At 39.3% G+C, this 230,686-nt stretch carries 195 protein-coding genes and 1 tRNA gene (2 of these 196 cut by a window edge); 60 read left to right on the forward strand and 136 right to left on the reverse strand.

The features are described from left to right. On the reverse strand, positions 1-447 hold the beginning of the coding sequence (locus tag QE382_RS15535) for a SusC/RagA family TonB-linked outer membrane protein (RefSeq protein WP_307186703.1). The gene continues 2,541 nt to the left of window position 1, outside the view; the window shows 447 of its 2,988 coding nt (coding positions 1-447); it begins with the start codon at positions 445-447; the stop codon falls past the left edge of the window. 17 nt (positions 448-464) lie between these two features. Continuing rightward, positions 465-839: a hypothetical protein gene (locus QE382_RS15540; protein WP_307186704.1), complete on the reverse strand. Its 375-nt coding sequence runs from the start codon at positions 837-839 to the stop codon at positions 465-467. Between the two features lie 952 nt (positions 840-1,791). Between QE382_RS15540 and QE382_RS15545 the strand changes: the two genes are divergently transcribed. The 7 genes from QE382_RS15545 (at position 1,792) to QE382_RS15575 (ending at position 8,387) form a co-directional block, all read left to right on the forward strand. Further along, positions 1,792-2,421: a hypothetical protein gene (locus QE382_RS15545; RefSeq protein ID WP_307186705.1), complete on the forward strand. Its 630-nt coding sequence runs from the start codon at positions 1,792-1,794 to the stop codon at positions 2,419-2,421. A 12-nt stretch (positions 2,422-2,433) separates the two neighbouring features. Beyond that, positions 2,434-2,952: a hypothetical protein gene (locus tag QE382_RS15550; protein WP_307186706.1), complete on the forward strand. Its 519-nt coding sequence runs from the start codon at positions 2,434-2,436 to the stop codon at positions 2,950-2,952. Positions 2,953-3,273: 321 nt separating this feature from the next. Further along, positions 3,274-3,420, forward strand: coding sequence for a hypothetical protein (locus QE382_RS15555; RefSeq protein ID WP_307186707.1), 147 nt, complete (start codon positions 3,274-3,276; stop codon positions 3,418-3,420). A gap of 114 nt (positions 3,421-3,534) precedes the next feature. Next, positions 3,535-3,927 (forward strand): hypothetical protein, encoded by a 393-nt coding sequence (locus QE382_RS15560; protein WP_307186708.1) that lies wholly within the window; start codon positions 3,535-3,537, stop codon positions 3,925-3,927. A 447-nt stretch (positions 3,928-4,374) separates the two neighbouring features. Further along, positions 4,375-5,598: a DNA cytosine methyltransferase gene (locus QE382_RS15565; protein ID WP_307186709.1), complete on the forward strand. Its 1,224-nt coding sequence runs from the start codon at positions 4,375-4,377 to the stop codon at positions 5,596-5,598. 1 nt (position 5,599) lies between these two features. Beyond that, positions 5,600-6,910 carry a phospholipase D-like domain-containing protein gene (locus QE382_RS15570; protein WP_307186710.1) on the forward strand — a complete coding sequence of 437 codons (1,311 nt, stop codon included), beginning with the start codon at positions 5,600-5,602 and terminating at the stop codon, positions 6,908-6,910. Positions 6,911-7,076: 166 nt separating this feature from the next. After that, on the forward strand, positions 7,077-8,387 hold the full coding sequence (locus QE382_RS15575; RefSeq protein ID WP_307185227.1) for an NAD(P)/FAD-dependent oxidoreductase: 1,311 nt from the start codon (positions 7,077-7,079) through the stop codon (positions 8,385-8,387). A gap of 396 nt (positions 8,388-8,783) precedes the next feature. Here the strand turns inward: QE382_RS15575 and QE382_RS15580 are convergent, their stop codons facing one another. The 4 genes from QE382_RS15580 to QE382_RS15595 form a co-directional block, all read right to left on the reverse strand. Next, positions 8,784-9,623 (reverse strand): protein NO VEIN domain-containing protein, encoded by an 840-nt coding sequence (locus QE382_RS15580; RefSeq protein WP_307186711.1) that lies wholly within the window; start codon positions 9,621-9,623, stop codon positions 8,784-8,786. A 181-nt stretch (positions 9,624-9,804) separates the two neighbouring features. Then, entirely contained in the window at positions 9,805-10,926 is a 1,122-nt protein-coding gene (locus tag QE382_RS15585; RefSeq protein ID WP_307186712.1) for a hypothetical protein, read from the reverse strand. Between the two features lie 213 nt (positions 10,927-11,139). Beyond that, positions 11,140-12,555, reverse strand: coding sequence for a 5-methylcytosine restriction system specificity protein McrC (locus QE382_RS15590; protein ID WP_307186713.1), 1,416 nt, complete (start codon positions 12,553-12,555; stop codon positions 11,140-11,142). Between the two features lie 11 nt (positions 12,556-12,566). Then, positions 12,567-14,879, reverse strand: coding sequence for an AAA family ATPase (locus tag QE382_RS15595; protein WP_307186714.1), 2,313 nt, complete (start codon positions 14,877-14,879; stop codon positions 12,567-12,569). 300 nt (positions 14,880-15,179) lie between these two features. On the opposite strand from QE382_RS15595, the gene QE382_RS15600 reads away from it, so the two are divergent. Continuing rightward, the gene (locus tag QE382_RS15600; protein ID WP_307186715.1) at positions 15,180-15,662 is read left to right on the forward strand and encodes a very short patch repair endonuclease; all 483 of its coding nucleotides are present in this window, start codon (positions 15,180-15,182) and stop codon (positions 15,660-15,662) included. A gap of 5 nt (positions 15,663-15,667) precedes the next feature. Here the strand turns inward: QE382_RS15600 and QE382_RS15605 are convergent, their stop codons facing one another. Further along, positions 15,668-16,150, reverse strand: coding sequence for an HNH endonuclease (locus QE382_RS15605; protein ID WP_307186716.1), 483 nt, complete (start codon positions 16,148-16,150; stop codon positions 15,668-15,670). A gap of 89 nt (positions 16,151-16,239) precedes the next feature. Between QE382_RS15605 and istA the strand changes: the two genes are divergently transcribed. Continuing rightward, on the forward strand, positions 16,240-17,679 hold the full coding sequence (gene istA / locus QE382_RS15610) for an IS21 family transposase (protein WP_307186717.1): 1,440 nt from the start codon (positions 16,240-16,242) through the stop codon (positions 17,677-17,679). 10 nt (positions 17,680-17,689) lie between these two features. After that, complete coding sequence (gene istB / locus QE382_RS15615; protein ID WP_307186718.1) at positions 17,690-18,514, forward strand: IS21-like element helper ATPase IstB; 825 nt, start codon at positions 17,690-17,692, stop codon at positions 18,512-18,514. Between the two features lie 61 nt (positions 18,515-18,575). Here the strand turns inward: istB and QE382_RS15620 are convergent, their stop codons facing one another. Genes QE382_RS15620 through QE382_RS15640 form a run of 5 tightly spaced genes read right to left on the reverse strand, consistent with a single transcriptional unit; the run spans position 18,576 to position 20,344 of the window. Then, a complete protein-coding gene (locus QE382_RS15620) occupies positions 18,576-19,076 on the reverse strand; it encodes a hypothetical protein (protein WP_307186719.1) in 501 nt (166 codons plus the stop codon). Between the two features lie 37 nt (positions 19,077-19,113). After that, positions 19,114-19,320, reverse strand: coding sequence for a hypothetical protein (locus QE382_RS15625; RefSeq protein WP_307186720.1), 207 nt, complete (start codon positions 19,318-19,320; stop codon positions 19,114-19,116). A 4-nt stretch (positions 19,321-19,324) separates the two neighbouring features. Continuing rightward, positions 19,325-19,528 (reverse strand): hypothetical protein, encoded by a 204-nt coding sequence (locus tag QE382_RS15630; RefSeq protein ID WP_307186721.1) that lies wholly within the window; start codon positions 19,526-19,528, stop codon positions 19,325-19,327. Between the two features lie 26 nt (positions 19,529-19,554). Continuing rightward, entirely contained in the window at positions 19,555-20,037 is a 483-nt protein-coding gene (locus tag QE382_RS15635; protein ID WP_307186722.1) for a hypothetical protein, read from the reverse strand. A 7-nt stretch (positions 20,038-20,044) separates the two neighbouring features. Then, positions 20,045-20,344, reverse strand: a complete 300-nt coding sequence (locus tag QE382_RS15640; protein WP_307186723.1) for a hypothetical protein — start codon at positions 20,342-20,344, stop codon at positions 20,045-20,047. A 413-nt stretch (positions 20,345-20,757) separates the two neighbouring features. Between QE382_RS15640 and QE382_RS15645 the strand changes: the two genes are divergently transcribed. Continuing rightward, entirely contained in the window at positions 20,758-22,170 is a 1,413-nt protein-coding gene (locus QE382_RS15645; RefSeq protein WP_307186724.1) for a hypothetical protein, read from the forward strand. A gap of 373 nt (positions 22,171-22,543) precedes the next feature. Here QE382_RS15645 and QE382_RS15650 read toward each other — a convergent pair whose 3' ends face one another. From QE382_RS15650 to QE382_RS15695, 10 genes are all read right to left on the reverse strand, one after another. Beyond that, positions 22,544-23,125 (reverse strand): hypothetical protein, encoded by a 582-nt coding sequence (locus QE382_RS15650; protein ID WP_307186725.1) that lies wholly within the window; start codon positions 23,123-23,125, stop codon positions 22,544-22,546. A 226-nt stretch (positions 23,126-23,351) separates the two neighbouring features. Further along, entirely contained in the window at positions 23,352-23,609 is a 258-nt protein-coding gene (locus QE382_RS15655; RefSeq protein ID WP_307186726.1) for an SOS response-associated peptidase family protein, read from the reverse strand. Further along, on the reverse strand, positions 23,578-23,796 hold the full coding sequence (locus QE382_RS15660) for a hypothetical protein (protein ID WP_307186727.1): 219 nt from the start codon (positions 23,794-23,796) through the stop codon (positions 23,578-23,580). Before QE382_RS15660 ends, QE382_RS15655 begins: the two co-directional genes overlap by 32 nt. A 110-nt stretch (positions 23,797-23,906) precedes the next feature. After that, positions 23,907-24,380, reverse strand: a complete 474-nt coding sequence (locus QE382_RS15665) for a hypothetical protein (protein ID WP_307186728.1) — start codon at positions 24,378-24,380, stop codon at positions 23,907-23,909. 84 nt (positions 24,381-24,464) lie between these two features. Next, positions 24,465-25,463, reverse strand: coding sequence for an Rpn family recombination-promoting nuclease/putative transposase (locus QE382_RS15670; RefSeq protein WP_307186729.1), 999 nt, complete (start codon positions 25,461-25,463; stop codon positions 24,465-24,467). Positions 25,464-25,827: 364 nt separating this feature from the next. Further along, complete coding sequence (locus QE382_RS15675; RefSeq protein WP_307186730.1) at positions 25,828-26,289, reverse strand: ester cyclase; 462 nt, start codon at positions 26,287-26,289, stop codon at positions 25,828-25,830. A 22-nt stretch (positions 26,290-26,311) separates the two neighbouring features. Beyond that, positions 26,312-27,268 carry an NADP-dependent oxidoreductase gene (locus QE382_RS15680; RefSeq protein WP_307186731.1) on the reverse strand — a complete coding sequence of 319 codons (957 nt, stop codon included), beginning with the start codon at positions 27,266-27,268 and terminating at the stop codon, positions 26,312-26,314. Between the two features lie 102 nt (positions 27,269-27,370). Then, positions 27,371-28,276, reverse strand: coding sequence for a helix-turn-helix domain-containing protein (locus tag QE382_RS15685; protein WP_307186732.1), 906 nt, complete (start codon positions 28,274-28,276; stop codon positions 27,371-27,373). A gap of 21 nt (positions 28,277-28,297) precedes the next feature. Further along, positions 28,298-29,038: an SDR family oxidoreductase gene (locus QE382_RS15690; protein ID WP_307186733.1), complete on the reverse strand. Its 741-nt coding sequence runs from the start codon at positions 29,036-29,038 to the stop codon at positions 28,298-28,300. A gap of 251 nt (positions 29,039-29,289) precedes the next feature. Continuing rightward, complete coding sequence (locus QE382_RS15695; RefSeq protein ID WP_307186734.1) at positions 29,290-30,423, reverse strand: 2-isopropylmalate synthase; 1,134 nt, start codon at positions 30,421-30,423, stop codon at positions 29,290-29,292. 81 nt (positions 30,424-30,504) lie between these two features. On the opposite strand from QE382_RS15695, the gene QE382_RS15700 reads away from it, so the two are divergent. Then, positions 30,505-31,281: an AraC family transcriptional regulator gene (locus QE382_RS15700; protein ID WP_307186735.1), complete on the forward strand. Its 777-nt coding sequence runs from the start codon at positions 30,505-30,507 to the stop codon at positions 31,279-31,281. Positions 31,282-31,335: 54 nt separating this feature from the next. On the opposite strand, the gene QE382_RS15705 is transcribed toward QE382_RS15700, so the two are convergent. The 25 genes from QE382_RS15705 to QE382_RS15825 all read right to left on the reverse strand — a co-directional run bounded on the left by QE382_RS15705 (position 31,336) and on the right by QE382_RS15825 (position 63,827). Then, positions 31,336-31,563 carry a hypothetical protein gene (locus QE382_RS15705; protein WP_307186736.1) on the reverse strand — a complete coding sequence of 76 codons (228 nt, stop codon included), beginning with the start codon at positions 31,561-31,563 and terminating at the stop codon, positions 31,336-31,338. A gap of 2 nt (positions 31,564-31,565) precedes the next feature. Then, the gene (locus tag QE382_RS15710; RefSeq protein ID WP_307186737.1) at positions 31,566-32,153 is read right to left on the reverse strand and encodes a nucleotidyl transferase AbiEii/AbiGii toxin family protein; all 588 of its coding nucleotides are present in this window, start codon (positions 32,151-32,153) and stop codon (positions 31,566-31,568) included. Between the two features lie 65 nt (positions 32,154-32,218). Continuing rightward, positions 32,219-32,707 carry a helix-turn-helix transcriptional regulator gene (locus QE382_RS15715; RefSeq protein ID WP_293888470.1) on the reverse strand — a complete coding sequence of 163 codons (489 nt, stop codon included), beginning with the start codon at positions 32,705-32,707 and terminating at the stop codon, positions 32,219-32,221. Positions 32,708-32,785: 78 nt separating this feature from the next. Next, a complete protein-coding gene (locus QE382_RS15720; RefSeq protein WP_307186738.1) occupies positions 32,786-34,549 on the reverse strand; it encodes a helix-hairpin-helix domain-containing protein in 1,764 nt (587 codons plus the stop codon). Next, on the reverse strand, positions 34,509-35,723 hold the full coding sequence (locus QE382_RS15725; RefSeq protein WP_307186739.1) for a PHP domain-containing protein: 1,215 nt from the start codon (positions 35,721-35,723) through the stop codon (positions 34,509-34,511). Before QE382_RS15725 ends, QE382_RS15720 begins: the two co-directional genes overlap by 41 nt. Further along, positions 35,704-36,885, reverse strand: coding sequence for a DNA polymerase IV (gene dinB, locus QE382_RS15730; protein WP_293952325.1), 1,182 nt, complete (start codon positions 36,883-36,885; stop codon positions 35,704-35,706). Before dinB ends, QE382_RS15725 begins: the two co-directional genes overlap by 20 nt. A gap of 262 nt (positions 36,886-37,147) precedes the next feature. Then, positions 37,148-38,362, reverse strand: a complete 1,215-nt coding sequence (locus QE382_RS15735; RefSeq protein ID WP_307186740.1) for a TCR/Tet family MFS transporter — start codon at positions 38,360-38,362, stop codon at positions 37,148-37,150. A 114-nt stretch (positions 38,363-38,476) separates the two neighbouring features. Beyond that, positions 38,477-39,376: a helix-turn-helix domain-containing protein gene (locus QE382_RS15740; protein WP_307186741.1), complete on the reverse strand. Its 900-nt coding sequence runs from the start codon at positions 39,374-39,376 to the stop codon at positions 38,477-38,479. 514 nt (positions 39,377-39,890) lie between these two features. Continuing rightward, positions 39,891-41,837, reverse strand: coding sequence for a hypothetical protein (locus tag QE382_RS15745; protein ID WP_307186742.1), 1,947 nt, complete (start codon positions 41,835-41,837; stop codon positions 39,891-39,893). Positions 41,838-41,923: 86 nt separating this feature from the next. Continuing rightward, positions 41,924-42,412 (reverse strand): anti-sigma factor, encoded by a 489-nt coding sequence (locus tag QE382_RS15750; protein WP_307186743.1) that lies wholly within the window; start codon positions 42,410-42,412, stop codon positions 41,924-41,926. 11 nt (positions 42,413-42,423) lie between these two features. After that, positions 42,424-42,978 carry an RNA polymerase sigma factor gene (locus QE382_RS15755; protein ID WP_307186744.1) on the reverse strand — a complete coding sequence of 185 codons (555 nt, stop codon included), beginning with the start codon at positions 42,976-42,978 and terminating at the stop codon, positions 42,424-42,426. 5 nt (positions 42,979-42,983) lie between these two features. Beyond that, positions 42,984-43,769 (reverse strand): GLPGLI family protein, encoded by a 786-nt coding sequence (locus QE382_RS15760; protein WP_307186745.1) that lies wholly within the window; start codon positions 43,767-43,769, stop codon positions 42,984-42,986. A 13-nt stretch (positions 43,770-43,782) separates the two neighbouring features. After that, a complete protein-coding gene (locus QE382_RS15765; protein WP_307186746.1) occupies positions 43,783-46,473 on the reverse strand; it encodes a TonB-dependent receptor in 2,691 nt (896 codons plus the stop codon). 490 nt (positions 46,474-46,963) lie between these two features. Further along, positions 46,964-48,802: an O-antigen ligase family protein gene (locus tag QE382_RS15770; protein ID WP_307186747.1), complete on the reverse strand. Its 1,839-nt coding sequence runs from the start codon at positions 48,800-48,802 to the stop codon at positions 46,964-46,966. Between the two features lie 37 nt (positions 48,803-48,839). Further along, positions 48,840-49,529 carry a signal peptidase I gene (lepB, locus tag QE382_RS15775; RefSeq protein ID WP_307186748.1) on the reverse strand — a complete coding sequence of 230 codons (690 nt, stop codon included), beginning with the start codon at positions 49,527-49,529 and terminating at the stop codon, positions 48,840-48,842. A 3-nt stretch (positions 49,530-49,532) separates the two neighbouring features. After that, entirely contained in the window at positions 49,533-49,946 is a 414-nt protein-coding gene (locus QE382_RS15780; protein ID WP_307186749.1) for a DUF1573 domain-containing protein, read from the reverse strand. Between the two features lie 10 nt (positions 49,947-49,956). Continuing rightward, a complete protein-coding gene (locus QE382_RS15785) occupies positions 49,957-51,102 on the reverse strand; it encodes a hypothetical protein (protein ID WP_307186750.1) in 1,146 nt (381 codons plus the stop codon). A gap of 604 nt (positions 51,103-51,706) precedes the next feature. Beyond that, positions 51,707-52,402: a LytR/AlgR family response regulator transcription factor gene (locus tag QE382_RS15790; RefSeq protein WP_307186751.1), complete on the reverse strand. Its 696-nt coding sequence runs from the start codon at positions 52,400-52,402 to the stop codon at positions 51,707-51,709. A gap of 987 nt (positions 52,403-53,389) precedes the next feature. After that, the gene (locus QE382_RS15795) at positions 53,390-54,499 is read right to left on the reverse strand and encodes a TlpA disulfide reductase family protein (protein WP_307186752.1); all 1,110 of its coding nucleotides are present in this window, start codon (positions 54,497-54,499) and stop codon (positions 53,390-53,392) included. A gap of 22 nt (positions 54,500-54,521) precedes the next feature. Beyond that, the gene (locus QE382_RS15800; RefSeq protein WP_307186753.1) at positions 54,522-56,063 is read right to left on the reverse strand and encodes a PKD-like family lipoprotein; all 1,542 of its coding nucleotides are present in this window, start codon (positions 56,061-56,063) and stop codon (positions 54,522-54,524) included. A gap of 52 nt (positions 56,064-56,115) precedes the next feature. Continuing rightward, the gene (locus QE382_RS15805) at positions 56,116-56,970 is read right to left on the reverse strand and encodes a DUF4843 domain-containing protein (protein WP_307186754.1); all 855 of its coding nucleotides are present in this window, start codon (positions 56,968-56,970) and stop codon (positions 56,116-56,118) included. A 14-nt stretch (positions 56,971-56,984) separates the two neighbouring features. Then, a complete protein-coding gene (locus tag QE382_RS15810; RefSeq protein ID WP_307186755.1) occupies positions 56,985-58,457 on the reverse strand; it encodes a RagB/SusD family nutrient uptake outer membrane protein in 1,473 nt (490 codons plus the stop codon). Positions 58,458-58,475: 18 nt separating this feature from the next. After that, positions 58,476-61,793, reverse strand: a complete 3,318-nt coding sequence (locus QE382_RS15815) for a SusC/RagA family TonB-linked outer membrane protein (RefSeq protein WP_307186756.1) — start codon at positions 61,791-61,793, stop codon at positions 58,476-58,478. Positions 61,794-61,990: 197 nt separating this feature from the next. Continuing rightward, positions 61,991-63,148, reverse strand: coding sequence for a FecR family protein (locus QE382_RS15820; protein ID WP_307186757.1), 1,158 nt, complete (start codon positions 63,146-63,148; stop codon positions 61,991-61,993). Positions 63,149-63,236: 88 nt separating this feature from the next. Continuing rightward, complete coding sequence (locus QE382_RS15825) at positions 63,237-63,827, reverse strand: RNA polymerase sigma factor (protein WP_307186758.1); 591 nt, start codon at positions 63,825-63,827, stop codon at positions 63,237-63,239. A 515-nt stretch (positions 63,828-64,342) separates the two neighbouring features. Here QE382_RS15825 and QE382_RS15830 point away from each other — a divergent pair. Further along, positions 64,343-64,900 (forward strand): DUF4382 domain-containing protein, encoded by a 558-nt coding sequence (locus tag QE382_RS15830; RefSeq protein WP_307186759.1) that lies wholly within the window; start codon positions 64,343-64,345, stop codon positions 64,898-64,900. A 338-nt stretch (positions 64,901-65,238) separates the two neighbouring features. Beyond that, a complete protein-coding gene (locus QE382_RS15835; RefSeq protein ID WP_307186760.1) occupies positions 65,239-69,747 on the forward strand; it encodes a PDDEXK-like endonuclease domain-containing protein in 4,509 nt (1,502 codons plus the stop codon). A 145-nt stretch (positions 69,748-69,892) separates the two neighbouring features. Here the strand turns inward: QE382_RS15835 and QE382_RS15840 are convergent, their stop codons facing one another. Then, positions 69,893-71,245 (reverse strand): DUF3472 domain-containing protein, encoded by a 1,353-nt coding sequence (locus QE382_RS15840; RefSeq protein WP_307186761.1) that lies wholly within the window; start codon positions 71,243-71,245, stop codon positions 69,893-69,895. Between the two features lie 510 nt (positions 71,246-71,755). On the opposite strand from QE382_RS15840, the gene QE382_RS15845 reads away from it, so the two are divergent. Further along, entirely contained in the window at positions 71,756-71,992 is a 237-nt protein-coding gene (locus QE382_RS15845; protein ID WP_294184359.1) for a hypothetical protein, read from the forward strand. A 371-nt stretch (positions 71,993-72,363) separates the two neighbouring features. On the opposite strand, the gene QE382_RS15850 is transcribed toward QE382_RS15845, so the two are convergent. Then, a complete protein-coding gene (locus QE382_RS15850) occupies positions 72,364-72,912 on the reverse strand; it encodes an NAD(P)H-dependent oxidoreductase (protein WP_307186762.1) in 549 nt (182 codons plus the stop codon). Positions 72,913-72,998: 86 nt separating this feature from the next. Between QE382_RS15850 and QE382_RS15855 the strand changes: the two genes are divergently transcribed. Then, entirely contained in the window at positions 72,999-73,373 is a 375-nt protein-coding gene (locus QE382_RS15855; RefSeq protein WP_307186763.1) for a winged helix-turn-helix transcriptional regulator, read from the forward strand. A gap of 246 nt (positions 73,374-73,619) precedes the next feature. On the opposite strand, the gene QE382_RS15860 is transcribed toward QE382_RS15855, so the two are convergent. Then, positions 73,620-74,336, reverse strand: a complete 717-nt coding sequence (locus QE382_RS15860; RefSeq protein ID WP_307186764.1) for an FAD-binding oxidoreductase — start codon at positions 74,334-74,336, stop codon at positions 73,620-73,622. Between the two features lie 75 nt (positions 74,337-74,411). Next, positions 74,412-75,269 carry a helix-turn-helix domain-containing protein gene (locus QE382_RS15865; RefSeq protein ID WP_307186765.1) on the reverse strand — a complete coding sequence of 286 codons (858 nt, stop codon included), beginning with the start codon at positions 75,267-75,269 and terminating at the stop codon, positions 74,412-74,414. 367 nt (positions 75,270-75,636) lie between these two features. Here QE382_RS15865 and QE382_RS15870 point away from each other — a divergent pair, with 367 nt between their 5' ends. The 4 genes from QE382_RS15870 to QE382_RS15885 all read left to right on the forward strand — a co-directional run bounded on the left by QE382_RS15870 (position 75,637) and on the right by QE382_RS15885 (position 79,003). Beyond that, positions 75,637-76,722 carry a glycosyltransferase family 4 protein gene (locus tag QE382_RS15870; RefSeq protein WP_307186766.1) on the forward strand — a complete coding sequence of 362 codons (1,086 nt, stop codon included), beginning with the start codon at positions 75,637-75,639 and terminating at the stop codon, positions 76,720-76,722. After that, the gene (locus tag QE382_RS15875) at positions 76,667-77,779 is read left to right on the forward strand and encodes a glycosyltransferase (protein WP_307186767.1); all 1,113 of its coding nucleotides are present in this window, start codon (positions 76,667-76,669) and stop codon (positions 77,777-77,779) included. Before QE382_RS15870 ends, QE382_RS15875 begins: the two co-directional genes overlap by 56 nt. A gap of 4 nt (positions 77,780-77,783) precedes the next feature. Next, positions 77,784-78,620 (forward strand): glycosyltransferase family 2 protein, encoded by an 837-nt coding sequence (locus QE382_RS15880; RefSeq protein WP_307186768.1) that lies wholly within the window; start codon positions 77,784-77,786, stop codon positions 78,618-78,620. 86 nt (positions 78,621-78,706) lie between these two features. Next, positions 78,707-79,003, forward strand: coding sequence for a hypothetical protein (locus QE382_RS15885; protein WP_307186769.1), 297 nt, complete (start codon positions 78,707-78,709; stop codon positions 79,001-79,003). A 344-nt stretch (positions 79,004-79,347) separates the two neighbouring features. Here the strand turns inward: QE382_RS15885 and QE382_RS15890 are convergent, their stop codons facing one another. Further along, positions 79,348-82,251: a triple tyrosine motif-containing protein gene (locus tag QE382_RS15890; protein ID WP_307186770.1), complete on the reverse strand. Its 2,904-nt coding sequence runs from the start codon at positions 82,249-82,251 to the stop codon at positions 79,348-79,350. A gap of 178 nt (positions 82,252-82,429) precedes the next feature. Between QE382_RS15890 and QE382_RS15895 the strand changes: the two genes are divergently transcribed. From QE382_RS15895 to QE382_RS15905, 3 genes are read left to right on the forward strand one after another with little or no spacing between them, the layout of a single operon-like run. Next, a complete protein-coding gene (locus tag QE382_RS15895; protein WP_307186771.1) occupies positions 82,430-85,486 on the forward strand; it encodes a SusC/RagA family TonB-linked outer membrane protein in 3,057 nt (1,018 codons plus the stop codon). A 25-nt stretch (positions 85,487-85,511) separates the two neighbouring features. Further along, on the forward strand, positions 85,512-87,062 hold the full coding sequence (locus tag QE382_RS15900) for a RagB/SusD family nutrient uptake outer membrane protein (protein ID WP_307186772.1): 1,551 nt from the start codon (positions 85,512-85,514) through the stop codon (positions 87,060-87,062). After that, positions 87,063-89,114 carry a glycoside hydrolase family 16 protein gene (locus QE382_RS15905; protein ID WP_307186773.1) on the forward strand — a complete coding sequence of 684 codons (2,052 nt, stop codon included), beginning with the start codon at positions 87,063-87,065 and terminating at the stop codon, positions 89,112-89,114. A 136-nt stretch (positions 89,115-89,250) separates the two neighbouring features. On the opposite strand, the gene QE382_RS15910 is transcribed toward QE382_RS15905, so the two are convergent. From QE382_RS15910 to QE382_RS15935, 6 genes are all read right to left on the reverse strand, one after another. After that, entirely contained in the window at positions 89,251-90,300 is a 1,050-nt protein-coding gene (locus QE382_RS15910) for an AI-2E family transporter (protein ID WP_293880737.1), read from the reverse strand. Between the two features lie 256 nt (positions 90,301-90,556). Continuing rightward, positions 90,557-91,291 (reverse strand): hypothetical protein, encoded by a 735-nt coding sequence (locus QE382_RS15915; protein WP_307186774.1) that lies wholly within the window; start codon positions 91,289-91,291, stop codon positions 90,557-90,559. 142 nt (positions 91,292-91,433) lie between these two features. Beyond that, positions 91,434-91,832, reverse strand: a complete 399-nt coding sequence (locus tag QE382_RS15920; protein ID WP_307186775.1) for a response regulator — start codon at positions 91,830-91,832, stop codon at positions 91,434-91,436. A gap of 78 nt (positions 91,833-91,910) precedes the next feature. Beyond that, a complete protein-coding gene (locus tag QE382_RS15925) occupies positions 91,911-92,501 on the reverse strand; it encodes a Crp/Fnr family transcriptional regulator (RefSeq protein WP_307186776.1) in 591 nt (196 codons plus the stop codon). Positions 92,502-92,588: 87 nt separating this feature from the next. Further along, positions 92,589-93,536 (reverse strand): class A beta-lactamase, subclass A2, encoded by a 948-nt coding sequence (bla, locus tag QE382_RS15930; RefSeq protein ID WP_293880745.1) that lies wholly within the window; start codon positions 93,534-93,536, stop codon positions 92,589-92,591. Between the two features lie 233 nt (positions 93,537-93,769). Next, positions 93,770-95,296, reverse strand: coding sequence for an ArnT family glycosyltransferase (locus tag QE382_RS15935; RefSeq protein ID WP_307186777.1), 1,527 nt, complete (start codon positions 95,294-95,296; stop codon positions 93,770-93,772). Positions 95,297-95,719: 423 nt separating this feature from the next. Here QE382_RS15935 and QE382_RS15940 point away from each other — a divergent pair, with 423 nt between their 5' ends. Next, positions 95,720-96,718 (forward strand): OmpA family protein, encoded by a 999-nt coding sequence (locus QE382_RS15940; protein WP_293880749.1) that lies wholly within the window; start codon positions 95,720-95,722, stop codon positions 96,716-96,718. A gap of 75 nt (positions 96,719-96,793) precedes the next feature. Here the strand turns inward: QE382_RS15940 and QE382_RS15945 are convergent, their stop codons facing one another. The 5 genes from QE382_RS15945 to QE382_RS15965 form a co-directional block, all read right to left on the reverse strand. Then, the gene (locus tag QE382_RS15945) at positions 96,794-98,125 is read right to left on the reverse strand and encodes a L,D-transpeptidase (protein WP_307186778.1); all 1,332 of its coding nucleotides are present in this window, start codon (positions 98,123-98,125) and stop codon (positions 96,794-96,796) included. A 379-nt stretch (positions 98,126-98,504) separates the two neighbouring features. Further along, on the reverse strand, positions 98,505-100,061 hold the full coding sequence (locus QE382_RS15950; protein ID WP_307186779.1) for an ABC transporter permease/substrate-binding protein: 1,557 nt from the start codon (positions 100,059-100,061) through the stop codon (positions 98,505-98,507). Continuing rightward, positions 100,058-100,978, reverse strand: coding sequence for an ABC transporter ATP-binding protein (locus QE382_RS15955; RefSeq protein ID WP_307186780.1), 921 nt, complete (start codon positions 100,976-100,978; stop codon positions 100,058-100,060). The genes QE382_RS15950 and QE382_RS15955 overlap by 4 nt, the downstream gene beginning before the upstream one ends. A 1-nt stretch (position 100,979) precedes the next feature. Beyond that, positions 100,980-102,173: an ergothioneine biosynthesis protein EgtB gene (gene egtB, locus QE382_RS15960; protein ID WP_307186781.1), complete on the reverse strand. Its 1,194-nt coding sequence runs from the start codon at positions 102,171-102,173 to the stop codon at positions 100,980-100,982. 12 nt (positions 102,174-102,185) lie between these two features. Next, positions 102,186-103,169: an L-histidine N(alpha)-methyltransferase gene (locus QE382_RS15965; RefSeq protein WP_307186782.1), complete on the reverse strand. Its 984-nt coding sequence runs from the start codon at positions 103,167-103,169 to the stop codon at positions 102,186-102,188. Positions 103,170-103,391: 222 nt separating this feature from the next. Here QE382_RS15965 and QE382_RS15970 point away from each other — a divergent pair, with 222 nt between their 5' ends. Next, the gene (locus tag QE382_RS15970) at positions 103,392-104,933 is read left to right on the forward strand and encodes a protein adenylyltransferase SelO (protein WP_307186783.1); all 1,542 of its coding nucleotides are present in this window, start codon (positions 103,392-103,394) and stop codon (positions 104,931-104,933) included. A gap of 95 nt (positions 104,934-105,028) precedes the next feature. On the opposite strand, the gene QE382_RS15975 is transcribed toward QE382_RS15970, so the two are convergent. From QE382_RS15975 to QE382_RS15990, 4 genes are all read right to left on the reverse strand, one after another. Further along, positions 105,029-107,719 carry a TonB-dependent receptor gene (locus QE382_RS15975; RefSeq protein ID WP_307186784.1) on the reverse strand — a complete coding sequence of 897 codons (2,691 nt, stop codon included), beginning with the start codon at positions 107,717-107,719 and terminating at the stop codon, positions 105,029-105,031. After that, positions 107,700-108,476 (reverse strand): GLPGLI family protein, encoded by a 777-nt coding sequence (locus QE382_RS15980; RefSeq protein ID WP_307186785.1) that lies wholly within the window; start codon positions 108,474-108,476, stop codon positions 107,700-107,702. The genes QE382_RS15975 and QE382_RS15980 overlap by 20 nt, the downstream gene beginning before the upstream one ends. 799 nt (positions 108,477-109,275) lie before the next feature. Continuing rightward, complete coding sequence (locus QE382_RS15985) at positions 109,276-110,169, reverse strand: cation diffusion facilitator family transporter (protein WP_307186786.1); 894 nt, start codon at positions 110,167-110,169, stop codon at positions 109,276-109,278. Continuing rightward, positions 110,159-110,317, reverse strand: coding sequence for a hypothetical protein (locus QE382_RS15990; RefSeq protein WP_307186787.1), 159 nt, complete (start codon positions 110,315-110,317; stop codon positions 110,159-110,161). Before QE382_RS15990 ends, QE382_RS15985 begins: the two co-directional genes overlap by 11 nt. A 319-nt stretch (positions 110,318-110,636) precedes the next feature. On the opposite strand from QE382_RS15990, the gene QE382_RS15995 reads away from it, so the two are divergent. After that, positions 110,637-111,233: a DUF4142 domain-containing protein gene (locus tag QE382_RS15995; protein WP_307186788.1), complete on the forward strand. Its 597-nt coding sequence runs from the start codon at positions 110,637-110,639 to the stop codon at positions 111,231-111,233. Positions 111,234-111,783: 550 nt separating this feature from the next. Here QE382_RS15995 and QE382_RS16000 read toward each other — a convergent pair. The 7 genes from QE382_RS16000 to QE382_RS16030 form a co-directional block, all read right to left on the reverse strand. Then, entirely contained in the window at positions 111,784-111,954 is a 171-nt protein-coding gene (locus tag QE382_RS16000) for a hypothetical protein (protein WP_307186789.1), read from the reverse strand. A gap of 93 nt (positions 111,955-112,047) precedes the next feature. Further along, the gene (locus QE382_RS16005; RefSeq protein ID WP_307186790.1) at positions 112,048-112,281 is read right to left on the reverse strand and encodes a hypothetical protein; all 234 of its coding nucleotides are present in this window, start codon (positions 112,279-112,281) and stop codon (positions 112,048-112,050) included. 963 nt (positions 112,282-113,244) lie between these two features. Then, positions 113,245-113,817, reverse strand: a complete 573-nt coding sequence (locus QE382_RS16010) for a glutathione peroxidase (RefSeq protein WP_307186791.1) — start codon at positions 113,815-113,817, stop codon at positions 113,245-113,247. A 717-nt stretch (positions 113,818-114,534) separates the two neighbouring features. Then, a complete protein-coding gene (locus QE382_RS16015; RefSeq protein WP_307186792.1) occupies positions 114,535-115,983 on the reverse strand; it encodes an AAA family ATPase in 1,449 nt (482 codons plus the stop codon). A gap of 6 nt (positions 115,984-115,989) precedes the next feature. Then, positions 115,990-117,111, reverse strand: a complete 1,122-nt coding sequence (locus QE382_RS16020) for a vWA domain-containing protein (protein WP_307186793.1) — start codon at positions 117,109-117,111, stop codon at positions 115,990-115,992. A 192-nt stretch (positions 117,112-117,303) separates the two neighbouring features. Then, a complete protein-coding gene (locus QE382_RS16025; RefSeq protein WP_307186794.1) occupies positions 117,304-117,654 on the reverse strand; it encodes a hypothetical protein in 351 nt (116 codons plus the stop codon). Beyond that, positions 117,635-117,790, reverse strand: a complete 156-nt coding sequence (locus QE382_RS16030) for a hypothetical protein (protein WP_307186795.1) — start codon at positions 117,788-117,790, stop codon at positions 117,635-117,637. Before QE382_RS16030 ends, QE382_RS16025 begins: the two co-directional genes overlap by 20 nt. Positions 117,791-118,033: 243 nt before the next feature. Between QE382_RS16030 and QE382_RS16035 the strand changes: the two genes are divergently transcribed. From QE382_RS16035 to QE382_RS16050, 4 genes are all read left to right on the forward strand, one after another. Further along, positions 118,034-118,450, forward strand: a complete 417-nt coding sequence (locus tag QE382_RS16035) for a hypothetical protein (RefSeq protein ID WP_307186796.1) — start codon at positions 118,034-118,036, stop codon at positions 118,448-118,450. 702 nt (positions 118,451-119,152) lie between these two features. Further along, complete coding sequence (locus tag QE382_RS16040; protein WP_307186797.1) at positions 119,153-119,608, forward strand: helix-turn-helix domain-containing protein; 456 nt, start codon at positions 119,153-119,155, stop codon at positions 119,606-119,608. Between the two features lie 74 nt (positions 119,609-119,682). Beyond that, a complete protein-coding gene (locus QE382_RS16045) occupies positions 119,683-120,987 on the forward strand; it encodes a serine hydrolase domain-containing protein (RefSeq protein ID WP_307186798.1) in 1,305 nt (434 codons plus the stop codon). 324 nt (positions 120,988-121,311) lie between these two features. Next, a complete protein-coding gene (locus QE382_RS16050; RefSeq protein ID WP_307186799.1) occupies positions 121,312-122,370 on the forward strand; it encodes an alpha/beta hydrolase in 1,059 nt (352 codons plus the stop codon). Between the two features lie 41 nt (positions 122,371-122,411). On the opposite strand, the gene QE382_RS16055 is transcribed toward QE382_RS16050, so the two are convergent. The 12 genes from QE382_RS16055 to QE382_RS16110 form a co-directional block, all read right to left on the reverse strand. Then, complete coding sequence (locus QE382_RS16055) at positions 122,412-122,912, reverse strand: 4'-phosphopantetheinyl transferase family protein (protein ID WP_307186800.1); 501 nt, start codon at positions 122,910-122,912, stop codon at positions 122,412-122,414. Then, the gene (locus QE382_RS16060; protein ID WP_307186801.1) at positions 122,909-123,163 is read right to left on the reverse strand and encodes an acyl carrier protein; all 255 of its coding nucleotides are present in this window, start codon (positions 123,161-123,163) and stop codon (positions 122,909-122,911) included. The genes QE382_RS16055 and QE382_RS16060 overlap by 4 nt, the downstream gene beginning before the upstream one ends. Further along, the gene (locus QE382_RS16065) at positions 123,156-124,439 is read right to left on the reverse strand and encodes a beta-ketoacyl-[acyl-carrier-protein] synthase family protein (RefSeq protein ID WP_307186802.1); all 1,284 of its coding nucleotides are present in this window, start codon (positions 124,437-124,439) and stop codon (positions 123,156-123,158) included. Before QE382_RS16065 ends, QE382_RS16060 begins: the two co-directional genes overlap by 8 nt. Continuing rightward, positions 124,436-124,873, reverse strand: a complete 438-nt coding sequence (locus QE382_RS16070) for a 3-hydroxyacyl-ACP dehydratase FabZ family protein (protein ID WP_307186803.1) — start codon at positions 124,871-124,873, stop codon at positions 124,436-124,438. Before QE382_RS16070 ends, QE382_RS16065 begins: the two co-directional genes overlap by 4 nt. A gap of 18 nt (positions 124,874-124,891) precedes the next feature. Further along, positions 124,892-125,944, reverse strand: a complete 1,053-nt coding sequence (locus QE382_RS16075; RefSeq protein WP_307186804.1) for a type III polyketide synthase — start codon at positions 125,942-125,944, stop codon at positions 124,892-124,894. Beyond that, positions 125,941-126,654, reverse strand: a complete 714-nt coding sequence (locus tag QE382_RS16080; RefSeq protein WP_293880797.1) for a methyltransferase domain-containing protein — start codon at positions 126,652-126,654, stop codon at positions 125,941-125,943. The genes QE382_RS16075 and QE382_RS16080 overlap by 4 nt, the downstream gene beginning before the upstream one ends. After that, entirely contained in the window at positions 126,645-127,778 is a 1,134-nt protein-coding gene (locus QE382_RS16085) for an NAD(P)/FAD-dependent oxidoreductase (RefSeq protein ID WP_307186805.1), read from the reverse strand. The genes QE382_RS16080 and QE382_RS16085 overlap by 10 nt, the downstream gene beginning before the upstream one ends. Before the next feature lie 153 nt (positions 127,779-127,931). Continuing rightward, complete coding sequence (locus tag QE382_RS16090; RefSeq protein ID WP_307186806.1) at positions 127,932-129,584, reverse strand: carboxylesterase/lipase family protein; 1,653 nt, start codon at positions 129,582-129,584, stop codon at positions 127,932-127,934. Positions 129,585-130,140: 556 nt separating this feature from the next. Beyond that, complete coding sequence (locus QE382_RS16095; RefSeq protein ID WP_307186807.1) at positions 130,141-130,890, reverse strand: SDR family NAD(P)-dependent oxidoreductase; 750 nt, start codon at positions 130,888-130,890, stop codon at positions 130,141-130,143. 109 nt (positions 130,891-130,999) lie between these two features. Then, a complete protein-coding gene (locus tag QE382_RS16100) occupies positions 131,000-131,683 on the reverse strand; it encodes a hypothetical protein (RefSeq protein WP_307186808.1) in 684 nt (227 codons plus the stop codon). Positions 131,684-131,759: 76 nt separating this feature from the next. Continuing rightward, positions 131,760-132,101 carry a hypothetical protein gene (locus tag QE382_RS16105; RefSeq protein ID WP_307186809.1) on the reverse strand — a complete coding sequence of 114 codons (342 nt, stop codon included), beginning with the start codon at positions 132,099-132,101 and terminating at the stop codon, positions 131,760-131,762. A gap of 4 nt (positions 132,102-132,105) precedes the next feature. Beyond that, positions 132,106-132,405, reverse strand: a complete 300-nt coding sequence (locus QE382_RS16110; RefSeq protein WP_293880809.1) for a hypothetical protein — start codon at positions 132,403-132,405, stop codon at positions 132,106-132,108. A 136-nt stretch (positions 132,406-132,541) separates the two neighbouring features. On the opposite strand from QE382_RS16110, the gene mazG reads away from it, so the two are divergent. The 4 genes from mazG to kdsB all read left to right on the forward strand — a co-directional run bounded on the left by mazG (position 132,542) and on the right by kdsB (position 135,893). Beyond that, on the forward strand, positions 132,542-133,354 hold the full coding sequence (gene mazG, locus QE382_RS16115; protein ID WP_307186810.1) for a nucleoside triphosphate pyrophosphohydrolase: 813 nt from the start codon (positions 132,542-132,544) through the stop codon (positions 133,352-133,354). Between the two features lie 75 nt (positions 133,355-133,429). Then, on the forward strand, positions 133,430-134,428 hold the full coding sequence (trpS, locus tag QE382_RS16120; RefSeq protein ID WP_307186811.1) for a tryptophan--tRNA ligase: 999 nt from the start codon (positions 133,430-133,432) through the stop codon (positions 134,426-134,428). 12 nt (positions 134,429-134,440) lie between these two features. Next, a complete protein-coding gene (locus tag QE382_RS16125; protein WP_209575502.1) occupies positions 134,441-135,058 on the forward strand; it encodes a deoxynucleoside kinase in 618 nt (205 codons plus the stop codon). A gap of 91 nt (positions 135,059-135,149) precedes the next feature. Further along, entirely contained in the window at positions 135,150-135,893 is a 744-nt protein-coding gene (gene kdsB, locus QE382_RS16130; RefSeq protein ID WP_307186812.1) for a 3-deoxy-manno-octulosonate cytidylyltransferase, read from the forward strand. A 6-nt stretch (positions 135,894-135,899) separates the two neighbouring features. Here the strand turns inward: kdsB and QE382_RS16135 are convergent, their stop codons facing one another. From QE382_RS16135 to QE382_RS16145, 3 genes are read right to left on the reverse strand one after another with little or no spacing between them, the layout of a single operon-like run. Next, entirely contained in the window at positions 135,900-136,805 is a 906-nt protein-coding gene (locus QE382_RS16135) for an aldo/keto reductase (protein ID WP_307186813.1), read from the reverse strand. Then, positions 136,792-137,523 (reverse strand): FKBP-type peptidyl-prolyl cis-trans isomerase, encoded by a 732-nt coding sequence (locus QE382_RS16140; RefSeq protein WP_293880821.1) that lies wholly within the window; start codon positions 137,521-137,523, stop codon positions 136,792-136,794. The genes QE382_RS16135 and QE382_RS16140 overlap by 14 nt, the downstream gene beginning before the upstream one ends. A 6-nt stretch (positions 137,524-137,529) precedes the next feature. Beyond that, on the reverse strand, positions 137,530-138,516 hold the full coding sequence (locus QE382_RS16145; protein ID WP_307186814.1) for a glycosyltransferase family protein: 987 nt from the start codon (positions 138,514-138,516) through the stop codon (positions 137,530-137,532). Between the two features lie 179 nt (positions 138,517-138,695). Here QE382_RS16145 and QE382_RS16150 point away from each other — a divergent pair, with 179 nt between their 5' ends. Together QE382_RS16150 and QE382_RS16155 are read left to right on the forward strand one after the other, a co-directional pair. Then, a complete protein-coding gene (locus tag QE382_RS16150) occupies positions 138,696-139,646 on the forward strand; it encodes a zinc dependent phospholipase C family protein (protein ID WP_307186815.1) in 951 nt (316 codons plus the stop codon). Between the two features lie 96 nt (positions 139,647-139,742). Then, complete coding sequence (locus QE382_RS16155; RefSeq protein ID WP_307186816.1) at positions 139,743-141,629, forward strand: TonB-dependent receptor plug domain-containing protein; 1,887 nt, start codon at positions 139,743-139,745, stop codon at positions 141,627-141,629. A gap of 155 nt (positions 141,630-141,784) precedes the next feature. Here QE382_RS16155 and QE382_RS16160 read toward each other — a convergent pair whose 3' ends face one another. From QE382_RS16160 to QE382_RS16170, 3 genes are all read right to left on the reverse strand, one after another. After that, complete coding sequence (locus QE382_RS16160; protein ID WP_307186817.1) at positions 141,785-142,501, reverse strand: ThuA domain-containing protein; 717 nt, start codon at positions 142,499-142,501, stop codon at positions 141,785-141,787. Positions 142,502-142,622: 121 nt separating this feature from the next. After that, complete coding sequence (gene aroB, locus QE382_RS16165) at positions 142,623-143,690, reverse strand: 3-dehydroquinate synthase (protein WP_307186818.1); 1,068 nt, start codon at positions 143,688-143,690, stop codon at positions 142,623-142,625. Positions 143,691-143,740: 50 nt separating this feature from the next. Next, on the reverse strand, positions 143,741-143,947 hold the full coding sequence (locus tag QE382_RS16170) for an RNA-binding S4 domain-containing protein (protein WP_070568728.1): 207 nt from the start codon (positions 143,945-143,947) through the stop codon (positions 143,741-143,743). A gap of 95 nt (positions 143,948-144,042) precedes the next feature. Between QE382_RS16170 and QE382_RS16175 the strand changes: the two genes are divergently transcribed. Together QE382_RS16175 and QE382_RS16180 are read left to right on the forward strand one after the other, a co-directional pair. After that, the gene (locus tag QE382_RS16175) at positions 144,043-145,236 is read left to right on the forward strand and encodes a proline dehydrogenase family protein (protein WP_046675892.1); all 1,194 of its coding nucleotides are present in this window, start codon (positions 144,043-144,045) and stop codon (positions 145,234-145,236) included. A gap of 260 nt (positions 145,237-145,496) precedes the next feature. Beyond that, on the forward strand, positions 145,497-147,278 hold the full coding sequence (locus tag QE382_RS16180; RefSeq protein ID WP_307186819.1) for an AMP-dependent synthetase/ligase: 1,782 nt from the start codon (positions 145,497-145,499) through the stop codon (positions 147,276-147,278). Positions 147,279-147,411: 133 nt separating this feature from the next. Here QE382_RS16180 and QE382_RS16185 read toward each other — a convergent pair whose 3' ends face one another. Continuing rightward, positions 147,412-147,897, reverse strand: a complete 486-nt coding sequence (locus QE382_RS16185; protein ID WP_307186820.1) for a hypothetical protein — start codon at positions 147,895-147,897, stop codon at positions 147,412-147,414. Between the two features lie 178 nt (positions 147,898-148,075). On the opposite strand from QE382_RS16185, the gene mnmE reads away from it, so the two are divergent. Next, positions 148,076-149,455 carry a tRNA uridine-5-carboxymethylaminomethyl(34) synthesis GTPase MnmE gene (gene mnmE / locus QE382_RS16190; RefSeq protein WP_307186821.1) on the forward strand — a complete coding sequence of 460 codons (1,380 nt, stop codon included), beginning with the start codon at positions 148,076-148,078 and terminating at the stop codon, positions 149,453-149,455. Between the two features lie 164 nt (positions 149,456-149,619). On the opposite strand, the gene QE382_RS16195 is transcribed toward mnmE, so the two are convergent. Both QE382_RS16195 and QE382_RS16200 read right to left on the reverse strand, forming a co-directional pair. Continuing rightward, positions 149,620-150,201, reverse strand: coding sequence for a RagB/SusD family nutrient uptake outer membrane protein (locus QE382_RS16195; RefSeq protein WP_307186822.1), 582 nt, complete (start codon positions 150,199-150,201; stop codon positions 149,620-149,622). Further along, positions 150,167-150,532, reverse strand: coding sequence for a carboxypeptidase-like regulatory domain-containing protein (locus tag QE382_RS16200; protein WP_307186823.1), 366 nt, complete (start codon positions 150,530-150,532; stop codon positions 150,167-150,169). Before QE382_RS16200 ends, QE382_RS16195 begins: the two co-directional genes overlap by 35 nt. A gap of 861 nt (positions 150,533-151,393) precedes the next feature. On the opposite strand from QE382_RS16200, the gene QE382_RS16205 reads away from it, so the two are divergent. Continuing rightward, positions 151,394-151,984 (forward strand): methyltransferase domain-containing protein, encoded by a 591-nt coding sequence (locus tag QE382_RS16205; protein ID WP_307186824.1) that lies wholly within the window; start codon positions 151,394-151,396, stop codon positions 151,982-151,984. Between the two features lie 4 nt (positions 151,985-151,988). On the opposite strand, the gene QE382_RS16210 is transcribed toward QE382_RS16205, so the two are convergent. Beyond that, entirely contained in the window at positions 151,989-153,521 is a 1,533-nt protein-coding gene (locus tag QE382_RS16210) for a SulP family inorganic anion transporter (protein ID WP_307186825.1), read from the reverse strand. Between the two features lie 103 nt (positions 153,522-153,624). Between QE382_RS16210 and QE382_RS16215 the strand changes: the two genes are divergently transcribed. After that, positions 153,625-155,151: a DUF3943 domain-containing protein gene (locus QE382_RS16215; RefSeq protein WP_307186826.1), complete on the forward strand. Its 1,527-nt coding sequence runs from the start codon at positions 153,625-153,627 to the stop codon at positions 155,149-155,151. A gap of 41 nt (positions 155,152-155,192) precedes the next feature. Here QE382_RS16215 and QE382_RS16220 read toward each other — a convergent pair whose 3' ends face one another. Beyond that, complete coding sequence (locus QE382_RS16220) at positions 155,193-156,641, reverse strand: L,D-transpeptidase family protein (RefSeq protein ID WP_307186827.1); 1,449 nt, start codon at positions 156,639-156,641, stop codon at positions 155,193-155,195. A gap of 113 nt (positions 156,642-156,754) precedes the next feature. Then, positions 156,755-157,765: a class 1 fructose-bisphosphatase gene (gene fbp, locus QE382_RS16225; protein WP_307186828.1), complete on the reverse strand. Its 1,011-nt coding sequence runs from the start codon at positions 157,763-157,765 to the stop codon at positions 156,755-156,757. Between the two features lie 268 nt (positions 157,766-158,033). Between fbp and QE382_RS16230 the strand changes: the two genes are divergently transcribed. The 7 genes from QE382_RS16230 (at position 158,034) to QE382_RS16260 (ending at position 162,507) form a co-directional block, all read left to right on the forward strand. Continuing rightward, on the forward strand, positions 158,034-158,267 hold the full coding sequence (locus tag QE382_RS16230) for a hypothetical protein (RefSeq protein WP_307186829.1): 234 nt from the start codon (positions 158,034-158,036) through the stop codon (positions 158,265-158,267). A gap of 248 nt (positions 158,268-158,515) precedes the next feature. Beyond that, a complete protein-coding gene (locus QE382_RS16235) occupies positions 158,516-158,794 on the forward strand; it encodes a LapA family protein (protein ID WP_307186830.1) in 279 nt (92 codons plus the stop codon). Positions 158,795-158,935: 141 nt separating this feature from the next. Beyond that, positions 158,936-159,008, forward strand: a tRNA-Lys gene (locus tag QE382_RS16240). A gap of 100 nt (positions 159,009-159,108) precedes the next feature. Then, positions 159,109-159,684, forward strand: a complete 576-nt coding sequence (locus tag QE382_RS16245) for a Crp/Fnr family transcriptional regulator (RefSeq protein WP_307186831.1) — start codon at positions 159,109-159,111, stop codon at positions 159,682-159,684. Between the two features lie 74 nt (positions 159,685-159,758). Beyond that, the gene (locus tag QE382_RS16250; protein ID WP_307186832.1) at positions 159,759-160,577 is read left to right on the forward strand and encodes an alpha/beta hydrolase; all 819 of its coding nucleotides are present in this window, start codon (positions 159,759-159,761) and stop codon (positions 160,575-160,577) included. After that, complete coding sequence (locus tag QE382_RS16255) at positions 160,564-161,454, forward strand: EamA family transporter (RefSeq protein ID WP_307186833.1); 891 nt, start codon at positions 160,564-160,566, stop codon at positions 161,452-161,454. Before QE382_RS16250 ends, QE382_RS16255 begins: the two co-directional genes overlap by 14 nt. Positions 161,455-161,916: 462 nt before the next feature. Further along, positions 161,917-162,507, forward strand: coding sequence for a riboflavin synthase (locus QE382_RS16260; protein WP_307186834.1), 591 nt, complete (start codon positions 161,917-161,919; stop codon positions 162,505-162,507). 68 nt (positions 162,508-162,575) lie between these two features. Here the strand turns inward: QE382_RS16260 and QE382_RS16265 are convergent, their stop codons facing one another. Together QE382_RS16265 and QE382_RS16270 are read right to left on the reverse strand one after the other, a co-directional pair. Beyond that, positions 162,576-164,375: a chloride channel protein gene (locus tag QE382_RS16265; protein ID WP_307186835.1), complete on the reverse strand. Its 1,800-nt coding sequence runs from the start codon at positions 164,373-164,375 to the stop codon at positions 162,576-162,578. Positions 164,376-164,381: 6 nt separating this feature from the next. Beyond that, positions 164,382-165,320, reverse strand: coding sequence for a hydrogen peroxide-inducible genes activator (locus QE382_RS16270; RefSeq protein WP_307186836.1), 939 nt, complete (start codon positions 165,318-165,320; stop codon positions 164,382-164,384). Between the two features lie 226 nt (positions 165,321-165,546). On the opposite strand from QE382_RS16270, the gene QE382_RS16275 reads away from it, so the two are divergent. After that, complete coding sequence (locus QE382_RS16275; RefSeq protein WP_307186837.1) at positions 165,547-167,709, forward strand: S46 family peptidase; 2,163 nt, start codon at positions 165,547-165,549, stop codon at positions 167,707-167,709. A gap of 127 nt (positions 167,710-167,836) precedes the next feature. Here the strand turns inward: QE382_RS16275 and QE382_RS16280 are convergent, their stop codons facing one another. Then, positions 167,837-169,015, reverse strand: coding sequence for a MalY/PatB family protein (locus tag QE382_RS16280; RefSeq protein ID WP_307186838.1), 1,179 nt, complete (start codon positions 169,013-169,015; stop codon positions 167,837-167,839). A gap of 180 nt (positions 169,016-169,195) precedes the next feature. Here QE382_RS16280 and QE382_RS16285 point away from each other — a divergent pair, with 180 nt between their 5' ends. Further along, positions 169,196-169,588, forward strand: a complete 393-nt coding sequence (locus QE382_RS16285) for a diacylglycerol kinase family protein (protein WP_307186839.1) — start codon at positions 169,196-169,198, stop codon at positions 169,586-169,588. Here QE382_RS16285 and QE382_RS16290 read toward each other — a convergent pair. Beyond that, on the reverse strand, positions 169,562-170,050 hold the full coding sequence (locus QE382_RS16290; RefSeq protein WP_307186840.1) for a hypothetical protein: 489 nt from the start codon (positions 170,048-170,050) through the stop codon (positions 169,562-169,564). The genes QE382_RS16285 and QE382_RS16290 overlap by 27 nt on opposite strands. A 261-nt stretch (positions 170,051-170,311) precedes the next feature. Here QE382_RS16290 and QE382_RS16295 point away from each other — a divergent pair, with 261 nt between their 5' ends. Further along, complete coding sequence (locus QE382_RS16295; protein ID WP_307186841.1) at positions 170,312-170,500, forward strand: hypothetical protein; 189 nt, start codon at positions 170,312-170,314, stop codon at positions 170,498-170,500. A 96-nt stretch (positions 170,501-170,596) separates the two neighbouring features. Here QE382_RS16295 and QE382_RS16300 read toward each other — a convergent pair whose 3' ends face one another. The 9 genes from QE382_RS16300 to QE382_RS16340 all read right to left on the reverse strand — a co-directional run bounded on the left by QE382_RS16300 (position 170,597) and on the right by QE382_RS16340 (position 183,954). Next, the gene (locus QE382_RS16300; RefSeq protein WP_307186842.1) at positions 170,597-172,330 is read right to left on the reverse strand and encodes a thiamine pyrophosphate-dependent enzyme; all 1,734 of its coding nucleotides are present in this window, start codon (positions 172,328-172,330) and stop codon (positions 170,597-170,599) included. A gap of 142 nt (positions 172,331-172,472) precedes the next feature. Then, positions 172,473-174,245: a DUF4091 domain-containing protein gene (locus QE382_RS16305; protein ID WP_307186843.1), complete on the reverse strand. Its 1,773-nt coding sequence runs from the start codon at positions 174,243-174,245 to the stop codon at positions 172,473-172,475. A 110-nt stretch (positions 174,246-174,355) separates the two neighbouring features. After that, positions 174,356-175,138 carry a M90 family metallopeptidase gene (locus QE382_RS16310; RefSeq protein ID WP_307186844.1) on the reverse strand — a complete coding sequence of 261 codons (783 nt, stop codon included), beginning with the start codon at positions 175,136-175,138 and terminating at the stop codon, positions 174,356-174,358. Between the two features lies 1 nt (position 175,139). Next, positions 175,140-175,901 (reverse strand): hypothetical protein, encoded by a 762-nt coding sequence (locus tag QE382_RS16315; protein WP_307186845.1) that lies wholly within the window; start codon positions 175,899-175,901, stop codon positions 175,140-175,142. A 157-nt stretch (positions 175,902-176,058) separates the two neighbouring features. After that, complete coding sequence (locus QE382_RS16320; RefSeq protein WP_293955199.1) at positions 176,059-177,342, reverse strand: glucose-1-phosphate adenylyltransferase; 1,284 nt, start codon at positions 177,340-177,342, stop codon at positions 176,059-176,061. Positions 177,343-177,348: 6 nt separating this feature from the next. Next, positions 177,349-178,761, reverse strand: a complete 1,413-nt coding sequence (locus tag QE382_RS16325; protein ID WP_307186846.1) for a glycogen synthase — start codon at positions 178,759-178,761, stop codon at positions 177,349-177,351. A gap of 148 nt (positions 178,762-178,909) precedes the next feature. After that, positions 178,910-180,868 carry a 1,4-alpha-glucan branching protein GlgB gene (gene glgB, locus QE382_RS16330; protein ID WP_307186847.1) on the reverse strand — a complete coding sequence of 653 codons (1,959 nt, stop codon included), beginning with the start codon at positions 180,866-180,868 and terminating at the stop codon, positions 178,910-178,912. Positions 180,869-180,870: 2 nt separating this feature from the next. Then, positions 180,871-183,330 carry a glycoside hydrolase family 31 protein gene (locus QE382_RS16335; RefSeq protein WP_307186848.1) on the reverse strand — a complete coding sequence of 820 codons (2,460 nt, stop codon included), beginning with the start codon at positions 183,328-183,330 and terminating at the stop codon, positions 180,871-180,873. 189 nt (positions 183,331-183,519) lie between these two features. Next, positions 183,520-183,954: a Dps family protein gene (locus QE382_RS16340; protein ID WP_307186849.1), complete on the reverse strand. Its 435-nt coding sequence runs from the start codon at positions 183,952-183,954 to the stop codon at positions 183,520-183,522. A gap of 204 nt (positions 183,955-184,158) precedes the next feature. Between QE382_RS16340 and QE382_RS16345 the strand changes: the two genes are divergently transcribed. Then, positions 184,159-185,838 (forward strand): RluA family pseudouridine synthase, encoded by a 1,680-nt coding sequence (locus tag QE382_RS16345; RefSeq protein WP_307186850.1) that lies wholly within the window; start codon positions 184,159-184,161, stop codon positions 185,836-185,838. A gap of 301 nt (positions 185,839-186,139) precedes the next feature. Then, a complete protein-coding gene (locus QE382_RS16350) occupies positions 186,140-188,737 on the forward strand; it encodes a DUF5686 family protein (protein WP_307186851.1) in 2,598 nt (865 codons plus the stop codon). 295 nt (positions 188,738-189,032) lie between these two features. Here the strand turns inward: QE382_RS16350 and QE382_RS16355 are convergent, their stop codons facing one another. Further along, positions 189,033-190,712, reverse strand: a complete 1,680-nt coding sequence (locus QE382_RS16355; RefSeq protein ID WP_307186852.1) for a protein-disulfide reductase DsbD family protein — start codon at positions 190,710-190,712, stop codon at positions 189,033-189,035. Positions 190,713-190,813: 101 nt separating this feature from the next. Continuing rightward, positions 190,814-191,881, reverse strand: coding sequence for a PLP-dependent cysteine synthase family protein (locus QE382_RS16360; RefSeq protein WP_307186853.1), 1,068 nt, complete (start codon positions 191,879-191,881; stop codon positions 190,814-190,816). A gap of 160 nt (positions 191,882-192,041) precedes the next feature. On the opposite strand from QE382_RS16360, the gene QE382_RS16365 reads away from it, so the two are divergent. Next, positions 192,042-192,500: an Lrp/AsnC family transcriptional regulator gene (locus QE382_RS16365; protein ID WP_370877880.1), complete on the forward strand. Its 459-nt coding sequence runs from the start codon at positions 192,042-192,044 to the stop codon at positions 192,498-192,500. A gap of 77 nt (positions 192,501-192,577) precedes the next feature. On the opposite strand, the gene QE382_RS16370 is transcribed toward QE382_RS16365, so the two are convergent. The 3 genes from QE382_RS16370 to yihA form a co-directional block, all read right to left on the reverse strand. After that, a complete protein-coding gene (locus tag QE382_RS16370; RefSeq protein ID WP_307186854.1) occupies positions 192,578-194,254 on the reverse strand; it encodes a PNGase F N-terminal domain-containing protein in 1,677 nt (558 codons plus the stop codon). A gap of 80 nt (positions 194,255-194,334) precedes the next feature. After that, positions 194,335-195,189: a UbiA-like polyprenyltransferase gene (locus QE382_RS16375; RefSeq protein ID WP_307186855.1), complete on the reverse strand. Its 855-nt coding sequence runs from the start codon at positions 195,187-195,189 to the stop codon at positions 194,335-194,337. Positions 195,190-195,195: 6 nt separating this feature from the next. Then, entirely contained in the window at positions 195,196-195,837 is a 642-nt protein-coding gene (gene yihA, locus QE382_RS16380; RefSeq protein ID WP_307186856.1) for a ribosome biogenesis GTP-binding protein YihA/YsxC, read from the reverse strand. 373 nt (positions 195,838-196,210) lie between these two features. Between yihA and QE382_RS16385 the strand changes: the two genes are divergently transcribed. Both QE382_RS16385 and QE382_RS16390 read left to right on the forward strand, forming a co-directional pair. After that, on the forward strand, positions 196,211-197,146 hold the full coding sequence (locus QE382_RS16385; RefSeq protein WP_307186857.1) for an ABC transporter ATP-binding protein: 936 nt from the start codon (positions 196,211-196,213) through the stop codon (positions 197,144-197,146). Further along, positions 197,139-198,464: an ABC transporter permease gene (locus QE382_RS16390; protein ID WP_307186858.1), complete on the forward strand. Its 1,326-nt coding sequence runs from the start codon at positions 197,139-197,141 to the stop codon at positions 198,462-198,464. The genes QE382_RS16385 and QE382_RS16390 overlap by 8 nt, the downstream gene beginning before the upstream one ends. A gap of 151 nt (positions 198,465-198,615) precedes the next feature. On the opposite strand, the gene QE382_RS16395 is transcribed toward QE382_RS16390, so the two are convergent. From QE382_RS16395 to pheT, 5 genes are all read right to left on the reverse strand, one after another. Beyond that, complete coding sequence (locus QE382_RS16395) at positions 198,616-199,143, reverse strand: DUF962 domain-containing protein (RefSeq protein WP_307186859.1); 528 nt, start codon at positions 199,141-199,143, stop codon at positions 198,616-198,618. Between the two features lie 200 nt (positions 199,144-199,343). Further along, on the reverse strand, positions 199,344-200,897 hold the full coding sequence (gene rny / locus QE382_RS16400) for a ribonuclease Y (protein ID WP_293880924.1): 1,554 nt from the start codon (positions 200,895-200,897) through the stop codon (positions 199,344-199,346). Between the two features lie 367 nt (positions 200,898-201,264). Continuing rightward, positions 201,265-201,555 (reverse strand): cell division protein ZapA, encoded by a 291-nt coding sequence (locus tag QE382_RS16405; protein WP_046675831.1) that lies wholly within the window; start codon positions 201,553-201,555, stop codon positions 201,265-201,267. 58 nt (positions 201,556-201,613) lie between these two features. Continuing rightward, on the reverse strand, positions 201,614-201,919 hold the full coding sequence (locus tag QE382_RS16410) for a hypothetical protein (RefSeq protein ID WP_209575649.1): 306 nt from the start codon (positions 201,917-201,919) through the stop codon (positions 201,614-201,616). Between the two features lie 40 nt (positions 201,920-201,959). Then, positions 201,960-204,356, reverse strand: coding sequence for a phenylalanine--tRNA ligase subunit beta (pheT, locus tag QE382_RS16415; RefSeq protein WP_307186860.1), 2,397 nt, complete (start codon positions 204,354-204,356; stop codon positions 201,960-201,962). A 196-nt stretch (positions 204,357-204,552) separates the two neighbouring features. Between pheT and purL the strand changes: the two genes are divergently transcribed. Then, positions 204,553-208,284 carry a phosphoribosylformylglycinamidine synthase gene (gene purL / locus QE382_RS16420; protein ID WP_307186861.1) on the forward strand — a complete coding sequence of 1,244 codons (3,732 nt, stop codon included), beginning with the start codon at positions 204,553-204,555 and terminating at the stop codon, positions 208,282-208,284. 59 nt (positions 208,285-208,343) lie between these two features. On the opposite strand, the gene QE382_RS16425 is transcribed toward purL, so the two are convergent. Next, positions 208,344-209,258 carry an AEC family transporter gene (locus tag QE382_RS16425; RefSeq protein WP_307186862.1) on the reverse strand — a complete coding sequence of 305 codons (915 nt, stop codon included), beginning with the start codon at positions 209,256-209,258 and terminating at the stop codon, positions 208,344-208,346. Positions 209,259-209,366: 108 nt separating this feature from the next. On the opposite strand from QE382_RS16425, the gene QE382_RS16430 reads away from it, so the two are divergent. After that, positions 209,367-210,206 carry an AraC family transcriptional regulator gene (locus tag QE382_RS16430; protein ID WP_307186863.1) on the forward strand — a complete coding sequence of 280 codons (840 nt, stop codon included), beginning with the start codon at positions 209,367-209,369 and terminating at the stop codon, positions 210,204-210,206. Between the two features lie 46 nt (positions 210,207-210,252). On the opposite strand, the gene QE382_RS16435 is transcribed toward QE382_RS16430, so the two are convergent. The 12 genes from QE382_RS16435 to QE382_RS16490 all read right to left on the reverse strand — a co-directional run bounded on the left by QE382_RS16435 (position 210,253) and on the right by QE382_RS16490 (position 225,284). Then, positions 210,253-212,586, reverse strand: a complete 2,334-nt coding sequence (locus QE382_RS16435; RefSeq protein WP_307186864.1) for a mechanosensitive ion channel family protein — start codon at positions 212,584-212,586, stop codon at positions 210,253-210,255. Positions 212,587-212,706: 120 nt separating this feature from the next. After that, positions 212,707-214,110 (reverse strand): radical SAM protein, encoded by a 1,404-nt coding sequence (locus tag QE382_RS16440; protein ID WP_307186865.1) that lies wholly within the window; start codon positions 214,108-214,110, stop codon positions 212,707-212,709. Positions 214,111-214,121: 11 nt separating this feature from the next. After that, positions 214,122-214,361 (reverse strand): hypothetical protein, encoded by a 240-nt coding sequence (locus tag QE382_RS16445; protein ID WP_046675824.1) that lies wholly within the window; start codon positions 214,359-214,361, stop codon positions 214,122-214,124. A gap of 5 nt (positions 214,362-214,366) precedes the next feature. Next, the gene (locus QE382_RS16450) at positions 214,367-215,125 is read right to left on the reverse strand and encodes a prolipoprotein diacylglyceryl transferase (protein ID WP_307186866.1); all 759 of its coding nucleotides are present in this window, start codon (positions 215,123-215,125) and stop codon (positions 214,367-214,369) included. 137 nt (positions 215,126-215,262) lie between these two features. Further along, complete coding sequence (gene lysA / locus QE382_RS16455) at positions 215,263-216,423, reverse strand: diaminopimelate decarboxylase (RefSeq protein ID WP_307186867.1); 1,161 nt, start codon at positions 216,421-216,423, stop codon at positions 215,263-215,265. Between the two features lie 14 nt (positions 216,424-216,437). Then, the gene (locus QE382_RS16460; RefSeq protein WP_088161047.1) at positions 216,438-217,751 is read right to left on the reverse strand and encodes an aspartate kinase; all 1,314 of its coding nucleotides are present in this window, start codon (positions 217,749-217,751) and stop codon (positions 216,438-216,440) included. Positions 217,752-217,875: 124 nt separating this feature from the next. Beyond that, complete coding sequence (locus QE382_RS16465) at positions 217,876-218,823, reverse strand: D-2-hydroxyacid dehydrogenase (RefSeq protein WP_307186868.1); 948 nt, start codon at positions 218,821-218,823, stop codon at positions 217,876-217,878. 144 nt (positions 218,824-218,967) lie between these two features. Further along, positions 218,968-220,038: a 3-phosphoserine/phosphohydroxythreonine transaminase gene (gene serC, locus QE382_RS16470; protein WP_307186869.1), complete on the reverse strand. Its 1,071-nt coding sequence runs from the start codon at positions 220,036-220,038 to the stop codon at positions 218,968-218,970. Positions 220,039-220,225: 187 nt separating this feature from the next. Beyond that, on the reverse strand, positions 220,226-220,483 hold the full coding sequence (locus QE382_RS16475; protein ID WP_307186870.1) for a hypothetical protein: 258 nt from the start codon (positions 220,481-220,483) through the stop codon (positions 220,226-220,228). A gap of 55 nt (positions 220,484-220,538) precedes the next feature. After that, positions 220,539-221,801, reverse strand: a complete 1,263-nt coding sequence (gene icd / locus QE382_RS16480; RefSeq protein WP_307186871.1) for an NADP-dependent isocitrate dehydrogenase — start codon at positions 221,799-221,801, stop codon at positions 220,539-220,541. Between the two features lie 26 nt (positions 221,802-221,827). After that, positions 221,828-223,951: a cation:proton antiporter gene (locus QE382_RS16485; RefSeq protein ID WP_307186872.1), complete on the reverse strand. Its 2,124-nt coding sequence runs from the start codon at positions 223,949-223,951 to the stop codon at positions 221,828-221,830. A 115-nt stretch (positions 223,952-224,066) separates the two neighbouring features. Then, positions 224,067-225,284: an ABC transporter permease gene (locus tag QE382_RS16490; protein WP_307186874.1), complete on the reverse strand. Its 1,218-nt coding sequence runs from the start codon at positions 225,282-225,284 to the stop codon at positions 224,067-224,069. Between the two features lie 140 nt (positions 225,285-225,424). On the opposite strand from QE382_RS16490, the gene fmt reads away from it, so the two are divergent. Then, complete coding sequence (gene fmt, locus QE382_RS16495; protein ID WP_503167755.1) at positions 225,425-226,345, forward strand: methionyl-tRNA formyltransferase; 921 nt, start codon at positions 225,425-225,427, stop codon at positions 226,343-226,345. Positions 226,346-226,350: 5 nt separating this feature from the next. Here the strand turns inward: fmt and QE382_RS16500 are convergent, their stop codons facing one another. Beyond that, positions 226,351-226,563: a helix-turn-helix domain-containing protein gene (locus QE382_RS16500; RefSeq protein ID WP_307186875.1), complete on the reverse strand. Its 213-nt coding sequence runs from the start codon at positions 226,561-226,563 to the stop codon at positions 226,351-226,353. 389 nt (positions 226,564-226,952) lie between these two features. Here QE382_RS16500 and QE382_RS16505 point away from each other — a divergent pair, with 389 nt between their 5' ends. Next, entirely contained in the window at positions 226,953-227,813 is an 861-nt protein-coding gene (locus QE382_RS16505) for a sigma-70 family RNA polymerase sigma factor (protein WP_209575686.1), read from the forward strand. Positions 227,814-227,879: 66 nt separating this feature from the next. Here the strand turns inward: QE382_RS16505 and QE382_RS16510 are convergent, their stop codons facing one another. Further along, positions 227,880-230,686 carry the 3' portion of a M16 family metallopeptidase gene (locus tag QE382_RS16510; protein WP_307186876.1) on the reverse strand. Its footprint extends 49 nt past the window's final position, so the window shows 2,807 of its 2,856 coding nt (coding positions 50-2,856); its start codon lies off the right edge, out of view; it ends in the stop codon at positions 227,880-227,882.

The raw sequence follows: 230,686 nt of genomic DNA on the forward strand, positions 1-230,686 counted from the left end.
AACAGTACCTTTGGGATTGATGACGTGTAGTGAAAAGGAACCATCAACTTTAGTAGAACCTCTACCCTTTTCCCCTTCGACTCGGATGGAGACACCTTGGATCGGTTTACCGTCAATAGACGATACGACGGTACCGCTGATGGAGAGCAACCCTTCCGCCCCGCTGTCCTTGCGGGGCGTTTGAGCTAATAAACTAAACATATGAACTATAAGGAACAGGATTAGAATTGCCCTTATATGAAACATTCCTTTTGAGGTCTTAGGCATCGGTATAAGGGTACATACCGACGTGATCTGCCGAAGACTATATACTATACAACTGTGGGAGTACTTTTTATCCCACGCGCAGTGCACTTTTTTTAAATTATTTTTTATGGCACCTTTTATAGCTGCCAGATATGCTACCTTATCCAATAAGGCAGCCATCAGATTTGATCTGTTTGTCATCTGCTTATTGTTAAAGGTTATTCGCCTAAGCGTTTAAAAATGTCGTGAATCCGCTTTGTCATCGCGAGTTCTTGTCTCGTTATCTGGGTGGTATCAGCATCAGAAATATCAATGCTATCGATTGCAATGGCATTGGTATGGGCCATAAAATAGGCTACAACCAAACGAAACAAATCCGCTGTAAAAACCTGTTTGTGGCTGACTACATAAATTTCGTTCATGTAATTAGTATCGGTATGGTTCTTCAGTAATAGATCGAGTGTTCGCTGAATACTGATGAGGTCGTATTTGACCCAAAATTCTTCAATTTTTTGAACAGGGTCGTACCCTTCATCGTGTATTTCATATAGAGCGAGGTCTAGCGCTATTAAATTTCTATATTTTTGGTTCATTTTATAGGTTCAATCAAGATGACTTTAGGCTACCCGAACGATTGATACGGACATAGCTTTCCCCTTTGCATTTTTCTGCAAAAAAAAAGGTTGTCATTTGCAGTTTATTTTAAAAACTACATGTATAACAAATAAAAAATTAACGAATCCGCAAAACGCCAAAAAGTTAGTTACAAGTCATCAATAGGGGTCGTTATGGCGTTTCCTCTCGGAAAGAATAAAAAAACCCGATCTATAATATAGATTTACAATACAGAATTATAGTTTTTAAATTTGCTGTTTAAAAATAAAAATACTACATTTAAGGTGTCTAAAGTCTCGCAAGAGCAATTTTATTAATTACACAAAATTAAAGGGTGTAGTGTGTCTTATACAGATCGGGAAACCTAGTCTAAGGGCCTTTCTAGTGCATACCGATTCGGCACGAACTATAATGCGGATGCCGCTATCCCCTATTTTGGTTTATATTGTTTAACCTGATTATTCTGGAGCCCGAATAATCTTACTAATTAGAATTAAATTGGAAAACCGAATACTCACTTCCTTGAGATAAGTCTGGCATTTTTGGCAGTGTTTAAATCGTTTTGTCATAATCATTTTGGTTATAAAACGATTCGACCCGAAAAACTTAAGTAAAAAAGGCGGCTAAATAGACCAGTTGGCGCCTCATAACTTAAGTTCATGGTTCCGCCAGAAACCTCCTTCTCATCCGAAGATTCAAAGGTCGCCACAAAAGTTAACGAGGAACGCCATACTGGAATATTAAGCTAATATAAACAATTCCAGCAATAGGCGATCACTCGGACAACTCGTGGCAATCTGGCGGATTTAGAACGAGTCGACATCGTTAGTGTTGGATCGCTCCTTCACTCAGTGTCGCTACAAATACAAAACAAAGATATATAAATAATTAGAAATATACAAATTAATCGAATTCTATTTTTAAAATTTTATGGAGAACTCCAGCGAAGGTAAATTTAGGGAGAAAGCTAAGATATTTAGGTTGCATTTTAATCTTTCTGAGGAAGATATTGATCAATTGCTTAAGGGGAAAGACTTAGTGTATTCAAAGGTAGAATCTGGGAAAAGGACAATTACTTTGGAACTAGCGGAAAGCTACCCATTTGTAATATTCGGTATTGATTATTGCGTATTTAAGAGAGACGAGACAACGTTTCCTGAATATGAAAAACTTCCATTGGCGACACGAGAATTACTCGAAAGTAAGTCAAATGCAGGAAATAAAGTTGGTTCGAAAGGAACAAAAAACAAAGCGAGCTATGTCGTAATCGTGATTAAAGATTTTAAGGAAGGTCATAAATTCATTAAGTCGGAGATAATTTCCGTTCTACCCTCGCCCCTCAATCTTGAAAAATCAATTGACTGGAATAAGGGCTTGTTAAAAGGACTTGTGAAAAATACAAATACATCAAAGAATTGGGTAGACGAGAATGGAAAAAAGCACAGGGAAGCTATTTATGAGATGATTAAAGAAGTTGACGTTAAACTTTTAGAGAAAGCAAAAAAAAGTTTCGATCAAGAGGCATTAAAAGAATTCGAAGAAAAATTAAGGGAAAAATAAATAGAGGATGAAATGACAAAGAAAGTATCTGGCGTAAGTATGGGACAGGTTGATTTTGGAATTATACCAATAGAGGGATTTTCCGGTGGTATTTGGGAAACCGACGAAATAATAGTTGGAGAGAATGAAATCGACAACTTTTGTTATATCTTTCTATTTCCCTCAGATGAAGATGACTATTCTTCTGGATGCAGTGAACGTAAATTTCAACTTTGTTTTGCTTTTGCCGGACATTTACATCAATGGAAATTTGAGAAAAATACTATTGTCTATTATTTCATAATTGGCAATAGCATCGTTCCTAACATACCGGCTTTGTCTCATCCGTCAATTCATCTCTTAAGACAGTTTCCATCTATAAATCTAACCAATTTTGAATTCGATAAAGTGAAATATGAATTTACTAGAATTCACGAAGAAATGAATAGGCTTGATATGCTTGAAGGAATTATTTTTCTACGTATAGATATCATTTTCGATGAGACATACAGGTTTATTGAGAAAAGGTATGCAAATAATACAAATACTTAACACATTAAAACAAAAATACAATAACAAATAAACTAAAAACTATGTTATCAATCGGATTATTAATGTACGTTATTTACGGAGGATTTATTGCCATCTGTCTTTTCGGGCTGTACCTTGTTCTATCAAGTCTCCTCGGCAAATATCTAATAGCGAAACGCGATCACACCGCAGCACTGCGCGAACAAAATGAAATTCTAAGGGATATTGTAAAAGCTGTTAAACCTAGGGATAATAATTTCCCACCTCCTCCCAATGTATGAGGAAAGATTGTTTTCGTTTATCAGGGAGAAAGGCGACCAATTATTGTGAAAAGTTATTACAATGAAAGAAAAGCGTAATCCGAAATGGCGGCCAGACGAGCTGATTCTAGCGTTGGATTTATATTTCCAATGGGAACCAGGTCAGATCGATGCTAGAAATCCGTTGGCTGTTAAATTATCCGATAATTTAAAGGAGTCAACCATTTAATTCGATAACAATGAATATGAATAGAAATCACTAATCATTGTATCAATAAAATTAAATAAAAATTCAAGTTCAATTTTACATATAATATAATTAAAATAATCTAATATTAAAGATATGCCAAAAGCAGGAGACCAATTCATTTCGACTTTAAAGAAAACACATTTAGGTTGGGGAACTCATAGATATACCAACTCTAGGCCAGCAATAAAAAATGAAGGATATATTCCAATACCTTCACGATATGCTAAGGGATTTTATATCACTAATTTACACGAAACTAGACAATCTAATATTTATAAGTTTAGCACCAGTGATGGCTACCTTATTGATAAAGAATTAAAGGCATCAGGAAACACTAAAAAAGGTGATAAATTTGCAAAGAATCTCCATGGTAATAATGATCTAAAGCTTTTAGGTAGCTGGTTTAATCATATCGGCGCTAAGATTGGAGACAAAATTAAAGTTGAGTTTAAATCTTCAAACGAGATATTGCTAACTAAAATATAGTTAAGCTAGTATTATAAGGCAATAGAAACTGGTGTTCCAGTTGAATAAATAAGAAAGCGCATGGAGTAAAGCTGATGGACTGTTGGTATAAAATGCCATCTGACACGTTCTTTTCCCATGCGTTTTTACATCTAAAATCTGAATAGCTCGATAGGTTAAAAGCCTGTGTTTGCGACGATAGTTTGTTAGATTTGTAATTTGTTCAATGCTAAGCAACCACCTCTTGAATATATTTTAATATAATATTAGGCTACTATACTTTCGCTTTTTTTTATCTTATAGCCATGTAAGTGTTAATTAATGGCATTTCAATATTGCTATAAAGAATAAAATACTCCCGTTCAGACATTTATATTTTGCAATTTACTCTTTAGCAATACTATATAAGATCATTAGCAAATCAGTCCAACGAAATTGCTATATTGCGACAGAATATAAGGGTTTTAGATGAAAGTGAAAAACACAGTAGATAAAGTCTCAGTCGAGCAATTGATAGAAGAAAAACACAGAAATAAGAAATCAGAATTGGATATTTATGACGCTTATCTTACTCATTATTTGCAAGTAAACAGTGAAAGTATATTTCATGACTATGCCATTCAATATGCAAGAGAAATAATTAATAGAAACCCCGTCGATCTACAAATTGTAGAGAATAAAAGTATTAATACCTACGATTATTTTCTTCCTATAGATGCACCTTTCAAAGCAGTAGAGAATCCAACGTTTAAATTTATTGATCTATTCGCAGGTGTAGGTGGCTTCAGAATGGCTATGCAAAATATAGGTGGAAAAGCTGTTTTCTCAAGTGAGTTTGAGAACAATGCAAAATTTACTTATGCATCAAATTATGGTGAGGTACCCTTTGGCGATATTACCAAAGAAGAAACCAAAGCAGCCATACCGCAAAAATTTGATATTCTCTGTGGAGGATTTCCTTGTCAAGCATTCTCAATTGCTGGCAACAGAAAAGGATTCTCTGATACTAGGGGGACCTTATTTTTTGAAATTGAGAAAATAGTTGAAACACACCATCCTAAAGTTGTGTTTTTAGAAAACGTAAAAAATCTTTTGACTCACGACAAAGGCAATACTTACAGAGTCATTAAAGAGATACTTGAAAAAAAGCTTGGTTATGTGGTATATGAAAAAGTCTTAAATTCAATGACTCATGCAAATGTACCTCAAAATAGAGAGCGTATTTTCATTGTAGCATTTGACCCTTTAAGGGTTCCCAACCATGTGAATTTTGAGTTTCCTGGCCCTATTGAGCTTACAAAAACGATACATGACGTTCTTGAACCGGGAAAACAAGAAGATAAATATTATTATAAAAAGAATCATATGTATTATTCGGAACTCGATAGAACCATGAAGTCAAGAGATACATTATATCAGTGGCGAAGAGTTTATGTACGAGAAAATAAAAACAACGTATGTCCAACCCTTACAGCAAATATGGGTGCTGGAGGACATAATGTTCCATTGGTTAGGGATGAGTTTGGTATCCGTAAACTGACACCAAGAGAATGTTTTTATTTTCAGGGATATCCAGCTAATTTTGTAACTTCAAAGTTGCTTGCTGACAGTAAACTATATATGCAAGCGGGAAACTCTGTAACAATGCCTCTTATTCAAAGAATTGCTGAAAATATCTTAGGAGTATTATAAAATGAGTATTTGGGGAAATTATGCTGCTGAACAGCGAAAGGAATATATTAAATTTTTGCAAGTTTATGGTGCGTTATCAAATTTGTTTAGACAAAAACAAGGTGATTTAATTCCCTACCTAGATTCCAAATTTCAGGAAACTGTCTTTGCTAAGATCTTTGGAGGACAAAACGTTGATATTGGAAATACACCGCATGATGTCCTTTCTATATTTGGTGATGTGAGAGTTGGTATCGGTTTAAAGACATGGATGGGCAGCAAACCTTCTTTCCAAAAAGTAATGCAACTTAAGCGCTATCAAGATGAGATCAATCAAAAACGCAACAATCTGGAAGAACTTTCAGTAAAAATTTCAGAAATCAAGAATGAAAAAATGCGACTTGATTATGAGAGGCTTGGACTTAAAGAAGATAGTAATATTTATCATTATGTAACTCGTGACGAGGGTAAATTCACTATTAATGAATGTACTTATCCATTGATTGATATTAATAATCTACAAAATTTTAATGAAACCTCAAGTGCACTTTCTTGGTCAGACGGTAAAAAAGAATATAGATATACATATGGGGATTCTCAAATCTGGCAAAAATTTGATCCAAACAAAAATGACTCGTTGATACTTGAACGATTTGATGTCAGCATTATAGAAGATCCTTTTGATTTCCTTTTGAGGGCATACGCTCAATTAATAGATTTTCCAAAAGAGGTTGATCATGAGATAGAGGAAGTTTATCTACCGCTATATTCCTTTCGATCCAAAGAAGTTGAGGAAAAATCCGGACTAAATGCCTGGAATGCGGCACCAAAAAATAAGAACAGTAACATTCCTAGACCATTAAATGAAGTTTATATCCCGATACCAAGAGAATTTCATGAAAAATACCCCGATTTTTTTATTAAAGATATTTTCCAGTTTGAAATAGTACGGGAACAATTTAATGGAGTTCAGGGGGAAAAACCTGAAATCAGATTTCATCTTCATTTACCAAATGGCAATGTAATCCCCTCTCTAGTTACTCAAAGCAATATGAAATCTCTCCAGTCTGGAAGCAATACAGAGTATGACAAAAACGGCAAAAGATTTGGTCAGTCCGCTTTAGGGCAATGGCTTCTGGTGGACGTACTCGGACTAAAGGATCGACAGCTCGTAACTCGCGAATGGTTAATAAAAAAAGGTACAGACTCTGTTCGCTTATGGAGAAGAAAAGATGATTATAAAAATATAAATATTGATTTTGCTCCAGTTGGTGCTTTCGAAGCATTCATGCAAGGTTTGCCAATACCAGACGACGGTGAAATAATCCCTTAGTTTACAATTATTATCATCATTTTTACTCTAATTAAAAGTCGGTCTCATATTAAATTATCATGTTTACCTTCAATTAACTGAAGATAATTCGTGTTTTCCTTTAAAATTTAAGATATTTGCAGCTTAATTCGATTGTACCGAATTTTTACAACAAACTATTAAAAATATGCCAAGCAATAGTTCAAATAGAAAATTCCCAAGAGTAATCATTATTGGTGCTGGATTTGGAGGAATTGAAGTTGCTAAAAAGCTTAAAAATAAGGAAGTTGAAGTTCTGTTGCTGGACAGAAATAACTTTCATACTTTTCAACCTTTGATGTATCAGGTAGCCACGGGCACTCTTTCGGCGGATTCTATCTCTTTCCCTGTTCGCAAAATGTTCAAAGGCCAAGACAACTTCCACTTTAGACTTGCTGACGTAAAGAGTGTAGATAATGTGGCCAAAATTGTAAGGACAGACGTTGGTGATTTTGACTATGATTATTTGATCGTTGCTACAGGTGCCACGACGAACTTCTTCGGCAATCAACAAATCACGAAATATGCTTTGCCAATGAAAAACATACAAGAAGCACTAAATATTCGTAGCTATGTTTTACAAAACCTGGAAGAGGCGGTACGGATAGAAAATCCAGCTGATCGTAAAGCCAATCTGAACTTCGTTATTGTTGGAGGTGGTCCGACAGGTGTAGAACTTTCGGGTGCAATCGCAGAAATCAAAAACAACGTTCTTGAAAAAGACTATCCAGAATTAAAAAAATCTGAGATGTCGGTTTACTTGGTCGAAGGACTTCCAAAAGTATTGGCCAATCTGTCTGAAAAATCTTCGAAAGATTCGGAAAGATACCTGAAAGATCTAGGTGTAGAAGTGTTATTGAATGTTCAGGTAACAGGTTATGATGGTAATTCGATTACTTTCGCCGACGGCAGAAGCATTGAGACAAAAACCGTGATTTGGGGTGCCGGCGTAGCTGGGCAATATCCTGATGGATTCAAAAAAGAAATTATCCAGCGCGGAAACCGTATACAGACGGACGATCAATGTCGCGTTATCGATATGCCAGGTGTTTATGCCATTGGTGATGTTTCGGCGTTTATTACAGATGATCTTCCTCGTGGCTTACCAGGTGTTGCACCGGTAGCTCAACAACAGGGAGCCTATGTTGCCAAACACATCCTTCAAACAATTTCCAACCAGCCAACTGAGAAATTCAATTATTTCGACAAAGGCTCGATGGCTACTATAGGCCGTAATAAAGCGGTCGTTGATATGGGAAAAATTCATTTTAATGGATTCTTTGGCTGGATGACGTGGATGTTCGTCCACTTGATGTCCATTTATGGATTCAGAAATAAACTCATTACTTTTGTAAACTGGTCAATTAAATTTTTCACAAAAAACAGCGGTGTACGTTTAATATTCCACAAGTACGATGAACCAGTTCCGGAAAAAAATCAGGCAGAAACAGTGCAATAAGGCAATCAACTATCTAAAAACCGAGAGTTTTTGATTGATTAAATAATATTAACTTTTTCGAAACAAGGAAGTTTAAAATATTGGCTTCCTTGTTTTATTTTTCATGTATCTACCGATACAATGTAATTTTTTGCGTATTATAATTTTCTTAATTATATCAATATTTAATATATATGAAAAATAACTGTTCCTAGAATAACAATAAAATGCTTATGTTGAGATTCCAAGAATCATCAGCTTTCTATTCAAGCACTGAGCATAAGGGAAATTCACAAACCTTAAAAAGCTAAGAACTAGAAGTTGGAAGTATATATATTATGCCGTGAGAGAAACCTTGTCGAAACTTATCAAGTTACAATTATCTAAATATTTTCGAATACTAGATTATCACATTCGCTAAGAAAATTCAGCCCTAAACAAAATTGGTTTAAGGATTCCATTTTTTCTAAGTGTCAAAATCGGATTTTTTTGAATACGGATAACAATCCCTTTACTTTTCTCAAGGTCTGATATACGCACAAAATAAATATATGCATTTTCACCGAGTTCCTCCAATATTTTGATTTCATTTTCAGTAATGTAAAAATCTAAACTATTCCCAAATGACGATTTAACTTCTATAAACCGATAATCATCTTTTAACGAACAAGTTAAGTCAAAGCCTGCTGCTGAATTAATTTTAGAAGTATGCTCAATATATGCTTGAGGATTTTTTATTCCATTCTCTCTTAGACGATTTAATTCATATTCAAAAGCTATCTGTTCGCCAACTTTTCCGATCTCCCGTTGAATTCTGAGCATATCCTCAAGCGTCGCTGGGCTGATAAATTTGCATTTTGAAGATGATATCTCCATTATATTTTCAATGGAAATGATCGATGCATTATTGAGATTATAACTCGGATAAAAACCTCTTATCCATTTAGTAAATGCTTCTCTTACCCTATCACTGACCTCAATCATAGGCATCCACTGCCGCTTCATAAGCCTAGAAATGTGCCTTTGTGCATCCGTTCCGTTTGTTTCATATCTAAATTTAGTTATATAGTCCTCAACAGTTACATTTCTAAAAGCGCAAAATTTCGATAATGCAAAAAAGTCTCTATCTCCATTATACATATGAACAAAATACTTAGGCGAATTTCCAATTGCATCCTTCCAAAACTGAGGTTTGTTAAAAAACTCAGATATCGACAGCGACAATTCTTTCTCAGTATCAATAAATTTATTCCTCATTACTTATTTAAATTATATATCCCGAAGCAATTTCTATATTACATTTTCAAAAATGGATTTAAGTTTTTCATTATAACGTCAGCCACAACTCTTTATTAGAACAGCGATCCATTCTATACAGTAATGCGCATATGTTTTAACGATGCTTTTAGTGCACAGGGTTTAAGGATGGTCCTAAGGTTTAAACAATTAAGTAACTCAAATCATTTAATATATTTAATGATTCTCTTTTATTTTCAGTGATAGAGATCTTAACCTCCTCATTGCTTTCAAACAAAATTCTCGGTTTATATACAGGGACATCTTTAGGTATAACAATTTCGTTATTACGAATGTCGATAATTTCATTTAGCGCTTTAAAAATTGCTGAAACAATTTCTATGTCTCTAGGGGAGTTTTCATAATTGATATGTTCATCTTGAAAAAAAGAGTCGACAATTTTTTCCGAAAAAGGGCTATTTAACTTATCAGGATCTACTTCGAAGTAATGCAACAAGAAAGTTAGATATCTATAAAATGAGTACTCAAAAAATAGATCAACATTTTGTTTACGCCAAATGTTATATTCTATATCTTTCACAAAGGCAAGCAATATTTTTCTAAATTGAATAGCAATAATATCTGCGATAATTTCAGGAGCCCTATCTTTTCCATAAAACTGAAAAAAATCATAGTTCACTTCACAGCGATCCATATTTGATAGACATACCCTAAAGTTATGTTCATAATTTTCTTTTATAGGTTTGGGAGGAGTTTGTGATTCAGCTTGATTATCGATATCTTTGATTGAAATAAACTTGGTTTTACGAATAAGCTTTCCTGCATTTCTTTCTAATTCATTCATGTCTGCAATTAATGGTAGTGCGTAGACTACGGCATTCCCGACCTTTCCACCTTCCGCATTTCCAAGCTCTCTCAATAGGAAATGTTGATTTGTACTTTTGCTGTTTATTTTAAATTTAAAATGTTGTTGCGGTGCTTCTTGGAAAATACTTCTATCACTAGGACTTGTAGCAACCAACTCTCCTTTTTTATATTGTATAAAGAGTAGATGAGAATTGTTCCCTGCTTTAATCCTCACGTCATATCCACCACCAGCATTTCCAGAAGGATCATTTTTCCCCTCGGTAGTGATATGAAAACCGGACGCCACAGCTTTCATATATTTAGTAAAAGGCGCTCTATATCCTGGCGTCCAATACTTCCATAAAGGACTATCAATAAAAAACCAATACCATTTATCTGCTAAATCCAGAATTTCATGGGTTATGTTTAGTTCCAACGTTTTTTCGTGAAAAGTCATAATTTTAAAATATATATTTGTATATAAAATTTAATAAAATCAAATCGTACATATATAATTGCAAATATTTAAGGTTAATTACATAATAGTAGCTATACTGAAATCGATTATAATTAAAAAATTGCCAAAGGCGATTTTTTATAAAAAAAGAATGGTATTCCCAAGAAATTGAGTTAATACTGATGATCATAATCTAAAAACATCAAAAAAATATTATGTTAAAATGTCCAAGCCGAGCTTATAAACCTTTTTATAAGCATTAATCCGTTGTGAACTGGCTAAAATTCCATTTATCTTAATTTTAATTTCCTGCTCCTCCTCAAAATCAGGATAAATAATCAGACAATCAATATTTCGGTCATCATCTACCCCCAGCTCCCTCCGAACTTTATTCAACCTTGCGTAACCAGCTATCTGTCGGATATCTTCGTGCACCAAATGGGTTTTGTATTGGAGTTTATATTTCGCATCAATAATCATGGAATTCTCCCCGTCCTTGATTAAAATATCAAGTGAATTACCATAGGTAGAATACTGGTACTTGATCTTATCGGTGTCATGACCGTTAGCCTGCAACAGCTTCTGATAAACATAAAGTTCAAATAGCCTTGGCATATCGAGCCAAAACGGTGGAGTATCTACTGCTCGCTTTTCTGTCGCTTGACTAATATTGTAGGCAAAGCGCTTAAGAATGAAACCTCCGATCCGCAATGCTTCCTTATATTCTTTAAAAAATGGGTTGTACTTAAATTGACGTAAGGCATCCTCACCTTCCAGGTTGCCTATATGTTCGAACGCCGGGCGGATATAATTAATAAGACCTTCAAGCAATTTTTCATTACCTTGGAAAAGACTACTTTGATTACCTATATAGGCTACAGAAAACTGAAAAACCTTTTTAAAAAAGCGGTTTTCAGTATTATCATCTCCAAACACCTGATACTCACAATAAGTTTTGGCCAATCGATTTTTAAGGATGTTATGCTTGACCTGCTGCCCCACAAGGATCTTTCCTTTAACTCGGCTGTTAAGGTTTTCTCGCACATTGTAATACGACTTCTTCAAACCTTTGCGAACGATCTGCCTAAGCAGTTGCAGAAATTGCACCACCAAGAATGGAGTCAGGCTGTCATCATCCTGCTCAATACAGATCATAGGGTCATCCCATTCGATCCGTATCAGGTCTGTACACTCTTTGGCAACTATAGGATCTGACATCGCATCCAAAAGCATTCTTAGGTAGTTGACCTGTATTCTGCTTTCTTCTGCTTTCAATTCCTCTGCCTCATCAGCTTTATCGCTTTCACGCTCGTCAACATCGGAATCCTTATTGCTCAATTCTGAAAACTGTTCGATAACATATTTATTTAGCTTGGGAGCAACATGTATATATTTCTCGCCCGGAATAAGCCAGTCTACACCAACATAATAATCTGCTGTGAGTTCAACTTTATTTTTTGACTTGATAATATGGTAGCAGTTATAGTCTTGCCCTCGCCTATTTTTGTATACCCGAGGTATGCACGAAGACCATCTCGACAGCTCATCCGCGCCGACGGTGTTGCCGTCGGAATCGTATTTCTGCTCATAAAGGATATGCCTGACGTGCTCGTATAATGAAATCTTCATCCGCTCAGAATTTATTTGGCTGGTACATCATTTGGAAGTGCCAGTATATGAGCGCGAGCTTCTTCGTGAAGCACACCGTCCTTGATATATTCTAGCAAGAGGGGTCTGATTTCATAATCCAATCGCATATCCATAGTGGCATGTTTCTTTTTGATAAAATAGGAATGACCGATCCATACGTCTTCTGGACGGAACTCTGCTGAAAGATAGACAGAATTTTTAAGCAGATCCCGCTTTTTTGTATAGTCAACAGTCGGATCATAATCCTGAACAAATAAACTGGACACTTTATTAAAAAGGTCTGAATCAAATTTATCGTTCAGATCTGGCTCGAGATTTTTAGGCAATATATCAACAAATGCAAAACGCCTACGGATGGCATAATCGATATGGCCGACGCTCCGATCGGCTGTATTCATCGTACCGATAATATATAGATTCTCTGGAAGACTGATCTTGTTTGAGCCGTCAACGCTATACATAGATTCGACATCTTCGCTACGGTATTCCAATGCGTAGATCAGTTCGCCCAGCACGGCGGACAGGTTAGCTCTGTTGATCTCGTCTAAGATCAAAACGTAGTTTTGCTCTGGATGGAGAGTAGCTTCATTGGCCATTAACACAAGTTGTTTGTTTTTGGCTTTATATTGCAGTTTATCCTCATTGACGTCTGACTCTATACCCCGTACAAAATCTTCGTACGTAAAGCTCGGATGAAATTGCATAATACGCATGCGGCTCGTATTATTTATATCTTCGCGCTGCTCCTGGGCATCGACCTCTTGGTAAATATACTTTGCAATAGCTGCCTCATAGGAATCATTGCCGATTCTTATGGCACCAACCTTCGACCATTTTTGACCTTCGTAATATTTAATAATATTCTCAAAACTAGCAGGATATTCCTTACCTGTCTTGTGAGTTTTTACAATGAACCCATTATCATTCACCTTGGTGATCTCATAATCAGCATAGTCGGACACACTACGGAAAGTCTGCCCCTGTCTGACTATTTTCTCAATAATCTCAACATTGATATGTTTTGGCTTCTCAACTACAGTGTTTTGATCCGCTTCAAAGAGCAACTTAGCGATTTCTTTGGCTGTATGGGTTTTACCTGTTCCTGGAGGGCCCTGTAAAACAATCTGCTTCTTGTATTTTAAAAGCTCTATCAACGGATTAGTATGTTGGTTCGCCGTCTCTTCGCTCTTTTCAGCAGATACGATATCAATCTCCGTTTTGTATGAGACGATGGGCGTCTGATTGCCAACACTTGGATATTGGTAGCCGTGCTGAAAAGTAAAATTATCTGAACTTATTGGATCGATCTTATATAATTTGCGAGCGAGATAGATAATTTTGGCTCTTTTACCTGTACCGTCATAATAATCTTCAAATTTGTCACTGTACCATTCAATATCTCCATATTGAACTTTCCAGGCCGCTTCATCAAGTTGCTTCTGATCAGTAACAAGATCTATAATTTCCGCTATATAGTGTACATTATAGCGACTGGTATAAAATATTTTAAAACTACCGTTTTCTTCGAGGCATTCTCTCAGCAATTTGATCGTAGCAGCTGTGCCTGATGGCTTTTTGTGATTCCATATAGTAACGTAACTTTCTTCCGTTTGCGGCCTGGCTACCCCCTCTTGCCAGCCAGTGGAATCAGCGACCATTAAACCTATCAAACTTTCTGTCCATTTATCTTTGATGAGATAACAGATACGGCTCAATAAATGCGTATAGTTTTGAGGATTATTGACCTTAAACCCAAAATCCTGAAAATACTCCAGCAGTTCCTTTATGACGGATGTCTTCACATATGACTTTCCGAAAAGATTTTGAACCAGCTGTTCCCGGTGCGAATCACTGAGCATAGTAAAGTTTCCAACGGGATCTTCTAAGTAAGCTATCGCATTTTTTACTGATCCTTCAGAAATCGGAAGTTCAAATTTGTAGGAAATCAATTGGTTCACCCAATTAGGCATTCTAACTGCTGCAGATGCTAAAACTCGCTTATCTGGATATTCGTTCAATTCATTTTTACGATATGCTCTTATATCACAATAACTAATGACAGTGAAAAGTAGTTTGAGAAAATCGTGATATTCAGATTTACCATCGTATTCGCTTTTTAATAGGTGATAATCATCCTTATTGGTTAAAATAAACTGCTTTTGCTGCTCGGTTACATCAAAATGCTTTAAACTTTCCAGGGCATCCTTCGCTTTTTGAAAGTAAAATTCGGTATCCTCAATAATGCTCCTGCAGTGTTCATTGGCGTATGCTGCACGGATGATCTGTTCTAATTCTTTTTTCATAAAATTTAAATATATGGCTGCGAATCCTACTTGAGAAAAAATATTTTTTGAATGCAAATAGACTTTTGCTCAAAGGGAGGTTACGCAGTACTTTTCACAATTAAATATAGGTAATTAAACGTAAAAATATTAATACTATAGCCTGAAATTAATAAAATTAACAGCACACAAATTACAAGTATTTATCAGATAATAAGTTATGTTAAAGAATTATTCTTAAAGCTATATTGCTCCAATATTGTTATTCCATAAGCCGAAGAAACTTTTAGACTTTTACTTCATTCTTACTAACTTTAAACAATGGCAAACTACGACGACCACAATGATAGTATACATGTACCACGCTTTGAAGAATCGGCTGGTTTCTATACCACCTCAAAGCGTAGCTATAACATGTCTAGAATAAGAAGCCGTAATTCCAAACCTGAACTAATCCTTCGAAAGGCTCTATGGTCAAAAAATATAAGGTTTCGCCTGCACGACAAGTCCCTACCTGGAACTCCGGATATTGTCATCAAAAAATACAAACTTGCAATATTCGTTGATGGTGAATTCTGGCATGGATTCGATTGGAAGAAAAATAAAGAACGTATTAAGTCCAACCGTCTTTTCTGGATTCCCAAGATCGAGCGCAACATGCAAAAGGATATTCGCGTGAATAGAGCCTTGCGAGATATGGATTATGTGGTATTCAGGTTTTGGACCCAAGATATTATTAAGAATCTTCCTACTGTGCTAAATCAGATAGAGCTATTTCTAGAAACTAGAAAGCTTTGGAAATAAGTAAATCATTCTTTAAATATATTCTCCCGATGCCAGGCTAAGTTTTGCTGCGATGGATAATAGGATTGTGTTATGGGAAGAGAAATTTCTCTTCCTTTCAATTTTAATAGGCTATAAGGATGATCCTCCAGCTCATCAATATGGTCGGAAACCATAATGGTATAACTTTCATCAATACTGACCAGTCCCCTATCAAATGCACGGTGCAAGTTTGGGCATAGTGCTATTCCATTGGTAACCTTATCGTCATGCGTAACTGCGAAAGGCACGATATGGCACGCATCAATAAAGTTGTACTTAAAGGTAGACCGCATCCGCATACCTGTCATGGCACAGGTGTCCTGATAAAGCTGCGGGATATAGCGTTTGAACAAACCGGATCTGACAAACACATCTTCCTCGGTCTGAATAGAAATATGTTTGTACTGTGCCTCGGGCTCATTTAGCACCAATGATTGTACTTCATGATAAAAGCTGTTAATTCTCACTAAAACACCCCCATATATTCTCACTAAAATGCCACCACCTTAAGTTTTTAATTAAGGTTTAACTTGTCGGAGTATTAAAGTCCGACATTATGTATAAAGTGGCAATGTATAATACGATAAAAACACTGCTATCCCACGGGAAATCGATACGGGAGATAGCATCAGAACTTGGGATGTGCCGCAAGACCGTTTCCCGGATACAGAAAGCCCTTGAGCGTGGGCTAGAGGAACCTTTGCCTCAGGTAAGGCCAAAGCTGCTGGACGATTATCTCGATGACATTCAGGTATATAAGGAGATGGGACTGAGCGCTATACTTATCCACCAGCGCCTGCATGAGCAGCACGGTTTAGATATATCTTATCCCAGTGTCGCCAGAAGTATCGAGAGATTAAAGAAGCAGGAGGTTTTTGTGCCGCTGCACAGCGATCCGGGAGAAGAAGCGCAGGTGGATTTCGGATATATGGGTACTTTCCGCAGGAATGGCCGCCCTGTAAAAGTATGGGTGTTTTCCATGGTTCTCTCCCATAGCCGTTACAGCTTTTATAAACTGGTGACCAGCCAGCGGGTGGACGAATTTCTGGACTGCCATATCAAAGCTTTCGAGTATTTTGGGGGTGTTCCGCGAACTGTCAAACTTGACAACCTGAAATCTGGGGTGACCATTCCGGATCTTTACGAACCGGAGCTCCAGCGCAGGTATTCTGAATTTCTTTCCTACTACAGCTGTGCAGGAATTGCGTGCAGGCCACGCCGTCCACAGGACAAGGGCAAAGTTGAATCATCTATCAAATATGTAAAAAACAATTTTTTAAAGGGCTTCGATGGCAATGGCTATGAAGATCTGCTGTGCGGGCTGAAGGTCTGGAACGAAGAGACATGCAATAAGCGCGTACACGGAACCACGCGCCGTATCCCTCTTGCCGTATTTGAACAGTATGAAAAGCATGCACTGCTTGCATTGCCCCCGGTGCGATATGAAATCCTGGAGGTCGGATCCAGAAAAGTCACCCGGCTGGCACACGTGAGCTACCGCCATAATTACTATTCGGTGCCCGCTGCCTATGCGGGCAGAACCGTCAGGCTCGAAAGCAACGGTACCTGCCTAAAAATATTTGACGGCAGCACCCGCATTGCACTCCATCAGGTAAGCGGACAGATGGGCATGTACGTTTCTCTGGAGGAACACCGTCCGGATTATAAAAAGAATATCAGCAGAGAAGAATATAAGCGGCTAATGGGAAGTATCGGACCTTCTGCACTGCTTTTCTTTGAACATCTTCTGGCGGAGGTGCCTACCCACTGGAGCCCGATGACCCGCGGGATACTTAAATTAAAAAAGCGGTTTACCGACGTGCAGATCGATCTGTCATGTAAGCGCGCGCTCCATTACAGAGCCTTCAGCTACCAGCAGGTCAAACGGATCTGCGAGAACGAGCTTTACAAGCAAAATTACGAGGAAATGTCTCCTATGGTGTATTCCAGCGAATACGAACACGAACTCGGACTATACGACAGATTAACAAACTGAAATAAATAATATGGAAACATTATTAGCAAATTTACGCCAGCTAAAATTGGCCACGATGGCCCAGAACCTTGAAATGAGGAATAGGCATGCCCTGGAAAAACAGATCAGCTACCTTGAATTTCTGGAGCTGCTCATCGAAGATGAAATAGTAAAAAGACAGTCCAATGGCTATCAGTCCAGGCTAAAGGAATCCCGGCTGGATACGCAAAAGATCCTGGACAGTTATGACCTGAGTTACCAGCCGGACCTGGACAGAAGGCTATTATTTGACCTGGCTTCCTGCCGGTTCATAGAACAGCGCTCCAATGCTATATTCATGGGGAAACCCGGTGTCGGGAAAACCCACCTGGCCCATGCGATCGGGCTTGAAGCGGTCAAAAGAGGTAAAAAAGTACTGTTTGCACACACAAATGAAATGGTCGAAAAACTGTTCGCATCAAGGGCAGACGGAAGTTACCAGTCCGTATTGCAGCGTTATCTAAAGCCTGACCTGCTGATACTTGATGAGCTGGGCTTCAAAAAAATGCCGCAGAACAGTCTGGAAGATTTCTTTGAGATCGTTCGCAGGAGGTACGAAACGGGGTCTATGATCATCACCACAAACCGAAACTTTGAAGACTGGGGAAACCTCTTCGGTGACAGGGTAATTGCTTCTGCTATTATAGATAGGATTGTCCATCATGCAACAATTGTAAAACTTAATGGGAACAGCTATCGCGTAAAAAATCTTATCGAACTACAGGATCTTTTTCCTGGTGAAGATACCGCAAGGACTAGAAGAGGGCGCCCTCGAAAGCAGGAAAACGAAATCTTAGATGATCAGGATAATGAATGATTATTTTTGCATATTAGTGGGGGCATTTTAATGAGAATCAGTGGGGGCATTCTAATGAGAATTAACAAAAGCCGTCATTCAATTCCTTATGCCGATAGTATGCTACACGCTCATTTGCAAAGTAAGCTGAAAGTAGCTGATCACGGACTGCGGCGCGGTTTAATGGATCACTGAACAACACGGCAAGTTTATAGTCGAACGCACCGTAGGCCACCACTTCAGCGAGTGTCTTGACACTTTTGATATGTGCATTGATCTGAGATCCGGGATTTGGGTATAAAAACCAAAAGTTTTGCCCTGCCGCCTTGTCAGACTGCAGATAATAGAATGGCTGTGTAAAGTCTGGCTGATGGCCAGTCCGCACCAGCAGGCGCCAGTTTTCCTGAAACAATCCCACAAGATCGACATTGACTTCGAAACGGTTGTTAAGTACAATACCCTTTTCGATCAGCTCAACCAAAGTCAAGAGCAAGATCGGCTTATGTGGGGCCAGTCCATATCTTGTACTGGCTCTTTTAATATGGGTAAAAGCGCTGAGGTATATATCTAGTTCGGAACTCATAAACGCAAAATAGGCAATCTTTTTAAATTTGCACGGCTTAGGAACAATGAAATTTAATCTCCAAGTTTGGATACCTACGTTTCATGGTTTCAACAGCAAATTCTCGACGCTCAAACTTTCCTTCATCCCATTTCCAATAAACTGGATACAACTTTTCCTTGGGATCAATAAGTACGCGCCAAGCTTCGAAACGAGTGCCGAGAGTTTCTTTAAAGATTTCGATATGTTCTTTGAATTCGGTCATACTGTCAAAGCATTTTATACTTTTTCAAATAAAAGCCTCCCTTGTTAACCTTCAAGGGAGACATTTTAGCTAGATGTCCGCTTTGGCTAAATGTTAACCGGCTTTGAGGCTTTATCAATGCTTCTTTGCTTTCACTTTCGCTAAGCTCTTTCTTTTCAGCCTGCTTAGGCTTCATTTCCTCCAACCGTTCACTGCGATAGTTTTCCATAATAGTCTTCACCCAAAAAAAGCCAGCTAACCAATAACTGGATAGTATTTTCTTTCTCTCACAAAAGGTACCTTATATTTCCCCTCCAAAAGTTTATCTAAGTTAGCGGAGAAAAGGCTTGGCAGAAAAAGAGGACCACTTGTCAACGTATCTATTTTACAATAAAAGTAATTTTCAAAAGGAAAGCTTTGAATGGCTAGATTTGAATAACGAGCTCCTGACATATATACCGTAATACAAGTTATATCTTTTACTGAAACAGCAAGGACATTATCAATACCCTTAATTTCGATCATATCATCCAATAATATTACACGTCGTCCCGCACAATATTTATAATGATTTAGATGGACTATAACAGTTGGGACTATTAAAGTACCAACCATTAAAAACCCAAGTAATAAGATAACCATATCAAAACCGACACTCCAAAAAAGCAGGAATATCAAAAAGCAATATATCAGAAGCACCCATAATCTTTGGAAATGGCTCCATAATGATATTTTCAAAACCATATTATTTATATCTCAGTATATTATTGTTAATAGCATCGATAAAATTCGTATATCCCTGAACCACATCTGTCGACACTTTATCGTATGCCCGCTCTGCAGTCACTACTCCAGCAGAAACTCCAAAAGAAACGGCCGCACCAGTTATTGCGCCAGCAGCCGTGCCTGGTCCCGGACCAAATGCACTACCGACCATACCACCGACCTCTCCGCCTACAACTGATGAAGCAAAAGCCCCCGCCAAAACACCCCCACTTCTAAACAAAGCGCGAACTCCTCCAATATTACCATTAGCATAATACAATCCATTCTAAGCAATATCAAGCCGACCTGTATATGGCCTACCGTAGCTCCCACTTTTGCTAGTAGTTGGCTAGGAATTCGCATCATCTGAGCCATTTGAATATGAGTATCTATTTCGGAATTAAGATTGCTAGTTTCCGCCACTAATACAGTCGCTTTAGCCAGGTTCGTACTAGAAGGCGTGATTTTTGTACCAGCATCCGTCTTAAAAGAATAGTTTACAACACTCCCCGAAGAAGTTTGTACACTTCCGTCAGAAAACAAATCAGGATGTAGCAGACTTAAATCGCTAGACATTTATGGCCAGTTTTAAGCTGTTTCATTTTTTTTGACACCTACAAAACAACGCGTTTTTTTATTGATGTTTACGAATTGAAATAGCTATATTTACTTAAGCTATTAACCAATAAAAATATGAAAAAGAAATTATTACTTTTGTCTATTGAAATATTTTTCATAGGCTTAATTTTCGGTCAGACCTGGACTGTCAAGTTGAAATTAATAAATGACACTCAAGATGAAGCTGTTGTTTATGTTAAGCAAAGTGACCAAATGAATTCCAGTCAAAATGTTCTTTGCAGAATAAAGCTTAGTGTCGATCAACAAAAGGACACTTCTTTCAAAGTTAACAAATATTCTATTTTAACATCATATGCAACTTTGAAAAAAGGAGGAAAAACTGAAAGTTCTTCAATTTTAATCAATAAAAATAACCTTAATTTTTCCCCTGAATTAAATATCCCCCAAACTATAACTGATATAAATAAACCAACATTGACAGATTTTACAAACTCATCGAAATTGCTTGAGTATGATCCATCAAAATTTCTAAATAAGAGTATTACTCCCAAACCATCTAGCGAATTATTCAATCAATATCTGGGTGGAATCGCAATATGTATACAAGTAAACGGGAAAGATAGTTTAATTGATAAAATTGAACCACAATTAATTAGCTCTGAAATAAAACCTTACTACTATAGTGCAGAAGATAAAAAAGAGTTTTATTTTTCTAATCAACTTGATCAAAATATCAAGGGTTCAATTCCAGGAATAACCGAACTTGGAGTAAACTTCAATACTTCAAAGCTTTATCATCTTAAAATAGTCTACAAGGGAATTGGTGAAATAGGCTGGAAGAATGATAAGAATATAGATTTAATTAGCAATTTCACAAATAGTCTCCCACTAGCGCATCATTATAAACTTGCAAAATATAAATTGAAATACGGAGATAGTTTAAAATTATATTTAATAAATAAAGCTTATTGTTTTGAAGGCATATATTATCAATTATCTGAAATGAAAAAAATCGACGAAAACCATACGTTAAATGCATCAGTATTCTTTGTAAATAATGGGAATTATAAAAATGAGGATAAAACAACTATCGAAAAAACTTTGGGCGGTGGATTTTTAGGTTATTGGAGTGATAACGCCGTAGTGTTTACAGAATTACTAGACTTTTCACTAAGTTCCTATTATGCACAGCAGAGGAATTTATTTGCTTCGCTCCCGGAAGAAGAAGTTAAAAAAAGATTTTTAGAAATGGGAAAACTCGATTCTACTTTCTCTCCTTTATCAAATAAAGCTTCAATCTTGGCGTATTTGGATAGCTATGTAAATTCCTATAAATTAAACAATCCAAATTTATCAAATAATTCAAATTTAATAGTAACACCTATAGCAACTGATAAAATAATAAACAATCTATCAATAAATGAAATAAATTCAAAATATGATGCTTTGAATGAGAATTTAGATTTTCTACTTCCTAAAGATGCCGGCTTAGAACTCAAGAAAAAATACCTAAATATTCTAAAATAAACTACACTTTGAGTTGGACATAAAATATATGTTCGGTTCAAAAATCACCAATCTTTTTAGAAATAGTTCACGTTACAGTCTCAAAAATTGATATAACGGTAAAGCCTTCCCTAGGTCGAATTTGTGGCGTAAAATAGTGCCAAATTATGAGCGATGAAAGATAATCTCTAGGTTTGGATATCGACGTTTCATTGATTGAAAAGTAGGATAGGTAACAATTAAGATCGGACTGCCACTGGATACGAAAATCAAAAAGCACCTTAGTAAACTAAGGTGCTACCTAGTTGTCTTATATTTTAACCGACATATTAAAGTGACATATAATCTTCATAAAAATGAATAGCTCAATAGCATATGTTTACATCAATACGAATTAAAATGGGGCTACTTTTTCTTTTGGAATCTGGCCATTTTTGTACTCCTTGATTTGACTGAAATAAAAACTAACACCAACACCGTCTATATACTTGAGCTTAGAAAAGTTCTCATTGATTTCTTGTTCGCTGTACCAGCCTATTCTTCTCTCTCCCCGTACTAGTTTCTTAACATCTTCATCTATTTTTTGAAGCTGTTCGACTGTCATAAATTTTAGTGGAGTTACAGCAGTAAATCCAAAGTACACCTCGATCACTTTCAAACTAGTTGGATCGAAAAACATGGAGACATAAATCTGCGCATCTTTATCTATATCTGTTAATTTACTGGCGTCAACATTTCTCAATACTATATCTCGAACAGTGTCAAAATAACTTGTCTTTAACATCGACGGATGAGGCTTAACTGCCTGGTCTACATTATAATATTTATTGTTTTTATCACCGACTAAAGTATAACTCTTACCATCTATGAAAGTATGTTCCAATTTCTCTTTATAATAGAACGTTTTGATCTCAAAACATTGATTAAGTGCGAAAAGATTAGCAGCGGTTAACGCTATTTTAATGAAAGTCATCATAAATAACAATTGAAATTATTGAGAAAATATATAATTGCTTCGGGAGCAAGACCATTGTCTAACATACTGAATCCCTTATCCTGTTTAAACTGATTTTTGTAATAATCCGATGCTTATTGGGCCCGTCATTATGGATGTTGGCCATCAATTCATTGGCTGCTCGTGTAAGCATTCCAAAGGAACCTACGGGTTCCACTACGCCATCCTGATCCACCGCCTCATGCCACTAGTACAAGTCCGGTAGATAGAACAGCTCCCTGCCCTCTGCTCCGATAAAATAGGGTACTTTCTTTTTCCAGCCCTTTACCGCGCGATGCTCAAAGGTACCACTCACAGGGATAAGGCAACGCTGCTTGCACAGACGGTACCAATAGGATTTTTTATCTTCCAAAATACGCTCGCTGCGCACATTGATCATATTGCGCCGGCGATCGGCCTGCAGCTTGGGGTCGTCAATATAGGTTGGCAATACACCCCACTCCATCTCGGTCAATCCCAGCTGGGCTGGAATCCTTGTCCTTATACAGGATCGGATACTTGGGAAAGGTAATGGCCTGGACGTTTTCCGGATAGTCATAATTGTAATCCAATTGACGACGCTCATCCCGCAACTGCGGAAAAGTCTTTTTGATAATTTCAATATCCGTATGGAGGCTAATATCCCAGTACATAATGGTATCCTTTCTTGTTTGCCTTTGATACGAATATACGCAATTTGTACTGTAAACAAGGATTGCCCCAAGGCAAGAAAATAGAGAATTTCAATTCGGAACTGATCAGGCTATCGAAGGACCTCAATAGCCAATACTTTCTTTTGGGTCTGCCCATCGCTAATGGTAGCCACCGCCCGGCCATATTCTAGGGAGAAAAGGATATCGATGGGATTTTTGCGTTGAAACTTGGTTTTGGTATGTAGGTAATTGATTATATTTTTCTCGTAGGGCTTGAGCATGCGCTTGTCCCAGTTCTGTTCCTTGATACGGTTAAGAAAAATCCGATAGCCTGATCCTGTCGTTAACAAACTTTCGATTTTATCGGCATCTTGCGGCAGCTGCAAGGCCCTTCCCTCCTTTGCTCCCAATTGATAGGCATGCTGATCGGCGGCTTCCTTATCATCATAGGGTGTTAGTAGAAAGCCTGTCTTTTCCTTGACATCGGGCCACTCCAAGCGCTGCAGCACAAAGTCGACATAGCCGGACTCGACAAGCTCGCGAAAGGAACTTTTGGTGACTTGTTCAAAGGGATTGTACAGCATAGGACTAAGATAGGATTTATAATCACAAAAAAGGCCGCCTGGAAAATATCCAGGCGGCCGTTAAATCTTATGTTGTAATCTGTTTTATTTTCCTTTAGCCTTCTCTGCCTTGATCTGCTTTACAAACTCTACAGTAACGTCCGCTAATTCGGCAATTTCAGATATCGAAAACTTATTCGAACACAAAAGATTTTTTATTACTTCCGCTTTTCCAATAACTTTTCCCTCTGCTTTTCCTTTAGCCTCTCCTTCTGATATTCCTTCAGATATTCCTTCAGCTCTTCCTTCAGCTCTTCCTTCAGCTCTTCCTTCAGCCATTGCTTTTTCGCGCGCTCGTTTCAATAGCTCCTCCTGACTACTTCGGATACTCTCGGCATCCCATTTATTCCTTAAACTTACGTTGTACATCTCTCGTTCCTCCGGTTTTAGTTTGCTATACTCTGCTAACTGAAATAACTTCTCAAAAATAGGCTTACGCAAATAAGTGGAAAGTCCATTTAGCGAAGACATATTTTTGAGTACATAAAGCCAACGATCTAAATCATTAACTAACTCTGCCTCAGCTTTAACAAAGTTAACCAATTCCACATATATAAATCCTAAATCGTCATAAAATATTTTACCATGATCTCGATAACATAAACAAATATCGTGCAAGAAATACTGCTCCTCCCCCGCATCAGGCATTGCAAATCCATCCATCAATACAATGATATAGACTTCGCTAATTGCATAATTCCAAGCCCTTCGGTTGCCTTTGGGTGCCTGATCCGAAATTAATTTACTACTGTAGTAGAGCATGCGCTTTTTCAAATTAACCTGCGACGTGCGCTGCACTTCAATAATAAACCGTTCCCCATTGTCTGCCGTACAGGTCAGATCAAAAATAACGGTACCGATATCCGCTGTATCACCCACATGTTCATTTTTGTTATAATACAGGTCAGCAATAACCTTGCGACCTCTAAAGAGCTCGTTTAAGAAAGCGATGAGAAGATCCTTATTAGTATCTGATCCGAAAACTTTTTTAAAGCCATAATCTGTCGTGATATCGATATATTTCGACTGTTTTAATTCACTCATAATACATTGTTTTTAAATTGGTTAACAATGCAAATATAAGTAAACAAATAGATTATTACTAATATTTTTAGCGCAAAGTATTATGCTATTTTAAGATTATAAAAGAACAAATACTCTGAATAACAATTACTCATCTTTTATTTCTCCAGTAAAACCGGAAGTTTTACAGACTGTACGAAAATAATCTTCTCTGTTTGTTGATCCCTGTGCAATGTTTATCACTCGTATGTTTAGCCACCAAATCCTTGAACAATTCGCGTTCGATAAGCGGTGAAATCTGACTAAAAACGTTTAAATTGACCATGACGGTGTAAGAATATAGAGCTACTTTTCTTCTTAGATCAGAATACATATTGGCTATTAATTATTGGTTAGTAGAGACAGGCCAGCTGCCGGTTTGAACAAACATACCTAACCAATCTTCCAAATGCCATGTTTTTACCAGTTTTCCGTCTTTAATATGATGGAATTCATGGATACTAACTCTCAGCTTTTTGCCCGAAGCCGGAATGCCCAAAAATTCGTTGTTGTGGGTAAAAACCATTTCTGCGCGTACACCCGCACGTTCATGTGAACCAAATATTTCATGGATATTTACCTCCACGTCCGAGAAAGCCTGTACAAAACCTTGTACTAACTTTTTGTAACCTTCGGATCCTTCCTGCTGACCTGGTGCCAAAGGAATATCCTGCCAATCTGGTGCTAAAATAGTGTCAACCACAGTATAATCGCGCTGGCTGAATACACCGTAAAATGCTTTTAATGTTTCTATTTCCTGTTCTGTCAATGCTTTTACAAAGCCTGACGGTAGTTGTTCTGTACTCATTATTTCTTAATTTTTTTATTAATTATTCTGTCACCACGACGATTTTTCCGGTTGCCCTTCCTGATTCCACCACATTATGAGCATCTTTTAGGTCATCGAAAGAAAAGGTTTGGGTCACCTTGGTATTGACCTTTACTGAGGCTAATAGAGAGGCAATTTCCTTGAGATTTTCAGCAGATGAGCTCACAAAAACGCCAAATCCTTCTACCTTCGCTTCCTGTAGTGAAGCCTCCAAAGCTTCTGCAAAATGAGGTTGCAGATAAACCAAACGTCCACCGGAATGAATGACTTTAATCGAACGCTGGATATGCTCTACAGAGTTGATGGCGTCTATTACGACGTCCACTTTTTCCAACTGCTCTTCGAACGGCACTTTGGTATAATCCAAAAATTCATCTACGCCTAAACTTCTCACAAAATCTTCATTTTTAGCCGAAGAAGTCCCGATCACATATGCTCCAAATTCTTTAGCGAATTGTACGGCAAAATGTCCCACGCCTCCTGAAGCTGCGTGTACTAACACGCGGTCGCCTGATTTTACATTTGCTTTGGTAACAACGGCCTGCCAAGCTGTTAAAGCGGCCATTGGCGTTGCACCAGCCTCTGAAAATTGGATGTTTTCTGGTTTTAAAACCAATTGATGTTCGGATGCAAGAACCTCGGTAGCATAAGTACTTCCTAATCCCGGCATGCTGATCAATCCGAAAACTTCGTCGCCTACCGTAAAAGTTGTGACTTTTTCACCCACTTGTTTTACCACACCGGAAACATCCCAGCCTAAAATGATTTGTTCCGGAACATTTCCTCCAGTGATCATATTTAACATAAAATCGCTGTTACGTACCAGAACATCTGCGGGATTGATACCAATGGCTTTGGTTTCTATTAAAACCTGATCGCCGGTAGCAACCAAGTCTTTCAATTGCACTTGTTTAAGGTTTTCTACACCTCCGTTTTTTTCTAAAATATACGCTTTCATACTAAAATTATATTATCTTTTATTTTATGAAGCAAAGTTAGAATGAATGGTTACGGCAGAAAAGACCCAATCAAACCGAAAATGGTCAAAATCAAACAGGACTTACATTCTGTATTGATGTGGTGTGGTAGTACTGTATTTCTTGAAAAACTTAACGAAATTAGAAGTATCCTCAAATCCCAGACACCAACCAATTTCTGAGATATTCCAGTTGGTGTGCTTTAACAGTGCTCTGGCCTCTGCACTTAACCGTTCGCCAATCAGTTGCGAAGTGGTTTTTCCGGTGGCATCTTTCAGTACCCGATTCAGATGATTGGTGTGTACAAACAATTGATCAGCAAACTCCTTAGGCGTTTTCAGTTTTACCTTTTGCATAGTAGATTCTATAGGGAATTGTCTTTCCAGTAGCTCATGAAACAAAGAACTGATTCTACTCACTGCATTCGATTTGCTTTGGTCATCGATTGTTAACGCAGGTAAAAGCCGCAGCCCCTTATGGATGAGTTCAAAAACCTGATTTCGCAACAGATCATACTTATAAATATAATCTGATTCGATTTCCGTGAACATTTTGTTGAAGAGTATCATTATTTGTTCGACGTCCTCATCGGTAAGATCGAGAATGGGAGTTCCACCTGGCTGATAAAGTGGATAATTTTTGATGTTGCCATATCCCTTCATAAAGTCTTCCGTAAACACGCAGAAAGCGCCCGTGGGCTGTATGTATTCAGGCGTCCAGTTGTACGGAATCTGCGGATTGGCGAACATCAACATGTTCTGCTTTACGTAGTAGGTGTGATCGGCATATTCAACGATATGAGGCCCTCGGATCAAGGCGACTTTATAATAATCTTTGCGGCTGTAGGGCATCGGAAATGCAGGTGCAGGACCGGTATAGTCCTGCATCGTAAACACATTGAAGTGCCCTGTTTTCTTAAAAATTTCACTGGGTAGTATCCCTAACTTTTCTCTATAAAAAGTTTCCAGCGATTCATTTTCGTTCTTCATTGTAAAATTAAAATCTCAGCATTATGCCATCGCACCATTCGCGCCTATGATTTGCCCGGAAACCCATTTGGAATCCTCGCTCACCATATTGACGATGAAGTTAGCGATATCTTCAGGCTGTCCCAATCTTCCAAAAGCACTGCTGGCCGCTAATCTTGCCACTCCCTCTTCGGATTTTCCATCCAGAAAAAGTTCCGTCTCGGTAGGTCCCGGTGCGACCGCATTCACATTAATACCACGGCTGCCCATTTCTTTCGCAAATATTCTGGTAAACTGTTCCACAGCCCCTTTTGTTGCACAATAAGTGCCGTAACCAGGGAAAAGTGTACGGGTAACTGTAGAACTTAGGTTGACAATGCTTCCGCCATCGTGCAATTTCGTAGCCGCCTGACGAAGGGTGTTAAAAACGCCTTTCACATTAATGTTAAACATCTGATCAAAATCTTCGGTCGACGTTTGTGCGATAGGTTTGGTCATCATAATGCCAGCATTATTGATGAGTATGTCCAATTTACCGAAAGCTGCAATGGCTTCATTAAAAAGATTTTCCACTTCGGCTTCTTTGCTTACATCTGCTTTTAAAGCAATCGCTTCGGCACCGCTGGATTTAATTTTCTCAACAATTTCGTCTGCAGCATTTTTGCTTCCATTATAATTCACGATCACTTTTGCTCCGTTTTCTGCCAAGGCTATTGCGGTAACTGCTCCGATTCCTCTGGATGATCCTGTTACTAAGGCGACTTTTCCATTTAGTCTTTTCATAATATTTCTCTTAATATCCATGCAAAGGTAACTTTAATTAAATTTAGAAAATAGGCGAATTCAAACAGTAGTGGGTAAGAATCAAGCACCTCTCAAGTTTAGCATACTTTTAAGTTCAGCAAGTTTTGCTCTTTCCTCAGCCCTTTGTTTTGTCGCCATATTCTTTTCGACATGTAATCAAAGAAAAAATTTCCTTGTGAGTTTCTGTGAGCAAATATTCTACAATGGATTGCCATCAGGTTGTTGTACACCTAAACCAAACGTCGGAGGTCGCTATCTTCAATAAAACGTTTGTGATCTGCCAAAACAAGAAATCTACTATAGATACTTTCAAAATGTTCAGCCGGGAAATCTATTTTCATATTTTTTAATCGATCTTTCAATGCGGCACGTCCACTCCTTGCCGATAAAAACAATTCAGGCAACTTTCCTCCTATGATTTGGGGATCAATAATTTCATAGTTTCTACGGTCTTTCAATACGCCATCCTGGTGGATGCCGGAAGAATGCGCGAAAGCATTTTTGCCAACAATGGCCTTATTGGCCTGTACAGGATTTGACATTGCCCGTTCTACCATACTACTTAATTCTACAATATATTTTGGATCAATTCCGGTTGCAATACCTAGATTTTCCTTTACAATGAGTGTCAAAATAATTTCTTCCAAGGCAGCATTTCCCGCACGTTCTCCGACACCATTAATCGTTCCTTCCACCTGAAGCGCACCTGCCATTAACCCAGCTATACTATTCGCTGTAGCCATACCTAAATCATTATGACAGTGGACAGAAAGAATTGCGTTCTCTTTTTCCCTTCTATTCTGGTTTACATAGGCTATCTTTTCAAAGTACTCAAACGGTGTACAAAAACCATTGGTATCAGGAAGATTTACAACTTTTGCGCCCGCTTCAACCACCGTATTGGTCATTTGAACCAAAAAATCGTTGTCAGCGCGGCCAGCATCTTCAGCAAAAAATTGTACTTCGTCACATTTATCAGAAGCATAAGCCACCATCTCATACGCTTTTGCCAAGATTACCTCACGAGTGGTATTAAACTTATGTTTAATATGAATGTCCGATGTTCCAATTCCGAGCTGAATCCGTGCCACCTTGGCGGTACTCAAGGCCAAAGAGGCCTCTTCAATATCTTTCCTATTGGCCCTAGCTAATGCACAGACGGTTGCCCTTTTCACCAGTTTACAAACCGCTGTGACTGCCTTAAAATCTCCAGGTGAACTTATTGGAAACCCTGCTTCTATCACATCTACCCCCATTGCATCGAGTTTTTCAGCAATTTCTAATTTATCATTCAGTGTCAATTGGCAGCCCGGCCCCTGTTCTCCATCACGTAAAGTAGTATCAAAAATCTTAACTTGTTTCATATTCAACTTATTTCTATAACTCAAAAGTACCAGAACTATAAAATTTAATATATTTGAAAATAAAACAATTGTTATTCAATAATGCCAAAATCCACCATCCCGTTCGTTCAATGTGCCAAGAACTTCTGCGATGGCACAATTGAATTACGTAACTATGGACAATTCAATACAGAAATGCATGCCCATGAACAAGTACAGGTACTTAGCCCAACAAATGGTACCCTCTTTATCTATACAGAAAAAGCCAGCTTCTGTGTACCGAGTACTTTCTTTGTATATATTCCAGCACATGTCCCGCACAAACTCATTTCCCGCTCCCAGCAACTGGCACTAAAAACCATTTTTGTCGATATGAACAATATGCACGACGACGTTAAGGTGTATCCATCAAATGAATTGTTGAATCATTTTTTGCTTTTTGGCCAACAACATTGGAAGCTGAAAGACCATGACACGTTGACCGCATCCACCTTAGAGGCCTTTAAGTCTATGCTCCCCATACTATTGGCAAAACCGATCCTGTTGCAAATTACGCCTGCAAAAAGTGAATTGATGATACAGGTATGCACGTATATCCTCCAACATCTCGACAATAAATTGTCAATCGCTGAGATTAGCGCTAATTTTTTTCTTTCGGAGCGGACACTTTTTAGACAGTTTAAGAAAGAAATGCAGATCACCATATTCCAGTTTATAAAACAACATCGCCTTCTAAAGGCGCTTCAATTATTGGAAAATAAGGATATGCATATCGCTGAGATTGTTTATCAAATTGGGTATGAAAGTGTACCGAACTTTTCCAATCTATTCAAAGAATATTTTGGACTATCCCCACAGCAGTATCGCGCGAGACTATAACATAATCTTATAGAATATATCTTATAACTGCTTCCAATTCGTTTTGTGAAAACGTCACATCTTTTGCGCCAAAGGCCCATCTTGAGTGACCAGACTTGACCAACCCGGGCTGGATCCATCGGTAATCGTAGCCACTACCCGGCCATATGCTAAGGATAGGTTGTAGATGGGATTGTGGAAGATCCGATAGCCTGATACTGTTGTTAACAAGCGTTCGATTTTATCGGCGTCTTGCGGCAGCTGCAAGGCTCTTCCCTCCTTTGCTCCCAGTCTGAATCCCACAACTAAATCTTACCTATTACTTCCTCAAAATCTGCTTTAATAAATTCCCAATATTTACCTTTTAAACACACAGGATCAAAGTCATTATCAGCATTTTCAAAATTGATTAAGTTAATCAAGATCGTTTTTTCATCGTGAGAAAACGGATATCGCTTTTCATGTAATGCAACCATTTGTGAAATCGAATACTTATCTAATAACTCGTGTAAATCCCAAAAATCTTTTTTACGTCCTCCTCGCTGAATCACATCGAGCTTCATGGCAATAATTTCTTCGATTGAGGCTAAACGAATATTATCTTCTTCGATAAGTTCTTGAATGAACGGGTCTGCATAGAAAACGTCCAATTTAACGCTGTTGTTTTTATCATTTCCAATCGTATAAGACTTTCCCATAGCGGGAGCAATATTGGACAAGTGATCGACATACGAAAAAGTATCTTTCAAGTAATTGTCAATTGACTCAAAGTCTAAACTACCATATGGAACATCCGAGAAAAGATCAATATCGACAGATTCCCTATGGCCTAAATGCAAGCTTAAAGCGGTTCCCCCAACCAATCGAAAAGTTGAAAAAATATCCGCTTTCATTAGTGTTAATAGTGTATCTCTTAATAGGTGATTAACAGTATTATAATATAACATAATTATTTGCGCTAATGTTTATGCAACAACATTGGAGCTGTTGTTGGCTCAGATAAAGCCTGCTGAACTTGCTCCTTGCCATAAAACCTTAGTATCTCATTTTTCTCTTCTTGATTTCCCCTTTCGAAAATACGATGAATTACGGCTTTAGCCTGTTTTTCCCAATCTATTTTATTGACATCAGTGTCCCAAAAAAGAACTTTTCGCAAAGTAGTCAAATCTGGCTTGTTTATACTTCCAATGTTTATTTTTGCATTTTTTATTTCATAAAAAGTTTGTAACAACGCAAAAGTCCCTTCTTCAATTCCTAGTGCCTGGTCAACTTTCAATGATAAAGGTACTGGAATGCCGCGTTTACCTTTTATGATTGCATTGAATATTTGTCTTTGTGTATCTATAGAGCGGGCAAATGGACTTGGCTTAATCGCACGCCTTTTAAGCTCTCTTTCTAAGATAAGCCCTGGATGAATTCCTTTAAAACGTTCCATACTTTTTTCCATAATACAAATGTAATCAAAATTGATTACACACTTACAGCTACACATAAAAATTCTTTAATGATATGACTCAGAAGTTCATTATTCACTCCGCGGATCGGGCTTTAGCGGCATCTTGGCACAGCGTATCACCTCGATAGATGGACAGCCATATTCGACAACAACTTTACCTTCGATCAAATAGATTCCTCCACCAAGGAGCGGATATTTTACCAGTGTTTGTGGAAAGTGTACCGTATCAAAAAAGCGTCCCTCGGCATCGAGGAAAGTGCCGAATTTCATTAGGTCGCCGCGCTTGGTCTTGACAAATTTTTCACAGACAAAGTCCCCCACTATCCGAATTATTTTACCTTCATGCAGATGGAGTTCCCGGGCCGGCATATCGCCACGGTAATCGCTTTTTGTAAGGTCGAAAAGCGTCCCGGTGACGCAAAAGCCGATCAGCTCCATCTCGTCGTAATAATCCTCCAGGATATCTTCTTCCAAAGGTGGCAGTATAGGCTTGCGACTCTCGGTCTCAAACAGTGCTATACCCGCTGCCACAGGCTTATGCTTGCTCATCATCAGATGTGCCGCCCACAGCAATTGCTTTTTGCCCGTCCCCGTAAAGCGCAAGGCTCCAACGCGGATCAGGATAACGACCTGCTCAATACCGGTCTGTGTCCGTTTAACAAAGTTCTCCAGACTCGTATACGTGCCATTGGCTTCGCGCTCCTCAATAATGCGATGGGCCAGTTTACCTTCCAAATTGAGCAGGCAGTCAAAACCGAGGTAAATATCTTTACCCCGAATGGAGGTATTAAATACCGACTGATTGACACAGGGCAGGCAGATATTGCCACCTGAAATTCGGGCCTCATTGACATAGACCTTACGGTTGTAAAAGCCACCATAATTGTTGAGAACCGCAACCATAAACTCCAAAGGATAGTAGGTCTTGAGGAAAAGACTCTGATAACTCTCTACTGCAAAGGATGCTGAATGCGCCTTGTTGAAGGAATAGCCCGCAAAGCTTTCCATCTGCCGCCAGATCTCGCGACTGGTTTTTTCGGGGTACCCCTTGGCCTTACAGTTTGAAAAGAACTTATCCTCAATTTCGGTCAGGTGGTCTTTGCTGCGATATTTGCCCGACATCATACGCCGCAGCACATCGGCATCGGCCATATCGAGTCCACCATAGGCATTGGCAATTTTCATTACATCTTCCTGATAGACCATTACGCCATAGGTCTCTTCGAGCTGCTCTTTAAATACAGGGTGTGGATAGACGACCGTCGCGGGGTCGTGATGCCGACGGATGTACTCGCTCATCATGCCCGAACTGGCCACACCTGGCCGAATAATGGATGAGGCAGCCACCAACGTCAGGTAATCATCGCAACGCAGCTTGGTGAGCAGCTGCCGCATGGCCGGACTCTCGATATAGAAACAGCCGATGGTATTGGCCGATTTTAATTGCGCTGCAATATGGGCATCCTGAAAGAAACGCTTGGGATTGTCGGTATCGATGACGACCCCCAAGTTTTCCCGCACAATGGTACGGCAATCTTTGATGTGGCCGATGCCGCGCTGCGAAAGGATATCAAACTTCTCGAAGCCGATATCTTCGGCCACATACATATCAAATTGCACGGTGGGCAACCCTTTTGGCGGATTGTCCATCGCCGAATAACAGGTCAATGGTTCCTCGGAGATGAGCACGCCGCTGGCATGGATGGTGCGCTGGTTGGGAAAGTCGGCCATGCGGTTGTAAACGCTCAGAATGGTATTGGTCACCTCATTCTTGTTGAGCATATGCTCGGGCTCATGCACCAAGCGGTCGATCTCGGCCCTTGGGTAGTCCATACACTTTACCCAGCTCGCGCAAGATACTCCGAGAACGAAACGTACTCATAGCGCCCATAAGTGCGGTATGACCTGTCTGATAACGATTAAAAATAAAATCATAAATCTCATCACGTTCGTTCCAGCTGAAATCGATATCAAAGTCTGGCGGACTCTTGCGCTTGGGGTTAAGAAAACGCTCAAAAGGTAGGTTGAGCGCAATGGGATCAACATCGGTTATCCCCAGGCAATAAGCCACTGCAGAATTGGCTCCCGATCCACGGCCTACATAGTGAAAATTGCGCCCTCGTGCATAGCGGCAGATCTCGTCGGTGATGAGGAAATAACTGGAGAAACGCAAGTTTTCGATAATCTCAAGCTCGCGCTGGATGCGTTCGGTGGCCACCCGGTCCTGACGACCATAGCGCCTGGAGAAGCCATCTATGCAGTACTTGTGCAGGAGTTGCTTATCGTTGTAGCGATTGCCCGTAAAGGTTTCTTTATTCTTGACGCTGGTAAAATCAAAACTGAAAGAACACTGGCCCAGTATGCGGTTTGTATTGGCGAGCAGCTGCGGCAGATCCGAAAATAACCGCATCAGCTTAACCCGGGGGATAAATACCTCGTCCTCGGCTGCAGTCTGATTCGGGCTCAGTTGCGAAATCAGCAGGTTGTTGTCAATGGCCCTTAATTGCCGATGTAAGGTATAGTCGGCCTTACGAAAACTCACTGGTGCCAGGATAACACAGCGGTCAAGCACCTTTCGGTCCATCAACTGGACACGTGTACGCTCAATGGGTCTGATGCCAATGTATTCGTAGTCCTTTAGCGGAAAAGCATTGAGTTTGCTAAGGGGATAGATGACAAAGACCTGTTCGAATTCGGGTGCACGCTCGGGTGCAGCACGGTTTTCCATATTAAGCTTGGTCCGATAGTCATTGATCTCCCGAAAGCCCTTTTCGTTCTTGGCGATGGCGACGAAACGAAGTTGATCGTCGTGGCGAAACTCCATGCCGGCGAGCAGGTTCAATCCTGCGGCCCGCCCCAGCTTAATAAAGTCAAGCGAACCGGAACTGTTATTGATATCGGTAAGTACGGCGGTATCATAACCGCCAGCAAGCATACCCGAGATAAGATCCTGCAGGCTGAGCGTGCCAAAGCGCAGGCTATAGTAACTATGTAGATTTAAGAGCATGATCCCCTCCTTTCTCCGGCAGCGGCGCACAGATGGCCTTCATCAGAAATTCGGCGCCATAGCGTTTTCGGATCTTGTCCATGGCCTGCATCAGATTGACTTCCTCGGCGCTATCGTCGAAGAGGTCGGTCTGATAGGATCCGTAAATTAAACCCGAGAACTTAATCCCGATAAGGCGTATCAGCATCCTGCGGCTATACAGTTTCTTGAAGAGTGAAAGCACCACATCGGTAAGCTTTCGATCCGAATTGGTATAACCGATCTGCAACTGCTGCGTATGGGTATCAAAATTGCTATAACGGATCTTGAGGGTGACACAGCTGGTCAGCTTTTGCTCTTTGCGCAGATCAAAGGCCAGTGTATCGACCATACCGATCAGGGTGCGGCGGAGTACATCCATATCGATGGTATCCTGCAAAAAGGTGTTTTCTTTGGACATGGACTTTTGCTCCCGAAAAGGCAACACGAGTGAATCATCGAGCCCGTTGGCTTTGCGCCAGATATTGATTCCATTCTCACCAAGCACTTTCTGCATGGTGAACACCTCCATCTGCTGCAGGGTGCCGATCTTCGAAATTCCCATATTCCGGAGCAGCGTAAAGGACTTCTCGCCTACCATTGGGATTTTTCGGATGGATAGCGGTGCGAGGAAGCCTTTTTCGGTGCCATTCTGCACCTGCTTTTCGCCGCAGGGTTTGGCTGTACCGGTGGCAATCTTGGCGACGGTCTTATTCACAGAAAGACCAAAGCTAATGGGTAATCCAGTCTCTCGGATAATACGCTGGCGGAGCTCCTGTGTCCATTTCCAACAGCCAAAAAAGCGGTCCATACCGGAGACATCAAGGTAGTGTTCGTCTATACTGGCTTTTTCGACAATGGGCGTGTCTTCTTCGATGATCTGCGTGACGATACTGGAATAGTGACTATAGCGGTCGTGATCGCCCCGTACGACTACTGCGTCTGGACACATGCGCAGGGCCAGCCGCATGGGCATAGCCGAATGTACGCCAAACTTACGGGCTTCATAGGAACAAGAGGCTACTACCCCGCGGTCGCTGTTTCCTCCTATGAGCACGGGTACGCCGATGAGCTTGCTGTTCTCCAAGCGCTCGACAGATACAAAAAATGTATCAAGATCACAATGTATTATACTCCTTTCCATGTTTTTCAATTGTACCAAAAGCACTGCATTGTGCCTTTTGATTTTTGGCAGTTGACGTATTCAAAAATACTAATATTATTAGCAAACAACCAAGAAGGCACAATGGTTTAATTTTTATCACATTCATTGTCAGCATAATATTTTATATTACGATGTCAGCTTAAACAAGGTGGTGGCTTTTCTGTTTATCACAAAACAGAACCTATGAACGAAAATAGATTCAGCTATTTGAAGGGTGAGGCATTTAATCTTTAGCTTCTTTTTAACGTTTTTGTCGAAAAGCAAAATATATGATAATTGCACTAATAAACATTAAAATGGATGCTAGAAAAAACGGAGCTCCTGAAAATTGAAATGGTGCTTTATCGTGAGTGAAATAATAAAATAAGTTTGTCATAATTGGAGGACCCAAAATAGCCGTAACACTCACTAAACTTGATAATGCCCCCTGCAGTTCACCTTGTTCATTTGCAGGAACATTTTTACTGATTATTGATTGAAGTGCCGGTCCGCAGATTCCACCTAAGGAATAAGGAACGAGAAAAACAAACATCATCCACCCTTGATTAGTAAATGCAAAAAGCATTAAACCTAATGCATAAAATAGCAACCCAAAATATACACTTTTATGTTCCCCTAATTTTGGCGTTGTCCACCTCATTAGAATGCCTTGTACTAAGCCAAGCAATAAGCCAAGCAAACCAAGCGATAGACCTACAGTTCTTTCCGTCCAATTAAATTTATACATAGTAAAAAAATGCCAATTGCTTTGTACAGCGTGGAGGGCAACATAGACCAAAATTAAAGCGATGACGAGATTTGATATTTTTGACTGTTTTCTCAAAAAATTAACTGTTCCAATAGGATTTGCACGTTTCCAGCTAAACGACCGACGTTTATCCTTGTCTAAACTTTCCGGTAGTATAAGCAGGCCGTAAAGAAAATTGACCATGCATAATATAGCAGCGAAATAAAAAGGAACTCTTGCGCCATAATGGCCAAGCAAACCACCTATTACAGGACCTATAATAAACCCTAATCCAAAAGCTGCGCCGATTAAGCCGAAATTTTTAGCTCTATCTTCATCGGTCGATATGTCAGCTATATATGCACTAGCTGTTGAAATACTAGCCCCAGTAAGACCGGCAATGATTCTTCCAAAAAACAACCACCCAATAGAAGGCGCTAGTGCTAAGAGTACGTAATCAAGAGCAAATCCAAAAAGAGAAATTAAAATAATTGGGCGTCTCCCATACTTATCACTAAGATTACCCACTATAGGTGCAAATATAAATTGCGTAATGGCATACGCAAAACCAAGCCAACCTCCATATCTCGCAGCTTCACTTAGGTCATTATTGATAAGTTCTCCAATGAGTTTAGGAACTACGGGAAGTATAATTCCCCAACCTGTAATATCAATCAACAACGTTATAAATATAAATCCAATAGCTGCTTTTTTACCTGTTTTTTTCATCCTGTAAAATTAAACAGCGATAAATAGCAGGTATTGACAATTTAATGGTGTTTACGTACAATCTGAAAGCTAATCATATGCTGTAAATAGTTCAGATAAAAAGGACATAAATTATTATTCGTTTCTATAGGTTTTTGGCGACACCCCCACTATTCTTTTAAAGTATCGGCAAAAGACACTCGTTTCTTCGAAATGAAGCTCGCTGCTAATTTCTTTAATTGATAAATTAGAAGATTTCAGTAGTGTTTTAGCATGTAGAATGGTGATATGATCAATCCACTGTAATACAGATTTTCCAGTTCTCTGTTTCAGGAAGGTGGAAAGATATTGTGGTGTTAAATTTAGCTTATTAGCATAAAACGCAACGCTTCTTTGTTGGTTTGCATGTTTTGAAATGAGTAGATAAAAATCGTCTATAATCTCATGTGTGCGGTTTTTAACCAAGCTTTTGTTACTCGGTAAAGAAGAATATACTTCAGAAATCATACTTATGAGAACCATAACAAGATGTCGAAGCATTTCCGTTTTATTATGGCTAGGTTTTTTATTATAGAAATTTTGTATAAGCGTCAATAAATCATTTTGCAACTTAATTTCTTCAGGTTGAAGTCTGATAACTGGCTGCCATCTCATTTGGTTGTTCATTACAAACTCACGTAAAATTGGAAATGCTGTAATAAAATCTAACGAAAGACCAATGGTTACAATTTGGGCATCGTCACTCAATGATTTTGTATCCATCATCAATTGCGGCTGTAAAACAGCAATATCCCCTGCGCTCATTTCATATTCTAAAAAATGAATCTGTGCTTTCATGGATCCTTGTATCAGAAATCCTAACAATAAACCATCAAATAGACGGCTATTATTTGTATATTCCTTTTTAGGATCATTTTGCTGATTGAGAATAACTATTCCTTCCGTCTTTTTTGAAGAATCAAGATTGTACAATTTATAGACATTATCCAAAGTTATCAATAGAGCCATTTGCAAATATCTAAAAATTGAAATCATATATTAAATTAATAAGGTACTAAATCATCAATATGAGGTAGTTCATCTCATTATCAATAATTTAAACATAGAACACTTCCTATATCAGTAAGAAAAAAGTTTGAAAAAAAACTGGAGCATTTAGAAGTAGAGCATTTGGACTAATTTATAAAGCTACTTTAATAATCGTAGCTATTTTTAGGGGAGATTACATTGGTACAACCGAAAAAGACATTATTTATTCTGCCTTAGAATACTTATCTTCAGAGGAGTTTGCTAGAAAAACAAATAACCAAAATATTGGAGCTTAACTAAGTGTCCATTTTATTGTTGTAACTCCACTCGAGGGAGTAAAACGAAAACTATAAAGTAAGGATAGTATTAGACCATCTGTAAAGTTATTCTACGACGAGACAACTTGAATTCGATGTTTTAAAAGTTAGCAAAACAAGATTATTACACTTAATTGAAACTGTTGATAAAAAAAATATTATTTGAAGGTTCTACAAACTAGAATAATATATAGTTTGGCAAATTACCACCACACCTGTCTATTATTTTGATAAGTAAAAATCCTTTCTTCTGTACCTCTTGTTTTATTATGTAAGAGGAAAAGCGCGCTTTGCGGACATTCGCTAAAATTAACCGATATATCATCCGCTATTTTTAATCCAAGCGATCGCCATTTGCCACTATTCCAATACATCAGCTCATACTCATCACCTAACTCAATGTCATTCCCATCTCCTCTCATAAAACATACTACGCGATTAATTTCCACAGGTTTTTCGTAGGACATTCCCACCCAACCTCCGGAACCTTCAGGAGCATCAAAAAAGGTTAATAAATCGTGATCGAATGCTGCTCCTTTTTCGTATTTTTTTTCTGGAACCCAAGATCCTTGAGTTCCAATAACCTTCCCAACGTATGGCTTCTTATCACCGTTTTTATAAAAGTATAATTCGGCAATATTGGAATGCCCATTTTCGGCGGAAAGCAATCTCCAATATTGAAAGTTTTGACGTTGCTTATTGATTTTAACATCCGTATCAAAATTGTCAAATACATGGAAAGTAACGGCATCACTAAAATCACTTTTATTAGCTCCCTGAATTTTCATACCGAGCTTTCTCAAATTTGAAACATATACATTTTCTAACATGGGGTATTTTCTAAACAATTTCAATTCCTGCTTTTTAGTAGTATCGGCTTGTATCAGCTCTATCGTTCCGTTGGGATGATGAATAAATGGTGGGCCTATCTCTTCAACACCTAACTCCGCTTGTCTTACGGGTAAAAATAAGGCGTCTTTACCGATATTTTTAAAATAGGCTATTCCATTTTTATTTTTGGCAAAATCCAAGATTTTCCATTCAGCGTTATCAAATACTGCTAAATAAACATACGGATCGTCAGTGTTGACGTTTACTTTAATATCTGCGGTTTCCATATATTTGTCAGTCACATCTTGTATATAGGGGGTTGAAAAAAGTATGGGTACCCTATTTTTTTGCTTTTTTATTAATTCCTCAATATCCTTATTTATTTTATATGTTTTGCGAAAGACTTTGACCATGATATGGTCCAATTTATGAGGGGTTCCTACCTTGTCGCCCGCGGCCTCGAAGACGATTTCTTTTTTGGTATTGTTTACTAAAAAATTCCAAGAATGCCCTAAGCTTCTAAATGGCCATTGTGGAGTAAAATCCATTCCCGAAGGTATACCATTGGCTCTCATTACAGCATTAGCCAAATAGGTGTAACTGTCACAAGGGCCAGATGTGATCTTAGATAATACCTTCATACTTATGATTGTAAAGTTTTGGCTGGAATTTAGCTGAGGGTTCATATCCTGTCTTAATGCTTCGTTTAAGATGTTGCATGCTGTATATGAACTTCGTGAAGGTAAAGATGCGTATTTTAGGTTAGCCAATTTATCATTATATTTTTTAAAGAAGTATTCCTTCCAGTTATCAAGTATTTGACCATCATAAATCTTGTAGGGCAAAATAAACTCACAAAATTCATCGAATGATAAATGTCGAGCCCAATCACTATTTTGCCAAATTTTGAAGGAATTTTCAATATTATTAATCAGGAATTTAGATGTGATTACCTTGGTATCATAGACTCGTTCGAAAGGAAGTTTCTCGTACTTCGCTAGCATTTCTCTATAAATGCTATCCCTTAAAGAATTGGATAGGCCTGATACACTATCCATCACTGCCTCAATCTGATGTAGCATGCTATCTATCTTCTTATTAGGTTTATAAGAATAATGGTAAGTCATATTCTCCAAAAGATACTTGGCAGATTTATATTTTAGGCTGTCCTCATCATGTCTTGAATAATAATCCAAAACATACTCTAGTTCTGGCCTATTTTTACCAGCGCTATTTAAGGTATTTTCCAGATCTGCATCTGCTGATTGAGCGCATGCATAGCATAATACGATAACAAAAAATAAAAAAAACTTCATCATAAAGAGGTTAAGTCAGTTAATAAAAAACACCAATTGTTCTCAAATCATCTGTTCAAGGAGCGTAATAGTACATTAAAATGTTGGGTCTAAAAATTACGCATAAGACCTTCTTTCAATAGCGACAGCCTAATCCTGGAAGAAACAAATAGTGAAGCGATGAAAGTTAATACAACGAGAATACAGTTCAAAAAGAAATCATTGTTAACGATGGCTAAAAGACTGTCCTTATAAGCTTCGTTTGTGATACAATAATAGAAGGGAACGCATAAACAACCAATAAGTATCAAAAAAGTGGCTATGATAACACCAGAGTCAAATCTTTTATCAGATTCCATTTTCGCCATTTCAAATTTATTTATTTCTGATATGACGGCTTTAGTTAATGGAGGTCCGGGGGTAATAGATCCTTCCATCAAATGTTTCAATTGGGAGTGGGCAGATTTGATCTCCTGCAGTTTATCGGCCAACGCTTTATTGACAGCGCATTGCCGTAACAAATGTTTTTTTTGCTGCTCGGAAAGATTGCCATCAACAAAATTCCAAAGCATATTTTCGGTGTACTCGTGTTCAGACATCTCGGAAAAATTTATATTAAGAGTTTTTTTAATCGTGTTCTAGCTCGATGAAGTCGGGTTTTAACCGCACTATTCTTGAGATTTAAAATTGTGCATATATCTTCAATAGACTGTTCATTTAGATAGTATAATGTTATGATCAAATTATCGGCTTCGTCAAGGTCAGATAGAGCTTTTTTAAAGGCCATATTTAACTGACCTTTATCTAGCCACTCAACTTCGGCTTCTTTTTCATAAATCTCATTAGAATACTGCTGCTCGAAATCTTCTACTAAAAATAATCTAGATGCTTTTCTATTCGCAGAGATTGTCGTGGTATAGGCCACACGATACAACCAGGTACTAAATTTAGACTTGAACTCAAATTTATGTAAGTTTTTATATACCTTGAGAAAAATATCCTGCGTAATCTCTTCTGCAAATTCTCTATCACCAGTAATCTTGATAACAATTTGAAAAACAAACGAACTATACCGTTCTATTAAAATCGAAAAAGACATCATATTTCCATTAAAAACTTCCTCAATAAGTTTTTCGTCACTCGTTTTATTTGTATCAGATACCATTTAGGTTAGTACATGATTCTATCAAACATCTCTTCCTTGATTTTTATCTTAGGAATAACTGCTTTCTTTAAATACCCAGGTATCTCACTTCTACTTATTTTAGCCCCCCCAAATTCTCGCTGCAGGGGACCAGAGGTAGATCGTTTATAAACCTTAGTAGCAAACCAGGTGACGTGATCATGTGGTAATGCGATTCCCAAAATCATTCCTGGCAGACCATTGAAATGCTCTGGTCCACCGGACAACGCGATATCTTCAGTATAAAATGCCACAACATAGATAGAGTCGCCAAACACTCCATTGGCTCTAATACAATTGTATCCCGCTATGTTGCGTGTTTCATCTGTCAATTTCCATTTGATCGACATGGTCTTTTCATCCATATTAATTTTTTTGTCAAAAATGGTCATTGCTGAAATAGCATGTTTTTGATCTAGATCTGTAAATACGGCATTTTGAGCAGTAATCTCACTTAATATGTTTCTGCTTTCAACGTATTCTTCGGATTTGTACAACGTATTATTGTCTGCATACTCCAAAGAAAAATAAAACGTATCGAATGGCTCTGTCATTTTTGTAAAGTTGTCAATCAATCTTTTACCTTGCGGGGTCTGATCATCAAACATATTTTTAAATTGTGCATGGTTATTCACCTTCTTTTGGAATTGAATGATACCTGACGTCGAAACATTTTGCTGCCCGTGGGAATCGCCAAAGAAGAAAAGTAGGGCGATAGTAATTAACACTATTCTTTGAATATTTATCATATCATTTTTTGTTTCTTTGTACATATTGTGATTCATTTTAATTTCCCATTTTGTTAATCTCCCAAATCAAGCCAAGTGAAAAGTTTCTTCCGATCGAGGAGTAGGTATTTTCAACAATCAAATTATTATTTACAGATCTTGAAAAACCCTTATTTTGGTTCAGAATATCATTTGCAGATACTCTAACTACCAAATTTTGATTTTTAAAAAATGATCTAGCAGTAGAGAAATTTACAATACATCGTTCGAACTTTTTACTAAATACATTGATAGGCTCTTGGTAATCGTAAGTCCCATTTAATGAAAGTTCATACCTCTTGGATGGATAAAACAAAAACTCTGGAACAATTAAATATGTCCAATAATTAGCATTGAGATTTTCATCCAACGAAGATTTGATCGTATTATATTTTGTATTGAATAAAATTGAGATATCATATTTTTCCGGATTTCTTTTTGAAAATTTTAATGAGAAATTAAGTCTCTGTACTTTATTTTCATTCAAAAGTTCATTAATATAATTGGCTGTTTGTGCAAAACTATAACCAACATCACTATTAATCTTAATATCAATCGGCGACAATCTAAAGGAATAAATTAGGTAGCTGTCAAATGATTTTTGTTCAAATTCTGAAAGATTAGCAAACTCATAAATACTTTTTCCAACTGAATCTATCGTAATTTTAGGAACTATAGCGTGTTGTTCCACTGCATATAGACCATTTAATAGGATGGTTTTATCTTCCATTAACATGTAATCCCTATAATTTAGATTAAACGACTGCTTAAATGCAGGTTTAAGCAATGGATTGCCCACAAAAACATTCAAGGGATCATCATTAATCTGTATAGGTTGAACCTGACTTATATTGGGCTGTACGGTGTTGCCATTGTAGTTAAACAATAACCTATTTTTTCTCGGAAATATATATTTGGCTTCTAAATTTGGATACCAATTGACAAACTTTCTATTGAGGTTATTATTATTAAAAAAATCTACTTGATCTTGCTGATTAAGCTCAATACCAGGAGCAATTTTCATCTGGATATGTGCCTGTGAATATTCAAACGACGCCCTTAATTTATGAGTAGCTTGTTTAAGCTTATATTTCATTGCAGTATGAAAAACAGACGACGCGGTGTCAATATCGGAAATTTCAGTAGTATTATCAGATTGTTGTAATGACAACTCATATTCTGATATTAAAGTTATTGCTTTCCCAAATTGATTGTTGTATGCAATTTTCCCACCATACTGTAGGTTAGTTTTCGTATTAAAACGACGTTCATTCAGCCTTATTAGCTGATCTTCTTCATCCGAAAGGTTATAAAATAAATTCTTTGCATACAAATTGCGTTCGGTTTCTGCCCTAGCATTTGAACTGTTTAAGCGAATGGAAATAGAACTCAATGGACTGAATTTCCTATTCCACACGAAGAAACCATTAAAACTAGAGCCGTCTCCGTTTAGATAGATATCCCGCTGGCTCTCATTCATTTTAATTCCACTTTGCCTTATACTGCTATCCGAAAACATGCTTTGAACATTGTTTTTACTTTTTAGCCCTTCTAGAAATAGATTAAATGTATTGACTGAATCTAGCGCCATTTTTATTCTCAAGTCAGCCTTATTTCTTAAATTATTTGTATTGAATTCTTCTTTAGAGAAACGTGTGAAACTGTTGTCAGGTTGAATATTTTCAATTACGGAATTCTCAAATCCTCGTGTGTTATAATCTGCAATTTTATAATTGGCATTGATATAATACTTTTTGGCTACAAAATTTTCGTCAAAATGTGCTCCCCCCGTTTTCACTGTTGGAATTCCTTTACCCTCGAAATTACCTCCACTTCCATCAACCTCGTCGATTCCGAATTCATTGTTACTAAAATTGGTTTTATCTTCCCAACCCAAACCTGTAATTCCATTATTACTTAATATACCATAGCCCGCAAGCTTGCGTTTTGAACTGAACGAATTTAACATAGCTTGGGAATCATATATTTTCGGGGTACCTCCAGTTACCTGCAACTTGCCGAAGTATCCATTTTTCTTATTAGCTTTTAAAGTGACATTAACAGTCTTCTCTTTTTTACCAAAATTATTTCCGCCAAGTTGAGTTTGTTCACTATCGCCATCATACAATTGAATTTTTTCGACAATATCTGCACGAATATTCTTGGTTACCAAAGTCGGATCATCTCCAAAAAATTCCTCTCCTTCTAATAGCACTCTTTTTACCTTTTCTCCATTGGCTGTAATATTGCCCTTCTTGTCAACCTCAAAATTTGGAAACTGCCGTAATAGATCTTCAACCCGTGCGTTTTCTCGCACTTTAAAACTATCCGCCTGAAATTCTAACGTATCTCCCTTAAGGGTGATGGCTGCCACCTTTTTTGACTTGACAAGCACTTCTTCAAGTTTTATACTTTTCCTTTCAAGTTTTATCAATTCCAGGGTTGGTATACTTCCAACGATTGTAACGTTTAATCTCGTTTTGTATGATGTATAACGTAGGTGGGAAACAGATAGCAAATAGTTACCTAGCACTAAGCTTTTTATTGAAAAACTACCATCTTCCTTAGTCCTAGTGCTAGCGATCAATATTGAATCTTTAGATCTGAGAAATGTAATGGAAACATTGCTTAAAGGAGTTTTATCAGCGGAATCAACCACTTTTCCTCTAATCTCAAAGTGCTCTTGTGCAAATAGTTTTCTATTTGACATACTGAAAATTGAGATGTAAAGTAAAAGCAAACATACAACCCGCGATATTAATCCCCTTAGCATATTCTATTTCAAACTTTTAAAATAATAGTATATAATTAAAAGAGCGATTCCGCAGAAAAATGATACGCACAAAATATATAACAATGCGCCAGGTATAATTTCGCTATTTATGTACGGTCTTAGAATCAAACCAGCTGTAACACCAATACATATCCCCAATAAAATTAACCCACTTGAAAAATATCCAGATATATTAGGCCCTTGTTTTAAATATTGATTTCTACGGATAAGAAACATATTTTCCCTATGTTTCAGATAGCTGACGCCAAAAATTGAAATGAGTACACTTATCGCAACTGCGATCCAAATTAACTGTTGAAAATTCATAATCTATATTTTTAATCCTACTTTTCTTGTTAGACGCAAGAAATAAATGTCGGTTACCGTGTTTGTTAAAAAATTTATTGAATTTTTGAAAAACCGGTTCTTAATTTCGTGGTGATCTTAAATACCGATTAACTTCTTTCAAAATCTCTTCGGAGAGGCTTGTTCTGACTTTAATTTTTGAATTTATAATCTCCGTTGCAATTTTTCGGCTTTCGTCTTCTAAATTATTGTCGTAATACAACTTAAACAGTAGGTATTTTGGATAAAGATGAGAAGGGTTAATAAGAATTGCCTTCCTATAAAAAAAGTCACTCTTATCAATATTTCCCTCTTCTTTATAAAGGTTTCCCAAATTAATATGAACCATTGGGTTGTAGTCCAATGAAAGAGCGGCAATAAAGATATGCTTAGCCTTAGCTAATTTTCTATTTAAATAAAGACATTTGCCATAATTCAGAAGATAATCTGGGTTACCTGATTGAGAATCCGCTAATTTCTCGAATATAATCTCTGCTTTTATCGGATCATTGTTAAATAATAAAGTTTCAGCTTTTAACAAATTGATTTGGTCCTTTCGCATATGGAATGCTCTGAAGCATAAAAAGATGGCGACACCGACTAGCAGAAGAACTATAGATATTGACAAAAGGCGATTTAGTTTAATTTCTTTATAATCACTGTTGGCTATGACAATAGCCAATAATAATGTAAATAAAAAAAGGGTCGGCAAGGAATAGAAGGGATAGGAAAATAACCCCGTTATTAAAATGGAAATTATCGAAAAAAAATAACCTAAGGTTTCATTACCCTTATTAATTTTTATATACCTCAGAATAACAATTGATAGTATAATAACAAAAATGAGGAAGCCTATTATTCCTTGCTCCAAAATCATTTCTAAATATTCATTGTACGATATTTTAACATATCCCGCAATATCTCTTACACGTAAATCACTCAAATATTTTTCATTTAAAAATTGTGGATATTTTTCAAAGTATGCTACCTGCCACCTAGTATAATTCAGCTTAAACGAACCATACCCAGTCCCAAAAAAGGGATTTCGCGAAATTATATCGGTTGATATCTTCCATATTAATAATCGACCATCAGAAGACGCAACTTTATATTTAATCAAATAATAAAATAGGGCTACGACCAAAGTGAGACTTAATGGTAATACTATTAGATAGGTTCGTCTTCCAATATTCCTAAGCTTATTGGCAAATTGATAACGATAAAAAATCATTATCAATGATATCAATAAGACGGTTATAAGAGATGCTCTATTCTGGGTAACAAACAAAACGCTAGCAGTGGAAATAACATTAATAATTGAGATTGTTTTTAATGAATTATCATTCGAAAAAAGTAAAGCTGATAATGAGACAGGAAAAATAGCACAAAGAAACAATGCTAAAGGCGCTGGATTTTTAAAAGTCCCTGTAACCTTAAAATTATCATCAAAAACTGGGAGGTATCCCAGATATTGAAGCAAAACTATGATTATTTGAAGTAAAGACAACAAAATAAGCGCTCGATTTAAAATTCCTTGATATCTTATTTTTCTACAGGATGGTATTATGATCCTAGCAAGAAAATAGAATAAAATGGCGAGCGAAAATGTATAAAATTTTTCATTATGAATTATATCAAAATATGCTACTCCGACTGTTAAGTATATTGTCCACGTTCCCACTAGTATATCCACTACATTGACGCTAGGGAGTTGAAACTTTTTTCCCCCCTGAAATGTGAATTGAATTGCAATTGTGATTATGCACACTGTTATTGATAGTGTTGTATTAATTACTTTCTCTGAATTAAGATAGAAATTGCCTTGGCTTGAAAAAGATAGTACTAACGAATAAAGTACCGATATAGGAACAATAATAAATATAAGATTCAATAGAGCGGAATTAGAATATTGTTTCAACATGATGGTAGAATATATAATGATTGATTAGAGATACATTTTAGATAATTTTAATCACTTTACCTATCAGGTTTATTTCTGGAACCAGCCCCCAGAATCTAGAATCTTCGGAAGAATAAAAATTGTCACCGAGAAAAAAATAGTAATTATTTTTAAATGTATAATGATCGACGTATTTGCCATTTAGAAAGTACTTTCCTCGATTTTGGATAAATGAAGCCCCTTCATACCTCATGATTGAACTATACAACACTATGTTTTTGGCATTCAACAAGATTGTGCTCCCCTTCTTTGGCACCCATAGCGGACCAAATTGGGTAGCAGACCAACGGATAGTCGAATCATGCGGAAATATATTTTTATTAAATTGATCTCTTAAGTTACTGACTTTATGAACAAGATCTTTTCTTGAAATCCGAATCGTGTCGCCAGGTATTCCATGGCAGCGCTTTACGAAAACATCTAATGCAGCTCCCTTCGAGATGACCGTGTCTTCAGTAACAGGCTTTTTAATAACCAAAATTCTGCTTTTCAGTAAATAATTATCGTTAATAGGATCCGAATCGTGATTAAATACCTTTACCAATATGTAATTTCCTGGTTTTATAGTCGGTAGCATAGATTCAGTTGACACGATGTAATAATCAATTCTTGAATATAAAATGCTTATTATGATACAAGCAAAAACCACAAATAGCCCTAAAACAATGGAGTGCTTTTTCTTATTCATGACCTAATTCACAACTGCAGTATTTTTTAATGAATAGAATTTCTTTTTGGTATTCGTTACTAAGACGGTATATTGCTCAATGTTACCATGCTTATGGAAAGTATTTATGTTTAGCTTTACCGACGCTGTATCATTAGGTGCAATTTTAAACTTTGAAACATAGAAACTCGTACAGCTACAGTCGGGTTGTATATCGGTGATTTTTAAAGTATCACTGCCTATATTTTTGATTTGATATAATGCGGTTACTAATGTGTCTTGTGGTATTACTCCAAAATCGACCTTGTCTTTATCAAATTGAATCTCAGCATTAGATTGTCTATCAATTTTTTGATTAGCATCTGTTTCTGGCTTTTGACCATTTTCTACGCAAGAAAATAGAAAAAATGTCGCTACAACTAGAACTGAAAATTTCATTTTATGTGGCTTAGTTGGTTAATTTGAATTTATAAATCTTAATGGCATTTTTTGACTGGTCAATGAAGGCGTTGGAATAAACTTCATTATCAATTATTCCTGACATTCGAAACCCTTTAGGAACATCTACATCTGCTATAAGTATATTTTCTTTGTAGATCTGAAGTCCGTCGCTAGCTTCACTAATACCTTTACTATATCCTCTAAATAAAAGATCTTTGTCTTCAAAAAATTCTAGAAAAGTGTAATGACCATTTAACTTTGACTGTTCATGATAATTAGAATTAAATAGTTCCATATCTGATGTGTTTTTTAGTCCTGTCCTCATGTTTCTCCCTTGAAAGCCAAAAGATTTTTTAACATTCATGTTATCGTCGATATCATAAATAAGGCTATCCGCGCCGAAAGAAAGTTTGTAATTATTCTTTTGATCAATATCGAAGATTGGGAATCCAAATACCATAAAATCAAAATTTTCTGAAAAGAATTGCGGGAATCCGCCATACACATCCTTAATATAGCCGTTTTTTAAGGACATACTGGCAAAAATCCGTGCATCTGCCGCGTAAGTTTTCATTGTTGGATTATAGGATTGGTGTTGAGATACAATGGGAAAGATGAGATTATCATCGTATGCTCTTACCTTGCCGCCGTACATTAGTGAGTACATTTCGGGTACTGATGCATCTGGTTTGTCTAAAAGTTCCTCGTATGTATGCGTTGGACGCCAATTTACCGCATAGTCATTTATCCTTTCAAATTTTTCGTTGAATATATAACAGTCATATCCCGTACCCATAAAAAATGACCCTCCGTTGGGGAGGAATGAAAAGAAGGTAACGTTTTTCACTGGGAGTTCATTCTTTCCACTTCCCTGTCCGATGTACGAATGAACAATGCTTCCATCCTTCTGAAATTCATGAAGAAAACAAAATCTGGAATCTAAAAAATATAGAGAATTATCCTTAATATATATTTCTCCGACATATGATGTATTGATGGAGTCCAATTGAACAGAATCAATAGCAACGGTACTAAATTTTATTGATTTTTTACTCTGGTTTTTTGCAGTGGAATAGTCCGACTTCTTTTCAGACTTACATGCGTAAAAACATATAAAGGCAGCAAGCACTGAAAATTTAACAACACGTTTCATAGAATATTTTAGTATCTTTTCATTTCATGATAAAATAAGAGGCAACAATTACATCACCTCTTATCTTGGAATTAGTTCAAATGTTAACCTTCACAATTAGAGTTGTAAGAAGAACAACTTGACGAGCCTGACGGAGCACATTGGCTACCCCCATTATTCGCTGCGCAATTATTGTTACCACCCCAAAAAGCACAGTAACAGCTAACGTCAAAGGCTGCTCTTGCGACTTTTGGACTAAGGGAACTTTTCAAAGTCGAACTTTGTGCAAATCCAAAACACATCGTAACTGCAGCAAGGCTTCCAAATACTGCTTTCATAATTTTTCTTTTGTTCATAATAAATTACTTTAAATTGAATTAATAAATATTAACTAATCTAATATAACAGTACAATATTTATTATTCCAAAGCTGACGAATATTTTTCGACCAAATTGATATTTTTCAGGTTTAAATAGATTCCGATATTAAATCTAAGTTTAACTGTTTCGAAAAGAGCGAAGAAAAAAAATTATTTAGCTTTTTTTATATATAAAATAGATATAGATTAAATTTCTATCAATAATACACTGAGAAAAGAGTTCTGAAAAAATATCTTATAAAATCTTATAGCCCCATTATGCTGTATAAGTTATTCCTATATTTTAAACCTATATCTAACTTTAAATTATTTTTTAAGCTCACTTGAATAGCATCTACTGCCTTTATTTGATTTACATTGACAATATGAGATCGATGAATTCTGACAAACCCTTTTTCATTTAGCGTCTTTTCGAGATCTTTAAGAGTTGTAGAAACTGTATGATTTTCATGTTTTGTAATAATTTGCACATAATCTCCTAAAGCTTTAATATAGAATATATGACCAGAATTAATGAATAAAGATTTATGGCCATCTTTAAACTTAATGATTTGATCCAATTGTTTATTTTTCTGCAAAATGATAAAATTCCCAATTTTGTTTATCGCTTTTTCAAACCTTTCTTGCGTTAGCGATGGCTTAAGTATATAGTCTATTACTTCAAGTTCAAATCCATCAGCTGCAAATTCTCGCTGGTGAGTGACGATAATTATAAAAGGAGGATTGGACAATGATTTTATAAACCGTAACGTTTCACTTCCTTGAGCCTGAATATTTAAAATCATTAAATTTACGCCACCTGACGCTAAAATTTCCTTAGCGTTTATCAAATATTGATAACTTCCTAATAATTTTAAACATTCAATATTTGCTACTAAACGCTGCAATCGTTTAGTAGCAAGGAGTTCATCCTCTATAATTATCACATTAATTTTATTCATTGGAAAAACATTTACACTACACATCGGTCCTAAGGTCTTTTAACCCATCGACATACCTTATATAATTAATGAAAATATTATTTAACTTGTGCAAGTTAACTCTTATGGCTACATCCTCTTCATTTATTAGAGTCGCACGTACTTCACACATAATATTCAATTCTTAACCAGAAAATAAGCTACTTTTTAGGTTCGATAATTTCGTCTAGTTATACAGTTACATAAGAATTATCATGTGGTATTCAGATTTATGATCGAATTAGCACAGACAATTTACAATTGATTAATTTATGTCAATTAATTAAACACAAATATCTTTATTAACTTAAGATAAGATAAATTAAATAAAAAATATTTACAGGGTTAGTAAACCAACTAAATTGATACGATTTGTATACATAATGAGAAAATTATGATACATCTGTGTAATCTAATCCTAACTAATAATTCCAATCGGATTTATTTTTATTATCTCGTTGGAAAGTTGGGAAACACTCCTGTCTCCCATCTTTCAATAAAAATTCTACAGGTTTAAGTTGTCTTAGCGAATAATGTGGTCTGGCATTATAATACATCTACACCCAGGCATTAGCGTATTTTCCGACTATTTTCGGTAGGTTTACCGTCTGGGGTATAACGCGATTCAATGCCGCTTTGATGACACCATTGATGTAAAAACCTCTGCTAAAAACTCTGGGCCGTTATCTGACCGTATGTATTCAGGTTTTCCCCGCCATTCTACCAGCTTTTATAATTCTTTGGCCACCCTGGCTGCCAGAAGGCTGATGTCAACTGTACTAGATAATATGATTTGGTACTCACTATTAACCTATTCAGTTTGATAGCAGTATTGTTTCCTAATCTTCTATTCATTCATTTACGATGCAGATATATGAAAACAGCTTCCTTAAGTTTAACCGAAAGGAAGCTGTTTTGCTTAAATTTCTGTCAGATGGGTACACACACCAGAAACTGCCTATTGACAGGTTATTTTAAAAGACTTTGTACTTTATTGAAAAGTGTTTCACCCCGCAGGTTTGTTGCTACAATCTTCCCCTGGCTGTCAATTAGCACATTTTGGGGAATAGCCCGAACGCCATAGAGTGCTGCCGCTGGCTCTTTCCAACCTTTGAGGCTGGAAACATGGTACCAGGGCATGCCATCCTTGTTAATCGCCTCCGTCCAGCGTGTCTTGTCATCGTCTAGCGAAACACTCAGCACGGTAAATCCTTGCTTTTTAAATGCTTCATAGGTATCCACAACATGCGGATTTTCTTTTCGGCAAGGCCCACACCAGCTGGCCCAAAAGTCTAGCAAGGTATACTTGTTTTTAACGATCACCTCTTTCAGACTCAGCTCCTGGCCGTCTGGTGTTGTCGATACAAAATCTTTATAAAGCTGCCCTGTCAGGATTCCTCTGGCCGCCGACAGGCGGTCGCCAAGATGCTTGCCCAAGGCACTATTTTTCACCTCAGTACTAAGTTTGTCGTAATAAGGATAGGTTGTCTCATAATTAACATTGCCACCTGCTACTTGATTTAAATGGTATAAGGAAACATAGGATCCGGGATTTTCTACAACAAACTGATGAACCACTTCCCGCTTAAATCGTGTGTATTGGTCCAAGCCCGCGAGAAGCTCGGTAACATACGCTTTTTTTTCCTCGCCCTCAGGCATATTTTTAAAACGCACAAATCCATCGATCACTTTGCGGTCGGCAGGTCTTAATTTCTGGGCCAGCTTTTCGTGTGCTTCAGTGAATGCTGTACCATATATTCGCGCATAACTCAACGAATCTTTTGTTTCGACATGGACTGTCCCCCCCGCAAGGAAAAGATCTATACGATCGCCGGATTCCATATTGTCCATAGATAAATGACCTAGCGTGGGATCGGTCAATTGGCCACGTAAAACAAAGGTACCACCTGTTATAAGCACACTATCGACGACTTTTACCGTGTCGCGTTGGTAATATAGTTTGACATACTTTCCATTGTTGGCTTTCCCTATTTTTCCTTTAACCCTAAACTGACTACTTTGCGAGAATGCGGAATAGGCTCCTAATAGCAGAGCAACTGCTGTGATAATTATTTTCATTTTTCTTGTATTTAAATAGTTTTTAATTGACTGCACGCCAATTAATCGATTGTATTTTGATGAGATCCGTCCAAGTGCTATTGTCCTGCAACTGCAATTCAACGATATTTGGGTTATTGCCCACTTTAAAGCGACGAAGAATACCTTTTTGATCCTTGTAGCTGGCGATATAGAGACTATTGGTCAAATGGTCGATCTGGGTATCAAACTTAATCATGGTAATCGCATCTGTTCCTAGTTCTGGAAAAGTATAAATCTTTTCGAAACCGGGATTATAATCATAGGCATAGAGCTTGCTGCCCACAAAATAGCATATAATACTGCGATTGGATGAAAAGGCATATCCTTCTGCTTTATCAAAATCCGTCGCAATGGATTTGACGGTATACGCATTCCGTTTGGCCGGATTCGTTCCATTTGCATAAAACTTGTAGATATGGTAACTGTTATCTTTGTCTTTCATCAAGGCAAATGAATTACCATTATTGGAGCCTCCATCAGTGTTCCGGGTATTTTCAGCATACACCAGTGTACGGCCCACGGGTTGATTCCAGGGGAATGCTTCACCGTCTTTATCTGCAAGTACCGTGGAGGTCGTTGACAATCCGATACTGGTATAATTTAGGAAGCGCTGATAACGGGTGTCATACCACATGACATTGTTCATACTATTGATAGGGTATAGTAAATAGGGCGCCGCGGGAATCAATTCGTCCGGGGCGGCCGCTACCCTATTCACAGGATTGTTGTAAAAGTCACCCGCCATCAATAGGGGTATGTTTGCAAAAACATCGCCGCGCTGGGTTACCAAGGCACGATAAAGGGTACTACCGATATCACCAGTAGCTGTCCGTATCTGCGGTGCAATAACGACGGGATTTAGCGTTTCGGGATCGATATGATCGGACATAAATACGTAACGTCCCAGATGATTGTCTGAGGTAGCAGTCATGGATGCCCGGTCTAAAAAATATGACCCTTCACGTGTCATCGCCCACAATCTGACATATGCACTCGAGCCGCCGGTATGTACCATCCCCAGTGGTCCGCGAAGACGTGGCAAGCCTGATCTGGATAGCACGTGCCTGACATGGACGGTATCGCTCTGCATGGACAGCATTTCTGCCTCAGCATAGCCTTCAGGGTCCTCTCCCATGATTAAAATTCCTCTGGAATAAGGTGAGACGACCTTGAGCTTGACATTGCTTGCCCAGGAGACACCGGTCATTTTGTCAAGCACCCGGTAAAAAATAGCATATTCCCCTGGCGCTAAGCGAACTGGATAGTTGATATCTTTTACGTTGCTGAGGGTATCAAAAACTTTATTGTCAATTCTGAGAATCCAATTATAAGTATAACGGGTGAGATCATTGCCGTCCATAGAAGCCGTAATGTTAGGGGTTATACTTAAGGTATCAAGTCCCGTCCGTAAAGTATATTCTTCGTTGATATCTTTGATGGTCAATTCGTTTATTTCCTGGTAATCGTAATTACCAAGGTCTTTGCTGCAGGCTCCTAGGATAAATAGGAAGACTGCGCCCATGATTAACTGATAGGTTTTCATTTCAAAATAACTTGTTTATTCCTACTGATTTTGCTCTTCTTTTGATTTTATCTTATCCGCCCGGGACCCACGGAACGCCCAAATATGAGGTCCAGGGTACCGTGCCCATCCACATCAACCGGCCATCATCTTCGAGGACAGGCTTTCCTTCACTATAGCGGTTAACCAGAACCTTTGTCGCATCGCTGGCGATAAGCATCATCCTGGCCATTGGCATAGTCTCCGCGGTGCCAAAGTCTTCATATTTGAGTCCTAAATATTCCGCCAAAAATTCCATTTTACGCCTGGAGAAAACACCGAACAATCCTGACTCCCTATTTCCGGCTTGCAAGGAACCGGACCAGACAGCGGGCTGCACCATTACATCATTGATATGCAAAGAATGCAGTGTAGCATCAAATTGTGGCACCACAGTACCTGAATTTAAAGATGGGATAGAATGCCATTCGGGGAAGGAAAGTGCAAAGTCTTTGGTGGCTACAAGTTTTAAGCCCAGGGTTACGGGTTTTTCTTCGAGATCGGCTGTGCGCTTAAGCCGCACACTGACTTGCGCCGAAACAGCACCGGCAGGCAGAATATATTGGTCCTTCAAAGCCTCGTAATGCTGCCCCAAAATCGCGTTAGTGGAGTCTGGATTGACCTCCACCCGATAAATCCGGTCATAATCCTTGCTTGGGCCTGTAATCATCACCTGAACCGGAAAGTCAATTTCGTCGGTACTCATGCGTACAAAGTCTATATCGGTAAAGGGCTGATAGGGCCATAGATTTGGAAGATACTCATTTGTACCATGGCGCATCGCGAAATAGACGCCTTCCTTACCTTCATAGGACATGATTTCTTTTTTGCAGGCCGTAAATAGTACAAACAGCTGAAAAAACAGGATATAAAAGGTTGTTCTTTTCATAATTGTATACCTAATTAATAACGTTGTGAGGTTTCACTGTCCGGTAGCGGAACAGTGTAATTCGTAAGTACCATGGTCTTCTCCGGACTGATATTGAGTGTGGAAGAATTGGGTAAAGCCTGCATGGCATTCCTTTTATAATAAAAAAACTGCTGTCCTTCACCCAACATTTCACGTCTGAATTCTTTGGTGATTTCGGTTTTCAGTGCCGTCTGATCGACGGGTGCAAGCGAAACGCAGTTGCGTGCGGTGCGCAGGCTGTTGAAATAGGCCGTCGCCTTGGCCAGTTCGGGGGAACATTCTGCCGCAATCAGCAACACCTCGGACAGTCTGATAAGCGGGATCATATAGCGCCCGGGCCCATCGATCACATCGGCATATTTCATATTGGTCGTCGCGGTAGTCGTACCATTGGAAGCACTTTGCCAAATCCGACGACGGAAATCATTGTTATCATCATAAATGGCTCTTACGCGTGTATCGTTGACATCGCCGTTGGAAAAAGAAAGTTTGTTATTTGATTGCAGGCTGACATCAAATAATCTATTGTACATCTCCTTTCTATTAATATTGTATAAGGAGAACATCACTTCGGTCGAAAACATCCGGTCTGGCTTGTCAACACTTACAGCACTTGCAAAGGTGACAAAGGGGAAAGTCATTTTATCAGCCGATTGTACTTCGGTCAAAAGCTCTTCGGCATATTTTAATGCTGCTGTCCGATTGCCCATCCAAAGGTATGTTCTTGCCAATAATGCCTTTACAGCATAGTAATTGAGCCTATACTGCCGATAATAAAGATCATTCTCTCCTGTCGGGCTACCTTGATTACGCACACCTTCTGTCCGTATCGGATCACTGTCCTGCAACAATAAACGAGCTGCTTCAAGATCTGCAACAACATGGCCGGTAAATTCTTCGGATCCAAGTAAGGGTGCGATGTCATAACTGATTTTGTCGATGTAGGGTAATGCTGGCTTGTACTTGCTGTCTTCGGAATAGATCGGCCCAAACAAGCGGAGCATATCGAGGTGGATCATCGCCCGCAACGCCAGTGCCTCGCCTTTGATGATTCCAAAGTAGGGCTGCGGCAGGATCTCAGTCGGAGTATTCCCACATTTGTCCAGAATAACGTTGCAGTTGGCGATAAGCTCATAGGCTTTTTTCCAAATCTGCTCGAAGCCAGATTTGACACTCGCTTCTGTATAGACAAAGTTGGTATACTTGTCAAACACATGTGTAGAGCCATTGATGTAGTAATATTGTGCCAGGACGTCTATAATTCCCGTGCTCATATGCTGTCCGTAAAGATCCGTACTGGCCATTTCGACGTAGACGCCGTTGATCGCTTTCATAAAGCCGGCCCGATTGACAAACAGCTGTTCCTCTCCCAGCCTATCGGCAGGCTTGACATCAATCCATTTGCTGCACGAGCTTGCTACAAGGGTGAGACATGAAATCAGGATAATGTACTTTAGTATTTTCATTTTTTAGATCTTTAATTATTAAAACCGAATGCCAGCCGAAAATGAGACTGACCGTGCGAAGGGATAATCTATTCCGCGTTCATTTGTTATGGTCGAAAGATGAAAGATATCATTCATATAAGCCCTAAAAGTTACCGAAGAGGCGCGGATCGATCTTAACCAACCAGCGGTAGTAGTCTCGTAGCCAACCGAAAATGCCTCACCGACGAGCATATTGTTATCCGCAACAAACCGCGATGAAATGGGTGTCTGGTCTGTATTGGAAATCGCTTTGAATTTTGCCTCATCTCCCGGTTGCTTCCAGCGGTCGTACAATGCCCGTTTATCCTGATTAAGTGCGACATCCCTTGCCGAAATATTTTCTACCTTTTCAAAAAGTGTCTGCATAAATGATTGTCCACCCCATCTGTAGCGCAAGTTAACCGAAGCCGAAAAACCCTTGTAGTAGAAGCTGGTACCTAATATTCCTTCGAGGTCGGGATCGCTGTTTCCCACAACGACTTCATCGCTGTAATCATGCACAAAAGTCTGTTGGTCATTCTTATTTAGGAAGACCTCCCGTCCGGTCGCGGGATCGATACCCAAAGACCGCACGGCCCAAAGGTCAGATGGACTGCCTCCGTCATAATAGCGGATGAGATTACGGCTTTTATTGGCCTCGTTAAAATTGTTGAGCTGATTGCCAATATTTTGATATTCTGCTTTTAGCTGTCGCATATTTAGGTTGACACGCCAGTTGAATTGCTCTCGTCGAAGCAATGTGTAATCTCCAGCTATTGTAAAACCATGGGTAACCTGTGCGCCCATATTTTTAGCCACTGTATTTACACCTGTAGAGGTGGGTAATGAAACAAGCACCAATAAGGGATCTGTACTCTTTACAAAATAATCGAGATTGAGGCGAAGTCGGCTTTTAAATGTCGTAAGATCCAGGCCTAAATTGCGGTCCAACGTTGTCTGCCAGCGTAGTCCGCTATTGCCCATATTGCTGATAATTGTACTCGCCCCAAAGGGATTACGGTTTTCATTATTATAACGGTAAACACGCATCGATATATAATCGTCGAAATTCTGATTACCGGGATTACCAATCGTAGCTCTCAAACGCAATTGATCAATCCAATGAAACTGGTTGAAAAAGCTTTCGTTATGTGCGTTCCAGGCTAAACCTAAAGACCATATGGTCGAAAACTGACGTTCGGATCCAAATACCGAAGAACCGTCAGATCTTAAGGTCGCATCCAACAGATAGCGTTTATCGTAAGAATAGCCCATATTCATAAAGAAGCTAGCACCACGCCGCTTGGATTGCGTGTAGTCCGCACGTTGTCCTTCGGGATAGCCTAAAGCGAAATTTGGGTTTGAGAACTCATCATCAATAAACCCTCGGACCTGATAACTACTACGTTTGTTAGTGGCCTGCTCCATTCGTGCTCCCAGTACCGCATTGAGCATATGTTTGTCTGCGAAGAGCTTCCCATAGGTGAGACTAAAATCGCCGTCATAATTCACATTCTTACCATTGTTTTCCTGATAGGATCCTTTTTGCAATTGGTCTGTACCCACGAATTCCACATTGAAGGGCGAGCGGAATATTTCATCGTGCAAATTTAAACTGCGCAGACCAAAACGCCCTCTTGCCCGCAACTCGGGCAACATGCGCCACTCGACCTCAAAATTATTGGTAAAACCCTCGGATCCCTGTGTATTTATGTTCAAATTGTTGAGGTCGTAAAAAGGGCTATAAATTGGATCATAACCGGAGCGACTCGCGCTAAAGTCTTCCAATACCATTTTGAGATTTCCATTTTCATCGTATTTGCGATGATAGGGATTGGCCCTCGAAAATGTGGAAAAAGGAGAAACTTCCTTATTCGCCACTACATGGTCAATACTCAATGAATTGGTAAATGATAAATCTCCTTTTCGATACAAGAGACGAATATTGCCGTTAGTTGTCTTTCGGTCTGAAGCTTTCATGACGCCGTTGACAATACCATGGTTAACAGAAACGCTATATCGTAAGCTTTGGTCGCCACCTTCTGCAAAAAGTGTGTGCCGTTGATTAACCGCAGTGCGCAAGGGTTCGTTTGCCCAATAGGTATTGACACCGCGACGCACTTCTCTTAAGCGCTCTAAATAATTAGCTTCACTGACGGGATTAGCCCCTAATATAATCTGCCCTTTGTCATCGAGCATGCCATAGAAGCCAGACAACAACTCAAATTGTAATTTTTCTCCAGCATTCATGAGGTTGTAGTCAGTGAGGTCTGCAAAGCTAACGCTACCATTGAGTGTATAGTTGATCCGTAGCTGTCCGGGTGTAGGGCGTTTTGTTTCAACCACCACCACCCCATTGGCGGCTTTAGAGCCGTAAATGGCCGACGCGGCGGCATCCTTGAGTAAAGTGATGCTTTCGACACGATCCATACTGAGATCCGCTATCACGGCCAACGTACTCTCAAAACCGTCTAAAATAAAAAGTGGCTGATTGGGGTTGGAACTGTATTCGTCAGTGATGCCAATCACACTGCTTTTGCCCCTAATCTCGATATCGGGTAGGCGATTCGGATCAGATCCAAACTGGTTATTATCCACAATGGCGAAAGCGGGATCCAAGGTTTTAAGGCTCTGCAATACATTCTGATTACCCACCATCTTCAATTCCTTGGCTGTATAAGTGGATGAAGAGCCGGTAAAACTTTCCTTGTTACGTTGGTAGATCCCTGTAACAACAACATCTTTGATTTCAGTAGCAGCAGCGGGTTCAAGTTTTACTTCAAGAAACTTTTGACCGCTGTAAACAACTTCTTTAGGTTTCATACCGAGGTGACGGAATAGTATAATAAGGTTTTCGTCTTGTAGGCTTGTAGCAAGCAACTGAAACTGCCCTTTTGCATCGGTGGTCGTTACCCTATTTGTTCCCTTTATCTGTACAGTGACACGCTCCATGCGCTCACCTGACTCGGCATGGATAACTCTTCCGGTAATGCGTTGCTGTTGAGTAAAAATTTCAGCGGACTGGATTTTCGGATTGTTTTTTTCTGAATTAAAAAAAGAAATCGTTCGATCTTCTACCTGATACGTTACAGGCTGATTGCGCGTCACTATGCTGAGAAAATGATCCAGTTCCATATTTTTGACGTCTATCGTAAGAGGCACAGTACTGCTTAGGGCATGCTTGGTACTGAAAATACTGTAGCCCGTTTGCTGGCGAATGGCTTGAATCACTGTCTCCAGGGAAACATTACGGCCTTTGAAGGTAATTTGTTGTGAATAACTTTTAGCACTCACAGCGCATATTCCAGTCAATAGTAAGAATAGTGTAATTCTCATCACTTTTAATAAGTAATTTTTATTCATTAAATTTACGTGGGTTTGGTTAGTGCAAAATCTGCTAATTGAGTTGGTTTGGTTTTGGTGCAACCGATAATTAAAGGAAAGGATGGCCGTCCTTTCCTTCTTTTATTCGGCTCTCTTTCTGGTCAATAGGTCTGTCTCATCATCATCGTAGTTTAGGTAAATAGTTTTTTTTAATAAATAATAAGCTCTCGCTTGTGGATATCCAGTTGGTAACGAACATCTGCGGCATCCAACAACCGCAGTACAAGGTTAATTTTTTCATTGCGATAGGCATCCCCCACCAATTCGACGTTTGGTATCTTGCCGTTATACTTAATCGTTAAATCATACCAACGACCTATTTCAGCCATTGTTTCTTCAAAGGATTTACCGTCAAAATTAAATTTGCCCTCCTTCCAGGCAATCTCCGTCTGCGCATCTACAGTTTTTATTTTTGTCAGATTTCCGCGGGTGCTGGCCTGCTGTCCCGGTTTCAGAATAATTCTTTGGTCAGCTACATGGATATTGACTTTGCCTTCCAACAAGGTTGTTTTTGCAAATGCCTGCGTGGAGTATCCGTTGACATTGAATTGTGTACCGAGGACCTCTACGGTCTGCCTTTGGGTCTTTACGAAAAAAGGAATACGCTGTCCTTTCGTGCTGAACTGCCCTTTTACCATAAAAAATGCTTCTCCATCTAGCGCCACTTCTCTTTCAGTAGATGCGAACTTTGCGGGATAACGTAATCGTGAATCAGAGTTTAACCAGACCTGTGTACCGTCTGACAAGGTAATGTGATAGACGCCACCTTTGGGAACATACAATTGCAAATCGCTCATCTTATTCAGATCGACATTACTCGCTAAGCTTCTTCCGTCTGCGTAATGAATCGCACCATCCACAACAATCCCGTCTTGTGCAGTATCTAGCACGACCTTTTGTCCGTCCGCTAAAAGGAGAACTGCCCGGGGCCCACCGGGCAAAATAGTATCTGAGGAGGACTGTACTGCAAAATCCGGAGATTTCACGTGCTTATTTCTCTTAATTCCAAACCAGGCCAACAATGAAAGTATCAACAACACGGCTACAGAAGCAGCCCAAAATTTCGCCTGCATCCTATAAACATTGGTTTTAACTGCTGGCTGATCGATCCTGATCTTGGTGAGTATACCGTTGAGCATACGCTCTCGGACCTGTTCCTTTTGCAAAGGCTCATCAGTAACGATGGTCACCTCCTCGTCCGAATAACTGTTGTACCATTCCGTGAGTTCGGCCAATTCCTGCTGAGAAATTATACCCGTCTGAAATTTGACTATTAAATCTTCTATATAATTAAGATCGTTATGCATGAATTAAAAATTGGTAGTAAGGGTGTTTCCTATCTAAATAGACAGTAAAAAAGATGGGTAGGGTGAGTCTGCCCAACAATTTTTTTTATTAGCGAAGGTAAATCGAGAAAAAAACAATGATTGTAAGAAATTCGGTATTGTTTCCTAGATCTTTTTTCGCTTTTTTAAGATGTGACTTGACTGTATTTTCTGACAAATTGAGTTTGTCAGCGATCTCCTTCGTTGTAAGGCCTTCATTTTTGTTCATAACAAAAACAAGCTGACACTGTGGCGGCAAGTTTTTGATGGCCTTATCAATCTGTTGTTGGAGCTCCAGAATGATAAGTTTCCGCTCTGGCGAAATGGAATCGATGACGTCCTCTTGCGGGCTGTATCCTGCTAATTTTTGGCGTTTCTGCTTATTCTGATAGATGATGTTGAAGGTCTGATTGCGGACTGCCCGTGCTAGGTAACTGGATAGTTTTTCATTTTGCAAACTGAAAGTTGAGCGAAGTTTCCAAAGTTTACAAAGCACATCCTGCACACATTCTTCAGCTTCCTGCAGATTTCCCAAGCGATTAAATGCAACAGCCAACATCTTATCCCAGTATCGGTCATAAATTTCTATCAACACGCGCTCATCATTGGTATTGAAGAGGGTCAGGAGATCATAGTCGCTATATTTTTTATAATTAAGCATTTAGGCAGATTGTAAAGCAAAGCTAAAAAAAATCTTCTTATTCAAGAATAAAAGCGATAACAATGTATTACACTTGGAATAAATGAAATTGTAGAATTTACTTATTTATCTTCTATATATTGAGCGGCAGGTCTAGTAGTTGCAACTTTGAGTTTTTCTGCAATAATTAACAAGCTTATAATTTCATACGGTGCCGTACCAAATCCCATTAGCCCTTGATGTCGTCAACAGACATTACTTGTAAAGGAATATTAGCAGTGATTTTTCGATCGGTTATAACAGTCGGGGAGCTTTCTCCATTTAGTTACACTGGATCTATTTTTTTTTACTCGTGTCAAATGAAACGTATAACTAATACCTGCTATCGATCTGTTGAATTGTCTTTTTATTACCTCAACAATTTGCCTTTAGCAGATCAAATGGGTTGGGTATAGTGTAATTAGGTTCACTAATCATCCTATTTTAAAAAAAACAAACGATGCCGACTTCCCTTGTGTTCAACTTAAAAAACAATTATGACCCTTATTTTTAGTAGAAAAGACACAAAGTTAACCGCCAGCAGGGTTTCTACCCTCTTGTATCTTATGGGCGTGGCCCTCCTCATACTTTTAGTTAGCTGCCATGAGGACGATAGCCCCGCACCCGAGCAGGCGCACTTAAAAGTGAAGGTAAAAAGTGTAGGTGATCCGTATGATGCAGTCCACCTCGAGATCCAACAGCTATGGACACGCACGTCTGCAGGTGGCGGAAAAATCGAGGCAAATAAAAGGGTAAACATCCTGGGAATTCAAAAGGATAGCATCGTCGCGGGTGGGTATGTGCCCCATGGCACGCTACAGGAAGTTATGCTAAAGGTAGCCCCTACAGGGAATGAAATAATCATAGATGACCTTCCCTATGCTTTACACACGCCACAAGGACAAATTATCGCGGTGAATATCGCAGCCGACAGTAAGCTTTTACCGAATGAAAGCCATACATTAATGCTTCATATTAATCTGTCAGATTTCATCCAAGAGACGGCAGAAGGCAAATTTGTAATTAATCCTAATCTCACCGCAGTACTGGATTAAGCGACAGGTATTACACAACTAATGTATAGAATAAAATGCATAAACCAAATATAACACAGTTTATGCGTTAAATACTGGTCATTAAAAAACCACTTTAAACTTTGAATTTGACCTTCCAACCCATCTTTTAATGATTTATTGATCTAACAGTCCATGTGTACGAAAGGCAAAAATCTAGGGCACAAACAAACTTACTTCTCTGGAATTGTTAGAAAAGTTTATTTTAAATAGGGAAAGGTGTGTACCAAAATTGTTGACCTGCTTTGGTTAGGTAATTTGATTCCATTGCTGATTATACCGAATATTTGTATATTAGGATAAATACAAATATTACAGTTATGTCATCCAAGATTTTCCTGCAATCATTACAGAGTAAATTAAAAGGCGGCAACGCTCGCTCTATTCATTTAAATGCATTGCCAGGGCGGTTGGCCACCCGGTTAGACCTCCAGCAGCTTGACCTCATCGAGGATGGCCTCGCCAAATTATTTTTGGATACGTTGTTGACCAAAGCACACGTTGAATTTAAGATTTCATTTGATACAATAGACCTTAATGAAAAAGATGCGGAAACTCAAAAGAAACTGACCTTAATTTCTAAACGACTGAACTCGATTATCATAGAAAATGAAGATTATTTTAAAGAACATGGGATGAAGACCCTCGGGTTCGGCTATCCTATTCTTATAAAAAGATCTTCAAAAGACCCCTCGAAAATCATAAAAGCCCCATTATTCATTTGGCAACTAGAGGCCGTTAAATCTAAAAACAAAGTCAATGAATGGTCGTTTTTGCGAAATAAAGTGGTTCAAGCAAATGGTAAAATAGTGGATTCAGATATTCACCCGATTAGTATCAACGAGGTGCTCCTTTCTTTTATCAAAAGCGAAGATGACATTACTCTCCCCAATCTTGCTAATGAAGCCTTAGAAGACGCACTGATTGATAGCAACGAATTAGTGAACGCTTGTGCTGAAGTACTGGAAGCACTCAATGCGAATAGTAAAGATCAGATACTCGAGGTGCTACGAAAAAACTTTGAAACAGCCATTAACGTATTACCCGAAGCATCCCAGATAGATGCTATCGCCAATAACAAAGCTTACATTCATTTTGGTGGTATTTTTGGTTTGTTCAGAGCGCAAAAAGAAAGTATTATCACCGACATTTCCCGCTTATTAGATCGCTTCGATGCCTTTGAATTTGATGAGCTTAAAGTAGAAAATCTATCGACAACACCTTTCAGTGCCGTAGAGACCGACCCAAGCCAACAGGCCATAATAAGTGCTCTCGGAAATGAACCGAATCAAATAATTCAAGGCCCTCCAGGGACGGGCAAAAGTCAATCATTAACTGCACTGATTACAAATGCTCTTGCCAATGGACTAAAGTGTCTGGTCGTCTGCGAAAAGAAAACAGCGCTTGATGTGATTAAAGCAAATATCGAACGTACGAATACTCAGATCGGCGCTCTGGTAGGTGTAATTGATGACGTAAACGATGCCCGTGAAGCAATCGTAGATTCTGTCAGAGACCGTCAGATCGGAGTTCCGTTTCACATCTCAGTAAGGCAATCCCAAAACCAATATGATACGATAAAGTCAAAACTCAAGGAATCAGCTGAACGTATCAACGCACAGCATGCTGCCTTAGCTGAAACGGTCTACGGCGATAAGAGTTGGCCGCAGATCGTCGGACGGTATTTGGCTTTATTAAAAAACTTTAACCAAGTGCCGCTCAAAAATATTATACCGAAAGAGGACTTTGATTTCGCTCAGGATCACACAGAACTGGAAAGGACACTGGTTGTTTTAAAGCATAGCCATAATTTATTTAAGCAATCACATCAGGTCCATTCCATATTTAGACCACTATCAGACGATCTATTTTTAAATCAACAGGTTGGACCATCGCGTGTAAGAATTGAAGATTTTATTGCATACGCTCATAAACAGCTCCCAACTATTGAGCAGGTTATTACTGAACTTCAAGTAATTGGAAAGCAGTGGGCTGATGATTTTTTGAGCGGCATCCCCGCAATAATGCAGCAGGATTTTAAGCCCTTTTTAGCATTTTGTATTGGAGATTCAGTGAAGGAAAAGGAATTACCATCTACTTTTCCTCAGGAACAGCGAATCAATGAAATTGTCGTAGGATTACAATCTGTCCGGATTAAAGCACTACAATTTTTCAAGCAATATGATGATGCTTTACAACAACATTACAGCAGCTATTATTCATCGCTAAGCCATGCACTATCAACTTATCTTGGCTACGCTGAGTCAAGCATTGCGCAATATGGTAATAACTTATTAAATAATAGTAGCGGCGCAAAATTTAAAACAAGTTTGTTGAGTATATTCTCGGGAAAGCACAAGCAGATAAAACAAACAAGAATTGAATTAAAGAATCGCATCGCGCAGGTAAGATCATTCCATGTTCAAAAAAATTATATTGAACATCAATATAACGACCATTTGGAAACGACTGATTTATCCATTTATCTCAACAATATTGAGGAACTACGACAAAAGGCAGCGAATTGGAAAGAACAATATCCTTATACGATAGATAGCTATTTGGCTAATATTAATGATCATCGTTTTCATGCTGAACTGAGTGAACTAAAAGCGCAAGTAGCTCCCCTACTTCAAAAATTGGATAGTATAGAGCAAATGCTAATCGCTGATTACAATATCGTTCCAACGACTCCAGTTACTGATATCAACGGCTTGATTGAGGCAGTACCTTATCTAATTGAGAGAGTTACTTTTCAATTAAGGCATTTTAATCATTTTCGTGACTATTACGCGGCACGCGCTGATGCCTATCGGAGTCTACAAAACTCGATTGACGATATTGAGAGTAACCAGTTAACGGGAAATATAACAAATGGAATATTTCTGCCGTATACGAGTCTTCAGGCTGCACAGGACCTATGTCATACGATTAAGCATACCTTTACAATGTTCAATGAACATATGAGTGATTTCCGTAGCTATCATGAGTGGAAATCATTTTTCCTTTCAGTGGACGAAGTGCAACAAAAGCTTGTTACCCGAATCAGCATTCATCTTAAAGACCATTGGGCTGATGCTTTTGAATGCTGGTATTTGTATTGGATACTCACCACAAATGAACCACAGGAATTGCCAAAAAGCGATTATCAACTACAACAATATCAGCAGCAAAAACAAGAGTTTAATAATGCGCAGCTGAATAGCATTATTGCTTTGTGGACGGAAAAACAGGCTGACGCTGTAGGAAAGTTCAAATCCAGAGGACAAAACATAAATAGTTTGTTTAACAAAAAGGGAGCTAAGGGAATGCGTCGCAATTCACTCCGCACCATTGTGAATAGAGAATTTGAACTATTTACTGATTTCTTTCCTGTACTATTGGTCAATCCTTCGGTCTGCAGCTCGATACTGCCGCTACAGGAAGGAATTTTTGATGTGGTCATATTTGATGAGGCCAGCCAGCTGCGTCTCGAAGATACCTACGCGGCTCTGATCCGAGGGAAGGCTAAAATTGTATCCGGTGATAAGCACCAGATGGCTCCCTCCTCTTACTTCGAGGGAAGTGGAGCGCTGCTTGACCCGATTGATGATGAGACAGAAGACTCCGAAGATGAATTTTCAGATCGGACTGCGTTACAAGCTGCTCAGCTTAACCTCGCGGATAGCGAATCCTTACTCGCTTATGCTGTAGACAAGGGGTTCGTTGAATCTTATCTAAAAGTTCATTACCGCTCTAAACACCCTTATCTTATCGACTTCTCCAATCATGCGTTTTACGGAAATAGGTTAATGCCTGTTCCGGCAAAGGAGCACTACACTCCTATCGAATACTTACAGATTGATGGATTGTATGAAGGGCAAGTAAATAAGCAGGAGGCACTGAAAGTGGTCGAATTGTTACAACAGATCATGAAGGATGGCAAAGATAGTATCCCAAGCGTAGGTGTTGCTACGTTCAATATCTATCAACGCAACTTAATCCTGGAGGAACTGAGTGCAGTTCGCCAGCATGACCCTGTATTCGACAGTTTAATGGCGCAGGCAGGAGAATCATTCTTTGTTAAAAATCTCGAAAACATTCAGGGCGACGAACGGGATATTATCATTCTCTCAACGACATTTGGGCGAAAAGCCGACGGCTCCTTTAGTCAAAACTTTGGTCCGATTATACAGGGCAAGGGACATCGCATGTTGAATGTAATCATTACTCGAGCGCGGTTTAAAGTATATGTATGTACTTCTTTCCCGCAGGAGTATGTTGGTCAGTACCCAAATCTTATCCAGCAGAATGGCAATAAAGGACGTGGTATTATGTACGCTTACTTTACTTATGCGAAAGCGGTAAGTGAAGGGAATGACAACTTGCGGAAGGGCATTCTTGAATTATTGAGTCAGTACTGTTCAGATAAACTGTATGAACCCGCGGAATTTAGCTTAGGGTCTGAGTCTCCGTTTGAAGACGAAATATTTGAACAACTTGCACAGCATATTGGCGCAGATCGCTTAGAACAGCAGCATTCAGTAGGCGGTTTTAGGATTGATATCGTTGTAAAATCTAAAATAAGCAACAAACCACGAATCGCAATAGAGTGTGACGGCGCAAAATACCATAACAGTCCGGAAGCTTACGCCTGGGACAACTTCCGCCAGGAGCAACTTGAAAGATATGGATTTATATTCCATAGGATATGGTCCATTAAATGGTGGGATGATACCAACGGAGAGTTAGAGCGACTAATTGATTTTATCCGTCAACAGGATCAGGAAGAGGCAAATTTAGGTAACCATGTGCATATCGCAACGAAAATCAATATAAGTGATAATTAGTGATGAATGGATGATCTAACTATACCAAAAACAAGGAGGAGAATTGTTATTGTAATGGTGACTTTAAAAAGGACAATACTTCTTAATGAAGTATTGTCCCTTTTATCATCGATGTAAAGTATGAAGAATACTGTAAATATGTCTGTTAAGGTAGTGTTGTTAAATTTATTGAAGGTGCTGTTCCATAACTTGGTAGTGTAAACTTCGTTCCGGGATTGACGACAGTATTGAAAAAACCGCCATTTTTGAGGAAGAAGCTGTTTCCGGTTATTCCGCCAATAGCGTCTATACGCTGGTTGTTTGAATAGGTCGCATCAACATTAAAGGTACTTTCAACAACTTTCAGCCAAATTCCTGTAGCTGTGCGAACCCATTGATTGCTATATTCTGCAGAACGGCCAAGGAAGCCGTTGTTGGCATTGAAATTTTCGATGAAGCTATGAAAACCTGTTAAATATGTACTTGTTTTGGGACGTTTCCAGCTAGCAATAAGTATCCAATTATTGGTCGACGGATCATTAAACCATGCCGTAAAATCAGTGCTTCCATTGTTATCTGGTTCACCCTTTAATAAAAATTTATAGGTTGTGGCAGCAGTCCAATTATACTTGAGGTAGCTTTGTCCACCCGAACCTTCGCCACCAAACTCACCTGTTGTCGTATTTGTCCCTTTTCTATTTAACGTGATGCGATCCTCTACTGGTATTTGGGATGGGTTATCGGTGCTATATGGACTCCAAACAGAAAATAGTATTCTGCGTTCTGTCGCTGAATTGACCTGCATACCAAAATACCCTTGATCGAAGCCATTTGCCATAAGGTAAGATCCTATTTTATCTTCTCCAACAGGCACTTTCAACTCGCTATAATAATAGGATACTTGCTGATTCGTTGGAATGGTATAATTCAAATGGCCGGATGGACCCCGCCGCGACCAATAGTAGGTGTTATCGACATTGTTGTCACTATAAATTACCGTGCCATTTGTTGCCGAACTATCTAAAATCAAGTGTGATACATCTGCAAAATAACCGCCGGACTTGGTTACGCCTTGAAGATCCATTTTTACATATCCCGCGGCATTTAGCGAATAGGTACCGATCGTGTAATCTTTTAATGCTCCACCTTTAAGTTTGACTTGTTTGCTTATACCATTAATTGTTAATTTCACCGTACTACTATCGCCTGAAGGTAGCACTTTAGCTCTTATTTTAACCCGTAGAGCGCCAGCTTGGGAAACCTTAGCGTAGGTACTAATCACGCTATTGACATTGTTCCAGTTTGCCAATCCGTTGCTATTGATGACTTCTGCTGCACCGGAAGGTGCAGAAGTGACGAAGGCATTGCCACCTAAGGGAACTTCGTATCCGCTTAAACCCGGAGAGGCAGCACGTAGCGATAATTTCGCTTCTAAATTGGTTTGTAACTCGCTTTTTTGGCAGGAAAGAAAGCTTGCCAATACTGCACCGAGCAGTAGTGTAACTTTGGGATATCTCATAATTTAAATTTAATTGTTCTATCGAATTTTGTAAATACAATTAAATAAAACCAGAATTATACAAAGCAATCGTTTGTCCAAAATACTTTTGTAACAAATGAGATAATTTAGGCAATAGACATCGTTCATTAATGAACTGTCTTTAGGTTATTACAGTTAGAAGTGCATATAAATTGATTTTGATAGAAAAATAATCAATTACAGAATAGAATCACCTACCCTTACAAACAATACTAAAAAACTCACTGACGACACAACAAGAATATATAGTTTAAGAAAGTAAAGGATGCCTTTTTATAGCTTTGCGTAGTATCGTGATTGTTTTCTAGAACGAGAAGAAAAAAGAAATTGAATTACTTTTAAGCTAGAAAAGCGAATTACTAAAGGAATAAACATACAAAGCATCTAATAAGGATTAGATAAGGAATGAATTGAGGAAAAAAATAATAGATATTTTAAAACCATTTTATTTTGAAAGTAGTTCACTAATAAACTAAAACTATAAATACTATGGCAATTACAACAGGAAATGAAGACAAAGTAACGAAAGAGGTCGAAACCCAAACATCTAAAATTCCCTCTATTGTATTTTTAGCAGCGTCATTAGCAGCAATGGGAATTTCAGCAGCTTTAAAATGTTGCAAAACTAAAAATGATAACACGGCACTATTCGTTGGTCAATGGGCGGCACCATTTTTACTATTGGGTATTTACAACAAGATTGTTAAAACCGAAGGACACGATTAAGATTAATACGTTTTATTGTAATGTTTTATTTTCTAGGCTGGTCAGTATGATCAGCCTTTTTTTATACCTTTTTCAACAAGCTATCATTATATTGGTGCTGATTATAGTAAATATCGAATCAATTCTTATGGAAATGTCTGATTTTCTCAAAGTTTTTCCTGTGTGATATTAGGACGTTCTCGTAAAACCGATAATTCAACATTCGATTACCTTTAGCGTTTGTTTAAAAAGTCAGAAATTTAAAAGATTATTATCGTAATATACTCCATACAAGATCGAAAATTGGTCAGCAGAAAATAGCGCGGTGCTCAGACTATTTATTTTTATTCATTCAGTTTTAACAATTCGACAGAATCCGCGAATAGAAGTCGCTATCTTTCCAACTCTATCAACGTTTGTATCAATTTTTTTGCGTGCAGTCTTGCATTGACTCTTATTTCTTCCTCAGTATAGCCCGCAGCTAGCGAAGTACCATGAAAATAAATCGGCTCAATGTAATTCATTTGGGTATGGTAAGCTGTCTGCTCAAGGTGTTTACAAAATTCATACACACGAAAATGCTGAAAGCCCAAAGCGGTGTAACTTCTTTCTGATGAACCTACTGTAAAACTCGGTATAAAGTTTTTGTCCTTTAGTTTATCTCCTTTTGAACCATAAGCAAATTGATACTCAAATACCCTATCAAACCAGTGCTTTAAAATGGCCGGCATATTGTACCAATAAAAAGGATATTGAAAAATAATGTTCCTATGGCGTAAAAGAGCTTTCTGTTCTTCTTTTACATCAATATCATAATCAGGATATAACTCATAGATATTCCTGATTTCAATATTCATGTTATTGCTCTTTAGCTCGTCGATAATCGTTTTGTTAGCAAAAGATTTATCATAATTGGGGTGTGCTAAAATCACTAATGACATACTATAATTATTTTAGTAGCAAAACTATTTTAAGTAAATTGCATTTGCAATAACTATCAAGATAGATAGGTCGAAATAAATGTAGCATGAAAACAGAATGTACCAGCGATTACGTGACACTTAAAGGGAAAAGTTACCCTTGTACAGTCAGTCTAACAATGGATTTGATGGGTGGAAAATGGAAAGCCGTTATCCTATATCATTTAAAAGATATGCCAAAAAGGTATAATGAGCTTCGGAAAGAAATGCCTACAATTACGGAAATGACATTGAGTCTGCAATTAAAGAAATTGGAAAAAGATGGTTTAGTCACGAAGAGGGTATATGGAGAGAAACCTCCTATAATGACAATTTACAGCCTATCCGATTTAGGGAAAAGCCTTCTTCCAGTTCTGGAAGCCATCACGAAATGGGGTAATGAAGTAGTAAGTGAAAATGGTGAGTTTATAAAAGTCTCATAACAACTATACTTTTGAATAGCCCGTATTTACTATCACACTAAGATTCGGCTGTAAATCTATTTTTCAAGAATGATTACCATCAGAACTTACAGCTTGTTTTTGTAACATTAATTTCGCTATACATCTAGTTCTCTACGGTTAGGCAGCTTCATAAGATCAGTTTACTATATAGCGCTGGAGATCATGTGATATTGGCGATGTTGACATTTCTCCATCGTACCTGATAGCAATGCTAAAGTGCTAATGCTATAATCCCTTTTTACCCTCTAGCCAATAGCCATGTAAATAAATGTTACCATTTGATTTCTCTTTAATGATTTTTCGAAACGTTTGAGCCGACTTTACGTTCCCGGTCAACACAAAACTGGCTTCGTGCCAATCCGAGCTATTAATTATCGGTGTTCCGCTTAGCCAGTCCTCTTTACTGAACAAAAAGTTTTTGGGAAATATAAGGCAGTTTTCCAAACCCAATAATTTTGGAACTTCTTTGTTCTCTTCGTCTAATTCAAAAATGAACAGAAATTGTCGTTTATTCTCCTTTAAAACCGGAAGAAAAGAAACAGCAAGTGCTAATGAAGTTTCATCGCCAAAAATCACAAACCTTCGCGCTGTTTTATCATAATACCTACTTAACGCTCTCGGCTTATACATAACTATTTTGTCGCCCACCTTTACGTTCGCCATAAAACTACTTCCGCAACCTTTACCATTCAAATAAATGATGAATTCAAACAAACCCTTTTCAATATCTGAATAAGAAACCGAATATCTTCGCGCTTCTGTATCGTTCACCCTAAAGTCGATAAAGGAGCCGACCGCGAATTGTATGTCTTTTAAATCACCTTTAAAACAAATCTTCTTAACAGATTTTGATAAAAAGACCGTTTCAACAACTTCGATCAAGGGTAGCTTGGGCGTTAAGAACTCTAAAGTATCAAATAACCATTTTGGTGCACTTGGCATAATATTATATTTTGTTTAAGCAAAGTACACGAGATTCGATCGTATAAAAAAGAACAGAAGAGAGTAAGTATTGGATTAATCGTGGTTTTTTCTACGAAATGTCAAAGCGGTAACTCCTGCAACTTTGGTAAATAGTCGCGAAAAATAAGGATAATCATCGTAGCCTAATTCAATTGCAACCTCCTTTACGGATCTATCTGAGTGATAAAGCAGGCGCTTAGCCTCTAAAATAATTCGTTGTTGTATCTGATATGAAACGGATAAACCTGTTGCGTTCTTCACGCACTCATTCAGATAAGCAACGGAGATGTTTAATGCTGCGGCATAGTCTGCGGGACGTTTCATGCTCACAAAATTTTGCTCAAGTAAACCCGTGAATGCCTTATGAACTATTTCAAAACGCGAAAGTTTCTCTGCGTCTTTTGTTTGTTTGAGAAATTGCGACATAAATAGGCCAACTAAGGTATTGCAACTGTCTCTTACCTGGCGATCGTATAGTTTGTCATCTCTTCGATCGAATAGCTTTTTACATAAAGAAAAAGCTTCTCGTATAATTGCTAAATCTGTCTTTGAGGATAAAGTTAATGGCTCGACAGGTGTATTCATCTGCAATATTTTCAAATAATCCGCATGTAAGTTTTCATTGGACATGGTCATTATAAAACCACTTAACTGTTTAACTTTCAAAGCCCTGTGCACCTGATTTGGCGATTGATAGATAATAGTAGGCTGATCTATGAAATATTGCTTAAAATCAATTTCGGTATGCGAGATGCCACTTTCCTGCAATACGAAAAGGTGATAATCGTGTCGATGTGCATAATTGAATTCTTTACTTCCTGGAATTTCCGACTCCATATTAATGACAGCTATGCCATTACCGTAATCTCGATCCCAGGTTCTAATAGGAATAGATACCGTCCGTTTGCGCATAGATTTTAAACTATTATTAAATACAAATGTAACAATAAATGCCTACAGCGAAATCAACTGCGATAGTTATTGACGGCAATAGATAGGATAATCTCGAGTCTTATAAAATTAATGTAAACATACCTAAAGCGTAAAAAAAGATATAACAACAGCTAACAGTCTTTGTTTCTAATGATCAAAATACAAATATTGACCTTACAACTCGACTAACTAAACAGACAACCCTATATTGCATCGCAATATTAACCATGTAAGCAACTGGCCCGGGATAGTCCAAAAATAATTTTAAATAGTGGTGAACCAATTTCTCTTGGCCGTGTTCTAATCAGCATGGTGACGTTGCCAGCATATATACATTCAATATATTATGAAAATAGCAGTGCTTGCTCATTTAAAACATCCCATCCGCAAACCATTTATGGGCGGGCTGGAAGCCTTTACATACGAAGTAACTAAACTTTTATTGCAAAGGGGGCATGAGGTTACCTTGTTTGCGAGTGAGCATTCGGATCCTAATCTAAATGTACATTCTATTCTTAGCGATGTAGATTATGATATGGAAACATTAAGCAGATTTCGCTCTCACGAATTAAGTGAGGATTTTATCTCTACACATCACGCTTATTTGGAACTGATGCAAGAGATAGACCAATATGATTTTGATGTGGTATTTAACAATAGCTTAAATTATGTACCGATCACTATGGCAACCCTTATGCAAACGCCAATGGTAACGGTATTGCATACTCCTCCCATCTTTGAGATGAAAAGGGCTATTTTGGCAGCAAATCGCTACAAAAAGCTAACGTATGTCTCTGTGTCGGAAACGAATGCTTCTTCGTGGGAGCCTTATATCACCGAATGCAAGGTCATACAAAATGGTATCAATCTGGATAAATGGATATTTACAGCTAAAAATGCCGGGAATTATGTATTATGGTTTGGTAGAATCCATCCTGATAAAGGAACCCATTTTGCAATCGCAGCAGCAAAATTGGCCGGAAGGCCTATTAAAATAGCGGGTTCAGTTGCCGACAAACATTATTTTGAAACTTTTGTTAAGCCGCTTCTAGATGAAAGCGCTGAGTGGGTAGAGCACTGTACACACGAAGAACTTAATGACCTTATTGGAAATGCAGCGGTAAGTGTGATTACTCCTTGTTGGGAAGAACCTTTCGGTTTGGTTGTCGCCGAAAGCTTAGCGTGCGGAACCCCAGTTGCGGGTTTCGCTAGAGGAGCACTGCCAAAGATTGTAAATAACGAAACTGGATGTCTTACAGCGGCGTGCTCGGTGGTTGAATTGGCAAAATGCATAAATGATGCGGCGCAGCTTAGTAGAAAAGCCTGTCGAGCACATGCTGAATCAGCATTGGATATTCAAGAAATGGTATCCTCCTATGAAAATGTATTTGCTCAAGTCATCGAAAATTGCGAAAGTAAGTATGCCTTATAAGTACGCTTTTTATATCCATCACCACGGGGCAGGTCATTTGACTAGAGCCTTAGCGATAGCAGCGCAACTTCCCCATAACGAAGTGGTCTTTTTTGGTAGTTCATTAGCAACTTATAAGGATGTGTTACCGGAAGATATCTTAACGATCGAACTGCCATTTGACACGCCTTCTGATAGCGATAGGGATTGGACAAGTAGTGAGCTAAATTTTTTACATTATGCCCCTCTTAATGTGAAGGGGATAGTGAATAGAAACGATCTAATAATAAATTTTTTCAAAAATAATAACCATTGCTTACTTATCGTTGATGTGTCTGTCGAAATCGCATTACTAGCCCGTCTCTGTGGGATACCAACCGTAGTGGTGAGACAACACGGTGACCGTTCTGACACTCCGCACTCCCTGGCTTATGAAAGCGCATCTCTTTTGCTGGCACCCTACGCAAAATCAATGGCGCAGGATATCGAAAAGGAGTTTATGCCAAAGACATTTTATTCAGGTGGGTTCTCTAAATATAGCGGAATGTCAATTGAAGAGAATTCGAGCTCGGAAAATCAGATCGCTATTTTCTTTGGCCAGGGTGGCACATGTTTTGATTGGCCGCTCATTGCTCAAATTAGGAGGGATCTACCTCAAACATCCAATTTACATATACTGGGTACCATACAAAATTATAAAGCTATTGATGGAGTCAGTTATTATGGGAATTCAAAGGATGCATACCATATACTTAAAAATTGTGGGATTGTAATAAGCAATGCGGGCCATAACTGCATAATGGAATTGGGTGATTTAAGAAAAAAAATTATTTGTATACCTGCAGAAAGGCCTTTTGAAGAACAAAAAATAAAGGCCAAACTTTTGGAAAATGCAGGAGTAGCCAAGGTAGTAGAAGAGAAAGATTTACTTCAGGCAAACTGGCTACATATCATTGAAAACACAAAAAAGTTGAAGATTGAAGCCTGGGAAAAATTGATGAATCCAAAAGCGACTTTTGAAATTGCAACGCAGCTTAAGAAACTGCACTCACAACTATTTAAAACATTATCAAATTAGAAATATGTACTCTACTGCTCCGGTCTCCGTATTGACAATTGTACATAAACGCCATCATGCACTAATAAACCTGGTTAACGGGCTCGCTAAAAATTCTATCTTACCGGTAGAAATAGTGATCGTGTTTATTAATGAACGTGCTTACCGGTTTGAAGATGATGAATATCCCTTTAGAATAAATACCGTAGAAATTGAAACAGAAGGGCATTTAAATTTGGGCGAAGCAAGAAATATGGCTATAAAAAGTTCCAGTTCTTCATTTAATATCTTCTTAGACGTAGACTGCATTCCTGCACAAAATTTAATCGAGCAGTATCTGCCCTACTCGAATAAAAAGAATGCTTTATTAAGTGGCCGGGTTAGGTATTTAAAAAAAGGGTTTGCAGATAAACCTGACTGGATGTCGCAATTAATGGAAAACAGTAGGCCCGATCCTGTCAGGAACGAGTTAGATCAATTTAGTTACGAACTCTTCTGGTCACTCAATTTTGGGTGTAGCAAAGAGACTTTCAATAAAATTGGTGGATTCGATCAAAACTATATTGGATATGGAGCTGAAGATACGGATTTTGGCTTCAGCGCAAGGAAAAATAGTATAGCTCATATCACAATTGATGCATTGGCGTATCACCAATATCACCCAAGTTATAATCCACCTTTAAACCACTTCAAATCCATTGTCACCAACGCTACTCAATTTTTTCAAAAGTGGGGAGTCTGGCCCATGATGGGGTGGCTAAATAAATTTAATGAAAGCGGCCTTATAATTTTTAAAAATAATCAGATTATCATTCTTCGTGAACCATCAAAACAAGAAATTGTGGCCAGTCTAACGGAATAGAAACTATTTAAACATTCCAAGCAATTTAATAAGCCCATTTTCGCTGTGTAATATTTCAGTATTTTTCAACGTATCGCAAGTTACCAATGAAGCTCTTGCCTGCATTTGTTCTTTGTAAAGTGCGATGGCAGTTTGAATGTCCGGAAAGTTATCGCTTGTTAAATTTTCTGCTAACTCAAAAGCGTCCTGCATTGCCTGGTTTACTCACTCACCGGCATATGGTGGCATGCGATGTGCTGCATCGCCAAGCATTGTCAAGTGAGGTAATGTCGGCCAAGTCTGGTGCAATGGAAAATGAAATTGTGGACACGGGATACACCAAATGGTATTACCTGAAAAAAGTTCTTGCCATTGCTCACGCTACGATTCGAAAGCAACCTTAAACCACACAAAAACCTGTTTTTTGTCATTAAATTCAATACCGCTGTCCTGCACTCAATTTTCGGACACTTTGCAACCGGTATAAAATGTTAAACTTCCCTCTCCCTTTGCACTTACAATGATGGATTGTTCATTTCCAAAAGTAAAAACTTTCAACAAATTCCGTTAATGGGCTGTTAGGTTTTACTACTTGATATTGTAATTCATTTTTCATTGCTACATTCAGTTGATACCGTAACTTTCCTTCCTAATTTTGCCACCACACATGAAGTTGATAAAGACAACAAGACAGATACGTATTGATTAATAAGATATAATCGCGCTTTGGAATAGATAATGTCTCAAATTAAATTGTATTTAAATACTCATTTAAAGATAATTCTGTTTCGATCTGCAATTTTTTGCGCAGTCTATAACGGTGAATTTCTACTCCCCTAACGGTAATATTCTGCAGCTGAGCAATCTGTTTGGATGTAAAATGTAATTTTAAATACGCGCATACTTTGAGATCATTTCGAGATAATGCTGGATGCTTTGCTTTCAAATTGTTTAAAAATCCATCATTGAGCTCATCAAAATGACTCGCAAATTGGTTCCAGTTTGCGCTATTCTTTTCAATATCCTTCAATAACATGTGAATACGTTTCAAATTAGAGTCTCCGTGATCGCCAGTATCAAGCTTTGCGATTTCATCCTTAACTTTGATTAATGCACCCGAATTTTCAAGCAACTGCATGCTAGTACTCGCTAGTTCTTTCGTTTTGGACATCACTTCATGTGCTAATTTCTCGTTATTCAACTTCACGATTTCTTTCTCATTTTTCTCGATTTCCAGCTGATGGATATAACGGAGTTGCGCTAACTGTTGCTCATGTTTCAGCTGCTGTTTGTGTCTCTCTATCTTACGCAGATGAATCAAGCCGAACACAGCGAGTATAGCCAATAGAAAATATACCATTTTGGCCAATAGGGTCTTATACCATGGGGGTAAAACGATAAATCGGTATTCGGCCACATCGGATTGCTGGTTTAAATTATTCCTTACTTTCACAAGGAATGTATACTGTCCATCCGACAGATTGGTATAGGCCTTTTCAGACTGCGGGCTCCATGAAGACCATTCGTCATCATAACCCAATAATTTATAACTGAATTCAAGATGCTGATTTATCCCATAACTTGGTGAGGAAAAGCTGAATCGGAAAGAGTTAAAAATGGAAGGTAACCTTAGGACGTTGCCTTTTTTAGCATTGACTGGCTGCTTCTTTGACTCAAAGGTATTTGAAAAAAAACCTGCATAAATAAGACTATCCCTTTTTCCTGTTGCAATAGTTTGAGATAACATCGCTACAGGTCTTACACTATGTTTCAAATACTTATCATAATTGATATGAATTGCCCCTTTCTCTGCTCCTATATATATATTGTGTTGATCAATAGCATAAATATGTTCAAATCCTGTGGTGTTCATCCCTTCTATCTCAGGAAAATTAATAAGATGATAGGTTCGAAGCTTGGAATCAAATCGCCCTACCCCAACCATTTTCCTTGTACAAAACCAGACATTTCCTTCCTGGTCATCTTTTAGATAACGTATGGTCAAGTCTTTAAACGCTACGAACTGTTCTGCAGGCAAAAAGCGATTTATCTTATAATCGTAGCGATAAAGCCCTTTCTCCGTCGCAAATACAACCTGATTTTTTATTTTAAATACGTAATTCTGATAATCGGCAGGTAGCCCGTCTTTATGATTGCAGAGTTTGGCCTGATACGATTTCTTATCGTCCGAAAGCGTAATCCGGTAAATACCCCGATAGGGATGAGATGCCCATATGGTCCCTTTTTCATCTTGTTCGAGAAATCGGAAAGAGTCAGAAGGTCCATCCAGCGGGCCTTTTATCGAGAATAAGCCTTGATTAAAATCAAGCAACTCGAGGCCATTATAGGTTCCTATTAAACTTTCTTTTACCGGATAAACCATACTAAGCGGAAGCAACTTCCAAGTTCCTATCCCCTGCCGAACTGGCTTTAGGGAATGATCCGTAATCTGGAATAAACCTTTGTTGTGTCCAAGTAATAATTGACCATTAAGTTGTTCAAGGCGCCATGCTTCGCCACCATCGCTGCCCGGAAGAAGGGAAAAAAAAGCTGGTGAACGGCTTTGATCGGTCAATCCTTCTATTATTCCAGCATAATAAACTCCATTCGAGGAGGAAAGGTAAAGTCTATTATTGAAGAGAAGTGTAGAATATCCCGTCACATCATTCTCCATATTGGGCCGGAGATAGCGAATGGCACTTCCATAGCTAATCACAGAGATGACATTGTCTGTACCCACCCAGATATTCTTCTGTCTGTCCACAAATACGGAAGTGACATTTTTATTTTGCAATCCTTCCCTGACACCAATCTTTTGAATTGTTTTGCCATTGAGGCTACGGATCTGGCAACCTTCTTTGGCATTACCGACGACGAAGGTTGAGTCATCTATTTTCCCTATGGACGGTGTATAGCTGCCGTCGCCCCCCTGGGTACGCAGTATTGTCAGCTTCCGGTTCTGTAAGCTGTAGGTTTCGTTATTTAAAGTAGACAGCAACAAACGCCCCTTGCCAAGGGAGAGCATGGATGCGATCTTCACATCTTTAAACGGTAAGTCTTTTATGTAGGGATTCCATTTATTATCGCGAAACTCCAGCAAACCATTGCTTTTATCCTGCGCATAAAGTATGCCGTCCGACTGCCCCATATAATACCACTCAGCCGCCGCCGGATGTACTTGAATCTTTTGTCCCTTCAGTTCAAATATCGCATTGGTACCGCGAAAAAAAACAGATTGCCCGACGCCAACCGTATTCCAGATATCTGCAAAATTCCGATATCCTTCTGGAACGAGATCGTGTAAGGAATGATAAACGAGTCCAAATTGCGGCGAACGCTCAAAATAGCCAAAATCACCCTGTCCGCCAACATAAATTCGATCCTCATCATCAATCCAGACAGAACGGATATTGGTATGATTGGGGAGGGAAAATGTTTTCCAATATCGTCCATCAAAGGTTAGTAGCCCTTCACTGTTACCAAAGTACATGATGCCATGGCTATCTTGTTTTATATCCCAGGTGCGACTTCCCCCCTGATAGACCGATTTACCATAATTATAAACCAAAGGTAAGCCAAGTAACTCCTGTGCAGATAGCGTGTTTGAAAAAATAGAAAATAGTATAAAAAACAGAATGGCAAAACACCTCATAATAATTCCCTTCAATTGGCTGACGTAAACTTGACGTACCCCAAATATATTGAATTGCAGCCGAAAAAACCAACATGAAGTAGTGTTGTTGTACCTCTAAAATTCGGCAATAAGCTGCTTAAGCCTAATTTTGATTCTTGATAATTATAAACAATTCCTAAATTTCAATTCATTACACATGAAAAATAATATCAGTATTATTGCCAGTACTGTACTGTTCTCTTGCCTATCCAATATAGTAAGTGCACAGACTAAAACAGTGACTGGACGGATTACAAACGAAAAAGGTTCTCCTATCTCGGCTAGCATTACTGTGCAAGGAAATGCAACGATCGGGACAAGCAGCAATGAAAATGGGGAATTTTCACTCGCTATTCCTACAAACGTCAAATACCTCATTATCTCATCATTAGGATATGAGGCGAAGACAGTACCCATAAATGGAGATATCTTAACGATTCAGCTCATGCAAAACAACAGCGACTTTAACCTGGATGAAGTTGTAGTTGTAGGCTACGGTACCCAACGAAAGGGCGACCTAACAGCGCCCATAGGAACGGTAAATATGGAAGAAATGGCCAAACGTACTGTTTCCAACCCAATGGATGCACTACAAGGCGCTGTTGCTGGTGTGCAAATCGTAAGTTCGGGCGCGCCCGGATCTTCTCCCTCTGTTCGTGTACGTGGCGTTGGCTCTTTTAATAATGAAAGTCCTTTATATGTGGTGGATGGCATGTTCATGGACAATATTGATTTCCTCAATCCAAATGATATTGCCGACATTTCGGTTTTAAAAGATGCTTCTGGTGCAGCAATCTATGGAGTCCGTGCCGCAAATGGTGTCATTTTGGTGACCACAAAAAAAGGAAGCTTAAATATGAAAGGAAAAGTTACATATAATGGCTTCGCTGGTTTCCAAGCACCGACACATGTTTTGAAAATGGCTAATGCAAAGCAATATGCGGAATATGCAACAGCCATTGGCAATGAGGCCTTCGTAAAAAGTTCGGTGGAAAAATATGGCGGGACAGCGACCAACCCGGCGATGGATACGGATTGGTTCAAAGAGCTCCTGCGCTCTAAGGCGCTGATCACCAATCATAACCTGGACATTATGGGTGGGTCTGATAAAATCACCTATTCCATGGGACTCAATTATGTCAAACAAGAGGGCATCATGGATGCCAGCAATATGAATCAAAAATACAATATCCGCTTGCAGGCAGATGCCAAAGTAACAGATTGGCTGAAAGCGGGTTTTAGCGCACACATCAATAACTTCAAGACCTACTCGCCTAATAATGCAGCTTTTAGACAAGCCTATTTCGCATCGCCACTCTACCCTGTTTATGACCCCTCATTGGAATTGGCCAAACCAGAAAAATTTGGATCAAGTACCGCCATCGGAATGCAATCCGGATTTTGGTATAACAATCCGGTAGCGACAGCTTTTTATAATACGAATCAAACAAAGGGCTTCCAGATTCTTCCGACGATTTATCTCGAAGCAACATTATGGAAGGACAAGATCACTTTTCGTTCGCAGCTGAGCCAGAGGTATCAATCCACACATACTATAAACTATAATCCTGTTTACTACATTGACAATGATCAGCGCAATGACCGCTCCTTTTTACGTTCAGCACAAGCACGCAACACCAATTATATTTTGGACAATCTCCTAACGTATAAAGATCAGGCGGGTAAACATCACTGGTCATTGTTGCTCGGGCAATCATCACGTGAGGAACGCTGGCGGGAAACTTGGGTACAAGCCAATGACGTGCCAGAATCGGAGGAGTTTTGGTATGTAGGCGTAGATGCGCAAGGTACGGGTTCGGCCACAGGATATGGAGAAAAGGGATTCCGAAATGCCGGAATATCCTATTTTACCAGAGGTACCTACGATTATGACAACAAATATTTGCTGACAGCAACATTCCGTGCAGACGGCAGCTCAAAATACCAAACAAAATGGGGCTATTTTCCATCGGTGGGCCTAGGCTGGGTATTGACCAAGGAAAAGTTCATGGAAAATCAAAAGCTTTTCAACCAGCTGAAATTGCGCGGAAGCTGGGGTAAATTGGGAAACGATGGTATTCAGCCTAATGCGGGCTATGCTACAGTTTACTCAGGCAATAACTACTCTGGTATATTTGGAAGCGAAGGGACTACCAACGGAACGCGCGTACCTGGATATCGTGTCGGCCGTTTTTTCACTCAAGTACGCTGGGAAGTTGTTGAAGAATGGGATGGCGGACTTGACTTTGCCTTGCTGAATAATCGTTTGACTGGCGCGGTAGATTATTATCACCGCACTACACATGACCTTGCTTTTAGCCGACCTATCCCCTTTTCGTGGGATCGTGTATATGGCAATTGGGGAAGTGTGACAAACAGTGGTTGGGAAATTGGTCTGCAATGGAAAGACAAAATTGGTGAATTGAGCTATGCGATCGGCGGAAACCTGACTACCCTAAAAAACAGCGTTACAAATCTCGGTGGACTAGAAAACATAATGAATGGTTATCCAGAATGGTCTGCTGAATTCCCAGCACGTATAGAATTGAATCAACCCATAAACTTTTTCTACGGCTATGAAGTAGCCGGTGTCTATCAAAATCAAGCCCAAATTGATGCAGATCCCATAGCAAAAAGATACAACCAACAGAATCCAAACACACCAATTTTACCTGGATATCTTCAATATAAGGATCAGAACAATAATGGCGAGCTTGATGAAAAGGATCGGGTAAACCTCGGCAATTATCTTCCTACGATAGCCTACGGATTTAACCTGGCATTTGATTATAAAAAGTTTGATCTGAGCATCGCCTTTCAAGGTGTAGCCGGCAACAAGATCCATAATCTTAATCGTGCAATGCGCCGAAAATACAATCAGATGAATGTCGACGCCGCATTCGTGGAAAACCTCTGGACCGCAGAAGGAAGCAGTAATACGCACCCATCTGCCAAAGGATCCGTTGCCCCTTGGAATCTTCAGGCAAGTTCATTTTTTGTCGAAAGTGGAGCATACCTACGGATACAAAATATACAATTGGGTTATAATTTTGAACTCAATAAAATACCCGCGCGTGTGTTCGCAACTGCCGACCGCCCTTTTATATTTACAAAATATAATGGTTTTACACCCGAAATAGCTGGAATGGGATTTGACGCCAATGTGTATCCGATCGCTTCTTCTTATAGTTTGGGTGTCAAAGTATCGTTCTAATTATTAACCTTTTAATTTAAACTGCATGAAAACTTTTCAATATGTCCTGATTGCAAGCTGTTTAGGTCTTTCTTCTAGCCTATCTAGCTGTAATAAATTTTTGGACAAACCCTTAGAAAACCAGCAGCGATCGGAAGAGATCGACTATAGCAACACCGCCTTAATGTACGGCCCCGTATCTGGTGTATATCGTTCGGCTTCCGACGATAACCTAGTCCATTGGATTGATCTTTCCATTCGCTGTATGCGCGATGACGACTACCAGCAGGCCGCACCGAATCCAAATGATAATCCCGAATTAATGGGCATCAAAAACTTTCAAAATGATGTTACTATTCAATCTTACTGGGGAATAAATCAATCCTGGATCAGTTATTACAGTCTCGTCATCGCCGCAAACAATGCTTTGATCGAATTGGATAATTTTGCTGAAAAAATTCCAGTTTCCAATGCGGCGGATATAAAACTGAATAGACAGTACAAAGCCGAAGTCAGGTTTTTAAGAGCATATGCTCACCTGATGGTTTCACGCCTGTTTGGCAATGTACCTATCCTTATTGACAGCGATAACATTGGCCGTTTGGCTACGATCCAAAAAAGTACGGTAGCAGAAGTACGTCAGTTTATCATTGATGAAATGAATGCCTGCTCGGAAGATCTTGAAGATGCTCGTCCAAATCAATCGAAGCACATTGGGGCGGTAACTAAATATTCTGCACTTCTTTTGAAAGCGAAGGCAGCTGCTGATTTGGCCGGGAATGATAATGGTAGTGCTCACTGGAATGATGTTCTGGATGCAACAAACAAAATTATTGCGAGCGGTCGTTTTTCGCTATACCCAAATTACTACGAGCTCTTTAAAATACCGGGAAAATTGTCGAACGAGTCTATCTTTGAGCTGCAATATTCTGATTTCGGCTTAGGGACCGGAGATATTGTTCGTCCGGGCGTCGATTGGGGTACCTTTTTTAAATGGCAGGGCCCTTCTGGGGATCAAAAAGGAAGCCCAATCTCCGGAGCAGGCTGGGTACCACCTTCGCAAAACATCGTTGATTTCTTAACCAATAGAGGTGAAACGGAACGCTTAAAAACAACAATTTTATATTGTGGCGTAGATGGCAATCCGGCGACTACATCGTTAACTCCAAGTGGCGATGTCGTTTATGGCAATCCTTTTGGCGTAAAATATTTCAATGGTAAAGCCTATCTCCCAAAATCGCAGATGACAGCAGGCCGAATGGAATATGGAGCAAACAATAATGTACGTATATTGCGTTATGCGGATGTTCTTTTATTAAATGCCGAAGCGAAGGTCAGGAAGGGACAAAATGGAGATGAGCCTTTTCGTTTGATTCGTGAACGCGCAAAACTAGCACCGATTACAAATGTAAATTTAAATCAGATCTTGGATGAACGTCGAGCTGAATTTGCCTGCGAATGGTGGGGCGAGCGTTTTAATGACCTAGTCCGTACCGAGCGTGCCAAAGAAGTCTTCGGCGCAAAATTCACCCCTGGTGTCAGTGAGTACATACCTATTCCGCAAACTCAGATAGATGCAAACCCTAACTTTCGATAGATGATGACAGCAGCAAGACTACTAATATTCATATTGTTAAACGTACTTTTCCTTTCCTATGGATTGGGAAAGCAAGGCAAACCCGTTAAATCGACAATCGTTAAAGTTGACAATGGTTTTACAATAATGCGTAATGGACAGCCGTACTTCATTAAAGGAGCAGGCGGAACAAGTAATCTGGAAAAATTAAAAGCGTATGGAGGCAACTCCATACGCACATGGACACCCCAGCAAGCTGATGAAATCCTAAATAAAGCACAAACGCTGGGCCTTACGGTAACCCTAGGGCTTGATGTGAAAACAGAACGCCATGGCTTTGATTACAATAATCCTGCAGCTGTTGCCAAACAAAAAGAATATGTTCGCGCAATTATCCTGAAATATAAGGATCATCCGGCATTGCTAACATGGGGAATCGGCAATGAGCTCAACCTGCATTACAGTAACCCAAAAGTATGGGATGCGGTCAATTCGATCGCCGAGATGATCCATGAATTAGATCCCAATCATCTGGTTACTACCATGCTGGCCGGTGTGAATCAAAAGGAAATTAATTATATCAAAACCAGGTGCCCAGCACTGGACCTGATTGCTGTACAAGTATATGGTGGACTTGCCGCTGTTCCTGAGCAATTAAAAAAGACGGGATGGAATAAACCCTATATTGTGACAGAATGGGGACCTACAGGCCATTGGGAAGGCCTGCAAACACCTTGGGGAGCTCCGATTGAAGAGACCAGCCACGAAAAAGCGAAAGTTTACAAAAGCCGATACGAAGCCGCTATCGGACAAGATAAAAACTGTCTGGGCTCTTATGTCTTTTTGTGGGGACAAAAACAGGAACGTACACCAACATGGTATGGATTATTCACAGAGCAAGGTGAGGAAAATGAGGTTGTCGATGTTATGCAGTACCTTTGGTCGGCCCAATGGCCCCGTAATCGGGCCCCGCAGTTAGACTCTCTATTATTGAATCATAGGCATGCAAAAGATTTTATCTACCTTGAATCCGGTAAATCCTACCCTATAGAAGCCTTTGTACATGATCCCGACGGCGATAAATTACAGATACGTTGGGAGCTTCTCAAAGAAAGCACAGACCTTAAAGAAGGTGGCGACCGTGAAGAGCGTCCGCAGGGATTAAGTGGCTTTATACAAAATAATGCAGTTGACAGGACACTCTTGACGGCTCCTCCTCTAGAAGGCGCCTATCGGCTCTTCGTCTATGCAAACGATGGAAATAACAAGGTAGCGACCGCCAACATCCCCTTTTTTGTCAAGTCAAATTCAGGTAAAGCAAATGAGATAACCTATCATTTTTCGCCAACACCAATATGGGCTGATGAATTTAATTACTCAGGATTGCCAGATAAAACCAAATGGTCTTATGATGTCGGTTCTTTGTACAACGGCTGGGGCAACAATGAACAGCAGTATTACATGGAGGCTTCAGCATCAAATTCCATCGTGGAAAACGGTGTCCTTAAGATTATGGCGAGAAAAGGAAATAAAAAGGACAAACCCTATACCTCTGCACGGCTGACCAGCAAGAATAAAGGAGACTTCAAGTATGGCAGATTTGAGGCGCGTGCAAAATTGCCAAGAGGGATTGGTACCTGGCCAGCGATCTGGATGCTTCCTACTGATATGAAATATGGTAATTGGCCTAAATCGGGAGAAATAGATATACTTGAACATGTCGGATACGATCAGGATATGGTGCATATATCGGTGCATACCCAAGCTTATAATCATAGCATAAACACACAGAAAACGAGTAAAAAAAAGCTGTCTGGTGTTTCTGAAGAATTTCACAGCTATCGTGTAGACTGGACACCGACATATATAAAAGGTTTCATTGACGGACAAGAGATCTTTCACTTTGTCAATCAAAATAGGAGCTTCAAAGAATGGCCTTTTGACCAAAAGTTCCATTGGTTACTTAACCTCGCTGTAGGCGGAAACTGGGGCGGAAAAGAGGGCGTAGATGATACAATATTCCCCGCAACGTTCGAAATAGACTATGTCCGTGTATATGGTCTATTGGATTAAAACTGTCCAATCTAAATCTCAAATCGCTCGTCGCCTCAGCTTAACGAGCGATTTTTTTTGCTCCCGTACCTTGCTGAATACCGAAGTTAGTCGATAGCGATAGTACTGCTATAAGTATGCAGAGACGGACTTAATATTATTTAGAAAGTGACTGCTTTTGATCCTGCTTTTTAATATAAAGTTCTTGTACCAACACCATAACAATGACCAAAATTGGTGTAGCAAGTATAACCCCCCAGGCTCCAAGCCAGATCCCGACAAATACTTGCGAAATGATAATTAACGCGGGGGGCGTTTTGATCAATTCCTGTTGCACCAAGGGTGTAATAAAATTGCTCTCTACCAACTGAACAAAACAATAAAGCACAATCACCCACAAAGCAGTAGATGGGGATTTTGAAAGGGCAACAAGAGCTGCTGGAATAATTGATATAATCGGACCAAAGTTGGGAATGAAACTTAATAGCCCTGCAATAAGAGCTAATACTAGCCACAAATCTATACCCAAAATAGCAAGTCCAATGCTCGTAAGTACAAACACAACGAACATTGAGAATAGCATTCCCTTTAACCAAGACCTGAGATTTTTTACAATTTTTTCTATCAAATTATTACCTTGTAAACGCATATCGGCTGGAAGAAGCTTTACAATGCCAGTCTTATATTGGTCGGGAGCCGCCGTGAAAAAAATTCCAATAAATAGTACGATATAGATATCTCCAAAAACGCCGACTGTACTATTAAAAAATCCACCCAATAATAGTGAAGCTTTCTCGACTATTTTAGAAGAAGCTATTTTTTCATAAATCAGTTTTATGTTACTATTGCCTTCGATGAAGTTTTTAGCATCTTCTACTAGGCTAGGAACTTCTTTGGTAAACTGAACCACCTCACCTGTAACGCGGGCTCCAATTAGAAAAAAAGTTCCAAATAAAAAGCTGATCGACAAAATGATAGAAAGTGGAAGTGACCATTTTGGGGATATCTTTGTTTTTCGGGCGATTAAACCTGCAAATCCATGAAAGTATATTGCAATGATGGCACCAGCTAAAGTATACAAGAACACCTGATTGGCTTTCCAAGATAGCAGGAGGGCGACGACTATAAACGATATGATGCCTGCGGCTATCCATACTCTTGACACAAATCGATGGTTTATCTGTGGTAAAGGATCTTTATTTTCCAATTTTTTTTTTTTTAAATTAATTTTGCTTTGCTTTTAAATTTGTAACATTGACATTGTAATAATCGCTTGGATTATTCGAATATGTAATATTTCAATGATCAATATTTCAATGTTACTTAATGTAACGCTGGCCTCCATACAAAAGTTTCGATTATTTACAGTATATCTTAAAATAACATGCAACTACCTGATCACGGCTAAAACAAAAGAAAAACCACTCCACATGTCGAATTATTTGGGAAATAACGAGCAATCCTCAATATCGATTTTTATCGGAAAATTTGAAATCCTGCAATCTTGGCAAAGGCCTTATTAAAACTGTCTTCTTTCGTATACTAAGTACTTTGCCTGATCCAAAGTGCTCATCTGTTTCGGTTCTTATTCCACGTATGAGATCAAATTTAGTTTCAGTAAAGATCGTGTTTTCGTCAAAATAGCTTTTGGCGATATCACTAGTAAGTTTTTCAACATAAATCAATTCGAAATTACCTCTATTGTATTTGAAGTGATAGGTTATATTTCCACCTTTAATTTCTTGCCACATTTTTAAAATTCCTTTTTCAATAATAAAATCGGGCACTTGAAAACCATTGTACTTTCTTTGGTTTTCGACTGGATATTGCGGTTCAATAGCTTGATCTGAAGTTAATGCTAAGGTTAACTTCCCCTGATTTTCAGATAGAAATATTTGTAATCTCAACGGTTGTGAATTATCAGTTGTATCCATATTAACGGTAATTTTATCCATTTTACCGTCATTATTTAAATCCCCAATCTCTTCTCTAATCTGATAAGTGTATTTTTTTCTGCTAACAATATTTTGAGAAAATAAATTTAACGGTACTAACATCAAAATAAATGCAATGGAACGATAAAAGCTTTTATTAAAACCACCCCTATTATTTTGGTCTGCCCCATTCGTCAAGTTAAGAATATACGCTTTTGGATCCATTAAATTCATATAAACCTTTACATATTTAACAACATTCATTTTTTGCAAAATTTAATTTCAGCCTCCCCGTCTTCGACGGTTACATAATCTGGTAGGACACAACCAATCGGCGAATACTTCTTTCTAATCTAATTATAATGATCGTATTTTTTTATATATTGATACTGCCGTAAGGAAGGTATCATTCTGCCCACTCTAAGATACAGCATTCGTATATTTCATCGAAAATTAACTGAAGAGATTTTTCCCCTTTTTGGTATATCTTCTTCGCACCATTATAATACATCTGGTCCACCATTGGACTGCAAAACAGGCTAGTGTATCCAAAAATTAAAGCGTTCGGATTCAGCTCTTTCAGCAAAATAGTAGTTTGAGGTCCGTTCTTAATAGGCATCAAAATATCAAGAAAATATATACTACGCTTGAGATCCATTTGATCGGTTGCCAAAATTAAATCGCTCCCATTGTTAAAAACGCCATGAAGATGGAAACGTGGATCCCTTTTTAAAATAATAGAAATGAGCTTTCTATGAATTGGCGAATCATCTGCCACTGCGATACCAATACTGTTTTCAGTCATTTTACAAATCATGAAGCAAATTAACATCACAATAGCGTTAAAAAAATGCACAAAATTGTGCATTTTATCGTATAATAGTTATAAAATTGATATAACATTGTTGAACGTATTCCGATGTATTCCAAGATATGATGCGATATGACCATAAGGAAATAATTTAAATACTTCGGGCGCATGAAATTTTAATAGTTTTATTTTATCTGCTGCATTTTTTGATTGTAGAATCTCGATATTTTTCAGTGCCGTGACGAAATTTGGTTGAATAATCATTAGTTCCAATTGATAAAATCTTGGAAATTGCTCATACAGACGTTTAACTGCTGGAATATCCAGCATCAATAGCAAACAGTCATCCTGTACCCGATAATCTTTCTTAGATGGTCGGTCTTGAAGGTAATCTTCAAAATTAAAAATTATTTCTCCCAGAGATGAAGGATAATGCAAACTGTTAATACGGGTGGTACCATCCGGCTGTAGGATACTTGAATATACAGCGCCCTCAATAATTAAAGCGATTGTAGTGACGCGTTCGCCATATGAAAAAATAATTTCTTTTCGACGAAATCTTTTAAAGATTAAAATCTTGTTAAGTTCAAAAAGTTCCTCCTCATTCAAATTAAAATGAGAAAATTTATCGATAACATATTGGTTTACAGCTGATTTTTTCATTTCTTTGCACAAGAATAACATCCATCTATCTCCTAATCATTCTCCTAAAAGCAGGTTTAATCTAACATTAATTTCGTACACTCCAATTTATTTCTCCAAATAGAAATCCCAAGTCGCCTTTGATATAGCTGAAATCATTTGTGCATTAACTTCATTGCTCTCTTTAGAATCCGCCACAAAAACACTGATAATAAAATACTTACCATTAGGGAGAAACACTATACCGATATCATTAAAAGCGGCCGTAATTCCTTCGCTGTTTTTGCCAGAATATCCTGTCTTGTGTGCTACTACCGTTCCTTTTGGTAAAGCTCCCTTTAGCCTGTCTTCACCAGTATTTGTTTCTCTCAGAGTTTTCCAAACAAAATCATAACTATGCTGGGATAGTAGATTGTTTCCATTGGCATAGAATTTCATCAAAAGCTCACTTGCAGCGTTAGCTGTTGTCCAATTTTGAAACATATTTTCCCATTTAGACTGCATATCCTCTTCGGTATAGTTAATTTCAAAATTATCAATAATATGGTTTTTCTTGAAATAGTCCTCCACTGTCTTCGGTTTGCCTAACAAGCGAATTAGCACATCACAAGCCACATTATCACTTTGAGAAACAGAATATTGGATTAGTTTCTTAATCGTAAAATCACCCCCTTTTGGATGTTCGTCTCTAAGCGGGCTCCAAAAGTCAGGGAGAAGTTCCCTTTCAGTAACTTTTATCTTTTTGTTTAATGACAACTTACCTTTGTCTACTTCTGAGAGCACTGCGAGAGCAATATGCAGTTTAAAAACACTTTGTAAAGGATAATGCTCTTCAGCGTTTATTGAAATGCTATCCTGACCATCATTTGCTAAAATTGAAACTCCTACCCTCATATCCTTCGTTGAAATTATTCGTTCAATTTTCTCTTTTAATAGAGCAGTTGTTTTCTGCGCAAAAAGCTGATTCAAATTAGTACATAAAAGAAAAATAGCTATAAAAAAATAACACTTAATATTCTTTTTAGATGTTAAAAGGTGTAGATACGAAGTATGCATTGCCCGAGATTATTAGTTGTCTTACCTGGATTCAGCTAAATTTAAATAAAAAAAATTTTTTCTAGTGTTATTTTGGGATAAGAAAATAACGGTGACGTGATCATAATCAGAAATAGCAGAATGGCCATCGCTATTTGAGATTGTGACAATACGGTTTTGAAGACTAAAGAGGATTTAAATTTATCAACAAATGATTGTTGGAAAAAATATAATATCCCTATCTATAGGTTTGCTTATTCAAATATTCTCGTTGCAAAAAGATCTTTCAATTTGTCAAAGTTTTGTTTAGGCTTTTTGCAGATATAAATCGTCTGTAGCACCCATCCTTCGTTACTGGCATATGGACTATATAACTTTTTCACAGGAATGATTTCTTCAAAAAAAGGATAAAAAAAATCTTCGCTGGTATCGTTGTAACAAATGGCTATTACAGTTTTTGGCATTTGTCCAAATGGTGCCCAACTGTAGAAACTACCGTGGTAGCAAAAGGCATTCGGAAGCCTGTATGTACTCTTCATCAGCTCGATAGCGCCAGCCTGAGAATAATGTTTACCCCAAATGAGACAGTTCGACTGTTCATTTGCAGGCAAACTGTCATAAACGGATCGTAACTCCTGCATAGTACTTTCCCACTTTTGCTTTGTAATGTATTCTTGCATAGGAAGAACCTCCTTGCCATTTTTCACGTTTTTAGGTAGGTATTTGTGAATAGTATCTATATAGTGGGCATAAGAATAAATGGGTAGACCAAAAGGAATCAACATAGTTCCTAATAATAAAATAAAACCTAATGGATATAACAACCACCTTCTTTGGGGCATAATGATACGCTCAAAAAAAACACCCACAAATGGCAATAATGTTAGAACAATCGGGAAAAAGTAATAGGCTTTGCCTTTAGAATACGCTAAAAATAGAACAGAAAATAAAATTGAAGTCGCTAAGGGCCGGTAATGATGTTTCATTTTTTGACCTCCTAAAATGAAAATAAATGTAGGAAGTAGCATGATAGATGTAATCGGGTTGATATCTAAAAAGAGACCAGATACTACTTCAGTGAAAGTAAGATCATCCAATTGCGTCAGGTAAAGTCTATCAAACATATGCAAAGCTGGAAAGTCATGTACGTATTGCCATACCATATTTGGTAAAAGTATGAGAAGAGAAACGACAATAAATTGCCAGTATTTAGCTGCGATTAAAGCTTTTCGAATATTCCTAAATAATAGCAGTCCCAAACTGCCAACTAAAAAAAATAGCGCATCATATTTTGTTAGAAAGGCAACAGAAATAAACACCGTTAAATACCAAAGATATCTTCTGTCTTTATATTTTACGAACCTTACCAACTGATAAAATGAAATCAACCAAAAAAATTGGCTAAATACAACCGGCTGAAAAGATTGCTGTGATCCACCAAGGCCAGGTGATATCAATAAGCACGATAAGGTTATAGCAGTCGCCACGCTCCCCCCTCCAAGTTCGAAAACTATTTTACCGAGATAAATCACGATGAGAAGCATAGCCAAATGCGAAAAAATATGATGAACAAAGATCGATTGGACGTGAAATAAGTTTTGGAAAAATGCCAAAACCGCTATAACTGGAGGAAATTCCATGTAACCAAATGCGAGATGGTTTCCGGTTGCTATATGCAGTAGCTCATCTCCCTGAAATCCTGAATGTATATCCGCAATGATATGAAGTGTCAGTTTGAAGAGACAGAAAATAAAGATAATAATTTTTGTGCTTTTATCCATTAGTTTTTGTGTGCGGGTTATCTTTGTTGACTTAACTATACTATATAAGGTTGAGGATCTAAAAATAGAAATTTTCAGCCAATTTATTGGCGAAATCACGATAGCCAAATCTTTTAATATAAATTACCTTGTCTCCATTTACTTTAGCAACAGTCAAACCTCTACGTGATGATTTTTATTGCTATTTATTTTTACTGTTTGAGAAAAGAGAGAGTGAAAACCATGAACAAGAAACGAGCTTAAACGAATTCCATAATAATAGGAATTTATACTAAAATGCTTCAACAACTTTACTCCTGCAGCTTCCTAAAGACTTCAATAGGAGCTGCGCAAAAGAAAAAGAATTGCTCCGCATTTCAATCCAATTGACAAATATGTCAACGTTTTAGGCATAAAATTTGCCACAGCTAAAATAAAGAAAATATGAAAAGCACAATACTTTTATTGACATCTGCATGGGCAGTTGCCTCATGCACCCAACAGGTAAAAGATAATACCCCGCCGCCAACTCCACAGGAAAGAACGATTGAAGAAGCGCCTACAAAAATTGACACAACAACAAGCTTTGATCTTGCAAGTATCCCGTACTCAGAGAGTGATATCGGCGTGTTCCCATTTTTTACTCCGCCAAAAGGTTACAAAGAGATGAACCAGCCCATTAAAAAAGACTTTGATGTTTGCTATTTTGCCATCAACGGAGTTATGAAACCATTCGAAGGTAGACTCTATAAAGCAAATATAACAAATGAGCAAGGTACTCAATTTTCACAACGCTATTTTGAAAAAAGCATGGAGGATTATTTAGCGTCTATCGGCGCTGTAAAAGTTTTTGATGGCACCATTACAAGGGAAGAGTATGATCGATACAATAAGCAGGATCCACACAAAGGTGATGAAGGTGACATCGGATATGTTGATGAACAAATCAGAGTTTATGTTATTAGAACCAAAAATCAAGGTAATATATTTATTCAATATACGTGCAACAATGCTGGAGCAAAACTTAATATTCTTCAAGAGAATGATTTCAAACAAACGATAAAAAAAATTACAGCAGATGAAATCACAAAAGATCTCTCTGAAACAGGTAAATCGATCGTTTATATCACATTCGATACGGATAAATCAAGTATTACCACGTCAGGAATCGATTTGGTCATTCAGATTGCCGAAGCGCTAAAAAATGATCCCTCATTAAAAATCGCAATCGAAGGGCACACGGACAATATTGGCGATAGCGCTCACAACAAAAAGCTTTCTAGTGATCGTGCAAAAGCTGTGATGGATGCACTCATTGCTCAGAAAATTGATAAATCCCGATTATCAGCTAAGGGCTACGGTGCAGACCGTCCTTTGGTCGCTAACGACTCAGAAGACAACAGGTCTAAAAACAGACGTGTGGAACTCGTCAAAATTAAATAAAAAGGTATGTAAACACCCCCATGATACTTGTAGCATAAAGTTTCATGGGGGTGCTAATAAGCAATTAGAACTTATTTATTTCCCTGAATTAATGTCTACAGGAAGTGGATATCCTTTACCTTTCAATGCTGCAATTCTAACAACGATTTCTTTCTGGCCAACTACCTTTTTCGTTACTTGGCCTTTGTCTTTTCGGCTTTCTTTATCAGCGGCTCGTTCTTTTGCACTATCGCCTGTTGAGGATGATTCCGGATTGTCAACGCCGGCAATTTTATTACCACGCGCATCCTGATTCATATCTTCCAAACCTTTCATTAAGCTAGTGCGCTCTTGCTCACTGAGCTTCTCTAGCTTGATATTATATTTATCAAGAACACGGGTCGCATTTTCAATGGTATTTGTACCACGCTCATAAACATCCCGAAAGATATGCAAACCTCCATCCTGAGCAACAATGGTTTCATATCGAAGTTCTACTAATACAGGTTGCTTTAATTTTACAGTTTCAGTTTTTGTATCCTTTTTTTCGTAATTAGCGATTGCCTCTGCCGAAATCGGATTTCCTGCTACTAAGGACAAAAATTTTGTAAAATCCTGCACCTGACCGTCCGTAAGACCAACACAACCATGAGAAGCAAACGCTCCCAATTTGGATACATCTTTTCCGCCATGAATCAAAGACGGCATACCAATGGGAATTTTAATGGGCCCAAGAGGGTTTAGTTTACTTCCAGCAGGGACTTTCTCGCCCGGACTAACCTTACCTTTCACCCAAGGCTCATCCGGAGGTGTCCATGTAGGATTAAATATGATGTTGGTCGCTTTACGTACACCAGTAGGCAACGGGAACTCGGGATATCCAATAGCAATACTGTAGGTCTTAACTAGCTTACCCTGCTGAAATACATCCATTCGAAAAGCTGGTGCATTTACAATAATACGCGTGTCTTCAGGAATATGATTTGGCTCAATTGGTAGCGTATTTTCTCCATCATTATAACGTGCAGTTATAAAATGAAAGAATTGGGCAGCCTTTTGATTACCGAGTATTTTTACAATTTGAGTCGTGGCCTGGTTTATAGACTCTTTAAATGATTTACTGGAAGGTTCATCCTCCTCGCTAAGTTTTTCCACAGCTGTACTCGCTGCTACCTTTAAATCAGCAATCTGCCTTTGACTGAGTTGCAATTGGGATTTTAAAGAGGACTCAAAATCCTCCTCATAGAAGAGGGCATTAAGGAACGCAAGTGTAAAATCTGTATTCTCAGCCTGCTCCTTCATTTTAGAGACTTCTTTCCCTGCCGGCTGATTTTTAGTATTGCGGTCCCGGCAACCTGTAAAAACAAAGCTTATCAAAAATATGCCCCATAAAGAGATCTGGATGATGTTTTTATAATTAGATAACATAATAATATTTTTCATTTAACTTATCAACAAGCTTAACAAGCAAATAGTTCGAACACGTAGAAATATAATTTAAATTCATCACATCCTATCAATTGAAAGCAATTCGACTCCATTATCATCAAATTATAACGATGTTAAGCCACTAACTCAAAGTGGCCTGACATTAAGCGCGAGTCTTTTTATAGGTAACGTGTTTGTTGTCAACGGTGCAATGCTCCCAAGATTTGTTGATCAATCCTCTCCATAATAAAATTTTCATAGCTATGTAGTTTAACTTATACCACAATAAGCTATATTGCGATGTCCTTGAAACAATGTCAGAGCATTGATAATTTCAATTATTTACATTTTGAAGTAAATGTTGGAATTACTTTTTCGGTTATTCGTATTTTTTTAAGTCGCTAATACTTTGGATATGATTTTGTTCAGCTTGAGAACGCCGCATCATTAGAGCGTATGCATTATTAAAACCAAGAGGTTTTAGCCAAGTAATGCCAAATCTCTTCTCAAATTCACCCTTTACATAGTTATAGGTGCCAGTAGGATCTTTGGACACATTGGATATAATTTGTTGCTCCGGTTGCAGTAATACCAAAAGCCCTGTCCCCGTATACTCCACATAAAAGTCTACGGCATCGTGTATCAAAGCATCAAAGCAAATTTTGGTTCCGCCAAGTCCTGTCTTTGTCTCCACTTTATAATCGGTATACCCTTCAAGGAGAATTTTATAAATGGCCGACAAAATGTATTGTTCCCCAAAAATTTTAGAACCTATCCTTATGGTACCAGCCTGACCTCGGCGTGATGGTCTATAGAGTTTGTTTTGCACTAAAAAGTCCTTGGCAATATTTTCAGGCGTCTGTTTTAGGAAATCAGCCCTATAATTAAGGCTAATCATCACCGAATCAGTGAACTTCTCTGCCAATAGATTTATTGTCTCTTCCAATTGTGGAAATTTCTTGAGCGTCGCTACCTTGACAATCGGTGCGGCAAAGTAGGGCGGAAAAATATTCCTGTCATCTTTCAATGCAAACAGATCATAAGCTTTGACGCGACCGTCAGTGGAATATCCACTAATAAGATCGATATCCTTTTCAAAAGCGGCTTTGTACATAATCGCATCGCTAATGATAAGCGGTTTTATTTTTAGACCATAAACACTACGGAGGCCTAAGTAACCATCCTGGCGCCCCATAAATTCGGGTGTAAAACCAGCTTTTATCTGCCGATTAACACTGTTTGTTCTTATATAGAGGATAGCAAGAATAAGAAGAAAGCTGGGCAAAATAAAGATTAGAAAAAATCTGAAATTAGCGATTGAATTTTGTAGCAATCCGATACCTTTATCTAAAAGTATCGCAAGTAATGCAGCGGGAATAGCTCCCGCTAAGATCATATTGGAGTTATTGAGTGATATACCACCAAAAATAAATTCACCCAATCCGCCGGCCCCAACGAATGATGCTAAGGTTGCGACGCCTACATTGATCACTGCGGCTGTCCGAACTCCGGCGACAATCACCGGTATACCCAGGGGAAGTTGAACTTTGAATAGTATTTGCCAATCGGTCATACCTATAGCTTTGGCTGATTCCAAGATACTATGGTCTACGCTAGTGATTCCAGTATAAGTATTTCTAATAATGGGTAAAAGTGCATATATAATAAGTGCAACAATAGCTGGAATAGGACCAATACCTAGGATTGGAATAAGAAACCCCAGCAATGCAATACTAGGAAGAGTTTGTAAAATCCCTGCAAAAGCTAAAACAATAGCAGCAAATTTCTTTTTTCTTGAAATCAATATTCCCAAAGGTACTCCAATAAGAATGGCAAATGTCAAAGATAAAAATGTAAGTTCTAAATGCTGCCAGATCTGTATCAATAACTTCTCCTGCTGCTCAAGTGCGAATTGCCAAAGAGTTTGATCCGTCATACCACCTGCTGTTTTCTATACGTGTTGAATGCAACTATCATACATTCATAGTCTAGTATGGCATCCGCACGTGCGCTTAACACCTGTAAAACACGCCATAGGTCTGTGTTTTCAGAAAAACCATAATTATCGATGAAATGATCCAATGTTATAATTCCTTTTAATTCATGTAGCATCGTTACTTTATACTCCAACAGTAAGCGATTTTCTAAAAAAAAATCAAACACAAATTCATTTGCTGGACTATATAATAGCTCTTTAGGTGTTCCAATCTGTACAATCTTTCCCTCATCCATCAAACAGATACGATGTCCAAGTTCAAAAGCTTCAGGCACATCATGTGTAACCAAGACAATAGTTTTGCTTCGGATCTCTTCCAACAATTTGAATTCGGCATGGATGCCACTTCTAGTCATGTTATCCAGTGCCGAGAAGGGTTCATCCATCAACAATATAGGGGAATTGGCTATTAACGCCCTTGCTATACCTACGCGTTGTTGTTGCCCTCCGCTCAATTGATGTGGGTAGAGTTTTAACAGATCCTCTCCTAAATTTAATTTGCTAAGAAGCTCAACCGTACGATCCTTAATTTTATTTTTTTGCCAGTTCAGCAATTCTGGAACCACAGCAATATTTTTGGCTATCGTATAATGGGGAAAAAGACCCGAATGCTGCATTACAAAACCAATTTCTCTACGCAAATCTTCCGGCCTCCGTTTGGATATATCATTACCTCGGATAAAGATCTTGCCCTTATCAGGTTCAATCAGCCTATTGATCATTTTTAAAGTTGTGGTTTTACCACAACCACTTGTACCCAAAATAACGAGAACTTCACCCGCTCTAACTTCTATTGAGATGTGATCAACGGCCGCTTTACCGTTGAACGATTTAGAAACTGAGTCAATCTCGACCATATTACCTGGCTAATCTAATTCCTGTAAACTGCCACTGATGTGCGGTTTGAAAAAAGTTTCTGTAAGTCTTACGGCTATGTCCTTTTGGTGTAGCGATTGAAGCGCCCCTTAATACCATTTGATTAATCATAAATTTGCCATTATATTCACCTACTGCACCCGCCTCTTTTTTAAATCTAGGATAAGGAAGATAAGCGGAATTTGTCCATTCCCAACGTTCTCCCCAACTAATGTGGTCTGCGGAAACTTCCCATTCAGCCTCTGTCGGAAGCCGCATACCTCTCCAAGATGCATAAGCAGCGGCTTCATAGAAATTAATATGGCAAACTGCAGCCTCTAAGTAAATATCCATCAATCCGTTAAGGGTATAAATCATCCACTTCCCGTCAATCAGATGCCAATACAAGGGCGCTTGCGCTTGATGTTTTTTCACCCAATCCCATCCTTCCGCATGCCAAAATTGAAAGTCTGAATATCCCCCAGCTTGTATGAAATCAAGATACTGTTTATTTGTGACAAGGGTATTCTCAATTTCGAAATCATCTAGGTAGACTTTGTGCCTTCCCTGTTCGTTATCGAAACAGAAACCTTGCCCCTCGAATCCAATTTCATAAATTCCGGCCTTAAACCTGACATACTCTCTATCATGATTTGCATATTCAGCTGATTTAATTTCTTTGCTATAGGGAGGAAAAAGAGGATTATGTCCTAATATGTATTTTATATCTGTAAGTAGCAATTCTTGGTGTTGTTGCTCGTGATTTAAACCCAAAACAAAGATATCAACAAGATTTTGTGTCAAAAATTCCGCATCCAAAAATTCGATCATATGCTTGTCAACGTATCGTCGGTAATTATAGATGTCTGCTACTGATGGCCTGCTGAGATTACCTCGGTCCGTTCGAATCACCCGAGAACCTATTGTTTCGTAATAGCTGTTGAAAACGAAGTTGTATTCGTCATCAAAGACTTGATAATTCGGTAAGTGGGGAATCAATATAAAGGTTTCAAAAAACCATGTAGTATGCCCAAGATGCCATTTTGGAGGACTAACATCAGCCATTGGCTGAACGACATAGTCCTCAATTTCCAACGGCCGGCAAAGTTCCTCAGAATAGCCTCTTACAGTGAGATATTTTGCATATAACACTTGTTTTTCTGGCAATACGCTAACTGCTAAATTTATATTTTTCATAAACGATTATAATTACGCTACCCTCCAAATGGAATCCACAAACCAACCTTTGTTATCATTTAAATTTACCAACAGTTCAAATCCGGCCAAAGAAGAAAGACGTTGAATTTCCTCAAGCGAATATTTCTGTGAAATCTCCATGTCAATCAATTCATTTTCCTTAAAAAAAATAGAATCTCGTTTAATGTGTACATACTGGTTGGTTAAACTAACTAGAAAGCTTCTACAAGCGCCAGAAATAGGATCATAAGTTTGGTAATGCTGAAAATATCGTGTATCGAAGTTTGCGCCTAGTTCCCGATTTATACGGTGAAGTAAATTAATATTGAATGCAGAAGTAATTCCAGATTTATCATTATATGCAGAGAGGATGGTGTGAGGATTTTTTTTTAAGTCAAAACCTATAATAAATAAATCTCCGGGACTCAATCTACGACGAATTTCAGCACAAAACAGTTGTGCTTCTTCCACATCCATGTTGCCAATGTTTCCCCCTAAAAATAAAACTACTTTTCGACGTTCGGATATTTTCATTGCCTCATTCAGCATCTCAAAATATTCACCCTCTAGAGGAACAGTATCTAAGTTTGGAATTTCTTCGGATAATTTTTCACACAATACCGTAAGGATATTGCCTGATATATCTATTGGCATGTAGGAATAATCGATATCACTTTTGCTAAGATGTCTTAATAAATGACTCGATTTAAGCGCATCACCAGCTCCCAGTTCAATGAGGTCGAAAGCAGAATAGTCAGCGGAGATGAGCTCAGCCATCTCCAATGTTCTCTTGCTAAAAATCTCGAGTTCACAGTCTGTTAGGTAATATTCCGGCATTTGCATAATGTCCTGAAAAAGCCGGTCGCCGATAGGATCATAAAAATATTTTGAATATAATTTCTTGGGATAAGTATTTAAACCTTCTATCACGTCCTTATGAAAATTACCTTCATAATTTTCTATCTCTTTGACGACACTATCAACTTGTAGACTCATAATTCGCTAAATTTTCCTATGGTTTCTTATGGAAAGATAACATTCAAACCGAAAGAATAGTTTCGTAATTGTCTCTGCTTTTTATGTTATCAAAAAACAAAGCAGTAGTAAATGCTAGAACTGACAATAGCATTAACTACTAATTCACTTTCTATTACTATTTAAAATGTAGAGCCATTTTAATATAAAGGGCTTTTCTTTAATAATTAATATCTTTGATGTATGAATATTGAACAGATCACACAACCTTTCCTTAAAATATTTCCTGGAGATTTTTCCAATAGCCCGTTACCGAGAGCTACGCCAAAAGTATTATTTGCCACAACTGAAACAGCAGGATTTGAACAACCCGAACTAATTGCTTTTAATGAGGCTCTTTCGACGGAAATAGGCCTTGGAAAATTTGAAGAAAACGATGTTAACTTTCTTGTAGGCTCCCAACTACCCAAAAATATTCAGACGTATGCGACAGCTTACGCAGGGCACCAATTTGGTAATTGGGCGGGTCAGCTCGGTGACGGACGGGCAATTTTCGCTGGAGAAATCATTAATTGTGAGGGTAAAAAAACGGAAATACAATGGAAAGGTGCTGGTGAGACGCCCTACTCAAGACGTGCAGACGGAAGGGCAGTATTAAGATCCTCTGTACGCGAGTACCTCATGAGTGAAGCTATGCATCACTTGGGCATTCCTACTACGAGGGCATTGAGCCTTTCCCTCACTGGTGAAGATGTAATACGGGATATTATGTATAACGGCAATCCACAATACGAAAAAGGTGCGGTAGTGGCAAGAACTGCAGACACGTTCCTTCGGTTTGGCCATTTTGAATTTCTATTTGCTCAAGGAGAACACAAATTATTACAAGATCTGCTTGATTTTACTATTGATAATTACTTCCCCACCATAGTCCCCTCTAACCCATGTAAATATAAAGATTTTTTTGAAACTGTCTGTCGAGCAACAGCAGATCTAATAGTAGAATGGTTGAGAGTTGGTTTTGTACATGGCGTAATGAATACAGATAACATGTCAATTTTGGGATTGACCATAGATTATGGTCCTTATGCAATGATGGAAGAATATAATTTAAATTTTACACCAAACACCACAGATCTGCCGGGAAGACGATATGCATTCGGTAGACAAGCACAGATCGGACAGTGGAATCTATGGAAATTAGCAAATGCGCTCCACCCGGTCATCAATGATGAAAAATTTCTTGAAAATTCATTGAGGAATTTTGGTGTATATTTTTCAGAGGCCAATAACAAAATGCTTTGCAAAAAATTTGGATTTAATGAGTTCATAAAAGAAGACGAATTATTTTTCTCAAACTGGCAAAGCTTGATGCAAGACCTTGAAATGGATCACACCTTATTCTTTAATCAATTGGAACAAATAAAAGCAGATACTGATGTTAAAGATCATTTCAGTCCCATTACATACACTGCTCTGAATGAAGAAAAGCTCAAAAAACTAAAAGATTTCATTGACCAGTACCAATACCGTTTGCGTTTAAATTCAATTTCAAAAGCAGAGTCACTAGAATTAATGAGAACAACAAATCCGAAGTTCATACTAAGAAACTATTTACTTTACCAATGTATTGAAGAAATCAGTAATGGAAACACAGCAATGTTATTAAAACTAACACAAGCTTTAGAAAAACCATATCAAGAAATATTTCCAGAGTTTTCTGTCAAGCGTCCGCCCATCTACGACAATATCGCAGGATGTTCTACGCTTTCATGCAGCTCTTAATTATAAAAAAATATGCCATTTGATTTTGATAATCTGTTGATTGTAAAAATAAAATGGCGCATTTCTCAATTCCTCTAAAACACCAAAAGTAAATTTTAAAAGCTAAGGTCTAAGCCAAAACTGATGTATCCTGGCAATAGTCTGTATTCAGTGCTAGAATTGTACATATCGGTCAGCTCAACATTTCTAAAAAACTTCGTATTAAAAATGTTTTTCGCTATAATGTTAAATCTCGTTCTGTGCTTTTTCATCTCATACGATAAACTGAAATCCGAAAAACAATAGATCTTGGATCTCTTCCCCATTAAACTTCCGAAGCGATAAGATTCATTTTTTAAATTGCACTGAATATTTTTCGACATGCTGAAAAATACATTCAGGACCCCCCGGCTATTATTTAGTATAAGTTTACCTTCTGTTCGATAGTTAACGTGCTGAAGGGTATACCCCATATAGATATTCAATTTAGAATTCCACGCGCTTCTAAACGATAGTCCATAATCATAACTTGCTGCACGGATTCGACGGCTGCCCACTCCTTCTACCAGGTTTGCATAATCTGTAGCATTCATTCCCAGATCTAACCGAAAATTTCCATGTACAGCTCTCAGATAATAATTAAAGTCGCCCTTAAAATAGCTGCTTTTTTTATCCTTAAGTAACACCTGTTGAACAAGGCTGAAATTCGGATCTAGTCTGCTTGATATACCCACATAATCAAACAAAATTTGATGTCCGGCAGAGAAATTGGCAAAAAAACGATCTGTCAGACTACCATAAGTATATGTTAGCGCTGCACCTGAACTACTTAGAGCAGCAAGATTATCCATTCCCCGGATAAAATTACGTACACCTGTTGTATAGTAATTGGGAACTAGTTGAGTGCTTGTAGCATTCTGTTGCTGAAAATAAAAGTCTGCTTCCAATCGCCCTTTTTCATGAAGCCCCCATTTACCCGACAATCCAGGAGAAAGCACTACGTTATTTTTACTTTTTGATTTTCCAAAATCTATCAATATGTTTTGTACCATACCAACCTCCAAACGTGGCGTTAATTCCCATAGACCTCGTTTAAAAGTATATTTGGTATTAATGTTAGTCTGAAAAACGTTAAAATCCATTGCATTAGAAAATCCCGAAGGAGAGGATACTGAATCACCTAAACCTGTTGGATTAGACAACAATTTCAATTCGGTGTTGAGCTGCTGTTGTTGGTAATCCATATTGAAGGCTAGTTGAAAAAAATCGCCATTACTTCTACGGCTTACATAATGAGTGGTGGCACCTATGTACGTTAAATTATTCGCAATGTGCTGTTGCACCGCATAGATGTCTTTAACGCCAAACAGGTCTTCATAATAAAATTTATTAATATTATAATCTATTGGCGTCTGCTGCTTAATCCAGCGTAATGAGCTAACTAGCACGTCACGATTAGAAAATTTGTGACTATAACTTATATTTTGGTTGGTGACGTAACCATTGCTTTTGGTCCTTTCCTCACTTTGGACACCATTGAATACTAATGTACCGAGATCAATTTTACCAAGGGAACCGAGGGTACCTGTATAGGTCAATATTGCATCCTTGTGAGGCTCAAATTGGAGCTCCAGTTTTGTGAAATAATTATCGATTTTTCTCTTAAACTGGTGATCTTCGGTATTGGTAAAATGATTATCCTGTAGATGATAGTCTTGCACCGTATTTCGATAAAATGTTTTTTTGGTAGGATTTGCAAAACCGAGCCATTTAATCTTTAGCTGCGCTGTAGGATTTAAAATGGTATTTAACGAGAGCAATTTATCATTATTGAAATTGGTCCGCTTGTGATCAAATCCAGGAATATTTGGAGTATTGTCTATCAAGGTGGGTGTTGTTATTCCCACACCGATCTGGCCTGGTTCATGAGGCGATCCAGATTGAATCAGGTGATTAATACTGCTGACGGCATCAAATCCATTGTTATTGGTAGTTCCCAATAAATAATACTTGTTTTTTTTTCCGAAGTTCATCAAATTGGCACTAGCCTGATGATATTTGGGTCCAATCGGAACGATCTGAGCATCTAAAGACCCTATCCACTGTGCCTTACTATCCTCTTCCAATTCCAAATTTAGTGCGATCTTGTCCGAATTTTCAATACCTTTAAGTTGTTTATTATGAGAATATCGCTGCAAAATCTGAATTTTTTTTAGGGGCCTAACAGACATGCTCTGCGTTAGCAAACGGTAGCCTTTTTCAAAAAAATCGTCCCCCTCAACCATTACTTTTTGCACCTCCTTATCTCCTATTTTGATGCTGCCGTCGGTCCCGACCTGAATACCCGGAATCTTCTTAAGTAAATCCTCTACGGTACGTTCGTCCCCCTGTAGAAACGATTTGACTGCAAGCTCAATGGTATCTTTCCCTAGACGGTAAGGACGTTTGGAATGGACTATTACTTCTTGCAATCGCTCCACACCTCCAGCCGATAACTGAACATCGATCAACGTATCTGCCCGGAATGCCACGATAGGTAGCGAGACGGGCTTAAAGCTGAGTGCAGTGAACAGTAAAGAGAATGGTCCACTCCGCACAGTTTGCAAATTATATTTTCCCTGCCCGTCGCTGAACGTATATGCCAACATTTTGTTATCGCCTTCGTCCCGTAGTTCAATACGGACTCCTCCCACAGCTTTTCCTGCAGCCCAAATCCTTCCATGGATAGCGACCTGACCACGAGTTGCTATAGCGAATAATAGAATACTAAATAAGGTCGCTATCTGCTTATTGATGTTCCCATTCATAAACTTGTTCTACACCGCCTCTAACTTTTTGCTTCTCTACACTAACCCCCTCCATCATTGGCATTTTACTATATAGCATACGCATATGCTCTTCGTTAAATTGGTCTTCTTTCTTGACAAACTCTTCAAGACTCAATTTGCTCAAGGAATGTATATACTTATCATCAATTGGGATACGTCCATTATATGGGTAGTTGACCTCCTTTAGATACCAGTAGTTTGGATTAGCGCTTTCATTATAGAGCATAACAATTATTCCTGGTAGACCGCCAAACTTCGATGGCCCTACAGGTACAGGAATGGCATTTGTATAATAAGCTACCAGGGTCGTTCCCCGATAAGATGCTGTCGCCTTGTGGCATACATATTTACCCAAAGTATCAACATCGCCATACGCTGTGTTCCATTCTAATAACGGAAATTTGTCAGTCACTAGATAATTGACCCCTTGAATGGAACGGGTTTCCAACTGTTGGTTGGCATTATTTTGATGCATTACGACCCTATTAAACTTCTTGCCGGAACCAATTGTGATAGAATATGAAGGCGCTACTTCATCGTCCACATCCTTATCAAGTACTTGAATCTGCTGCGGAGTCGAATCCCGAACAGCGATCTTCACCATTCCATCATAATAAACATTTTCCTTAAAAGTAGCCATTGCAGATGGTATGTATTCGTAAACGGCGTGAATCCGCTGCGCAAACGATAACCTAGAAAGGAATAGAACTAAAAAAAATATATAATATTTATACATGATAATTTGTATTTTAAATAACGGGCCTAAGCACCGCTTTTATTTGTCGTAAAAGATTGAATAAAATGTTATTTGATTTCAAACAAATCGTGCATTACTAAAAAAGATCGCACAACCCCTAGTTGAAGAAAAGTTATTTACGAAGTCTAAAGTGACGATACCGTATTTGCTTCCGTGGTTTACTATGTAACATCAACCATATTTTTGGCGATATGATAACTAGATATTTTCAATTTTGAATTTCTTTCGACTGCTATTGCAAATGTCCTAGCCGATCTAGCAAATTTTAGCGTGACCAAACCCTGCTTACTCATCATTAATTTTTTCATTGTTTTTAACTTTATTTGTTAAACCATAATATGCTTTCTTGGCATAATCTTGAATACGACTATAAAAATAGAGACACATTCAATGACTGAAATGATGATTAAATATCTGTCGCCAATCACTTAGAATTCGTAGCTGATCAGTTACTATTCGATCTAAGCAATATAACCTTCCAGATTGTAAGCGTAAAAGCTATTTAGGCGGATTCTTTTGTCATCTCAACAAGCAGGTGAAACGACTCTTATAAATGCAAAAAGAGAGTATGAGTTAATGGAGAAATCGCAAAAATATAAACTCGAAAAAACAGAGGGATCGTTTAATTGGTCAAGGCAAAATTATGCAGTCCGTGCCTAGGAGCAATCAGGCGTATAAAGCTCGTTCTAGTGATTCTACTGCGCCAATATGCCTAGGCAAAGTAAAACCAGTTTGCAATATACGTTACATAAGATATAAAGGGTACATCCAATCCTATTTATTCGGGCTGTATAATTACATAATGTATAAATTTAAATTTGGTTTTTATGGTTGTACGAATCCGATTTATCGCCTCAGTAATATCTTCAGTATCCAAGTGATCCTTAAAATCGATAATAAGCATCAATACAACGTCCTCGGGTGACTGGTAAGTGGATAAAATGTTTTTTGTTTTTATCACACAAACATCTTGTTCCACCAGTCTGGCAATTTCAGTTCTTGTTTCAGAAGCAATGCCTTCGCCCATGAGTAAACTTCTGCTTTCCCTAGCAAGGATAAAGGAAACGAAAACCAATAGTAAACCGACAATTATGGATGCCAATCCGTCTAATTCAGGAATCTGCAGTGCATGACTTAAGGCCATCAGAATCATGACGGTAATAAGCCCCGCCACAGCTGCCCCATCCTCAAAGAGGACAAGAAAACTTGAAGGGTCTTTACTTTTAATCATAGCTTTCCACCAGCCCATGCCATTCCGGGTCTTGTTAAATGCTTTCATCGCAATAATAAAGGAAGTCCCCTCAAAAATAAGCGATAGGATTAAAACAACGTAATTCCAAAAAGGATCCTTCATCATTTGCGGATTCCGTATATGAAGAACACCCTGATAAATAGACAACGCTCCACCCAAACCGAATATCAGAATAGAAACGACAAAAGACCAAAAGTAAAGCTCCTTTCCATAGCCAAAGGGGTGCGACTGATCCGGTGCCTTTTTACTACGTTTTAGTCCATATAATATCAGTATCTGATTTGCAGTATCGACTGTTGAATGGATACCTTCCGAAATCATGGAAGAACTGTTTGTAAAAGATCCTGCTAGAAATTTGGTGAGTGCGATCAGAAGATTTGCAATAAGAGCACTATAAATAGACTTTTTGTTATTGTTCATTTTTCATATCCTTGTTAAACAATCCTATCTCATGCTGTCTGACGATATGCTCCTTTTTGCCATAGTCATAATTAGCATTTGCATCCTTCGGTGTTTCGAGCGTGAGGAACAAATGTTTCTTAGAATTACTATAGTGAACTTTCGGCATTAATTTCTAACATTAAAAACTGATCAGCTTTAAGGATTAAACAGCGATATACATGGTTTAGTTTCGGAATCTAGCGATTTATCATGTTTCATTAAACTGAAAAAACACCACATTAAAGCCTGATCATTATAAGGCGGTTGCCATTAATTAAGCAAATCTCGATAGAAAACATGGTTAAAAAAAGTGAAGGTTTCATAAAATCATGATCTCATGACGCGCGCTACTTGGTTTTTAAGGTTCTACAAAATATTAGTTTCATCATTTTTTTGAACAAATCTGCTTTGACTAATGTTTATTTAAAATAAAAACTCTTAAAATCATGAAAAGAATATTTTTAACATTAGCAATTGCATTTTCCATTGTTGCCCTGCAAAATTGCGGTAATGCAAACAACGACAGTAAAAAAACAGCAGATAGTATCAATGAGGCAAATACACCAGCAAATATTGGGGATCGAGACGTGACAACAACACCTATTGATGTTAGTGAAGATGATGCAAAGTTCGTTACTGAAGCGGCAAACGGTGGTATGACTGAGGTTGAGCTGGGAAAATTAGCGCAACAGAAAGGTCAGCATGCAGATGTAAAAGCTTTCGGAGAGATGATGGTTAAAGATCATTCCAAAGCAAACGATGAAATAGCAACTCTTGCTCAATCAAAAAATATAACACTACCAGCGACATTGGGTGCGGAAGAGCAAAACTTGAAGGATGAACTATCTAAAAAGTCACCTAGCGACTTCGATAAATCGTATATTGAAGCGATGGTGAATGACCACGAAAAGGATGTAAAACTTTTTGAAAATGCGAGTAAAAACCTTAAGGATGCTGACCTAAAAATGTTTGTTGATAAGACCTTACCAACACTCAGAAGTCATTTAGAACATGCCAAAAGTACAAAAGAGAAGTTGAAATAATAAAAAGAATAAAGGCTGATAGCAATAGCAATTTGGCCTTTATTTACTTTTTGCAACCTAAAAATCAACCTATCTAATCGCTATCAATTCCTTATGTAAAGCATCTTGGAACAACTTGTTAACTTCCAATCTCTATATCGAATCATTATCTCTACCAGTTAAATCGTACCGAAAACAAGATGTATGTTTAATCAAAACAGACGATCTTAATAACCCAGTAAAGTAAACCAAAACTTTTTTCGTTTTAAACTCTCATAAAAAGTGAATAAATAATTGATTGCATTTAATTCAACCTATTTTGAGAATTAAGGAAGAAGCTGCGATATATCCTAATATTACCTTTTAAAATATCGTTTTATAGAAAACCTCAGCCTAAATTTTATACCATACAGTCAGGTAATGAAATAGAAAGAGAGCTGGCCGGGCAACTTGGTCTCATTTCTATTCCCTTTACGATTCATAAGCCCATCGAAATCTTTAAGCATTACAAAGAGCCGAGCTTTAGCTTGATCAATGAGTGCAAGATAGTGTAAAAAAAACTTACTTATTTTTACCGGCGTCTCCTGACCACCAAGGCAATATGGTTATCAACTTCGCGATGATTTAAAGAATTCATCCCTATTTGCGCAGCTATCTTGTTTGAGAAAGATGGATATTGAATACCGATCGTTCTGAAACGCTGCAATGAATCATTTTTACTGAGGATAGTGGATTCATACACAACTTTCGTTTTATCAGATGTTTGAGTAAGTTCTTAGGCAAGCTGCGTCGGATTGATCAAATCCATAGCGGCTCTGTCCGCTAAATAGCTTCTTCATATTTCTTCCTTCGATACTTTGACATAGTTAAGTACAAAACGTTTATCCGCTTCACTTGTACCCTGATAATGAAAGTTAATGCGAAGTGTATCTTTGCTCTCCACTATTCCATAAATACTGTCCAACAACAGGTTGTCATAAGCTTTGATCCTAACATTCGTAAAGGATTTGAAATCCTTCCTCTTTATTATCTTATCCTCCGGATATGGAACAGCGATATACATCACCATATAAAGCAATATAAGCTTGCGCCTTTACCAACATCTCCATATAACTTAGCGTGGCAACCCGATAAAAAAATTAAAGCTTGCAACAGTATTATTCCAATATATTTCATGGGCATATGGATTGTTTATGACCATTATTTAAATAATAAGTCATTTCACTTTTTCGATTACTTTTCTAAAGACAACAAATTCTAAAATGGTACAGGCCAGGTAAATAAACGCGAACAAGAGAAGCGTTTTTAAAGGTTCAATTGCCATATTATAGTAGCAGACTTGCACCAATATATGAACAATTAATATTACTAAGCATATAGCTGGTATTCCTGAGAAAACCAAAAAGCATAATGTTTTACTATTCCTTACTTTTTCTATACGATTTAGTAAAAACAGTAAAGAACACAATACTATGGCGAAAAGGTAGACCACTGAAAAAACAAGATTGACAATAATGTCCATTATAACAATAATAGTATTCAGAAATCCAGTATCAACCGTATTTTTTTCTTCAATAACGAGTCGATATAAGATAAATAGCAGAATACTTATCAGCACATTGACCAACCAAAATTTTACTATGATTTTTCCCATTTTTACCACTTGCTATGACCACTAGCAAATATTGCTCTTTTAGTCGTCGATTATTCCTTCGTGTTCTCTTACAAAGATATTAAGTTATTTCTCGAGAGGGATGCACGAATATAAATTTTGTTCTGGCGAATAATGATTGCTTTGTTTTTTAAAAAACAAAATAGTAGCTAATACCACTAGAAAGGCAGTTCATCTTATATTAACCCCTGTTTAGAGCCATAGAACATGTTCCACGCAATAGAGTTCCATAAATCTAGGATTATAGCAGAAAATCGTAGAGATAATTAAAACTGCTATGTTATGAGCTACAATATATGGTATACATTTTAATTCACAGGATCTTTTGATTGAGTTCCCAAATTGAATGAGAGTCCCTTTTTAATCGAGTAGAGATACAATTTCCTTATCCTCTGGGTCAGTTTTTGGTGAAAAATGCTTTATGAGCTTGCCATTTTCATCAATTAAATACTTCTGAAAGTTCCATAAGACTGCTGAACTTTCTACACCGTTCAGCCTTTTATTCGTCAACCACTGATAGATAGGCGCCTGTCGCTTCCCTTTCACATCAATCTTTGCCGCCATCGGAAAAGTTACACCGTAATTTCGTTGACAAAATGCTGCTATTTCAGCGTCCTTACCTGGTTCTTGATCTAAAAAATCATTTGAAGGAAAGCCTATAATAACTAGCTTATCATTGAATTTATTATATAGACGTTCAAGCCCCTCGTACTGCGGAGTAAATCCACATTTGGAAGCGGTGTTCACAATAAGAATCTTTTTACCTTTATATTTCGCAAAGTTTATGGTTGAGCCGTCCAGTCCGTTGACTTTAAATTCATGGATAGTGGATGATTTCAATCCCATATCTACTTTAACGTTACCATTGGTGAATAAATAATAGGCTACACCGGCTCCGACTGCCGCCACGATAAATAAAACTATAAAGACCATTTTTCTCATTTTTTTCGGACATGCCAATCATTATGAACCATTTTGAGATCTGACTAGGCCAAGTTAAAGGTACTAAAGTTTAAAGAAGAAATCAACTCTATTTTATAGTAGTAAAACCATATTCGTCCAAATTCTGTTCATCCAGCGTTCTCTAATGCCTCACTGTATGTCTGACACAATACTAAGATTTCCATAATTAGTTTATAGAGATTCTAAAAACATAGTATTTCATGTTAATAACACCGTCGCTTTTGAACCCGATACAAGTGCATTAATTCGTAAACTGATAGGGAACGCGATATTTGTTAAAAGAGATCCTGATAAAAAAGGGTAAGGGTTTAGTTTTTACATACAAATTAAATATTCCCATTTTCACATAAAAAAGGATGATTTTCATATTCTTTCTGCATCTAATCTGAGTTACATTTGTCAAACAAGTAGAATTGATTCGATAGAGGTAACTGCTGAACTGGATAACGATCCATATCTCAACATTTTAATTCCTAATCGATTCAATAAAAATACTGTAAAGATCCTACAATACTACAATGAAAAACATGATGTGGAACGACATAGTCGTTCCACATTTTTTAATTAACCCAACTATTTTCGATTGATCAAATATACTCAACAGCTGACACTTCCTATGCCTGAATCTGTAGTCTATCTTGAGAAATAAAATAGCATTATGATAATACTTACAAATTGTTTCTTAGATTATCCTTGAAAGTTATCCTGAAACTGCAGTCCCATTCCAATCCTATATTTACTTAGTTTATTGTTTAAAGTGAGCCCCCATAACACAAATTCGGTTAAAAAATGGATGTCTTCAGATTTCGTTTCTGGCTGATATTGCTGAATCAAAGCTTTAATAGGTACTACGTCATCCAGAACCTTAAAATACTCCAAATCACTGAGCTCTTCAGATAATTCAATACCCTCCGATTCTGCAAACCAACGCACAATATCATCATAAGGATAACGATCGCTCTCTCTTTCCAGCTTCTCAATTTTTGGGAATAAGACGGGAAAGATGCTTTTTATAGCATTTTCAATCAGTTGCAATGCCACAATATCGGCTCCTTCCTGCTCGCCCTCATAAACAAGCTCAACCTTGCCAGTTATTGCAGGTATAATACCCATAAAATCACCCAATCTCACTGCGGTTGCTTGCGACCCGTTTTTAAGCATGCGCAATTCGGCGGTACTCAATAGGTTTTGAAAAGCTGTTATGCTCATACGAGCGCTCACACCACTTTTTTCATCAACATATTCACTATTTCGGGCTTCAAAGCTTATCTGCTCAATTAATTCCCGTGCCAACTCAGGGACATATATCTGTTCCTTCTGAGCCGCTTCTAGATTGGCCTCCTGCGCAGTAATTGCCTTTGCTATCTCAACTGATGCCGGATAATGTGTCAATATCTGTGATCCTATACGATCTTTTAGAGGTGTCACTATACTTCCTCTATTGGTATAATCTTCCGGGTTCGCAGTAAATATAAACTGCACATCTAAGGGTAAGCGCAGCTTAAAACCACGAATCTGAATATCTCCCTCTTGTAAGATATTGAAAAGTGCCACCTGAATTCTCGCCTGAAGATCAGGCAGTTCATTAATGACAAATATGGAGCGATTTGCTCTTGGAATCATGCCAAAGTGAATCACACGATCGTCTGCATAGCTCAATTTTAAATTTGCTGCTTTGATCGGATCCACATCACCGATCAAGTCGGCTACAGTTACATCAGGAGTGGCAAGTTTTTCAGCAAAACGATCATTTCTATGAAGCCAGCTGATCGGCGTTTCATCGCCTTTCTCCTTTAATAGCTCAAGGGCATAACGTGATATCGGATTGTACGGATCATCATTAATCTCTGACCCCTGTACCACCGGAACATATTCGTCCAGCAGATTGACCATAAGTCTAGCTAGACGTGTTTTTGCCTGACCACGGAGACCTAGAAAATTAATATTGTGCTTGGAAAGAATAGCTCTTTCAAGTTCTGGAATAACTGTATCTTTATAACCATGCACGCCGGTGAACACTGTTTCACCTTTACTTATTTTTGTAATCAGATTCTGACGCAATTCTTCTTTTATTGTTTTAGGTTTATAACCCGAAGTTTTTAATGCACCAAATGTTGTAATCTTCGTGTAATCCATATATTCTTATCGTATTCTTTTTTTACGGTTTTCTTCATAATCCTCAAAAATCATTTCACCTAGATTTCCAAGTCCTGTATAATAAGCTTTCCCTTGATTTGAAGCTGTAAATTCGTCGACGAATTGCTGCAGATAAGGATCTGAGGCAATCATAAAAGTGGTAATAGGTATTCCCAGCTTTCGAGCTTGCGCCGCCATACTATAGCATTTACTGGTGATAAACGGATCGAGCCCCATAGGATTTTTATAATAAGTACCGTCCGGCATATTTAAACAGCTCGGTTTTCCATCGGTTATCATAAATATCTGCTTATTCGCATGGCGTTTTCGCCGTAGCAAATCCATCGCTAATTTTAATCCAGCGACCGTGTTGGTATGAAATGGTCCAACCTGCAGGTAAGGCAGGTCTTTTATCGCAATAGGCCAGGCGTCGTTACCGAACACGATAACGTCAAGTGAGTCTTTCGGATAACGTGTTAGGATCAGCTCCGATAAAGCCATTGCGACTTTCTTCGCAGGTGTAATCCGATCCTCTCCATATAAAATCATGCTGTGGCTGATATCGATCATCAACACCGTGCTCATCTGTGACTTAAACTGGGTATCCTCAACAACCAGATCATTTTCCGCTAGAGCAAACTCACCTACACCGTGATTGATCTGTGCGTTTTTTAAGCTCTCGGTCAAAACTATTTTATCCAGGCCATCTCCATACTGATAGTTCCTGAAATCGCCCATATTTTCGTCACTGCATCCTTGGTGATTGGTTTTATGATTGCCCGACTTTCCTTTTCGCATTTTTCCAAAAATTTGGTCCAAGGCATGCTGCCTCAGCGCCTTTTCCAGCTTTGATGTAATATCCAGCCCACCCTCACCGGTAGATTCTAGCCTTTCTTTGATATATCCTTTATCCTTCAAATCAGCAATGAAGTCGTCTATAGTATAATCTGGCGTCGTGAGTTTAAACTCTTTATCCAATTGCCTTAACCAATCAATGGCTTCATCGAAATCACCTGAAGTATGGGTAATCAGTTCTTTGAAAATATCAAATAATTTATCAAAAGGCGTTTGAAACGGCTCGTCATATTGTTTGAATAGAAAACCTTTATTTCGTTTCGTGCTTTTCATGCATTCCTTTCTAGTAATAAGAAGCAATTCAAATCATTATTGTTTGCTCCATAGGATGAATTTACGAAATAATATTCCTTCTGTAAGCGATATTCCTTTTTACATAAAAAAACTGGCTGTAGTATGACGAATAGGCTAGATCTGCGTTTGCATATTCCGCTCGGGACTAATTTTCAAATGCTACTTCAGCAATTAAGTGCCATTACGGACATAGGCATCTGCAAGAGAACTCCCCGCGTTAGCAATAAAAGCATGCTGAAATGCCCCAACATCCGGATTGCCAGAAGGCAACGTACTGCCAGCGAAATCTTGTCCACCATTATTATTGATAAAAACACCTGCATTGACGACATGACAACCTGCACCAACGTCATACCCTTTTGCAGCGTCAAGCCTGTTTCTGCCTATAGGATTAACAAATACAGGATCCTCATAGAAATTATTGCTACGAACTGTCGTTCCCCAATTTAACGCCGTAAATGTGCTCGACGGAAATAAACAATTATTGTTAAACTTCAGTCCATTATCTACTTGAGCCAACATAATAAGTATTACCGACACTGTTTAAATCAGCTTTCGCTTTTGCTTTCAACGATCCCGCAGATTCCAGTTGAATTGGTTTCTGACAACTCATTAATCCAACGGTTCCGATTGAAATCATCATCATAGATTTTCTCATAATTTTGTTTGTAATTTTAATAATTGTTACAATTTGTAATACACGCATTCTTGTCCCAAGAAATACGAACTTTATAATTTGATTAAACACATTAAGTTATAAACAAATTGCAGGTCATACGGGGTAAAATCAAAAATAATTTCATTGAAGACACTATTTGTGATCACCCATCGAATCTTTTTAAGGATATCTGCATCTAAATCAAAGAAAATTGAATATTTTTAGAACACAATTACAGGCCTTATGGACGACAAAAAATTAATGGAAATAGATCAGTATATCGGTACACTCTCAGACAGTGAGCAACAAATAATTGGTCAATTCCGAAAAACAATAGCAGAAAATGACAGCGCTGTTTCCGAGAGCTTCGAAAAATTCATGTCAAATCCCAATGCAATCAGCTTCAACGAACAAGGGGTATTTAAATATGGGCTAACGCTTGCAAAGAATTATATTTCATTCCATTCCTTGGTGATGTATGCTAACCCACAATTAATGGCAGAACTAAAATTAAAGTTGCCCAAAGCAAAGTTCCAAAAAGGCTGCATTAATTTCAAAACATTGGATGAATTTCCGATATCAGTATTAACAGAGCATATTCAGAATTCTTCCAAAATAGATTTTCGCCCCATGATTAATCGTTATCTGAAAAAGAAATGACCATGCCTGATCGTCCAATAGACTTTTTTTATAGCAACCAGAGTCAACTACTTACATTGGTTGCGTCCGAGCGGGAAGCGCTCGATACAAAACTATATATCAAAAAGTTCCGTCGCGAAAGCTCTTTTTTACTATTAGACGCCAACGGGCGCTACCTTTACTTTCTGAACCAATTGCCTTTTTCATATAGCCGCATTTCACTTTTCATAGTGCATCCTACCTTGGGGTCAATCCTGAAACGCTAAGCAGGATACCAAGTAAAAAGTCAAACCAAATTCATCTATGCCAAGTCAATAACATTTAGATTTTATCACTTTTGATATTATTATAAAAATGACAATAAAAATCTATAGACCTGATCATGTACTCCTCAAAAGACATATCGAATGCTTTTATATACTTGAAAAAACTGCAGAGGAAAAACCTACAGTATATTTTACATTTCCTAGTATTTACACGATTGTTACCATAAGCCAGCAAACCCAAACTGCGGTGAATGGAAATAAATTAGTGTCCAAACATTGTCCATCTAATACGATAGAAACTAACCTCGTATGTAACTTTAATGACCCGGTTCTTATCTGTTATGAAGGAAAAATAAACGAAATCACTACCTACTTTAAACCCCTTGGGATAAATGCTTTCATACCAGAGGATCTAAGATATTATAGCCACGGAACGTTTCCCGATTTTAATCCGTACATGGATTATAAAGATGCGATGAGCTCCATTCTTTCGATAGATGACCATTGTGAAAGAATAAAGGCCTTAGAAGCTTATTGGCTCTCCAAATTAGTAGTATTTGAAAATGCTTTGCTAGAAAACGTGATTTCCGAAATGTTAAATAAAGCAAACCTAAATCAATCCATGGCCGAATTCTCATTAAAAACAGGGCGTTCAAGAATGACAATAAACAAGCATTTTGATCAGCATATCTGTAAAACACCCTCCCAATTTAAAAAAATAATAAGATTCCGCACAGCTATTCAAAGTCAATTGGAAGAAGGAAAAAAAAATGGTTTTTCATATAATCTGGATTACTTCGATCAATCCCATATGATTAGAGATTTTAAAAAATTGACGGGCTTTACGCCAAAAGTTTTCTTTTCCAAGATATCGAATCTTGAAAGAGGCCAAATAAAGTGGATTTTTATCTAGCAGCTTTACAAAAATACAATCATGCCAGTCCATTAAATAGTAACATTGCTTCATAATTACTTATACAATACTTTATGAAGCTATTAATTCTACTCATCTTGTACCCGGTTTTTCTATATGGACAAGAAAAAACATCAACGAAACTTGCAAAATATATGCGAGCGCAGGTCGAAGTAAATAATTTTAGTGGAACTGTGCTCGTTAGGAAAAACAACACTATTTTGCTAAAAAAAGCCTATGGTTTCGCAGATTATGAATGGAACGTTAAAAATACAATAGATACGAAATTCCAATTAGCATCGGTCACAAAACAGTTTACAGCAACTGCTATTCTCCAATTGATAGACAGCGGACGATTATCCCTAAATGATAAACTCAGTAAATTTCTTCCGGATTATCCAAAAGCTGATAGCGTCAGCATTCACATGCTGTTATCACATACTTCAGGACTAGCCATGGGTTTCAAGGAAATCGCATTGAGCAGTATGAGCAGCGATTCTGCTTATACTGCAATTAAGAAAATTCCTTTCGAATTTTCACCGGGTACGAAAAGCTCCTACAGCAATATTGGTTATTATTTATTAGCTAAAATTATTGAAAAGGTTTCAGGTGAGCGTTATGAAGCTTTCTTAGAGAAGAATATCTTTGATAAAGTGGGGATGAAGAATACGGGGATTAGTAACAATGAATCCATCGTCGCAAAAAAAGCAAAAGTATATTGTCAGAGCCAACAGAGGCTGATTCATAATCCTTATATCAACTGGAACATCAACTTGGGCCACGACGGTGTTTATTCAACTGTCGAGGATTTAGCCCTCTGGGACAAAGCCTTGTACGGAACAACTGTATTATCTGCCGCAATGAAGAAAAAAATGTTCACCCCCTATAGTTCCGAAAATTGGGGCTATGGGTTTATTATCAATCCGTTTTATAATCACGGACATGATCTGATTGCGCATGATGGCGGATTTTTTGGAACAATGACTTCCTTTAATCGATTTACACAGGACAAACTATTTGTCTCAGTGCTTTCCAATAATGGCTCCTTGTCTCATATCATAGGTTATGGACTTTCGGCAATTGCTTTCGACAAACAGGTAGAGCTCCCGTACAAGCATCATCGCGTCAAAATAGACACGGCAATATACGACAAGTATATCGGTCAATATGGTAAAATCAAGTTATTGAAAATCGACGGCAAACTTTTCTACAATGACAAAGACATAGAACTCATTCCAGAGTCTAAAACAAAATTCTTCAGAGGGGACGACAACGATAGAACTATCGAATTTATTCGGGATAAAACAGGTAACTATAATACCTTTATTTTAACAAAAGGTGGTGTTAAAGAGATTTTTACAAGGTCTCAAAAAAAATAAATCTTTTTATCAAGCATTTAAAACTGAAAGAAAAAATCTAAATTACATCTAGATCAATTCGGCGCTCTAATTTATCTTATAACCTAAATTAGAGCGTTTTGCCACTGGTGGAGTAGTATATGGATAAGCTAAAAAAAGTATTTTATGGAGGTCTTTTATATTATGCATCGTCTTGAAAAATTTCGCCTTCCATATACATTCTAACTTTTCGCTATCCAAAATAATCACTATCTTACAAGAGATGAATTTGTGAATATATATCCAATTTGGTAGCCATTGGATCCTAGTTAAAATAAATTTCAGGTACAGAAGGAAATACATCATATGAATACAAGATATTTTTTCTACGTCATTATCATCATCGGCTTGTTCACCTCGTGTGGCCTCATCCATAATCTTCCTGATTCGGCTTCTCCCAATACCGGAGCAGATCCTAATTTATGGTATTCATTTGTGGATCAAAATGGTAATTTTTATCCCGACAACTGGAAGAAAAACTATGGCATCCCTTCGAATAAAGCCGCTAGGGATCCATATTCCCTGATGAAAATTGCCACCGACAGAGGTGACCGCGAACAATTACTTGCTTTTGAACGAGGTAATATGCTTCGTCTTTCGAAACGTATTGAACCTAAAAAACGTGTTTTTATTTTAGTTCATGGCTTCAATGCGGATGAAGAATCTGTTGTAAAACAATATAAATATATTGCAGATCATATCGTCACCAATCCCAAAAACGATGAAATCATTCGATTTTATTGGGATGGTTTGCGATCGACCTCCCCTTTTCGATCAGCAAAAAATTGGTTTTCCGCGGCTTCTTTTAGCCAGATGGCCGGTGAATTCGGTTTAAGACGCATACTTAACAACATGGCGGATAAAGACGTTTATATTATCTCGCACAGTCGGGGGGCATCCGTGGTCATGAGCGCAATTTCAAATCCAGAATACAATACTTCATTTTCTGCGCAAGCGAAAGATATTCACAATATTGATATCGAGCGGGCAAAGCCATTGCTGGAAAACAAAAACAGGATTACCTGCATCATGCTTGCGCCAGCAATAGGCCTTTCCGAATTTCAATATACTGACACAACAACTAACACAAAAAAATTTGTGGATCTGAGCACCCAAGTAAAGAAAATACATATCACGATTAATGGCACTGATAAAATGCTAAAGAAATTTTTTGGATTTCTATCCAACAAGCTTACCCCAACGGATCTGGGGTATAAAGAGGATAGCTTTAACGCGCTTAAGAAAAACTATACGATCTTTTCGATGACGGATTTTACAGGAATGTCAAGCCACGATTTTAGTCGTTACATACGAGATCCTAGGTTCAAGCAAATGCTGCGGGAAGAATCGATTCAAGTACAATAAGTTATTAGCGAATTTTCGCAGATTGGCTTTTATATACTGGTTTATAGTACCCCAACTATTTTCTCAAAACGACCGTGATTACTTATGGAAACTGGCAACAGTTCCCTTCGTCCCTCCGTAGCAATGCCAGGTAAACCAAGTGGATCTTTAACAACTTGACATCTTTCGAGTTCCACCACATGATCCAAATGATCGAATACCTTAACTGCTATAGTATGTATAAAATCAGGATTAACAATGGTATTGGTGTAATAATGACTTCCTTCACAGACAACCTCTCCCACAGCGCTATCGCAAGACTTTTTAACGATCGAACAAATCAATTTATTGGGTGCATATTTTCTGTTTCTCGTCTCTCTGTTCCATATTTTGTAAGCAGCTTCTTTCATGCTCCACAAAAGCCACACAACAATCTCCGGATCGTGACTATTGGCTATTAAAAGTTGCTCATTTTCATTAAATATCTTAGTAACAAACCCCCGACGTCTCCAATTGCTGTCTTTTCTGGACTGAACTAGATCGACAATATCATTACCAATCATTTTTCGTTAAGCTTGGTTTCGATAATATCGATTGCCGCCCTTACATTAAGCATACGTTCCATATCAGCATTCTCAATAACTATGTCGAATTGCTCTTCGATATCCAGTACAATATCAACCAGATTAGCGGAATTGATTTGTAAATCGTGAATAAAATCAGTTTCTTCGGAAAGCTTTCCAAATGCTTCTTCATTTATCGTGTAAGGTGCAATAATAGGTTTTAAAGCATTGATCAGTTCTTCTCTATTCATATGGCAAGTTATCAAATTTTTTAAATATTAAGCAAGCATTCACATCCCCAAATCCAAAACTTGCCTTGGCAATAATTTGAGGTGCAACACTCATTGTATGCAAAGGGACGTTTGATGGATCTATCAGTGCAGCAATTTCAGGATGTAGGTCAACACAATTACTGTTTCCAAATATAAAACCGTGATATAGCTGCAATACCGTAGCTACGCTTTCTATACTGCCAGCTGCACTAAGACAATGTCCAGTCATACCTTTTAATGAGTTTATAAAAGGAAAATCCTTCCCCCTACGTCCAAGAGCCTCAGTCCAGTTTTCTATTTCAAAAGCATCTTTGGTAGTTGCCGTTAAATGGCCATTTATAGCATCGATTTCTAAAGCGGAAACACCTGAATTCTTCAAGGCTTCTATAATACACCGACGAACAGCATCAGCATTCGGAGCGGTCATACTACCTGTTCCCCGCTGCCCTCCGGAATTTACCTCACCACCCAACAACTCACCATATATCGTCGTATTTCGGGCTAAGGCACTTTCCAAATCTTCCAATAGCAAAGCTCCTGCTCCGCTGCCGGGAACAAACCCTCCGGCTGTCGCACTCATCGGACGAGACCCCTCATGCGGACGGTCATTATAGTGCGAACTACACACACGCAACGCATCAAAACCACCCCAAATATAAGGGCCGCTATCTCCAGTGCTTCCTGCTAGCATCCGCTTTGCCTTGCCGGATCGAATACGGTCATAGGCCATTAAAATTGCTTCGGTCCCAGTTGCACAAGCAGATGAATTTGTTGTTACTTGGTTTCCAAGTCCCAATTTACCGCCCAAATATGCGCTAACACCACTGCTCATCGTCTGGGCCACAACTGTACTACCTAATCTGCGGGTCTGCAAATCGTCAATTTTATAGATGCTCTCACGAAACTTATCAATACCAGAGCTCCCGGATCCAAAAATGGTTCCACTGTCCCAATCTGGAGCAGATTCAGTCGCTATCGGTAACCCGGCATTTGCCCAAGCTTCCATACCTGCAATGACTCCATATAATATCCCCGTACTGTTAAAACCTCTAAGCTCGAGTTCAGTGAAATAGCGCCTTTTAAAATCATCCGTTATTTCAGGAGTTCCTGCTATCTGGCAGGAAAACTGTAATTTCTCGAGTTGTACATCATGTCGAATACCCGAGACCCCATCTTTTATCGCTTGCGTAAAAGATGGTAGGCCTACCCCATTCGGTGCTACAACCCCCATTCCTGTAATGACGACTCTCTTCATAGCTCCTCCGTAATCATACCTGCCAATAGTCCTTTACAAACCTCCTGGCCGCTTTCATTTTTCATAACGACCTCACATTTTAGTTTACCAAACCTGAAATATATCTTTTTTGAAAACACGGTAACTCTCTCCTTCGGATATACAGGCTTTAAAAATTCTATATCCGTTGAGGTCAACGCTATAACAGCATTAGCCGTAAACTCTTTATCTAGCAAAAAAATTCCCAGACACGCTAAACCTATCTGCGCCATCGTTTCGATCAAAATAACTCCCGGAGTAATAGGTTTGCCATAAAAATGGCCTCTATAAAAATCCAGGTTTTCATTAAAAGTATAGGCACCTTTAATACCTTCCTCATCAACATGAATTAATTCATCAACAAACAAAAAAGGTTCTCTGTAGGGCAACTTTGCCACTATATTATTCAAATCCATTGATGAGATCTAATTAGGTCACCATTTTAACAATACGCGCTGAGCTGAAAATCCAGGGCCAAAACTTAGCATTAAACCAAATTCTCCAGTCTTTGGTTGATGCTTCATGATGCGTTCAAGAACATACAGCACGGTAGCACTCGACATATTGCCATATTGCGCAAGCACTGCCTTAGTGTCTTTGATATCTTTACCAAACTCAGCAAAAATCTGCTCAATCGTCGCCACAATCTTCTTACCTCCGGGATGAAAAATCATGTGATTGATATCTTTGATTTCCAAACCATTCTTTTTCAAAAATGGATGTATCACATCTGCAAAATGTGACGCGATCACATTCGGCACATCAACATCTAATATCATCTGCATACCACTGTTGGTCAACTTAAAACCCATGATATCTTCTGTATGATAAAAATGATACATCTGCTGGTCAAGAATTTCTGGTCCGCAATCCTCTTCATGCGATGAAAGCAGACTACAGGCAGCACCATCTCCAAATATAGCCGCACTGACCATATTTGACATGGAGAAATCCTCCAGCTGAAAAGTAGCTGTTGGGGCCTCTACGGCAATTACCGCAGCGCGTTTACCCGGATTCGCCTGTAGGAAATTCTTAGCGTAGATAACCCCTGAAACCCCAGCAACACATCCCATTTCTGTAACCGGCAGCCTGACAATATCCTGCCGGAGCTTCATCTTGTTAATTAAATATCCGTCTAATGATGGTATCATAATTCCCGTACAACTCACCGTTATAATATAGTCTAATGACTGCGGGTCCCAAGCTGCTTTCTTAAGTGCTTTACGCAGCACTTTCTCCCCTAATTCGATTGCTTCACGGCAATAAATATTATTCTTTTCTTCAAAGGATGTCACTGTAAAAACTTCGATGGGATCCATGATAGCATAACGCCTCTCCACAGCAGAGCCTTCAAAAAGTTTTTTTATCTTTTTTACAAAACGGAGCTCCTGTCCTTTAAGCCAAATATCCAATAACGGAAGAACCTCATCGGTAGTACAGGAATATTTAGGCAGTTGCTTGGCAACAGTAATTATCTTGACACTCATATATTGGAAATTATCCACTGGTAACGAAAAGCCCATTTCCATTGGATGGTATAACTTTTTAATTGCAATGTTTCTGAGAATTGCTCTAACTCATATTTCTTAAATCCGCGTAGTATGGAGATAAGTCCATCCACTTTTGTCATTTTATTTAACCTAAAAAAGGTACCTACAGCTTGAAAAAGACGATAGGCTACTTTGCTCCTATGCAGGTCGTTGACGACGATTCCCAAATTTGAAATCTTGATGAGTCTGTCTATCAATTCAATAATTCTTTCATTGTCAAAATGATGAATGGTCAGCGTACACAGCACAATATCATAACTGTTATTTTCAAAATCTGTGTCGAATATATCTGCACACAAATAGGATATATTACTGTAATCTTTTGACAGCGACCGCGCATAATTTACCGTATATTGATTTGCATCTACACCCAATAGATTCAGATTGATATTATTTTTATAACCATAATCACTCAGCATGCGAAGCATGTCTCCATTCCCGCATCCGATATCAATAATTGAAATTGGCTTGCTCTTCTCTACACCAGAAAGAAGTTTCTTGACTCCATCCAAGGTGATGCTATTTCCACCCAAAAACTGGTTGATCTTTGAAATACGATCCAATGTGACACGAAGTTCCTCACCTGCAAGCAGGAAATCATCCATGATCTCAGTCTCCCCTGTTCTATGTTTCGTGTTTATAGACATTTTATTGTGCTTGCATTTCCATGAGTTTGTTTGATAATCCAAATCAAAATTTTTGGAAAAAGAGCCCCGATCTTCATCAGTATTGCCGCGCCAAATTCATAACGTAATATACTAGACAGCATCCGCCCGAACCATAATCGCCTTCCAAAAGCTTGTTTCCAGCGAGTGACATACATTACTTCCAATTGTTGACGGGATTCAATTTTACGGCTACAGTAATCCAAAATAAGTTCCGAAGCTAACTTTGCGCCGTGTATCGCCATAGCCATTCCATTTCCACAGAATGGATGAATAAGACCAGCCGTATCACCGACCATGAGGATGTGGTTTTCCACCGCATATTTTTTATCAAAAGAAAATTGACTGATCGTAATCGGTTTATCAAAAAGCATCGTGCTCTTTTCAAAAAAACACTTTAGATACCTATTTTTTGATATGACGTACTTTTGATACGCTTCGATGTTCCTATATTTCTTAAAAGTTTTTACATCGGCCAAATAACAGACATTTATCTTGTTATCTTCAACTTTGGAAATGCCACAGTAGCCACCTTCAAAGTTGTGTAAGGCGATGAGGTTGTCGGGAAAATCTCCCGAATAATGAGCCTTTACAGCCATCCAAATGGAGGGTCTCTTCATGAAATCCCGTGACAACAATTGATCGATATTACTTCGTTTGCCATAAGCCCCCAATACAATCTTTGCGTTTAACTTCTGCCCCTGAAACGAAACAGCAAATATATCATCGCTAAAGGAAATTCCGGTGACCGTAGCAATCACGATTGAACAGCCATTATCTTTTGCCTTTTTATAGAGCAACTCATCCAAGGAATAGCGACTTACACCAATGCCACCCAATGGTAATCTGATCTTATCGGATTGCCCATGTTGTGTCGTATATTGTAATTCTTCAAGATGTGTGGCGCGCAAAGTATTCACATCAACCTTAAGCCAGTCCAAATAGGGTAAAATCTCATTGGAGAGGTATTCCCCGCAAACTCTATGATGTGGGTACTCATGTTTTTCGATTAATGTTACCTTCAGTCCCTGTTTGGACAAATGCAATGCACTTGTGAGCCCAGCTAAACCACCACCTATTATAATTACATCAGGATTTATTTCCATATAAGCAAACTTGCTCCGCGTTAGTAATCTTCAAAATATTGTTAGGAAACACCGCACAGGCCATGATCGATGGGGCTGCTTTCTACCAGTCATTTTGATAACAGATCTTACCAAGAAATAGTTTTACCCTCCTCATAAAATTAAAAAGACACATTACAGATTTTCTCGATCCTTCTGTGCTTGATCCATAAATAGCTTATCAAGAAAAAGATATCTGTGCCGAAACTCCTCAGGAGATGCTTTCGCATCGACATTTAAATTAAGAATGTTCATGCGCTTATCTTTGCCTAGTGTTTTCGGCCATAGAGAAAGCTCCTTCCCATTTGGATCACCTGTCTTAATGAAATTGACAAAATAATTCTGCCCCAGTCTCGATACCCTATAATCATCATCTGTCCAGGCAAAAACATCGTTACTTTTAAGATTGCCTAATAAATATTCGATATCACTTGCATGGAAAGCGCCAGGTAGTGGTTCTGGCATTTTCTCTTTAGGCTGTTTTTCAGATTTTTTACTAATTCCCCCCGCAAGCCCAGTCTGTACATCGCTATATGCTGGTTGCATGGCCGGCCGTGGTTTACCAAATATATAGACAAATACGGGCTGACCACTATTTTTCCGTTGCAGATCGAGCCATTTCCATGTACTATAGACTATAAAATTATCACTGGCCAATGCTGTAGACGATCGAATTACTTCCATCTCGGTTTTTCCGGGATATAGTTTCAGAACTTCGTCGGCTTTAGCTCCATATTGCGTTCTGACCAACTTTTCATAATTCTCTGGAGAGGGGTAAGATTTACCCATATACGCTGTATATGGCGCTTCTGTCGAAGTCCAGCCTGCGAGTAGAGGCACTTTAGACTGTTCGCCAGCTTCAAAAATCGCGAGCGGAGATTTCGGCAAGAAATACCCATCAACGATCAATCGGGTAGCGAATGCCCCATGCTCACTGGCTTTATCAAGAAGTTCAGATGCAGGTATCTCACGCAGTTTATCAAGCTCTTTGGCATTTACACGATCTGCAAATGTAATCCCCTGCTGTTCTTGCTCAGAAAGAGATATAGTGCCGTATCTCAAGTTAAAGACACTTCCACTTTGACCAATAGCACGCTTAAACAATCCTTTGGATAACGGACTGGCCATCTGTGCGGAGACGGACATACTACCCGCCGACTCCCCTCCAATGGTGACCGCATCAGGATCTCCACCAAATGCAGCAATATTTTTTTTTACCCACAACAAGGCAGCATGCTGGTCCAAAAGTCCATAGTTTCCTGATGCATGTTGAGGAGATTCTTTGGTTAATGCTGGATGTGCAAAGAAGCCAAAAATACCAAGACGATAATTCACTGTAACAACGATAAGTCCTTCTTTTGCAAAACTTTCCCCATCGTAACGATTTTCCGATCCATCACCGGCATTGAAACCTCCACCATAAAAATAAACCAATACAGGAAGTTTGCCCTCGTCGGCTGCCTTTGGACGCCACACATTCAGATAGAGACAATCTTCACTCATTCCGGACGAACGAAATCTCATATCTCCATAGATGGGCTTTTGCATAGGGGAGCTGCCAAAATGATCTGCTTTACGAATACCATTCCAAGGCACCACTGCTTGCGGTTCTTTCCATCTCAGATCACCAACAGGTGGCTTCGCAAATGGAATCCCTCGAAAAGACTGCACCCCGCTTGACAAGGTAATCCCTTCCAGTATGCCGGCTTCAACCTTTACCTGAGGTGCTTGAGCAAAAACACATGATACAATAAAAAAAACGACAGTAGTAAAAAAGATCTTTTTCATAATGAGAGGCTTTTAATTCTATTTTTATGCTTCTTTCAGTTAAAATACTAAATAAAATCTATAGAACGACGACCGGTGCATTTTTTATAGCAGAAAATAAGATCAATCACTGGACAACATACATGAGACATTCCCATAGCCTAATTGGTAAACCAGATAAAAAGTAAAATAAGCCATTGTACAAAGATACATATCCAAAATGGTTTGCTAATTGGTGCCGCCAGTATTTCGAGAACCTGAATAAATTTTGACTTTCAAATAGTATAGAAACTTTCGTTATGATCCAAATCAAGGATATCAAACTTCACTTTATTCAAACCAAAAACAAGAATCCGCTTGACCCAAGGATTCTCGATCTGGATATTGCTCGCAATCTTTGAAAATACATATCTGTTGCTAAAAAGAAATAGTAATATGGGTAACAAAATCAATCCTACTCGCCAAAGAAATTTACCCATGGATGTAAAAACCAATGTTCAGACCCCAGACAATAAACAGGAAATATAGACAAAAGGTCTCGATAAAAATTTCGAGACCTTTTGTTTTTTAATCGCAATTAAACAGCCGTGTAACCACCGTCAACTAAATAATAGCCTCCGGTCATAAAGGACGATTTATCCGAACTTAGAAAAAGAACCAATTCAGCCACTTCTTCTGCTTTTCCCAAACGCCCAATGGGGTGCTTACTGATTAAAGCATTAATATGTTCTTTATCCAGTTGAGCTAATAAAGGGGTATCGATATAACCTGGTCCGACTGCATTGCAACGGATATTTTTTTGCCCATATTCTGCACCGATATTTTTTGTCAAACCCACCACTGCATGTTTTGCTGAAGTATAGGCACTCGATAGAGGAGCCGCAACAGTACCATGGATGGAAGCCATATTAACGATTACACCACCGCCATTCTTTTCCATCGCTTCTATTTGATACTTACAGCCATAAAATACCCCATTGAAATTTATATCAATCACTTTTTTCCAACCATCTAAACTATAGTCTCCTGTCAGTGCAGCTTCTCCTCCGATCCCAGCATTGTTACATGCGATATCAAGTCGACCAAATGTTTTGACCGCAAAACCAACCAACGCTTCATTATCAGCCGGGGACGAACTATCTGCTTTAAAAAATGCAGCCTCTCCACCTAGAGATTCGACTTGTTTTACGGTTTCATGCCCCGCTCGCTCGTTGATATCCGAGACAACGACTTTTGCACCTTCCTTGGCATAAGCCAATGCAACAGCCAGTCCGATCCCCGAACCAGCCCCTGTTACTAAAGCTACTTTATCTGCTAAAATTTTCATATGATATAAATTTTATGATCAATACAATTTACAAAAAGCAAAAGTGACTAAGTAGGCAAAGACCATTTACTTTATTTAAAACGAAACTAAGATGACATTTCTCATCTCATCAATTTTGTAGCTGCGGATATTTTTTATAAAATCTATCCAAGAAGAAACGCCCCATTAATTGAAGTTTGGCCTGTGTTTCAAACATGCCGGCACCAGGAGAGATAATACCATGTGGCATACGCTGCACAGTACCATAGTATATAATATCAAGTCCATTTCCATTAACTTCAAGATGCATTTTCTTTGGATTTAATCCCATAACAGATCCCATGCGTGTCACTTTTTCGGAATTGCTGATCTTCGCTGGCCTCGCATCAAGTAAAGTTGCCTGATCGAAAACCAAATGGTCCCTCGCTTCGCCATCATCAAAAAACACATAATGTAACTCATCATTGCTGAGCACCAAATAAGAAGCATTATCCCGTTCGCTATAACGAGCCTTTACCCCCACAGCTGCCCAGGCAACAGTCTTCGCTGCGGTCGCTGCAGCCGAAGCAACTTTATCCCCCACCGTTGCAATATACGCACATTGCGTAAAGGCATCGATGGGAGCGCCATTCATTCGTTTTCTTAATTCGTTAAATTCATCATTTAACAATTCATCCTTTACTGCTGGCGCCAAGGAAATTCCAGATTCTCCTTCATACTTTTTGGCCGTCTCTTTTTGCTTCTTCATCATCATAAGAGAAATGAATACGCAAACCACAACGATCACAGCAAAAATACCAATGTATAACATCATAAAATAAAAATTTAGAAAAGGTTTACAATTCCATAAAAAATCCAGAAAGTGGATAACATAATTAAGTTTCCGCTCTCTAGATTGGTCGGTTGCAAAAATTTTGCCAGACTAAAGAATTTTTGTCTGGATAGTGAATATTATTCAAAGCAGTTTGGTGCATATCCACCCAAATATCGTTATTTGACTGATTTAGAAGCCAGTTAGGGGAGCTACGCATATCAGCATCCTGATCGTTATTATAGACAGATGGAAAATCGGACTCTCTGACGCTAAGCAAAACGACAATTGTACCAGGCATCAACCAGCGATCTGAAGCAAGATCATGATATTCGGCATCCGCATGTTTACTATCACGTTGCAAAGCCCAACTCTTCAGTTGCTTGAGCCGTTCAGTTTCCTCAAATCCATTTTTTTGCATCCTGCTAAACTTCCCGTTCGTTGAGCTCCAATTGCAATAAAATATCGCGCTTCTTACCTTCAATCAAAGACAAATTACCGGCAACAAAAACACCTTTCTGTCCCGAATTTTTGCTAATTCCATATACCGAGGATTCATCGCCGGGATCTGACTCACCTTCATAGCGAAATAAGTAATCAATCCTGTATTGATCCGCGTTAGCCAGCAAATCGTCAAATTCAATATTGTAGTCAATTGTATAGCCCAAGTTGTTTAACTTTTCCAACGCAACACTTGCAGATGAGTACCCATGCATTCTTTCCATAGTTGATTATTCTAAATCCGATCCAAATTCTATTTTTTATTATAAAACGATTGGCAAAAGGGTTTTGTTTTCCACAATTTGAAATAGTTTATTCGAAATCATATTTCTATTTTTGTGCTACCAAACACAATAATATATGGCAAATCTAGAGGCACCCGCTTATCAGCATACTCCCCAATTAGCATTTCAACGATTACTCGACGTCTTATATACCTTAAGAACAGAATGTCCATGGGATAAAAAACAGACCATGGAATCTCTTCGGCATCTGACAATGGAGGAAATGTATGAATTGACAGACGCCATCTTAGAAAAAGATTACCCCGAAATAAAGAAAGAACTTGGCGATGTATTGATGCATCTCGTGTTCTATGCGCGCATTGCGGAGGAAGAGGGACATTTCAATATCGTAGATGTGCTCAATGCAATTTGCGATAAACTGATTACACGTCATCCCCACATCTACTCCGATACCAATGCGGACACAGAAGACCAAGTTAAATCCAATTGGGAGACCATCAAACTTAAAGAAGGTAACAAGTCCGTTCTATCTGGTGTCCCAAAAGGACTACCCGCTCTGGTCAAGGCCTATCGTATCCAAGATAAGGTTCGAGGTGTTGGGTTCGACTGGGAAGACAAGAGACAAGTCTGGGAAAAAGTAGAGGAAGAACTTGCTGAATTTAAAGCTGAATTCAATCTAGAGACTGCCGCTCCAATCGATCAAGAAAAAGCGGAAGGTGAATTTGGCGACCTCTTATTCTCCTTGATAAATTATGCACGGCATATGGGCATAAACCCCGAAAATGCACTTGAACGAACTAACAAAAAATTCATGGAGCGATTTAACTATTTAGAGCAAAAAGCAGCTGCAAATAAGCAACAGTTGCAGGAAATGAGTTTAGAGGAAATGGACATTTATTGGAATGAAGCTAAAAAAAACAAAAAATAAGGCCAATCCTAAAAAGGAAATCAGCAACGGAATTTAATTCGACTTTGTCAAATTTATACGTAAATTCGCAGGAATATGGAAACAGTTGTTAGCGGTATTAGAAGTACCGGGAAATTACATTTAGGAAATTACTATGGCGCATTGAGCAATTTTGTGAAAATGCAAAACGAATATAATTGCTTTTTTTTCATTGCAGACTTACATTCACTGACGACCCACCCCACCCCACAGGGGCTTCAAGGGACGGTTCGCCAAGTTATTGTCGAATACTTAGCAGCAGGAATAGACCCAGAAAAATCGACAATTTACGTTCAATCAGACGTTCCAGAAGTTGCGGAACTCTATCTATACATGAACATGAACGCCTATCTTGGCGAACTTGAACGTGCAACTGCGTTTAAAGACAAAGTCAGAAGCAATCCTGATAATGTCAACGCAGGATTATTGACCTATCCGGTCCTAATGGCCTGTGATATATTAATTCATCATGGCACAAAGGTTCCTGTAGGTAAAGATCAGGAACAACATCTTGAAATGACACGAACTTTCGGCAATCGCTTCAATCGCTTGTATAACGTGGATTATTTCAAGGAAGCATTCGCCTTTTCTTATTCAGATAAATTGGTTAAAGTTCCTGGGCTAGCAGGTCAAGGGAAAATGGGTAAGTCAAACGGCGAAGCAGATTGTATTTATCTCTCGGATAGTGAAACGGTAATCCGCAAAAAAGTAATGCGTGCAGTGTCCGATTCTGGACCAACTGAAATGAATCAACCAAAACCCGAAGCCATTCAAAATCTCTTTGATTTGATGAAAGTCGTATCAACCCCTGATACACTGCAACATTTTGACGATCTCTATAATAAATGTGAAATTCGTTATGGCGATTTTAAGAAACAATTGGCGGAAGATATGGTATTGGCGACTAATGACGTGCGCTTACGAATTGAAGATATTTCAAATGATGATGCTTACATTGCAAAAGTTGCGAAAATGGGCGCTGAAAAGGCTAGCGAATCTGCGCGAAAAACGCTGAAAGAGGTTCGTGAGATAATTGGTATTAAAAGATTTTATTAAGCTAGAAATAATATGCATATAGCTATCGTTGGAAATATAGGTGCCGGAAAAACGACATTAACAGAGTTGTTGGCCAGCCACTTCAAATTTGAACCTCAATTTGAAGCTGTAGACAACAACCCTTATCTGGAAGATTTTTATTCAGACATGAAACGCTGGGCATTCAATCTTCAGATTTTTTTCCTAAACAGTCGCTTTAGACATATTGTAAAATTACAGGAAACAGGCATCGATATGATTCAAGATCGTACCATCTATGAAGATGCGTATATTTTTGCCGAAAACTTGTATGATATGGGCCTGATGAGCGCGCGTGACTTTGAAAATTATAGTAATATTTTTCAAAGCATCATCCACTATATCAAACCACCGGATTTATTGATTTACCTCAAAGCATCCGTTCCTACTTTGGTTAATAATATCCAAAAAAGGGGCCGTGATTACGAATCTGCAATTCGCCTGGATTATTTATCGAAACTCAACGATAAATACGATAAATGGATCAATAATTACAAAGAAGGTAAAGTAATGGTTCTGGACAAGGACAATTTGGATTTCACAAAAAACCCTGAAGATCTTGGAGGTATCATTCAGAAAATCGAAGCCGAACTATTCGGATTATTTGAATAAAAACTAAATAAGAAAAGCCTGTAAGAACCTTAATTTTACAGGCCTTTTTGATAAATACGGAATCTCCCCAGCCATTGATAAAAATTAAAAGATGAAATTTTTAGGTATTATCCCCGCCAGATATGCATCAAGCAGATTTCCTGGAAAGCCGCTGATCGACATTGAAGGAAAAACAATGATCCAACGGGTCTATGAGCAGGTCAAAAAATCAACAAGATTAGACGAAGTCGTTGTCGCTACGGACGACCAGCGCATTGCGGACAATGTATTGTCTTTTGGAGGCCAAGTTGTCATGACCGCACCGCATCATCAATCTGGGACAGACCGTTGCGCTGAAGTTATAACCCAAATGCCTGGTTATGATATTGTCATTAACATTCAGGGCGACGAGCCATTCATCAATCCAGCGCAAATTGATCTATTAGCGACCTGCTTCGAAGCACCAGATACACAAATTGCAACCTTAGTAATGGAAATTACGCTCGAACAGGAACTTTTCAATGTAAACATCCCTAAAGTTGTCCGAAACACCAAAGGAGAAGCCATCTTCTTTAGTAGGCAGACCATTCCTTTTTTAAGAGCTGTGGAAAAAGACCAATGGTTACAAAGGCAAACATTCTATAAACATATCGGAATATATGCTTACCAGGTAGATACATTAAAAGCCCTGACACAACTTCCTATTTCTATGCTAGAAGAAGCAGAGGCTCTGGAACAGCTACGCTGGTTAGAAAATGGCTACGCCATTCAAACGGCAATTACAACGCATGAAACTGTCGCCGTAGATACAAAAGAAGACCTCTCTAAAATATTAAGACTATTTTTCAATAAATAGTAAAGCTTACCGGTGTTCGGTATAATATAACGACCGGACACCTTCCAATAGAACCTGCTTATCCAAATCACTTAATTTGATCATCTGCGCTTTTGCTCTGATCAATTCATCCAATTGCAATTTGGTACTCACACCAACGAGTGCTGTAGCAACAGCCGCGTTAGAAAGCACATAAGAAAGTGCAACAACCATATTGTCTTTTCCGATACGTTTGGAAAGATTTGCCAAGTTTCGCACAATATGGGCCACCTCTCCCGAACTATACTGAAGAAAAGGTTCTATTGGCTTGCTGATGAGAACGCCTTTGGCTAATACACCGCGTACGACGATACTTACCCCCTGTTCTTCCAACATGCCACTGATTTCTTCTTCTGGTCTTCTATCCAATAGACTGTATTGCATCATTACTGAAGCAATGTCAGATTTGGACAAAAATGCCTTGATAACATTTGGGCGAATTGATGAAAGACCGTAAGCACGGATTTTCCCCTGTTGCTTCAACAGCTCAAACGCTTCAACAATCTCCTCTATCGGATCTTCTATCGTACCACCATGTAACTGATAGAGGTCGATGTAATCCGTTTTTAAACGTGACAACGAACCTTCCACAGCCTTGATAATATAGTCCTTCGAAGCCTTCCAATCCCAGCCGGAACCATCTGCACGCCAAAGGTTACCAACTTTCGACGCCAAAACAATATGCTTGCGAAAGCTTTGCACACTCTCCCCGACGATCATCTCGTTTAGGCCTTTATCGTAGAGATCAGCGGTATCAAAGAAGGTGATCCCGTTCTCGTAAGCTTTTTGGATAATATCTTTGGATTGCTTGGACTGATTGCTTTTTAAAGACATGCAGCCCAAACCTATTTCCGAAACGACTAAGCTTGTATTTCCTAATTTACGTTGTTCCATCTGCACCAATATCAAGCAATTCTACCTCAAACACCAATGTGCTGTTTGCAGGAATTTCACCTGTCGCCCGTTCGCCATAGGCTAATCTACTAGGTATAAAAAATTTATACTTTGCACCTTTGGACATTAACGGGATTCCAATCTGCCACCCTTTGATCACCTGACCCAAGGATAGTTTCAATGGCTCCTTACGGTCGTATGAGTTATCAAATTGCTTTCCATTGAGTAAGGTACCTTTATAATGCACGGTTACCTCATCGTCACTTTTTGGCTTTGGACCTTCTGCCTCATTGAGAACAAGATATTGAATTCCTTCGGCTGTAGATTTCATACCAGCAACCTTAGCATTTTCTGCAAAAAATTTATCTTCTTCAGCACGGCTAGCAGCCTCTTTTTTAGCACGAACGTCCATGATCGCCTGTTGGATAACAGCTCTTCCTTGGCCTTCTTCCAATAGCGATTTCTCCCCTTTCAAGACATCCGAAATTGCTTTTGCAATAACATCTGACTTCAAGTAATCAATCTCAATAGATTTTAGTGAATTTCCGATATCGGCACCAAACGCATAAGACACAGAATCGGCCTTCGTTTTCAGTTGATTTGTTGCACTTGATTTAGTTGCGACGACCTTCTTCTTCGCCGTCGTGTTCGTTTTTTTTTGTTGGGCAAATCCTGTGACTGTTGTCAAGGATAATAGGGCTAATGCAATATACTTCATGTTTGTTTAACGGTGCTTCTGCACGATTTCATTTATAATTTCCTGCGTGATATTAGGGTAATCAACTTCAACCCTAGATTTACTGTTGAGCCAGGCTTCAATCGCCAGCATGTTTTTCTGTTTTAAGCTCGAAATTACAGGCACCCCCATCTCTTCCAATGACGCTGCATTCAAATGCTGCTCATATTGGTTTTTCATCGGGATAACTAACAGTTTCTTTTCCAAATATAACGCTTCTGCCGGTGTTTCAAAACCTGCCCCACACAAAACTCCAGAAGAAGATGCCATACTATCAATAAAAGATTGGTTATTGATCGGTCTTATCGTTACATTTTTCATGTCAAATGCCTTCGAATTATGTTTACTAAAAACATCCCACTTCACCTCCGGAAACTTCATCAAATGCTTTAATAAATGGGCGTCGTCATAAGCAGGCAAGTAAACAGTGTAATGTCCCTGATCTGTTACGTTCAATTCGCGCACAGCATTCCGAATCACCGGTGGATAAATATGCTTGGAGTAACGCTTGAAATGAAAACCATAGGAATGTGTAGACGGCGCATAATTTTTCATAATAAATTTGCCCAGCATATCACTCTCATCGGGCTTAGGGCTAGCAGGATCCAAGGCCGCTATCTGATGACTCAAACCAATGCACTCCAAATCTTTAGAGTGACAAGCCCATGCCGAGATCGGCTCAAAATCGTTGATCACCAAATCATAGTTTTCAATTGGCAAGCTCTTAATTTCATTTGTAAATTTACGAATGGTCGAACTCATAAAGGTTTTCCACAAATCTACCCCACCAGACTTACCAAAAATAAAACTCAACCCGTGAAAACGATATTTTACTTCAAAAGGAAGTGATAGATCTGCTTGAATTCCACTAACCAAAACATCAACTTCTCCTAACGCTCTCAAACAGGGAACAATATCCATCGCACGGCTAAGATGTCCATTTCCTGTCCCTTGTACGGCATACAATATCTTCATAACGACTGTATTTGTGTCGGCAAATTAATCAATTTTAACGATTATCAATATTATTTTATTGTTTAGTTAGGTTAAGAAAATATAAATTAACATCAATAAAAAAGCCTATTAATCTTTTTTTAACCTTCCTTTCTGTATATTTAATATCAACAATTATTTAATAGCCAGTTCAATAAACCATGAAATTTCTGTTGTATACGATTTTTCCACTAATTGTGATACCGATTTTTACCTCGTGGGGATTTTTTGCACATAAAAAAATTAACCATTATGCCGTATTCGCCTTGCCAGCGAAGATGGCGAAATTCTATAAAGACAATATCGAACTAATTACCGAGAAAGCTGTTGACCCAGATAAACGCTGCTACACCGATAGTGCTGAAGGTCCCCGGCATTTTATAGATATAGAAGATTATGAAGAAGATGGAAAAAATGATTCCATACCCATTCATTGGTCAAAAGCGAAAGAAAAATATCAGGAAAAACAGTTGCTAAAAAATGGTATTGTTCCCTGGCAAATTAATTTAACCTATCAAAAGCTAGTGAAAGCTTTTCAGACAAAAAATTATAATCTGATCATCAAACACTCTGCAGAACTCGGGCACTATATTGCTGATGCGCATGTTCCTTTACATACAACTAAAAATTACAATGGACAATTCACTAACCAAATTGGAATACATGCATTTTGGGAAAGTCGCTTGCCAGAAATGTTTTCAGAAAGATATAATCTTCGCGTAGGGAAAGCAATCTATATCCACGATCCTTTAGCAGAAGCATGGCTTATGGTTCGCGAAAGCAATCGTCTCGTCGATTCTGTATTGAATATCGAAGCCAAGCTCAATCGCCAGTTTAAAGATTCTCAAAAAAAAACATTTATTGAGCGAAACAATCAACTGGTATGGACGTATTCGGATCGCTATGCGAACGCGTATCACGATGCCATGAACGGAATGGTCGAAAGAAGGATGCGAAAAACGATCTTACGTATTTCTTCCTATTGGTATTCTGCTTGGCTTGAATCTGGGCAACCAAATTTAAACAACATTGAGAAAATAAAAATCAATAGCAAACAAGATCAAATTGATATCATAGGTAGAAAGCCGATTGGCCGTGAAGAGTGGATGTAAAATATACCTTATAACTGGACTACTTACATTATTCATACCGGACCACTGATGTTGTCGTCAACTAAGCTACTTTTGCAGCGTAAAATCTAGGAAAGCATGTTGAATAAGAATATTACGTTAACAAACCTTGCATTAGTGCTGAGTATTGGAGCTGCGACTGCTCAGATTAAAGACACAACCGCTCTGAGCGAAGTCATCATTAATCAAAATCGCTTACAGATCCCTTTTTCAAAACAAAGCAAAAATATCCAAATATTGACGCAGGAAGATATACAGAGACTACCAAATCGATCAATCAACGAGTTGCTTAGCAATATCCCAGGCGTTGATATTCGCCAACGTGGGCCATTTGGCTCGCAGGCAGATATTAGTATTGATGGCGGCTCGTTTGAACAAACGGCGATTCTAGTTAATGGTGTTAAAATCACCGATCCGCAGAGTGCCCATCATAACATGAATCTTCCGGTTCCTTTGGAGGCCATCGAGCGTATCGAAATCATTCGGGGGCCGGCTTCACGAATTTTCGGCATTAATGCGCTAACCGGCGCCATTAACATCGTAACAAAGAAAATTGAATCGAATCAAATTAGCGCTCAGGTATATAGTGGTTCATCCTTCAAAGACAATGAGCAGACAAGTGCAGGCAAGTATTATGGTAAAGGTGTTCAGCTTGGCTCACAGTTCTTAACCAAGCAAACAAGCCACGGTTTATATTTTGGCCACGAAGACTCCAATGGGCAACGCTATAATACAGCCTCTAATAATAATAAACTCTATTATGACGGGACATATCAACCGAATACAGCCAATATGATAAAAGCCAATGTTGGCTATATCAACAATCAATTTGGAGCCAATGGTTACTACGCTGCACCGAGTGACAAGGAAGCGTATGAACAGGTTAAGACAGCTTTCGCTTCCCTGCAGTCCAAGCATCAATTAACACAGGCATTTTCCATCAGTCCACGCCTCAGTAATCGCTACAACGAAGATGAATATTGGTATTTAGGCCGAGAAACAACGAAAGGTAGATCCAAACATTACAGCAACGTCTTTGGAGCAGAAATCAATGCTACATTGGAGCAAAGTTATGGTACATTTGGCTTAGGATTAGAAAGTCGATTTGAACGTATCAATAGCACCAGTATTGGCGACCATAACCGGGAGAATTACGGCGGCTACCTGGAATTCAAAACCGAGGCGATCGAAAAACTGATGATCAACTCAGGTGCCTACATCAATTATAACTCAAAATTTGGCTGGCAGGTATTCCCGGGTCTAGATTTGGGCTATGATATTACCGAACATTGGAAGATTGTAGTCAACGCAGGTTCTAGCCAACGTATCCCTTCCTTTACGGATCTTTACACCAATCAGACAGCCAACGTCGGAACCCCCACATTGAGCTCTGAAAATGCCTATCAGATAGAAAGTGGTATAAAATACTTATCCAATCGAGTTATTGCGCAAGTGGGCTATTTCCATCGAAGGATAAACGATTTCATTGACTGGCAAAAAGAGGATGCCACTACAGGAAGCGGAACGGTCATTCCGTGGAAACCAATAAATATTGGAAAAAATAAAATTGATGGATTCAATGCTTCATTCCGATATAATATCAATGATCCCAGCGCAACGACACGATACTTTACAACGCTAAGTTATAATTATCTCAACCCAAGCATAACATTAGCAGACGGGATACTATCCAAATATGCTATTGAAAGCTTAAGGCATCAAGTTATTGCCAACTTTACCATAAACCACAAGAACTGGATGTTCACTTCTGCAAACCGCTTTAATGAGCGTATCAGTTACAAATCTTATTTCATCGCTGACGTAAGAGGATCGTACCAACTCCAAGACTTAAACATCTTTGTGGATGTTCAGAATATATTTGACAAGAGCTATATAGAAGCTGCCGCCGTTCCTATGCCCGGTCGTTGGTTTAGTATCGGCGCAAAATATAAACTGAACTATTAAACCCGATTAAATGGCAAAATCGGTTCTCTTCCCATTTCGCCATCAATTATAAAAAAGTCCCAAATGGAATGACCATTTGGGACTTTTCATTGTGTTATTGCCACATCGAAGCATGTACCATGCCCTATTTAAGAAAACGCCAACTATAAAATAAGTTACTTTTTCTTGGGAAGAACAGATAAAATTCCTCCAATTAAATGTTTTTGGAACTCAGGTTCGTCATAGGACTCATCGGTATGTCCAAGCCCGGTATAGAAGACTTTCCCTCCATCGTAGCTCTGGGTCCAGGAGATTGGATGTTGATCCCCCATTTTTCCTCCTTGGTAGCTTTTTTCATCCAAATTCATCAACACATGCAATCCGTCCTTCACATCCTTGAAATTATACCATTCATCTTTGTGCCACCAGATCGGATCGAGGTGCTTGGTGGCCGGATGTTTTCTGTCCAGCACATCAATTTTGGCTTTTTGTACAGCAGGATGAGACGCAAAATACCCCCCTACAAGGCCGTTATACCATGGCCAATCAAACTCAGTATCCGTCGCTGCATGGATACCCACAAACCCTTTTCCTGATTGGATATACCGCACAAAAGCTTCCTGTTGCGCATTATCGAGAATATCGCCGGTTGTGCTCAGAAAGATAACGGCGTCATATTTGTTCAATCCCTGATCGGTAAACAGAACTGCATCCTCCGAATGATCAGATTTTATTTTTTCTTTATCAAGCAATTGCTTAAGTACCTCTGCACCCTTTTCGATGCTTCCGTGTCTAAACCCTTTTGTCTTGCTAAAGATCAATACTTGCCTTTGTGCCTGAACAGCAGCTGACATCCCCAACAGGAGAAACAGAAAAATGAAGATTCTATTCATGATATAAATGGTTATTATGATGATTTAAGTTTAGGTTTACTAATTTCCGCAACGAAATTGCGATAAAAATAGCTGTAAAGAAAAGCCGTGCATTCTCCCGATACACGGCTTTTCTGTTTTATTATGGTGTGATTAGCTCACGGTAAAAATCAAGACTTTCAATAATATCTTCCTCAGAAACGTAGATATCATATTGACAACTGCCAATTTGGTCAAGCAATGCGAAACCGATCTGATTGGACAAGTTTTTCTTATCGTTTCGCATCAGATCCAACAGGGCTGTATCAATGGAAGAATCAAATGTGTAGTCGTTGAAATATTTTCTAAAAGTTTGGATCAAATCGTTTAATTCATCCAAAGGCAAACCATTCAATTTATGCGATAGGTACCCCTCACAAATCATTCCTACTGCAATAGCTTCTCCATGTAATAAAGGTGAAGCATCGTTCAACAACGAGTAGCCCTCAATAGCATGACCAATTGTATGGCCAAAGTTTAAAATTTTACGCAGTCCTTTTTCTTTCGGATCCTCAAGGATAACACGGTTTTTGATCGAAACAGAATGTTTGATCAAAGAATTGTCGATTTGATCGATCTCCAATGTTTTCACTCGCTCATAGTAAGCCCGATCGAAGATCAGTCCATGTTTAATTACTTCAGCAAAACCTGAGATTAATTGACGCTGATCTAGGGTTTTCAAAAACTGGCTTGAAATAAATACTGCTTGAGGTTGTGCAAAAGTTCCAATAATATTTTTCACACTGCCCATATCAATGCCGGTCTTACCTCCTACCGATGCATCTACCTGGGAAAGTAAAGTCGTCGGAATTTGAATAAAATCCATCCCTCTTTTGAAAGTTGACGCTGCAAATCCCCCCATATCGGTGACTACCCCACCACCCAGGTTGATCATCAACGAATGCCTATCCGCTCCGAAATCGAGCATATTATGCCATACGCCAATACAGAAATCAATATTTTTATTTTCCTCGCCAGGATCTACTTCTATCAAGTCATAATTCGCCAAATTGGGTAAGGCCTGCTGAAATAAGGGTAAACAATTATCCAAGGTGTTGGTATCCACCAAGACGATGATCTTTGAGTAACTGCGCTCAGCTAAAAACGCCTCCAAAGAGGCCAACGTATCATCAAAATATACCTGATAGCCCAAACTTTCTATGACTTCCATTCTACGATTCTTTAAGGTTTAAGTTTTCTATTTACCAATATTGTTTAATATTACACCAATTTTATTTGCATCCCATCAAATTCAACAACATCTCCTGGTCGCAATTTGAGCCTTTTCCGGTAATCGACCTGCCCATTATACTTTACATACCCTTCCGCTACAACCCACTGAGCCATAGCACCATGCTCCACCCAATTTAAAGCTTTAAGTAACTGTATGAGCTGGATATATTCGCCCTCGATTTTAAATTCTTGCATTTCACAAAAATAGTGGTTTCACTGAGGAATACAAGAATTATCATCGTTTTAATGCTTAGTAAATTGCTACATTTGCCTTATTGCAAATAAAGATTATGATTGAGAATTCTGAACCCAAGACATTATCCTTTGATAATACAGAGATTGCTTTTAAAAGTAAAAGCGATAAGGATTTGGAAAGAGCGTATTGGTTATTCAAAATAATAGCGAATAACTTCTTGACAAAAGTAGGTCCATCCATGACCAACTTTGCACTGAACATCGGATTACCTATCCAGGGTATCATCCGTAAAACAATCTTCAAGCATTTTTGTGGCGGAGAGACCATCGAAGGTTGCGAAAATGCGATTAACGAATTGGGAGAGAATGGTGTAGGAACAATATTGGATTATTCCGTTGAAGGAGAAGAAACTGAAAGTGCATTTGACGCTTGCTGCAACGAGGTATTGCGCACCGTAGTCGCGGCCAGTAAAAACAAATACATTCCATTTTCAGTATTTAAACCAACTGGATTAGGCCGATTTGAACTGTTTGAAAAAGTCAATGCAAAGGAAGCCTTGACAGAAAGTGAACAGGCAGAATACCAACGTATGTTGGATCGTACCGATCGCATCTGTAAAGCTTGTCATGCAGCTGGTGTAAAAGTTTTAGTAGATGCTGAACATTCATGGATCCAAGATGCAATTGACGATATCGCTCGTGAAATGATGGAAAAATACAATATGGAAAAACCAATTGTATATAATACTTATCAATTGTACCGTAGTGATAAGTTGGCATCTTTGAAAGCTGACTTTGAATACGCCAAAGTTAGAGGATTTCACATGGGTGCTAAGATCGTTCGTGGTGCCTATATGGAGATCGAACGTGCTCGCGCTGCGCAAAAAGGTTATTCCGATCCCATCCAGCCAAATAAAGAAGCTTCCGATAGAGATTATAATGAAGCTATTGAATTTATCTTGGACCATCTGGACAACTTTGGACTAATGGCGGGTACACACAATGAGGACAGTAGCATGCTACTTGCAAAGGAAATTGACAGACGCGGTATCGACAGATCAATCGACCGTATTTACTTTGCACAATTATTGGGTATGTCTGATAACCTGAGCTTCAATTTAGCTGCACACGGCTACAATGTTGCCAAATACATGCCTTACGGACCGGTGAAAGCAGTGATGCCATACCTTTTCCGTAGAGCACAGGAAAATACTTCAGTCGCAGGAGCGACAGGTCGGGAGCTCGGGCTTTTGATCAAAGAAAAACAAAGAAGAAAAGCTAGTCGATAACGACTAGCTTTTTTTATAATTGGCGCGCATCAAGTCCATCTACTCAAGGAACTATGCTCAAATGGTCTCCAAGAAACACCCTACTTTTGAAAAGCACAAAAGCACTTCACCTATCGCTCCCCTTCGCACTTTTGAAACAAGCTAATTACAAAATCATTCCATATTCTTGAAACAATTATTTATGTTTGCAAACTTTTCCCTTAAAACAAAGTTCATACTGGAAGGGTGCTCCCGCGGAGCTTAAAAGAATACGATTTGAAATGGAAGAAAAACTTAGATTATTTGATCTTGCACGTCAACAGATGGGCAAATACCCCAATCTTGATATGTTTGCGCACAAAGTGGACGGCAAGTGGAATTATATCAAAACAGCAGATTTTCTTGAACAAGTAGACAATCTCTCCAAAGGGCTGATTGAACTTGGCGTGAAACCCAGCGAGAAAGTTGGTCTCATTGCCGGCAGCAGTATAGAATGGCATTTGATTGACTTTGCAATCCAGCAAATTGGTGCAGTAGTGGTGGCCATATATCCCAATATTACAGATACAGACTATCAATATATCTTTAATGATGCCGAAATAAGAGTGTGTATCGTCAGCAACAAAAGCCTATATGACCGTCTGATGAATCTAACCGACTCAATCTATACACTGAATTATATTTTTTGTATCGCAGATCAGGAAGACACACGTAGCTGGAAAGAACTTAATGATATAGGTTCCGATAGCTCCCTGGAAAAACTAGCAGCGCTACGTGACCAGGTTAAACCTGAAAATCTTGCTACCCTGATTTACACTTCCGGAACCACCGGAAAACCAAAAGGCGTAATGTTGTCGCACAATAATATCTTTTCCAATGTACTCGGCGCAGCAGAAATTACCCCTTGTAAAGCTTATGACCGCGGACTGACCTTCCTCCCTCCTTGTCACGCCTACGAGCGTATGGTTTTATATACCTATATGTATCTTGGCTTTACGATCTATATCGCAGAATCTTTTGACAAGATTGGTGATAATCTGAAGGAAGTAAAACCTCATATCATGACCGTTGTCCCACGTATTCTTGAAAAAGTCTATGAGAAAATTATGAAAACAGGTCATGATCTCACTGGTTTCAAACGCAAAGTATTTGATTGGGCTGTTTCAGTTGCAGAAGAATATGATCCAAATCCTGAGAAAAGAAGTCTATCCTATAATCTCAAACTAAAGCTAGCCAAGAAACTTGTCCTTAACAAATGGTATGAAGCATTGGGAGGCGAATTACTTACCGTTGCCTCTGGATCAGCTTCTCTTCATGGTAAACTAACACGCGCTTTCTTAGCCGCAGGAATTCCACTATATGAGGGTTACGGCATGACCGAAGCCTCTCCACTCATTTCGGTCAATCACTACATCAAAGGAATACGTATTGGCACTGTTGGACTTCCCGTGCGTTTTGTCGAAATAAAACTAGCTGAAGACGGCGAAATATTAGTAAAAGGCCCTAATGTCATGATGGGATACTATAAGAACAAGGCCGAAACGGATAAAACGATCATTGATGGATGGCTGCATACCGGAGATATTGGAAAGTGGGAAGACGAGAAATTCTTGAAAATCATTGACCGAAAAAAAGAAATGTTTAAAATTTCAGGTGGAAAATATGTCATTCCTCAGCCAATAGAAACCAAGCTTGTTGAATCTAAATTTATTGAACAGGCAATGGTAATCGGTGACGGGATGAAGTTTGCGTCTGCCTTTATTGTACCAAACTATGCCCATTTATTGGATTGGGCCAGAACAGATGCTCCTGAACTTGCAAGCATGACAAAAGATGATTTTCTGACTGACCCTGCCATTGTAAAAAAAGTCAATCAGGAGGTACGTCGTGCAAACCAACACTTTGGTAACTGGGAGCAGATTAAGAAACCAATTATTTTAACCGATGAATTTACTATTGAAAATGGAGAGTTAACACCAACCTTAAAAATGAAACGGAAGGTCATTCTCGAACATCATCAAGAGGCGTTCAATAACCTCTATCAGATGGAAATAGACGAGTAGGCAGCAAACGACACATTGAAATAGCACAAAGCATCTTAGGAGTAAAAAACAGCTTATCAAAGAATAGAAGCAAATAAAAAAGCCTAATCTTCCGTAAGATTGAGGCTTTTTATTTGAAAAAGATAAATTATTATTAATCCCAACGATAATCATTATAAAAGTCTTCGGGATGCCTACTAATCGGCACCTCTTTGACTACACGAATATTAGCTGCTCCCAGATTGACATTCAGCATAAACGATGGTACATTTGTTGAAAAATTCCAACGACCATTCCGCATATAGACATACCCCCCTCTATATGGATCGTAAAATGTTTTATAGTCCCTAAAGTATACATGATGCCTGCTATCGTAACGATGTGCACTTGCCCAGGATGGTGCTCCATGACGGTATCCTTTTCGGTATGACTTAGCGACTTCTTTATGATATTTACGGTCTTCTTTTTCGCGTTTTTCTAAATATTTTCTATAATCCTTATCCCTTTTCTCTTCATATTTTCTGCGCTCTTTGTCCTGTTTCCATTCCCGCTCGTGTCCCCTATGCTGAGCAGAAGACTGTTGTGGAGCCATTAATACAAGTCCTCCTATTGCCAACGCGAAGTATATCATCTTTCTCATAACAGTATAATTTAAATTTAGAAATCAACTATTTCCAGCTCGTGTTTTAAACTCGTTTTTCACAAGCGTTTCTATAGGTATGACTTTAATGTTTGAACAAAGGTTTAACCGATCACATTGAATTTAATTTGTAGCGCAATATAGAATCCATTAGTTCAATTTAATGTATCTTTGCACCATGTCAAATACGGGATATATCACTGAAGATACCATTGTTGCATTAGCGACATCTTCGGGAACAAATGGAGCCATTGCCGTCATACGCGTTTCGGGTCAGCATGCTATAAAAATTACGAACGAAATTTTTAAAGGAAAGAATCTTCTTCAACAGGCGTCTCATACGATTCACTTTGGAACCATACGCGATGGTGAAGAAATTATAGATGAAGTGCTTGTTTCTCTATTTGTAGCCCCGAACTCCTATACCAGAGAAAACTCCGTGGAAATATCAACACATAACTCCAAATACATTATCGAAAGAGTTGTTAGCTTACTGATTAAAAAAGGGGCCCGTGCTGCCCGTCCGGGAGAATTTACCCTACGTGCATTTCTCAATGGTGGCATGGATTTATCACAAGCAGAAGCAGTTGCCGATTTAATTGCATCCAATTCTGCAGCTTCGCATCAAGTGGCGATGCAACAAATGCGGGGCGGTTTCTCCAATCAGCTTAAATCCCTTCGCGAAGATCTCATTCACTTTGCATCACTAATTGAATTAGAGCTTGATTTTTCGGAAGAAGATGTGGAATTTGCGAACAGGGATCAACTAAAAAATCTGATCAACAAAATACAGGTCATTGTTCAAAAATTAATACAATCTTTTGAACAAGGTAACGTCCTTAAAAATGGTGTTCCTGTTGTCATTGCCGGGAAACCGAATGTTGGAAAATCAACCCTATTGAATGCTTTCTTAAATGAAGAACGTGCCATTGTTTCCGATATTGCAGGGACTACGCGTGATACTATTGAAGATGAAATTAATATTCATGGCGTCACATTCCGGTTTATTGACACAGCAGGTATACGTGAGACGGCAGATGTTATTGAAGCAAAAGGAGTTGAACGCACCCGTGAAAAGATGAAACAGGCACGATTGATCATTTATCTTTTCGATCCTACACAGGACAAAGTTGAAGAAGTACAAGCTCAATTACCAGAAATCGAGCGACTACAAATTCCATTTGTCACCATTATCAATAAATCAGATTTGCTTTCTGAGGCGCAAAAAGCGGTTTATAATGTCCTTAATCCACTTTACATTTCAGCGAAAGAACAAATCGGTGTCGAGGAACTGAAAGACGAATTGATCAATCGTGTACGTTTAGGAAATTTAAATACCGACGATGTCATGGTCACCAACATCCGTCACGTAGAAGCGCTACAAAAAACAGCAGATTCACTTGAACGCGTAATCTATGGTATTGACAATCCGGTCACATCCGATTTTCTCGCAATGGATATTCGCCAAGCCTTATATCATCTTGGTGAAATTACAGGTAGTGTCTCTACTGACGATTTATTAGATAATATCTTTTCAAAGTTTTGTATCGGAAAGTAACTCAGAGAAAAAGAATACCAATAAAACCACCTTCTTCGCCAAAACTCAGAAGGTGGTTTTATTGGTATTGACCACTCCATAACTCCTACGTCGGAATAGCTCCATTCTTATGAGGGCAAATACATTGGAGGAGCTTTTCATCATACCATATATGAGCGAATAAATTAATCCAAAGTTGGATTAAATGTTCCGCCCCAATCTTTATTCTGCTTGATATTTGGGTTCTTGTCAATGACCGACTGCGCGACGGGAAAGAAATAATAGGTATCGGGTACCAAATTTATTTTGTTTCCTGTATTGGGCACCTGCAATATGCTATATTTAAATTGGTTTTCTTTCAACGTATATGTTTTGGCCAATGCATTGGCATCATCCAGATTCATCTCCGTTCCATTTGAATTTATGGCAATAGCTTCAACTCCATGTTTGGTTGTATTGTTGAGAATATTGAGCTTACGTAACCTTCTTAAATCCCAAAAACGATGTCCCTCAAAGCAGAACTCAATATTGCGCTCCGTCAAAATAGCTTCCCGCATTTGTTCCTTCGTGGTTGCTGTTATGCCATATTTATTGTCTGCGCCAGGCTCGATTCCCGCTCTTTTCCTAATTTGCGTAACCAGGTCTAAGGCTGTCGCAAGATCTCCTGTTTCATTTGCCGTCTCAGCATAATTCAATAAAACCTCGGCATAGCGCATCAATACAAAGTCGACATCAACCGGTGATATTCCCTTTCCGCTGCTTACCATAGCCAATGATTACGACCTCTTCTAGTGCTTGATCACTCGAAACCATGACGACATTGACGTTGCCTGTGGAAACGGCCACCTCCTGTTTTGCAAACCCTTGGTAGTTCACGACCAAAACATCACCACGCTTTGCCCGAATAGAAAAAATACCTTGTTGATTGGAGGACGCTTGAACGGATGTTCCTTTGACAGTGATGGTAGCACCTGCTAATGCCTGACCTCTCTCATCTTTAATGATCCCTGCAACCTGATCTTGATCGACAATAGCATTGATCGGATCCAGATTCAGTGCGTATGAATCAGGCTGACTAAACAGCAGGCAGAGCCCCAAAAGGCTAATGGGTCTCGCCTTTCCATGAAGAAAAAAAAATTCTCATCATAATTACAAATTGGTTTCAAATAATAAAGAACCTACAAGTTCAAATTTGGTTTATTCACTAAGCCTGCTTTTCTTTTTATAAAAAACAGTAAAAGTTTATTAGATTATGTATTAAATTTAGATAACAAAATCCTATTAAAGAAATAAAAAAAATATTTGAATCAACATGCACATAAACGTTACATGTAGGATAGATGATGAAAAGTCTTAGGAAATTGAAAAATGGAATCCAGGCAGATCACCTAAAAATATTTTTTACAACAAAAGTCGGCTTGGCTATGTTGCCATTGAACGACCGAATAAAAAAACAGGAGTTTAACCGCTCCCATTACGATATCTGAGAACCAGTGCTTATCGTTGTACATACGAAGATAACCAGTTCCAGCGGCAACAGCACACGCTCGATACCGTACTAAATTGACTCCGTTGGGTATTCGTGCCACAACAATTCGGCACCAAAAAATGCCGTTTCCGCATGTCCTGAAAGAATATAATTACCCACCTAACCACCTGGTTTACAAAAGTATATTGCAGATTTCAAATGATACCTTTCACTCGAATACGAAGATCTTACCAAGTTGATTTGTGCGAATGCGATTACCGGAAATATAAAAAGTAAAACGAGTATAAAATAAAAAACAATACATCTCTTAAAGTCAATCATTTGTTCTTTATCTATTTTATGGTACGCAATGATAATATTACATTAGCAAGTAAATAGCGCGGCATTGACAAATACGCCTGTTTATCGACGGATTTATTTCAATACTGACATAATATTTATTTAACTTGCGTATATACAAGTAAATAGATATGAATTCGTTATTGTTAGATGAAAACTATTGGGACGATCGTTACAAGAATAAAGAAACAGGATGGGATATTGGATACGCCTCTCCTGCGATTATTAGCTACGCTGAAGAATCTATTGCCAAAAATGCGCGCATTTTAATTCCTGGCTGTGGCAACGCGCATGAGGCAAAGGCTCTTGTCAATAAAGGATTCAGTCAAATAACATTATTGGATATTGCCCCGAGCTTGGTTGAACAAGTCAGCGAGGAATTCGCTGTAAACCCCGATGTTCAGGTTATATGTCAAGATTTCTTTCAGCATAAGGGTCAATACGACTACATTATTGAACAAACCTTTTTTTGTGCTCTCCATCCAGCATTACGTCCAGACTATGTACGACAAATGCTTGCCTTGCTGAAGCCTCAAGGCATCCTTATAGGATTGTTGTTTAAAAAGGAATTCGCTCAAAAAGGGCCGCCTTTCGGTGGGAATCAAGCGGAATATCAGGAGCTATTCCAATCGAAGTTTGACATTTTGCAGCTAATAGATTCTTCCAAAAGCATTCCACAACGACAGGGAAACGAACTCTTCATTGAATTACAAAAAATGTAGCAGTCTACGTCCGCGGCATGACATGATAGGTTGGATCTTCCATGATATTGACCACCGCAACACCAGTAGCATTTTTCAATAGAGAGCGGCAGTCCTCACTGAGGTGCCAAAGTTCTATTCTTTTCCCTTGTGCAGCGTAGCGCTCGGTAACTTTGTTAAGTGCATCCACAGCAGACATATCCACTACCCTGCTTTCCTTAAAATCTATTATAACACGTTCGGGATCGTTTAAAACATCAAATTTATCCAAAAAATTAGCTGTAGAACCGAAAAAAAGTGGCCCATATATTTCATAATGCATAATACCTTCCGAATCCATATATTTTCTTGCCCGAATACGCTTTGCATTGTCCCAAGCGAATACAAGTGCAGATATTATTACACCGATGAGCACCGCAAGTGCCAAATTATGCAAGATCACTGTAATCGCTGCGACAAGTATCCCCACGAAAATATCTGATTTGGGAAATTTATTGATAATACGTAAACTCACCCATTGGAAGGTTCCAATCGCTACCATCATCATTACGCCAACCAGCGCTGCCATTGGTATCTGCTCAATAAAAGGCGCTCCTATTAAAATAATCAGTAAGATGGTCATTGCTCCTATAAAAGAAGAAAGCCGTGTACGTGCACCAGCATTTAAATTGACCAATGTTTGCGCAACCATGGCACATCCCCCCATTCCGCCAAAAAATCCATTGATTGCATTCGCTATCCCCTGTGCCATGGATTCACGGTTCGCATTTCCTTTTGTCGCTGTAATTTCATCGACCATGTTCAGTGTCAACAGCGATTCCACGAGACCGACTCCCGCCATTACCAATGAATACGGAAAAATCAGCTGCAAGGTTTCCCAACTCCAAGAAACCATGGGCACATGTAAACGCGGTAAAGTTCCACTGACGGATGCAATGTCTACGACTTTCTTTGTTGGAATACCTAAAAATGACACTACGCCAAATACCATCAGAATGGCAACTAACGAGGCGGGGATGGCCTTTGTGACACGCGGAAAACCAATTACAATCAGCATCGTCAACAAAGTCAGTCCGCCCATGATGTACAACGTTGTTCCCGACATCCATACCGCGTCGCTTCCAGCGCTTACTTTAAATTGCACCACTTGAGCCATAAATATGATTATGGCCAAACCATTCAAAAAGCCATACATCACAGGTTGAGGAATTAGGCGCACAAATTTTCCCCACCTAAAAAGTCCTACCAAAAATTGGAAAATGCCAGCCAATACTACTGCAGCAAAGAGATAATCTATTCCATGCCTTGCTGCAAGCGCCATCAAGACGACCACAGTGGCCCCCGCGCCCCCCGATACCATTCCAGGCCTACCGCCCAGAATGGAAGTAACCAACCCCATTAAGAATGCAGCGTAAAGCCCTGTTAGCGGTGGAAGCCCCGCTAGAATAGCAAAAGAGAGCGATTCCGGAATCATCGTCATTGCAACCGTTAATCCTGCAAAAAGCTCATTCTTAAGATTGATCGATTTTATATTTACTATATCGAATTTATTGTTCATTGCTAAATTTCTTGAACCAAGATAAAACGCCTCAAAGGTACTAATCGAACAAACACTTTTATGCTATATTTGTTATTCTTTACAAATTTTATTGCAAAACAGTATGTTCATCTCTTTCAGACCACACGCGACCTGCTTTTATTATAGTCTTCTCATATTTTCCTATATCTTGCTTGTTCATCTCGGGACCAGCAGAGCAGCAATCCTAGCTGCTAGTGACTCGCTAACACCTTCAGAACGTCTTTCTCGATTTAAACTTTCGGATAAATATAACGTGTTCTACGATAACAATCCGCAACTGTGGGAACGCAATTCAATTTTCAACCCACAACAAACCGACAGTCTATTTGATTATCAGAAAAAAAACTTTTTAAGAGCTGGAATTGAATGGTTTTCCATCCAGGCCATTCCGGCTTCGGTTAATTACTTCATTCGCAAAGATCCTGTTTCACATATTTCTTTTAAAAATTTTTTCAGCCATTTAAAATTATCAGCGTGGACATGGGATGATAATCTTTTCGCAACAAATCAAATAGCACACCCTTATCACGGTCAGTTTTATTTCAATTCGTTTCGATCCAATAATTATAGTTTCCTGCAGTCAACAGCTGCCGCCGTTGCCGGTAGCTATATCTGGGAAACCGCAGGTGAAACCGAGCCGCCTTCCATCAATGATATCATCAATACAAGCTTTGGTGGAACAATTTTAGGTGAAATGACCCATAGACTATCGCACCATATTCTTTCCCGCCCAAGTTTGACTAAAGGACAGCGCAATAAAAAAGAGCTACTGGCGATGCTGATCAATCCAATAAATGGGCTCAACCGGCTTCTGGATGGGCGCTGGGGCAATAAGGTCAAAGGTGCCGTTATCGATAGCTCCTTGGTTCACACCGAAGTTGAATTGGGGCTAAGGCGCTTTGACGCCAAGGAACACGATGTATTAAATAAAGGGAAAAATGACATCTACGCGCGTATCAAATTGATTTACACCAACGATTATTTGGACAAAAAGAAACCTTTTGACGACTTTTTCCTCAACTTAGAACTTGGATCAGATGATAGTTCCATCGTCAATGCGGTCAATGTGTATGCCTCGTTATACGGTAACCGTATTTTATCCAATTTAACAGGACTTCATCGTGGTATCGTGTCTGCGCATTTCGACTTTCTACGCAATGAAGCCTTTTATTACGGATCACAGAGTATCAATTATAATGTTTTTTCCAACTTCAATATCGGTAACCGTAGCAAGCTGACAACCATTCTTGGCGGTGGCCCTGTAGTATTAGCGGCTGTGCCAGATCCTTATCTCCATTTTGGTGAAAGCCGTACATATGATTATGGCCCTGGAGCAGATGTTCGCATTTCAGCCACATTGACCACATTAAATCGCTTTAAATTTGGTGTAGACTATCGTGGTGGTTATTTTGTCACAATCAGCGGCAACAAGTCTCACCATTTTCTACATACTGCATCCACGAATGCTTCCATCCGTATCTGGAAAAACTTTGGTGTAAATCTTTACTCCGGCTACTTCAGATTAGAAGGTCACTATCGAGACCATAATAATGTGAACAAAGACTATCCTTTTGTTCGGATAGCACTTGCTTATAACTCCCAATACTAACTAATAGCAAAGGCTTAACTCGATGTGTTAAGACTTTGCTATTAGTTAGCCCAATATTTCTTCAACGCCTCTTTCAAGCGTTGATCGTAACCATAGATATCAGGATATGTAACAATTTTTTCTCCGTCATCCAACCAAGTGGTATAATAGGTGATGTATACTGGCATCTGGCGTTTAAGGGTGACCCAACGCGATTTCGAAATCGAATCTGTCGTAATTTCCTTCGCAATTTTTTCGGCCTGCTTCTCATTATTGACGAGGTAAGATGCTAAATCCACGGGTTTTTCCACGCGAACACAACCGTGGCTAACGGCTCGATTACTCTGCCCGAACATTTGTTTTGCCGGCGTGTCGTGAAGGTAAATAGAGTATGGATTCTCAAATAAAAATTTCACGTTCCCCAAGGAATTATCCGAACCGGGATTCTGTTTGAAACGAAAGTTCTCGACAGAATCAGAATTCCAGTTAACAGTGGCAGGATCCACTTGTTTACCTTTATAGTAAGCAACCATATTGCGCGATGCCAGGTAGTTTGGATTATTTCGAACGCTTGCTAATATTTCCTTTTTAACAATACTATTCGGAATATTCCACACGGGATTAACTTGCATGGCATCCAACATGCCCTGCATCACCGGAGTTTCATGGTTCTCGCCTTTACGTGAATAGGCGGGATTTTCTGTTTCACCTACACATACATTCATCGATTGGCTTGTTTTTCCATCTTCGATAATATGCAGACGTTGTTCAGGGATATTAACAAAAACATATTTTTCTGGAAAATCCTGTCCCATCCAACGCAATTTTTCCAATACCATTAGCACCTGGCTCCGTTGCGTCACAGATAAATTTCCACTTTGCAGCAGATTCTGAAATTTGACGTAGAATTGGTTCTTTGGTTGGATATCGGTCAATACAGTTCCAATTTTTACACTGTCCAGCAAGCGCACAACTTTACTGTAGTTCATACGCTTTTGAGGAACAAAATATCTACCATAAAGACGCTTGGGGTTGACAACACCATATTTTAGACTACTTACATAAGCTATCAGTCCATCTGTACTCAATAGATCAAGCTTAGCTAATAAGGGATAGGCCGCTGCAACATCTTTAGTTTTCAGCTTCCGCAAAGAAAACAGGGTTTCTTTAATGGCTGAAGTATGGAAATAACTACTACGAATGCCATGCTCCTCACTTCGTTCAAAATACGCCAGCAATGTATCAATACTACCATCAAAGAGATGCTCCGAAATTAAAGTCATCCCTTCCGTGGAATCGGCTAATTCCTTCATCCAGCTTGGATTAATCAGCTTCGATTTTTCCTTATGGTACACTTCATGGAAGATTTTAACATACGCGGTTGTATCAAAATCTTTATAGGATTTATTTTCAAAGCCCTTCGCCAAAACATCGCCATATGTAGGAGGATTCTCTCTACAAGAAAAAAATACTACTGAAACAAACGAAAGAAAAATTAAAAAACGTAACATACGACAGATCATGAAAAGAAATGGCTTCGCAATAATAAAGCCATTTTGTGAGTGTAAAGATAAATAATTCTTGTGTTCTAAAGAATCTTGCCTGTCATTGAATTACTACAGATTCAATCAATGTACTTTTTTAAGAAATCTTCCAGTAGTTCGACCATATCGGTATTACCTAGAAAAGCAGCTGATCGTTGATGCAAAGTCTTAGGTTCAATATCCAGTATACGCTGAACGCCATTAGAAGCTTTGCCTCCAGCCTGCTCAACTATGAACGCAATGGGGTTGCATTCATACATCAATCTCAATTTGCCATTAGGATGTGCAGAGGTCGTTGGATAAAGAAATATACCCCCTTTAAGGAGATTGCGATGAATATCCGCCACCATTGAGCCAATGTAGCGCGACGCGTACGGCCGCTGCGTTGCACTATCTTCCGTTTGGCAATATTTAATATACTGCTTCACCCCGTTCGGAAATTTAGAATAATTACCCTCGTTGATCGAGTAGATCTGACCTGAAGCAGGAATTTTCATATCTGGATGAGATAAACAAAACTCACCGATCGAAGGATCCAATGTGAAGCCATTTACTCCCTTTCCTGTCGTGTATACTAACATCGTCGAACTGCCATAGATCACATAACCAGCCGCTACCTGCTTTGTCCCGTGCTGTAAAATGTCATTGCTATTGCAGGAAACGCCCGTGTTAGATATCCTTCTGTAGATAGAGAAGATTGTCCCGACAGACACATTTACATCAATATTGCTTGAACCATCCAATGGGTCGATACATACAATATATTTCGCATTTTTGGAAATCCCGGATTGGATATACACTGGATTTTCATGTTCCTCGGAAGCAACTACACAACACTCGCCCCCACTTTGTAACGCATTAATAAATTGTTCATCCGCATAAACATCCAGCTTCTTTTGTCCTTCGCCTTGTACATTGACTTGTCCGGCGTCACCTAGAATATCAACTAATCCGGCCTTGTTAACCTCTCTATTTACAATCTTTGCTGCGATCCCAATATCGCGTAAGAGACGGGAGAGCTCACCTTTGGCATATGGAAAATCAGCCTGTTTTTCAATAATAAATTGACCTAATGTAGTTATACCACTCATAATATTGTTTTATTGGATATTTGTTGCACAAAGCTAAAAAAGTTAAACAAGTTTTAGCTAACACATTGCTTTAATAGCGAGCATTTTAGCAACATAAATACGCAATCGTTTGCACTTAATTTTGCAAACTTTTTTTGCTAAAACGTTTATTAGCTATAAAAAAAACAATAAAAAACAGAAAGCAAGGACCAAATTTAAAATAACGACGTCCAGAAAAAAAGCAAAAAATGATAAGTATTTAGTAATTTTGGCTAAATATTTTAAAACAATGCAGCAACTTTTACAAGTTATAGAAAAGGAAAAATTAGGCAGTCAGGTTGCCAAGCAACATACTTTGATCATTGACGATAAACAGATCGTACACGGTGCCCTTTTTATAATAAAAACTGCTCGAAAAACATTTAAGGTGATGATTCCTACTCCTTTTCATGAAGAAATCCTAAAAAATGAAGCAACCATCAGCACCTTGATCAAACATCCCCAAGCCATGCTCCTATCTTAATCTTATATACATCCCTAATATACTGATCACCTCATCGACAACACGAAAGCCTCTCTATTATGAGTACTATAGTGTGATTAGAGTAACACGCTTTTGACATCGCCATTCAGCAACCGCTGCCACGAGTGTCAGTTTAGTTTCGGTTATCTGAAATTCACTACACTTAAATTGTATAAATATCGATCTCAATTAAAAACAGATAATCCCTATATTCGCTGTTGTAATAATAATATATAGTTTACAGAAACATGCGTAATATCTTTTTAATTTTCATAACGGTGATCATCACAGTGGTCTGTGTCAGAAACCCACAATCGGTGCCGCTCAATTTTTTCGGAGAAACACAGGTCGCGCTATGGAAGCTGCTATTAGCTTTTTTTATTGCCGGAATCGCATTTTTATTCGCCCTAAAAATTGGAAAGAAGAAACAGCAGGTGTATGAACAGGACAATATTGAAGAATCTAATGAAGAGAGCAGCGAACGAAGGTCCCAATTATCGGAAGAAGACCGGGAATTCCTCTCCTAAAACAAAAAATAAATCACTAAAAATGAAGCCGTAAAGAGCTAGACCGCATTTTTATCACATAAATACTTGCGAGAAATAGGGATTAACCCTATCTTTGCATCACTTCAAACAAGGAACGGTAGTTCAGAATTAAAGAAGTAAGATTCCGTAGCTCAGCTGGTAGAGCAATACACTTTTAATGTATGGGTCCTGGGTTCGAATCCCAGCGGGATCACAAAAGAAAAGCTAATCGCAAGATTAGCTTTTCTTTGTTTAAGCTTGTCAGCATTCGTAATTGACTTTTCCTGACAAACTAAAACTAACAGCCTCTCCTGATGATAGAAAAACTTCTCTTCGAAATGAATAGCTATGCGGCGCTTAGCCCGGCCACAACAGAAGTTTTGAAAACGATCTGTCAGGTAAAACAGTTCAAAAAAAACGAACTCATCCTACGCGCTGGAGAATATGCGAAATACTATTACTTCGTCTGCAAGGGACTGTTAGGCTATTATAGACCGGATGCTGATGGCAATATCGTTTACAAATTATTTTTCGAGGAAAACAGCTTTTGTGCTTCTACTGCTGCAATCATCGAAGAAAAACCAAGTAAATTCAGTATCGTTGCACTCGAAGATGTCCAATTGATCCAGTATTCCGCTAAAGTGTTTCGCGAACTTATAGCAACCCACCATGATTTAGCACTTTTTCAGCTTGCTTATCTCGAAAAGAATTGGGTCGTAAAAAAAGAACCACTTGAAATTGAACTCAAATGGAAATCTGCCAAAGAGCGGTATATAGAGCTTTACAAAAATCAATCGCTTTTTAAAAGACTGAAACAACACCATATAGCGTCTTATCTAGGAGTAACGCCAACACAGCTGAGCCGAATCCGTAAAGAATTAAAATCATAATTCCATCAACATTTGTACATGTTTTCTACTTTTAAACTTTAGAATTTTGTCCTATAAAGATAAATTATTAGGACATGAAAATAATATGCACACTCCTATTCTCTGCTCTTATCCTACCGCTAACAGCTCAACAGATAATCAGAACAAAAGTCCATAGTGAAAAGATGGACAAAAATATCGAGACCATTATCGTTACACCCGAAATCCAACATGGAGTTCAATATAAAACGGTCTATATTCTTCATGGTTATAGTGGCAATCCAGACCGCACTTTGCAGGACGATATTCCCGACTTACTTCAAAAAGCAAAAACATTTCAAACTATTTATGTTCTGCCCAATGGAAATTTCAATTCCTGGTACGTCGATAGCCCCATAAATCCTCATTCACAATACAGCTCTTTTATCGGTGCCGAACTCGTCAACTACATCGACCAGCACTACCCTACCTTACCGTATAGAAGTGCTCGAGGGATACTCGGCTGGAGCATGGGTGGTTATGGAGCGCTACACATCAGTATAGCTTATCCGCACACCTTTTCAATTGTCGGAAGCTCCTGCGGTGCCATAGATTTCGATCGCTTCGGAAAAGGATATCAAGGCTATCAGGTAGACCAAGTACTGGGAGATTTAAAAGCTCTAAACGACAGCGAACGGATTTACAGCAATGAAGATAGGATGATGCAAAATAAGCAGCACTACATTATCGATTGTGGAACCGAAGACCAACAAATGCTGGAAATGAACAGAACATTTCATAAGCATCTGACCAGCAAAAATATTGAGCACTTATATATGGAATCAAGAGGAGGACATGATACAGCCTACTGGAGCAAATCATTATCACAACAATTGGCTTTATTTCAAAACTATTTTCAAAATGAAGGACTATAAATCAACACTCTATGTCGCTGCTGGCGCTTGCAGTTACGGACTTCTTGCGACAATTGTAAAATATGCCAATCATTTAGGTATAAATACCAGCTTGTTGACCTTTTTGCAATTTATGTTCGGATTTCTCCTTTTGCTGGCATTGAATCTTTTATCAAAACGCAACGTAGAAGAATATAGCGTCATCAAATTCTCATCGAAAATTAAATTGATGATCTGGGGCATTTCTCTAGGGCTGACAACAACACTTTATTACCTATCCATTCAATACATTCCAGTATCCATTGGAATTATTCTACTGATGCAGTCTATTTGGATTAGTTTAGTTGCCGAAGCATTGCTACTAAAAAAATTCCCATCACGTGCAAAAATAATAGGTGTTATTATTGTCCTAGTCGGAACGGCCTTTGCTACTAATATATTGCAAAATGATATTGCTCTTAACTACAAAGGAATACTATTAGGTTTCGGAGCCGGGATAAGTTATGCACTGGCAATTTATGCGTCAAGTTCTATAGAGAAGCAATTACCAAGTCTAGTGCGCAGCCAATTCCTAGTTCTCGGCGGACTATTACTCATCGTGGTATTTTGGAATATTGCTATCGTCCGGTATATGCAAATTGAAGCATTACCCTGGGGACTGCTTATTGCGATCTTTGGCACCATCCTTCCGCCTTTATTATTTACAAAAGGCATACCTCAAACTGGAATAGCAATGGGTAATATAATTTCAAGCCTAGAGATTCCTATTTCAACACTCTCTGCCATGTTCGTTTTGCAGGAAGTCGTAACGGGATTTCAGTGGTTTGACATACTGCTTATTTTAACAGCTGTAATCATCATCAATCTACGTAATCAGCACGAGCTAACCAGCGCGTAAATTTGTTATATCCCCATACTTTTATTCAATAAACCTTGACGAATACATGCTATGCCTGATCCGCACAAAGTGTCGACATAACAAAGAAAGCAAAAACGTACAATCAAGATGTGGTGGAATAACTATGAAAAATAGGTGCTAAAAAAAAGCTTAGCATTGGTCGGGCGACCTGCTAAGCTTTTATAAATACCTCTTTGTAAGAGGCAATCAACCTAAACCTATGACAAAGATAATGGTTCAAATGATATAAACAAAAATTTTGTTATATTTTTTTTCAACTCCCATAAATTTGCTTTAGGACAACCTTCACAAAAGGATTAGTAAGTGTAAAAAGTACACTACACTCTTTTCACATTTTTGTAATGCTATGGACAGGATATTTTACTGCTCATTTTTGTAGGAAGTAAACATAGATGATTCATTTAATTATTTAGTAACTTTGACTCAATCAAAAAGAGCATCATGTTTACTGGAATTATAGAAACGCTAGGAAAAATAGAAAATATCGAAAAGGACAAAAGCAATATTCATTTTTATGTCAGTTCCGCTATTTCCAATGAACTTAAAATAGACCAAAGTGTGAGCCACAATGGAGTATGTCTCACCGTAGTTGGATTGAACGACAATCTCCATCAAGTAACGGCAATTGATGAAACCCTGCAAAAGACAAATTTGGCACAGTTGAAAGTGGGAGACTTAATTAATCTGGAGCGCTGTACGTTGGCTGGAGGGAGATTTGATGGACATATCGTACAAGGACATGTTGATCAGACTGCCTGTTGCATAGCCAAGCGAGACGAAAATGGTAGTTATGTTTTTACCTTTCAATATGATATCTGCAAACAAAATATTACCGTAGAAAAGGGATCCATTACTGTAAATGGTATAAGCTTAACAGTTGTAGATTCGAGAGACGATCAATTTTCCGTCGCGATCATTCCCTATACATTTGAACATACCAACTTGCAACACGTGGAAGTAGGTAGCACTGTCAATATCGAGTTTGATATCATCGGGAAATATGTAAGCAAGATCATGGCTTTGCGTGGTTAAGAAATTCTTAAAGCTTCCTCGGGTTTAATCTACCCGAGAAAGCTTATACCAAAGATGAAGTGTTCTACCTATTCCAAATAATGGCCCTGACGTATCAGTAATGCGCGGTATTTATTAAATACACTCGATTTGGAGACGAAGCCCATATATTTGTTTTCGGCTCCTAAAACAGGAAGTATCCAGGTATCATCCTTATTCATTTTGGCCATCACAATTTCCATATTTTCATTGATCCCTACTGTATCATTTGGCTTCTGAGCTAATTTTTCAAAGGTCGTATCTCCCCCTTCTACTTCCCCCAATAACGCAGAAAATAGAAACTCGCTGTAGATAAGACCAATAAATTTACCCTCGTAATCCACTACCGGAAAGATATTACGCTTACTATGGATAATGTCCGTTTGCCTAGTTTTAGGTGTTTCATCAGGGCGCAGGATCACAAAATTAGTTTCCAATACATATTTTATTCGCATCATACTGAGTACCGATCGATCCTTATCCTCATAGGAAATCAGATCCCCCGATTCCGCCAATACTTTAGTATAAATGGAGTGCTTCAATACCGTCCGATTGATCAAATAAGAAATTGAACAGACCAACATCAATGGAACCATTAATGTGTAACCTCCCGTAACCTCTGCAATTAAAAATATACCCGTTAACGGAGCATGCATAATGCCACTCAAAGCACCAGCCATTCCCGCTACCACAAAATTTGGTACATTTAACTCGGCAATTCCAGTCAAGTTTATACCGTATGAAAACGCAAAGCCCAACAAACCTCCCATGACCAAACTTGGTCCAAAAACTCCTCCGTTGCCTCCTCCGTTCAATGTAAACAATGCAGCAAAGGATTTTCCAAATAACGTCAATATCGTATAACCAAACACCACTAAGCCGATGTCCTTATAATTCGAAAACAAGCTGTTTTTAACAATCGAGTTAAACTGCCCGTTGAGAATTTGCTGTATGGTAATGTATCCCTCACCGTACAATGCTGGAAATACAAAAATCATCAAACCTAAGGAAATACCACTCACCCAAACTTTGTTATAGGGATTCTTAATGGTTGCAAACCATTTTCCAACAGTTCTGGAAACACGCGCAAAATAAATGGTATAAAGACCAATAAGTACCGCCAGCAGCAAATAAAATAGTAACGCCGAAACCTGCCAATCGGAGTTAAACGTACTAAATAGAGGTTCATTGTACAAGACTCGCGACACTACTGAAGCCAGGGCCGAGGAAATTAATAAAGGAATAAACACAGGAATAGAAAATTCAGGCAGTAAAATCTCAATTGCAAAAATCATTCCCGCCAAAGGGCTGTTGAACGCCCCTGAAATTCCCGCTGCGGCTCCACAAGCCAATAACATGGTGACTTCCTTATACTGTAAACCAAAAAAGCGGGCTATATTAGAACCAATAGAAGACCCGCCCAAAGCGACTGGAGCCTCCAAACCACAAGATCCACCAAAACCCACGGTAATGGCAGAGGTGACTACCTGAGAATAAATATTACTCGGGTCTAACCGGCTTCCTTTGCGACTAATGGCATAAATAATCGGAGTAATACCGTGCTCCATCTTCTTCCCTTTTAAAAACTTGCGGACAAAAAATACACTAAGCAAGATCCCGATCAATGGAAAAATCAAATAGACGGAGTACTTTACCTTCCAATCAATATCATCTTGTATAGTTGCCGCAATAAAATGAGTCAGCCTCTTCAGCACAGACGCCATGATACCGCCAACAATTCCCACCAAAAATGCCAATAGAATGATAAAATTTCTGTTCGAAACTTTTTTCATCCGCCATTGGTTAATTTGGTCTATCTTTCTAAAAAAACGTCCTTTGAGGTTTCCCATATCATCTTATTGAAAGCTCAACACTTCCTTCTTCTTTTTTGTTTTAAATTTATCAGGCACTACGGCGAGTATTTCTTTTTCTAAGGCCTGAATTGCATGTCTTTTGACGTAATTTTGGGTCGTTACCAAGGATATTTCCCGTACCGGTTCTGGCGATTTGAAATAACGGATCCGATCCAATTGTTCATCGGAATAATCCCAGATCGATAATTCTGGCAATATCGTAATTCCGTCGTTGACATCCACCATGCGCTTTAACGTCTCTACACTACCCGTATTGTACTCGAATCTTCCTGTAAGATCTTGATTGTGCTTGTGGTGACAAATATTAAGTACTTGACCGCGCATGCAATGGCCTTCATTAAGTAACCAAAGCTTATCGTCAGCAATATCATCACCACTAAGTATTTTCTTTGAAAATAGGGAACTATTGGTCGAAATATAAGCAACAAAGTTTTCATAAAACAAAGGCGATTCCAATATCCCAGGGTCATTTAACGGAGTTGACAACACACCACAATCCAAAAGTCCGACTTTCAATTCATGAACAATTCGTTCTGTCGTATATTCCCATATCTGCAATTGTAGTTTCGGATACTTCTCCATAAATGTGGCCAACACATTGGGAAGTAAATAAGGGGCAATTGTTGGAATGACACCGACCTTTAAGGTGCCTTCAATTTCTCCTTTTTTATCTTGAACAATTTCATTGATCTTCCGGCTTTCTATTAAAACAAGTCGAGCTTGGAGAATAATTTTCTCCCCGATTTCTGTTGGAATAACAGGCTGGCGACTGCGATCAAAGATTTTCGCTCCTAAAGACTCTTCGAGTTTTTGAATTTGCATACTTAAAGTTGGCTGCGTGACAAAACATTTTTCGGCAGCTGCCACAAAACTCCGGTAGGTATCAACAGCTACAATATATTCCAATTGGATTAAGGTCATCTTACTATCTTTAAAGCACAAAACTACGAATCCTGTCGTAAACCATAGTCAAATCCTTTATAATTAAAGTCAACATAAGTATTTGGCTCGTACATTGTACAATAAATACCTTGCCAAAAAAGCCCTTTATACCCACTATTGTTACATTTGTTCGCATAAAAAATCGATTTCATCAAAATGCTTTTCTTAAATTTGGAGATTTACAACAGTTGATAGTTAAAATCCTATGAAGTTTATAAATCATACGAAAATTGCGCTAGCTTTATTCTTAACCGTGGCAAATAGCGCTTATACCAAGGCGAATCCGGACGAAGGAATGTTTCCACTAAGTGAATTAAATAGGGCTGGGTTGAAGAAAGCTGGACTAAAAATCAGTGAGAAAGACATTTACAATCCTGGCCAGGTCGGTCTGGTAGATGCCCTTGTTCAAGTCAGCGGATGTACAGGATCATTTATTTCCAATCGTGGACTGATCATAACCAACCACCACTGTGCCTTTTCGGCTGTTCAACTTGCCAGTACAGCAATAAACAATTACCTGAAAAATGGTTTTGTCGCGCAAAACCAAGAACAAGAAATTGAAGCTAAAGGATTAAAAATCAGAATCACCGATTCTTACGAAGATGTTTCAGCCAAAATATTGAATGCTGTGGCCAATATCAGCGATCCTGTAGAACGCATCAATACCATCAAACGTAAACAGCAGGAACTGGTTAAACAAGCTGAAAAAGAGGATCCAACCATTAAAGCTGAAGTGTCGGAAATGTTTATCGGAAAAAGTTATGTGTTATTTCGCTATAAAACGATCGAGGATGTTCGTCTAGTTTATATTCCCCGTCAAAATATCGGCGAATTTGGTGGAGAAACAGACAACTGGGTATGGCCTCGCCACACGGGAGATTATTCTTTTTTGAGGGCATACGTAGACAAAAACGGAAAATCTGCTCCTTATTCAAAAGATAACGTTCCTTACCAGCCAAAAAAACATCTTAAGGTCAATCCAAATGGCGTACGGGAAAATGATTTTACTTTTATACTCGGCTATCCCGGAAAAACATTCCGCCACCGCCCGGCTCAATATATTCGATATCAACAAGAATATCTTTTACCTTATGTATCCAATCTATACGACTTCCAAAATAGACAAATGGAAGAAGCTGGAAAAGACAATACTGATATTGCATTATCCTTGGCCACTCGTATAAAACGCAATGCCAATGTATTAAAGAACTATCGTGGCAAACTCAAGGGTTTAAAAGGTATCGACCTGCTTTCGACAAAAAAACAGGAAGACGAAGCATTGGCGGCCTTTATTCTAAGTAAGCCCGAACTTAAAAATAAATATGGAAACCTCCTTGCTGAAATTGACGCTTATTACCAGCTGAGTGATCAAGATGCGCTAAAGGAGCTTTGGATCAACAACATTTACAACAGCACGAGCCTATTGAAAGTCGCTCGCGATATCAACATGTTGAAATCCTTCTTGGCCAAGGAGAAGTCACCCCAATCGGCCAAACAATTGTTCGATCTCAATATCGAAAAATTAAAAACGGCTCTCAACGAAACTTACGAAAGTTATAATAAACAGGCCGATAAGCGGATTTTCGCTAAAATGTTGGAAGATGCCGTTGCCTTTCAGGGCAAAAATCAACTTGCCTCTATTCAGAAATTGCAATTCAACAATGAAAAAGCGCAGCAGTTTGCGACTGAAATCATTCAGAATAGCAAACTTGGCGATCAACAATATGTACTGAATACCGTCTTGACCAATGCCGATGCGCTTCTAAAATTTAACGACGAATTATTGGATTTTCAGGATAAGCTACATAACGATATCGTCGAGTACGCGGCTGAGCAAAAAAGACGCGAAGGAGTACTCAACAAATTAATGGGCGATTATGTCGCTGTTAAGGAAATCTTTCAGGCCAAAAACTTTATTCCGGATGCAAACTCTACCTTACGCTTGACTTATGGTCATATCAAAGGTTACTCTCCTGCTGACGCAACCTATATGAAACCGTTCACCACAATCGAAGGAATCATTCAAAAAGGAAACCTGGGCTTGCCTGAGTTTGACTATCCAAAAGAAATCAAAACAGCTTATCTCAACAAAAATTTTGGACCTTACCTGCAAAAAGATCTCGGATCTGTCCCTGTCAATATTTTATATGATATGGATACGACCGGAGGAAATTCAGGATCTCCAATTATGAATGCCAATGGCGAATTGATCGGCGTAAATTTTGATCGTGCCTATGACGCAACAATCAATGATTTCGCCTGGAACGAAAGCTATAGTAGATCCATCGGCGTAGACATACGTTATGTCCTTTGGGTTGCCGATAAAATTGATAATGCACAGTTCATTCTAAAAGAAATGGGTATTTAATACGCACTGAAACAAGTCTAAAAAAATCCGCTGCATCAACTGATGTAGCGGATTTTTTGCTCTTCCCCGATACGTTGACATCAACACCTGCGTGAGTAGCTTACTTTCATATCGGAATGACTGTCCGCTATTCCGCTGCTTGCAGTAATGGTAAGAAAACTTGTTTTAACCGCAGTAAGCCGCTGTTCAAAATATCCCTTGAACAGGCAATATTTAGCCGGATAAAGTTGTCGCTCCCTTTTCCGTACATTGCTCCTACGTTAACCTGAACATGCACTTCTTCCAATAACAACTGTCCCAATTTTCGACTTGAAACGCCCAGAGCACTACAATCTATCCATACAAGATAGGTGCCTTCCAAAGGAAGTACATGCAAAGCCGAAAGATGCTCAGTCATAAAATCTTTTAAATACAAATAATTGGCGTGAATATAATCTAACGCCTGATCCAACCATTCCCCACCCGATTCATATGCGGCGATCAAACCTGTTATGGCGAAGGGGCTTACACTGCTAATCTCATTCGCAAGAAAAGCGAGCTGGACCTTCTTCTTGAGCTCAGGATCTGCTGCAACGACCGTAGCAACCTGTAAGCCTGCCAAGTTAAAGGTTTTGCTCGGCGCAATGCACGTAATTGAATTTGACAAAAAGGAAGCGCTGATGCTTCCAAATGGAATATGCGTATAGCCATCAAATACCAAATCACAATGAATTTCGTCTGAAATAACAAAAACATGATGCCGCAAGCAGATATCTCCTAAACGTTCTAATTCCGCTCGAGTCCAAACCCGTCCTGCGGGATTATGGGGGCTGCATAAAATAAATACCTTAACTCTCGGGTCGCTTGCCTTAGATTCGAAATCCTCAAAGTCGATGCTATACTGCCCATCATGATACTTTAAGTCATTCGATACAACCTCCGCCCCATTACGTTCAATAGCGGAAAAAAAACAATGATAGACAGGTTCCTGAACCAGAATCTTGTCGCCAGGAGCGGTGAGTGCTTTAACCAAAGCCGAAAGTGCCGGTACAACACCAATAACCGGGAGCAGCCATCCCTGCTGAAGTGCGAATTTATGTCGTTGAAAAGACCAGTTCATAATCGCCCTGTAAAAGGCAAAGGGAACCGAAGCATAACCATATATGGCATGCCTAACCCGTTCTGAAAGTGCATCTACGATAGGTTGTGCTGCAGGAAAATCCATATCTGCCACCCAAAGCGGAATCAAATCTTCGTAGTTCTGCTGATTCCATTTAACTGAATCCGTACCACGACGAACAATTGTTTTGTCAAAATTATAGATCATACAGCAATTTAATGAAAATTAGAAGGCATTCGAAAGAAAAGGAATATAAAGTAGACTTAGATTTAAAACACGAGATAAAATGAATTATAACAGGATTAGCTTGGTGTAAAAAAACACTAAAAATCGTGCATCCTAACCCCTCATAAAGCATTATCTTTATATCAAACAGAAATGATAACAATGGCAAAAGATAGCTTTTCATTTAGTGCAAGATTAAAGAGTTTTCGCTATGCTTTCAACGGAATAAAGACAGCTTGGCAGGAGGAACACAATTTCAGGGTGCACAGCGTAGCAGCTGTTATCGCCTTAATTCTCTCCATTATACTTAACATCAGTGTAAACCAATGGATTGCCGTGCTATTATCCATAGGATTCGTGTTCGTCTGTGAGCTCCTCAATACCGCAATGGAAAATATAGCAGACTTTACTTGTCACGAGGAAAACCCAGCCATAAAAAAGATTAAAGATGTAGCCGCAGCTGCTGTGATGATAAGCAGCATCACAGCATTATTAGTCGGCCTACTAATTTTTATTCCAAAGCTAATCTCATTTACCCTCAGATACGTTACTTAAACGGAATTTTTCATCAAATGCCAGCTTGTTTACATCAACAAAAGACATTTTTCCAGCTTTTTCTTCCATTGCACCATAACCTTCTAGTGCATACTCCTTGGACACTTTAAACGCTACCTCACGGACAGATTCCTGTCCCTCAGAAGAAAAGGTATAATCGGCCAATAACAGATCGCCTTTTAATTCCCCTTCAATATGTCCCGTGTTACGGTCTTTTTCCTTCCAGGCATAGCTTAAATCACCATGTATCTTCTCCCCGTCGACAACGACTGCCAATGAAATTGTATCGCCATTTTTAAGGTATTGATAAGTACGCTTTCCGGTAGAAGATATCGAACCTTCCAATGGTCGAGCATCATATACAGCAGTATCCCGCTTCGTTGAAGACTCCTGGTTTTTCTTTTCTTGGTGGCAAGCAGTGCTACACAGCAATAGTATAAATCCAAAATTGATTATTCTCATATTGTATTTTTTATTTACACTATAAAGAGCAATTCAACATAAATTTTGTTTTAAATAACTAACATTTAGAATTTTAAAATTCACAAAACAAAAAAATGTAAACATTGTTTATCTATTATGGAATAAGCTATTAATATTACCGATAATCTATTAAAAATAAACAATTTAGTAACAATAAAATTATCGAAGGCTGGTTGTAAAGCTAATTTTTATTAGTAAATTGTACATGATAAAATTCAGGAATTCTTAACCAATATTAGTATGAAAGATGTAAGCTTTAAGAAATTTGATAGTGGATGTAATTCACTCACAAAATTGTCGATTGAAACAGACTTAGCTATTATTGTTAATGAGCAAGTTGGAACTTCTCCAGAATCCAAAATTGAAAAACTCAGACGCTGTAAGGAAGAGTTACTGAAAAGCCTATGGTTTGTTCAACGTCAATATTAAGATAATATTTCTTCCAAATTCTACTTTAACAGACAATGCCCTCGAAGCTGATTTTCGAGGGCATTGTCTGTTTCTTGACCAGTTTCTCAGCAATAACTAAAGCGACTTTAAATGCTTATAATTCGACTTAATGGTATCCCATACTTCTTCAAAATTACCCGATAACATCAACTTAGCCATGCTTTCTGTCATGCCTTTCATTTGGCTAAATGATATTTTTGGGGGCATGGCAAGCGCATTCGGATTGGTATAAATATCCAGCAAAACGGGCTCATCGGTGATGTTGAGTGCTTCGTTAAGTACCCTATCCACATCTTCGGGCTGCGTTACTGTAAATGCGCGGATACCCATCGCCTGCGCAATGAGAGCAAAGTCGGGGTTCACCATATTGGTTTCCTGGTCTTTCAAACCTGCCACCTGCATTTCCAACTTGACCATACCCAGTGAGCGGTTGTTGAAAACAACGATTTTAATGGGTAAGTTATATTGCTTTATTGTTGCGAGATCCCCCAGTAACATAGACAGTCCTCCATCACCACAAAATGCAATTATTTGGCGTTTGGGATGTGTCAATGCTGCTCCAATAGCCATCGGCATAGCGTTAGCCATAGAACCATGATTGAAAGAGCCCAACATAATGCGGTCCTTGCGCTGGTTAATATAACGCGCTCCCCAAACACAGCACATTCCTGTATCCAGTAAAAATACAGCATCATCACTGGCCTTCTGATCAATTGCATGGGCAACAAATTCAGGTTGAATAGCACATTCGCTACCCCGATCGTCTACATAAGTCATTAAATCTTCTTTCACCTTCGCGTAAGATTCCAACTGCTTATCTAGAAATTCCGTGTCGGCCCGCGCCTCTACAAAGGGCAATACAGCTTTTAAGGTATGTTCGATATCTCCTACCAACCCATAATCTACTATAGATCGCCGTCCTAGCTTCTCACCTTCAATGTCAATCTGAATAATGGTTTTATTCGTAGGTATAAAATCCTTATAAGGAAAGTCGGTCCCTAGAAGTAGAATAAGATCGGATTGATGCATACTTTGAAAAGCTGAAGCCATACCTAGGAGTCCGGTCATACCAATTTCGTTGGGGTTATCGCGCTGAATATCCAACTTTGCTTTAAATGAATAGCCCACTGGCGCGTGGATCTTTTGCGATAATTCAACAATCTGCCTTTGCGCTTTCCTTGCACCGACACCACAAAATAAAGTCACTTTTTCGGCCTGATTGATATACTGTGCCAAACGACCGATTTCCATGTCCGAAGGTCTCACCTGAGGCTCAGTAAAAAATACTTTCGACGATGTATTCATATCGACCGCCTCCATTTCAGAGACGTCCCCAGGGAGCCCGATAACAGCAACATCACGTTTTGATATAGCTTGCTGCAGCGCATTCTGAACCATGCGCTGCACCTGCTCAGGTCGGGTGATCATTTGATTATAGCAAGAACAATCATCAAACAATTTGATTGGATTGGTTTCTTGAAAATAATCTGTTCCAAACTCGTATGTAGCACACGTTGACGCAATCACGAGCATCGGTACACGCGTCTTGTGGGCTTCATACACACCATTGATCAGATGCACATGCCCCGGTCCACTACTACCCGCGCAACAAGCAATCCCGTGTAAATCTGCTTCAGCTGTTGCGGCAAATGCTCCAGCTTCCTCATGTCTTACATGTATCCATTGCATCGTTCCATCGGCGTGGACCGCTTCGTTAAAAAAATTTAAACTATCGCCTGTTACGGCATAAATACGCTTAATTCCCGCATTTTTTAAGAGGTCAACAATCTGATGTGCTACATTTTTCATACGCATAATATAATTTTAGAATGTAATCAAGCGATTTGTGCTGTTTAGCCAGTCGCTACATGTTAACAACAATATTATAGGGGTAATGGTTTTTCAATTTCCGCGGGCAATATCATATTAGCTATTTGCCGCTTAGTCCGATTTACTGGGACAGTGCATTCACAAAATTCTTTGCTTCATTGAGGTCGTTATTCCAGTCTGCATAGCGTTTAGCTGTATTGAGTTTTGCAATTTTTGCATTCAGTTTCGTTAAATTAAGTTGATCATTTGATTCCTCCAACATTTTGATTAGCATATTCACTTTTGTGTAGTCTTGTATACCCTCCAGCATGCGCTCATAGCGGATTGAACTTCTTCCCTGTGGATAAACTATATAGGTATCTCCTGCTGGCCAGGTGCGAAACCTGGAGTCACGCAGAGGATCTAGCACCCATGAATTAAAAGCCCAGCGCAAAGCGCCATCGAAGCCAGCTGCTAGGGCATACCAAGCCATATAGGTAGATTCAGCGGGGTCGGAGAACGTGAATTGATTTGGAAATTCGTCAGAACAACACACATAGAATGTCGTTACATACCCCTTCTTTCTTCTATCAATAAAATCTTGATGATCAAAAGGATCCCCAGCAGCGACGCTGATATCGATACTTTTGGGATAACGCTGGTAGCTTTTGTGGTTATCTGCAAACGCGATGTTAAATTCAGGAGTGACCTTTTCCAACAAAGCGACGGCAGCATCCATTTCCTCCCGGCTCCTCTCATCCATGGCAATATTGGTTATCTTCAACCAGCCTCTCTCACGTAGATGTTTACTGAAATCTTTTAAGAAAGGCGACCATAAGGCTTCGAATATCTCTGTTCCCGGCTTTGCTGTAACATTGACCAATTGTTTTTTTCGTTCGTCAAAATAATGAAGCTCGTTATTCCATGGCAATAGAGAATAACAGTTGATCTCCTTACTGATCCCCAGATCCATCATAAAGGTGACCCAACGGTCAAATACCGAATAGTCGTAAGACCAAGATCCATCCTTACCCTTTTTCCAGATGATCATATCGGCGTAGGGATCATAGGTCTGTACATTCCAGGGATCTTTATTGAGCGTAGCTGTAATGACCTTCTGCCCTGCTGCCGCCAACTGCATCATCGTCGGTCTCAAAGTCTCAAAATGTGCATCGCTCCACATCTTCACCTTGTTCACGCGCGCAACTGCCGAAGGATGTTGCCACTGATCCAGATGGTAACTCCACTGAGACGCGGGAGGCAGCACATGGTTTTGAACGATAACGGTCAGCTGCAGCTGCTCTTTCACGATACCATTTTGATGAATCGAGAGTGTTGTATGGTAATTTCCCCCCGTTACATCATTGGGCACTTTGACAGTAACCCAGACAGGACGCACTTTTTTTGCTTCGAGATCGTAACTTTTGAGGTTATCCAACATATCTGCAGAAAGCGAAGCCTTAAAATCCGCTGGTTTACGGTACCCACATCCACTCGCAAATTCGTCCGTCATGACATACCGCACAAAGCGCGTCTGTACCACATCGCCAGGAATCGATTCACCGGTGGTGGACTTTAAATCCGCCGCAGAAACAGTTACATGAGGTGCAGCAGCGGAAGTCCATAGAATAAACTGAACGGAAACCTGCTCGCCTTTCCAGGCGTATACCGTTGCTGCGCGTTGGGCAGTCAAATTGGGATTTAGGGATTTGGGATAACGTTTATCAATAGATACAAAGGAAGCGTGTAATCCCTCTTCAACATTCGACCAATCGGATAATGTATCTTTTGTTGGATCGGCCATTTCCGTAAAGGTTGGTGCAGGATTGAAACGCTGCTGGGCCATCCCCTGATGATTACTACAGAGGAGGATGAAAACTAGGGTAATCGTAGAATAGAATGTAGTTTTAGGCATAACAGTTATAGTTAATAAATAGAGTTAACAAAACTTTAGCAAAGCTAACAAAACGATTAATAATTCATCGAAAAGTCCTTTCTTAAACCTAAAATTTCAATTATCAATAATTAGCTTTGTTCGAAAATTTCAGAAAGCGCCGTATAAAGCTCTGGATGATGTTGTTTAAATTTTTCTGGATTTTCAAAGAAATATTCCGATGCAACAGCAAAAAACTCTGCTGGATTTGTCATTCCATACACATCAATGTCCGATTTATTGGCTTTTATATTATCAATTTCTTTTCTTATTAAGTTCATAAAAGGTATTACAGAAGCTTTATCCATTAATTGCGTTGGAATGCCGTCTACTGTGCCATCGGTTTTGTCGAGGAGATGAACAAATTCATGAATGGCGGTATTCTCTCCGTCATTTGCATTTCTAAATCCATACTCCAAAGCCGACTTGGACAAAATCATCTGTCCGTTCATGGCACCTTCCCCGACCATACCCATAATATGGCGATCGGCGTGTCCTTCAAATTCATAAGCTGTGTTGAACTGCGAAGGATAAACCATAATATTCGTTAGGTTTGGATAGGTCCATTTTTTAAAGGAAAATATAGGTATAATCGCACTCGCAGCAATCATCATATAATCTTTCAATTCAATCTCTACACCCACACCTTCCACTTTTACCGTATCCAAAAAATTTAGACAGCGCGATTCAAATTCCGCTCGGTCAGCAGTGGACAATTTGCGGTAGTAGGCAACTTCTCTTTCGAGAATTTCCTTACCTTCGTCACTCAATACACGTGTGATGGCTTTGCTATTTTTGGCCGTACGATTTAGCAGGTAATACACGACATAAATCGTTACAGGTATAAGCAATACGATGAACAGTTTTTCTAACATATTATTTGATCTGTATCCATTTGGGATCCCGATCTTGCAAATTACGCAAAAAGCCTTTAAAATGTGAGGTTCCAAATAAGATTAAAATCTTCTGTTGCGGAGCATCAGCCACTAAAGAGGCAAGATTCTCTTCCCTTTTTTTCATGATAAATTCTTTATCAAATTTGTTTTTTAACGCAGTCTTCATGGCCTTACAGGAATAAGGCTCATGCAATGGCGTTTTAAAATCACATGCATCCAGATTGATGGTACCATACAGGTATTCAAACTCGTCAAGTAATTTATTTTTTGGAATATCCGCATTCACGGCTGTCTCATAGTTTACTCGAAAGAATGAATAATCGGGCTGACTAATAATTCGCTGCCCGAGCTTACGGTACATGGGCGCCCGAAGTACTCTTGAAGTATCTCCAGGTGTTTCAATGCATTGCTGCAATCCAAGCCGATTGCCGGTCAACTTTCTGAACTTGCGGTCATAAAGATCGCGTTGCGCAGCGCTATCTACCTGATAGGCTATACTTTCGTAAAAAACGACATATCCTGATTTTTGAAGAGAATCGACGGTGTTTTGGATATGATCATAGTATACCCGTGTGCCCAAATGCCGCATCGGAATATAAATCACCGTCCTGTTGCCATTCCGAAGCTCAAATTTACGCGCGGCATCGCGCAATACGCCAGTCCCCTGCACCATCAAAGACGTATCGCAGTTCACCAGGGTAAACAAAACAAAAAAAAGGGAGATAATCTGTCTAAATCGCATACTATTTTATGATATTATATGGTCCTTAGCAAAGACAGTACCACGTCACATAATTTTCCACTGGAGGTAAAATATGTACGGGCGATTGCTTTTAAGAGACATCTATAAGTATAACATAAAGTGATACGACTAAATTACCGCCCTTGTACACTAAAATTTAGCTGGACGTCAATCCTATCGTCGTACCGTTTGGAATAACCGCATTCTTCTTAACGACCACGATGCCATCACAAATGGTATAAGTAGCGTGGTTAGCATTTAAGAGATGCGGGCCGCCATTAATTCGCACATCATTGCCAATACGGCAGTTTTTATCCAAAATCGCATTTTCGATATAACACCGCTCACCCACACCTACTACGGGAACATTTTTCCGCTTGGCCTCCTCCATATCGACAAGATCTTCATAATAATCGGATCCCATCATATAGGTGCCTCGCACCACAGATCCTGTCCCGATACGCGAACGAACCCCAACAACCGAGCGGTCGATCTTATCAGCCTGAATAATACATCCATCGGAAATAACCGAATTGATTAATGTTGTTCCCGATATTTTTGACGGTGGCAACATTCTCGGACGTGTGAAAACCGTATTTTTGTCAAATAAGTTAAAGGCTGGGATATTATCGGTCAAACCAATATTCGCTTCATAGAAAGACCCTATTGTTCCAATATCAGTCCAATAGCCCTCAAATTGGTAACTCAGCACCCTATGGGTTTCGATCGCATCCGGAATAATTTCTTTACCAAAATCCATCCCTTCATTTTCCTCGAGCATACGCTTGAGCACGCTCTTAGAAAAAACATAGATCCCCATGGACGCCAGGTATTCTCTCCCTTCACGCTTTAAATGATCGCTCACTTCGGAATTCCAATCCACCAATTGCTCCGTCTTCGGTTTTTCGATAAAAGAAGTAATGTGATTTTTTTCATCAGATTTCAGAATCCCAAAGCCCGTCGCGTCTTTTCCATTCACAGGAATGGTCGCAATCGTCAGATCACCCTCATTTTCGACGTGGAAGTCTACCAAGGCATCAAAATCCATTTGGTACAACTGATCGCCGGATAAGATCAGTATATAATCATAATCAATGCTCGCCAACTTGCGGAACGAGCGACGTACCGCATCGGCTGTCCCTTCAAACCATTTGTCACCATCGTTGGTCTGCTCTGCAGCCAAAATATCGACAAACCCCTTACTAAAAATACTAAAGTTATAGGTGTTTTTAATATGAGAGTTGAGCGATGAAGAATTGAACTGAGTCAATACAAAAATCTTATTGAAACCCGAATTAAGACAATTCGAGATGGGAATGTCCACCAAACGATATTTCCCTGCAATGGGAACTGCTGGTTTAGACCGCTGATCGGTCAATGGATACAGACGTGAGCCCCTTCCCCCGCCCAAGACGATAGCTACTACATTGTGACGTGACATATCAAATTACATTATTTGGTTATATAGACTTATATATTTTGCAGCAGATTTATCCCAAGAAAAATCCAAGCGCATCATTTTACGTTGATTCTCTTCAAACTGCTTTTTGCTTGCGTAAAAAGTGGTAGCACGAATAATAGCTTCCGTAATTACAGGTATTGTCAGACCGTCAAAACCAACACCATAACCGTCGTTATCAAGATCAATTACAGTATCTCTTAGTCCGCCCACGCGATGCACAACCGGCAATGTGCCATATTTCATAGCATAGAGTTGGTTAAGCCCGCAAGGTTCCACCCGGGAAGGCATTAAAAGAAAGTCCGCACTCGCGTACAGCCAATGTGCCAGGTTTTCATCATAACCAAAGAACACGTCCAAATTTTCTACGCCAGCATCAACGAGCAATTTCACACGCGACTGGATCGCAGGATCTCCGGCACCTAGTATAAATATACCTAATCTACCTTGATATTTGGCTGTTAATTCCAAAATTATATCCGGCAGTAAATCAGCACCTTTTTCAGTGGCAAAGCGGCCAATAAAAACGAGCAATGGCAACTTAGGGTCGATGTTATATTGCGTTGCCAAGGCCTCTTTATTTTTCAATTTACCCGCAAAAGCTTGCTTGGCATCATAATTCGCGATTAGCGTATAGTCAGTCGCAGGATCCCATATCTCCCAGTCGATACCATTGACAATTCCGACCGATTTATCCCGCTCATCATAAAAAAGCTGCTGCAAACCATTTGCTTCTACATAAAGCTCTTCCAGATACCCTTCAGATACTGTGGTATACGCATCGCAACATTTGATCATGGCGGCAAGTGGGTTAATTAAACCATCCCAATCCAACAGCCCCCATTTCCAGCTATCGTAAGCAGGTAATAAAACTGCCTTGTTCCACGTAGTCCAACCTTGGTATTGCCCATTATGTACAGTAGCCACAGTTTTTACATCGGCGAGATGAATGTAGTCATGGCTATATTTCATCAAAAAAGGTATTAAGCCGACATGATGATCGTGACAATGCACGATATCAGGCCGTATAGCTTTTTCCTTAAACCAGCTTAATACAGCATGCTGAAACGCCATAAATTGCTCCCCCTCATCCGCATAGCAATACACTTCCTGACGATCGAGTTTGCCTGGAATCTTGATTAAATAGAGCCCAAATCCAAGTATATCCTCTGCCTCCTTGTACACAGTAAAGTTCAACAATTCGGATCCTTGGTAAAAAGAACCCTCGTGAACAACCGTAAAAGCGTGATCCCGAACAAACGGGCGGTCATACCAAGGCATAACGACTGCTGCTTCCCAACCAAGTTTGGCCTGATACTTGGGCAGTGCCCCTACGACATCCGCAAGCCCGCCAACTTTGGCCACGGGATAACATTCTACACTTAAGTGAAAAACTTTCATTAGAATAAGTCCATATTTTATCTGTGTTAAAGGCAAAAAGCTGCCTTCCTATTAGTTGTAACAACGCATTATAACGAACCTGAAAATCAATACCAAGTTCTTATCTAAATCTACACTTATTCCATTACATAATTTTTTGCGCGCTGTGCTAAACAGCGCTAACAGCCTTTTCTTCCGCCGAATTGACACCCTTTAGTTCTTTCTTCCTTTGAAGAACATAACCACCTAATGGCGGCAAATGAACTTGAGCAGATTGTAGCTGATTCATCCAATGCAGGTGTTCAGTATGAATATTTGGCTGATGAATTCCTGAGCCGAAATAGATCAAGTCATCAGAATTGAAAACCACTTCCCATTCTCCAGCATAAGGCAGACCTATGCGAAAATGCTCGCGAACAACGGGTGTTAGGTTCAGCACAACGACTGTATCATCCCACGCATCAAATCCCTTGCGCCAATAGACCACGACTGAATTTTCACGGTCGCCTGCATCTATCCAATCGAAGCCTGATGCTTCAAAAGCTTTTTGATAAAGGCTCGGTTGCACCTTATATAAGGAGTTCAGCTCTGCTACAAATTGTTTCATACCCTGATGCGGAGCATAGTCCAAAAGATGCCAATCCAGCGATTTATTAACGTTCCACTCTGCCGTCTGTCCAAATTCGCCCCCCATAAACAATAATTTTGTTCCTGAAAAAGTATACATGAAGAGATACAATGTGCGGAGATTGGCAAATTTCTGCCATTCATCCCCGGGCATTTTATAAATCAGCGAATGCTTTCCATACACCACCTCATCATGCGACAACGGAAGCATAAAATTTTCGTGAAAAGCATAGACAGTTGCGAAAGTCAGGCGATCATGATGATATTGACGATTAATCGGATCCTCCTTAAAATAATCCAACGTGTCGTGCATCCATCCCATCATCCACTTCATACCAAAACCTAGGCCATCCGCATAAGTAGGCCTGCTCACCCCAGGCCAAGAAGTAGATTCTTCAGCGATTGTCTGCACATGTGGAAAATGACTATATACCGCCTCGTTTAGCTCTTTTAAAAACTGTACCGCTTCTAAATTTTCATTGCCACCATATTCATTGGGAATCCATTCTCCCGCACTTCGGCTATAATCCAGATACAACATAGACGCAACAGCATCTACCCGAAGGCCATCAATATGAAAACGATCCAGCCAGTAAAATGCGTTACTGATCAAAAAAGACCTTACCTCATTGCGGCCATAATTGAAGATATAGGATTGCCAGTCAGGATGAAAGCCTTTCCTTGGATCTTCGTGTTCATATAGACTGCTGCCATCAAATCGATAAAGACCGTGAGCATCACCCGGAAAATGAGAAGGCACCCAATCCAACAACACCCCTATACCTGCTGCATGAAGCTCTTCAATCAAATACATCAAGTCCTGTGCTGAGCCATACCGCGAGCTTGCAGCGAAATATCCTGTGATCTGATATCCCCAAGAAGGATAATAGGGATGTTCCATCAATGGCATAAATTCCACGTGAGTAAAATTCATCTCCTTGACATAAGAAACAAGCTGCACGGCTATTTCCCGGTAATTCAGCAAAGTCTCAGGACTTTCCGGATCGCGCACCCAAGATCCTAAATGTACTTCGTAGACAGACCACGGTTGATCCAATCTGTTTTTAATGACGCGCTCCTGCATCCATTCCTTGTCTTGCCATGCGTACCAAGTCGAATGTACCAGCGACGCAGTCCTGGGTGCAACTTCCCATTTGAATGCAAATGGATCGCCTTTTTCAAGCTGTTCGCCCGAATAGGTCTGAATAACATACTTGTATGCCTCACCATTAGCTAGGCCAGGAATAAATCCCTCCCAGATTCCGCTGCCGTCCCAGCGCACATAAAGCGCATCACGCTCTTTATTCCAGGAATTAAAGTCGCCGGAGACAGCAACAGATTTTGCATTTGGAGCCCAAACCGCAAAATAAACGCCTTTCTCACCGTTGACTTCCAGTTCATGTGAACCGAACTTTTCGTATAATTTAAAGTGCTTACCCGACTGGAATAAGGCGACATCAAATTCAGAAAATAGACTATGCGGAATTACTTCATTGGCCATGTTTAACCTTCTATCAATATATTATCAAATTCACGTGCGACATTAATCCAATATCGCCCCTTTTCATCTTGTTGTACTTTTGTTTCTATGCCATCCGTCTTAACTCGTTTAATACAGAATGGCAAGCCAATTAATTGTAATTTATATTCTTCGTACCGTTCAGTAAATAGACCATCTCTGGTTTGCTTGATCGATAAAGAATCGTTGAGTCCAGATACCGTAAAGCATTTTTCGAGATAAATATCCTGCTCGTAGGCAAAAGTGTCGCCGTGGTCCGAATACACATACGAACGCGTCACCCCATCAGCGAAGTAAACATTGAGCTGTAGCTCTTCAATCTTCTTTTCACCAGTATATTGCATCACTGGATATTCCGGAATCACAGATCCCCCACGAATGAAGATCGGCATTTCGTCGATTGGCGTAGCGACAGTATGCTCTTTACCGCCGGCATACACTCCGTTATCGAAATAATAATACCAACAACCTTCCGGCAGATAAACAATTTTACTCTTTTGTCCCGGTTGCAAGACCGGAGATACCAATATCTTATCTCCAAAACAGAATTCTTCTTCACGCTCCCAGTTTGTTGGTATATGTTGCTCAACCATAGAAATTGGACGCAGTATCGGATAACCATATTTGGTCTGCTCCCAAAAGCAGGTATAGATATACGGCAACAGCTGGTAACGGAGTTCAATAAATTTCCGGTTAATCTGCTCCCAGTCCTCCCCGAAACTCCACGGCTCGCGATCCCGCGTATCGCCGGCGGAATGCACACGCATAAACGGTGAGAAAACACCAAATTGCATCCATCGCGTAAACAATTCTCCGTCTGGTTCGCCTGTAAATCCACCAATATCCGTCCCACAAAACGACATTCCGGAAGTTGACAATCGCTGCAACTGTAAAGTTCCTAATTTGAGGTGTTCCCAACTAGCCAGATTATCACCCGTCCAAACTGAGGAATAGCGCTGCGTACCGGCATAAGCTGCTCGGGTAATGGTAAATGGGCGCTTGTTTTTATACAGTTTCTTTAAACCATCATACGTTGCGCGCACCATCTGCATACCATAAATGTTATGTGCTTTACGATGCGATCCCCTATGGCCGTCGTATTGATGGCGAACGTCATCTGGGAATGTTCCCCGACCAAATACGGCCGGTTCATTCATATCGTTCCAGAAACCCGCAACACCATCTTCCACAAGCCCCTGATACAAAGTACCCCACCATTGCCTAACTTCCGGATTGGTAAAATCAGGAAATTGACAGCGTCCCGGCCAAACAAATCCTTCCATAAAATAATCATCTCCTCGGCGACAGAAATACCGGTTCTCCTTTCCTTCTCTGAACACCCAATAGTTCTCATCCACCTTAATTCCTGGATCGATCATCACTACGGTTTTAAAGCCATCATTTGCCAAATCACTAATCATACTTTTTGGATTTGGAAAGTACTGCTTATTCCATGTAAAACAGCGATACCCTTCCATATAGTCGATATCAAGATAAATGGCATCACATGGAATCTGCCGATTTCTAAATTCCTTAGCGACCTTACGCACATTGGCTTCCGGGTAATAACTCCAGCGACACTGATGATAACCGATTGCCCATAATGGTGGCAGATAATGTGTGCCAGTCAACGTATGATAACGACGGATAACATCGATAATACGCGGACCATGGATATAATAGTACTGCAGCTCTCCACCTTCAGACCAAAAGCTCGTTTTCCCCGGGTCTTCGGCAGCAAAATCGAAATATGTTTTAAACGTATTGTCAAAAAATATTCCGTAAGCTTCCCCATCTTTTAAACCAATATAAAACGGAATAGTTTTATAAAGTGGGTCCTGATCGTAAGCAAAAGCATAAGTATCTGAATTCCAGTTTTTAAGTCTTTTGCCTCTTAGATTCAATTTGGTGGCCTTATCACCCAGACCATAAAAAGCTTCATTTGCGAAGGCTACCTTGGTACTATAGACGTAATAGCCGCCAAAATCTGGGTTTTCCTCCCAATGCATTGGTGCCAAATCGGCGTTAAACAGCTTACCGGAACGATCTGAGAACGATATTAAAAAGTCATTTTTATTGATCTTACAGGAAATCGTATTGGTCTGGACCAGGTAATGGCCTGTCTCTTCCTCACATTGATGAATGCTTACTCGGTGATCTTTTTTTGCTAATGCATAGGAGAAGTCTTCCAAAAATGTTCCCTCGGGCGCGAGCCGTACCCGCACGATCTCGTCGGTTACAATCTTAATTTCTACCTTCGCTTTGCTGTCGGAAAAATAATAAGATTTATCATTCTGACTATGGTCAACTATAGTCTCTAGGTATTTTTTCTCAATTTTAGGTAGGTCCAATACTGGATTATTCACATGGTGCATACTCTCCAAAGTACCATCATATTCCTCCTCATTCAGTGTGGTTTGATTTAGGTTGTCGTCTTCAAGCATAGTTGTAATATGTTAAAAAGTTTCTGAAGGCTTAATTCCTCTTTAAGATAGAAAATTAATCCTGCGTCGACAACAAAACATAAAAAAAAATCCCGCTAATTTCTTGTAAGCAGGATTTTTTATACGAATTGTGGTCAAGTGACTACAGCCTATTTCACAAAATGTGCACGCAGCATCCAAGCCATTTTTTCATGCTTTTCCAGTAAAACCAACCAAAAAGTCCTCCGTACCATTATCTGCGGTCTGTTCAACTGCCGCAAGATCGGCACGAATTGACATCGCAATAGCTTCATGATCAGCTAACAATTCCTTGTAATAAGAAAGGCTGTCTGTCTTTTCAGAAGTCGACTCCGTTAAACGGGTCAACTTTAAATATTTGTCAAAGGTGCCAACGGCATAATGACCCAGTGTACGCACACGCTCTGCAACCTCATCGATTACTTCCGCAAGTTCATCGTATTGCGACTCCAAAAATAGATGAGCAGCATGAAAATCCGCGCCCTCCACATTCCAATGCGCATTACGTGTCTTCATATAGACAACATGTTCATCTGCCAAAAGCACATTTAGCAACTTGGCGACTTTTTTCAAGTCAGCATCTTTAATTCCAATTGAAGTTTTCATTCTGTATATTCTTTTGTTAACTATATGTTTTAATTGCTTGATTAAATCTACCGAAAAATGCGATAAAAACAAAAAATACTGGGGTCAAATTCGAATAAATTATCGTACCGCCAATTGACATAAAAAAAACGATCAAGCAACTATTTAAGACATAATATTGTATTTTTGCCGACATATTTATTTTGAGGAAACGCCCCAGACCAAATGGAAAACAACACGTATTTTCACACATTCAAACAGGATATTTCAACAATTGAACTTCCGACACGATTTACCTTTCCATTTTGTTATGAGCCACACCCTCTTGCCGCGATGGCGGCACAAGAACTTCAACATTACATTGAAAAGCAGAACGAATGGACACACAATTTTGGCTTGGATAGCACTGGAGAAGGACTTCCTATTGGAAAAATGTTTGGCGTTTTGGTGGTTAAAAAGGAGGATGAAGAAATTGGTTATCTTGCCGCTGTTTCCGGTAAGTTGGCCGGAAGTAATAAAAACCAGCATTTTGTACCGCCGATTTTCGATATGCTCGAAGATAATAGCTTTTTTCTAAACGAAGAAGTACTTCTTAATGCGCTGAATCGAAAAATTGAAAACCTCGAAGCAAGTGCCGAGCTGGAAAATGCCAAGCGTAACCTTGACCTGTTAAAAAGTGAATGGGGAGAGTCACATGACGCGCTTAAATCGAAATTGAAGGCGCAAAAGAAGAACCGAAAGGAAACACGCACCCTATTAAAACCCCGCTTATCGGATACAGATTATGCATTACTCATGGAAGATATGCAACGCCAGAGTTTAAAAGACAAACAACAGCTTCAGCGCTTTCAGTATGAAATGCATATCGCCATGAAACAGGAGAGCGATCACCTGCAAGAATTGCTATCGACGATTGCGTCGCTTAAAGAAGAGCGAAAAATACGCTCGGGCAACCTTCAAAAGCGACTTTTTGAACAATATAATTTTCGCAATGCAAAAGGGCAAAGCAAAAATGTAGTGGATGTGTTCCAAGATTTTGACAACACAACGCCCCCAGCTGGGGCCGGAGAATGTGCCGCACCGAAGCTTTTGCAATATGCCTATGAAAACAAGATGACACCAGTCGCCTTAGCCGAATTTTGGTGGGGCTGTTCCCCTGCCTCCGAAATACGCAGACACAAAAACTACTACCCTGCTTGCCGCAAAAAATGTGAACCAATTTTAGGATATATGCTCGAAGGCTTGGTCGTAGATCCTAATCCCATGCAGCAGGAAACTACATTGGCGATAGAACTTCCTCAAATTTACGAAGATGAAGATATTATCATTATCAATAAACCCGCTGAATTTCTGTCTGTACCTGGCATATATGTTAAGGATTCAGTCTACAATCGCGTTCTCCAACGCTATCCTGAAGCGGGTCCGATTATTATCCACCGCTTGGATATGTCCACATCCGGTGTGATGATAGTTGCCAAAAACAAAGCGTCCCATAAATTCATTCAAGATCAATTTATACAGCACACCATCAAGAAAACATATATTGCTTTGCTCGATGGCATTATCGAAACGAATTCGGGTTTAATCGATCTACCCCTGCGCGTTGACTTAGCGGATAGGCCCCGACAATTGGTCTGCTATACCTACGGCAAACCGGCACAGACAAAATGGGAAAAAATGGCAGTCGAAAATAATCAGACAAGAGTTAGATTCTATCCGCTGACAGGCCGAACCCACCAACTTCGCATGCATGCTGTGCACCCAAAGGGATTAAACACACCTATCGTCGGCGACGATCTGTATGGCAGAAAAGCCAATAGACTACATTTGCACGCCGCTTCTATTACTTTTATTCACCCCAGTTCAAAGCAAGAAATGACCTTCGAAATTGACCCAGATTTTTAACATTACTGACTATATCGTTACAAAAGTCAATAAATAGGACAGCGGAAAATCATCGCCAAGTCAAAATCGAGTGTTAAAATTAGTACCTTAAATCAATAATTCGATATAAATATTTAATAAACAATATTTTACACCAAAAAAGCACGCAATTGGTTACTGCTATTATATTACAATAAAATTTTAATTATTCTTAATTTTTTATTTCCTTTGTTCACTGATTTTTTGATTTTAATACCTATAAAGTCAAAAATAAAGTTGGAACAAGAAAACAATTTTGAATTTTCAAGATTATAGCAATATAATGAGAGCTAACATAGACGCAAAGACCTTCATAACTAAACTCTTTTTTTCGATAACACTCGTGCTAACGGTATCTTTGGCGCTTGCCCAAAATAAAACTGTTACGGGTATCGTTAGAGACGCAAAGACCAAGAGCCCTATACCGTACGCCACCGTCGCTGTAGTAGGTGCTCCAGCTTCTGCCGGAACCACGACATCGACCAACGCCAATGGTGAATTTAAACTTGTCTTTCCGACATCTTATGTAAAAATTAGAGCAAGCTATATCGGTTATGACAGCAAAGACGCTTTTGTAACGAATGATGCAACGCAAACAAAAGAAATTTTAATGGATCAGCAGGACAATATGCTGGAAGAAGTTGTTGTCAAGGCCAAAAAGAAAAAATATAGCAACAAAGATAATCCTGCCGTTGCACTGATCCGAAAAGTCATTGAGAATAAGGAAAAAAATAGACTTGCAGGTCAGCAATATGCGCAATATGACCAGTATGAAAAAATGTCCTTAGGATTAAGTAATCTTTCGGAAAAATTTGTCAATAAAAAGATTTTCAAAAACTATCAATTTCTTTTCGAAACAGACGATTCGGCTAAAACAGCCAACAAATATGTCTTGCCAGCTTTCATCGAGGAAAAGATCTCAAAGGTCTATTATCGTAAAGACCCAAGCAAAACTAAACAGTATATCTTAGGGGATCAGCGCGCACAATTTGATCCTAAATTTATTGATAACGATGGTTTGACAGCTTACTTCAATAAACTTTATGAACAAGTCGATATTTATGATAACAATATCTCCTTGGTTACTAATCAGTTTTTGAGTCCAATTGCCAATTCAGCACCCACTTTTTATAAGTTTTTCATTACAGATACGATAAAGACCGTGCAACCCTGGGTAGTCGAATTAAGCTTTTTCCCACGTAACAAAGCAGATATGCTGTTCAAAGGTCAACTCTATGTGACACTGGATGGCAACTATGCTGTTCAGGGCGCCAATATGACGGTTGCTGATGATATCAACTTGAATTTTGTGCGGGATCTTCAGATACAACTTAAATTTGAGAAAGATAGCAAAAGCCGCTTCTACTTAAAAACAAGTACGCTGGGTATCGATTTTTCGTTAACGGAGAAAGGTATGGGAATCCGCGGCAGCCGGACGGTGGATTACAACAATTATAAAGTAGGCATACAACAACCCGACAGTATCTATGATGGTCCGTCAACGGTAATCGCCTATAATGTTGAAAACAAGAAAGCAACAAAGACTTTATTTGAAACACAGCGCCCACTTGCCCTTGCGCAAAACGAATTGAACATCTATCATAACATTGATACCTTACAAAAGATTCCTTCATTCCGTACATTCATGGACATCGCCGCGCTGGTACTTTCCGGTTACAAACAGGCGGGTCCGGTTGAAATCGGTCCTGTGAATACGTTCTATAGTTTCAATCCCGTAGAAGGTTTCCGTTTGCGTGTCGGCGGCCGTACCACAGAATCGCTGAGCAAGCGTTTCTATGCTGAAACTTATGCTGCTTATGGGTTTAAAGACCAGAAATGGAAATATTTTTTCAGTGGAACCTATGCCTTCAATAACAAATCTGTCTATTCTTTTCCTATGCACTACATCAGGGCATCTTATAAAAAAGACACCAAGATTCCCGGACAAAAGCTCGAGTTTATTCAGGAAGACAACTTTTTGCTCTCTTTCAAACGCGGGGATAATGATCGATATATCTATGAGACAAATTATGGTTTAGAGTACAAAAAAGAATTTTTAAATCACGTGGCAGTTGGAGCGGCTTTCAATATTAACAGACAAACGCCAGCCGGAAGCTTAACCTACCAAATGATTGATGCCAATAACGAGAGCAGGTTATTTAACGAATTGAATTCAACAGAATTGTCCGTTAATTTTAGATATGCCCCTCACGAAGAGTTTTATCAAGGAAAGATTTATAGAACACCTATTTTCAATCAATACCCAATCTTTACATTCAACTATACCGCGGGAATAAAAGGCCTGGCTAAAGGTGAATATAATTATCACAACTTCAATGTTGGCGCCTTTAAGCGATTCTATTTTAGTCAATTTGGATTTGCAGACGTCACAGCTGAGGGGAATTATATCGCAGGGAAAGAAATTCCATTCCCTTTCTTAACAATTCACCGCGCCAACCAGACGTATGCTTATCAATTGAATTCGTATAACCTGATGAACTTCCTTGAGTTTGTCAGTGACCATAACGCATCATTAAATGTACAGTACTACATGAATGGTTTTCTTTTGAATAAGATTCCGTTGATCAAAAGGCTTAAATTACGTGAGGTATTTAGTTTCAAAGGGGTATACGGCGGACTGCGCAAAGAAAACAATCCTGACGACCCTAATTATGGTTCAAAAGTATTTAGCTGGCAGCACAATTCGGATGGTGTACAAAGCTCTTACACCTTCGGTTCACAACCTTATATGGAAGCCAGTATCGGTCTCTCCAACATTTTCAAAATATTGCGTGTAGACTACGTAAAACGGCTGAATTATCTTGATCACGTCGATGCGCCAGCTTGGGGAATTCGTGCCCGTGTCAGATTTGACTTCTAATACTTTTCCTAATCTATCGAATACAAAGAAGCCTTGACCATTTGCATGGACAAGGCTTCTTTTTTTGACCAAAGCTTACATCTGCAACCCAGCAGAACCGCCCCATTTATCAATAAACTACGGAGTAAAGAACTGGTACCCGCTTTGTAATTTATTCCAATACCACATTCTTATTGTACAGCGACTGACCACATTCCAAATCGCCCCTCACCAGCCACTTTTCAGTCAATTTTAACAACAAAAAATCCCCCTTGCCTATAACTACAAGGAGGATAAAATTAGAATATGTGGAAGGCTAGTTTTTTTGTTTAAAGGCATCTAAGCCACTTTGAAGGAAAGCTTTATACTCCGCTACATTATAGTTGGCTCCACTTTGAGGCACCAGTTTTTTGCCCGTTGGGTCGACAATTACATACAGCGGTTGCGAATTGCTATCGAATGTAGCTGCTTGAAAATCGCTGTTCTTCTTACCGATCGTATTGATCTTTTTACCACTGTATTTCGAAACAAATTGTTCGTTTGCAGCCAATGCTGTTTTATCGTCAACGAAAAGTTCGGCCATAACAAACTCTTCCTTCAACAATTTGGCTATCGCTTTGTCCGTCCAGACATTCGCTTCCATTTTACGACAATTAACACAGTTCCAACCCGTAAAATCAATTAATACAGGCTTGTTTAATTCTTTAGCCGTCGCTAATGCCTCTTCATAATCGTAATACGGATCAAATCCTTTCGGGGTACCCCTTTCATGAAAGATTTCAGCATATTTTTTAATTTTCCCGTCCGAATGCGCAATCCCGGTACTTACACCCGAAGATAAATCAAAGTCTTGTGTTGCCGATGGTGGTAAAAAAGCAGAAATCGATTTTAAAGGCGCACCCCACAAACCTGGAACCATATACACCACAAAAGAAAATACAACAATAGCCAAAATAGTCCGGGGAACCGATAGGAATTTCAGATCACTGTCATGGGAAAATTTGATCTTACCAATTAAATATAAGCCCATTAGCGCAAATATGGCAATCCAAAGCGACAGAAACACCTCTCTATCCAACCAATTCCAGTGGTAAGCTAAATCGACATTGGATAAAAATTTCAACGCTAAAGCGAGTTCCAAAAACCCAAGTACCACTTTTACACTGTTCAACCAACCACCCGATTTCGGTAAGGATTTAAGCATAGAAGGAAACATGGCGAACAAACCAAACGGAATCGCCAAGGCAATAGAGAATCCCAGCATACCAATCGCTGGTCCTAGCCTTTCGCCCTTCGAGGCTGCCTCCACCAGCAATGTGCCTATAATGGGCCCTGTACAGGAAAATGAGACCAGAGACAAGCTGAAAGCCATAAAGAATAAGCCCACTAAACCTCCTTTGTCTGATTTTGCATCCATTTTATTGACAAACGAACTTGGTAATGTAATTTCAAATGCGCCAAAAAAAGAAGCCGCAAACCCTATCAACAGCAAAAAGAAGATGAAATTGAAGATACCGTCAGTCGAAAGCGCATTGAGGGCATCTGAGCCGAATGAGATCGTGATGAGCATCCCCAAAGCCACATAGATCACTATAATAAACAATCCATATAATAGGGCTTTACTGATCCCATTTGCACGACTTCCCGACTGTTTGGTGAAATAACTCACCGTCAAAGGCAGCATCGGAAAAATACATGGCATCAATAACGCCGCAAAACCGCCTACTAGTCCTGCTATGAAAATACTCCACAACGACTTTTTGCCTTCGGCTTCGGGCTTGGCCGCTGCTGCAGCAGCTACTTTGTTCGGCTTATTTGCATTCGCATTGACTGAAGCAGTATCGGGCGATTCTTCAAAAGATAGTGAGTCGGGACTTATGCTGCCATCTGTAAATTCGATTCCTTCCATCGAATTTGTTGTGTCAGACTGGGCAAACATACCAAGCGGCACAATCAGGAACAATAAGAGGATAAATAGTTTGAAATTGACTTCCATGTTGTATTATTCTTAGGTATTAAATTGGTTTTTCAATAATGAAACCCGAGGAGCTAGAGACTCCCCGAGTTAACTATAAACATATGAAACTAAATCTTTTTTTAAGCACCAAATACTGGGTTTGGCAATCTGCAAATTGGTTGAAAACCTGAAAAATCTATGTCCGTAGAAAGGTATCCATCTTTTACAGGTTCCTCTTTCACTAAATCAGTACTGAGGTATTTTTTATTGTCATCACATAGCAGGGTCACTACAACAGCTTCATCGCCCAGCTCACGCTGTAATTTAATCGCTCCGATCACATTTGCACCTGAGGAGATTCCAACAGCCAGTCCCAATTGGCGCGATAACTTCTGTGCCATGATAATGGCATCGCCATCGTTGGCACAAACAACAGCATCAAGTTCATTTAGATCCACAATTGCAGGAATAAACTCATCGGAAATTCCCTGGATACGATGCGACCCCACCTTATGCCCTGTGGTTAATGTTGGACTTTCTGCGGGTTCCAATGGATGAACGCGGACATTTGGATTGACCTTTCTTAAGCTTCTGCCTACCCCCATGACCGTACCCCCCGTTCCTACACCAGCAACGAAAGCATCCGCCACCAATCCTTGCTCTTCCAACTGCTTCACAATCTCGTAACCTGTGGTTTTCTCATGCGCCTCAGCATTATATTGATTTTCGAATTGTCTTGGCAGAAAAACGCCACCTTTCGAAGCAAGTTCCTCACTTAAACGGATACTACCTAAAAAACCTCCTTCTTCTTTGCTTATCAGCTGAATATCGGCGCCCATACTGCGGATAATATCAGTACGCTCCTTGCTCAGCCAGTTTGGCATAATAATCTTTACTTGATGACCAAGCGCTTTACCGATTGCTGAAAACGCAATCCCGGTGTTGCCACTTGTCGCTTCAATCACCACATCACTGGGGCGGATCTGACAATTCATATACGCTTTATACAAAATATACAGCGCCATCCTATCCTTTATGCTGCCCGTTAAATTGTAGTTCTCACATTTTACGAAAATTCGCCCTGGTTTACCGCTATATGTATACTGCAATTCCAGCATAGGCGTATTTCCTACCAATCTCCAAAGATGTTTGAATCTCTTGTCCAACGTAGGCGACAAACACGCGCTTAATAATTCTTGTTCAGCCATTTTTAATAAATGATTATTCTGTTGCAAAATTGACTATTGACAAGATAATATTCAATATATGACTTTAATTTCGATAAAAATTAAGTAAAACAATATTAAAGACAGTAAATAATACAGAACAATAGTGTATTTTTACAGCAGTACCGAAAATATTCAGATTATGGAATTAGATGAAATCGATGTAAAATTATTGCGTCTCCTCCAGCAGGATGCATCACTGAGCAACAAAGCGCTATCTTTTGAACTCAATAAATCCATTGCAGCCGTTCACGAACGCGTTAGAAAGCTAAAGCGGTTGGGCTACATCAAAAAAACGGTGGCAATTTTGGACCGCCACAAGATAGGCATTGGGTTAATTTCCTTTTCTCAGGTCTTTCTCAAGGCGCATACTTTTGAAGTGTTGAATGAATTCGAAAAAGAAGTCGCTAAATTTCCCGAGGTGATGGAATGCTACCAAATGGCGGGTTCTTACGACTTTATGTTGCGTATCGCCACTAAAGATATGGATGCTTATCATATTTTTCTGCGGCATCGTCTGGCCGTACTACCGCAAGTAAATACCGTACAGACCTACTTTGTATTATCAGAAACTAAAAGCGAGACGGCCTACCCCCTTTAATCTTTGTCTTAAAAACCCAAGGAATATTGCTGTCATATGCAATAGCATTATTGCATATGACAGCAATGAAAAACTAATTAATCGAACAACAAGGTTCCTGTCACATTCCAGCTACTAAAACTTGTTCCTTCAGGAGCTCCCTGTGGAATCTGCACCTGCATTGTATGGTCACCGGCTTTTAAATCCCCCAGATCAATGTAGATGGGTGGTGTTACGGTACCCGGGCACCAATTGGAGCGGCTTAGATCGGATGAAGACAGACCTGTGGCAAAATTGCCTGAAGCTGGGTTTGACAAACGGTACGAGCCACAATCATTACGCCACGGCGTGTATTTAAAGCGTAATGAATTGTCTAGGAAAATGCGGTTTTCCTTCGGCACAAACTCATCACCATTGCCCCAGCCTCCATGCCCTGTGGTAATGTAGCGTAATTGCACGTTTTTAGCGTCCTGGTCCAAATGAAACGAAATAGTAAGACCTTTCTCCTTATCAAACATAGATCCATACTCCTGACCGCCCATTTCCATAACGTTGGTCGTCGTAAATAAAGACATCGTCTTTTTCAGACTGCCTTTTGAATCGGCATCGAAACCCGGATGCACCGTCAGCTCCACACTCACCTCATGTCCGTTTTTATCATAATTGCCAATGAAGGCGCCTACATAGACTTCCTGCTCGCTCAACAGACCAGCCAGTTCCGTCACGTCCTGACGGTACAGTACCGAGTCTTGCCAAACCTTATCCTTTAACTGAAGATAGTTAAACTGCTTAACACCAAAGGGTGTAAAGAAACGCATCAATTCAACAATAGGCTCAAAAGATGGCGTTTTCACAACGCCTTGATAAGCTTTACCATTTCCATTTTCGTACGTAGGCAGGGTACCCATACCATTTTTCATGCCATCCAAAAAGCTTTGCGCCTTGTTGGTCGGGATGATAAAAACTGATCCCGTACGGTCATAGGCATCACCCTTCGATTGTTCGACCAACTGCACAAATACATTATCGCTAGTCTTTATTTTTGGGATTTTCACCTTTTTTACCAAAACAGTCCCATTGGCAAAACGCAAAATAGAATCCGACTTTACATCATCCGCAAAACGTATGCACTCCTTCCGAAAAACAGGTATTTGGATAAAACGATTCTTCCAGATCAGATCTTTATACGAGAGTTCATCGTACAATTTTTCATTTCCTTTTAACCGCAGTTGATCTGGTATCGTCTTGACCTTTTCTACTTTGGTGGCAAAAGTCCGTGTATTCCCATTGCGGATTACCTCAAGTACCAAACCAAGGTCCTGACCAAGTTCCGTGGGTGCACCTTTTACGCCTAATTTATCGGTATACCAAACTTCTATTGTATTGGAATTGATGCTGGTCTCCACTTTTTTGCAGGGATAGCCCAAGATTGTTTTAGTCTCGTTTGTCGTGTTAAATTTTTGCTTCGAAAGTGCGAGCGAATCTTTGGTTAGAATGATTGATCCATCTTTGAGTTTAGCAATTTTAAGTACGGCATTTCCTCGGGCACGCTCCACCACAACCCGTTCGTATGGCGGCGCCAACTCTCCCTGCATTTCTTTCGCTGAACTAACAAAAGTTTCCTTTTTATTGGCATAGACGAGGATGGCATTTTGATTGGCAGCTGTATTCCCATTGAAACTTTGATTATATTGAATGACATAACTCGACAGCTTTTGCGCCTGCGAAGACAATGACAAACATAAAATAGACATAAAAAGAATACTTTTCTTCATAGCATGTGTATTGGTTTAGATGCAAAAATAAGAAAGGCTTTAGGAATTCCTAAAGCCTTTCTTATTTTATGCTAAAACGTTTATTTGATCAACCAGATATCCAAGAGGTAGAATACCGCAAAAATCACGGAGGCATACCCGTTGGTCGTCATAAAGTCGCGATTGACCCGACTTAAATTAGTCGATGAAAACAGGGTATGCTGGTAAATCAGCAAGGCACCGTAAAAAGCCACACCTAGATAATAAATCCAACCTACCGGCATCAAAAATGCTGGTATTAAAATAAAGATAAAAGATAACACATGCAGACCTTCCGAAACACGCATCGCTCCCTTCGTTCCCAACCACACGGGTATAGAATTAAGCTGATTGGCCCGATCAAACGCTTCGTCCTGCAACGCATATATAATATCAAATCCACTTACCCAGGTCAGCACGGCAAAGCCATAAAGCACCGGCACTGCTGCAAACTGCCCGGTAATCACCATATAGGCTCCTATTGGCGCCAACCCGAGTCCAGCCCCCAATACAAGGTGACATAGCGGTGTTATACGCTTCGTATAAGAATAGAAAAGTACCACAAAAAGTGCTACTGGCGACAGCATAAAACAAAGCGAATTGATAAAGTACGTCGCGCCTATAAAAATGAGGCAATTTACTAGTGTAAAAACCAGCGCATTATTCGCTGAAATCTTTCCCGCAGGAATATCACGCATGGCTGTCCTTGGATTTATCGCATCAATATCTCTATCCAGATAGCGATTGAATGCCATAGCAGCATTACGAGCCGTTACCATGCATACAAGCATCAGCACTAATAATTTCCACGAAAAGGCATGTTCCGTTGTATGCAATGCTAAAAAAAAGCCGATAAAGGCAAATGGCAATGCAAATACACTGTGTGCAAATAAAACTAAAGACAAATATTTTTTCATTCGAACTTAAAATCTAGGCTGAAACTGTCCGTTTCCATCCAGCTCAGGGGGAACAAATCGGCCGTTAACTTCAGCAATTGTATCCAAAATAGGCTCATGCCCCATTTTCTTTTCCGCCGAAGTAAGGAAAATCTGTGGTACCTCTTCAAACCATTGTAGCAATGATTTTTTAAACTTCGCAACATTAGCATCGGATTTCACAGCTGATTGCTTATCGGCTTTCGTAAAAACCAACATAAAGGGCAATCCGCATTCCCCAAGCCAATAGCAGAAATCCAGGTCAATCTTTTGTGGTTCATGTCGGCTATCCACCAACACGAAAACACATTGCAAATTATCCCGGTGAGTTAAGTATCTGCGGATGAATTTTTCCCATTCATTACGACTCGTCTTTGAGGCTTTGGCAAAACCATATCCTGGCAAATCCACCAGATACCACGTGTCGTCGATGATAAAATGATTGATCAACTGGGTCTTACCTGGCTTTTGAGAGGTTTTGGCAAGTCCTTTTTTGTTGGTCATCGCATTAATCAATGATGATTTACCGACATTCGAACGTCCGATAAAAGCATACTCCGGCAAAGTTGGTGCTGGTAATTTGTCAACTCTCGTGTTACTACACACAAATTCGGCTTTTTTCACTTCCATGGAGCAAAGGTACGTTAAATCAATCCCTTTGACAAGATTTGTACGGCTTCTATGCCATAAAAAAGCTTTATGTCCCATTTTATAAGATGAGGATCAAAATGTGCGCAATTATTTTTAACTTTCCATTCTAGGAACTGTCGAAATGACTACGCCACTGCCGAAAAAGTCACATCGTGAGCGGAATATTTACCATCGTGCCAATACAAGAAGCCGGTACACCTCTAAGATTTAAATATCGCTCAAAACAAATTTTTATGCAGTGCTGTAACAATTCAGCGGTAAATGATACTAACCTATCAATAGCAATCAGTCAATAAGCGATAGCATAGCTTTATCAAACTCAACGTAAGAATTAAAATCAAACCTTCAATACATGTTACTCGAAATCAATCATGTCACCAAAGATTACGCCAATCACCGGGCATTGGACGATGTTTCCATTCAAATTCCCAAAGGGAAAATTTTTGGACTACTGGGGCCCAACGGTGCCGGAAAAACATCACTAATCCGTATTATAAACCAAATTACAGCCCCCGATTCTGGTGAAATATTGTTTAATGGCGAGATTTTGGGCCCTAAGCACATTGCTCAAATCGGCTATTTACCAGAAGAGCGCGGGTTATACAAAAAAATGAAGATTGGCGATCAAATGCTGTATTTGGCACAACTAAAAGGGCTTAACAAGAAAGAAGCACTGCTGCGCATTCAAGATTGGTGCGAACGTTTGGACATCACCTCCTGGTGGGACAAAAAAATAGAAGACCTTAGCAAGGGAATGCAGCAGAAAGTACAATTTGTTGCTACAGTTATCCATCAACCGCAATTGATCATACTGGATGAACCCTTTTCAGGATTCGACCCGGTCAATGCCAATATCATAAAAGAACAGATACTCCGTTTGAATCAAGAAGGTGCAACCATCATCTTCTCTACGCACCGAATGGAAACCGTAGAAGAACTCTGTGATAATATTGCCCTGATCAACCGATCAAAAAAAATATTGGATGGTGCTGTGCAAACCATTAAAAAAGAATACCGTAATCAAACCTATAAACTAGAATATACAACAGCCGAAGATAATTTTCTTCTCTCCCTTAACCCCCAGTTTGAAGTCATCGACACAAAAATGATCGACAAAACATATATCACTACAATTCAGTTAAATAACAACATTCATATCAATGAAGTGTTAATGCATTTAATACCCCAGATACAGCTCAATCAACTCATAGAAATTGTCCCCTCGATGGCCGATATTTTTATTCAAAAAGTTACACAAGCCTCACCAATAGCCAACAATCATGCATAAAATATTACTTATTATCCAAAGAGAGTACCTGTCTAGGGTTAAGAAAAAATCCTTTATTGTCATGACCTTTGCCGTGCCACTGTTTTTCTTCGCCCTATATGCAGGCATGTTTTATCTCACTAAAAAGAGCTTTAAAGATTCGCACACCGAAGTCTTTGTCTTAGATAAACAAGGCGACTTTGCAAGCAAACTCCAAAGTAATAAAAATGTAAGTTATACAGTTAGCCCACTAAGTCTCCAAGCACAAAAAGCGCAGCTTGCGAAAAGTGAAGCAAAACAGTCGATCCTTTATATTCCCAAAGACATTTTATCCAGCCAAAAAGCGGAGCTTATTACGAGCGGAAAGACCAGTTTTGTCACACAGGAGATCATTACCGAGCAACTGGAAGAAATCATCCGTGAAAAGGAGTACAAAGCCAAGGGGATCGACCTAACCATCATCCAATCGATTAAACCTAAAGTGGCCATTGATGCCAAAGAAATAACAGCCGACGGTGAAGAAAAGAACAGCAATACCGCCATCGCGATGGGTCTGGGCGTTGCTTTGGCCATCTTAGTCTATCTATCATTATTTCTCTATGGAGCGCAGGTCATGCGAGGCATCATCGAAGAGAAAAGCAATCGCATCATCGAAGTTATTATTTCCTCTGTCAAACCCTTTCAGCTCATGATGGGCAAAATTGTCGGAATCGGTATGGTTGGCCTGACACAATTTGTCATGTGGCTGTTGCTTACGGGTGGACTATTTATTACCGCAACGATCTTATTTGTTAATCCTCAGGACATGCAGGAGGTAGCAGCGAGCCAGCCTGGAGGTGGTAACATGAGCACCGTTTCAAAAGCGATGGCGCAAAATGGATCAGCCGCCATCCTTAGTTCGATACAGAGCTTCAACTTTACCGAAGTCATCATTTTTTTCTTTCTATTTTTTATCGCTGGTTATCTATTGTACAGTGCGATTTTCGCAGCAGCCGGTTCTGCTGTCGATAATGAAACCGAGGCCAATCAATTCTCTATGCCCATTACCATGCCGTTGTTATTAACGTACATCCTTTCTTTCGGCGTTATTATCAATGATCCCAATGGTCCAATAGCAACGTGGTTGAGCTTTATTCCGTTCACCTCACCTATTGCCATGCTGGTACGCATACCTTTCGGTGTACCTTTGTGGCAGATCCTCACCTCATTGGCACTGCTCATAGTAACCTTCCTATTGGTGACTTGGGTTGCAGCACGGATCTACCGCGTAGGCATCCTGATCTATGGTAAGAAGGCAAATCTAAAGGAAATTATCAAATGGTTTAATTACAAAAGTTAGCTTCGGACAGCAGCAACTACATCGCGATAAATGCGACACAGGTATTGCCAAAGCTCAAAAAAGCCAAATTGCAAGCAATTTGGCTTTTTTGATAGTTTCACGCATTAGCTTCGATCCTACTGTGCAAGATCGGCACCTCAGGATCGTTCAACTAGTATCTTAATTTCAATTTTTTAAATACAAAATGCCACAACCATATCGGTCCAACCAATAAAAATTGGAGAAACTGCTGCCCGGTAATATTTCCTTTCTCCTTCCCTTTTCCGAGAAATAAGGCTATAATAGAAATTAGTGCGATGCCAAGACACACCCAAATGACCGCTGGCCCACCATCCCGCTGCACATGCTCCAATTGTACGATAAAGTAGCTCATACCCCCAATGGAGAATAATATCGCATAAGATAAGGTTGCCGACAGCTTTAAATAATAATAAATGACAATAGCAATGAAGAAAGAGCCCCAGTTTAAAAAAGTATGCCAATTGAGTTTTACCAGGAATTCAAATTGCGGAAATGGAATCATCCAGATCGCACCCATGATACCAAAAAATAATAAAGGTAAAAAGATGGCCTGAATCAGACGGTTAGTTGGATCCTGAAAATTAGCATCCAGCTCCGCAAAATACTTGTCTACGGGGCGTAAAGGTTCGGGTTCTTGCACTTTCTTCTTTTGTTTCATTCGGCAAATTTAACAAATATTGTGCATGCCTTACCCCTTTACACTAATAATATTCGCTATTTTTAGGTCTGCCGTAAGTCATGAAGCACCTTCGTGAACTACAACCTCATAACGGAGCAGATTTAATTGAATTTTTCGGATCATAAAAAAGCTCCAATCTGCTGATTGGAGCTTTTTTATTCGTGTTGAGCTTGAACTGTCTATTTTGCGTAAGACACCGATCTCGTCTCGCGGATAACAGTTACTTTAATTTGTCCGGGATAAGTCATTTCCGTTTGGATACGGTTAGAAATATCCGCGGCCAATATTTCCGATTGCGCATCTGATACTCTCTCACTTTCCACGATCACACGAAGCTCACGTCCAGCTTGTATCGCAAAAGTTTTTTCAACACCAGGGTAAGATAACGCCAGATCTTCCAGCTCTTTAAGCCGCTTAATATAGCTCTCTACCACCTCGCGGCGTGCACCCGGGCGAGCCCCAGAAATCGCATCACAGGCCTGAACGACAGGAGATATTAAGGCTGTCATTTCGATCTCATCATGGTGAGCGCCGATGGCGTTACATACATCGGGATGTTCTTTGTATTTCTCAGCAAGTTGCATCCCCAAAATAGCGTGTGGCAACTCAGGATTATCATCAGGTACTTTACCGATATCATGAAGTAACCCTGCGCGCTTTGCGTGCTTAACATTCAGACCAAGCTCTGCAGCCATTGTTGCCGCAAAATTAGCCACTTCGCGAGAGTGCTGTAAAAGATTCTGTCCGTAAGACGAACGGTAACGCATACGTCCTACCATACGGATCAATTCGGGGTGCAAACCATGTATACCCAAATCAATCGCTGTACGCTCGCCAATTTCGACGATCTCATCTTCTATTTGAGTCCGTGTTTTTGCGACAACCTCTTCAATGCGGGCTGGATGAATACGACCATCGGTTACCAAACGGTGTAAAGCCAGACGCGCAATTTCGCGTCGTACCGGATCAAAACCAGAGAGGATAATTGCTTCCGGGGTATCATCTACGATGATTTCAACTCCTGTTGCAGCTTCTAGCGCACGAATATTACGCCCCTCACGACCAATAATACGACCTTTGATTTCGTCGTTTTCGATATTGAAAATTGAAACGGTATTTTCGATAGCCGATTCAGTAGCTGTCCGTTGGATCGTTTGGATAACTACCTTCTTAGCCTCTTTAGTAGCCGTCAGTTTTGCCTCATCCACGATATCCTTGATTTGGATCATTGCTTGTGAGCGCGCTTCTTCACGTAAAGAATCCACCAATTGGTTTCTTGCTTCGTCGGCAGTTACGCCAGCGATGCTCTCCAGTTGCTTAATCTGTTGTAATTTTAAGGACTCTACTTCTTCGGATTTCTTTTCATTCAACTCAACCAACTTATCCAATTGCTTTTTCTTTGTATCCACCTCTTGCTTATCGCGGTTGATGTTTTCCAGTTTTTGGTTAATTGATTGCTCTTTTTGTCTCAACGTATTTTCCTTTTGATTGATGGCATTGTTACGTTGGTTCACTTCCTTTTCATGTTCAGATTTTAATTGAAGGAACTTCTCTTTAGCCTCCAACAGGCGTTTCTTTTTGATGAGTTCCCCTTCCTGCTCTGCATCTTTCAGTATGCTATTTACCTTATCTTTGGCTTCCTGTTCTTGTTTTTTAAACAACAGAACCAATAGATAACGACCTATAACAACACCAACAATCAGAGAAATTATGCTATAAATTGCGATGTCCATGTATGTATAATTGTATTATTTATGTTTGTTTTTATTAATTATATCCTAATCTGTGTTTCAATTCTCATAAAATCATCAATTGTCCTTTTCAATCCTGAGAGTTGATCTAGCCAATAGGTTAAGAGCGCTATGCGCTCCTGAGGACTTCATGACAAAAAAAAACCGCAATTAAATTTAAACAGGTATCATGTATTATTAAACTTCGAGATTACATAATTAGGCTTAGATTGTGACCCAGATGGCTTTCGCAAAATGGCCTATATCTTTTTGCGCCTGTAATATTGAAGCGTTAAGTTTAAAATAGTGACAACCCGAATTTAATTGCGGCAAATTCGTCGTTTAAGCTCTAAATATAAAGAACGTAAATTTATTTTTTAAAGAAATCCGTCAACAACTGATCAAGTTCCTGTACTGAATTTTCCAAACCCACTTCGTGATTTTGGGACTGTCGCTCGGCATTGAGCATACGCGTCGCAAATTGCAATACACACATGGACAACAAATCCTGCTTATCTCGCACAGTATAGTTTTCCTGCAATTCCTTTACTTTTTCATTTATCAATTTCGCAGCATGTCGAATTACTTCCTCTTCCGCGCTCTCCACACGAAGCGGGTAAACACGATCTGCGATATTTATTTTTATGGAAATTTCTCCCATTTCTTTGAGCTTTTTAACGTTGTATTCGTTTGAATGAATCCGACTTCACGTATCCTCACTACTTCAGCAAACTAATACACTTGTCTATTTCCCGCACAAAATCGTTAATTTTTTGTTTTGTGTCAAGTATTTTTTCATTAATTGCATCTTTATCCGTTTCTGAATCTAAAGTACGGGCCACCGCCAGTGCTTTAACCTTCTCTTCCAACTGCTTACTCTTATCGTTACTCGCATCGAAAGCTACTTTTAAAGATTGTACTTCTAATTTAAGCAAATCATTTTCTTCTTGCAAGACTTCGCACAATTGAATTAAATTTTTCGTTTTCTCAACGATCAGATTCATTTGTGAAGACAATGTTGCCATATTATAAATTGAATATTACCAATTAATGTTGTATCTCGCATTAACCACGCACTTCCGCGCCTAGTTCCTTCTCAAAATTAACAATTAATTTTTGAACTATCGCATCAATTTGCTTATCATTAAGTGTTTTTTCTTCGTCCTGTAAGATAAAGCTCAGAGCATAAGACTTTTTACCTTCCGGAATTTTGTCACCTTTATACACATCAAACACATTTACGGCCTTCAAAAGCTTGCGTTCGGTTTTCTGAGCGACAAATTGTAACTTATCAAAACTTACATTTTCATCGATCAATAGCGACAAATCTCGGCGTACAGCCGGGAATTTCGAAACTTCTTTATACTGAATACTGTTTTTACGAATGATTTTCATCAAAACATCCCAGTCAAAGTCAGCAAAGAAAACCTGCCCCTCCACATCCGCTTTTTTCAAATCGCTCTGGGCTACAGCACCAAAAGATACTAGGCATTTTTGGCCTTTCATATAGTTCAAGCCATAGGCAAAATGTGCGCTCGACGTATCTTGTATCTGAACACCTTCAATTTTCAGCCGTCTGACAAAGGTATCTACGGCTGCTTTGAGATGATAGAAATTGACCGCATCTTTCTTGCTATTCCATTGCTCTGGCTCATTTTTGCCTGCCATCGCAAAAACAAGATGCTGTGTTTCTTTATAACCTTCACCATCCAATGCATACGTCTTACCAAACTCAAAGAACTTTAGATCAAAATTTCTGCGCTTCTGATTATATTCAATCGCATTCAGCATCGAAAAAACCATATTTTGACGCATCGTGTCCAAATCCGAACTCAATGGGTTATACAACTTAACCGCTGTATCAATATCATCGACAAAATCTAGCTTCGTCAATGAATTGGATAGGATCTCACGAAATCCATTGGCGATGAGCAGATCGGCCAATTGATTTAAGACAACTTCCTTATCCGGCTTTTCAACCGTATTCAAAGATGCCCTAATTTGCGACTTCAACGCAATATTATTGTAGCCATAGATCCGTAATACCTCTTCGACAACATCTACTTCACGTGTTACGTCAACACGATAAGCCGGTACCAGCACATCAAGTCCCTCTTCCGTTTCAGCAGCCACCTCAATGCCAAGTGCAACAATAATGGACTTAATTTCTTGCGTTGGAATCGCCTGCCCGATCAAACGAATCACGTTTGCATAGCTAACGTGGAACGAAAACGGTTTGACCTCGACGGGATACTCATCTTTGAGCGTCGATGAAATTGTTCCACCCGCGATTTCCTGAATCAACAATGCCGCACGTTTCAACGCCTCAACCGTAATATTCGGATCAGTACCGCGTTCGAAACGGAACGAAGAATCTGTCTTTAAGCCATGCCTTTTAGCGGTCTTCCGTACAGAAACAGCATTGAAATAGGCCGATTCTAAAAATACATTGGTCGTTTCGGCTGATACACCTGAATGTGCGCCGCCAAAAACACCGGCGATACACATCGGTTTTTCCGTATCGGCGATCACTAAATCCTCAGCAGACAAGATACGCTCCACACCGTCAAGCGTAACAAATTTTTCACCTTCTGTCGCCAGGCGAACAACAACTTTATTCCCTGCAATTTTATCGGCATCAAAAGCATGCAGTGGCTGCCCTAAGTCGTGCAGGATATAATTCGTTACGTCGACAATAGTATTGATCGGACGTACACCGATCACATTTAATTTCTCTTTCAACCAATCTGGAGATTCGCCAACGCGAACACCAGTAATATTAATACCGCTGTAACGCGGGCAGGCCTGCGCATCTGCCACGACAACTGTCGTTCCCTCAGCCTCTCCGGCCGCGAATGCAGAAACATCTGTCTTTAAAAGTTGCGTACGAAAATGTGCAGCAATATCTCTGGCAACCCCCAAATGCGAAGCTGCATCTGCACGATTCGGTGTTAAACCAATTTCGTAACGGTAATCATCCTGGACCTTGAAGTGTTCTTTCACCAAAGTCCCTACAGCCACTTCAGCCGGCAACTCCACTATTCCTGCATGGGATGTACCTAAACCAATTTCATCTTCCCCGCACAACATACCTTCGGAAACTTCGCCACGAATTTTGGATTTAGTAATTTTAAAAGGCTCCCCTGTCAATGGATGACACGTAGTACCTACCGTAGCAACAATAACTTTCAAGCCTGTGCGGCAGTTTGGAGCGCCGCACACAATGTGCAACAAGTCCGGTCCGCCGACATCAACCGTAGTTACGCGCAATTTATCTGCGTTAGGATGCTGTTCACAAGTTTTCACTTCACCAACCACCAAGCCATCTAATCCACCAGGGATACTCTGTACAACGTCCAAAGCCTCTACTTCCAATCCTGTATTGGTCAGAATTAAAGAGAGTTCTTCTGGAGTTGAATCTATATTAACATGTTGTTTTAACCAATTATATGAAATATTCATCTCGAATTTGATTTGATCCACAAACTTAGATAAATTTGCGTTTATATCCAACGTCAATTTACCGTTAAACGAATTTATAACCCGACGCAACAGGGGAAATATACACCTATTTTTTAATCAAAATTCGATCATTTCCACCAAAATAATATGTAACTTTGTGCTTTAATTTGAAGAACGTTCAAAACAAACATTTATAATGATTCATTTCTTTGAGAACCCATCGAACACTGTATATGGTGTTCAAAGCGTAAACTCTTTATCACAAGAAGACATTACTAAACTCAACTGGCTATTCGGCAACGCCAAAAAACTAGACGACCAAAACCTTAACCATTACTTTGTAGGACCCCGTGCCGCGATGGTTACTCCCTGGAGTACCAATGCAGTAGAAATCACGCAAAATATGGGCATTGACGGCATTGTTCGCATTGAAGAATTTCAGCCGGTGTCAGAAGATTTCATCGACTTCGATCCAATGATTTCCCAAAAGTTCAGCATGCTGACGCAGGATATGTATACTGTCAACATCACGCCAGAACCGATAGTGGAAATCAAAGACATCGATGCCTACAATAAAGCTGAAGGACTAGCGCTCAATGCAGAAGAGGTTGATTACCTTAATCAACTTTCGACCAAGTTAGGCCGTTTGCTCACAGATTCTGAAGTATTTGCGTTTTCACAAGCCAATTCTGAACACTGTAGACATAAGATTTTCAATGGTACCTTTATCATTGATGGCGAAGAACAACCGACTTCCCTGTTTAAATTGATCAAGAAGACGTCTGAGACCAATCCCAACGAGATTGTTTCGGCTTATAAAGATAACGTTGCTTTTGTTAAAGGTCCACGTGTGACACAGTTCGCTCCTAAATCTGCCGACAAACCTGATTTTTATGAAGAAAAACCTTTTGATTCGGTTTTATCTGTTAAAGCTGAAACGCATAATTTCCCCACTACTGTAGAGCCATTTTCCGGTGCAGCGACAGGATCGGGTGGCGAAATCCGGGATCGTATGGCAGGCGGCCAAGGTGCAATTCCATTGGCGGGTACAGCCGTATATATGACTGCTTATTCGCGATTGGAACAAAATAAATTGGACCTTCAGGCAGGCACTTTAACTGCGCCAGCAGAAGAACTCAACAAGACGCGTCCATGGGAAAATGCGATGCAAGAGCGTCCATGGTTGTACCAAACCCCAGTTGACATCCTGATCAAAGCATCCAATGGTGCTTCTGACTTCGGTAATAAGTTTGGTCAGCCCCTAATTACGGGTTCTGTATTGACCTTCGAGCATGAAGAGGATGGCCGTAAACTTGGTTACGACAAAGTCATTATGCAGGCGGGTGGTGTTGGTTATGGAAAACTGGATCAAGCGAAAAAACATACACCGAAAACCGGTGATAAAGTCGTTATCCTAGGTGGTGAAAATTACCGCATCGGCATGGGTGGCGCTGCTGTATCTTCTGCAGATACAGGGGCATTTGGTTCTGGAATTGAGCTTAATGCCATTCAGCGTTCCAATCCCGAAATGCAAAAACGTGCAGCGAATGCTGTTCGTGGATTAGTGGAGTCTGATCATAACCCCATTGTCTCTATCCACGATCATGGTGCAGGTGGCCACTTAAACTGTCTTTCCGAACTTGTTGAAGAGACCGGCGGTTTAATTGACCTGGATGCACTTCCTGTAGGCGACCCAACACTATCCGCAAAAGAAATTATCGGTAATGAATCGCAAGAACGTATGGGACTTGTGATCGCTAAAGATGATATTGACACCTTAAAACGTGTTGCCGATCGCGAACGTGCACCAATGTACACCGTAGGTGATGTTACTGGCGACCACCGCTTTACTTTCGAATCAAAAAGTACGGGTGAAAAACCAATGGATTATGCGCTCGAAGATTTCTTTGGCTCATCGCCAAAAACTTTTATGCGCGATAAAACCGTCGTTCGTAACTACGCTGACCTTGCTTATGACGCAGCCAACATTCCAAGCTACTTAAACCAAGTATTGCAATTGGAAGCTGTTGCTTCCAAAGATTGGTTAACCAATAAAGTAGACCGTTGTGTTGGAGGCCGTGTTGCCAAACAACAATGTGCTGGTCCATTGCAATTGCCGTTGAACAACGTCGGAGTGATGGCACTTGACTATAAAGGTAAAGAAGGTATCGCGACAACAATAGGTCACTCCCCTATTGCTGCCTTAGTGGATCCCGCTGCGGCAAGCCGAACGGCTATTGCCGAATCGCTTTCCAATATTGTATTTGCTCCGATCAAAAATGGCCTTGCAGGAATCTCCCTATCAGCCAACTGGATGTGGGCAGCCAATAATGAAGGTGAAGACGCCCGCTTATACCAAGCTGTTAAAGCCTGCTCGGAATTTGCCATCGCGTTGGGAATTAATATCCCGACGGGAAAAGATTCCTTGTCCATGAAGCAAAAATATCCAAACGGCGAAAACGTCATTGCTCCAGGCACATTGATCATTTCTGCCGCCGGAAATTGTACGGATATCACCAAAGTGGTTGAACCTGTACTGAATAAAACGGCTGGATCGATCTATTACATCAACTTATCAAAAGATCAGTTCAAATTAGGCGGTTCGTCATTTGCGCAAATCATCAATAAATTAGGTACTCAAGTACCGACCATTCAGGATCCTGCTTATTTTAAAACAGCTTTTAATACCGTACAGCAATTAATTCAAGAAGGACAGATCGAAGCTGGTCACGACGTCGGATCGGGTGGCTTGATTACCACCTTATTGGAAATGACCTTTGCTGACACCAACCTTGCTGCCAACTATGACCTTTCGGCGTTAAATGAATCGGATACCGTAAAAGCGTTTTTTAATGAAAATATCGCACTGCTATTGCAGGCGAAAGACGATACGGCCTTCGAAGCCAGGATGCAGAATGCAGGTGTTGATGCTGTAAAGATTGGTCAGGTGATCGAAGGAAAGACGGTAACAGTTAAAAATCAAGAGGCTTCTTTTAGCTTTGATGTCGCTGCGACCCGTGACGCATGGTTTAAGACATCATTCCTTTTGGATTCAAAGCAATCTAAAAATGGTACGGCACAAGAACGCTTTGACAACTATAAAAAACAACCTTTAACCTTTTCTTTCCCAAGCCAATTCAATGGTAAGAAACCAGTGATCGACAGTACTAAGGTACGTCCAAAAGCTGCCATTCTTCGTGAAAAAGGTTCGAATTCAGAACGCGAAATGGCTAATGCCATGTTTTTGGCCGGCTTTGACGTAAAGGATGTCCACATGACAGATTTGATAACAGGACGGGAGACATTGGAGGATATACAGTTTATCGGTGCCGTAGGTGGTTTCTCTAACTCCGACGTACTCGGATCAGCAAAAGGCTGGGCCGGAGCCTTCCTTTACAATGAGAAAGCGAAAAAAGCGCTAACGGATTTCTTTGCTCGCCCAGACACGCTCTCTGTTGGGATATGTAACGGTTGCCAATTATTTATGGAACTCGAAATGATCAATCCTGAGCATGATGTACATGGAAAAATGTTGCACAACACTTCAGGAAAACATGAGTCAAACTTCGTTTCCGTAAAGGTGCAAGAGAACAATTCTGTGATGTTATCGACGTTAGCCGGAAGTACTTTGGGTGTTTGGATTTCACATGGTGAGGGAAAATTCAACCTTCCCTATGCTGAAGATCAATATAATATTGTCGCAAAATATGGATACGAACACTATCCGCACAACCCAAATGGTTCAGATTATAATACCGCGATGATCTGTGATAAGACTGGTCGCCACTTGGCTACTATGCCACATATTGAACGCTCGATTTTCCAATGGCATTGGGCAAATTACCCGAAAGGACGCCAAGATGAAGTTTCGCCTTGGATTGAAGCATTTGTCAATGCGCGCCAATGGATTGATACACATAGCAAATAGTCAAAAGAAAAAACTCCTTCATGTATCGAAGGAGTTTTTTCTTTTCATGCACCTGGCAATTAGGGAAACAATATGCGAAGGGCAAAGTCCCAAACTAAGGTGGTCAGCAATCCCGCGAGGATACTAAAGCCGATGACCAAATTGACCAGTTTCGTATTTAAATGATATTGTTCGGCGATAATACCTGAAGTTACCAAAGTCGGCATGGCTGCTTCAAAAATGCTGATCCTTGCAATGGAACCTTTTACGCCCAACAATAAAGCAAATAAACAGACAAGCAGCGGTGCTAAAATCAATTTATAGGTTATTGCAGTGCTAATCTGCGATGCCTGCTGCTTCCAGCCATCAAACTTAAGCTGCAGACCAATAGAGAATAGTGCCAAGGGTCCCACTGTGGCAACAAGCTTATCGAAAAATGGCTCGGCAACGGATAGATCAAAAAATTGAGATAGCAGCAAGGCGGCAGTACAACCGATTAAAGGCGGAAAGCTAACCAGCTTTCGGAGCATAAATTTTGCATCAATAGTTTCCCCCTCATGTAAATTTGCTTTCAGCGCATTGATAATTCCTGCTGTAGAAAGCAGGATAAAAGTCGTTTGGTCGCAAATAATCGCTATGGGTAACTGTGTCTCACCGAAATAAGCAATAATCAGGGGGAAACCGATAAAAGAGGTGTTACTATATCCTGCGGCCAGTTCCAAACTGCTGCGCGAACGTTGCTTATAGTTTTTACGTTTACAGTATAGCTCCATAAATAACCAACTACCTGCCCAAACGAGTATGGTCGAAAATACAGGAAACAGCAATTGTGAAGACCATACGATCTTTGGAATATATTTAAAAGATACTGCTGGCAGTGCAAAATAAAGAATCCAGGTATTGATGCCCTTATGTGCTTCGGAATGAATTAAATTTGTTCTTCGCAACAACATGCCGGCCGCGATGCAAAATGCAATCATTATAAAATTAACCATGTTTCATACCATTTTATCCGACACAAAGGTGCGATAGTACAACAGGCAAACACATGTATAAATACATTATTTTTATGTATATTTAGCGATGCACAGACCCCAAAAGTAATGCGTAAAAAACAGTTTGAACCGCTACGGATCAGTGAATTTATCGAGGATAGCTTTCACCTGCCACCGCATGAGCAGAATTACTATGAGCTCGTTTATATTCGTTCGGGTAGAGGAACGCATGTGATTAATAAATTTGAACTGAATTATGAGCGTGGCGATATCTTCCTGATTTGTCCAGCAGACATGCATTATTTTAAAATTGAGAAAAAGACACATTTCTTATTTATTTTGTTTACAGACGGCTATTTCCTGCAGAACAAACGGAACCAAAAGCTTTATTCCTGGGTCATGGAGCTGATGAGCGATAAAGGCCTTAAGGAGCGTAAATTGAATATTGACGAACATTATCGTCTGATTTTTTCGCATGTGCTGGAAGCTGTCCGACTATATGCTGATACGGCTATTAGCCAGCATTCTGATTGGCTATTTGACCAACTTATTGCCATATTTGGGCTTTATAAACAGATATCGGAGGCGCAACGTTTGCCCCAGCAGCATGAATTATATAGTGATCGATCCATTTCGGCCTACATCCATCGCTATATCTTTTCACCTGAAAAACTCAAAGTCAGTATCCTGGCTCAGAAATTCAATATCGCTCCTTCCTATTTTGGTATCTATTTTAAGAAAAACTTTGGCACAAGCCTAAGGTCATATATCAATACCTACCGAATCGAGCTTATCGAAAACCGACTAAAATCCAAGGCTTACACACTGAAGCAGATTGCGGCAGAACTCGGATTTACAGACGAGAGCCATCTTTCACATTTCTACAAACGTGCCAAAGGATTCAGTCCGTTGTATTACCGAACCCAGCTGATTAAATCAAGTCCTTAAAGCAAAAGATTGAATACATTCGTCCACAGAAAGTCAATGGATTGAATTAACTTTTGGGCGGCACCACACTGTAGAACTTCAAACCCTCCGCTTCAAATTTTTTATATAATATGAGTAATACATCATTTTTAAAGGCTGAGGTATTGCCAGCAGAGTTTACCCAGCCGGACACGCTCAGATAAATCATCTCTTCACTGATATCCTGTATACTGATGCCGCTATCTATATCTTTGATAAAATGAGCGCTACTTTCCATCGCGTCCTTAATCCATTGTTTGGCTTGATCCAAATCTGCTTTCCGATCGATGTGGAGCACAAAACTTGTCTTGCTGTATTCTTGGGATAAGGTCCAGTTGACAAGCCTTCCTGAAAGCAAATCACCGTTTGGAATAATAACATCAGCACCATCACCCGTTTTTAAAACGCTGGCACGTATACCGATCTCCTTAACACGCCCTTTTTTATCGGCAAGCTCAATTTGATCCCCTACCCGAAAGGGCTTGTCGAAAACCAAAATAATACCTGACACAAAATTATTGATGATATTCTGCATCCCCAGACCGATACCAACACTCAGCGCTCCAATGACAACGGTCAGTTTATCCAAACTCATACCCAGCGCAGAAACCGCCATAAAAAATCCAATTAGAATAATCGCCAACCGAAATAGCGGAAATAGCGTCATCTTCTGATTATAGGCCTGGCTAAGTTGGCCGTCTTCGCCTCCAAGTACGATTAAACTGATATTTTTTTGAAACCACTGCGCCACCAAAAGCAGTAAGATAGCCACAACAAGATTACCCAATGTGAACGATATACTACCAATACTGCGCACTTTACCAAAAAAGACTTCACTAATGGCCAATAAAGTTTCAATAAACTGCAGATTATTGGCCAGCACGATGATTGCTAAAAGTATACAAACGACCCGAAGGAATTGAGTGATGATCACCAACGTGCGCTGTTCATTGAACCGCATCCAGAACCCCAACGTGAATCGATCTTTTTTAAACTGATTACGTACATCAGCCTTAATCATATCTGCGAAATATTGTAATGTAAACGACTGCACCAAACCCACGGCACAGGCTATACTGAAACTTCGAGAGTACTCGACATGACCAATGACATTCAATGTTATTGCCGTAATATTTAAAATAGCGAAAATAACATAGATAAAATTGCTGATGTATCCCGGACTTTGCGCATTTTTTATGCGCCGTTTTGTATAACTGACGAGTCCAAGAGCAATCAGATTAAAAACAATGCATATGATCCTCGGGAAGAGATCATCACTTACAATGATATTGACAAAAATATCAAGTACATAGAATACAATGAGAATAATGGCTATTTTACGCTGTAGCCCCGTCATACGCTGTCTCAGTAAAAACATAAAGATCAAGAGGATGATCAACTGGGAAGCCTGCAAAATAAAACTCGGCGTAAAAAAGTTTACAAAAGGCAATAAAGTCAGTAGAAAAATTATTGTCTTCCCGACAATAGCGTCAACAGCAAGTTGATGTTCAGGATCATGTTGTCTAAGGATATAGGACACCCGTGCTATCCAATAGCAATAGCCCAAGCCCAGTATAATGAGCAGGATACGGCTCGCCCAGTCTGTCCGATTGACATATTTATCGATCGATCTATTATTGCTGTAATTTGTACGGATATTATTGAGTAGCACATCCTTTGAAATTGCAGTCGTATTCGCTTTCCAGATTGAACGCTTGCCTGCTACGGTATCTACCTGCTTAATATCCCCTTTTAGCTCATGAACACCATTTAATCGAACCAAATGCCGTTGATTCTTTACAATCAGTTCATCGATGGTCCGATTGATCTGCTCTAGGGAGTCCATCTTAACCGCAAGTTTAGCCTGCGCGTTATCGAGGTACTGGTATGCACGGCTATGGTTGTTGGCGTTGATATCGTACTGGCTGATCAGGTTTCTGATTTGATCTTGCGCACCGTTGAGACTGGCTGAATAATTACTGATACTCCCTTTAATGGACTTAAGCTGTCGGATCTCTTCCTGAATACTATTTTTTATTGCAGCAATACTATCTTTCGCTGATCCCGAAGTCGTGCCCATGTAAGCGTTGGACTTTTCATTCAACTGCGCGACAAATTCGGCTAGCGACGATGTGCGGATGTTAGCTAAAAAAGTCAGATTAACCTTCTTCAGGTCATTGCGCAACGAATCGCTTCCGACACGGGTTGAATCCGAACTGGGTCGTCTATTTTGGTTGACATGCGACGTCCGATCAATGCTCCAACTTCGCCTCAATTGAACTGAATCTTGCGCATAGACCTGCAACTGAAAAGCCAACAGGCTGACAACAAAAACTAAATGCTTAAAAATCCCCAATTTCATACTGCTTACTTTATTATCGTTTTTTCCGCTCCGATCCATAAGCCAAGTGCCCCAAACGCAGCTGGAAAATCCAGAAAATGACCTGACCTTCATTGTTCGACAAAAATAGCTTATCTAACACTAAAATCGAATAGCGTCTGATAATTTAAGTTCTTCCAGACGATTCAATTTATCATCACGATAAAATAAATTCATTGTTTCAAATGGAATTATCTTCAAATCTTTATTGACAATATGCACACAGGACTTTTTGACAGCGCGAACGTCAAAGTCGTAAGCATCCATAAAATTCATGATGATGATGCGAAAAAGGTTATCGTAGTCGAGATCGGGCGCACAAACCTCCGGCAGACAGCAAAGCAGCTGATTAACTTTTGGTTTGACGCTGTCTACGGAAATTCCTGTACTAAAAATATCCAGCAACTGCATCTGTACCCCTTTGTCCTGCTCATAGACAATGGTGTTGCGGGACTGATTATTCAATAGCAGTGCGGGATCAATATGTCGGGTTAACGGTATCCGCTCATCCCCTATCTTCAATATATAGCCCATAGCCAACGCATCTGGATTGCAAGGTACAGGGATAATATCATGAGGATCCAACAATGGACATTGATTCAATATTTCTTGACGTACTTCAGTAAGCGTCATTTTATGATGATGCGCATCGGTCGCATTTCTACCCGCAATTTCAACCGGCTGGAAAGTTACCCCCCTAACGCATCGCTGTTGTAAGGCATAATCCAATATTTCCCCTATTTCATCATCGTTGGTTCCTTTTTCCAAGACGACGACCAAGGTTGTACTTAGATTGAGTGCATTTAATTTTTCAATAGCCCTTTTTCGAATATCCGAAAGATCTTTACCCCGAAATTTCTCAAGCACCGATGGGCGAAAGGAATCGAACTGGAGATAGATTTCAAATTCGGGCGCATAGGTGGCAAGTTGCTCCGCAAAACCGGGATCATTGGCAATCCGGATACCATTCGTATTGAGCATCAGATGCTTGATGGGTTTCGTTTTTGCGATATCTAAAATCTTAAAAAAATCAGGGTGAATGGTTGGTTCCCCGCCGCTGATCTGCACAACATCGGGTTCGCCCTCACTTGCTACGATTTTATCCAACATACGCTCAATCTCCTCCAGTGATCGATGTCGTCCGTAGTGGGGCGACGACATGGCGTAACAAGTTGGGCAGGTCAAATTACAACGGTCGGTCACCTCAACAATGGACAAGCAGCTATGCTGCTCGTGATCTACACATAAACCGCAATCGTATGGGCAGCCATAATGTACTTCGTTGTCAAATTTCAACGGTGTTTCGGAGGCTTTATTATAATTCCGAATGTTCTTATAATAGTCAACATCCGTCGCAATCAGCGTTTTGAAAAAACCATGATCGGGACAGTTTTTAGTCATAAATACCTGTTCATCCTCGATAATAATCTTGGCACCCACACGCGAAAGGCATGTTGGACATAGGCTAATGGTATAGTCGTAGTACGTATAGTTTCTTACTGGCATCGTTCTGATTTCTAGTTCATAAAGGTAAGTCCGCAGGCAAGCCCTCCTGCCAGCATTGCTCCAATTCCGCCCAACAATACTTTAAGCCAGGGATTGACATTAAACTTCGACTCCTTATTACCTGCTTTAATAATCGAGCCGATAATAATAACCAAAAGTGCAATGCCAATCACAATAGCACCTATAGTAAGAAGAAAAAGTCCCAACATCGCGGTACTTTCCGATCCAAATGATCCTTCAAGCAAATACATGATTCCTATTTTTTGATGAAACGTTCATTTTTTAATAAATAAATATAATAAATTATCACCACGATGCAGGTAATTTGTATGGTACTTAGCCCCAAAAGTATAATTGCCCGTGGCTTAATAAAGTCCAAAAGGAAACGAAAACTAAAATAACTAAGCATAAAAAGCTGAAATAATACCCCTTTATGATAATTGTAGCGTGTTTTAAAGCATTGGAGCGCAGTAAATAAAAGGAGCAGAAATGCAATTTCATATAGCGCCACGGGATGACGTTTATAAGCATCACCGAGATACATCCCAAGTGGGCATTCGGTAGGGAGGCCATAGGTCTGTTCGAAGATTCCTGTATAAAAGCAACCAACTCGACCAATTGCGATGGCGACAATCAGGGGGAATACCATCAGATCCCCGGTACTTTCTTTTTTACCCATGATCTTTTTCATCCCTTCTACGGCAACCAAACCTCCTGCCAAACCACCGATTATCGTATTATTCACCCAGATGTAGGTCAATTTATGTGTCGCATTGAGCAACTCAGCCGGACGCTCGAGGGAACCGATAATATGCGAGCCGATTAAAGCGCCTAAGCCGGCAGCAATAACAATAAGAAGTGAATTGGTATGCCCTAAACTTTCCTCATCCTTCCACTTGAGCAGTTGGTAATAACGCATCCCTATAAACATCCCCAACCCTTCCATAAAAGGATGTAAGAGAAATGTTTTTCCAAACAAATCTATCGTAACCGGAAATTCAATTAGCACAAGCATAAACAAGTATACGAAAGACGATCAACAAAATGATAAACAAAATTGCTTGCCAAGCAGACAGGACGCCAGCATTTAAAAACAAAAAAAGCCAGTCCGAGAAATGGACTGGCTTAAGAATAATTATTTTACGACAGCTATTAAAGCTGATTGCTATACACAAACCGTATTTCCTCACGGAGGTTATAACGCGAGGCCATCACTTCTCCATAGGCGCCTGCAGAACGAATGGCAATTAAGTCGCCACGTTTCGAGACCGGAAGTGGTACTTCCTTACCAAAACAATCTGAAGATTCACAGATAGGTCCAACAACATCATAGTTAATGGATTCTACAGTGTCCACCGCACTGATATTCTCAATTTTATGGTAGGCCTGATACAAAGCTGGGCGCATTAATTCAGTCATTCCGGCATCCAATACCAAGAAATTCTTCTTGACACCATTTTTGACATACAAGACACGGCTTACCAAGCTTCCGCATTGCGCAACCAAAGCCCGTCCCAATTCAAAGTGCACTTCTTGCTGTGCTGTACGCTCCAGAAAGCGGTCGAAAATATCAAAATAGGCTTCAAAATCGGGAATTGTATTCCCATCCGGATTTTTATAATCTATCCCCAGTCCGCCACCGACATTCAATACACGGATTTGTGTACCGCGTTCTTCAAACCAGTTTTTCCATTCATTGACTTTCACACACAGGCTTTTGAATACGGTCATATCCGTAATCTGTGAACCGACGTGAAAATGAAGGCCTACCAAATCAATAGACTCACATTTTTTAAGCACGGTTGCACATTTTTCCAAATCGGCATTGGGCACACCAAATTTGTTTTCATCAAGCCCTGTTGTAATATAATGATGGGTATGTGCATCCACGTTTGGATTGATCCGTAAAGCTACATTCGCTTTTACACCTTTCTTTGAGGCAAGCTCATTGATGACCTCAAGCTCCTGAATGGATTCAACATTAAACGCGAAGATATGTTGATCGAGCGCGTAATTGATTTCCTTATCGGATTTACCAACTCCTGCAAAAGTAACTTTTTTGGAATCAAAGCCACATTCAATGGCTTTCTTTACCTCGTTGCCGCTCACACAATCCGCACCAAAGCCGACCGCTTGAATCGCCTTCAATAACTCGTCATTAAAATTGGCCTTTAATGCATAATGAACATGAAATCCCCGTTTGTGCGAAGCAGCATGCGCAGCCTCCAGGGTCTTGTTTAACACATGCAGATCATAATAATAAAACGGCGTTTCTTTCTCTGCAAACTTCGCCGCGATACCTGTATTTATCATATAAAAACCTAATCTTAAAATAAACGATTGTGCAATGAACGTAATGCTTCAGTTTTATGATCTGAATTCAATAGAATAGAGACGTTAAAGTCTGAACCACCGTAAGAAATCATACGAACTGGAAGGTGTTTTACAGCATCAAGTACGCGGGCGGCATAGCCGTGGCTATTCAAACCAAAATCCCCTACAACGCATACAATGGTCTGATCACCATCCACTGTTACTGAACCAAAATCCTCCACTTCTTTGATGATATCAGCCAAATTTGTGGTATCATCAATCGTCAATGATACCGCCACTTCCGACGTTGTGATCATATCGATTGGTGTTTTATAACGCTCGAATATTTCAAAGACACGGCGCAGGAAACCGTAGGCAAGTAGCATTCTCGACGAATGGATATGAATTGCCGTAATACCATCTTTCGCGGCAATGGCACGGATACAACCTTTCTGTGCACCGTCTTTACTGATCAATGTCCCTTTTGCATTGGGTTCCATCGTGTTCAATAACCGAACTGGAACGTTATATTTTTGCGCTGGGAATACCGATTGTGGATGCAAAATTTTAGCACCAAAATAAGCCAGCTCTGCAGCTTCATCAAAGCTCAGGTGTGCAATCGGTGTTGTTCCTTTGACAACACGAGGATCATTATTGTGCATCCCATCAATGTCCGTCCAGATCTGAACTTCCTCCGCACGGATTGCTGCCCCGATCAAGGAAGCCGTATAATCTGAACCTCCACGGCGCAAATTATCGATTTCACCAAAAGAATTACGGCAAATAAAACCTTGCGTGATAAATAAGGTATTTTCTGGACTCTGGGCCAAAATATGGCTTAGCTTTTCGCCAATGTATTCCACCATCGGCTCATTATCCTCATCAATTTTCATAAAATCCAGGGCTGGTAACAACACGGATTTTATACCGATTTCGTTCAAATAGAAATGCCATAGAGCAGTAGACATCAATTCACCTTGCGCCAGAATAACTTTTTCTTCAATAGGTGTAAATAATTCATTGGCTAAGGTAGAAATTAGATTAAAATGGTAATCGATCAATTCTTTACCATTTTTATAACCTTGTTCAGTGCTGAAAAGTTCTTTAATAAGGTCTTCGTACTTATCCTTATGCTTCTTGACCAAATCTTTAGCTTCATCCTTCTTACCTGCTGTGTAAGCTTGACCGATTTCAACCAAAGCATTTGTCGTTCCAGCAACTGCGGACAACACGACGATCTGACGTTCAGCAGGGTTTACAATATCCAACAACCCTTTGATACGTGCTGCACTCCCCACGGAAGTACCACCAAATTTTAAAACTTTCATACTGAAGTTACAATTATTAAATTTCTGTGAGCCAATATAGGCAATTCATGAATTTATATTAAAAAAAATGCGGCACAAAATCATGAAAGTTTTGTGCCGCATACCTTTATGTTATGCGGAAGAATTACTTCTTCAAGTTTTCGATCAGTAGACCGGCCAATTCTTCGCCGATTCTTTCTTGGGCTTCATTGGTTGCCGCTCCAATATGTGGCGTCAACGAAATTTTTGGATGTTTTAAGATCTCTTCGCGTGGAGTAGGTTCATTATCGAATACATCTAAACCGGCGAATGCAACTTTACCCGAATCCAATGCTTTCACTAATTCCAATTCATCAATAACACCACCTCTCGAGGCATTAACCAAGCCAACACCATCTTTCAATAATGGGAACTCTGCAGCTCCGATCGCTGGTCTATCCAAAAATGGAACGTGTAGAGAGATAAAATCAGAAACTTTCAATAGCTCGTCCATGTCCACTTGTTGAATAGGTACCTCAACTTGGATACCACCTGAAAGTGTTATGGTCAATGTTTTTGGTCCTTCGAACAAATCCGTGTAAACCACATCCATCCCCAGACCAATGGCGATTTTTGCAACTTCGCGACCGATACGACCAAATCCAACGATGCCGATCGTCTTACCACGAAGCTCCGTACCGGCACCATATGCTTTTTTAAGGGCGCCAAATTTTGTGTTGCCCTCAACTGGCATCTTTCTGTTGGCATCGTATAAGAATCGTACACCATTCAATAGATGTGCAAAAACCAACTCAGCAACTGATAAAGAAGATGCTGCAGGAGTATTGACAACAGCAATCCCTTTTGAGCGGGCATAGTCTACGTCAATATTATCCATGCCGACTCCACCACGGCCGATCACTTTCAAATTAGGGCAGCCATCAATCAGGGTTTGGCGAACTTTTGTTGCGCTACGCACCGTAATTGCATCATAGGCAGGTAGCTTTGCTGCAAGCTCCTCCTGTGGGATATGATTTGTATCTACCGTATGACCAGCATCCTCCAACATTTTTTTTCCTAGTGGATCGATACCGTCATTTGCTAATATTTTCATCTTTATAAATCGTTTTTAAAAGTATCAGTAACATTCAACTTATCCGAAGATCCTATCACCTGAAAAGATCTAACCTCGTTAATTCTTCATCTAAAGTCATGGTTTGCTTGCCACTATTTAAATTTCAGCAACATGTATACGGCTTTAGGCAGTATGGGTGTCTTCAAATTCTTTCATCGCATCAATCAGTGCATTCACACTACTTAACGGTAGCGCATTGTAAATGGAAGCTCTAAATCCACCGACCGAACGGTGACCTTTGATGCCGATCAAATTGCGTTCTTTTGCCAAAGCCAAAAATTCAGCTTCCAGCTCTGGTGTATCCATTACAAACGTTACATTCATACGAGAGCGGTCTTCTACAGCAGCAGTGCCTTTAAAGAATGGGTTACGATCTATTTCATCGTATAAAGCACGTGCTTTTATGATATTTTCTTGTTCCAATACGGGCACACCACCTTTTGCTTTTAACCAGCGTAGGTTCAACATCGAAACAAAGATGGAGTATACAGGCGGTGTATTATACATTGAACCACCAGCTATCTGCAATTGATAATCCAACATCGATGGAAGAACACGTCCTGACTTACCTAGCCTATCATCTTTGACAATGACAAGTGTAACACCAGCAGGCCCCATATTTTTTTGCGCTCCTGCATAGATCAAATCGTAATCTGCTACGTTGATTTCCCGTGAGAAAATATCTGAAGACATATCCACCACCACTGGTAGCGTCGTGGCAGGCTTTTCAAAGACTTCCGTGCCATAAATAGTATTATTAGCGGTGTAGTGGAAATATGCTGCATCCGAAGGAATAACATATCCTTTAGGAATGTAGGAATAATTTTTATCGATAGAAGAAGCGACAACATCTACTGTACCAAATTTTTTGGCTTCTTTTAATGCTTTTGTCGCCCACACACCAGTATCCAAATATGCGGCTTTACCTCCTTCAGGTAAAAGATTCAAAGGTGCCATCGCAAATTGTAAGCTGGCCCCGCCCTGAAGGAAAAGAATCGAATATCCTTGCGGCACTGCCAATAAATCTCTTACTAATTGTGTGGCTTCATCTATCACTGCTTCAAACTCTTTGGAACGGTGAGAGATCTCTAAAATTGATAAACCGGTGTTGTTAAAATCAATTACAGCTTCTGAGGCTTGTTGAAATACTTCCTTTGGCAGAATACATGGACCTGCTCCAAAATTATGTTTCATTGATGTTATAGTTTGTTTGATTGCTTTTGTTTAACCCTAGCTAAGCAATCTATTGTTTTAAAAACCAAAGTTAAAATAAAATTATATATTTTTCAACTAATCTGTTTTTTTATTGAAAATTTAAAAAATTACAAATGATTTCAATAAAAAGATCGCACAAAAAATACCAAATCTAATGCGAAAAACATCAGATAAGCAGTACACGCCAGGCCATATCTAACTGATTCTCTTGTAAATAATCCTTCGCTTTTAACTGCAGATGGGTATTACGGGCGGATTGATCGCCAATAAAGGCATTTAACAATTCGTAAATTTCGGGAAGGCTCGTGATCTCATCGACTTCCTGCGGCGTAGGTAAACGTTCGATCTGAGCTAACTTAATTTTATCATTTTCAGTAAAAATATTCGATTCCCTTACAAAAACCGGAAGTTGATTATAATCCATAAAAAAGCAGAAATTTTATACTAATTTCTGCTTAATATCTCAAAAAATAAAATGCTTATATTTTTTCAATCATCCGATCCGCAAATTCACTTGTTTTGACTAATGTCGCATCATCCATTAAATTATAAAAATCGATCGTCACCGTCTTGGCCATTATTGTCTCGCTCAACGCCTTGACAATTGCATCCGCAGCCTCTTTCCAGCCCAGGTATTGCAATAACATGACACCGCTCAAAATTACAGATGAGGGGTTCATGGTATCGGTATTGGCAAATCTTGGCGCAGTACCATGGGTCGCTTCAAAAACGGCATGCCCAGTTTTAAAATTGATATTCGCCCCGGGAGCTATACCTATCCCCCCTACCATTGCCGCCAATGCATCTGAAATATAATCACCATTCAGATTTAATGTAGCGACCACCGAAAAATCACGTGGATTAAGCAGAATTTGCTGTAAAAAATTATCAGCGATGATATCTTTAATTAAAATTTTTCCCGATTTCAGCGCATCTTTCTGCTCGAGATTGGCAGCCTCCTCACCCTTATCAGCTTTTGTGCGCTCCCACTGCCCCCAGGTATACGTATGGTCGGCAAATTCATTTTCAGCAACCTCATAGCCCCATAACTTAAACGCCCCCTCGGTAAATTTCATGATATTCCCTTTGTGAACGATCGTCACGGAAGGTAAACCGTGATGAAGAGCATGCGCTATCGCTGCGCGAACCAATCGCTTAGACCCTTCCTCAGACACTAATTTAACACCGACTCCTGTAGTCGCCGAAAAACCATAGTCGATACCAAGCTCATCGTGCAAAAAATCTTGAAGTTTATTGGCGTCGGCTGTACCCGCCTGAAATTCGATCCCCGCATAAATATCCTCTGTATTTTCCCGAAAGATAACCATATCCACATATTCTGGATGTTTAACAGGCGAGGGAACTCCTTTAAACCATTTAGTAGGGCGCTGGCAGACGTAGAGATCCAAATCCTTGCGCAATGCAACATTTAACGAACGAATACCTCCTCCTACAGGTGTTGTTAGCGGCCCTTTGATGCCGACCAGATATTCTTTCAATATATTCAACGTTTCTTTTGGCAGCCATTCACCCGTTTCTTTGAAGGCCTTCTCTCCTGCCAACACCTCTTTCCATGTTATTTTACGCTGTCCACCATACCCTTTCTCTACCGCCTTATCAAACACACGAACGGCCGCATGCCAAAGGTCCGGACCTATACCGTCACCGATAATAAAAGGAATTGTTGGGAAATCTGGCACCTGCAAGACACCTTCGCTTGACATTGTAATCTTATTTGACATAACCTTCAATTTTAACGGACAAATTACTATCCCTTATTAAACATATTTCCGATTTCTTTGCTAATCTTTCTAAAGATTGGAGCAGCTTCTACATCTTCATACACATCGATGTGCGCATTTTCAATCCTACTAGGGAACACCAAAACAAGATTTTCGTTTGCATAAATCCGATCTAATTTCTTTGCTAGGCCATCCAATGAATCGCGATAAGAAACCTCACCATTCCTGGCAGAAACGAAAATGAACATCGCCCCTTCTTCCTTAAACGCTTTAAGTCCCTGCAAATTGTCCCAGGCATTGTAATGCTTAAAAGTAACGGGAACAGAATTTTTCAACTCAACAAGATGTTCTTCAATCGCTGCAGCAGAGCGCTCATCGACAACAAACGTGATGGGAATGGATAATTCCTGAGCAAGCTTAACAACCTTTTCCAGCCAGTACTCAAAACCAAATTCGGCCTCGCACATGGGCGGAGCAAAAACGATAATGGACTTGTTGGAGATAAAGGGCTTTTTAAAATGGCATAACATTACATTCGCTGACGTTCGATTTAAAATACTTTCCGTTTTCTCCCCGACAAACTTATCCATAAAATTGGCTGCACTCGGCCAGCCCAAAACAATACAATTGGCAGAAACTTCTTTTGCAGACCTCGCTACTCCGCTGGCAATATTCAGGTCTATTGTTGCACTGATACTCACACTTGTCTCGCTGCCAGAAGCATAACGCACCATGTTATCCAGATTTTTTCGCGCCTTAGACATGTTCAACTGAGCTTGTTCGTTGTCTTTCACAACAGAGACAATACTGACAGGATACGAACACTTCTTACTCTTTATGTAGGTTGAAAAATCAAGAATAGGTTCCATATTATCCATATTAGCGATTGATATGAGAATGTTTTCGTCTTTTTCCTTCACTACATCCGTATGTTCTTCATCCTGTTCTCCGTCCATCACCACTTTACGTGAAGCATTCCCCGTAACCACAGTTGCGACAATGCAAGTAACCAAAATCAACAAGATCGTTCCATTAAGTACGTTTTCATCGATAATTCCATTCTTATGGCCAACCATGATAACGGCCAATGTCGCCGCAGCATGCGCACTACTCAACCCAAATATTAGATTGCGCTGACCACGGCTATACTTGAAAACAATCTGTGTCAGCCAGGCCGCCACATATTTTCCGACGATTGCCACAACCGTGAGCGTCCCCGCAATTATAAGCGCTTGTGGACCTTTCAGAATCACACTCACATCGACAATCATCCCTACCGAAATCAAGAAAAAGGGAATAAAAATTGCATTCCCAATAAACTCAATCCGATTCATTAAAGCGGAGGAGTGAGGAATCAGTTTATTTAGGGCCAAACCTGCTACGAATGCTCCGATAATAGGCTCTAGACCGGCAATTTCAGCTAAAAAAGCAGCAAAAAATACCACGGAAAGGACAAAAATATAATTGGAAGTCTTTTCACTCCCTAGACGTTCAAAAAACCATTTTGCAATGCGTGGAATAACACCAAACATGATAAACAGGAAGATGGCGAAGGAAATTGCGAGTGTTATCCAAAACTCATTTCCAATGTTCCCCTGAGACACTCCCGTAATAACAGCAAGTATAATTAACACAGCCGTATCCGTCAGGATTGTTCCACCGATCGTAATGGCAACAGCTTCCATCTTCGAAATACCATAACTGTTTACAATGGGATACGAAACCAATGTGTGGGTAGCGAACATACTCGAAATCAATAAGCTTGGCAATACACCATATCCGAGTAAAAAGTGACAAACCGGGTAGCCAATGCTGATCGGAACAATGAATGTCAGGAATCCAAAAAGGAGACTTTTGTTCTTGGTCTTTTTAAATTCATTCATATCTAACTCGAGGCCGGCGATAAACATGATATAAAGAAGACCTATTGTTGAAAATAATGTAATAGCCGAATTTTTCTCCAGCCAATTTAGTCCATGTGGGCCAATAATCACACCCGATATAATCAATCCTATAATACCCGGAACTTTAATCGGGCGCAGCACAATAGGTGATAGAAGTATAATAAAAAGTACCAGAGAAAATATAAGTACAGGATTTTGTAAAGGCGCTTCGAAAGCGTGGGAAATATGCTCAAAAGTTTTATTCATAAGTGCTTGTATACTATCCGTAAAACATAACTACTTATTTTTCTATACAGCTCGAAAAATAGTTAACAGCACTAAAAATACGATTTTTTTTAGAATGCGATGTCTAAAAATAGTGCTACTTAAAAGAAATTGCCTTAATTGGATTAATCTTGGTAATTAACATAGACGGAATGAACAATGAAATCATCCCAATAACTACAACGGCCAAATTGACTAAAATCACATCAGACCACTGCAGCTTAACAGCGACATAGGAGATGTAATAGGTTTTCTCGTCCAATTTAAAAAAGTGGGTAAAGTCCTGTAAAAAATAGAAGCCCAAACCGATCAGGTTACCAATTAATAATCCAAGACCGATCAGGTACAGCGCACTATACATGAAGACCCGACGAATTCCAGCATTGTGATACCCGAGTGCCTTTAAAATACCGATCATTGATGTGCGCTCGAGAATGGTGATCAACAGTGCTGAAATCATATTAATGATAGCGACGACAGTCATCAATATAAAAATGATCTTGGTATTCATATCTAACAATTCCAGCCACTGAAAGATATCCGGCACCTGATCCTTAATATTGATGGCCTGCATGTCAATAGGCAACAGATCTTCCACCTTACTGGTTGTCTGTGCAAGCTGGCTGAAATCTTTAATTCTAATCTCATAACCGCCCACTTCATGATCGTCGAGGTTACTTAGTTTGCGGATCACATGGAGCGATCCGATCACATAAACCTTATCTAACTCTTCAGATCCCGTATTAAAAATTCCTTTTATGACAAATTTACGTTTACGGATGGGGTCTTGAACGAAATACATAATAAAGTCATCACCAACTTTCAACAATAATCGATCTGCAAGATACTTGGATACCAAAATCTGATTATCGGCATCGTCTGATTTAAAGTCTATCATATTCCCTTCAATCAACATACGCTGAAAGGGCTTTTTATTATACAATGAATCGATACCTTTGAGCACTACGCCTTCAACCTCATTGTTTACATTAATAATTCCTGCCTTAGTAGCAAAAGAACTGATCGAAGTCACTTCGGGAATAGCCAGTATTGACTTTTGAAGCTTTGGCGTAAGCGAAATGGCCGCATTCTCGTATGACTTATTGAGGTCGTAACGTAGCACCAATACATCTGCAAAAAAACTTCTTTGCTTACTTATAATTTCGTCTTTGAATCCACGCAATACTGCAATAGAAATAATTATCGCTGCAATTGCAAGAGCAATAGCACCAATAGTTACCCGAACGATCAATTTTGAAAACGTTCTTTTTCCAGAAAATGCAATTCGATTTGCTAAAAAATAAGGAAAATTCAAGCTTTAAATATATTTATGTAACTTCGCAAAGTTATAAAAATTTGTTAGTCTCAAAACTGAAATGACAAATAATTAGGTCTTTTGTAGCAGGTCATTCCAGGACCCGTTACGACACTTGCTTATAGAGTTTTAAAAAAAATATGATGCGTATTATTTTCATGGGTACTCCCGATTTTGCTGTCGCTTCACTGAAGGCACTTATTGAATCTGGCGAACAGGTCGTAGCTGTAGTAACCGTTCCGGACAAACCTGCTGGGCGTGGACAAAAGATACACGAGTCGGCCGTAAAAATATTTGCTCAGCAACATCACATTCCTGTTCTCCAGCCGGTCAAGTTGCGTGACGAATCTTTTTTAAACGAACTGAGGAGTTACCAAGCTGACCTGCAGGTTGTAGTTGCTTTTCGCATGCTTCCTGAGGTTGTGTGGAATATGCCTAAGTTTGGAACAATCAATGTACATGCCTCTCTTCTACCCCAATATAGAGGGGCAGCGCCTATCAATCATGCGATTATAAATGGAGAGAAAGAGTCCGGAGTAACCACCTTCTTACTACAACACGAAATCGACACCGGCAATATTTTACTGTCAAAAAAAGTAACGATCAAAGACACCGATAATGCGGGCGATCTTCATGACAAACTCATGGCTGCTGGGGCAGAAACGCTTCTCCAAACGATCCAACAATTACAAGCAGGAAATTTACAGCCTAAGCCACAAGAAGTCATTGTAACGCACGAGCCTTTAAAACATGCGCCAAAAATTTTTAAAGAAGACTGTAAAATAAATTGGGATCAACCAACAGAAACGGTTTACAACTTCATTCGTGGCTTAAGCCCCTACCCTGCTGCATTCACACTGTTAAATGAAAGGGTATTAAAAATCTATGATGCGAAAAAAGAAACTGTCCATACCCCAACAGTACCGGGCACACTGACCACCGATAAAAAAACTTTTTTAAAAATTGCGACTCAAGATGGCTACCTACTTATCGCTGACCTTCAGCTCGAAGGCAAAAAAAGAATGCATGTCGTGGATTTTCTAAAAGGCTATAGATTTTAGCCTTTCTAGTCACCACCATCATCGTATTGCAATAGATCGCCAGGCTGGCAGTCCAATGCTTTGCATATCGCTTCAAGGGTGTCTAGTCGCAATGCCTTTGCTTTTTGGTTCTTAATGATTGAAAGATTAGACAGTGTAATTCCAACTTTTTCACTCAATTGATTGAGTGACATCTTTTTCTCTTTCATTATTCTATCCAAGTGAATTAAGATTGGCATAATATAATTTTTATTCTTTAAATTTTATTAATGTCATTGGTAAAACAAAATCACACAGAGTTTTGTTTTATCATAAAATTATCATTTTAAAATAAATTTCGAAAAATTAGAATTGCAACATCAATCAACTATCGCACCGTTAAATTGTCAATAATAAGAAAAAAATTAAACCCTTTAGCACTTTAGCAGTCAAATAGTTGAATACAATTATTGGTAAATATAAGAAAAAAAACTTTAAAATGGAATAGTTTTTGATAGCTTAAAATTCCATTTGAGAGGAACCTAACTCGTTAAATATGAGTGGTTAGTTAATCAGTATTCCATTAATAATTCAAAAATTTTTCGTATTTTCGCAAACATTTCTTAGAGAGGAGAATTAATAAAAATTAATGAGACAGCTCAAAATTACACAATCTATTACCAATCGTGAGTCACAGTCTTTGGACAAGTACTTACATGAAATTGGTAAAGTAGACTTAATTACAGCAGAAGAAGAAGTTGAATTAGCACAGCGCATCCGTGAAGGTGATCAAGTTGCCTTGGAAAAATTGACTAAAACCAACCTTCGTTTCGTCGTATCAGTAGCAAAACAATATCAAAATCAAGGTTTAACCTTAGGTGATTTAATCAACGAAGGTAACTTGGGCTTAATTAAAGCAGCGAAACGTTTTGACGAAACAAAGGGGTTTAAATTTATTTCTTATGCGGTTTGGTGGATTCGCCAATCTATTCTTCAAGCAATTGCTGAACAATCACGTATCGTACGTCTGCCATTGAATCAAGTTGGTTCATTGAGCAAAATCAGTAAGGCTTTCTCAAAACTAGAACAAGAATACGAACGAGAGCCGTCTCCAGAAGAACTAGCAGATATACTTGAAACTACAGTAGACAAAGTTTCGGATACCTTAAGTAACTCTGGGCGTCATGTATCTATGGATGCTCCTTTTGTTCAGGGTGAAGAAAACACACTTTTGGACGTACTGGAAAACCATGATCCGGATACGGACAGTTCGTTGATCGATGAATCACTATCTGAAGAAATCAAACGATCGTTGGCGACATTAACAGAAAGAGAACGTGAAATTATCGTACTTTTCTTTGGCTTAGGTTCCAATCACCAACTATCTCTTGAGGAAATCGGAGAGAAATTCAGTTTAACACGTGAGCGCGTTCGTCAGATCAAAGACAAAGCTCTCCAACGTTTGAGACACACTTCAAGAAGCAAAATCTTAAAATCCTACTTGGGTTAATAAGAGATATTTATTAAAAATTTTGGCAATCCCAATCAGAAATGATTGGGATTTTTTATGTACCTCCTATTTTGAATCCGGCATCAAAATAAATTCGAAAAGTCGATCCTTTTTCAAATATTTTCCTGCAACTTCCTGTACGGACGTTGGCGTCACCTTTTTCAAATTATCCAACCTGCGCGAATAGCGCATAAGATCAAGATCATTTTGGTAAGAGCTGGATATGTAGTTCAACCAATAGCTATTTTCACGAAGATTTAACTCATTTTGTCGCAGTTGCTCTGCCAGAAATTTCTCCAGATCACCTTTGTCGGGCCCTTGTTCCTGAATCTTTTTCACCTCATCCAATGCCGAAGCGATTAAGGCATCTGTCTTATCAACTGCCGAACCAAATCCAATAGAAAATGCATAGCGGGGTTTCGGTAGCTTACTGAAACTTGCCTGAGCCCCAACACCATAAACACCACCTTCTTTTTCACGAAGTCGTTCAAGTAATTTGATCGTCAACACACTTTCTAGAGCTTCCATATTGACATTTTCAGTTTCTCCAAAACTATAGTCTCCATAATACGCCAGTTGTGTGCTCGCCTTTTCTTCTTTGCCTTTATGAACAACTACGCGTTCGCCTTTGCTCGGCTCCACAATATTCAGATCTTTGTAACTCTCGTTCCTTTTTTGAATCGGTAGAGAAGCGAGATAAGTTTCTAAATAAGGCTTAATTTGATTTTCGTCAAACGAACCTACGATGGTAAACACAAAATCAGAGGCATCGGCAAAGCGTTCTTTATAAATCGCCAAAGCACGCTCCCTATCGATTTTGCTGATCATTTCGACCGTTGGATTTTGACGGCGAACATTATTACCGTACAATACTTCTTTCACTTTGTCGGAAAACACATTATTGGGGTTGCTTAATCTATTTTCCAAAGATCCTTTTGCTCTGGTCATTGTACTCTGGAAAATATCCTGATCTAAACGAGGTTCTGTAAAATAAGCATAAATCAATTCAAAAGCGCTCTTTAAACCTTCTTTATCTGTACGGCCTGAAATACCCTCATAACGTTCGGAGATGTATGGAGAGATGGAAACATCCTTTCCTGAAAGGTACTTTGTGAGCTCAATGTTGCTCATTTGTCCTACACCACTGGCATCAATTAAAGAAGATGCGTTGGCCGCCGAAAAGTAATCCGCGTCGCTATAGCGTGAGGTTCCGCCCGGGCTATACGCCATGATCTGGATCTCATCGTTTTTAAAGTCTGTAGGCTTAAGGATCACTTTTACGCCATTACTTAATGTCAATTCTTTTGCTTGAACGGCATCAATACTTTTAGACGATACCACCTCACCTTTCACGGGTTCTTTTGAGAGCAACGGAAGATCAGAAACTTTATCATCATAAGCTGCAACCTGGCTCTCTTCAACTGCTTTTACCCAGCTCATTACCGCAGCTTCAGTAGGTAAGGTTGCTTTATCTTTTTCGGGTGCCATCACCAATACATCGCGATTCAGATCGGTATAATATTTTTTTACCAAGCCGTTGACCTCAGCCAATTTTAAAGTCGGTAGCAGCTGCTTAGTGAGGCGGTAGGCATCTTCATTGCTTAAAGCAGGTTCGCCATCGATAAAATAATTGAGATAACGATTGACATAGCTATCTGATTTCTTTTTATCGCGTTCGATAAAAGACATCTCATTACCTTTTTTCATATCTGCAATGGCACGGTTCAGCTCCGTTTGCGTAAAACCATACTTTTGGATGCGCTCAAATTCGGTTAGCATAGCTTTAAATCCCGACTCAAGCTCCCCGGGCTTAGGCACAACCAACAATGAAAAGGTATTAAGGTTAGCCAAAAAATCGCTAATACTTCCACCGGCTTGCATAAAAGGAGGATTCGGCTGTTGCATCAATTCAGAAAAACGACCAGCGATCATCTTGTTGAAAACACTTTTCAAAAGTTCGTTTCGGTAATCTCCCACAGTTTCAACTTTATCCTTTTCGCTTTTGATGAGAATCTGAGCCACCGTATACGGTAACTCTGGATCTGAAATTGCTAAAAACTGGTTTTTGTTTAACAGGTCTACCCGGTATTTTTTACGTTCCAATGCTTTTTTGGGCATTTTCATATCGGCAAACAACACCTTCACCCGTTCTTCCATTTCTTTGGGATCAATGTCTCCGACAATAATTAAGGCTTGTAAATCGGGACGATACCAGTCTTGGTGAAACTTGCGTATTTCCGAATAAGGAAATGTTTTAAGTATCTCCTCGGTACCTATTGGTAAGCGTTTGGAGTAAAGTGAACCATTCAACAACATTGGAAAATATTGATCCTGGAGCCGTTGTTGCACTCCTCTCCCTCCGCGCTTCTCTTCTAAGATAACTCCGCGCTCTTTATCGATCTCCTCGCCATCCAATAGCGCATCTTGGGCCCAGTCACGCATGACTTGCAAACCATTTCTCAAAAGTTCAGGGTCATCAGAAGGAATTGGTAATTGGTAAACGGTCTGGTCGAAGCTGGTGTAGGCATTCAGATCCGACCCAAAGCGAACCCCGGCCTTTTGCAGATAATTAACTAATTCATTTTTCGGAAAATGCTTGAGACCATTGAAATTCATGTGCTCCAAAAAATGCGCTAATCCCAGCTGCTTTTCATTTTCCAGAATAGAGCCTGCTTTCATGCCCAAATACATCGTAACACGGCCTTTTGGCTCACCATTTTTACGAATAAAGTATGTAAATCCATTTTTGAGTTTACCTGTAACCACTTCATTGTCGAAGGGTAATTTCTGATTCAAAGTTAAACTATCTTGCGATAGAATCGCTCGCGCTTCCGCAGTTAACGTGGTTGGCATTGTTGCTTCCGCTACATAAA

Source organism: Sphingobacterium zeae, from assembly GCF_030818895.1.
In the GTDB taxonomy this organism is placed as follows: domain Bacteria; phylum Bacteroidota; class Bacteroidia; order Sphingobacteriales; family Sphingobacteriaceae; genus Sphingobacterium; species Sphingobacterium zeae.

Bases quoted from the DNA above. Each gene is read 5' to 3' on its own strand.
- QE382_RS15540 (WP_307186704.1), bottom strand. From the start codon at position 839: ATGAACCAAAAATATAGAAATTTAATAGCGCTAGACCTCGCTCTATAT.
- QE382_RS15545 (WP_307186705.1), top strand. From the start codon at position 1,792: ATGGAGAACTCCAGCGAAGGTAAATTTAGGGAGAAAGCTAAGATATTT.
- QE382_RS15550 (WP_307186706.1), top strand. From the start codon at position 2,434: ATGACAAAGAAAGTATCTGGCGTAAGTATGGGACAGGTTGATTTTGGA.
- QE382_RS15555 (WP_307186707.1), top strand. From the start codon at position 3,274: ATGAAAGAAAAGCGTAATCCGAAATGGCGGCCAGACGAGCTGATTCTA.
- QE382_RS15560 (WP_307186708.1), top strand. From the start codon at position 3,535: ATGCCAAAAGCAGGAGACCAATTCATTTCGACTTTAAAGAAAACACAT.
- QE382_RS15565 (WP_307186709.1), top strand. From the start codon at position 4,375: ATGAAAGTGAAAAACACAGTAGATAAAGTCTCAGTCGAGCAATTGATA.
- QE382_RS15570 (WP_307186710.1), top strand. From the start codon at position 5,600: ATGAGTATTTGGGGAAATTATGCTGCTGAACAGCGAAAGGAATATATT.
- QE382_RS15575 (WP_307185227.1), top strand. From the start codon at position 7,077: ATGCCAAGCAATAGTTCAAATAGAAAATTCCCAAGAGTAATCATTATT.
- QE382_RS15580 (WP_307186711.1), bottom strand. From the start codon at position 9,623: ATGAGGAATAAATTTATTGATACTGAGAAAGAATTGTCGCTGTCGATA.
- QE382_RS15585 (WP_307186712.1), bottom strand. From the start codon at position 10,926: ATGACTTTTCACGAAAAAACGTTGGAACTAAACATAACCCATGAAATT.
- QE382_RS15590 (WP_307186713.1), bottom strand. From the start codon at position 12,555: ATGAAGATTTCATTATACGAGCACGTCAGGCATATCCTTTATGAGCAG.
- QE382_RS15595 (WP_307186714.1), bottom strand. From the start codon at position 14,879: ATGAAAAAAGAATTAGAACAGATCATCCGTGCAGCATACGCCAATGAA.
- QE382_RS15600 (WP_307186715.1), top strand. From the start codon at position 15,180: ATGGCAAACTACGACGACCACAATGATAGTATACATGTACCACGCTTT.
- istA (WP_307186717.1), top strand. From the start codon at position 16,240: ATGTATAAAGTGGCAATGTATAATACGATAAAAACACTGCTATCCCAC.
- istB (WP_307186718.1), top strand. From the start codon at position 17,690: ATGGAAACATTATTAGCAAATTTACGCCAGCTAAAATTGGCCACGATG.
- QE382_RS15620 (WP_307186719.1), bottom strand. From the start codon at position 19,076: ATGAGTTCCGAACTAGATATATACCTCAGCGCTTTTACCCATATTAAA.
- QE382_RS15625 (WP_307186720.1), bottom strand. From the start codon at position 19,320: ATGACCGAATTCAAAGAACATATCGAAATCTTTAAAGAAACTCTCGGC.
- QE382_RS15630 (WP_307186721.1), bottom strand. From the start codon at position 19,528: ATGGAAAACTATCGCAGTGAACGGTTGGAGGAAATGAAGCCTAAGCAG.
- QE382_RS15645 (WP_307186724.1), top strand. From the start codon at position 20,758: ATGAAAAAGAAATTATTACTTTTGTCTATTGAAATATTTTTCATAGGC.
- QE382_RS15650 (WP_307186725.1), bottom strand. From the start codon at position 23,125: ATGATGACTTTCATTAAAATAGCGTTAACCGCTGCTAATCTTTTCGCA.
- QE382_RS15655 (WP_307186726.1), bottom strand. From the start codon at position 23,609: ATGGAGTGGGGTGTATTGCCAACCTATATTGACGACCCCAAGCTGCAG.
- QE382_RS15660 (WP_307186727.1), bottom strand. From the start codon at position 23,796: ATGTACTGGGATATTAGCCTCCATACGGATATTGAAATTATCAAAAAG.
- QE382_RS15665 (WP_307186728.1), bottom strand. From the start codon at position 24,380: ATGCTGTACAATCCCTTTGAACAAGTCACCAAAAGTTCCTTTCGCGAG.
- QE382_RS15670 (WP_307186729.1), bottom strand. From the start codon at position 25,463: ATGAGTGAATTAAAACAGTCGAAATATATCGATATCACGACAGATTAT.
- QE382_RS15675 (WP_307186730.1), bottom strand. From the start codon at position 26,289: ATGAGTACAGAACAACTACCGTCAGGCTTTGTAAAAGCATTGACAGAA.
- QE382_RS15680 (WP_307186731.1), bottom strand. From the start codon at position 27,268: ATGAAAGCGTATATTTTAGAAAAAAACGGAGGTGTAGAAAACCTTAAA.
- QE382_RS15685 (WP_307186732.1), bottom strand. From the start codon at position 28,276: ATGAAGAACGAAAATGAATCGCTGGAAACTTTTTATAGAGAAAAGTTA.
- QE382_RS15690 (WP_307186733.1), bottom strand. From the start codon at position 29,038: ATGAAAAGACTAAATGGAAAAGTCGCCTTAGTAACAGGATCATCCAGA.
- QE382_RS15695 (WP_307186734.1), bottom strand. From the start codon at position 30,423: ATGAAACAAGTTAAGATTTTTGATACTACTTTACGTGATGGAGAACAG.
- QE382_RS15700 (WP_307186735.1), top strand. From the start codon at position 30,505: ATGCCAAAATCCACCATCCCGTTCGTTCAATGTGCCAAGAACTTCTGC.
- QE382_RS15710 (WP_307186737.1), bottom strand. From the start codon at position 32,153: ATGAAAGCGGATATTTTTTCAACTTTTCGATTGGTTGGGGGAACCGCT.
- QE382_RS15715 (WP_293888470.1), bottom strand. From the start codon at position 32,707: ATGGAAAAAAGTATGGAACGTTTTAAAGGAATTCATCCAGGGCTTATC.
- QE382_RS15720 (WP_307186738.1), bottom strand. From the start codon at position 34,549: ATGGACTACCCAAGGGCCGAGATCGACCGCTTGGTGCATGAGCCCGAG.
- QE382_RS15725 (WP_307186739.1), bottom strand. From the start codon at position 35,723: ATGCTCTTAAATCTACATAGTTACTATAGCCTGCGCTTTGGCACGCTC.
- dinB (WP_293952325.1), bottom strand. From the start codon at position 36,885: ATGGAAAGGAGTATAATACATTGTGATCTTGATACATTTTTTGTATCT.
- QE382_RS15735 (WP_307186740.1), bottom strand. From the start codon at position 38,362: ATGAAAAAAACAGGTAAAAAAGCAGCTATTGGATTTATATTTATAACG.
- QE382_RS15740 (WP_307186741.1), bottom strand. From the start codon at position 39,376: ATGATTTCAATTTTTAGATATTTGCAAATGGCTCTATTGATAACTTTG.
- QE382_RS15745 (WP_307186742.1), bottom strand. From the start codon at position 41,837: ATGATGAAGTTTTTTTTATTTTTTGTTATCGTATTATGCTATGCATGC.
- QE382_RS15750 (WP_307186743.1), bottom strand. From the start codon at position 42,412: ATGTCTGAACACGAGTACACCGAAAATATGCTTTGGAATTTTGTTGAT.
- QE382_RS15755 (WP_307186744.1), bottom strand. From the start codon at position 42,978: ATGGTATCTGATACAAATAAAACGAGTGACGAAAAACTTATTGAGGAA.
- QE382_RS15760 (WP_307186745.1), bottom strand. From the start codon at position 43,769: ATGTACAAAGAAACAAAAAATGATATGATAAATATTCAAAGAATAGTG.
- QE382_RS15765 (WP_307186746.1), bottom strand. From the start codon at position 46,473: ATGTCAAATAGAAAACTATTTGCACAAGAGCACTTTGAGATTAGAGGA.
- QE382_RS15770 (WP_307186747.1), bottom strand. From the start codon at position 48,802: ATGTTGAAACAATATTCTAATTCCGCTCTATTGAATCTTATATTTATT.
- lepB (WP_307186748.1), bottom strand. From the start codon at position 49,529: ATGAATAAGAAAAAGCACTCCATTGTTTTAGGGCTATTTGTGGTTTTT.
- QE382_RS15780 (WP_307186749.1), bottom strand. From the start codon at position 49,946: ATGAAATTTTCAGTTCTAGTTGTAGCGACATTTTTTCTATTTTCTTGC.
- QE382_RS15785 (WP_307186750.1), bottom strand. From the start codon at position 51,102: ATGAAACGTGTTGTTAAATTTTCAGTGCTTGCTGCCTTTATATGTTTT.
- QE382_RS15790 (WP_307186751.1), bottom strand. From the start codon at position 52,402: ATGAATAAAATTAATGTGATAATTATAGAGGATGAACTCCTTGCTACT.
- QE382_RS15795 (WP_307186752.1), bottom strand. From the start codon at position 54,499: ATGAAAATAATTATCACAGCAGTTGCTCTGCTATTAGGAGCCTATTCC.
- QE382_RS15800 (WP_307186753.1), bottom strand. From the start codon at position 56,063: ATGAAAACCTATCAGTTAATCATGGGCGCAGTCTTCCTATTTATCCTA.
- QE382_RS15805 (WP_307186754.1), bottom strand. From the start codon at position 56,970: ATGAAAAGAACAACCTTTTATATCCTGTTTTTTCAGCTGTTTGTACTA.
- QE382_RS15810 (WP_307186755.1), bottom strand. From the start codon at position 58,457: ATGAAAATACTAAAGTACATTATCCTGATTTCATGTCTCACCCTTGTA.
- QE382_RS15815 (WP_307186756.1), bottom strand. From the start codon at position 61,793: ATGAGAATTACACTATTCTTACTATTGACTGGAATATGCGCTGTGAGT.
- QE382_RS15820 (WP_307186757.1), bottom strand. From the start codon at position 63,148: ATGCATAACGATCTTAATTATATAGAAGATTTAATAGTCAAATTTCAG.
- QE382_RS15825 (WP_307186758.1), bottom strand. From the start codon at position 63,827: ATGCTTAATTATAAAAAATATAGCGACTATGATCTCCTGACCCTCTTC.
- QE382_RS15830 (WP_307186759.1), top strand. From the start codon at position 64,343: ATGACCCTTATTTTTAGTAGAAAAGACACAAAGTTAACCGCCAGCAGG.
- QE382_RS15835 (WP_307186760.1), top strand. From the start codon at position 65,239: ATGTCATCCAAGATTTTCCTGCAATCATTACAGAGTAAATTAAAAGGC.
- QE382_RS15840 (WP_307186761.1), bottom strand. From the start codon at position 71,245: ATGAGATATCCCAAAGTTACACTACTGCTCGGTGCAGTATTGGCAAGC.
- QE382_RS15845 (WP_294184359.1), top strand. From the start codon at position 71,756: ATGGCAATTACAACAGGAAATGAAGACAAAGTAACGAAAGAGGTCGAA.
- QE382_RS15850 (WP_307186762.1), bottom strand. From the start codon at position 72,912: ATGTCATTAGTGATTTTAGCACACCCCAATTATGATAAATCTTTTGCT.
- QE382_RS15855 (WP_307186763.1), top strand. From the start codon at position 72,999: ATGAAAACAGAATGTACCAGCGATTACGTGACACTTAAAGGGAAAAGT.
- QE382_RS15860 (WP_307186764.1), bottom strand. From the start codon at position 74,336: ATGCCAAGTGCACCAAAATGGTTATTTGATACTTTAGAGTTCTTAACG.
- QE382_RS15865 (WP_307186765.1), bottom strand. From the start codon at position 75,269: ATGCGCAAACGGACGGTATCTATTCCTATTAGAACCTGGGATCGAGAT.
- QE382_RS15870 (WP_307186766.1), top strand. From the start codon at position 75,637: ATGAAAATAGCAGTGCTTGCTCATTTAAAACATCCCATCCGCAAACCA.
- QE382_RS15875 (WP_307186767.1), top strand. From the start codon at position 76,667: ATGAAAATGTATTTGCTCAAGTCATCGAAAATTGCGAAAGTAAGTATG.
- QE382_RS15880 (WP_307186768.1), top strand. From the start codon at position 77,784: ATGTACTCTACTGCTCCGGTCTCCGTATTGACAATTGTACATAAACGC.
- QE382_RS15885 (WP_307186769.1), top strand. From the start codon at position 78,707: ATGAAGCTCTTGCCTGCATTTGTTCTTTGTAAAGTGCGATGGCAGTTT.
- QE382_RS15890 (WP_307186770.1), bottom strand. From the start codon at position 82,251: ATGAGGTGTTTTGCCATTCTGTTTTTTATACTATTTTCTATTTTTTCA.
- QE382_RS15895 (WP_307186771.1), top strand. From the start codon at position 82,430: ATGAAAAATAATATCAGTATTATTGCCAGTACTGTACTGTTCTCTTGC.
- QE382_RS15900 (WP_307186772.1), top strand. From the start codon at position 85,512: ATGAAAACTTTTCAATATGTCCTGATTGCAAGCTGTTTAGGTCTTTCT.
- QE382_RS15905 (WP_307186773.1), top strand. From the start codon at position 87,063: ATGATGACAGCAGCAAGACTACTAATATTCATATTGTTAAACGTACTT.
- QE382_RS15915 (WP_307186774.1), bottom strand. From the start codon at position 91,291: ATGAATGTTGTTAAATATGTAAAGGTTTATATGAATTTAATGGATCCA.
- QE382_RS15920 (WP_307186775.1), bottom strand. From the start codon at position 91,832: ATGACTGAAAACAGTATTGGTATCGCAGTGGCAGATGATTCGCCAATT.
- QE382_RS15925 (WP_307186776.1), bottom strand. From the start codon at position 92,501: ATGAAAAAATCAGCTGTAAACCAATATGTTATCGATAAATTTTCTCAT.
- bla (WP_293880745.1), bottom strand. From the start codon at position 93,536: ATGCATACTTCGTATCTACACCTTTTAACATCTAAAAAGAATATTAAG.
- QE382_RS15935 (WP_307186777.1), bottom strand. From the start codon at position 95,296: ATGGATAAAAGCACAAAAATTATTATCTTTATTTTCTGTCTCTTCAAA.
- QE382_RS15940 (WP_293880749.1), top strand. From the start codon at position 95,720: ATGAAAAGCACAATACTTTTATTGACATCTGCATGGGCAGTTGCCTCA.
- QE382_RS15945 (WP_307186778.1), bottom strand. From the start codon at position 98,125: ATGTTATCTAATTATAAAAACATCATCCAGATCTCTTTATGGGGCATA.
- QE382_RS15950 (WP_307186779.1), bottom strand. From the start codon at position 100,061: ATGACGGATCAAACTCTTTGGCAATTCGCACTTGAGCAGCAGGAGAAG.
- QE382_RS15955 (WP_307186780.1), bottom strand. From the start codon at position 100,978: ATGGTCGAGATTGACTCAGTTTCTAAATCGTTCAACGGTAAAGCGGCC.
- egtB (WP_307186781.1), bottom strand. From the start codon at position 102,173: ATGAAAAATATAAATTTAGCAGTTAGCGTATTGCCAGAAAAACAAGTG.
- QE382_RS15965 (WP_307186782.1), bottom strand. From the start codon at position 103,169: ATGAGTCTACAAGTTGATAGTGTCGTCAAAGAGATAGAAAATTATGAA.
- QE382_RS15970 (WP_307186783.1), top strand. From the start codon at position 103,392: ATGAATATTGAACAGATCACACAACCTTTCCTTAAAATATTTCCTGGA.
- QE382_RS15975 (WP_307186784.1), bottom strand. From the start codon at position 107,719: ATGAATGGGAACATCAATAAGCAGATAGCGACCTTATTTAGTATTCTA.
- QE382_RS15980 (WP_307186785.1), bottom strand. From the start codon at position 108,476: ATGTATAAATATTATATATTTTTTTTAGTTCTATTCCTTTCTAGGTTA.
- QE382_RS15985 (WP_307186786.1), bottom strand. From the start codon at position 110,169: ATGAACAATAACAAAAAGTCTATTTATAGTGCTCTTATTGCAAATCTT.
- QE382_RS15990 (WP_307186787.1), bottom strand. From the start codon at position 110,317: ATGCCGAAAGTTCACTATAGTAATTCTAAGAAACATTTGTTCCTCACG.
- QE382_RS15995 (WP_307186788.1), top strand. From the start codon at position 110,637: ATGAAAAGAATATTTTTAACATTAGCAATTGCATTTTCCATTGTTGCC.
- QE382_RS16005 (WP_307186790.1), bottom strand. From the start codon at position 112,281: ATGGTGATGTATATCGCTGTTCCATATCCGGAGGATAAGATAATAAAG.
- QE382_RS16010 (WP_307186791.1), bottom strand. From the start codon at position 113,817: ATGGTCTTTATAGTTTTATTTATCGTGGCGGCAGTCGGAGCCGGTGTA.
- QE382_RS16015 (WP_307186792.1), bottom strand. From the start codon at position 115,983: ATGGATTACACGAAGATTACAACATTTGGTGCATTAAAAACTTCGGGT.
- QE382_RS16020 (WP_307186793.1), bottom strand. From the start codon at position 117,111: ATGAAAAGCACGAAACGAAATAAAGGTTTTCTATTCAAACAATATGAC.
- QE382_RS16025 (WP_307186794.1), bottom strand. From the start codon at position 117,654: ATGTTGGCTCAAGTAGATAATGGACTGAAGTTTAACAATAATTGTTTA.
- QE382_RS16030 (WP_307186795.1), bottom strand. From the start codon at position 117,790: ATGAGAAAATCTATGATGATGATTTCAATCGGAACCGTTGGATTAATG.
- QE382_RS16035 (WP_307186796.1), top strand. From the start codon at position 118,034: ATGGACGACAAAAAATTAATGGAAATAGATCAGTATATCGGTACACTC.
- QE382_RS16040 (WP_307186797.1), top strand. From the start codon at position 119,153: ATGGATTATAAAGATGCGATGAGCTCCATTCTTTCGATAGATGACCAT.
- QE382_RS16045 (WP_307186798.1), top strand. From the start codon at position 119,683: ATGAAGCTATTAATTCTACTCATCTTGTACCCGGTTTTTCTATATGGA.
- QE382_RS16050 (WP_307186799.1), top strand. From the start codon at position 121,312: ATGAATACAAGATATTTTTTCTACGTCATTATCATCATCGGCTTGTTC.
- QE382_RS16055 (WP_307186800.1), bottom strand. From the start codon at position 122,912: ATGATTGGTAATGATATTGTCGATCTAGTTCAGTCCAGAAAAGACAGC.
- QE382_RS16060 (WP_307186801.1), bottom strand. From the start codon at position 123,163: ATGAATAGAGAAGAACTGATCAATGCTTTAAAACCTATTATTGCACCT.
- QE382_RS16065 (WP_307186802.1), bottom strand. From the start codon at position 124,439: ATGAAGAGAGTCGTCATTACAGGAATGGGGGTTGTAGCACCGAATGGG.
- QE382_RS16070 (WP_307186803.1), bottom strand. From the start codon at position 124,873: ATGGATTTGAATAATATAGTGGCAAAGTTGCCCTACAGAGAACCTTTT.
- QE382_RS16075 (WP_307186804.1), bottom strand. From the start codon at position 125,944: ATGAGTGTCAAGATAATTACTGTTGCCAAGCAACTGCCTAAATATTCC.
- QE382_RS16080 (WP_293880797.1), bottom strand. From the start codon at position 126,654: ATGTCTATAAACACGAAACATAGAACAGGGGAGACTGAGATCATGGAT.
- QE382_RS16085 (WP_307186805.1), bottom strand. From the start codon at position 127,778: ATGGAAATAAATCCTGATGTAATTATAATAGGTGGTGGTTTAGCTGGG.
- QE382_RS16090 (WP_307186806.1), bottom strand. From the start codon at position 129,584: ATGAAAAAGATCTTTTTTACTACTGTCGTTTTTTTTATTGTATCATGT.
- QE382_RS16095 (WP_307186807.1), bottom strand. From the start codon at position 130,890: ATGAAAATTTTAGCAGATAAAGTAGCTTTAGTAACAGGGGCTGGTTCG.
- QE382_RS16100 (WP_307186808.1), bottom strand. From the start codon at position 131,683: ATGATGTTATACATTGGTATTTTTGCTGTGATCGTTGTGGTTTGCGTA.
- QE382_RS16105 (WP_307186809.1), bottom strand. From the start codon at position 132,101: ATGCAAAAAAATGGATTTGAGGAAACTGAACGGCTCAAGCAACTGAAG.
- QE382_RS16110 (WP_293880809.1), bottom strand. From the start codon at position 132,405: ATGGAAAGAATGCATGGGTACTCATCTGCAAGTGTTGCGTTGGAAAAG.
- mazG (WP_307186810.1), top strand. From the start codon at position 132,542: ATGGCAAATCTAGAGGCACCCGCTTATCAGCATACTCCCCAATTAGCA.
- trpS (WP_307186811.1), top strand. From the start codon at position 133,430: ATGGAAACAGTTGTTAGCGGTATTAGAAGTACCGGGAAATTACATTTA.
- QE382_RS16125 (WP_209575502.1), top strand. From the start codon at position 134,441: ATGCATATAGCTATCGTTGGAAATATAGGTGCCGGAAAAACGACATTA.
- kdsB (WP_307186812.1), top strand. From the start codon at position 135,150: ATGAAATTTTTAGGTATTATCCCCGCCAGATATGCATCAAGCAGATTT.
- QE382_RS16135 (WP_307186813.1), bottom strand. From the start codon at position 136,805: ATGGAACAACGTAAATTAGGAAATACAAGCTTAGTCGTTTCGGAAATA.
- QE382_RS16140 (WP_293880821.1), bottom strand. From the start codon at position 137,523: ATGAAGTATATTGCATTAGCCCTATTATCCTTGACAACAGTCACAGGA.
- QE382_RS16145 (WP_307186814.1), bottom strand. From the start codon at position 138,516: ATGAAGATATTGTATGCCGTACAAGGGACAGGAAATGGACATCTTAGC.
- QE382_RS16150 (WP_307186815.1), top strand. From the start codon at position 138,696: ATGAAATTTCTGTTGTATACGATTTTTCCACTAATTGTGATACCGATT.
- QE382_RS16155 (WP_307186816.1), top strand. From the start codon at position 139,743: ATGTTGAATAAGAATATTACGTTAACAAACCTTGCATTAGTGCTGAGT.
- QE382_RS16160 (WP_307186817.1), bottom strand. From the start codon at position 142,501: ATGAATAGAATCTTCATTTTTCTGTTTCTCCTGTTGGGGATGTCAGCT.
- aroB (WP_307186818.1), bottom strand. From the start codon at position 143,690: ATGGAAGTCATAGAAAGTTTGGGCTATCAGGTATATTTTGATGATACG.
- QE382_RS16170 (WP_070568728.1), bottom strand. From the start codon at position 143,947: ATGCAAGAATTTAAAATCGAGGGCGAATATATCCAGCTCATACAGTTA.
- QE382_RS16175 (WP_046675892.1), top strand. From the start codon at position 144,043: ATGATTGAGAATTCTGAACCCAAGACATTATCCTTTGATAATACAGAG.
- QE382_RS16180 (WP_307186819.1), top strand. From the start codon at position 145,497: ATGGAAGAAAAACTTAGATTATTTGATCTTGCACGTCAACAGATGGGC.
- QE382_RS16185 (WP_307186820.1), bottom strand. From the start codon at position 147,897: ATGAGAAAGATGATATACTTCGCGTTGGCAATAGGAGGACTTGTATTA.
- mnmE (WP_307186821.1), top strand. From the start codon at position 148,076: ATGTCAAATACGGGATATATCACTGAAGATACCATTGTTGCATTAGCG.
- QE382_RS16195 (WP_307186822.1), bottom strand. From the start codon at position 150,201: ATGGTAAGCAGCGGAAAGGGAATATCACCGGTTGATGTCGACTTTGTA.
- QE382_RS16205 (WP_307186824.1), top strand. From the start codon at position 151,394: ATGAATTCGTTATTGTTAGATGAAAACTATTGGGACGATCGTTACAAG.
- QE382_RS16210 (WP_307186825.1), bottom strand. From the start codon at position 153,521: ATGAACAATAAATTCGATATAGTAAATATAAAATCGATCAATCTTAAG.
- QE382_RS16215 (WP_307186826.1), top strand. From the start codon at position 153,625: ATGTTCATCTCTTTCAGACCACACGCGACCTGCTTTTATTATAGTCTT.
- QE382_RS16220 (WP_307186827.1), bottom strand. From the start codon at position 156,641: ATGTTACGTTTTTTAATTTTTCTTTCGTTTGTTTCAGTAGTATTTTTT.
- fbp (WP_307186828.1), bottom strand. From the start codon at position 157,765: ATGAGTGGTATAACTACATTAGGTCAATTTATTATTGAAAAACAGGCT.
- QE382_RS16230 (WP_307186829.1), top strand. From the start codon at position 158,034: ATGCAGCAACTTTTACAAGTTATAGAAAAGGAAAAATTAGGCAGTCAG.
- QE382_RS16235 (WP_307186830.1), top strand. From the start codon at position 158,516: ATGCGTAATATCTTTTTAATTTTCATAACGGTGATCATCACAGTGGTC.
- QE382_RS16245 (WP_307186831.1), top strand. From the start codon at position 159,109: ATGATAGAAAAACTTCTCTTCGAAATGAATAGCTATGCGGCGCTTAGC.
- QE382_RS16250 (WP_307186832.1), top strand. From the start codon at position 159,759: ATGAAAATAATATGCACACTCCTATTCTCTGCTCTTATCCTACCGCTA.
- QE382_RS16255 (WP_307186833.1), top strand. From the start codon at position 160,564: ATGAAGGACTATAAATCAACACTCTATGTCGCTGCTGGCGCTTGCAGT.
- QE382_RS16260 (WP_307186834.1), top strand. From the start codon at position 161,917: ATGTTTACTGGAATTATAGAAACGCTAGGAAAAATAGAAAATATCGAA.
- QE382_RS16265 (WP_307186835.1), bottom strand. From the start codon at position 164,375: ATGGGAAACCTCAAAGGACGTTTTTTTAGAAAGATAGACCAAATTAAC.
- QE382_RS16270 (WP_307186836.1), bottom strand. From the start codon at position 165,320: ATGACCTTAATCCAATTGGAATATATTGTAGCTGTTGATACCTACCGG.
- QE382_RS16275 (WP_307186837.1), top strand. From the start codon at position 165,547: ATGAAGTTTATAAATCATACGAAAATTGCGCTAGCTTTATTCTTAACC.
- QE382_RS16280 (WP_307186838.1), bottom strand. From the start codon at position 169,015: ATGATCTATAATTTTGACAAAACAATTGTTCGTCGTGGTACGGATTCA.
- QE382_RS16285 (WP_307186839.1), top strand. From the start codon at position 169,196: ATGGCAAAAGATAGCTTTTCATTTAGTGCAAGATTAAAGAGTTTTCGC.
- QE382_RS16290 (WP_307186840.1), bottom strand. From the start codon at position 170,050: ATGAGAATAATCAATTTTGGATTTATACTATTGCTGTGTAGCACTGCT.
- QE382_RS16295 (WP_307186841.1), top strand. From the start codon at position 170,312: ATGAAAGATGTAAGCTTTAAGAAATTTGATAGTGGATGTAATTCACTC.
- QE382_RS16300 (WP_307186842.1), bottom strand. From the start codon at position 172,330: ATGAAAAATGTAGCACATCAGATTGTTGACCTCTTAAAAAATGCGGGA.
- QE382_RS16305 (WP_307186843.1), bottom strand. From the start codon at position 174,245: ATGCCTAAAACTACATTCTATTCTACGATTACCCTAGTTTTCATCCTC.
- QE382_RS16310 (WP_307186844.1), bottom strand. From the start codon at position 175,138: ATGTTAGAAAAACTGTTCATCGTATTGCTTATACCTGTAACGATTTAT.
- QE382_RS16315 (WP_307186845.1), bottom strand. From the start codon at position 175,901: ATGCGATTTAGACAGATTATCTCCCTTTTTTTTGTTTTGTTTACCCTG.
- QE382_RS16320 (WP_293955199.1), bottom strand. From the start codon at position 177,342: ATGTCACGTCACAATGTAGTAGCTATCGTCTTGGGCGGGGGAAGGGGC.
- QE382_RS16325 (WP_307186846.1), bottom strand. From the start codon at position 178,761: ATGAAAGTTTTTCACTTAAGTGTAGAATGTTATCCCGTGGCCAAAGTT.
- glgB (WP_307186847.1), bottom strand. From the start codon at position 180,868: ATGGCCAATGAAGTAATTCCGCATAGTCTATTTTCTGAATTTGATGTC.
- QE382_RS16335 (WP_307186848.1), bottom strand. From the start codon at position 183,330: ATGCTTGAAGACGACAACCTAAATCAAACCACACTGAATGAGGAGGAA.
- QE382_RS16340 (WP_307186849.1), bottom strand. From the start codon at position 183,954: ATGAAAACTTCAATTGGAATTAAAGATGCTGACTTGAAAAAAGTCGCC.
- QE382_RS16345 (WP_307186850.1), top strand. From the start codon at position 184,159: ATGGAAAACAACACGTATTTTCACACATTCAAACAGGATATTTCAACA.
- QE382_RS16350 (WP_307186851.1), top strand. From the start codon at position 186,140: ATGAGAGCTAACATAGACGCAAAGACCTTCATAACTAAACTCTTTTTT.
- QE382_RS16355 (WP_307186852.1), bottom strand. From the start codon at position 190,712: ATGGAAGTCAATTTCAAACTATTTATCCTCTTATTGTTCCTGATTGTG.
- QE382_RS16360 (WP_307186853.1), bottom strand. From the start codon at position 191,881: ATGGCTGAACAAGAATTATTAAGCGCGTGTTTGTCGCCTACGTTGGAC.
- QE382_RS16365 (WP_370877880.1), top strand. From the start codon at position 192,042: ATGGAATTAGATGAAATCGATGTAAAATTATTGCGTCTCCTCCAGCAG.
- QE382_RS16370 (WP_307186854.1), bottom strand. From the start codon at position 194,254: ATGAAGAAAAGTATTCTTTTTATGTCTATTTTATGTTTGTCATTGTCT.
- QE382_RS16375 (WP_307186855.1), bottom strand. From the start codon at position 195,189: ATGAAAAAATATTTGTCTTTAGTTTTATTTGCACACAGTGTATTTGCA.
- yihA (WP_307186856.1), bottom strand. From the start codon at position 195,837: ATGGAAGTGAAAAAAGCCGAATTTGTGTGTAGTAACACGAGAGTTGAC.
- QE382_RS16385 (WP_307186857.1), top strand. From the start codon at position 196,211: ATGTTACTCGAAATCAATCATGTCACCAAAGATTACGCCAATCACCGG.
- QE382_RS16390 (WP_307186858.1), top strand. From the start codon at position 197,139: ATGCATAAAATATTACTTATTATCCAAAGAGAGTACCTGTCTAGGGTT.
- QE382_RS16395 (WP_307186859.1), bottom strand. From the start codon at position 199,143: ATGAAACAAAAGAAGAAAGTGCAAGAACCCGAACCTTTACGCCCCGTA.
- rny (WP_293880924.1), bottom strand. From the start codon at position 200,897: ATGGACATCGCAATTTATAGCATAATTTCTCTGATTGTTGGTGTTGTT.
- QE382_RS16405 (WP_046675831.1), bottom strand. From the start codon at position 201,555: ATGGGAGAAATTTCCATAAAAATAAATATCGCAGATCGTGTTTACCCG.
- QE382_RS16410 (WP_209575649.1), bottom strand. From the start codon at position 201,919: ATGGCAACATTGTCTTCACAAATGAATCTGATCGTTGAGAAAACGAAA.
- pheT (WP_307186860.1), bottom strand. From the start codon at position 204,356: ATGAATATTTCATATAATTGGTTAAAACAACATGTTAATATAGATTCA.
- purL (WP_307186861.1), top strand. From the start codon at position 204,553: ATGATTCATTTCTTTGAGAACCCATCGAACACTGTATATGGTGTTCAA.
- QE382_RS16425 (WP_307186862.1), bottom strand. From the start codon at position 209,258: ATGGTTAATTTTATAATGATTGCATTTTGCATCGCGGCCGGCATGTTG.
- QE382_RS16430 (WP_307186863.1), top strand. From the start codon at position 209,367: ATGCGTAAAAAACAGTTTGAACCGCTACGGATCAGTGAATTTATCGAG.
- QE382_RS16435 (WP_307186864.1), bottom strand. From the start codon at position 212,586: ATGAAATTGGGGATTTTTAAGCATTTAGTTTTTGTTGTCAGCCTGTTG.
- QE382_RS16440 (WP_307186865.1), bottom strand. From the start codon at position 214,110: ATGCCAGTAAGAAACTATACGTACTACGACTATACCATTAGCCTATGT.
- QE382_RS16445 (WP_046675824.1), bottom strand. From the start codon at position 214,361: ATGTATTTGCTTGAAGGATCATTTGGATCGGAAAGTACCGCGATGTTG.
- QE382_RS16450 (WP_307186866.1), bottom strand. From the start codon at position 215,125: ATGCTTGTGCTAATTGAATTTCCGGTTACGATAGATTTGTTTGGAAAA.
- lysA (WP_307186867.1), bottom strand. From the start codon at position 216,423: ATGATAAATACAGGTATCGCGGCGAAGTTTGCAGAGAAAGAAACGCCG.
- QE382_RS16460 (WP_088161047.1), bottom strand. From the start codon at position 217,751: ATGAAAGTTTTAAAATTTGGTGGTACTTCCGTGGGGAGTGCAGCACGT.
- QE382_RS16465 (WP_307186868.1), bottom strand. From the start codon at position 218,823: ATGAAAATATTAGCAAATGACGGTATCGATCCACTAGGAAAAAAAATG.
- serC (WP_307186869.1), bottom strand. From the start codon at position 220,038: ATGAAACATAATTTTGGAGCAGGTCCATGTATTCTGCCAAAGGAAGTA.
- QE382_RS16475 (WP_307186870.1), bottom strand. From the start codon at position 220,483: ATGGATTATAATCAACTTCCGGTTTTTGTAAGGGAATCGAATATTTTT.
- icd (WP_307186871.1), bottom strand. From the start codon at position 221,801: ATGTCAAATAAGATTACAATGTCAAGCGAAGGTGTCTTGCAGGTGCCA.
- QE382_RS16485 (WP_307186872.1), bottom strand. From the start codon at position 223,951: ATGAATAAAACTTTTGAGCATATTTCCCACGCTTTCGAAGCGCCTTTA.
- fmt (WP_503167755.1), top strand. From the start codon at position 225,425: ATGATGCGTATTATTTTCATGGGTACTCCCGATTTTGCTGTCGCTTCA.
- QE382_RS16500 (WP_307186875.1), bottom strand. From the start codon at position 226,563: ATGCCAATCTTAATTCACTTGGATAGAATAATGAAAGAGAAAAAGATG.
- QE382_RS16505 (WP_209575686.1), top strand. From the start codon at position 226,953: ATGAGACAGCTCAAAATTACACAATCTATTACCAATCGTGAGTCACAG.